At 70.7% G+C, this 229,470-nt stretch carries 207 protein-coding genes, 2 tRNA genes and 3 pseudogenes (1 of these 212 only partly in view); 132 read left to right on the forward strand and 80 right to left on the reverse strand.

Annotated elements, in window-relative coordinates; genetic code table 11:
* From BMW88_RS24095 to BMW88_RS24105, 3 genes are all read right to left on the reverse strand, one after another.
* Window positions 1–210: leucine zipper domain-containing protein (locus BMW88_RS24095; RefSeq protein WP_143116216.1), on the reverse strand; the 210-nt coding region annotated here is incomplete at its 3' end.
* A gap of 270 nt (window positions 211–480) precedes the next feature.
* Window positions 481–888: a hypothetical protein gene (locus BMW88_RS24100; protein ID WP_089954182.1), complete on the reverse strand. Its 408-nt coding sequence runs from the start codon at window positions 886–888 to the stop codon at window positions 481–483.
* On the reverse strand, window positions 885–1,475 hold the full coding sequence (locus BMW88_RS24105; protein WP_089954185.1) for a DJ-1/PfpI family protein: 591 nt from the start codon (window positions 1,473–1,475) through the stop codon (window positions 885–887). The genes BMW88_RS24100 and BMW88_RS24105 overlap by 4 nt, the downstream gene beginning before the upstream one ends.
* Before the next feature lie 106 nt (window positions 1,476–1,581).
* Between BMW88_RS24105 and BMW88_RS24110 the strand changes: the two genes are divergently transcribed.
* Window positions 1,582–2,508 carry a GlxA family transcriptional regulator gene (locus tag BMW88_RS24110; protein ID WP_089954706.1) on the forward strand — a complete coding sequence of 309 codons (927 nt, stop codon included), beginning with the start codon at window positions 1,582–1,584 and terminating at the stop codon, window positions 2,506–2,508.
* 11 nt (window positions 2,509–2,519) lie between these two features.
* Here BMW88_RS24110 and BMW88_RS24115 read toward each other — a convergent pair whose 3' ends face one another.
* Window positions 2,520–3,014, reverse strand: a complete 495-nt coding sequence (locus tag BMW88_RS24115; RefSeq protein WP_245778018.1) for an NUDIX domain-containing protein — start codon at window positions 3,012–3,014, stop codon at window positions 2,520–2,522.
* A gap of 96 nt (window positions 3,015–3,110) precedes the next feature.
* Here BMW88_RS24115 and nucS point away from each other — a divergent pair, with 96 nt between their 5' ends.
* On the forward strand, window positions 3,111–3,770 hold the full coding sequence (nucS, locus tag BMW88_RS24120) for an endonuclease NucS (RefSeq protein ID WP_089954190.1): 660 nt from the start codon (window positions 3,111–3,113) through the stop codon (window positions 3,768–3,770).
* Here the strand turns inward: nucS and BMW88_RS24125 are convergent, their stop codons facing one another.
* Window positions 3,771–3,974: a hypothetical protein gene (locus tag BMW88_RS24125; RefSeq protein WP_089954193.1), complete on the reverse strand. Its 204-nt coding sequence runs from the start codon at window positions 3,972–3,974 to the stop codon at window positions 3,771–3,773.
* Between the two features lie 189 nt (window positions 3,975–4,163).
* On the opposite strand from BMW88_RS24125, the gene BMW88_RS24130 reads away from it, so the two are divergent.
* From BMW88_RS24130 to BMW88_RS24145, 4 genes are all read left to right on the forward strand, one after another.
* Window positions 4,164–5,855, forward strand: a complete 1,692-nt coding sequence (locus BMW88_RS24130; protein ID WP_089954709.1) for a sodium:solute symporter family protein — start codon at window positions 4,164–4,166, stop codon at window positions 5,853–5,855.
* An 11-nt stretch (window positions 5,856–5,866) separates the two neighbouring features.
* On the forward strand, window positions 5,867–6,103 hold the full coding sequence (locus BMW88_RS24135; RefSeq protein WP_089954195.1) for a hypothetical protein: 237 nt from the start codon (window positions 5,867–5,869) through the stop codon (window positions 6,101–6,103).
* Window positions 6,104–6,330: 227 nt separating this feature from the next.
* Complete coding sequence (locus BMW88_RS24140; protein ID WP_143116217.1) at window positions 6,331–7,350, forward strand: DUF3558 domain-containing protein; 1,020 nt, start codon at window positions 6,331–6,333, stop codon at window positions 7,348–7,350.
* An 84-nt stretch (window positions 7,351–7,434) separates the two neighbouring features.
* The gene (locus BMW88_RS24145; RefSeq protein WP_089954200.1) at window positions 7,435–8,940 is read left to right on the forward strand and encodes an aldehyde dehydrogenase family protein; all 1,506 of its coding nucleotides are present in this window, start codon (window positions 7,435–7,437) and stop codon (window positions 8,938–8,940) included.
* 18 nt (window positions 8,941–8,958) lie between these two features.
* Here the strand turns inward: BMW88_RS24145 and BMW88_RS24150 are convergent, their stop codons facing one another.
* Window positions 8,959–9,954, reverse strand: coding sequence for an ABC transporter substrate-binding protein (locus BMW88_RS24150; protein ID WP_089954203.1), 996 nt, complete (start codon window positions 9,952–9,954; stop codon window positions 8,959–8,961).
* A gap of 143 nt (window positions 9,955–10,097) precedes the next feature.
* Between BMW88_RS24150 and dhaK the strand changes: the two genes are divergently transcribed.
* The 5 genes from dhaK to BMW88_RS24175 all read left to right on the forward strand — a co-directional run bounded on the left by dhaK (window position 10,098) and on the right by BMW88_RS24175 (window position 15,249).
* Window positions 10,098–11,090, forward strand: coding sequence for a dihydroxyacetone kinase subunit DhaK (gene dhaK / locus BMW88_RS24155; protein WP_089954206.1), 993 nt, complete (start codon window positions 10,098–10,100; stop codon window positions 11,088–11,090).
* Between the two features lies 1 nt (window position 11,091).
* Window positions 11,092–11,718: a dihydroxyacetone kinase subunit DhaL gene (dhaL, locus tag BMW88_RS24160; protein WP_089954208.1), complete on the forward strand. Its 627-nt coding sequence runs from the start codon at window positions 11,092–11,094 to the stop codon at window positions 11,716–11,718.
* The gene (gene dhaM / locus BMW88_RS24165) at window positions 11,715–12,497 is read left to right on the forward strand and encodes a dihydroxyacetone kinase phosphoryl donor subunit DhaM (RefSeq protein ID WP_089954211.1); all 783 of its coding nucleotides are present in this window, start codon (window positions 11,715–11,717) and stop codon (window positions 12,495–12,497) included. Before dhaL ends, dhaM begins: the two co-directional genes overlap by 4 nt.
* 336 nt (window positions 12,498–12,833) lie before the next feature.
* Window positions 12,834–14,609: a 3-hydroxyacyl-CoA dehydrogenase family protein gene (locus BMW88_RS24170; RefSeq protein WP_089954214.1), complete on the forward strand. Its 1,776-nt coding sequence runs from the start codon at window positions 12,834–12,836 to the stop codon at window positions 14,607–14,609.
* Window positions 14,610–14,652: 43 nt separating this feature from the next.
* Window positions 14,653–15,249, forward strand: coding sequence for a DUF3558 family protein (locus BMW88_RS24175; RefSeq protein WP_089954216.1), 597 nt, complete (start codon window positions 14,653–14,655; stop codon window positions 15,247–15,249).
* On the opposite strand, the gene BMW88_RS24180 is transcribed toward BMW88_RS24175, so the two are convergent.
* Window positions 15,246–15,446: an FmdB family zinc ribbon protein gene (locus BMW88_RS24180; protein WP_089954219.1), complete on the reverse strand. Its 201-nt coding sequence runs from the start codon at window positions 15,444–15,446 to the stop codon at window positions 15,246–15,248. The two genes, BMW88_RS24175 and BMW88_RS24180, sit on opposite strands and share 4 nt — an antisense overlap.
* Window positions 15,447–15,478: 32 nt before the next feature.
* Here BMW88_RS24180 and BMW88_RS24185 point away from each other — a divergent pair, with 32 nt between their 5' ends.
* A complete protein-coding gene (locus tag BMW88_RS24185) occupies window positions 15,479–15,772 on the forward strand; it encodes a hypothetical protein (RefSeq protein WP_089954221.1) in 294 nt (97 codons plus the stop codon).
* A 9-nt stretch (window positions 15,773–15,781) separates the two neighbouring features.
* On the opposite strand, the gene BMW88_RS24190 is transcribed toward BMW88_RS24185, so the two are convergent.
* The 5 genes from BMW88_RS24190 to mce all read right to left on the reverse strand — a co-directional run bounded on the left by BMW88_RS24190 (window position 15,782) and on the right by mce (window position 20,458).
* Entirely contained in the window at window positions 15,782–16,474 is a 693-nt protein-coding gene (locus tag BMW88_RS24190; RefSeq protein WP_089954710.1) for an alpha/beta fold hydrolase, read from the reverse strand.
* The gene (locus tag BMW88_RS24195) at window positions 16,474–17,019 is read right to left on the reverse strand and encodes a GNAT family N-acetyltransferase (RefSeq protein ID WP_089954223.1); all 546 of its coding nucleotides are present in this window, start codon (window positions 17,017–17,019) and stop codon (window positions 16,474–16,476) included. The genes BMW88_RS24190 and BMW88_RS24195 overlap by 1 nt, the downstream gene beginning before the upstream one ends.
* A 118-nt stretch (window positions 17,020–17,137) precedes the next feature.
* Window positions 17,138–18,541 (reverse strand): coiled-coil domain-containing protein, encoded by a 1,404-nt coding sequence (locus BMW88_RS24200; protein ID WP_089954226.1) that lies wholly within the window; start codon window positions 18,539–18,541, stop codon window positions 17,138–17,140.
* A 36-nt stretch (window positions 18,542–18,577) separates the two neighbouring features.
* Window positions 18,578–19,891 carry a crotonyl-CoA carboxylase/reductase gene (gene ccrA, locus BMW88_RS24205; protein WP_089954228.1) on the reverse strand — a complete coding sequence of 438 codons (1,314 nt, stop codon included), beginning with the start codon at window positions 19,889–19,891 and terminating at the stop codon, window positions 18,578–18,580.
* A gap of 126 nt (window positions 19,892–20,017) precedes the next feature.
* Window positions 20,018–20,458, reverse strand: a complete 441-nt coding sequence (mce, locus tag BMW88_RS24210) for a methylmalonyl-CoA epimerase (protein WP_089954231.1) — start codon at window positions 20,456–20,458, stop codon at window positions 20,018–20,020.
* Window positions 20,459–20,582: 124 nt separating this feature from the next.
* Between mce and BMW88_RS24215 the strand changes: the two genes are divergently transcribed.
* The 5 genes from BMW88_RS24215 (at window position 20,583) to BMW88_RS24235 (ending at window position 25,808) form a co-directional block, all read left to right on the forward strand.
* A complete protein-coding gene (locus BMW88_RS24215) occupies window positions 20,583–21,773 on the forward strand; it encodes an acetyl-CoA C-acetyltransferase (RefSeq protein WP_089954234.1) in 1,191 nt (396 codons plus the stop codon).
* Window positions 21,774–21,784: 11 nt separating this feature from the next.
* Window positions 21,785–22,735 carry a methylmalonyl Co-A mutase-associated GTPase MeaB gene (gene meaB, locus BMW88_RS24220; protein WP_089954236.1) on the forward strand — a complete coding sequence of 317 codons (951 nt, stop codon included), beginning with the start codon at window positions 21,785–21,787 and terminating at the stop codon, window positions 22,733–22,735.
* On the forward strand, window positions 22,732–23,340 hold the full coding sequence (locus BMW88_RS24225; RefSeq protein WP_089954239.1) for a hypothetical protein: 609 nt from the start codon (window positions 22,732–22,734) through the stop codon (window positions 23,338–23,340). Before meaB ends, BMW88_RS24225 begins: the two co-directional genes overlap by 4 nt.
* Before the next feature lie 312 nt (window positions 23,341–23,652).
* Window positions 23,653–25,164, forward strand: a complete 1,512-nt coding sequence (locus BMW88_RS24230) for a sensor histidine kinase (protein WP_143116218.1) — start codon at window positions 23,653–23,655, stop codon at window positions 25,162–25,164.
* Window positions 25,155–25,808 carry a response regulator gene (locus BMW88_RS24235; protein WP_089954245.1) on the forward strand — a complete coding sequence of 218 codons (654 nt, stop codon included), beginning with the start codon at window positions 25,155–25,157 and terminating at the stop codon, window positions 25,806–25,808. Before BMW88_RS24230 ends, BMW88_RS24235 begins: the two co-directional genes overlap by 10 nt.
* Window positions 25,809–25,862: 54 nt before the next feature.
* Here the strand turns inward: BMW88_RS24235 and BMW88_RS24240 are convergent, their stop codons facing one another.
* The 6 genes and pseudogenes from BMW88_RS24240 to BMW88_RS24260 form a co-directional block, all read right to left on the reverse strand.
* Window positions 25,863–27,395, reverse strand: coding sequence for an alpha/beta hydrolase (locus BMW88_RS24240; protein ID WP_089954247.1), 1,533 nt, complete (start codon window positions 27,393–27,395; stop codon window positions 25,863–25,865).
* 12 nt (window positions 27,396–27,407) lie between these two features.
* Window positions 27,408–28,943, reverse strand: a complete 1,536-nt coding sequence (locus BMW88_RS24245) for an alpha/beta hydrolase (protein ID WP_089954249.1) — start codon at window positions 28,941–28,943, stop codon at window positions 27,408–27,410.
* A gap of 142 nt (window positions 28,944–29,085) precedes the next feature.
* Window positions 29,086–29,391, reverse strand: a pseudogene (locus BMW88_RS24250) (hypothetical protein); the annotation flags it as partial.
* A pseudogene (locus BMW88_RS41090) lies at window positions 29,385–29,492 on the reverse strand (sugar ABC transporter ATP-binding protein); the annotation flags it as partial. The pseudogenes BMW88_RS24250 and BMW88_RS41090, both read right to left, overlap by 7 nt.
* Window positions 29,489–30,520 carry a class I mannose-6-phosphate isomerase gene (locus BMW88_RS24255; RefSeq protein WP_245778019.1) on the reverse strand — a complete coding sequence of 344 codons (1,032 nt, stop codon included), beginning with the start codon at window positions 30,518–30,520 and terminating at the stop codon, window positions 29,489–29,491. The pseudogene BMW88_RS41090 and the gene BMW88_RS24255, both read right to left, overlap by 4 nt.
* Window positions 30,517–31,500 carry a LacI family DNA-binding transcriptional regulator gene (locus BMW88_RS24260; protein ID WP_089954713.1) on the reverse strand — a complete coding sequence of 328 codons (984 nt, stop codon included), beginning with the start codon at window positions 31,498–31,500 and terminating at the stop codon, window positions 30,517–30,519. Before BMW88_RS24260 ends, BMW88_RS24255 begins: the two co-directional genes overlap by 4 nt.
* A 245-nt stretch (window positions 31,501–31,745) precedes the next feature.
* Between BMW88_RS24260 and BMW88_RS24265 the strand changes: the two genes are divergently transcribed.
* The 7 genes from BMW88_RS24265 to BMW88_RS24295 all read left to right on the forward strand — a co-directional run bounded on the left by BMW88_RS24265 (window position 31,746) and on the right by BMW88_RS24295 (window position 41,190).
* Complete coding sequence (locus BMW88_RS24265; RefSeq protein WP_089954257.1) at window positions 31,746–33,200, forward strand: glycoside hydrolase family 47 protein; 1,455 nt, start codon at window positions 31,746–31,748, stop codon at window positions 33,198–33,200.
* Window positions 33,201–33,416: 216 nt separating this feature from the next.
* Complete coding sequence (locus tag BMW88_RS24270) at window positions 33,417–35,624, forward strand: GH92 family glycosyl hydrolase (protein WP_089954259.1); 2,208 nt, start codon at window positions 33,417–33,419, stop codon at window positions 35,622–35,624.
* A gap of 28 nt (window positions 35,625–35,652) precedes the next feature.
* Window positions 35,653–37,896, forward strand: a complete 2,244-nt coding sequence (locus BMW88_RS24275) for a helix-turn-helix transcriptional regulator (RefSeq protein WP_143116219.1) — start codon at window positions 35,653–35,655, stop codon at window positions 37,894–37,896.
* A gap of 91 nt (window positions 37,897–37,987) precedes the next feature.
* The gene (locus BMW88_RS24280; protein WP_089954265.1) at window positions 37,988–38,785 is read left to right on the forward strand and encodes a hypothetical protein; all 798 of its coding nucleotides are present in this window, start codon (window positions 37,988–37,990) and stop codon (window positions 38,783–38,785) included.
* A gap of 79 nt (window positions 38,786–38,864) precedes the next feature.
* The gene (locus BMW88_RS24285) at window positions 38,865–39,776 is read left to right on the forward strand and encodes an ABC transporter ATP-binding protein (RefSeq protein WP_089954269.1); all 912 of its coding nucleotides are present in this window, start codon (window positions 38,865–38,867) and stop codon (window positions 39,774–39,776) included.
* Window positions 39,773–40,816 carry an ABC transporter permease gene (locus BMW88_RS24290; RefSeq protein ID WP_089954271.1) on the forward strand — a complete coding sequence of 348 codons (1,044 nt, stop codon included), beginning with the start codon at window positions 39,773–39,775 and terminating at the stop codon, window positions 40,814–40,816. Before BMW88_RS24285 ends, BMW88_RS24290 begins: the two co-directional genes overlap by 4 nt.
* A gap of 50 nt (window positions 40,817–40,866) precedes the next feature.
* Entirely contained in the window at window positions 40,867–41,190 is a 324-nt protein-coding gene (locus tag BMW88_RS24295) for a DUF3817 domain-containing protein (RefSeq protein ID WP_089954274.1), read from the forward strand.
* On the opposite strand, the gene BMW88_RS24300 is transcribed toward BMW88_RS24295, so the two are convergent.
* Window positions 41,162–42,217: an aminoglycoside phosphotransferase family protein gene (locus BMW88_RS24300; protein WP_089954276.1), complete on the reverse strand. Its 1,056-nt coding sequence runs from the start codon at window positions 42,215–42,217 to the stop codon at window positions 41,162–41,164. The two genes, BMW88_RS24295 and BMW88_RS24300, sit on opposite strands and share 29 nt — an antisense overlap.
* A 45-nt stretch (window positions 42,218–42,262) precedes the next feature.
* Window positions 42,263–42,760: a MarR family winged helix-turn-helix transcriptional regulator gene (locus BMW88_RS24305; protein WP_089954277.1), complete on the reverse strand. Its 498-nt coding sequence runs from the start codon at window positions 42,758–42,760 to the stop codon at window positions 42,263–42,265.
* A 50-nt stretch (window positions 42,761–42,810) separates the two neighbouring features.
* Between BMW88_RS24305 and BMW88_RS24310 the strand changes: the two genes are divergently transcribed.
* The 3 genes from BMW88_RS24310 to BMW88_RS24320 all read left to right on the forward strand — a co-directional run bounded on the left by BMW88_RS24310 (window position 42,811) and on the right by BMW88_RS24320 (window position 44,993).
* Complete coding sequence (locus BMW88_RS24310; protein ID WP_089954280.1) at window positions 42,811–43,116, forward strand: MTH1187 family thiamine-binding protein; 306 nt, start codon at window positions 42,811–42,813, stop codon at window positions 43,114–43,116.
* Between the two features lie 90 nt (window positions 43,117–43,206).
* A complete protein-coding gene (locus BMW88_RS24315) occupies window positions 43,207–44,028 on the forward strand; it encodes an SCO6745 family protein (protein ID WP_089954714.1) in 822 nt (273 codons plus the stop codon).
* On the forward strand, window positions 44,025–44,993 hold the full coding sequence (locus tag BMW88_RS24320; RefSeq protein WP_425434684.1) for a tetratricopeptide repeat protein: 969 nt from the start codon (window positions 44,025–44,027) through the stop codon (window positions 44,991–44,993). The genes BMW88_RS24315 and BMW88_RS24320 overlap by 4 nt, the downstream gene beginning before the upstream one ends.
* A gap of 572 nt (window positions 44,994–45,565) precedes the next feature.
* Here BMW88_RS24320 and BMW88_RS24325 read toward each other — a convergent pair.
* Together BMW88_RS24325 and BMW88_RS24330 are read right to left on the reverse strand one after the other, a co-directional pair.
* A complete protein-coding gene (locus BMW88_RS24325; RefSeq protein WP_089954282.1) occupies window positions 45,566–46,360 on the reverse strand; it encodes a helix-turn-helix domain-containing GNAT family N-acetyltransferase in 795 nt (264 codons plus the stop codon).
* A 32-nt stretch (window positions 46,361–46,392) separates the two neighbouring features.
* Window positions 46,393–47,835, reverse strand: coding sequence for a neutral zinc metallopeptidase (locus tag BMW88_RS24330; protein ID WP_089954719.1), 1,443 nt, complete (start codon window positions 47,833–47,835; stop codon window positions 46,393–46,395).
* A 182-nt stretch (window positions 47,836–48,017) separates the two neighbouring features.
* Between BMW88_RS24330 and BMW88_RS24335 the strand changes: the two genes are divergently transcribed.
* From BMW88_RS24335 to BMW88_RS24350, 4 genes are all read left to right on the forward strand, one after another.
* Window positions 48,018–48,608, forward strand: a complete 591-nt coding sequence (locus BMW88_RS24335) for a DUF6230 family protein (protein ID WP_089954285.1) — start codon at window positions 48,018–48,020, stop codon at window positions 48,606–48,608.
* A complete protein-coding gene (locus BMW88_RS24340) occupies window positions 48,599–49,093 on the forward strand; it encodes a DUF6114 domain-containing protein (RefSeq protein ID WP_089954287.1) in 495 nt (164 codons plus the stop codon). The genes BMW88_RS24335 and BMW88_RS24340 overlap by 10 nt, the downstream gene beginning before the upstream one ends.
* Complete coding sequence (locus BMW88_RS41095; RefSeq protein ID WP_143116220.1) at window positions 49,090–49,809, forward strand: hypothetical protein; 720 nt, start codon at window positions 49,090–49,092, stop codon at window positions 49,807–49,809. The genes BMW88_RS24340 and BMW88_RS41095 overlap by 4 nt, the downstream gene beginning before the upstream one ends.
* A gap of 97 nt (window positions 49,810–49,906) precedes the next feature.
* On the forward strand, window positions 49,907–51,106 hold the full coding sequence (locus BMW88_RS24350; protein ID WP_089954292.1) for a cytochrome P450: 1,200 nt from the start codon (window positions 49,907–49,909) through the stop codon (window positions 51,104–51,106).
* Between the two features lie 4 nt (window positions 51,107–51,110).
* Here the strand turns inward: BMW88_RS24350 and BMW88_RS24355 are convergent, their stop codons facing one another.
* The 5 genes from BMW88_RS24355 to BMW88_RS24375 form a co-directional block, all read right to left on the reverse strand.
* Window positions 51,111–52,481, reverse strand: a complete 1,371-nt coding sequence (locus tag BMW88_RS24355; protein ID WP_089954294.1) for a neutral zinc metallopeptidase — start codon at window positions 52,479–52,481, stop codon at window positions 51,111–51,113.
* A 151-nt stretch (window positions 52,482–52,632) separates the two neighbouring features.
* The gene (gene glgB, locus BMW88_RS24360; RefSeq protein WP_089954297.1) at window positions 52,633–54,807 is read right to left on the reverse strand and encodes a 1,4-alpha-glucan branching protein GlgB; all 2,175 of its coding nucleotides are present in this window, start codon (window positions 54,805–54,807) and stop codon (window positions 52,633–52,635) included.
* A gap of 3 nt (window positions 54,808–54,810) precedes the next feature.
* Window positions 54,811–56,121 carry a maltokinase N-terminal cap-like domain-containing protein gene (locus BMW88_RS24365; RefSeq protein WP_089954300.1) on the reverse strand — a complete coding sequence of 437 codons (1,311 nt, stop codon included), beginning with the start codon at window positions 56,119–56,121 and terminating at the stop codon, window positions 54,811–54,813.
* Window positions 56,122–56,128: 7 nt separating this feature from the next.
* Window positions 56,129–57,937, reverse strand: coding sequence for a maltose alpha-D-glucosyltransferase (gene treS / locus BMW88_RS24370; RefSeq protein ID WP_089954302.1), 1,809 nt, complete (start codon window positions 57,935–57,937; stop codon window positions 56,129–56,131).
* Window positions 57,938–57,972: 35 nt separating this feature from the next.
* Window positions 57,973–59,949, reverse strand: coding sequence for an alpha-1,4-glucan--maltose-1-phosphate maltosyltransferase (locus tag BMW88_RS24375; protein WP_089954305.1), 1,977 nt, complete (start codon window positions 59,947–59,949; stop codon window positions 57,973–57,975).
* Between the two features lie 230 nt (window positions 59,950–60,179).
* Here BMW88_RS24375 and BMW88_RS24380 point away from each other — a divergent pair, with 230 nt between their 5' ends.
* The 3 genes from BMW88_RS24380 (at window position 60,180) to BMW88_RS24390 (ending at window position 65,451) form a co-directional block, all read left to right on the forward strand.
* Entirely contained in the window at window positions 60,180–61,760 is a 1,581-nt protein-coding gene (locus tag BMW88_RS24380) for a serine/threonine-protein kinase (protein ID WP_245778020.1), read from the forward strand.
* Between the two features lie 280 nt (window positions 61,761–62,040).
* The gene (gene glgP, locus BMW88_RS24385) at window positions 62,041–64,632 is read left to right on the forward strand and encodes an alpha-glucan family phosphorylase (RefSeq protein ID WP_089954306.1); all 2,592 of its coding nucleotides are present in this window, start codon (window positions 62,041–62,043) and stop codon (window positions 64,630–64,632) included.
* Between the two features lie 300 nt (window positions 64,633–64,932).
* Window positions 64,933–65,451 (forward strand): hypothetical protein, encoded by a 519-nt coding sequence (locus tag BMW88_RS24390; RefSeq protein ID WP_143116221.1) that lies wholly within the window; start codon window positions 64,933–64,935, stop codon window positions 65,449–65,451.
* 72 nt (window positions 65,452–65,523) lie between these two features.
* Here BMW88_RS24390 and BMW88_RS24395 read toward each other — a convergent pair whose 3' ends face one another.
* The 4 genes from BMW88_RS24395 to glgX form a co-directional block, all read right to left on the reverse strand.
* Window positions 65,524–66,645 (reverse strand): hypothetical protein, encoded by a 1,122-nt coding sequence (locus BMW88_RS24395; protein ID WP_143116222.1) that lies wholly within the window; start codon window positions 66,643–66,645, stop codon window positions 65,524–65,526.
* Between the two features lie 231 nt (window positions 66,646–66,876).
* A complete protein-coding gene (locus BMW88_RS24400; protein ID WP_089954315.1) occupies window positions 66,877–67,266 on the reverse strand; it encodes a rhodanese-like domain-containing protein in 390 nt (129 codons plus the stop codon).
* Window positions 67,263–67,862 carry a cysteine dioxygenase gene (locus BMW88_RS24405; RefSeq protein ID WP_245778021.1) on the reverse strand — a complete coding sequence of 200 codons (600 nt, stop codon included), beginning with the start codon at window positions 67,860–67,862 and terminating at the stop codon, window positions 67,263–67,265. The genes BMW88_RS24400 and BMW88_RS24405 overlap by 4 nt, the downstream gene beginning before the upstream one ends.
* 314 nt (window positions 67,863–68,176) lie before the next feature.
* Complete coding sequence (gene glgX / locus BMW88_RS24410) at window positions 68,177–70,291, reverse strand: glycogen debranching protein GlgX (RefSeq protein WP_089954317.1); 2,115 nt, start codon at window positions 70,289–70,291, stop codon at window positions 68,177–68,179.
* An 89-nt stretch (window positions 70,292–70,380) separates the two neighbouring features.
* Here glgX and BMW88_RS24415 point away from each other — a divergent pair, with 89 nt between their 5' ends.
* The 4 genes from BMW88_RS24415 to BMW88_RS24430 are packed head-to-tail and all read left to right on the forward strand — an operon-like array spanning window position 70,381 to window position 74,166.
* The gene (locus BMW88_RS24415; RefSeq protein WP_089954320.1) at window positions 70,381–71,223 is read left to right on the forward strand and encodes an ABC transporter ATP-binding protein; all 843 of its coding nucleotides are present in this window, start codon (window positions 70,381–70,383) and stop codon (window positions 71,221–71,223) included.
* Window positions 71,224–71,278: 55 nt separating this feature from the next.
* Complete coding sequence (locus BMW88_RS24420) at window positions 71,279–72,058, forward strand: enoyl-CoA hydratase/isomerase family protein (protein WP_089954727.1); 780 nt, start codon at window positions 71,279–71,281, stop codon at window positions 72,056–72,058.
* Entirely contained in the window at window positions 72,048–73,004 is a 957-nt protein-coding gene (locus tag BMW88_RS24425; protein WP_089954324.1) for a class I SAM-dependent methyltransferase, read from the forward strand. The genes BMW88_RS24420 and BMW88_RS24425 overlap by 11 nt, the downstream gene beginning before the upstream one ends.
* Before the next feature lie 4 nt (window positions 73,005–73,008).
* Window positions 73,009–74,166, forward strand: a complete 1,158-nt coding sequence (locus tag BMW88_RS24430; RefSeq protein WP_089954327.1) for a THUMP-like domain-containing protein — start codon at window positions 73,009–73,011, stop codon at window positions 74,164–74,166.
* Here the strand turns inward: BMW88_RS24430 and BMW88_RS24435 are convergent.
* Window positions 74,125–74,712, reverse strand: a complete 588-nt coding sequence (locus BMW88_RS24435) for a TetR/AcrR family transcriptional regulator (RefSeq protein WP_089954329.1) — start codon at window positions 74,710–74,712, stop codon at window positions 74,125–74,127. The genes BMW88_RS24430 and BMW88_RS24435 overlap by 42 nt on opposite strands.
* A gap of 91 nt (window positions 74,713–74,803) precedes the next feature.
* Between BMW88_RS24435 and BMW88_RS24440 the strand changes: the two genes are divergently transcribed.
* Complete coding sequence (locus BMW88_RS24440) at window positions 74,804–75,193, forward strand: DUF4267 domain-containing protein (RefSeq protein WP_089954332.1); 390 nt, start codon at window positions 74,804–74,806, stop codon at window positions 75,191–75,193.
* On the opposite strand, the gene BMW88_RS24445 is transcribed toward BMW88_RS24440, so the two are convergent.
* From BMW88_RS24445 to BMW88_RS24455, 3 genes are all read right to left on the reverse strand, one after another.
* The gene (locus tag BMW88_RS24445; RefSeq protein WP_089954334.1) at window positions 75,129–75,854 is read right to left on the reverse strand and encodes a nucleotidyltransferase family protein; all 726 of its coding nucleotides are present in this window, start codon (window positions 75,852–75,854) and stop codon (window positions 75,129–75,131) included. The genes BMW88_RS24440 and BMW88_RS24445 overlap by 65 nt on opposite strands.
* A gap of 72 nt (window positions 75,855–75,926) precedes the next feature.
* Window positions 75,927–79,184 (reverse strand): GH92 family glycosyl hydrolase, encoded by a 3,258-nt coding sequence (locus tag BMW88_RS24450; RefSeq protein ID WP_218148195.1) that lies wholly within the window; start codon window positions 79,182–79,184, stop codon window positions 75,927–75,929.
* A gap of 58 nt (window positions 79,185–79,242) precedes the next feature.
* Window positions 79,243–80,076 carry a nucleoside hydrolase gene (locus tag BMW88_RS24455; RefSeq protein WP_089954339.1) on the reverse strand — a complete coding sequence of 278 codons (834 nt, stop codon included), beginning with the start codon at window positions 80,074–80,076 and terminating at the stop codon, window positions 79,243–79,245.
* A 294-nt stretch (window positions 80,077–80,370) separates the two neighbouring features.
* Between BMW88_RS24455 and BMW88_RS24460 the strand changes: the two genes are divergently transcribed.
* On the forward strand, window positions 80,371–81,345 hold the full coding sequence (locus BMW88_RS24460; RefSeq protein ID WP_245778022.1) for an aldo/keto reductase: 975 nt from the start codon (window positions 80,371–80,373) through the stop codon (window positions 81,343–81,345).
* Window positions 81,346–81,469: 124 nt separating this feature from the next.
* The gene (locus tag BMW88_RS24465) at window positions 81,470–82,222 is read left to right on the forward strand and encodes an acyltransferase (RefSeq protein WP_089954345.1); all 753 of its coding nucleotides are present in this window, start codon (window positions 81,470–81,472) and stop codon (window positions 82,220–82,222) included.
* A 72-nt stretch (window positions 82,223–82,294) separates the two neighbouring features.
* On the opposite strand, the gene BMW88_RS24470 is transcribed toward BMW88_RS24465, so the two are convergent.
* Genes BMW88_RS24470 through BMW88_RS24490 form a run of 5 tightly spaced genes read right to left on the reverse strand, consistent with a single transcriptional unit; the run spans window position 82,295 to window position 87,433 of the window.
* Window positions 82,295–83,071, reverse strand: a complete 777-nt coding sequence (locus tag BMW88_RS24470) for an SGNH/GDSL hydrolase family protein (RefSeq protein ID WP_089954347.1) — start codon at window positions 83,069–83,071, stop codon at window positions 82,295–82,297.
* A gap of 48 nt (window positions 83,072–83,119) precedes the next feature.
* Complete coding sequence (locus BMW88_RS24475) at window positions 83,120–84,367, reverse strand: glycosyltransferase family 4 protein (RefSeq protein ID WP_089954349.1); 1,248 nt, start codon at window positions 84,365–84,367, stop codon at window positions 83,120–83,122.
* A gap of 4 nt (window positions 84,368–84,371) precedes the next feature.
* Window positions 84,372–85,835: a 1,4-alpha-glucan branching protein domain-containing protein gene (locus BMW88_RS24480; RefSeq protein WP_089954352.1), complete on the reverse strand. Its 1,464-nt coding sequence runs from the start codon at window positions 85,833–85,835 to the stop codon at window positions 84,372–84,374.
* Window positions 85,832–86,560, reverse strand: coding sequence for a class I SAM-dependent methyltransferase (locus tag BMW88_RS24485; protein WP_245778023.1), 729 nt, complete (start codon window positions 86,558–86,560; stop codon window positions 85,832–85,834). Before BMW88_RS24485 ends, BMW88_RS24480 begins: the two co-directional genes overlap by 4 nt.
* A 30-nt stretch (window positions 86,561–86,590) precedes the next feature.
* Window positions 86,591–87,433 (reverse strand): DegV family protein, encoded by an 843-nt coding sequence (locus BMW88_RS24490; RefSeq protein ID WP_089954354.1) that lies wholly within the window; start codon window positions 87,431–87,433, stop codon window positions 86,591–86,593.
* A 314-nt stretch (window positions 87,434–87,747) separates the two neighbouring features.
* Between BMW88_RS24490 and BMW88_RS24495 the strand changes: the two genes are divergently transcribed.
* The 4 genes from BMW88_RS24495 to BMW88_RS24510 all read left to right on the forward strand — a co-directional run bounded on the left by BMW88_RS24495 (window position 87,748) and on the right by BMW88_RS24510 (window position 90,707).
* Window positions 87,748–88,698 carry a coiled-coil domain-containing protein gene (locus BMW88_RS24495; protein ID WP_089954357.1) on the forward strand — a complete coding sequence of 317 codons (951 nt, stop codon included), beginning with the start codon at window positions 87,748–87,750 and terminating at the stop codon, window positions 88,696–88,698.
* Window positions 88,695–89,246 (forward strand): hypothetical protein, encoded by a 552-nt coding sequence (locus BMW88_RS24500; protein ID WP_089954360.1) that lies wholly within the window; start codon window positions 88,695–88,697, stop codon window positions 89,244–89,246. Before BMW88_RS24495 ends, BMW88_RS24500 begins: the two co-directional genes overlap by 4 nt.
* Window positions 89,247–89,261: 15 nt before the next feature.
* The gene (locus BMW88_RS24505; protein WP_089954362.1) at window positions 89,262–89,810 is read left to right on the forward strand and encodes a hypothetical protein; all 549 of its coding nucleotides are present in this window, start codon (window positions 89,262–89,264) and stop codon (window positions 89,808–89,810) included.
* A 90-nt stretch (window positions 89,811–89,900) separates the two neighbouring features.
* A complete protein-coding gene (locus BMW88_RS24510; RefSeq protein WP_089954365.1) occupies window positions 89,901–90,707 on the forward strand; it encodes an isocitrate lyase/PEP mutase family protein in 807 nt (268 codons plus the stop codon).
* On the opposite strand, the gene BMW88_RS42060 is transcribed toward BMW88_RS24510, so the two are convergent.
* Window positions 90,704–90,856 carry a hypothetical protein gene (locus BMW88_RS42060; protein WP_177221278.1) on the reverse strand — a complete coding sequence of 51 codons (153 nt, stop codon included), beginning with the start codon at window positions 90,854–90,856 and terminating at the stop codon, window positions 90,704–90,706. The two genes, BMW88_RS24510 and BMW88_RS42060, sit on opposite strands and share 4 nt — an antisense overlap.
* Before the next feature lie 64 nt (window positions 90,857–90,920).
* Entirely contained in the window at window positions 90,921–91,763 is an 843-nt protein-coding gene (locus tag BMW88_RS24515) for a DegV family protein (RefSeq protein WP_089954366.1), read from the reverse strand.
* 214 nt (window positions 91,764–91,977) lie between these two features.
* Here BMW88_RS24515 and BMW88_RS24520 point away from each other — a divergent pair, with 214 nt between their 5' ends.
* Window positions 91,978–92,760: an electron transfer flavoprotein subunit beta/FixA family protein gene (locus BMW88_RS24520; RefSeq protein WP_089954369.1), complete on the forward strand. Its 783-nt coding sequence runs from the start codon at window positions 91,978–91,980 to the stop codon at window positions 92,758–92,760.
* Window positions 92,761–92,773: 13 nt separating this feature from the next.
* The gene (locus BMW88_RS24525) at window positions 92,774–93,727 is read left to right on the forward strand and encodes an electron transfer flavoprotein subunit alpha/FixB family protein (protein ID WP_089954371.1); all 954 of its coding nucleotides are present in this window, start codon (window positions 92,774–92,776) and stop codon (window positions 93,725–93,727) included.
* 76 nt (window positions 93,728–93,803) lie between these two features.
* On the opposite strand, the gene BMW88_RS24530 is transcribed toward BMW88_RS24525, so the two are convergent.
* Both BMW88_RS24530 and BMW88_RS24535 read right to left on the reverse strand, forming a co-directional pair.
* The gene (locus tag BMW88_RS24530) at window positions 93,804–94,295 is read right to left on the reverse strand and encodes an RICIN domain-containing protein (RefSeq protein WP_089954375.1); all 492 of its coding nucleotides are present in this window, start codon (window positions 94,293–94,295) and stop codon (window positions 93,804–93,806) included.
* Between the two features lie 12 nt (window positions 94,296–94,307).
* Window positions 94,308–96,344 (reverse strand): tachylectin-related carbohydrate-binding protein, encoded by a 2,037-nt coding sequence (locus BMW88_RS24535; RefSeq protein WP_143116223.1) that lies wholly within the window; start codon window positions 96,342–96,344, stop codon window positions 94,308–94,310.
* Between the two features lie 337 nt (window positions 96,345–96,681).
* Here BMW88_RS24535 and BMW88_RS24540 point away from each other — a divergent pair, with 337 nt between their 5' ends.
* The 7 genes from BMW88_RS24540 (at window position 96,682) to mnmA (ending at window position 112,109) form a co-directional block, all read left to right on the forward strand.
* Window positions 96,682–106,488, forward strand: coding sequence for a polymorphic toxin-type HINT domain-containing protein (locus tag BMW88_RS24540; RefSeq protein WP_177221279.1), 9,807 nt, complete (start codon window positions 96,682–96,684; stop codon window positions 106,486–106,488).
* 11 nt (window positions 106,489–106,499) lie between these two features.
* Window positions 106,500–106,760 (forward strand): DUF7660 family protein, encoded by a 261-nt coding sequence (locus BMW88_RS24545; RefSeq protein WP_089954382.1) that lies wholly within the window; start codon window positions 106,500–106,502, stop codon window positions 106,758–106,760.
* A gap of 158 nt (window positions 106,761–106,918) precedes the next feature.
* On the forward strand, window positions 106,919–107,692 hold the full coding sequence (locus BMW88_RS24550; protein ID WP_089954385.1) for a GNAT family N-acetyltransferase: 774 nt from the start codon (window positions 106,919–106,921) through the stop codon (window positions 107,690–107,692).
* The gene (locus BMW88_RS24555) at window positions 107,689–108,561 is read left to right on the forward strand and encodes a lysophospholipid acyltransferase family protein (protein WP_089954388.1); all 873 of its coding nucleotides are present in this window, start codon (window positions 107,689–107,691) and stop codon (window positions 108,559–108,561) included. Before BMW88_RS24550 ends, BMW88_RS24555 begins: the two co-directional genes overlap by 4 nt.
* The gene (locus BMW88_RS24560; protein ID WP_089954391.1) at window positions 108,518–109,861 is read left to right on the forward strand and encodes an MFS transporter; all 1,344 of its coding nucleotides are present in this window, start codon (window positions 108,518–108,520) and stop codon (window positions 109,859–109,861) included. The genes BMW88_RS24555 and BMW88_RS24560 overlap by 44 nt, the downstream gene beginning before the upstream one ends.
* The gene (locus BMW88_RS24565; protein ID WP_089954393.1) at window positions 109,861–111,030 is read left to right on the forward strand and encodes a cysteine desulfurase family protein; all 1,170 of its coding nucleotides are present in this window, start codon (window positions 109,861–109,863) and stop codon (window positions 111,028–111,030) included. Before BMW88_RS24560 ends, BMW88_RS24565 begins: the two co-directional genes overlap by 1 nt.
* On the forward strand, window positions 111,027–112,109 hold the full coding sequence (gene mnmA, locus BMW88_RS24570; RefSeq protein ID WP_089954396.1) for a tRNA 2-thiouridine(34) synthase MnmA: 1,083 nt from the start codon (window positions 111,027–111,029) through the stop codon (window positions 112,107–112,109). The genes BMW88_RS24565 and mnmA overlap by 4 nt, the downstream gene beginning before the upstream one ends.
* A 225-nt stretch (window positions 112,110–112,334) precedes the next feature.
* Here mnmA and BMW88_RS24580 read toward each other — a convergent pair whose 3' ends face one another.
* Complete coding sequence (locus BMW88_RS24580; RefSeq protein WP_089954401.1) at window positions 112,335–113,186, reverse strand: serine/threonine dehydratase; 852 nt, start codon at window positions 113,184–113,186, stop codon at window positions 112,335–112,337.
* Entirely contained in the window at window positions 113,183–113,686 is a 504-nt protein-coding gene (locus tag BMW88_RS24585; RefSeq protein WP_089954404.1) for a DUF6584 family protein, read from the reverse strand. Before BMW88_RS24585 ends, BMW88_RS24580 begins: the two co-directional genes overlap by 4 nt.
* A 36-nt stretch (window positions 113,687–113,722) precedes the next feature.
* Here BMW88_RS24585 and BMW88_RS24590 point away from each other — a divergent pair, with 36 nt between their 5' ends.
* Both BMW88_RS24590 and BMW88_RS24595 read left to right on the forward strand, forming a co-directional pair.
* Window positions 113,723–114,865: a hypothetical protein gene (locus BMW88_RS24590; RefSeq protein ID WP_089954407.1), complete on the forward strand. Its 1,143-nt coding sequence runs from the start codon at window positions 113,723–113,725 to the stop codon at window positions 114,863–114,865.
* Between the two features lie 38 nt (window positions 114,866–114,903).
* A complete protein-coding gene (locus tag BMW88_RS24595; RefSeq protein ID WP_143116224.1) occupies window positions 114,904–115,302 on the forward strand; it encodes a hypothetical protein in 399 nt (132 codons plus the stop codon).
* On the opposite strand, the gene paaI is transcribed toward BMW88_RS24595, so the two are convergent.
* The gene (paaI, locus tag BMW88_RS24600; protein ID WP_089954412.1) at window positions 115,241–115,627 is read right to left on the reverse strand and encodes a hydroxyphenylacetyl-CoA thioesterase PaaI; all 387 of its coding nucleotides are present in this window, start codon (window positions 115,625–115,627) and stop codon (window positions 115,241–115,243) included. The genes BMW88_RS24595 and paaI overlap by 62 nt on opposite strands.
* Before the next feature lie 337 nt (window positions 115,628–115,964).
* Between paaI and BMW88_RS24605 the strand changes: the two genes are divergently transcribed.
* The 3 genes from BMW88_RS24605 to BMW88_RS24615 all read left to right on the forward strand — a co-directional run bounded on the left by BMW88_RS24605 (window position 115,965) and on the right by BMW88_RS24615 (window position 120,136).
* Window positions 115,965–117,014, forward strand: a complete 1,050-nt coding sequence (locus BMW88_RS24605; RefSeq protein WP_089954415.1) for a methionine synthase — start codon at window positions 115,965–115,967, stop codon at window positions 117,012–117,014.
* A 91-nt stretch (window positions 117,015–117,105) separates the two neighbouring features.
* The gene (locus BMW88_RS24610; protein WP_089954416.1) at window positions 117,106–118,959 is read left to right on the forward strand and encodes a glycoside hydrolase family 9 protein; all 1,854 of its coding nucleotides are present in this window, start codon (window positions 117,106–117,108) and stop codon (window positions 118,957–118,959) included.
* A gap of 28 nt (window positions 118,960–118,987) precedes the next feature.
* Entirely contained in the window at window positions 118,988–120,136 is a 1,149-nt protein-coding gene (locus tag BMW88_RS24615; protein WP_089954419.1) for a hypothetical protein, read from the forward strand.
* Here BMW88_RS24615 and BMW88_RS24620 read toward each other — a convergent pair.
* Window positions 120,123–120,602, reverse strand: a complete 480-nt coding sequence (locus tag BMW88_RS24620) for a GNAT family N-acetyltransferase (RefSeq protein ID WP_089954421.1) — start codon at window positions 120,600–120,602, stop codon at window positions 120,123–120,125. The genes BMW88_RS24615 and BMW88_RS24620 overlap by 14 nt on opposite strands.
* A gap of 105 nt (window positions 120,603–120,707) precedes the next feature.
* Here BMW88_RS24620 and BMW88_RS24625 point away from each other — a divergent pair, with 105 nt between their 5' ends.
* The 5 genes from BMW88_RS24625 to BMW88_RS24645 are packed head-to-tail and all read left to right on the forward strand — an operon-like array spanning window position 120,708 to window position 125,139.
* The gene (locus BMW88_RS24625; RefSeq protein ID WP_218148196.1) at window positions 120,708–121,265 is read left to right on the forward strand and encodes a YdeI/OmpD-associated family protein; all 558 of its coding nucleotides are present in this window, start codon (window positions 120,708–120,710) and stop codon (window positions 121,263–121,265) included.
* A 5-nt stretch (window positions 121,266–121,270) separates the two neighbouring features.
* A complete protein-coding gene (locus BMW88_RS24630; RefSeq protein WP_089954424.1) occupies window positions 121,271–121,924 on the forward strand; it encodes a hypothetical protein in 654 nt (217 codons plus the stop codon).
* Window positions 121,925–121,947: 23 nt separating this feature from the next.
* Window positions 121,948–124,065, forward strand: coding sequence for an NAD-dependent DNA ligase LigA (ligA, locus tag BMW88_RS24635; RefSeq protein WP_089954735.1), 2,118 nt, complete (start codon window positions 121,948–121,950; stop codon window positions 124,063–124,065).
* Window positions 124,058–124,561: a GNAT family N-acetyltransferase gene (locus BMW88_RS24640; RefSeq protein ID WP_089954427.1), complete on the forward strand. Its 504-nt coding sequence runs from the start codon at window positions 124,058–124,060 to the stop codon at window positions 124,559–124,561. Before ligA ends, BMW88_RS24640 begins: the two co-directional genes overlap by 8 nt.
* Before the next feature lie 44 nt (window positions 124,562–124,605).
* Window positions 124,606–125,139 carry a hypothetical protein gene (locus tag BMW88_RS24645; RefSeq protein WP_089954430.1) on the forward strand — a complete coding sequence of 178 codons (534 nt, stop codon included), beginning with the start codon at window positions 124,606–124,608 and terminating at the stop codon, window positions 125,137–125,139.
* On the opposite strand, the gene BMW88_RS24650 is transcribed toward BMW88_RS24645, so the two are convergent.
* From BMW88_RS24650 to BMW88_RS44050, 3 genes are all read right to left on the reverse strand, one after another.
* The gene (locus BMW88_RS24650; RefSeq protein WP_143116225.1) at window positions 125,128–125,544 is read right to left on the reverse strand and encodes an SWIM zinc finger family protein; all 417 of its coding nucleotides are present in this window, start codon (window positions 125,542–125,544) and stop codon (window positions 125,128–125,130) included. The genes BMW88_RS24645 and BMW88_RS24650 overlap by 12 nt on opposite strands.
* Window positions 125,545–125,699: 155 nt before the next feature.
* Window positions 125,700–125,924: a hypothetical protein gene (locus BMW88_RS24655; RefSeq protein WP_089954736.1), complete on the reverse strand. Its 225-nt coding sequence runs from the start codon at window positions 125,922–125,924 to the stop codon at window positions 125,700–125,702.
* A 136-nt stretch (window positions 125,925–126,060) separates the two neighbouring features.
* Entirely contained in the window at window positions 126,061–126,183 is a 123-nt protein-coding gene (locus BMW88_RS44050; RefSeq protein ID WP_143116226.1) for an MYXO-CTERM sorting domain-containing protein, read from the reverse strand.
* A 59-nt stretch (window positions 126,184–126,242) separates the two neighbouring features.
* Between BMW88_RS44050 and BMW88_RS24660 the strand changes: the two genes are divergently transcribed.
* Window positions 126,243–126,926 carry a 3-keto-5-aminohexanoate cleavage protein gene (locus tag BMW88_RS24660; protein ID WP_177221280.1) on the forward strand — a complete coding sequence of 228 codons (684 nt, stop codon included), beginning with the start codon at window positions 126,243–126,245 and terminating at the stop codon, window positions 126,924–126,926.
* On the opposite strand, the gene BMW88_RS24665 is transcribed toward BMW88_RS24660, so the two are convergent.
* The gene (locus tag BMW88_RS24665; protein ID WP_177221289.1) at window positions 126,923–127,576 is read right to left on the reverse strand and encodes an ACT domain-containing protein; all 654 of its coding nucleotides are present in this window, start codon (window positions 127,574–127,576) and stop codon (window positions 126,923–126,925) included. The two genes, BMW88_RS24660 and BMW88_RS24665, sit on opposite strands and share 4 nt — an antisense overlap.
* Window positions 127,577–127,806: 230 nt before the next feature.
* Between BMW88_RS24665 and gatC the strand changes: the two genes are divergently transcribed.
* From gatC to BMW88_RS24700, 7 genes are all read left to right on the forward strand, one after another.
* Complete coding sequence (gene gatC, locus BMW88_RS24670) at window positions 127,807–128,106, forward strand: Asp-tRNA(Asn)/Glu-tRNA(Gln) amidotransferase subunit GatC (protein ID WP_086660690.1); 300 nt, start codon at window positions 127,807–127,809, stop codon at window positions 128,104–128,106.
* Complete coding sequence (gene gatA / locus BMW88_RS24675; RefSeq protein WP_089954440.1) at window positions 128,103–129,587, forward strand: Asp-tRNA(Asn)/Glu-tRNA(Gln) amidotransferase subunit GatA; 1,485 nt, start codon at window positions 128,103–128,105, stop codon at window positions 129,585–129,587. The genes gatC and gatA overlap by 4 nt, the downstream gene beginning before the upstream one ends.
* A complete protein-coding gene (locus tag BMW88_RS24680; RefSeq protein WP_342715184.1) occupies window positions 129,584–129,781 on the forward strand; it encodes a hypothetical protein in 198 nt (65 codons plus the stop codon). The genes gatA and BMW88_RS24680 overlap by 4 nt, the downstream gene beginning before the upstream one ends.
* Entirely contained in the window at window positions 129,778–131,280 is a 1,503-nt protein-coding gene (gatB, locus tag BMW88_RS24685) for an Asp-tRNA(Asn)/Glu-tRNA(Gln) amidotransferase subunit GatB (RefSeq protein WP_089954443.1), read from the forward strand. Before BMW88_RS24680 ends, gatB begins: the two co-directional genes overlap by 4 nt.
* A 184-nt stretch (window positions 131,281–131,464) precedes the next feature.
* Window positions 131,465–131,674, forward strand: coding sequence for a hypothetical protein (locus BMW88_RS24690; RefSeq protein ID WP_089954446.1), 210 nt, complete (start codon window positions 131,465–131,467; stop codon window positions 131,672–131,674).
* Between the two features lie 117 nt (window positions 131,675–131,791).
* A complete protein-coding gene (locus BMW88_RS24695) occupies window positions 131,792–134,335 on the forward strand; it encodes a CHAT domain-containing protein (RefSeq protein WP_245778025.1) in 2,544 nt (847 codons plus the stop codon).
* A gap of 201 nt (window positions 134,336–134,536) precedes the next feature.
* Window positions 134,537–137,023 (forward strand): M14 family zinc carboxypeptidase, encoded by a 2,487-nt coding sequence (locus tag BMW88_RS24700; protein WP_089954451.1) that lies wholly within the window; start codon window positions 134,537–134,539, stop codon window positions 137,021–137,023.
* A gap of 58 nt (window positions 137,024–137,081) precedes the next feature.
* Here BMW88_RS24700 and BMW88_RS24705 read toward each other — a convergent pair whose 3' ends face one another.
* Window positions 137,082–138,242 (reverse strand): PQQ-dependent sugar dehydrogenase, encoded by a 1,161-nt coding sequence (locus BMW88_RS24705; protein ID WP_245778026.1) that lies wholly within the window; start codon window positions 138,240–138,242, stop codon window positions 137,082–137,084.
* Between the two features lie 10 nt (window positions 138,243–138,252).
* A complete protein-coding gene (locus tag BMW88_RS24710; protein WP_245778027.1) occupies window positions 138,253–139,155 on the reverse strand; it encodes an alpha/beta hydrolase in 903 nt (300 codons plus the stop codon).
* Window positions 139,156–139,183: 28 nt separating this feature from the next.
* Here BMW88_RS24710 and BMW88_RS24715 point away from each other — a divergent pair, with 28 nt between their 5' ends.
* The 3 genes from BMW88_RS24715 (at window position 139,184) to BMW88_RS24725 (ending at window position 141,158) form a co-directional block, all read left to right on the forward strand.
* Complete coding sequence (locus BMW88_RS24715) at window positions 139,184–140,098, forward strand: 2-hydroxyacid dehydrogenase (protein WP_245778028.1); 915 nt, start codon at window positions 139,184–139,186, stop codon at window positions 140,096–140,098.
* Window positions 140,099–140,167: 69 nt separating this feature from the next.
* Window positions 140,168–140,905 carry a DoxX family protein gene (locus tag BMW88_RS24720; protein ID WP_089954453.1) on the forward strand — a complete coding sequence of 246 codons (738 nt, stop codon included), beginning with the start codon at window positions 140,168–140,170 and terminating at the stop codon, window positions 140,903–140,905.
* Between the two features lie 10 nt (window positions 140,906–140,915).
* On the forward strand, window positions 140,916–141,158 hold the full coding sequence (locus BMW88_RS24725; protein WP_089954456.1) for a hypothetical protein: 243 nt from the start codon (window positions 140,916–140,918) through the stop codon (window positions 141,156–141,158).
* On the opposite strand, the gene ilvD is transcribed toward BMW88_RS24725, so the two are convergent.
* The 3 genes from ilvD to BMW88_RS24740 all read right to left on the reverse strand — a co-directional run bounded on the left by ilvD (window position 141,155) and on the right by BMW88_RS24740 (window position 144,024).
* Window positions 141,155–142,999 (reverse strand): dihydroxy-acid dehydratase, encoded by a 1,845-nt coding sequence (ilvD, locus tag BMW88_RS24730; protein ID WP_089954458.1) that lies wholly within the window; start codon window positions 142,997–142,999, stop codon window positions 141,155–141,157. The genes BMW88_RS24725 and ilvD overlap by 4 nt on opposite strands.
* A 75-nt stretch (window positions 143,000–143,074) precedes the next feature.
* On the reverse strand, window positions 143,075–143,500 hold the full coding sequence (locus BMW88_RS24735) for a vitamin K epoxide reductase family protein (RefSeq protein WP_089954460.1): 426 nt from the start codon (window positions 143,498–143,500) through the stop codon (window positions 143,075–143,077).
* Complete coding sequence (locus BMW88_RS24740; RefSeq protein ID WP_177221281.1) at window positions 143,497–144,024, reverse strand: PH domain-containing protein; 528 nt, start codon at window positions 144,022–144,024, stop codon at window positions 143,497–143,499. Before BMW88_RS24740 ends, BMW88_RS24735 begins: the two co-directional genes overlap by 4 nt.
* 232 nt (window positions 144,025–144,256) lie before the next feature.
* Here BMW88_RS24740 and BMW88_RS24745 point away from each other — a divergent pair, with 232 nt between their 5' ends.
* The 7 genes and pseudogenes from BMW88_RS24745 (at window position 144,257) to BMW88_RS24775 (ending at window position 154,684) form a co-directional block, all read left to right on the forward strand.
* On the forward strand, window positions 144,257–146,089 hold the full coding sequence (locus tag BMW88_RS24745; RefSeq protein WP_089954465.1) for an acetolactate synthase large subunit: 1,833 nt from the start codon (window positions 144,257–144,259) through the stop codon (window positions 146,087–146,089).
* Window positions 146,089–146,595 (forward strand): acetolactate synthase small subunit, encoded by a 507-nt coding sequence (ilvN, locus tag BMW88_RS24750; RefSeq protein WP_045310681.1) that lies wholly within the window; start codon window positions 146,089–146,091, stop codon window positions 146,593–146,595. The genes BMW88_RS24745 and ilvN overlap by 1 nt, the downstream gene beginning before the upstream one ends.
* Before the next feature lie 22 nt (window positions 146,596–146,617).
* Window positions 146,618–147,631, forward strand: a complete 1,014-nt coding sequence (ilvC, locus tag BMW88_RS24755; RefSeq protein ID WP_089954468.1) for a ketol-acid reductoisomerase — start codon at window positions 146,618–146,620, stop codon at window positions 147,629–147,631.
* Window positions 147,632–147,722: 91 nt separating this feature from the next.
* A complete protein-coding gene (locus BMW88_RS24760; RefSeq protein WP_089954470.1) occupies window positions 147,723–147,986 on the forward strand; it encodes a DUF397 domain-containing protein in 264 nt (87 codons plus the stop codon).
* A gap of 258 nt (window positions 147,987–148,244) precedes the next feature.
* On the forward strand, window positions 148,245–149,840 hold the full coding sequence (gene serA, locus BMW88_RS24765; RefSeq protein ID WP_425434686.1) for a phosphoglycerate dehydrogenase: 1,596 nt from the start codon (window positions 148,245–148,247) through the stop codon (window positions 149,838–149,840).
* 238 nt (window positions 149,841–150,078) lie between these two features.
* Window positions 150,079–153,377: pseudogene (locus BMW88_RS24770) on the forward strand (S8 family peptidase).
* A 269-nt stretch (window positions 153,378–153,646) separates the two neighbouring features.
* Complete coding sequence (locus BMW88_RS24775; RefSeq protein WP_089954472.1) at window positions 153,647–154,684, forward strand: 3-isopropylmalate dehydrogenase; 1,038 nt, start codon at window positions 153,647–153,649, stop codon at window positions 154,682–154,684.
* A 90-nt stretch (window positions 154,685–154,774) separates the two neighbouring features.
* Here BMW88_RS24775 and BMW88_RS24780 read toward each other — a convergent pair whose 3' ends face one another.
* Window positions 154,775–155,194 (reverse strand): YciI family protein, encoded by a 420-nt coding sequence (locus BMW88_RS24780; protein WP_089954474.1) that lies wholly within the window; start codon window positions 155,192–155,194, stop codon window positions 154,775–154,777.
* A gap of 363 nt (window positions 155,195–155,557) precedes the next feature.
* Here BMW88_RS24780 and BMW88_RS24785 point away from each other — a divergent pair, with 363 nt between their 5' ends.
* From BMW88_RS24785 to BMW88_RS24810, 6 genes are all read left to right on the forward strand, one after another.
* A complete protein-coding gene (locus BMW88_RS24785) occupies window positions 155,558–156,580 on the forward strand; it encodes a FecCD family ABC transporter permease (RefSeq protein WP_245778029.1) in 1,023 nt (340 codons plus the stop codon).
* On the forward strand, window positions 156,580–157,320 hold the full coding sequence (locus tag BMW88_RS24790) for an ABC transporter ATP-binding protein (protein WP_089954477.1): 741 nt from the start codon (window positions 156,580–156,582) through the stop codon (window positions 157,318–157,320). The genes BMW88_RS24785 and BMW88_RS24790 overlap by 1 nt, the downstream gene beginning before the upstream one ends.
* On the forward strand, window positions 157,317–158,297 hold the full coding sequence (locus BMW88_RS24795; RefSeq protein ID WP_089954492.1) for an ABC transporter substrate-binding protein: 981 nt from the start codon (window positions 157,317–157,319) through the stop codon (window positions 158,295–158,297). Before BMW88_RS24790 ends, BMW88_RS24795 begins: the two co-directional genes overlap by 4 nt.
* A 200-nt stretch (window positions 158,298–158,497) precedes the next feature.
* Entirely contained in the window at window positions 158,498–160,108 is a 1,611-nt protein-coding gene (gene cimA, locus BMW88_RS24800) for a citramalate synthase (protein ID WP_245778030.1), read from the forward strand.
* Window positions 160,109–160,117: 9 nt separating this feature from the next.
* Window positions 160,118–160,876 carry a fumarylacetoacetate hydrolase family protein gene (locus tag BMW88_RS24805; protein WP_089954498.1) on the forward strand — a complete coding sequence of 253 codons (759 nt, stop codon included), beginning with the start codon at window positions 160,118–160,120 and terminating at the stop codon, window positions 160,874–160,876.
* A 67-nt stretch (window positions 160,877–160,943) separates the two neighbouring features.
* The gene (locus tag BMW88_RS24810; protein ID WP_089954501.1) at window positions 160,944–161,603 is read left to right on the forward strand and encodes a response regulator transcription factor; all 660 of its coding nucleotides are present in this window, start codon (window positions 160,944–160,946) and stop codon (window positions 161,601–161,603) included.
* Between the two features lie 5 nt (window positions 161,604–161,608).
* Here the strand turns inward: BMW88_RS24810 and BMW88_RS24815 are convergent, their stop codons facing one another.
* Window positions 161,609–162,865 carry an FAD-dependent oxidoreductase gene (locus tag BMW88_RS24815; protein ID WP_089954503.1) on the reverse strand — a complete coding sequence of 419 codons (1,257 nt, stop codon included), beginning with the start codon at window positions 162,863–162,865 and terminating at the stop codon, window positions 161,609–161,611.
* A gap of 380 nt (window positions 162,866–163,245) precedes the next feature.
* On the opposite strand from BMW88_RS24815, the gene BMW88_RS24820 reads away from it, so the two are divergent.
* From BMW88_RS24820 to BMW88_RS24830, 3 genes are all read left to right on the forward strand, one after another.
* Entirely contained in the window at window positions 163,246–163,983 is a 738-nt protein-coding gene (locus BMW88_RS24820) for an HAD family hydrolase (protein ID WP_089954506.1), read from the forward strand.
* 149 nt (window positions 163,984–164,132) lie between these two features.
* Window positions 164,133–164,204: transfer RNA gene (locus tag BMW88_RS24825), tRNA-Gln, on the forward strand.
* A 131-nt stretch (window positions 164,205–164,335) separates the two neighbouring features.
* A tRNA-Glu gene (locus tag BMW88_RS24830) sits at window positions 164,336–164,408 on the forward strand.
* Window positions 164,409–164,694: 286 nt separating this feature from the next.
* Here BMW88_RS24830 and BMW88_RS24835 read toward each other — a convergent pair.
* Window positions 164,695–165,396: an IclR family transcriptional regulator gene (locus BMW88_RS24835; protein WP_177221282.1), complete on the reverse strand. Its 702-nt coding sequence runs from the start codon at window positions 165,394–165,396 to the stop codon at window positions 164,695–164,697.
* Between the two features lie 73 nt (window positions 165,397–165,469).
* Here BMW88_RS24835 and leuC point away from each other — a divergent pair, with 73 nt between their 5' ends.
* The 3 genes from leuC to BMW88_RS24850 all read left to right on the forward strand — a co-directional run bounded on the left by leuC (window position 165,470) and on the right by BMW88_RS24850 (window position 168,369).
* Entirely contained in the window at window positions 165,470–166,876 is a 1,407-nt protein-coding gene (gene leuC, locus BMW88_RS24840) for a 3-isopropylmalate dehydratase large subunit (RefSeq protein ID WP_089954509.1), read from the forward strand.
* Between the two features lie 2 nt (window positions 166,877–166,878).
* A complete protein-coding gene (gene leuD / locus BMW88_RS24845) occupies window positions 166,879–167,481 on the forward strand; it encodes a 3-isopropylmalate dehydratase small subunit (RefSeq protein ID WP_089954511.1) in 603 nt (200 codons plus the stop codon).
* Window positions 167,482–167,667: 186 nt separating this feature from the next.
* Entirely contained in the window at window positions 167,668–168,369 is a 702-nt protein-coding gene (locus tag BMW88_RS24850) for an HU family DNA-binding protein (protein ID WP_089954514.1), read from the forward strand.
* 993 nt (window positions 168,370–169,362) lie between these two features.
* Here the strand turns inward: BMW88_RS24850 and BMW88_RS24855 are convergent.
* Together BMW88_RS24855 and BMW88_RS24860 are read right to left on the reverse strand one after the other, a co-directional pair.
* Window positions 169,363–170,280: an NUDIX hydrolase gene (locus BMW88_RS24855; protein WP_245778036.1), complete on the reverse strand. Its 918-nt coding sequence runs from the start codon at window positions 170,278–170,280 to the stop codon at window positions 169,363–169,365.
* Window positions 170,280–172,559 (reverse strand): RNA degradosome polyphosphate kinase, encoded by a 2,280-nt coding sequence (locus BMW88_RS24860; RefSeq protein ID WP_218148197.1) that lies wholly within the window; start codon window positions 172,557–172,559, stop codon window positions 170,280–170,282. The genes BMW88_RS24855 and BMW88_RS24860 overlap by 1 nt, the downstream gene beginning before the upstream one ends.
* A 313-nt stretch (window positions 172,560–172,872) precedes the next feature.
* On the opposite strand from BMW88_RS24860, the gene BMW88_RS24870 reads away from it, so the two are divergent.
* A complete protein-coding gene (locus tag BMW88_RS24870; RefSeq protein ID WP_143116227.1) occupies window positions 172,873–174,408 on the forward strand; it encodes an LVIVD repeat-containing protein in 1,536 nt (511 codons plus the stop codon).
* Here BMW88_RS24870 and BMW88_RS24875 read toward each other — a convergent pair.
* The 3 genes from BMW88_RS24875 to cofC form a co-directional block, all read right to left on the reverse strand.
* Window positions 174,327–175,532 carry an acyltransferase family protein gene (locus tag BMW88_RS24875; protein ID WP_089954526.1) on the reverse strand — a complete coding sequence of 402 codons (1,206 nt, stop codon included), beginning with the start codon at window positions 175,530–175,532 and terminating at the stop codon, window positions 174,327–174,329. The genes BMW88_RS24870 and BMW88_RS24875 overlap by 82 nt on opposite strands.
* A 139-nt stretch (window positions 175,533–175,671) precedes the next feature.
* On the reverse strand, window positions 175,672–176,646 hold the full coding sequence (locus BMW88_RS24880) for a hypothetical protein (protein ID WP_089954527.1): 975 nt from the start codon (window positions 176,644–176,646) through the stop codon (window positions 175,672–175,674).
* 52 nt (window positions 176,647–176,698) lie between these two features.
* Entirely contained in the window at window positions 176,699–177,322 is a 624-nt protein-coding gene (gene cofC, locus BMW88_RS24885; RefSeq protein WP_089954530.1) for a 2-phospho-L-lactate guanylyltransferase, read from the reverse strand.
* A 201-nt stretch (window positions 177,323–177,523) separates the two neighbouring features.
* Here cofC and BMW88_RS24890 point away from each other — a divergent pair, with 201 nt between their 5' ends.
* The 4 genes from BMW88_RS24890 (at window position 177,524) to BMW88_RS24905 (ending at window position 180,882) form a co-directional block, all read left to right on the forward strand.
* On the forward strand, window positions 177,524–178,228 hold the full coding sequence (locus tag BMW88_RS24890; protein WP_245778031.1) for a lysophospholipid acyltransferase family protein: 705 nt from the start codon (window positions 177,524–177,526) through the stop codon (window positions 178,226–178,228).
* A 5-nt stretch (window positions 178,229–178,233) separates the two neighbouring features.
* Entirely contained in the window at window positions 178,234–179,244 is a 1,011-nt protein-coding gene (locus BMW88_RS24895; protein WP_089954533.1) for an NAD(P)H-dependent glycerol-3-phosphate dehydrogenase, read from the forward strand.
* The gene (locus BMW88_RS24900) at window positions 179,241–180,305 is read left to right on the forward strand and encodes a cystathionine gamma-lyase (protein WP_089954535.1); all 1,065 of its coding nucleotides are present in this window, start codon (window positions 179,241–179,243) and stop codon (window positions 180,303–180,305) included. Before BMW88_RS24895 ends, BMW88_RS24900 begins: the two co-directional genes overlap by 4 nt.
* A 118-nt stretch (window positions 180,306–180,423) precedes the next feature.
* A complete protein-coding gene (locus BMW88_RS24905) occupies window positions 180,424–180,882 on the forward strand; it encodes a cysteine dioxygenase (protein ID WP_089954538.1) in 459 nt (152 codons plus the stop codon).
* Here the strand turns inward: BMW88_RS24905 and BMW88_RS24910 are convergent.
* A complete protein-coding gene (locus BMW88_RS24910) occupies window positions 180,863–181,507 on the reverse strand; it encodes a pyridoxamine 5'-phosphate oxidase family protein (RefSeq protein WP_089954541.1) in 645 nt (214 codons plus the stop codon). The two genes, BMW88_RS24905 and BMW88_RS24910, sit on opposite strands and share 20 nt — an antisense overlap.
* A 68-nt stretch (window positions 181,508–181,575) precedes the next feature.
* On the opposite strand from BMW88_RS24910, the gene pdxR reads away from it, so the two are divergent.
* Together pdxR and BMW88_RS24920 are read left to right on the forward strand one after the other, a co-directional pair.
* The gene (pdxR, locus tag BMW88_RS24915; RefSeq protein WP_089954543.1) at window positions 181,576–182,958 is read left to right on the forward strand and encodes a MocR-like pyridoxine biosynthesis transcription factor PdxR; all 1,383 of its coding nucleotides are present in this window, start codon (window positions 181,576–181,578) and stop codon (window positions 182,956–182,958) included.
* Window positions 182,959–182,968: 10 nt separating this feature from the next.
* Window positions 182,969–184,021, forward strand: a complete 1,053-nt coding sequence (locus tag BMW88_RS24920) for a D-alanine--D-alanine ligase family protein (RefSeq protein ID WP_089954545.1) — start codon at window positions 182,969–182,971, stop codon at window positions 184,019–184,021.
* Here BMW88_RS24920 and BMW88_RS24925 read toward each other — a convergent pair.
* Entirely contained in the window at window positions 184,018–184,581 is a 564-nt protein-coding gene (locus BMW88_RS24925; RefSeq protein ID WP_245778032.1) for a DUF3515 domain-containing protein, read from the reverse strand. The genes BMW88_RS24920 and BMW88_RS24925 overlap by 4 nt on opposite strands.
* 19 nt (window positions 184,582–184,600) lie before the next feature.
* The gene (locus BMW88_RS24930) at window positions 184,601–184,834 is read right to left on the reverse strand and encodes an Lrp/AsnC ligand binding domain-containing protein (protein ID WP_089925682.1); all 234 of its coding nucleotides are present in this window, start codon (window positions 184,832–184,834) and stop codon (window positions 184,601–184,603) included.
* Between the two features lie 97 nt (window positions 184,835–184,931).
* On the opposite strand from BMW88_RS24930, the gene BMW88_RS24935 reads away from it, so the two are divergent.
* From BMW88_RS24935 to BMW88_RS24955, 5 genes are read left to right on the forward strand one after another with little or no spacing between them, the layout of a single operon-like run.
* Window positions 184,932–185,900, forward strand: a complete 969-nt coding sequence (locus BMW88_RS24935) for a thiamine-phosphate kinase (RefSeq protein WP_089954548.1) — start codon at window positions 184,932–184,934, stop codon at window positions 185,898–185,900.
* A 56-nt stretch (window positions 185,901–185,956) separates the two neighbouring features.
* Window positions 185,957–186,367 carry a GNAT family N-acetyltransferase gene (locus BMW88_RS24940; protein WP_089954551.1) on the forward strand — a complete coding sequence of 137 codons (411 nt, stop codon included), beginning with the start codon at window positions 185,957–185,959 and terminating at the stop codon, window positions 186,365–186,367.
* A gap of 10 nt (window positions 186,368–186,377) precedes the next feature.
* Complete coding sequence (locus BMW88_RS24945; protein ID WP_089954554.1) at window positions 186,378–186,899, forward strand: gamma carbonic anhydrase family protein; 522 nt, start codon at window positions 186,378–186,380, stop codon at window positions 186,897–186,899.
* Window positions 186,900–186,919: 20 nt separating this feature from the next.
* Window positions 186,920–187,594: a uracil-DNA glycosylase gene (locus BMW88_RS24950; protein ID WP_089954556.1), complete on the forward strand. Its 675-nt coding sequence runs from the start codon at window positions 186,920–186,922 to the stop codon at window positions 187,592–187,594.
* Between the two features lie 26 nt (window positions 187,595–187,620).
* Window positions 187,621–188,796, forward strand: coding sequence for an MFS transporter (locus tag BMW88_RS24955; protein ID WP_177221283.1), 1,176 nt, complete (start codon window positions 187,621–187,623; stop codon window positions 188,794–188,796).
* Between the two features lie 16 nt (window positions 188,797–188,812).
* On the opposite strand, the gene rpmB is transcribed toward BMW88_RS24955, so the two are convergent.
* Complete coding sequence (gene rpmB / locus BMW88_RS24960; RefSeq protein ID WP_030467945.1) at window positions 188,813–189,004, reverse strand: 50S ribosomal protein L28; 192 nt, start codon at window positions 189,002–189,004, stop codon at window positions 188,813–188,815.
* A 148-nt stretch (window positions 189,005–189,152) separates the two neighbouring features.
* Here rpmB and BMW88_RS24965 point away from each other — a divergent pair, with 148 nt between their 5' ends.
* Both BMW88_RS24965 and recG read left to right on the forward strand, forming a co-directional pair.
* Window positions 189,153–190,763: a DAK2 domain-containing protein gene (locus tag BMW88_RS24965; RefSeq protein ID WP_089954561.1), complete on the forward strand. Its 1,611-nt coding sequence runs from the start codon at window positions 189,153–189,155 to the stop codon at window positions 190,761–190,763.
* Window positions 190,764–190,777: 14 nt separating this feature from the next.
* Entirely contained in the window at window positions 190,778–192,934 is a 2,157-nt protein-coding gene (recG, locus tag BMW88_RS24970; protein WP_089954564.1) for an ATP-dependent DNA helicase RecG, read from the forward strand.
* Between the two features lie 159 nt (window positions 192,935–193,093).
* On the opposite strand, the gene BMW88_RS24975 is transcribed toward recG, so the two are convergent.
* Window positions 193,094–194,602 carry a hypothetical protein gene (locus tag BMW88_RS24975; protein ID WP_177221284.1) on the reverse strand — a complete coding sequence of 503 codons (1,509 nt, stop codon included), beginning with the start codon at window positions 194,600–194,602 and terminating at the stop codon, window positions 193,094–193,096.
* Window positions 194,603–194,919: 317 nt separating this feature from the next.
* On the opposite strand from BMW88_RS24975, the gene BMW88_RS24980 reads away from it, so the two are divergent.
* From BMW88_RS24980 to coaD, 4 genes are all read left to right on the forward strand, one after another.
* Window positions 194,920–198,297, forward strand: coding sequence for a pyruvate carboxylase (locus BMW88_RS24980; protein ID WP_089954566.1), 3,378 nt, complete (start codon window positions 194,920–194,922; stop codon window positions 198,295–198,297).
* Between the two features lie 131 nt (window positions 198,298–198,428).
* Window positions 198,429–199,502 carry an MBL fold metallo-hydrolase gene (locus tag BMW88_RS24985; protein ID WP_089954568.1) on the forward strand — a complete coding sequence of 358 codons (1,074 nt, stop codon included), beginning with the start codon at window positions 198,429–198,431 and terminating at the stop codon, window positions 199,500–199,502.
* A gap of 21 nt (window positions 199,503–199,523) precedes the next feature.
* Window positions 199,524–200,084, forward strand: coding sequence for a 16S rRNA (guanine(966)-N(2))-methyltransferase RsmD (gene rsmD / locus BMW88_RS24990; RefSeq protein ID WP_089954571.1), 561 nt, complete (start codon window positions 199,524–199,526; stop codon window positions 200,082–200,084).
* Between the two features lie 53 nt (window positions 200,085–200,137).
* Window positions 200,138–200,620: a pantetheine-phosphate adenylyltransferase gene (gene coaD, locus BMW88_RS24995; RefSeq protein ID WP_089954573.1), complete on the forward strand. Its 483-nt coding sequence runs from the start codon at window positions 200,138–200,140 to the stop codon at window positions 200,618–200,620.
* On the opposite strand, the gene BMW88_RS25000 is transcribed toward coaD, so the two are convergent.
* Complete coding sequence (locus BMW88_RS25000; RefSeq protein WP_089954761.1) at window positions 200,617–201,012, reverse strand: GNAT family N-acetyltransferase; 396 nt, start codon at window positions 201,010–201,012, stop codon at window positions 200,617–200,619. The genes coaD and BMW88_RS25000 overlap by 4 nt on opposite strands.
* Before the next feature lie 148 nt (window positions 201,013–201,160).
* Here BMW88_RS25000 and BMW88_RS25005 point away from each other — a divergent pair, with 148 nt between their 5' ends.
* The 7 genes from BMW88_RS25005 (at window position 201,161) to BMW88_RS25040 (ending at window position 206,332) form a co-directional block, all read left to right on the forward strand.
* Window positions 201,161–201,877 (forward strand): DivIVA domain-containing protein, encoded by a 717-nt coding sequence (locus tag BMW88_RS25005; protein WP_089954576.1) that lies wholly within the window; start codon window positions 201,161–201,163, stop codon window positions 201,875–201,877.
* A gap of 148 nt (window positions 201,878–202,025) precedes the next feature.
* Window positions 202,026–202,607 (forward strand): YceD family protein, encoded by a 582-nt coding sequence (locus BMW88_RS25010; RefSeq protein ID WP_089954578.1) that lies wholly within the window; start codon window positions 202,026–202,028, stop codon window positions 202,605–202,607.
* A gap of 2 nt (window positions 202,608–202,609) precedes the next feature.
* Complete coding sequence (gene rpmF / locus BMW88_RS25015; RefSeq protein ID WP_065916643.1) at window positions 202,610–202,792, forward strand: 50S ribosomal protein L32; 183 nt, start codon at window positions 202,610–202,612, stop codon at window positions 202,790–202,792.
* 16 nt (window positions 202,793–202,808) lie between these two features.
* Complete coding sequence (gene rnc / locus BMW88_RS25020) at window positions 202,809–203,612, forward strand: ribonuclease III (protein ID WP_089954580.1); 804 nt, start codon at window positions 202,809–202,811, stop codon at window positions 203,610–203,612.
* 210 nt (window positions 203,613–203,822) lie between these two features.
* Complete coding sequence (gene mutM / locus BMW88_RS25030) at window positions 203,823–204,680, forward strand: bifunctional DNA-formamidopyrimidine glycosylase/DNA-(apurinic or apyrimidinic site) lyase (RefSeq protein ID WP_089954582.1); 858 nt, start codon at window positions 203,823–203,825, stop codon at window positions 204,678–204,680.
* Window positions 204,681–204,848: 168 nt separating this feature from the next.
* Window positions 204,849–205,175 carry a PadR family transcriptional regulator gene (locus BMW88_RS25035; protein ID WP_089954763.1) on the forward strand — a complete coding sequence of 109 codons (327 nt, stop codon included), beginning with the start codon at window positions 204,849–204,851 and terminating at the stop codon, window positions 205,173–205,175.
* A complete protein-coding gene (locus BMW88_RS25040; protein WP_089954584.1) occupies window positions 205,172–206,332 on the forward strand; it encodes an HAAS signaling domain-containing protein in 1,161 nt (386 codons plus the stop codon). Before BMW88_RS25035 ends, BMW88_RS25040 begins: the two co-directional genes overlap by 4 nt.
* Window positions 206,333–206,366: 34 nt before the next feature.
* On the opposite strand, the gene BMW88_RS25045 is transcribed toward BMW88_RS25040, so the two are convergent.
* Entirely contained in the window at window positions 206,367–206,807 is a 441-nt protein-coding gene (locus tag BMW88_RS25045; RefSeq protein WP_089954586.1) for a MarR family winged helix-turn-helix transcriptional regulator, read from the reverse strand.
* Window positions 206,808–207,138: 331 nt separating this feature from the next.
* Between BMW88_RS25045 and BMW88_RS25050 the strand changes: the two genes are divergently transcribed.
* From BMW88_RS25050 to BMW88_RS42065, 3 genes are read left to right on the forward strand one after another with little or no spacing between them, the layout of a single operon-like run.
* A complete protein-coding gene (locus BMW88_RS25050; RefSeq protein ID WP_245778033.1) occupies window positions 207,139–209,628 on the forward strand; it encodes a sensor histidine kinase in 2,490 nt (829 codons plus the stop codon).
* Entirely contained in the window at window positions 209,625–210,305 is a 681-nt protein-coding gene (locus BMW88_RS25055; protein WP_089954590.1) for a response regulator, read from the forward strand. Before BMW88_RS25050 ends, BMW88_RS25055 begins: the two co-directional genes overlap by 4 nt.
* A complete protein-coding gene (locus BMW88_RS42065) occupies window positions 210,302–210,772 on the forward strand; it encodes a hypothetical protein (protein ID WP_089954594.1) in 471 nt (156 codons plus the stop codon). The genes BMW88_RS25055 and BMW88_RS42065 overlap by 4 nt, the downstream gene beginning before the upstream one ends.
* Before the next feature lie 172 nt (window positions 210,773–210,944).
* Here the strand turns inward: BMW88_RS42065 and BMW88_RS42070 are convergent, their stop codons facing one another.
* On the reverse strand, window positions 210,945–211,412 hold the full coding sequence (locus tag BMW88_RS42070; protein WP_089954597.1) for a hypothetical protein: 468 nt from the start codon (window positions 211,410–211,412) through the stop codon (window positions 210,945–210,947).
* A 22-nt stretch (window positions 211,413–211,434) separates the two neighbouring features.
* Window positions 211,435–212,172 (reverse strand): CAP domain-containing protein, encoded by a 738-nt coding sequence (locus BMW88_RS25070; RefSeq protein WP_218148198.1) that lies wholly within the window; start codon window positions 212,170–212,172, stop codon window positions 211,435–211,437.
* 80 nt (window positions 212,173–212,252) lie between these two features.
* Here BMW88_RS25070 and BMW88_RS25075 point away from each other — a divergent pair, with 80 nt between their 5' ends.
* The 4 genes from BMW88_RS25075 to smc are packed head-to-tail and all read left to right on the forward strand — an operon-like array spanning window position 212,253 to window position 217,383.
* On the forward strand, window positions 212,253–212,525 hold the full coding sequence (locus BMW88_RS25075; RefSeq protein ID WP_089954602.1) for an acylphosphatase: 273 nt from the start codon (window positions 212,253–212,255) through the stop codon (window positions 212,523–212,525).
* Between the two features lie 32 nt (window positions 212,526–212,557).
* Window positions 212,558–213,064: a sigma-70 family RNA polymerase sigma factor gene (locus tag BMW88_RS25080; RefSeq protein WP_089954605.1), complete on the forward strand. Its 507-nt coding sequence runs from the start codon at window positions 212,558–212,560 to the stop codon at window positions 213,062–213,064.
* Window positions 213,061–213,651: an anti-sigma factor family protein gene (locus tag BMW88_RS25085; RefSeq protein ID WP_089954607.1), complete on the forward strand. Its 591-nt coding sequence runs from the start codon at window positions 213,061–213,063 to the stop codon at window positions 213,649–213,651. The genes BMW88_RS25080 and BMW88_RS25085 overlap by 4 nt, the downstream gene beginning before the upstream one ends.
* Window positions 213,652–213,711: 60 nt before the next feature.
* Window positions 213,712–217,383: a chromosome segregation protein SMC gene (gene smc, locus BMW88_RS25090; RefSeq protein ID WP_089954610.1), complete on the forward strand. Its 3,672-nt coding sequence runs from the start codon at window positions 213,712–213,714 to the stop codon at window positions 217,381–217,383.
* 228 nt (window positions 217,384–217,611) lie between these two features.
* Here smc and BMW88_RS25095 read toward each other — a convergent pair whose 3' ends face one another.
* The 3 genes from BMW88_RS25095 to BMW88_RS42075 form a co-directional block, all read right to left on the reverse strand.
* Complete coding sequence (locus tag BMW88_RS25095; protein ID WP_089954613.1) at window positions 217,612–218,325, reverse strand: lysophospholipid acyltransferase family protein; 714 nt, start codon at window positions 218,323–218,325, stop codon at window positions 217,612–217,614.
* A gap of 24 nt (window positions 218,326–218,349) precedes the next feature.
* Window positions 218,350–218,688, reverse strand: coding sequence for a hypothetical protein (locus tag BMW88_RS25100; protein ID WP_089954615.1), 339 nt, complete (start codon window positions 218,686–218,688; stop codon window positions 218,350–218,352).
* A gap of 129 nt (window positions 218,689–218,817) precedes the next feature.
* Window positions 218,818–219,315 (reverse strand): tetratricopeptide repeat protein, encoded by a 498-nt coding sequence (locus tag BMW88_RS42075; protein WP_177221285.1) that lies wholly within the window; start codon window positions 219,313–219,315, stop codon window positions 218,818–218,820.
* A gap of 99 nt (window positions 219,316–219,414) precedes the next feature.
* Between BMW88_RS42075 and BMW88_RS42080 the strand changes: the two genes are divergently transcribed.
* On the forward strand, window positions 219,415–220,338 hold the full coding sequence (locus BMW88_RS42080) for a GNAT family N-acetyltransferase (RefSeq protein ID WP_177221286.1): 924 nt from the start codon (window positions 219,415–219,417) through the stop codon (window positions 220,336–220,338).
* Here BMW88_RS42080 and BMW88_RS25115 read toward each other — a convergent pair.
* Together BMW88_RS25115 and BMW88_RS25120 are read right to left on the reverse strand one after the other, a co-directional pair.
* A complete protein-coding gene (locus BMW88_RS25115) occupies window positions 220,288–221,847 on the reverse strand; it encodes a sodium:solute symporter (RefSeq protein WP_089954624.1) in 1,560 nt (519 codons plus the stop codon). The two genes, BMW88_RS42080 and BMW88_RS25115, sit on opposite strands and share 51 nt — an antisense overlap.
* Window positions 221,835–222,962: an anhydro-N-acetylmuramic acid kinase gene (locus BMW88_RS25120; RefSeq protein ID WP_089954627.1), complete on the reverse strand. Its 1,128-nt coding sequence runs from the start codon at window positions 222,960–222,962 to the stop codon at window positions 221,835–221,837. Before BMW88_RS25120 ends, BMW88_RS25115 begins: the two co-directional genes overlap by 13 nt.
* A gap of 114 nt (window positions 222,963–223,076) precedes the next feature.
* Between BMW88_RS25120 and ftsY the strand changes: the two genes are divergently transcribed.
* Window positions 223,077–224,369, forward strand: coding sequence for a signal recognition particle-docking protein FtsY (ftsY, locus tag BMW88_RS25125; protein WP_089954629.1), 1,293 nt, complete (start codon window positions 223,077–223,079; stop codon window positions 224,367–224,369).
* A gap of 165 nt (window positions 224,370–224,534) precedes the next feature.
* Here the strand turns inward: ftsY and BMW88_RS25130 are convergent, their stop codons facing one another.
* On the reverse strand, window positions 224,535–225,281 hold the full coding sequence (locus BMW88_RS25130) for an IclR family transcriptional regulator (protein ID WP_089954632.1): 747 nt from the start codon (window positions 225,279–225,281) through the stop codon (window positions 224,535–224,537).
* Between the two features lie 76 nt (window positions 225,282–225,357).
* Here BMW88_RS25130 and aceB point away from each other — a divergent pair, with 76 nt between their 5' ends.
* The 4 genes from aceB to BMW88_RS25150 form a co-directional block, all read left to right on the forward strand.
* Complete coding sequence (aceB, locus tag BMW88_RS25135) at window positions 225,358–226,842, forward strand: malate synthase A (protein ID WP_245778034.1); 1,485 nt, start codon at window positions 225,358–225,360, stop codon at window positions 226,840–226,842.
* Window positions 226,842–228,011: a DUF6986 family protein gene (locus BMW88_RS25140; protein WP_089954637.1), complete on the forward strand. Its 1,170-nt coding sequence runs from the start codon at window positions 226,842–226,844 to the stop codon at window positions 228,009–228,011. Before aceB ends, BMW88_RS25140 begins: the two co-directional genes overlap by 1 nt.
* A 76-nt stretch (window positions 228,012–228,087) precedes the next feature.
* On the forward strand, window positions 228,088–228,555 hold the full coding sequence (locus BMW88_RS25145) for an Imm1 family immunity protein (RefSeq protein WP_089954639.1): 468 nt from the start codon (window positions 228,088–228,090) through the stop codon (window positions 228,553–228,555).
* A gap of 30 nt (window positions 228,556–228,585) precedes the next feature.
* On the forward strand, window positions 228,586–229,470 hold the 5' portion of the coding sequence (locus BMW88_RS25150; RefSeq protein ID WP_143116229.1) for an FAD-dependent oxidoreductase. Its footprint extends 396 nt past the window's final position; the window shows 885 of its 1,281 coding nt (coding positions 1–885); the start codon lies at window positions 228,586–228,588; its stop codon lies beyond the right edge, outside the window.

Below are 229,470 nucleotides of genomic sequence, written 5' to 3' on the forward strand. Positions count from 1 at the left end.
GACCGGTGTGCGGGCGGGGCTGCGGTGCGGACGTGAGCTGCGATCGGCCAGACCCGCGTCGCCTTCACAGCGGTGCCGGGCCAGCCACTTGTGCACGGTGGCACGGGAGATACCGAGCTGCTCGGCGATGCACGCCGGTGACCACCCGGCCGCGCGGCGGGTCACGATCAGCCTGCGGGCATGGATCGTGGTGCGGGCGTTACTGTGCACGCGAGGACCTCCGTGTGCCGATGGGATGCGTCAGACACATCCACTCCGCCCGGAGGTCCTCCCATGTTCAACCCGACACGCCGTCAACAACCTGATTAGTCACTACAGCTAGGGCGCCTCCCGTGAGTCTCGTCCGTGATAGTCGCGGCCGAGGGCCCGGAGGCGGCACGGCCGCAACGCCCGAATACGCCCGGTATGAGGGCGTCGCGGCGGCACCGCCTCCGGAACTCCCGCCCGTGACTCTCATCGAACGGACTCGCGGGACAGGCCCTAGGCGCCGGTCGTCGAGCCCGGCCGCAGGATCATCAGCACGGTGACCGTCGCCCACAGGAGGTTGAAGATCCCCGTGTACATCGCCAGGTGCTTGACGTCCTTGGTCCTGATGGCCTTCTCCTGGCCCGGCAGGACCTTCAGGGCCAGCACGAACGCCGCGGCGGTGGTGAGCGCGATCGACACGACCACCCAGGGGTGGCCGGTCACGCCCATCACGCCGGCCGTCGCGAAGCCGAAGACCGGCACCGAGACGCCGATCAGCGCGTAGACGCGGCAGATCCGGTGCAGCAGCTCGGGGTTGCCGCCGTCGCGGACGGCCTTGGGGAACATGCTGGCGGCGACCGTGACCGGGCCGATGGCGATGATGGCGGCGAGGACGTGCAGCGAGAGGAACAGCTTGCTCACGCCGCGCTCCAGACCGTGCCGCGGCGCTCGTGGGCGAAGACCTGCTCGACCTCGAAGGCCTTCCGGGAGCCGGACTCCCGTTCGACCAGCCACAGGCCCAGGTCCACGCCGGAGGTCACGCCGGAGGCCGTGACCAGGTCGCCGTCCACGACGATGCGGGCGGGGACCGCCGTGACGCCGTAGCTCGCGAGCACCTCCAGGCCGAGGTGGTTGGTCGTGGCGGTGCGGCCGCCGAGCAGGCCCGCCATCGCGAGCGCCAGCGAGCCGCCGCAGACGGTCGCCACGGTGAGGCCCCGCCGGTCGAGCGCCCGCCGCATCGGCTCGGCGAGGGTCGTCGCCGCCTTGGCGAGCAGGACGAGGATCTCGTCCTCCTCCCGCGCCGCCGCGCCGGGGACGAGCACGAGGCCGTCCCGCTCCGGGTCGAGCCGGGCCGTCGCCCGCAGGGAGATCCCGATCCCGCTCTCCACCTCGCGCGGCCCCTCGGCGGTCACCAGTTCGGCCCGCATCCCTCCCGCCAGCAACGTCTCGTACGGCCCGATCGCGTCCAACGGGTCGAACCCGTCGAACAACACCACCTGAGCGAACATCCGCCCCTCCTCCTGTCGTCGATCAAGACGGTAGGAGCGGCGGCCGTCGCACGGTACTGGCTGGAATGCCATGTTCCAACGGATTCTCGCCAGGTACGGTGGAGGTGTGCACGAGGTGGCCGTGGTGGCGATGGACAGCGTCGTCCCGTTCGACTTCGGGGTGCCGCTCGACACCTTCGCCTGGACCGGGCGGTACCGCGTCCGGGTGTGCGGTCCGAGGAGGACGGTCAGGTCCGAGCTGTTCGAGATCAAGGTCCCGCACGGCCTGGACCTGCTGTCCGAAGTGGACACCATCGTGCTGCCCGGTCACGACCCGGACCTGGCCGTGCCGAGGCAGGTGGTCGAGGCGTTGCGGCAGGCCGCGGCGAGGGGCACGCGGATTGCGTCGATCTGCACGGGCGCGTTCGCCTTCGCGGCCACCGGGCTGCTGGACGGGCTGAGGGCCACGACGCACTGGCGGGGCGCGCGGGAGCTGGCGGCGCGGTTCCCGTCCGTCGAGGTCGACCCGGACGTGCTCTACGTCGACAACGGGCAGTTCCTGACGTCCGCCGGTGCCGCGGCGGGGCTCGACCTGTGCCTGCACATGATCCGGCACGACCACGGCTCCGCGGTGGCCGCTGACGCGGCGCGGATGGCCGTCATGCCGCTGGAGAGAGAAGGCGGGCAGGCGCAGTTCATCGTGACGCCGCCCGCGACGCCCCAGGGGGCGGAGCTCGAACCGCTGCTGCGGTGGATGGAGGCCAACGCCGGGCGGGACCTGACGCTCGCGGACGTCGCGGAACACGCCGGCATGAGCACGCGGACGTTGAACCGGCGGTTCCGCGAGCAGACCGGGACGACGCCGTTGCAGTGGCTGCACCGGGCGCGGGTGCGCCAGGCGCAGCACCTGCTGGAGACGACCAAGGACTCGGTGGAGCTGATCGCGAGCAAGGTCGGGTTCGGGTCGGCCACGGCGTTCCGCGACAGGTTCAAGCGGATCGCCGGGACCTCACCGCAGAGCTACCGGACGGCGTTCCAGGGCTGCCGCAGCTAAGAGCTAGCGAACTAGGGCTGCGAGTGCTCGTGCAGCAGCAGGAGCGTGTAGGCGGCGATCGACTGGGCGTCGGTGATCTCGCCCTTGGCGATCATCGCCTCGAACTCGGCGCGGGGGAACCACGCCGAGCGCATGTCCTGCTCCTCTGGCTCCCGCTCGTGGAAGCCCTCGGTGAGCCCGGTGGCGAGGAACACGCGGCCGCGCTGCGACGTCATGCCGGGCGCGACGTCGAGGAGGCCGAGCTCGATCATCTCGCCGGCGCGCAGCCCGGTCTCCTCGCGCAGCTCGCGCCGCGCCAGCTCCAGCGGGTCGGAGTCGGCGCGGTCGGGTGCGGTGCCCTGGGGGAACTCCCAGCGGCGCAGCCCGAGCGGGTAGCGGAACTGCTCGACGAGGCGGATGCGCTCGCCGTCGAGCGGGATGACCAGTGCGTAGTCGGGCTTGTCAACGACGCCGTAGATGCCTTGAGTGCCGTCCGCGCGCCGGATCGGGTCCTCGCGAACGGTCATCCACGGGTTTGCGTACACCTGACGGGTGCCGAGGCTTTCCACGGCACGGACCGTACCTAACGCCCGCTCGCCGGACTCACCCCGTAGCCTGTCGCGGTGCGTCTCGTCATCGCTCGCTGCCAGGTCGACTACGTAGGACGACTCACCGCCCATCTGCCGATGGCCCAGCGCTTGCTGCTCATCAAGGCCGATGGCTCGGTGTCGATCCACTCCGACGACCGCGCGTACAAGCCGTTGAACTGGATGAGCCCTCCCTGCTGGCTCATCGAGGACCCGGACATCTGGACGGTGCAGAACAAGGCGGGGGAGAAGCTGATCATCACCCTCGACGAGGTGCTGCACGACTCCAAGCACGAGCTCGGCCCGGAACCGGGCCTGCGCAAGGACGGTGTCGAGGCCGACCTGCAGAAGCTGCTGGCCGAGCACGTGACGACCCTGGGCGACGGCTGGACGCTGGTGCGCCGCGAGTTCCCGACCCCGATCGGCCCGGTCGACCTGATGTGCCGCGACGACGCGGGCGCGTCGGTGGCCGTGGAGATCAAGCGCCGCGGCGAGATCGACGGCGTCGAGCAGCTCACCCGGTACCTGGAGCTGCTCAACCGCGACCCGCTGCTGGCTCCGGTGCGGGGCGTGTTCGCGGCGCAGCAGATCAAGCCGCAGGCGCGGACGCTGGCCGAGGACCGCGGGATCCGGTGCGTGGTGCTCGACTACGACGCGTTGCGCGGGATCGAGCCGGACGAGTTCCGCCTGTTCTGATCAGCCCTCGAACAGGCCGATGGCCTGGATCGCCGCCGAGAGCGAGTAGTCGGGGCGGGAGCTTTCGTAGGCGAGCTTGACCGCCCACATCGGCCTGCCCGCTACGAGCAGGTCCGTGATTTCCGCGAGCGTGTCGTCGGACAGCGACTCCAGCAACGCCAGCGCCGCGTCCTCGTGCTCGCCTCGCGGGGCGGACTCCGTCATGCCGTGAGTCTCGGTGAACCAGCGGTCCGCCGCACCCGATTTCCCGGCTCCGGCTTCAGCGAGCGCCCCAGCTCACACCGTGGTTTCGTGATCACGAACACGGGGTACGAACCGACGCACCCGGAGTAACGTTCCCTCCTGGTCGGTCATGTTCGACTTTGTTTGAGTCTTGGGAGGTGGGCGGTGTCGGTGTCGGTGGTGGCCGAGGCGGACCTGCGGCTTGACGCGGGACCGATCGACTACGCGTTGCTCGTCATCTACTTCGTGGTCGTGCTCGGCATCGGGGTGATGGCGCGACGATCCGTCTCGTCCAGCCTCGACTTCCTGCTCTCCGGGCGGTCGCTGCCGGCGTGGGTCACCGGTCTCGCGTTCATCTCCGCGAACCTCGGCGCGCTCGAGCTGATGGGCATGACGGCGAACGGCGCGCAGTACGGCATGGCGACTGTGCACTACTACTGGATCGGCGCCATCCCCGCGATGGTGTTCCTCGGTCTGGTGATGATGCCGTTCTACTACGGCTCCAAGGTGCGCAGCGTTCCCGAGTTCATGCGCCGGCGGTTCGGCAAGCCGGCTCACCTCGTCAACGCCATCAGCTTCGCCGTCGCGCAGGTCCTGATCGCGGGCATCAACCTGTTCGCGCTCGCGGTGATCATCGACGCGCTGCTCGGGTGGCCGTTGCCGGTGTCCATCGTGGTCGCGGCGGTCGTCGTGCTCGCGTACACGACGCTGGGCGGCCTGTCCGCCGCCATCTACAACGAGGTGCTGCAGTTCTTCGTCATCGTGGCCGCGCTGGCGCCGCTCACGATCGTCGGCCTGATCAAGGTCGGCGGCTGGCAGGGGATCGTCGAGAAGGTCACGGACCAGGAGCAGCTCAGCGCCTGGCCCGCGACGGAGCTGACCGGCATCAACAGTCCGGTGTGGAGTGTCATCGGGCTGGTGTTCGGTCTCGGCTTCGTGCTGTCGTTCGGCTACTGGACGACGAACTTCGCCGAGGTCCAGCGCGCGATGAGCGCCAAGTCGATGTCGGCGGCCAAGCGCACGCCGATCATCGGCGCCTACCCCAAGGCGCTGATCCCGGCGATCATCATCATCCCCGGCATCATCGCCGCGCTGATCGTGCCGGAGATGGCCCAGCTCAAGGCCGGTGCCGCCGGTGACGGCGTGGACTACAACGACGTGCTGCCGCTGCTCATGCGCGACCTGCTGCCCAACGGCATCCTCGGCATCGCCATCACTGGTCTGCTGGCGAGCTTCATGGCCGGTGTGGCGGCGAACGTCAGCTCGTTCAACACCGTCTTCACGTACGACCTGTGGCAGGACTACGTGAAGAAGGACCGCCCGGACGAGTACTACCTGCGTGTGGGCCGTCTGGCCACGGTCGGCGCGTGCGTGCTGGCCATCGGCACGGCGTTCATCGCCGCGGCGCTCGGCGGGTCCAACATCATGGACTACATCCAGGCGCTGTTCTCGTTCTTCAACGCGCCGCTGTTCGCGACCTTCATCCTCGGCATGTTCTGGAAGCGGATGACGCCGACCGCGGGCTGGGTCGGTCTGCTCGCGGGCACGTTCACCGCGATCTTCATCTACGTGATCTCGGAGCCGTCGTTCGGCATCGAGCTGCTGGAGCTGCCCGGCCAGGGCGCGAGCTTCCTCGGCGCGGGTCTCGCGTTCGTGGTCGACATCCTGGTGAGCGTCGCGGTCACCATGGTCACGCGGCCGAAGCCGGACAGCGAGCTGGTCGGGCTGGTCTACAGCTTGACGCCCAAGGAGGACAGGGCGCACTCCACCACCGGTGAGGACGCGGGCTGGTACCGCTCGCCCGCCCTGCTCGGCGGTGGAGTGCTGGCCCTGACGACCGTTCTCTACTTCATCTTCGGCTGAGGGAGGCCGCCATGAGGTTGTTCGACCTGCGATTGATCATCGCGTTCCTCTTCGGCCTGTACGGCGTTGTACTGGTCGTCGTCGGACTGGGTTTCACATCGGACGAGGACCTGCGGAAGGCCGAAGGGGTCAACATCAACCTGTGGGCCGGTGTCGCCATGGCCGCGCTGGCGGCGGTGTTCGCCGCGTGGGCCATGCTGCGGCCTCAGTTCGTGGACACGGACAAGCAGCCGCTCAAGGAGCTATGACTGCGGACGACCAGGGTAAACAGGGTTGAAGGCCTCGATCGTCCACGCGTCGAGCCAGCTGAATGCGCGGCGAATCCGGTTTCGCACGTCTCTCCTTCGGTCGGGGTCTTCACCCAGTACAGCGCCTGGATCTTCTGAATCGTTCCCGTAGCGCAGCGTGACATGTGCCACGGGCCAAGTCGGGGTACCGCCCACGAACGCGCGGAAAGGTCGCTACCGTGCACGTCGTGCCTCGTTTTCGTGCCGCCGCCGTGGTCGCCGCCGCCGCGTTGCTGATGGCCGGGTGCGCGACCGGCCCCGGTCTCGCCAAGACCAACTCGCCGCGCCGCACCGTGCAGGCGGGTGCGGAGGCGACCTCGACCGAACCGTCGGCCAAGCAGTCCACGCCCGCGCAGCCGGGCAAGCCGGTCGACCCCGCGTTCGCGGCGGAGCGACTGCGGCTGGTGAACCCGTGCGCGCTGATCGAGAAGGAGCTGCTGGAGACGGTCGGCACGCCGTCGCGGTACTCCAGCAGCAACTACACGCGCTGCTCGAACTACATGAAGGACAAGGCGGGCAAGTCGCTCAGCATCACGCTGGACATCGGCTACTCGCTGACGTCCACGGACCTGAAGAACGCGACCAAGACGCTCGCCGGGCTGAAGAGCGGTGAGCAGAAGCTGAGCTCGTCGTGCTTCATCACCGTCGTCACGCAGGAGAGCCCCGCGCAGGCCGTGCGGATCCAGGTGAGCACCGGCACCGGCAGCGAGGCGGCCGAGCCGTGCGCGCCGGGGCGCAAGGTGCTCGAGGGCGCGGTGCGCAAGCTCAAGGGCAACCCGCAGAAGTACAACCCGTCCAAGGGCTCGCCGGTCGAGGTCGATCCGTGCGCGATCGTGGACAAGGCGACGCTCGCGCCGGTGCTCGGCGCCTCGCCGCGGGCACTGCCGTTCGGCCTGCACCAGTGCTCGTGGACCGGGCCGAGCGCGCAGATGCAGCTCGACATCAAGACGGCGCGCATCCCGAAGGACGGCAAGTTCGACAGCAAGTCCGTCGAGGTCGACCTCGGTGGCGGCCTGAAGGGCTACCAGGCCTTCAAGGACACCTCGTACCCGAGCTGCGAGCTGATCATCGTGCGCACGAAGGACGCGAGCGACGCCGGCGAGGTCGTGGAGTTCATCGTGAGCGGCTCGAAGACGAAGGAGTTCGACCGCTGCCAGGCGACGCAGGCCTTCGCCAAGGCTGTTCTCCCCCGCCTGCCCGCTGCGTGAGCACGTCGCTCGGCGCGGCAGGGGCTGAAAGTTGTCCGGGTACGCGTTAGTGTCGGGGTTACTGGCGAGTACCTGGAGGGCCCCATGACGCAGACCGCTTCGGACAGCGCGCTGTCGGCCGATGGCGAGCAGCGGCGGTTCGCATCACTGGACCCGCGCACGGGCGAGGTCGTCGCGCACCACCCGGTCCACACGGCCGCCGAGGTCGAGGACGCCGTGGCCTCCGCGCGCGAGGCCGCCGCGTGGTGGGCCGGTCTCGGCTTCGAGGGGCGCAAGACCAAGCTCGACGCGTGGCGCCGGATCCTCGGCCGGCGCTCGGACGAGCTCATCGCGCTGATCAGCGCGGAGACCGGCAAGCCGGCCGACGACTCCCGGGTCGAGGTCGCGCTGGTGATGGACCACCTGCACTGGGCCTCGCGACAGGCCGGACGTGTGCTGAGCAAGCGGCGCGTGTCCTCGGGCATGCTGATGTTCAACCACAGCGCGACGCTGGAGTACCGGCCGTTGGGCGTCATCGGCGTCATCGGCCCGTGGAACTACCCCGCGCACACGCCGATGGGATCGATCTCCTACGCGCTGGCCGCCGGCAACGCCGTCGTGTTCAAGCCCTCCGAGTTCACGCCGGGCGTCGGCACGTTCCTCGCGTCGACGTTCACCGAGGCGGTGCCGGAGTACTCGGTCTTCCAGGTCGTCACGGGCTTCGGCGAGACGGGCGCGGCGCTGTGCGCGTCGGGCGTGGACAAGATCGCGTTCACCGGCTCCACCCGGACCGGCAAGAAGGTCATGGCCGCGTGCGCGGCGACGTTGACGCCGGTGCTGGTCGAGTGCGGCGGCAAGGACGCGCTGATCGTCGACTCGGACGCCGACCTGACCGCCGCCGCCGAGGCCGCGATCTGGGGCGCGGTGTCCAACGCCGGCCAGACCTGCGCGGGCGTGGAGCGGATCTACGTGGCCGAGGAGGTCGCGGACGAGTTCATCGAGATCGTCGTGCGGCGGGCGCGCAAGCTCAAGCCGGGTGGCGAGCCGAACGCGAACCTCGGGCCGATCACCATGCCGGCGCAGGTGGAGATCATCCGCGAGCACGTCAGGGACGCCCTGGACCGCGGCGGCAAGGCGCTGGTGGGCGGGCCGGACTCGATCCGGCCGCCGTACGTCGAGCCGGTGGTGCTCACGGACGTGCCGGAGGACTCGGTGGCGATCACCGAGGAGACCTTCGGGCCGACCGTCGTGATCAACCGGGTGCCGAACGCGCTGGAGGGCGTGCGGCTCGCGAACCGGTCGAAGTACGGGCTGGGCGCCGCCGTCTTCTCGAAGTCGCGCGGCGAGGAGCTGGCGCGGGAGCTGCGGGTCGGCATGGTGTCGGTCAACGCCGTGCTGACCTACGCGGCGATCCCGGGACTGCCGTTCGGTGGTGTCGGCGACTCGGGCTTCGGGCGCATCCACGGCGAGGACGGGCTGCGCGAGTTCACCTACGCCAAGGCCGTGACGAAGCAGAAGTTCGCGTCGCTGATCAACATGACGACGTTCGACCGCTCGTCCATGGCGGGCAGGCAGATGCTGCGGCTCGCGCGGATGCTCTTCGGGCGGTGAAGGGACCCGCGCGGGTCCTCAGGCTCCGAGCTGCTCGCGCAGGTCATCCAGGACCTCGTTCGCGGCGAGCACGCCGAGGCCGAGGAAGTACGTCTCGTCGAGGACCGGCTTGGCCTTGCCCGCCTTGACGGCGTTCAGGCCGCTCCACAGCGGACCGCCGAGGACCGAGGCCTGCGCGGTCTTGGCCGGGTCGCCGTAGGTGGAGTAGACGAGGAAGTCGGCGTCGGCCTTGCCGATCTGCTCCGCGCTCACCTCGGCGGCCAGGTCGTCCACCTGGGACGGCGTCGGCTGCGGGATCTTCGCGTCGACCAGGATCGTGCCGATGAAGGACTTCTTGGCGTACAGGCGGATGCGGCCGGGCATGAAGCGCAGCGCCGTCACGGTCGGGCGCACGCCGAGCTTCTTCTCGATGGCGGTGCCGGTGTCGTTCGCCTTGTTCGTGTAGTCCTCGAGCATCTTCGCGGCGTCGGCCTGGCGGTCGAGCGCGGCCGCGTTGAGCAGGAAGTTCTCCTTCCACACGTAGCCGGGGCGCACCGAGAAGACGGTCGGGGCGATGGCCGCGAGCTTCGGGTAGAGGGCTTCCGCGCGCAGCTGCGAGCCCAGGATCAGGTCCGGGTCGAGCTTGGTGATCGCCTCTAGGTTGAGGTTGTTGGTCGTGCCGACGTTCTCCGGCGTGCCGCCCTTCTCGCCGATGTAGGACGGCATGGCCGGCGAGCCGTCGGTGTAGGCGATGCCGACGGGCTTGATGCCGAGCGCCACCACGTTGTCGAGTTCGCCGGTGTCGAGCACGATCACCCGTTCGGGCTTCTTCTCGAGCTCGGTCTCGCCCATCGCGTGCTTGATCGTGCGGGGGAACTCGCCCGGCTTCGCCTGCGTGCCGAAGCCGTTGCTCAGCTCGTAGGCCTTGCCGAAGTCCTCACCGCCCTGGGCCACCGCGGGCTTGTCCGGCGTGCTGGAACCGCAGGCGGTCAGGGTCAGGGCGACTGCGACGAGCAGCGCTGCTCTCTTCGGCACGAGTGGTTCCTCCGCTACTGACAGTGATTCTGACCTGCGCTTCTTAGGGCCGCCTAACGGTACAGGGGTCGTTTGCCCGTTCCGAGTGTCAGACACCGGGAGTAAGAAGGAACACGGCACCGCTCTCTCGGAAGGGCTCTTCGATGAAGAAGATCATCAACGATCCGGAAACCGTCGTGCGGGACGCGCTGCGGGGGATGCAGGCGGCCCACTCCGATCTGCTGACCGTGCACCTCGACCCCGCGGTGGTGGTGCGCGCGGACGCTCCGGTGCGGGGCAAGGTCGCGATCATCTCGGGTGGCGGAGCGGGCCACGAGCCGCTGCACGGCGGCTTCGTCGGGCGCGGCATGCTCGACGCGGCCTGTCCCGGTGCGGTGTTCACGTCGCCGACGCCGGACCAAGTGCTCGCCGCCGTGGAGCGGACCGACGGCGGCGCGGGCGCGTTGCTGATCGTGAAGAACTACACCGGCGACGTGCTGAACTTCGAGACCGCGGGGGAGCTCGCGGAGTCCGAGGTGCGCAGCGTCGTGATCGACGACGACGTGGCCGTGAAGGACTCGCTGTACACGGCCGGTCGTCGTGGCGTCGGCGGCACGGTGCTGCTGGAGAAGATCGTGGGCGCGGCGGCCGACCGCGGCGACGACCTGGCGGCCTGCGAGGCGCTGGCCCGGCGGGTGGTCGGGTCGGTGCGGTCGATGGGCCTCGCGCTGACCTCGTGCACGGTCCCGCACGTGGGATCGCCGAGCTTCGAGCTGGCCGACGACGAGATGGAGGTCGGCATCGGCATCCACGGCGAGCCCGGCCGCAGGCGGGTGCCGGTCGGCTCCGCGACCGAGATGGTCGCCGAGCTGCTCGACCCGATCCTGGAGGACCTGCCGTTCGCCGCGGGGGACCGCGTGCTGCTCTTCACGAACTCGATGGGCGGAACTCCGCTGATCGAGCTGTACTTGGCGCACGGCATCGCGGAACAGCTCTTGGCTGATCGGGGGATCACGGTGGAACGCAGGCTCGTCGGCCCGTACATCACCAGTCTGGAGATGCAGGGCATGAGTCTCACGCTGCTCCGGCTGGACGACGAGATGATCTCGCTGTGGGACGCGCCGGTGCACACGCCCGCCCTGCGGTGGGGGGTCTGAGATGGGGTGCACGGCTGCGGACGTCGTGGCGGCCCTGCGTGCCGCCGCCGCGGTGGTGCAGGAGCACCGCGACGAGCTGGTGCGCCTCGACCAGGCGATCGGCGACGCCGACCACGGCGAGAACCTGCGCCGCGGCTTCACGGCCCTGCTGTCGCGTTTGGACGCGGAGGAGCCCGCCTCTCCCGGCAAGGCGCTGAAGCTGGTCGCCACCACGCTGATCTCGACGGTGGGCGGCGCGGCGGGCCCGTTGTACGGCACGGCGTTCCTGCGGGCGTCGGCCGCGGTGGGCGACGCCGCGGAGCTCGACGGCGAGGCGGTGGCCCGCGCCTTGCAGGCCGCGCTGGAGGGCGTCGTGGCGCGCGGCAAGGCCGTGGTGGGCGACAAGACGATGGTGGACGCCCTGACGCCCGCGGTGACCGCCGCCGCGAGCGCGGAGGGCTCGGTGGCGGGGGTGTTGTCGGCGGCGGCCGACGCGGCGGCCGAAGGGGCGGAGTCGACCGTGCCGATGGTGGCGCGGAAGGGACGGGCCTCCTACCTGGGGGAGCGCAGCGCCGGGCACCTGGATCCCGGCGCCCGGTCGACGGCGTTGCTGCTGCGGGCGTTCGCGGATGCGGCGGCCGGGGCATGACCGCGGCATCGGAGACCAGCAGGGTCGGGCTGGTCGTCGTCTCCCACAGCGAGATGCTCGCGAGCGGTGTCGCCGAGCTCGCCGGCCAGATGGCGCCCGACATCGCCGTGCTGCCCGTGGGCGGCACGGAGGAAGGCGGTCTCGGCACCGACTACGGCGCGGTGGTGGAGGCCCTGGCGGACGCGGACTCCGGGGCGGGCGTCGTCGTGCTGTACGACCTGGGCAGCGCCAAGATGACCGCCGAGATGGCCGTCGAGTCGGCGGACGACCCGTCCCGCTACACCGTGGTCGACGCGTCCCTGGTGGAGGGCGCGGTGGCCGCGGCCGTCGCGGCACAGGGCGGCGCGGCGCTGGCAGCCGTGGCCGCCGCCGCGGAGGGGGCGTCCGGTGAGGCCCCGGTGGCCGTCCACGACAGGGCGGGGCAGGACAGGACCGGGCAGGACAGGACCGGGCAGGACAGGACCGGGCAGGGCCGGAGCGGGCAGGGCAGGCCGGCGCTGAGCATCGTGCCGGACGCGGTGTCGGCGGAAGTGTTGCTCACCAACGAGGTCGGGCTGCACGCGCGCCCGGCGGCCTTGCTGGCGCGGACGGTCGCCCAGCTCGACGCCGACGTCGTCGTCCGGTACGGCGACGAGGAGGCGAACGCCGCCAGCGTGCTGGCGTTGATGGGCCTCGGCGCGCCGGGCGGCAGGTCGATCACCGTGGTGGCCACGGGGAAGGACGCGGGCGAAGCGGTCCGGCGGATCGAGGAACTGGCGGAGAGGGGGTTCGACGACTGAAGCACCTGTCGTGCAGGCCATCGCGGCCGGAGCCGGTTGGGCATCGTCGGACGATGTTGTGGCGCCTGGGCGATTCGGCGGCCAATGCCGGTGGCGTACGCCGAGAGGTGCCCGTGCGCGGTCGCGTCCCGCTGTGCCCGACGAACCCGGATGGCGCAGCCGAACCGTTGCCCCACATGGGTTCATCAGGAGAAAGGCCGGGTCTAGGCGTTTTGCTGGACCGATAACTGTTTCGATCCTGATGGCGAAGCTCACGGCCGCTGCTCGCGCTGGGAGTGGCATAGTCGCCCGCAAGTTACTCCTTGGTAGCCCACGCTTAACCGCAGGAGGTCTGCAGTGGCGCGCGAAATCAACACCGTCGGAGTCGTCGGCTTCGGAACGATGGGCGCGGGCATCGTGGAGGTACTCGCGCGCACCGGGCTCACGGTCAAGGTGGTGGAAGTCGACGCGGCCGGCGTCGAACGCGGGCTCGGGCACCTGGAGCACTCGACGAGGCGGGCCGTCGAGCGCGGGAAGCTCACCGAGGACGAGAAGACCGCGCTGCGCGGCCGGATCACGACGAGCCTCGACCTGGGCAGCCTCGCCGACTGCGACCTGGTGGTCGAGGCGGTGCCGGAGAGCGTCGCCCTGAAGGCGCGGATCTTCCAGGAGCTGGACGACGTCCTCGCGCCCGAGGCGATCATCGCGTCGAACACGTCGTCGTTGTCGATCACCGAGATCGGCGTGCGCACCAGGCGGCCGGGCAAGGTCGTCGGCCTGCACTTCTTCAACCCGACGCAGGTGCTCAAGCTCGTCGAGGTCGTGCGCACGGTCGTCACGGAACCGGACGTCATCTCGGACGTGGTCGCGTTCACCGAGCGGCTGGGCAAGTCGCCGGTCGTGATCGGGGACAGGGCGGGCTTCATCGCGAACGCGTTGCTGTTCCCGTACCTCAACCACGCGGTCAAGATGCTGGAGTCGAAGTACGCGACGAGGGAAGACCTCGACGCGGCCATGCGGTACGGCTGCGGTTACCCCATGGGCCCGTTGGCGTTGCTGGACCTCATCGGTCTGGACACCGCGTACGAAATCCTCGACACGATGTACCACCAGTCGCGCAACCGCCTGCACTCGCCGGCGCCGCTGCTCAAGCAGATGATCACCGCGGGGTTGCTGGGCCGGAAGACCGGCCGCGGCTTCTACACCTACGACGGGCCGGACTCGCCGGTCGTCGTCGAGGATGCCCAGACGCCGTCCGAAGTGGACGCCGCCACGCAGACCCGTCAGGTCCAGCGGGTCGGCGTGATCGGCACGGGCACCATGGCGACGGGCATCGCGGAGGTGTTCGCGAAACGCGGTTACGACGTGGTGCTGCGCGCCCGCAGCCTGGAGAAGGCCGAGGCGGCCATCGGCGCGGTGCGCAAGTCGCTCGACCGGGCGGTGAGCAAGGGCAAGCTCGCGGAGGCGGACAGGGACGCGGTGCTGCGGCGGATCACGCCCGCGGTGGAGTTCGTCGACCTCGCGGACTGCGACCTGGTCGTCGAGGCGGTGGCCGAGGAGATCGGCATCAAGAAGGAGGTCTTCGCGGCGCTCGACGAGGTGTGCAAGCCCGGCGCGGTGCTCGCGACGACCACGTCCTCGCTGCCGGTCATCGAGGTCGCGGCCGCCACGAGCCGCCCCGCGGACGTCGTCGGCCTGCACTTCTTCAACCCGGCGCAGGTCATGAAGCTGGTCGAGGTCGTCGGCACGATCTCCACGAGCGCCGACGTGGTCGCGACGGCCCGCAAGATCTGCCTCGACCTCGGCAAGCACCCGGTGCACTGCGGTGACGTGGCAGGCTTCATCGTCAACGCGCTGCTCTTCCCGTACCTCAACGACGCGGTGAAGATGCTGGAGGCCCACTACGCCGAGGCCGACGACATCGACAACGCGATGAAGGTCGGCTGCGGCCTGCCGATGGGACCGTTCGCGCTGCTGGACGTCGTGGGCCTGGACGTGTCGCTCGCGATCCAGCGCACGCTCTACAACGAGTTCCGCGAGCCGGGCTTCGCGCCGGCGCCGCTGCTGGAGCACCTGGTCACGGCCGGTCGTCTCGGCCGCAAGACCGGCAAGGGCTTCCGCGACTACTCGTGATCCGCTAACAGGAGCACCATGTCCCGTCTGGCATGGTGGTGCCATGCGTCGACTGGTGCTCCTGTTGGCTGTCCTCGTGCTCGCTTCCGGCTGCGCCCGGACGACCGTCGAGGGCAGTCCGGCCGCCCAGGCGCCGCTCGACGCCGCGTCGCCGTTCGACTCCGGCCAGGACGGCTCGGCCGACCCGAGCGCCTCCGAGGAGCCGGAGGACCCCGAGACCGCGCCGATCGACGGCGAGATCACGCCGGTGTGCGCGAAGCTGAAGTGGACGGACCTGCCCTACCCCGGCGCCAAGGCCGACACGCCGCCGACGCAATACACCTACGACTCGTCGTTCGACGAGTCGTGCCGGTGGACGACGAAGGTCGACGGGGTCGAGGTCGGCGTCTCCCTGCGGTACCGCCTGAACAAGGCGATCACGATCGAGCGCACCACCGGTGACTGGGACGTGAAGGGCCGCAAGGTCACCTACCTGGACCGCTCCGACGAGCCGGAGGTCGAGCCGTCGTGCGTGCTCGTGCTGCCCTACGAGGGCGGCGGGCTCGGCATCATCGTCATCGACTCGACCGGCAAGTTCGGCACCGTCTGCGACCAGGGGCGCAAGATCGCCGAAGTGATGATCGACCGGGAGACGGCCTAACCGCAGCAGCCACCACCGCAGCACCCGCCGCCGCCGGCCGGTGCCTGCTGCGTACCGCCGATACCGGCCATGGACAGCAGCTTCACCGTGTCGGCGTGCCCGCCGGGACAGCTCGCGGGTGCGGACGACTCACTCATCGGACGCTGCAGCTCGAAGGTGTCGTCGCAGGTTCGGCAACGGAACTCGTAGGTCGGCACGGTTCGATTCTACGAGCGGTTACCGTTTTGCCGTGCCTCGTCGTAACCACCCCAAGCCGGAGAACACGCGCCCCCTCGGCGGGGGCGTCGGCTGGGCGCGCGCGGAGTCCGGCCCGGACGGTGACTGGCTGGTGCGCGCGATCTCGGGCGCGCAGGCGCAGAAGACCTACCGCTGCCCCGGCTGCGACCACGAGATCCGCCCCGGCACACCGCACGTCGTGGCGTGGCCCGCCGAGGAGAGCGGCTCGGTGGAGGAGCGCCGGCACTGGCACCAGGGCTGCTGGGACTCGCGCCGCCGCCGGGGCCCGACAGCGCGCCGCTGGTGACCCGGAGGGCTAGAGCCCGACCTGCGTGCGCCACCGCTCCAGCCGGGCGCGGAACTCGTCAGGCCGCTCGACGGGCGGCAGGTGCCCGGCGTCCTCGATGCGCTCGCTGGTGGCGTGCCGCAGCGTCACCGCGAGCTTGGCCGCCACGTCCGGGGGCGTGATCTTGTCGTGCTCGCCGACGAGCACCAGCGACGGCACGTCCACCGTCTCCAGCACGTCGGTGGAGTCGGGGCGCTTCGCCATCGCGCGCTGCCACCACGCCACGTCCTCGGCGCGCTGTTCCAGGACCATCGTGCGCACCGACGCCCGAGCCGTGTCCGAGGCGCCCGGTCCGAGCAGGTTGGGCAGCGTCGCCTCGACCAGCCACTCGCCGACGCCTTCGCGTTCCACCCGGTCCGCCATCGCGAGCCGGGTCTCGACCGCCTCCGGCGCGTCCGCGGTGTGCTTGGTGTCGACGAAGATCAGGCCTTTCACGCGTTCCGGCGCACGCCTGACCAACGCCATCGCGACGTAGCCGCCCATCGAGCAGCCGCCCAGCAGCACCCGGTCGAGCCCGCGCTCGTCCAGCAGGGCGAGGACCTGGGACGCGACCGCACCGAGGTCGGGCTCGCCGCTGCCGCGCAGGGACGGCGTCAGCGCGCCCGGCACGTCCCACATCCGCGCGTCGAGCGGGAAGGCGTGCAGCAGCACCAGGTCGTCCATCAGCTCTCCCATTCCGGCGCCAGCACCGACCACACCTCGACGTCCTGCCGGACCCCGCGGTGCTGTGAGTACGAGCGCAGCACGCCGTCCTTGCTCATGCCGAGCCGTCGCGCGACCGCGATGCTGGGCGCGTTCCGCGACGACACCCGCCACTCAACCCGATGCACGCCGCGCTCGCGAACCAGGTGGTCGACGAGGACCTTCGCCGCCCGCGTGACCAGCCCCTTGCCCACGGCCGCCGGTTCGAGCCAGCAACCGATCTCGGCGCGTCCCTGCGGGATCTCCGCCACCCGCACCAGCACACCGCCGACCAGCAGGTCGTCGAGCCAGATGCCGAAGATGCGCCCGGTGTCGGCGGCGGCCTTGTCCGCGTAGCTCCGCAGGAGCCCGCGTGCGCTGTCGAGGTCTCCGGCGGCGTCGGCGAACCCGATGTGCTGCCCGATGAAGTCGCGGCCGCGCTCCACGTGCGCGAAGAACTCCTCGGCGTGCCACGGTTCCAGCGGCCTGAGCTCGGCGCCGTCCGGGCCCAGCGGCCTCGCGAACATCCTGTTCCCCCAAGACGAGTGGTGCCGGGTCCGCGGCCCCGGGCAGCCGAGCACCCGGACGAGCACCGCGCGGACCGGGACTTCTGCCGCGCGGTGCCGATGCCGGTGAGCTACGAGGTCACTTCTTGGCCGGCTGCGGCCGCGTGATCTTGGCCGTGGGGCCGTCGACCGGGGAGGCCGCGGCGGGCTTGGCCGGTGCGGCGGGCTGAGCGGGAGCGGTCTGGGCCGCGGCGGGCTTGTTCGGTGCCGCGGTCTTGGCCTGCGCCCCGACGGGTTGGGCCGGAGTGGGCTGGGCCTGGGCGGGCTGAGGCTGCGCGGGCTGGGCCTGGGCGGGCTGGGCCGGAGTGCTCTGCGGGGCGGCCGGGCTCTTGGCCGCCGCGGCGGGCTGGGTCTGCGAGGGCTTGGGCGCCGGAGCCGCCTGGGCCCGAGCGGCCTGCCCGGGCTGCGCGGGCTGAGCCGGCGCCGGTGCGCCGCCCTCGGCTGAAGCGGGCGCGGGAGCCGAGGCGGGAGCCGGGGGCTTCTCCTCCTCGATCGGGTCGAGCAGCGGCACGACCTCCTGCAACGCGGTCCGCACGTTGTGCAGCTGGTGCGAGAGGCGGTTGCGCAGGGTGCGGAGCTGCTCGACGCGCTGCGTGGCGGCGGCCGTGCGGCGGTTGGCCTCCTCGGTGGCCTCGCGCACGCGGCGGTTCGACTCCTCCGTCGCCTCCTGGATGCGGGCGGTGGCCTCGGTGATCGAGTCGTGGCGGCGGCGGTTGGCCTCTTCGGTGGCCTCGCGCACGCGGCGTTCGGCCTCGGCCTTCGACGTCGTCTGCTCCTGGGCGATCGCGGCGCGGACGCGCGCGGCCTCCTCGGCCGCCTCGCGCACGCGGCGGTCCGCCTCGCCCTTGGAGGTGGCCTCCTGGGTCGCGAGGGTCGCCATCGCCTCCGCGCGGCGGGCGGCCATCGCGATCTCGAAGTCCTCCTCGACGGTCACCCGGCGCTGCTCGGACTCCTCGGCGATCTTGCGGGCGGCCGCCTCCGCCTCGGACACGATCTTCTCGGCCTCGTTTCGGGCCGTCTCCAGGACGCCCTTGTGCTCGGCCTCCATGGCGGCGCGGCGCTCGTCGAGCTCGGCGATGAGCTTCTCGTAGCGCTGGCGCAGCACACCCGCGTCGGCTTCCGCCTTGGCGCGGATGTGCCCGCCCTCCGCCTCGGCACGGGCTTTGATCTCGTTGGCCTCGTCCTGCGCCAGCCGCAGCATGCGCTGGAGGCGCTCGGAGAGCCCCTCCAGCGTCGTCGGCGGCAGCGACAGGCGCTCCACCTGGTTGCGCAGCTCGCTCATCTCCGAGCGCGCGGCTTCCAGCTGGCGAGCCAGGTCGGACGTCTGGGAGACGGCGGCATCGCGGTCCGCGGCCAGCAGCCGCAGGTCCGAGTCGAGGCGTTCGAGATGGTCCTCGACCTGGGCGCGGTCGTAACCGCGCTTGACGATGTCGAAGCCGGATCCCAGAGGGACGAGGTCACGGTCGTCGGCGAGGGGGCCCATGCCCCTCACGCTACCCGTTCGGGTCACCCCGGAAGGTCACACACCCCGGAATCGATTGATAGCTGTGAGGTGCTTGGCGCGCAGTTCGTGATCCAGCACACCAAGACCCTCTTCCGGGGCAAGGCACAGCACGCCGACCTTGCCCTGGTGCACGTTGCGGTGCACGTCGTGCGCGGCCTGGCCCGTTTCGTCCATTGAGTACACCTTGGACACCGTCGGGTGGATCTTTCCCTTGGCGATCAAGCGGTTCGCCTCCCACGCCTCGCGGTAGTTCGCGAAGTGCGAGGACAGGATGTGCTTGAGGTTCATCCACAGGTAGCGGTTGTCGTACTGGTGCATGTACCCGGAGGTCGACGCGCAGGTGACGATCTTGCCGCCCTTGCGCGCCACGAACACCGACGCGCCGAAGGTCTCCCGGCCGGGGTGCTCGAACACGATGTCCGGGTCCTCACCGCCGGTCAGCTCGCGGATCTTCGCGCCGAACCGCTTCCACTCGCGCGGGTCCTGCTCGTGCTCGTTCTTCCAGAACTTGTAGCCCTCGGCGGAGCGGTCGATGATCAGCTCGGCGCCCATCGACCGGACGATCTCCGCCTTCTCCGGCGAGGAGACGACGCAGATCGGCGTCGCGCCGCCGTTGAGCGCGAACTGCGTGGCGTAGGAGCCGAGGCCGCCGGACGCGCCCCAGATCAGGACCGTGTCGCCCTGCTTCATGTTCGCGCCGTTGGTCGACACGAGCTGGCGGTACGCGGTGGAGTTCACCAGGCCGGGCGAGGCGGCCTCTTCCCACGTGAGGTGCTTGGGCATCGGCATCAGCTGGTTCGACTTCACCAGCGCCAGGTCCGCGAGCCCGCCGAAGTTCGTCTCGAAGCCCCAGATCCGCTGCTGCGGGTCGAGCATGGTGTCGTTGTGGCCGTCCGGCGCCTCCAGCGGCACGTCCAGGCAGTGCGCGACGACGCGGTCACCCGGCTTCCACGCCGTGACGCCGGGACCGACGCGCACGACGACACCCGCGAGGTCGGATCCCACGACGTGGTACGGCAGGTCGTGGCGGCCGCCCAGCTTGCGGAGGAAGCCGAACGTGGACACGGGCTCGAAGATCGAGGTCCACACGGTGTTGTAGTTGATCGCGGAGGCCATCACGGCGACCAGCGCCTCGCCCGGCCCCAGCTCCGGCGTGGCGACCTCGTCGACGTGCAGCGACTTGCGCGGGTCCTTGTCGCGCGTCTCGAGGCCCGCGAACATGTCGGCCTCGTCCGCGTGCACCGTCACGCCCCGATAGCTCTCCGGAACTTCCAAGGAACCGATCGCGTCGAGCTCGTCGGCCAGGATCGCATCAAGGATCTTCTGCACGGCGGCATTCCTTCCCGGTGAGGGATAGTCGCAGGTGGCCGGAGGTTACTCATGGGTAAACGATCCAGAATCGCGCCTGTGAGGGATGCCACCCCGATTCGCGGAGGGGCTGTCCGCCACTCGGGCCTAGTGCGCGGCCGGCTCGACCAGCTCGATGAGCACGCCGCCGGCGTCCTTGGGGTGCACGAAGTTCACTCGGCTGTCCGACGTGCCGCGCCGCGCCCGGTCGTAGAGCAGGCGCAGGCCCTTGGCCCGCAGCGCGTCCGCCGCGACGTCCACATCGGACACCCGGTAGGCGAGCTGCTGCAGGCCGGGGCCGGAGCGGCCGATGAACTTGGCGATCGTGGAGTCCTCGGTCAGCGGTGCCAGCAGCTGGATCGCGGTGCCGCCGTGGTCGCCGGGCGCGTGCAGCATGGCCTCGCGCACGCCCTGCTCCTCGTTCACCTCTTCGTGCGCCACCTCGAGACCGAAGTTGTCGCGGTAGAACGCGATGGCCGTGTCGAGGTCGGGCACGGCGATGCCCACGTGGTCGACCGCGGTCACGAATCGAGCGAGTTCTGCGTTCATAGCGGGCAGGGTAACTACCTGATCGGTGCAGGTGTCCCTGTGCGGGGTCTCACACGATTACCGCCCGGTAACCCCAGGTATGGTGCCTAGTTAACGACCGTTCGCTCTTCCAATGGAGGCAGCTGTGTCCGGTTCCGTCATCGTCGCCGGGGCTCGCACCCCGATGGGCCGACTGCTCGGATCGCTCAAGGACTTCTCCGGCGCCCAGCTCGGTGGCGTCGCGATCAAGGCGGCACTGGAACGCGCGGGCGTGGCTCCCGAGCAGGTGCAGTACGTGATCATGGGGCAGGTCCTCACCGCGGGCGCGGGCCAGATCCCGGCGCGCCAGGCCGCGGTCGCCGCGGGCATCCCGATGAGCGTGCCGGCGCTGACCATCAACAAGGTGTGCCTGTCCGGCATCGACGCCATCGCGCTGGCCGACCAGCTGATCCGCGCCGGTGAGTTCGACGTCGTGGTGGCGGGCGGACAGGAGTCGATGACCCAGGCGCCGCACCTGCTGCCCAAGTCGCGCGGCGGGTTCAAGTACGGCGACGTGACGATGCAGGACCACATGGCGCACGACGGCCTGTTCTGCGCGTTCGACCAGGTGGCGATGGGCGTCTCGACCGAGAAGCACAACGAGCGCTACGGCATCACGCGCGAGGAGCAGGACGCGTTCTCCGCCCGGTCGCACCAGCTCGCGGCGAAGGCCGCCGGCAACGGCGTGTTCGACGCCGAGATCGCGCCGGTGGAGATCCCGCAGCGCAAGGGCGACCCGGTCCTGTTCAGCACGGACGAGGGCGTCCGCGGCGACACGACGGCCGAGAGCCTCGCGAAGCTGCGCCCGGCCTTCGCCGCGGACGGCACCATCACCGCGGGCTCGGCGTCGCAGATCTCCGACGGCGCGGCCGCCGTGGTCGTGATGAGCAAGGCCAAGGCCGAGGAGCTGGGCCTGGAGTGGATCGCGGAGATCGGCGCGCACGGCGTCGTCGCCGGCCCCGACGCCTCGCTGCACGAGCAGCCTTCCAACGCCATCAAGGCCGCCTGCGCCAAGGAGGGCATCGAGCCCGCCGACCTCGACCTGGTCGAGATCAACGAGGCGTTCGCGGCGGTCGGCATCGTGTCGACCCGTGAGCTCGGGATTCCCGAGGACAAGGTCAACGTCAACGGTGGAGCCATCGCACTCGGCCACCCGATCGGCATGTCCGGCGCCCGCATCGCCCTGCACCTCGCTCTGGAGCTGCAGCGGCGCGGCGGTGGCGTGGGCGCCGCGGCGCTGTGCGGTGGCGGTGGTCAGGGCGACGCTCTGATCATCCGCGTGCCTTCGAAGGCCTAGTGTCTTCTGGCGTGGCGAACGCTGGTGACGTAGCAGGACTGGTCGGCCGCGCGCGTGACGGCGAACCGCGCGCGGTCGCCAGGCTGATCTCCCTGGTGGAGCAGGGGAGTGCGCAGCTACCGCTGGTGGCGGCGGCCCTGGCTCCCCACACGGGCAACGCCCAGGTCGTCGGGGTGACCGGCGCCCCCGGCGTCGGCAAGTCGACCTCCACCAACGCCCTGGTGCGGGCCTACCGCGAGCAGGGCAAGCGGGTCGCGGTGATCGCCGTCGACCCGTCCAGCCCGTTCTCCGGCGGCGCGCTCCTCGGTGACCGCGTGCGGATGGGCGACCACGCGACCGACCCCGGCGTCTTCATCCGCTCGATGGCCACCCGCGGACACCTGGGCGGGCTGTCCTGGGCCACCCCGCAGGCGTTGCGCGTGCTCGACGCCGCCGGTTTCGACGTGGTCCTCGTGGAGACGGTCGGCGTCGGCCAGTCAGAGGTGGAGGTCGTGGCCCTCGCCGACACGACGCTCGTGCTGCTGGCACCGGGCATGGGCGACGGCATCCAGGCGGCCAAGGCGGGCATCCTGGAGATCGCGGACGTGTTCGTGGTCAACAAGGCCGACCGCGAGGGCGCCGACCAGACCGCGCGCGACCTCAAGTACATGGTCTCCCTGGGCCGCCGCGACCGCTCCGGCCCGTCGTGGCGCCCGCCCGTCGTCAAGACCGTGGCGGCCAGCGCGGAGGGCCTGGACCGCGTGGTGACGGCGATCGCCGAGCACCGGTCGTGGATGGCGGCGCACGGGGAGCTCGCCGAACGCCGGCTGCGCCGCGCGAGCGCCGAGATCGAGGCCATCGCCGTCGAACGCGTGCGCACCCGCCTGGGCCCGGCGGGCCACCTCGCCGAGCTCGTCGTCGGCGGTGAGCTGGACCCGTTCGCGGCCGCGGAGCTGCTGATCAGCGGTAACCTGCGGCAATGACCGCTTGGGGTGCACCTCCACCTGTCATCGTCGACCTCGGCAAGAGCGACGCCCGCAAAGTCCTGATCGGCGGCTCGGTCGCCGGCGCGCTGGGCGTACTCGCCCTGGTCGGCGCCGTGACGGCGTTCATCGACGGCGAGCCCGTCGGCGGCAGCATCGCGGCCGTCATCGGCCTCGCCTTCACCGGCATCGGCGTGATGGCCGTGGTGAAGTGGAAGACGGTCTCGCGCCCGCGCAAGCTCGTCATCGAACAGCAGGGCATCCGCCTGGACGACCCGCAGGGCATGCCGTGGGCCGTCGGCTGGCACGAGCTGGGCGCGATCTCCATCTCCCGCACCAGGGAACGCGCCGTGCAGCTCGCCGACGCCCTGGTCCCGCGCACGCTGGTCCGCGTCGACCTGCACCCGCGCGACCCGCGGTCGTTCCGGCCCGCGCACCCCACGATGGAACCGCTGTGGGAGTTCCACCGCGTGCAGAACGGCTACCGGCTGCCGCTCGGCGACTCGGCACCGATGATCGGGCCGATCGACCACGGGCTGCGGACGTTCGCGCCGCAGATCTACCGCGGGGTGATCGACGAGGGGTTCACGGTCGGGCTGCACTGAGGCCGCCGGACATCGCACTCGGGGACGGGCACCGCGCGCAAGCCTGCCACCGAGGTGCCACTGCACTGCCAAACGCTGGGAACGCGGGGCCCCTGCGTTCCGCTAAGGGGAACGCAGGGGCCCCGCGTTTCCTACGGACCCTCGGCGGTGACATATCCCGAGCGTGCCGTCAGCCAGCGGACGAGATCCGCCTCTAGGCTGAGTAGCCCCTGTTCTCACCGCTCGCAGTGACGGGCTCCCCGGTCACCACCCATCGGAGTTACGCTCAGTCGTTGATGCGGTGTCACTTCTCTCCCGCAAAGGGGTGAAGCCGTGGGCGGCAGTGCGAGCACGCAACAACGGGTGCTGGACGTGGTGCTGTCCTTCGCCGAAGACGACACCCTCCCCGATCTCCTCCGTCACGTCGTCGAGTCCGCGTGCGAGCTGGTCGGAGCTCCCCACGGCGCGCTCGCCGTGATCAACGGGCACCGCGAGCTGACCGAGTTCACCGCTCGGCAGGACGGACAGGTCCACGTCACCGAGGGCGATCCGCGCTCGATCGGCGCGGCGGACTTCCTCGGTGCGCCCGTCGAGGTCGGCGGCGAGGCCTTCGGCACCCTCTTCCTGTCCGGCAAGGCCGAGTTCAGCGACCAGGACCGCGCCGTCGTCACCGCGCTGGCCACGGCGGCGGGCTCGGCCATCGAGCACCTGTGCCGGTACGAGCGGGCGCGCCGGCGTGAGGTGTGGTTGCGCGCCGCCGCCGAGGTCACCAAGGACCTGCTGATGGGCACTGCCGGCCGGGACGCGCTCTACCTCGTCGCGACGACGGCGCGCAGGACGGCCAGGGCCGAGTCCGCCGCGCTCGTGCTGCCGGACCACAACGGCGACCTCGTCGTCGAGGTGACCGACGGCGGGGCCTTCGACGCCGAGGGCATGCGCGTGCACAGGGAGGGCACGGCCAGCTACCGGGTCTACGAGTCGGGGCGGTCCGAGTGCCTGGCGGAGGGCACGGTGCCGGCGGTTCCGGGGCCGTGCGTCGTCGTTCCGCTCAGAGTGGGTGACCGGACGATCGGCGTGCTGGTCGTGGCCAAGCCGAGGGGGGAGCCCGGCTTCGACGATCCCGAGCCGGTCGAGGCCTTCGCCGCGCAGGCCGCGCTCGTCCTCGAGTTCACGCGGGCGCGGGCCGACACCGAGCGGCTCGCGGTGCTGGAGGAGCGGGACCGGATCGCGCGGGACCTGCACGACCTGGTGATCCAGCGGTTGTTCGGGCTCGGCCTGGGCTTGCAGGGGCTGACCGGCTCCGGTGCCGGGCACCGGCTCACCGGGCGGATCAGCGAGTTCGTGGAGGAGGTCGACCGCACGATCCGCGAGATCCGCCGCAGCATCTTCTCGCTGCAGGAACCGCCGGCCGGGAGCACGAGCCTGCGCGGCCAGCTGCTCAACGCCGTGCACGAGTCCGCGCGGATGCTCGGGTTCGAGCCGGACGTGTCGCTGGAGGGGCCGCTGGACAGCGTCGTGCCGGACCCGCTGCGGCCGGACCTGCTGGCCACGCTGAGGGAGGCGCTCGCGAACGTCGTGCGGCACGCCAGGGCGAGGCACGTCGCGGTCGTCGTCAGCGTCAACCGCACGATGACCCGCCTGGAGCTCACCGTCACCGACGACGGCCGGGGCTTGCCGTTGGCTGACGATCCCGGCGGCGGCCCCCACCGCGCGGGCGGGCTCGCCAACATGGCGGCTCGGGCGCGGCGCCACCACGGGGACTGCGCGGTGGACTCGGTACCCGGCGCGGGGGTGCGCGTCACCTGGTTCGTCCCGCTGGAGCTGCAGGAGGTGACATGGCGATAGCGGTGCTCTTGGTGGACGACCACGAGATCGTGCGGCGCGGGCTGGTGCAGTTGCTGGCGCAGGCGAACGACATCACGGTCGTGGGGCAGGCGGACAGCGCGACGGCGGCGGTCGCGCAGGCGCCGCGGCTCAGGCCCGACGTGGCGATCATCGACGTCCGGTTGCCCGACGGCGATGGCGTCACGGTGTGCCGGGAGATCAGGAGCCTGGTGCAGCCGCCGCCGGCGTGCCTGATGCTCACGTCCTACTCGGACGACGAGGCGCTGTTCGGCGCGATCATGGCGGGCGCGTCCGGGTACATGCTCAAGGAGGTCTCCGGCAACGACCTCCTCGCCGCGGTCCGCACGCTCGCCGACGGCGGGTCGCTGCTGCACGCCGGCGTCACGGCGTCCGTTCTGCGACGGCTCAGGGGCGGGGCCGAGGAAGATCCGCGCTACGCCGCGCTGAGCCCGCGGGAACGCCGGATCCTCGACCTCATCGCCGAGGGCATGACCAACCGGCAGATCGCCAACCGGCTCTTCCTCGCCGAGAAGACCGTGAAGAACTACGTGTCCTCGCTCCTGCACAAGCTCGGGTTCGACCGCCGCACCGAGGCGGGCGTCTACGCGGCCCGGCGCAGGCGCGCCCACCCCGGCACCTGCTGAGCGGAAGGGGTACCGGCCGTCGTTCCGGCCGGTACCCCCGCTCGTGCTACCGGCTCACCAGCCGAGCCGAGCCGCCAGCTCCCTGGCCCGCTCCAGCGGACCGGCCTGCCGCTGACCCGGTTCCGGCAGCGGAACGCCGGGGCAGGACAGGTCGCCCGGCGGCGTCACGCGGTCGACGAGGTAGCGCTCGACGACGTCGTTGACGCAGGCGTTGTCGAAGCCGTAGATGCCGTGGTCACCCTCGTCCTGCACCGTCAGCATCCGCGAGCCCGCGAACCCGGCGTGCGCCTTGCGGGCGCCCTCGATCGGTGTCGGCGCGTCCCGCTCGGACTGCACCATCAGCGTCGGAGCCACGCCGATTCCGTTGGGGCGCTTGAGGTTGACGTTTGGGCGGTCCCAGTGGGCGCAGGGGCCCATCACCTGGTAGTAGCCCACCAGCGGCCACTTGGCGCCGTCCTGCGCCGCGTCGCGTTCCAGGTACCGGCGGCCACCGCGGAACGGCGTGTCGTTGCAGAGGATGGAGAGCTGCGTGGCGGTCGTCGCGTCGGGGTAGCTCGCCTGTGCGCCGAGCTGCGCGGGCACCGCACCTGCCAGCTCGGCCAGCTTCCGCGCGGCGGCGTCGAACGAGTACTTGCTGTAGAGGCCCTGGGCCAGCGTGAGGTCCAGGACGGGCGGGTAGTACGTGCCTTCCGGCAGCGTGACGGGCTGCTCGCCGAGCCTGGCCCGCGTCCGCTCGTAGGTCTGCCGCACCTCCTCCGCCGTCTTGCCGAGGTGGTAGACGCTGTCGTGCTTCGCCACCCACGGCAGGAAGTCGACGCGGAAGCGCCGCTCGAACCCCATGCCGAAGTCGCCGAACACCGTCTGCCACGGCGCGGTGAAGTCGACGTTGGAGTCGAGCACGATCTTGTCGAGCGTCTTCGGGAAGTAGGTGGCGTAGTAGGCGCCCATCCAGCTACCACCGGAGTAGCCGAGCCAGTCGACCTTCTTGTGCCCCAGCACCTGCCGCAGCAGGTCGAGGTCCTTCACGGTCTGCTCGGTCGTGACGTACCGGCCGAACTCGCCGGACTTGGTCTGGCAGAACTGGGCCTGCAGCTCCATGCCGCGGTGGATCAGGTCCAGGTTCGCCCTGCTGCGGTCGCGCGGGTCCGTCGCGCCGAGCGTGTCGAACCCGCCGCAGGTGACGTTGTTGCTCGCCCCCGTTCCCCGCACGTCGATGCCGTAGATCTCGGCGTTCTCGCTGAGCTTCGGCCGTTCGAGGTAGAGCAGCGGCATCGTGCGGCCCGCGCCGCCGGGACCGCCGGGGTTGGTGAAGACGGCGGTCTTCGCCTCACCGCCGCGGGGAACCGTGCGGCTGACGGCAATGGTGATGGTCTTGCCGTTGCCCGGGTCGTTCCAGTCCATGGGTGCGGTGAAAGTGCCGCACTCCAGGCGCTCGGCGCCGGGCGGGAAGCCGGGCGGGACCGGGTCGAAGCACCTCTGCCACCGGATCTCCTGCCGGGCGAACGTGCCGGCCTGCGCCTGCGGTGCGACGAGCAGTGAGGTCGCCGTCGCGACGGCCAGCGCCGCCGCGATCTTCTTGCGGTGCATGCTTTCTCCCTCCTACCAGCCGAGCTGGGTGGCGATCCGGTTAGCCTTCGTGAGCGGGTTGCCCGCGGTCTCACCGGGCGCGGGGAGCGGAACTCCCGGGCACGTCAGGTCCTTGGTGGGCGTGATGCCGTCGACGAGGTAGCGCTCGACGACGTCGTTGACGCAGGCGTTGCCGAACCCGTAGATGCCGTGGTCGCCCTCGTCCTCGACGGTGAGCAGCACCGAGTTCTTGAAGTTCCGGTGCGCCTGCCTCGCTGCTTCGAGCGAGGTCGCCGGGTCGCGCACCGACTGCACCATCAGCGTCGGCGCGATGCCGATCCCGGTGGGCTGCTTCAGGTTCACGTTCGGCCGGTCCCAGAACGCGCAGATGCCGGTGATCTGCGTGTAGCCGACGAGCGGCCACTTGGCGCCGTCGCGGGTGCCGTCGCGCTCCAGGTACCTCCGGCCGCCCCTGAACGGGGTGTCGTTGCAGAGGATCGAGTAGCCGGTGCCGGTCTGGGCGTCCGGGTAGCTCGCCAGCGCGGACATCTGCGCGGGTACCGCGCCGGCGAGCTCCGCGAACGTCTGCGCCGCGCCCGCGAAGGAGTCCTTGCTGTACAGGGCCGTCCGCAGGAGGAGGTCGAGCGCCGGACCGTTGTACACGCCCTCCGGCCGCGTCACGGGTTGTTCGTTCAGCTTCGCCCGAGTGCGTTCGTAGGACTGGCGAACCTCTTCACCGGTCTTGCCGAGGTGGTAGACGCTGTCGTACTTCGCCACCCACGGCAGGAAGTCGACGCGGAACCGGCGTTCGAAGGCCATGCCCCAGTCGTCGAAGTGGGTCTGCCACGGCGCGGTGAACTCGGCGTTGGAGTCCAGCACGATCTTGTCGAGCGTCTTCGGGAAGTAGGTGGCGTAGTAGGCGCCCATCCAGCTACCGCCGGAGTAGCCGAGCCAGCTCACCTTCTGCTTGCCGAGCAGCTGGCGCAGCAGGTCGAGGTCCTTCACGGTCTGCTCGGTGGTGACGTACCGGCCGAACTCGCCCGACTTGGCCTGGCAGAACTTGGCCTGCAGCTCCATCGCGCCGTAGAGCAGGTCGAGGTTGGCCTTGCTGCGGTCGCGCGGGTCGGCCTGCCCGTCGGCGGTGAAGCCGCCGCACGTGACGTTGCTGCTCGCGCCGGTACCGCGCACGTCGATGCCGATGATCTCGGCGTTCTCGCTGAGCTTCGGCCGTTCGAGGTAGAGCAGCGGCATCGTGCGGCCGGGACCGCCCGGCCCGCCGGGGTTGGTGAAGACGGTGCTCTTGGCCGTGCCGGTCGCGGGCCGCAGCCGGCTGACCGCGATGGTGATCGTCTTGCCGTTGCCCTGGTTGTTCCAGTCCATCGGCGCGGTGAAGCTGCCGCACTCCAGCCGTTCCACGCCCGGCGGTGCTCCGGGCGGCGGCGACGGGACGCACTGCTGCCACGCGATGTCCTGCGTGGTGAACGACGACTGGGCGTGAGCCTGCGGAACGACCAGCAGGCTCGTCGAGGCGACGACGGCCAGTGCGGCCGCCGCTTTCCTGCGGTGCATGTCGGTGATCCCCCTTCCGCCGGCCTAACCCGGCCGGCGACCCCACCTCATCGCGACACGGGGTGCCGGAACATCGGCCGTTGGGTGGCAACCGCCTACAACTCTGGTCTTACGCCGACCGCTCAAAACCCGATGACGTTCGTCATGCAACGCACCAGGGCCGCCCCTCGGGTGAGGGACGGCCCTGGTGCGCGGGTGCGCAGGACTGCTTGTAGGAGTACTTCGAGCCGGCCTGCGCGTCGTCCTTGGTGATCGTGATCAGGTCAGTCTCGATGTCGCGCTCGGTCTCCCTGCCCTCGATCGCGGCCAGGGCCTGCTCCACGCCCTGCACCTGCTTCGGCGAGGCGTCGAAGCCAACCAGGTTCACCGCGTCCGTCCTGCCCGCGTTGCGCAGGCCGGTCGCCGCGCCCCCACCGGTGTTCAGGTCAGTCGCGAACACCCCAGCGACACGACCTCGCCGGGGTACGCGGTGAACGAGGCACCGCGGAGAGCTTCCACGGTGCCGTAGTGCTCGACCAGCCCCCGCGCCTCGAGCAGCGGCTCGCTCACGGCGAGACGTCCTCCACGGCGGACAGGACGGGCGGACGGCAGCGGATCGCCACCAGGTCACCGGTCAGCCCCAGCTCGCCCGCCGCGTGCGGCACGACGACGGTGCTGCCCTTGCGGACCTCCAGCGCGCCGAGCTGGCCGGACCCCTCCAGCACCACGAGCACGGAGAACGACGGCTCCAGCGCGAAGGAGCCCTCGACGTGCAGGCGGTCGGCCTGGAAGAACGGGTTGGCGTCGTCGCCGAGCAGGTCGACCGACGGCGCCCACTTCTCGGACGTCTGCCGCACGAGCCGGTCGAGCCGGCCGCCCCAGCCGTGCCGGTCCACGCAGTCCAGCGCGACGTCGTAGCCGAGGCCGAGGTGGCCGATGTCGGCGTTGGCGAGGAAACCCTGCCACTCCAACGTCACCGAGAAGTCCGTGGGCTGCTGCAACTCGACGATGAACACGCCTTCGCCGATCGCGTGCGGCACTCCGGCGGGGACGAAGACCGTGTCGCCCGGCCGGACGCAGACGGGGTTCAGCGCCTGCAACATCGCCTCGGTGTCCTGGTTGGCGACCCAGTCCGCGACGGTCCGCGCTGGCACGTCGTCGCGGAATCCGATGTAGACGGTCGGGTTCTGGCCGGTCGTGCCGACCACGATCCACGCCTCCGTCTTGCCGTGGCGGCAGTTCAGGTGCGAGGACGCGAAGGCGTTCGACGGGTGGCAGTGCACCGGCAGGCGCTGGCCCGCGTCGAGCAGCTTGACGAGCAACGCCGTGTCGGCGCCGAACTTCGCCACGTGCTCGGGGCCGAGCCACCCCGCGGGGTCCGCCTCGACGGCCTCCCGCAGCAGGACGCCGTTCGGCAACGTGGTCAACCCGGCGTCGCTGCGACCGTAGAGCGTCGTCGTCGACGCCACCCAGTCCTCAGGGCCGAAGTCGCCGCTCGTGCCACCTCGCAACGCGGCGATCGCCTCGCCGCCGCGGTAGAACTGCTTCGGCTGGTTGGCCGGCAGGTTGACAGGCTGGTGGAGCACACCAGAACTCACGCGTGGACCTCCCCGGATCCTCGTGGCACCAAACGCACCGGCAGCACGACGCGGCGCGGTGGCGAGTTGTCGCCGTCCAATCGGGCGAACAACAAATCCGTGGCCGCCTTGCCGAGCGCGCTCGCGTCGTGCGCGATCACGGTCACCGGCGGCGACAGCAGGTCGGCGAGCTCGAAGTCGTCGAAGCCCACCAGCGCGGGCCGTTCGGCGGTGCCGGCGAGCGCGCGCAGGATGTGCACGGTGATGCGGTTGTTGCCCGCCACGACCGCCGTCGCGGGCTCACGGATGCTTTGCAGCCGCTGCAACGTGGTCGCCACGCTGCTCTCGTCGTGCGGCCCCATCGCCACGAGCTCCTCGTGGTAGCCGATGCCCGCCCGCACGCACCCCTCGCGGTAGCCGCGCAGGCGCTCGTTGGCGGTGAAGATGTCCGGCGCGTCCCCGAGGAACGCGATGCGGCGGTGCCCGTGCGAGGCGAGGTGGGTGACGGCCTCGACGGTGCCGCCGATGTTGTCCACCAGCACGGTGTCGGCCACGACGTCGCCCGCGGGCCGGTCCAGGAACACCACGGGCGTGCCCGCGCGCATCTCCGGCACCAGGTAGCTGTGCTGCAGCCCGGCGGGCACGATCAGCAGGCCGTCGACCCTGCGGCTGCAGAACTCCAGCGCGAGCTCCCGCTCACGCCCGGGATCCTCGTCCGACGACCCGGAGATCACCTGCCTGCCGCGCAAACGGGCGATTTCCTCGACAGCGCGCGTCACCCCGGAGTAGAACGGGTTGCCGACGTCCTCCAGCACGAGCCCGATCGTGCCGGTGGACGAGCCCCGGCGCAGGTTGCGGGCGCTCAGGTTCCGCCGGAACCCGAGCTGGTCGATGGCCGCGAGCACGCGCTCGGCGGTGGACGGGTGGACGCCCGGTTCGTCGTTGACCACGCGTGAGACGGTCTTGATGCTCACACCCGCCAGCCGCGCGACGTCGTTCATCGTCGCGCGACGGACCTTGCGCTGACCGGCCACCGGTCCGCTGGGGGACAACGTTGTCATAGTGGCCGTATCTCACCTCGGCTTTACGGCCTTGTCAACCATTTCGTAACCGGTCAAGCGCCCCTCGAACCGGACCTGGGTGTCCGGAACGAGACAAGTGGCGGCGGTGGCCTTGACCTCCACCGTGTGCTCTCCGCAAGGATCTGGTCACGGACAGCGTTGTCAGCTCGAGGGGAGCACAGCTCATGCGTGACCTGCCACGCCGCAGCGTTCTCAGCCTCCTCGGTGCCGCCGGGCTCGCCGGCGTCTCCGGTGTCGCTGCCGCTCGACCTTCCCCCTCCGCTCCGCCGCCGGGCTCCCCGGACGTGGCGGCTCCCTCCCGCGGCGCCACCGCCGCCGCGCCGCCACCGGGTGGCTGGCGCCAGGTGGCCGAGGACGTGCGCGCCGAGACCCGCTGGGCCTGGCGGTCCTATGTGGACCGCGCGATGGGGCACGACCAGATCAAACCGGTGTCCGGTGGGCACGAGGAGTTCTTCGTCCCCGGCCACCCGATGGGCCTCACCGTGGTCGAGGCCCTGGACACGTTGTGGCTCATGGAACTCGACGCCGAGTTCGCCGAGGGCGTCCGCTGGGTCAAGGCGAACCTGTCCTTCGACGTCGACGCCCCGTTCCAGGTCTTCGAGACCAACATCCGCATGCTCGGCGGCCTGCTCTCCGCCTACCACGTGAGCGGCGACGCCGCGTTGCTCGCACTGGCCAGGGACCTGGGCGACCGCCTGCTGGTCGCCTTCACCGAGTCGCCGACCGGGATTCCGTACCGCTACGTGAACCTGCGCACCGGCGCGGTGTCGTCCCCAGAGACGAACCTGGCCGAGACCGGCACCTACATCACGGAGTTCGGCTCGCTCTCGAAGTGGACCGGCGACCGCAAGTACTACGACGCGGCCAAGAAGGCCCTGCAGGTGACGTTCGACCGCCGCACCTCCTACGACTTGCTGCCGTGGGACGTGCACGCCGAGACCGGCGCCTGGCGCAACCGCTTCGCCACCATCGGCCCGCCAGCCGACTCCTACTACGAGTACCTGTGGGACGGCTGGCACCTGTTCGGCGACCGCGACCTCAAGCGGTGGTGGGACGTCCTGCGGCGGGCGATCCTGCGCCACCAGGCGGACGTCGTCGGCGGCCGGCTGTGGTTCGCCCAGGTCGACGCCTTCACGGGTGTGCGCGACTCCCGGACCCAGAGCGAGCTGGCGGCGTTCTTCGGCGGACTGCTCGCCGAAAGCGGTGACGTGGCGCGCGGACGGGCCTACCACGACTCGTGGACGGCCGTGCAGGACCGCTACGGAGTGCTGCCGGAGGGCATCGACTACACGTCGTTGCGCCCGACCTCGGTGGGCAACCAGCTCCGCCCCGAGTACGCCGACGGCGCCTTCTTCCTCTGGCTGGCCACGCGCGAGGAGGTCTACCGCGAACGCGCGTACCGCCACTACCGGGAGATGAAGCGGACCTCCCGCACCAACCACGGCTACACGATCCTCACCGACGTGACGACCGGCGCGCAGGGCGACTTCTGCCCCGGCTACTGGTGGTCGGAGCAGCTCAAGTACTACTGGCTGATCTTCGGCGACGCCCGCCGCTTCGACTACACGAGCCACTACCTGTCGACGGAGGGCAACATCTTCCTCGGCGCCCGTCGCTGATCGTCGGGCCGGACCTGGTCCGGCCACCCACCAGCAGACCCCCGGGCCGGGGTGCCGAGCGGCGGCGGAGGCACCCCGGCCCGGTCCCCGTCCTGAAGGTGGAGCCGAGCCGGGAGTGGCGCCACCCACCCGTGCGGCCGCGGTCCGCGCCGGACCACCCGACCGGACCACTCGCTCACCCCGGCACCACCCCCGATCCCCAACTAGGGTGAACCCGTGGACGCACTGGATCCCATCGAGTCGGTCAACACCTTCATCGGCACGAAGGACGAGGGCAACACGTTCCCCGGCGCGTCCATGCCGTTCGGCAAGGCGCACTCCAGTCCGATCGGCTCCCACTACGCCGGCTACCGCTACGACGACCAGGCGATCCGCGGTTTCGGCCACTTCTTCCTGTCCGGTGCCGGCTGCTGGGAACAGGGCGGCCTCGTCTCCATCCTCCCGGTCACCGCGCTGCCCGCCACCTTCGACCACAAGCGGTACGCCAGCAGGTACACCCACGACGGCGAGATCGGCAAACCCGGCTACTACAAGGTCAAGCTGGACCGGGACATCACCGTCGAGTGCACCGCGACGACCAGGGCCGGGGTGGAGCGGTACACGTTCCCGAGCGGTGTCGGCGGCACGCTGCTCGTCAACGTCGGCCAGGCCAACGACAGGGAACCGGTGTCCGCGAGCTCGATCAGGGTCCTCGACGACCGCACCATCACCGGAACCGTGGAGACGCAGGCGTTCTGCGGCGGCCGCCCCTACCTCACCCACTTCACCACCAGGTTCGACCGGCCGATCCGCGGCTTCGGCACCTGGGGCCCGACGGGCGCGAGGCCGGACCGGCGGGAGTCCGCGGGCGGTGCCGGTCTGCGCGGCGCCTGGGTCACGTTCGACCCCGGACCCGTCACGGCGGTGACCGCACTGTCCCATGTGGACGAAGAGGGCGCGACGCGCAACCTGGAAGCCGAGACCGGTGGCAAGACGTTCGACGACCTGCGCAACGAGGCGCAGGACGCCTGGCGGGCCGAGCTGGCCTGCGTCGAGATCGAGACGGACGACTGGGACGAGCGCGCCGTCTTCTACACCGCGCTCTACCACGTGCTGCTCCAGCCGCTGACCGGCAGCGACGTGGACGGCAGGTACCGCGGCTTCGACAACCGGGTCCACCGGGCCGACGGCTGGACCTACCACGAGTACTACTCGCTCTGGGACACCTACCGGGCCCACAACCAGTTGCTCGCGCTCATCCGCACGACCCGCTCCAAGGACATCGCGAGGTCGGTCCTCGCCATCCACGAGCAGGGCGGCTGGCTCCCGCGGTGGGCCTACGCGAACCAGGAGACCAACTGCATGACCGGCGACCCGGTCACGCCGTTCCTGGTCGACCTGTGGCGGTTCGGCCACCTGGAGGGCTTCGAGGAGCAGGCGTACCGGGCGCTCGTCCAGAACGCCGACGGCGTGCCGCCCGAGTCGTCGCCGTTCCAGGGCAGGTCCGGCAACCCGAGCTACCTCCGGCACGGCTTCGTCCAGTACGACAAGCGCTTCCCCAAGAAGGGGCAGGACACCGACCCGCACCACGGCGCGTCGGCGACCCTGGAGTACGCGCTGGCCGACGCCACGCTCGCGGTCATGGCCGAGGCGCTCGGCCACACCGAGGACGCGCAGCGGTTCCGGCAGCGCGGCCTCAACCACCGCGCCCTGTGGGACTCCGGCGTCTCCGACCGCGGCTTCACCGGTTTCCCGAGGCCCAAGCTCGCCGACGGCTCGTGGCTCACCCCGTTCACGCCGCAGGGGCCGGACGGGTTCCACGAGGGCACGGCGTGGCAGTACCAGTGGCTCGCGCAGCACGACGTGCCCGGCCTGATCACGGCGCTCGGCGGGAAGGCGGCGGCCGAGGCGCGGCTCGACGACTTCTTCGCCTACCGGGACCTCCTCCAGGATCCGGCGAGGACGGTCCGCGAGAAGTGGGTTGTCGGGCCGTACGACTACTACAACCAGTTCAGGTACAACCCGAACAACGAGCCGGACCTGCACGCGCCGTGGATGTACGCGCTCATCGGCAGGCCGGAGAAGACGTCGGTGGTCGTGCGTGCGGCGCAGACGTTGTTCGTCAACGGGCCGGCGGGGGTCACGGGCAACGACGACCTCGGCACGATGTCGGCCTGGTACGTCTTCAGCGCTCTCGGGATGTACCCGGCGGTGCCGGGAACCGGTGAGTTCGTGCCCCACGCCCCCAGGTACCGCAAGGCCGTGGTCCACCTGGAGAACGGCAAGGACATCGTCATCAAGGCCGACGCGGTGGACACCACGAGGACGCAGGTGGTGCAACGGGTCAGGAGCGGCTGGCTCGCGAGGTCGAGGGAGCGGATCGAGCTGGCCGAGCTGTGGTCGGGCACCACATTGGAGGTAGACCTCCACACACTTTCCAATTAAGACGCCGAAACGGTCGTAGGCTCGTGTGGTGAGCCCCTGCGCGAGCTGTGGCACGGTCTTCGCGCCCCGGCCGTCGCGGGCGCGGTACTGCTCGAACGCGTGCCGGCAACGCGCCTACCGCCGGCGTTCCGCCGGTACGTCCACTGTGGTCGCCGAGCTGCCCGTGCACGACGACGCGTTCGTCGGCAGGGAGCGCGAGCTCGCGGAGCTGCTGCCGTTGCTGCGCGAGCACCGGGTGGTCACGCTCGTCGGGTCGGCGGGGGTCGGCAAGACGCGGCTCGCGGTCGAGCTCGCCGGGCGCGCGCGGCGGACCGAGGTGCGGACGGTCGAGCTGGGCAAGCTGAGCCGGCCCGACCAGGTGGTGCAGGCGTTCGCGGAAGCCGTCGGGGTGTACCAGCGCGCGGGTGTCGCGCTGCGCACGACGTTGCTGGCCGAGCTGGGCCACCGCCGGGTCCTGCTGCTCGTCGACAACTGCGAGCACCTGCTCGAGGAGTGCTGCGACGTCGTGGACGCGCTGCTGTCGCGCTGCCCGAACGTGCAGGTGCTCGCGACCAGCCGCGAGGCGTTGCAGGCCGTGGGCGAGGTCGTCTACCCCGTGCACGGCATGGGGGAGGACGCCGTCCGCCTCTTCGCCGAACGCGCCGGGGCGCCGGTCGACCGGGACGCCGTCGCGGCTGTCTGCGCCCGGCTGGACGGGGTGCCGCTGGCGGTGGAACTGGCCGCGAAGCTGTCCGGGACCGTGCCGCCGCACGAGCTCGCGGACCGCCTGGACCAGCGGCTCGACCTGCTGAGCGACGCAGGGGAGCCCTCGCGCCACCGGAGCCTGCGCGCCGCCGTCGCGTGGAGCCACGACCTGCTGACGACGCCTGAGCAGGAGCTGTTCCGGCGGCTCGCCCTGCTGCCGGGCGGAGCCGGTCTGGAGATCGCCCAGGTCGTGCACGGCGGACCGGTGACCGGTCTGCTCGCGGCGTTGCAGGCGAAGTCGCTGGTGGTGCGGGACGACGGCAGGTTCCGGATGCTCGAGTCGGTGCGCCTCTACGCGGAGGAGCGCCTGCGTGAGCACGGCGAGTACGAGGTGACGGCCGAGCGGATCATCGCGTGGTTGTGCGAGAAGGGCGAACCCGGCGTCACGTCGTCGATCCTCGCGCCGGAGCAGGTGAAGGCGCACCACCAGGAGTACGACAACGTGGCGTACGCGTTCGCCCGTCTGGTGGCGCCGGGGGACGAGCGCCGGTTGATGCTCGCCACGATGTTGCTCCGGGTGTGCTTCGACCGCGGCTACTTCATCGAGGCCGGCGCGGTGCTCATGCAGGTGCTGCACCAGTCGGCGGCCGACGCCCGCTACCGGGTCATCGCGCTGGAGTACGCGTCGTTGCTGGCCGTGCAGGAGGAACGGTTCGACGAGGCGGTGAAGTACGCGCTGGAGGCCATCGCGGCAGCGGAGGAGAGCGGCGGGCACCTGGTCATGTGCCGGCTCTACCGCACGCTCGCGGCCGCTCACGACGGCGCGGGTGACATGCCGAACACGGTGTGGGCGTTGCGCCGGTCGATCGAGCACGGCGTGCGCAACGGCAACGAGGTGAGTGTCGCCGTGTCGAGCCAGAACCTCGGCTGGATGCTGCTGGTCCAGGGCGACGTCGACGGCGCGGGGGAGCTGGTGGACGGCGCGTTGCCGGCGCTGCGAAGACACGCACGGCCGGATGTGGTGTCCATCGCGGTGCACACGTCCGGCTGCATCGCCTTGGAACGGGGAGATGTGGCGACGGCCGGCGCGCGGTTCGCCGAGAGCGCGCGGATGTCGCAGAGCATCCCGCGCGCGATGCTGGAGTCGATCGAGGGCCGCGGCCTGGTCGCGATGCGGTCCGGACGTCACGAGGTCGGCGTGCGCCTGCTGGCCGCCTGCGAGCAGATGCGCATGGCGTGGGTCGTTCCCGCGGAACCGTGGTGGCGGCGGAAGATGACCGCGGCGCTCGACGACGCGCGGGAAGTCCTGCCACGGGCGGCTTTCACCAGGGCGTTGAACGCGGGCCGCGCGATGGACGTCCGCCACGCGCTGGAAACCGCGCTGGACGAGGAGATCGTGCGGGACGCGGTGCTCAGCGACCGGCAGCGCGTGGTCGTCGAGCTGGTGGCGCGGGGGCTGACGAACGCCCAGGTGGCGGCGAAGCTCGGCATCTCCCACCGCACGGTGGAATCCCACGTGCACAACGTGAAGACGGCGTTGAACCTCTCCTCTCGCGCCCAGCTCGTGGCCTGGGCCCGGTCGACCTGACCGATCCAACTGAGACGTAACGCTGCGGTTGATCCGGATGACTTCTCGTCCTCCACCGTTCATCGTGAGTACAACCGACGGAGGGGGCGACGTGGGAACGTTCCGCCTGCTGCACCCTGACCTCGTGCCGCAGCGGCGCGAGTCGGTGGTGCACGCCGCGTCGATGCTGGTCCGGATGGGGCTGGACGACACGGTGCTCTCGGCGTCGCCCGTGCACCGAAGACTCGCCAGGGTGGTGCTCACCAGCGACGTGATCGAGTGGAAGCCCGGCTACGCGGCGGGGACGCCCGCTCACGACGAGCGCCTCGGCGTCGTGCGGGTCGGCGGCGACCGCGGTGGCGTGCTGCTGTCCAGCATCCTGATCGCCTACCTCGACGTGCTGGAGAACGCGGCCAGGGCGGGCAGTTCGCTCACCGAGGACTCGTGGCGCACCCTGCTCTGGGCGCCGACCGCGCTCTTCGACCACGTGCTGTGCCGTCCCAGGGTCGGCATGACGGTGGTGATCCCCTGCCCCGGCGCCGAGCACCTGCCCCACGAGCGCGTGCTGGCGGGCCAGCGCCTCTACCTGGCGCTGATGCAGGCCGTCCGGTTCGCCGTCACCGGTGTCGTGCGCGCCCTGGACGACCAGGCGCTGGTCGAGGACTGCGTGACGCTGGCGACCACGTGCCTGCGCGCCGCGGCGGTGGCGCTCGAGTTCGCCTCGGACGGCGGCCTCGACGGGCCACCGTCGCCGCTGATCGTCGAGACCCCCGAGCACCGCTACCTCTGGCGGATGATCAGCGAGGTGCGCGCGGCCGTTCCGCGGGCCCGGTTCGAGCAGTTCGCGGTGGCGCTGCGGCGGCTCAACGACGTCCACACCGCGGGCCCGCTCCTCGTCGCGCGCGGTTAGCCCGCTTTCGTCTCGACTTCGCGCCGACTTTCGTCTTTCCACGACGCCGACCCGCAACCCCTGACCTACCGTCGTCGCCATGACGGGGGAACAGCCGGCGGTCGTCGTGCGGGACGTCCGCAAGAGCTACGGCGAGCTGAAAGCGGTGAACGGGGTCTCGTTCACCGTGGCGGAGGGCGAGTTCTTCGGCATCCTGGGGCCTAACGGCGCCGGGAAGACCACCACGCTGGAGATCATCGAGGGGCTGCGCCGCCCCGACAGCGGTGAGGTGCGGCTGCTCGGTGAGAGCCCCTGGCCGCGCAACGTGAAGTTGTTGCCGCGCATCGGTGTTCAGCTCCAGGCGTCGTCGTTCTTCGAGAAGCTGACCGCCGAGGAGCAGTTGCGGACGTTCGGCTCGCTCTACGGCGTCAGCGCGGGCACGGCCGCGGACATGCTGGAGCTGGTCGGCCTCGCGGACAAGGCGAACGAGCGGGAGAACAGGCTCTCCGGCGGCCAGCGGCAACGGCTCTCGATCGCGTGCGCCCTCGTGCACGACCCGGACGTCGTCTTCCTCGACGAGCCGACCGCGGCCCTCGACCCGCAGGCCCGCCGCAACCTCTGGGACGTGCTGCGGGCGATCCGGGACCGCGGCAAGACCATCGTCTACACCACGCACCACCTCGACGAGGCGGAGGTCCTCTGCGACCGCGTGGCCATCATGGACCGCGGCGAGGTGCTCGCCCTCGACCCGCCGGCGGTGCTGGTGCGCGGCCTGGACGCGCCGACGCACGTGACGCTGCAGAAGGGCGTGCTGCCGGTCGCCGAAGCCTCCGCGCTCGACGGTGTCGAGGAAGCCCACGAGGACGAGGTCTCGCTGACGATCTCCACGCGCCGCCCCGCTCCCGTGCTGTCCGCACTCGCCGAGCGCGGTGCGCTGGACGGGCTGCAGGTCCGCACGGGCACCCTCGAAGACGTGTTCCTCGGCCTGACCGGACGGGAGTACCGCGCATGACCGCGTTCAGGACGCTCTCGCTGGCGATGTTCAAGGGCTTCGTCCGGGACAAGGCCACGCTGTTCTTCACCTTCCTGTTCCCGTTGATGTTCCTCGTCATCTTCGGTCTCGTCCTGAGCGACGGAGCAGCGGACAGGACCAAGGTCGCGGTGGTCGGCGACGGCCCGATCGTCTCGGCGTTGCGCGACAGCGGCGCGCTGGAGCTGGAGCCCCACCACGACGAGGACGCCGCCGTGCGCAAGGTGCGGGACGGCGACCTGCCCGCCGCGGTGATCGTGCGCGGTCAGCGGCTGGAGGTCAGGTTCGCGCAGAGCGACCAGGTCGAGGCGGCGACGGTGGTCGGGATCGTGAACGGGTTCGTGGACAAGGCGAACCTCGCCGCGACGGGCCAGCCGCCGCGCTACGCGTTCGCCGCGGAGAAGGTCGAGGACGCCGCGCTCAAGCCGATCCAGTACCTGACGCCGGGCATCCTGTCGTGGGGTGTGGCCGTGTCGGCGGTGTTCGGGTCGGCGCTGACGCTGGTCTCGTGGCGGCGCAAGCAGGTGCTGCGCCGCATCCGGCTCGCGCCCGTCTCGGCGACCTCGGTGCTGTCGTCGCGGCTGCTCGTCAGCGCCGGCGTCGCGCTGGTGCAGGGCGCGATCTTCGTCGGCATCGCGGCGCTGCCGCTGTTCGGGCTGACGCTGTCCGGGCAGTGGTGGCTCGCGATCCCGTTGCTGCTCCTGGGAACCATCGCCTTCTTCGCGCTCGGCATGCTGGTCGGCGCGTTCGCGAAGACCGAGGAGTCCGCCTCCGCCGCGGCGAACATCGTCGTGCTGCCGATGGCCTTCCTGTCCGGCACGTTCTTCCCGGTCGACCGGGCACCCGCGTGGTTGCAGGCGGTGTCGCAGGCCTTCCCGTTGCGGCACATGAACGACGGCATGGTCGACGTGCTGGTGCGGGGCAAGGGGGTCGAGGCGCTGCTGGTGCCCGCGTCGGTCCTGACCGGGTTCACGCTCGTGGTCGCGGTGCTGGCCTCCCGCGTCTTCAAATGGGAGGAATAGGACAGGCCCGGTAGGTCTGTGCTCCCGGTCACGGTCCATGATGGGGAGCTATGACGTTCTCCAGCGCTGCCGGGCGGTTCCGCATCTTCGCGCTCGCCGAGGCGATCTCCTGGGCGGGCCTGCTGCTCGGGATGTTCTTCAAGTACGTCGTGGTGCAGAACGAGATCGGCGTCAAGATCTTCGGTCCGATCCACGGCATCGTCTTCGTCGGCTTCGTCCTCGTGACGCTGATGGCGAGGGAGCCGCTCAAGTGGGACGTCCGCACGCTGGTGCTCGGCCTGCTCTCCAGCATCCCGCCGTTCGGCACGGTGGTCTTCGAGCGCTGGGCCACGAAGACCGGCCGGCTCACCGAGCGAGCTCCCGAACAGCTCTGAGCTCCGCCTGCGGGTCGCCCTCGTGGTAGACGCGCTCGCTGGCCTCGATGTTGTCCAGGAACACCTGGTACTTCACCGCGTTGTGCAGGCGTGACGCGCGGGCGGCGACCTCGAGCGCTTCGAGCGGGCGGCTGTCCGGGCGGTGCGCGAGCCACGCCTCGCTCCACACCTTCCGGAAGTGGTCGCGGATCGCGGGACCGCCGTGCTCCACCGCCCGGCAGGCGTCGAGCGCCGGGTGGCCCCACACGGCGTCGGACCAGTCGATGACCGCTCCGCCGGTGCGCCAGTTGCCGGGGTGGAAGTCGCCGTGCGTCAGCGTGTCCGGCAGCCCGAACGACGGCATCGGCACCACGGACGACGACAGCCGCGGTTCGCCCGCCAGCGCGTGCTGCACGGCCACCCAGCGCGGCACGACCCGTTCGACCATCTCGGGCGTCAGGTGCCGGCAGTTGCCGCCCTCGGCCTGGCTCAGCAGCACCCGGCCCGGCGCGGAGGCGATCACCTCGGGGACCAGGGTGGGATCGTGCGCGGCGACCATCCTGATCACGGCGCCCTCGTCGGCGAAGAACGGCGGGACGGCCTTGAGCCACACCGGACCGTCCGCGGTGGGCAGCCGGTGGACGCTGGAGAGGTTCCACGTCCGCACCTGGACCGCCGGCCCGGTGCGGGTGATCACCCCGTCCGCCCAGCGGACGAGCTCGGCCGGTCCGCCGAGCCGTGCCCACGGCAGCCGGTGCTCGGCCTCCGGCGCGGGTTCTGGAGCCGGGGTGAGGTGGGGGCGGTCCGGTTCGCCGTGCGCTTCGACGTGGTAGGTGACGACGCCGCCGAACGGAACCCTGCCGCCGTCCACCGAGAGCAGGCGCAGCACGCTCGTCGGCACGCCGAGCAGGTCCTCCAGCACCGCGTTGACCGGCTCGACGTGGTTCCAGTTCGGTGTCTCGACCGGGAGCACCGGGGTGCGGCCGGTGAACCCGCCGGGGCAGCTGACGAGGGCGATGATCGACCGGTCCGGCCGTTCCCACTGCATGGGCTCATGAGGCCACAGGACGGCCCTGGCGCCCAAGCGGTTTTTTCAGTCCTCGAAGTCGCCGCTGGCCCGGCGGACCTTCGCGAGCAGGTCGGTGAGCTGCTCGGTCTGCCGGTCCGTCAGGCCCTTGAGCCCCAGGTTGACCTCGACGACCGCGGCGGTCGCCTGCTCGCGGCGCGCGAGACCGGCGTCGGTGATCTCCACCAGCGTGGTGCGGCGGTCCGTCGGGTGCGGGGTGCGGCGGACCAGGCCGTCGCTCTCCAGCCGGTCGACGATGTTGGTCACGCTCGTGGGGTGCAGCTGCAGGCGCTCGCCCATGACCCGCATCGGCAGCGCGCCCTTGCGGGAGAAGTACAGCAGCACCAGCGCCTCGTACCGGGCGAAGGTGAGACCGTGCGGCTTGAGGGCTGCGTCCACGGCGGACTGGATGATTTGCTGGACACGCATGACGCTCGTGACGGCGGCCATCGAGGTGGAGGAACCCACCCGCTCGTCCCACAGTTCGGCCGCGCGGGCGATCGGATCGAACGGCAGCGGTGTCATGGGCACCGAAGCTACCAGTCAGTACAACGGTGGATCACCAGGAGGCACGTGTGCTAGTCGCGTTCAGCGTCGCTCCGTCCGCATCGGACTCGTCGGGGAGCGTCGCCAAGGCGGTGGCCGAGGCGGTGCGGATCGTGCGGGAGTCCGGCCTGCCCAACGAGACCAACGCGATGTTCACCATGATCGAGGGCGAGTGGGACGAGGTGATGGACGTCGTCAAGCGCGCGACGGAGGCGGTGCAGGCCAGTGCCCCGCGGGTCTCGCTCGTGCTCAAGGCGGACATCCGGCCCGGTCACACCGGCCAGCTCAGCGCGAAGGTGCGCCGGATCGAGGAGCACCTCTCCGGCACGCCGTGACCCGGCCGGGTCCACGGATGGTCGAACGTGCTTACGCCGCCACGGTGAGTGGGCCCGTGCGCCGCCAGCCGCTGGGTTAGCGTGTCGGGCGTGGACGCGAGGCAGCTGTGGTTGAGGTTCGAGCCCTACCACGACGTCACGTACTTCACGCCCGAGTCCCGCGCCGCGACCGACGCGCTGGGCTGCAAGGGCGGCTGGATGGGCTATTTCGGCATGCGCGCCGCCCCGCTCGGCGCCGCGTCCCCGGAGCTGGTGACGGCCCTCTTCTACAACTTCGCGCCGCGGATGGTCCGCCGCGCCCTGCCCGACGCGTGGTCGGTGGCCTCGCCGCCCGAGTTCCTGCGGGCGCGGCTGGCGGGCGTCGACGGGGCCCTGCGGCGGTTGCTGGGCTCGGTCGACACCCCCGAGATCGTCGAGGCGGCGTCGCTGGCCCGCACCGCCGCGCTGGCCGCTCCCCTCGCGGGCCGTCCGCTGGCGGCCGCGAACCGGGCCCTGCCGTGGCCCATCGAGCCGCACCTCGCGCTGTGGCACGCCTGCACGATCCTGCGCGAGGCCCGCGGCGACGGCCACATCGCCGCCCTGGTCGCCCACGGAGTGGGGCCCTGCCAAGCGCTTGCGCTCTACGCGCGTGAGCATTCCCTCGACCCGGCATACATGCGGACCGCGCGTGGTTGGACTGTCGAGGAGTGGGAAGCGGGCGACCGGCCCGGCGACCTCCCCTCGGTCGAGCGGGCGACCGACGCCGCCGCGCTCGCTCCGTGGGAGGCGTTGGGCGCCGCCCGCACATCGCGGTTCATCGACCTGATGACACCGCTCGCTCTGCGCATCGCTTCGGCCAACGAGGCGATGCGCGTCAACCCGATGGCCCTGGACCCGGTCCGGGAACTAGCCGTGCCAGGATGGAACACGTGACAAGGCCTGATCCTCGCAAGACCGCCGCACTGTCCGCCGCGCTGTCGGGCGCCGTCGACCTGGGCGCCCTGAAGGCCCGGGCGGACGCCGCCCGCCAAGCCGCCACCGCACCCGCCGCCGCTCCCGGTGCCGCCTCGCCCGACAACGGCTCCGCGCCGTGGATCGTGGACGTCACCGAGGCCTCCTTCCAGGCCGTGGTCGAGCAGTCCCTGCAGGTGCCCGTCGTGGTGCTGCTCGGGGCGTCCTACAGCCCGGAGTCGCAGCAGCTCGCGTCGTCGCTGACCCGTCTCGCCTCCTCCTCTGGCGGTTCGTGGATCCTGGCGCGGGTCGACCTCGACCAGGCACCCCGCATCGGACAGGCGTTCGGCGTGCAGTCGGTGCCCACCGTCGTCGCCGTCGCCGCCGGCCAGCCGATCGACGCCTTCGCTGGCCCGATCGCCGACGCCGAGCTGTCGCAGTGGATCGCCCGGTTGCTCGACGCCCTGCGGGACCGGCTGCCGGGGATCCGGGCCGGGGAAGCCCGCGCCGGAGCCCCCGTCGAGAAAGAGGTCCCCGAGGACCCCCGGATCGTCGCCGCCGAGGAAGCGTTCGAGCGGGGCGACTACGCGGCCGCCCAGTCGTTCTACTCGCAGGTCCTGGCCAGCGAGCCCGCCAACGAGCTGGCCAAGGAAGGCCTGGCGCAGGCCAAGTTCGCCGAGCGGGCCGAGTCCGTCGACCCGGCGGTGATCGCCAAGGCCGACGCCGCTCCCGAGGACATCGACGCCCAGTTGGCCGCTGCTGACGCCCAGGTGGCGGTGCAGCAGGTCGAGGAGGCGTTCGCCCGGCTGGTCTCCACCGTTCGGCGGGTGTTCGGGGAGGACCGGGATCGGGTTCGGCAGCACCTCGTGGGGTTGTTCGAGCTGTTCCCGGCTGATGATCCTCGGGTTGCCGCTGCTCGGCGGAACTTGGCTTCGGCGTTGTTCTGAGGCTGGCGGATTTGTGATCTTGTCGGACCCCCTGAGTAGCGTTTGGGCTCAGGGGGTCTTCGTTTTGGGGGGACGCCTGCGGTCGCTTGCCCGGTGGGGTGGACGCGTCGGTGTTGTCTGTTGCGGTGGCGGGTGGCGGTGGCGAGTTCGTAGGTGGTCGGGTTGCTGGCTGCTGTTGCGGTGGGGTGGGTGGTGCTGGGGGCTCTGCCCCCAGGCCCCCGGCACTCCCAAAGGAGCCGGCCAGCGCCGCGGGTGGGCTGATGGCACGCCTGTTGGGTTGGGCGGGGTGCTGTTGCGTGGGTGGGTGCGTCTGCGGTGTGGCTCCCCCGTCCAGCGCACCAGAGGCAGCCACACCCGAGGGGTCAGGTCAAGTCGACGAAAAGCGTGTCGACTTGACCTGACCCCTCGGGCGCGGCAAAGGCTTCGGAGCGCTAGACGGGGGAGCCACACCGCCAGGTCGTGTTGCGGACGGCTCGCCTGCGGCATCGCCGGGGCTCGGCTTCGCCATCGCGAGGATGACGGCTCGCCTTCGGCATCGCGTGGAGGAGGCTCGCCTTCGGCGTCACCGGGGGTCAGGGGCGGCGGCGTTCCAATAGGACGGTGTCTCGCCATTCGCCGTGGTGCTGGGCGATTCGTTCCCGCAGGCCCACGGTGCGGAAGCCCGCCTTGTGGTGCAGGGCGATGCTCGCCCGGTTCTCCGGGAAGATCACGGCTTGCAGGGTCCACAGGCCGTCGGCATCGGCGGCGGAGACCTGGTGGTGCAGCAGGGTTTTGCCCACGCCTCGGCCCTGGTGGGCGGTGGAGACGTAGATCGAGGTCTCGGCCACGCCGGAGTAGCACTCGCGGGCGGAGACCGGGGTGGCGGCTGCCCAGCCCGCGATCGTGTCGTCCACCAGGGCGATCCAGCGGTGGGCCGGGAGCCACTTGGACTCCAAGGTCCGGCGGGACGGGACGTCGGTTTCGAAGGTCGCGTTGCCCGAGGCTATGCCTTCGCCGTAGATGCGGCGGACCTCCGGCCAGTCGGCGGTGGTCATGGCGCGGACGGTGACGCCGGGGGCCGGGCGGATCGTTCCCGTGGTCAGGGCGCCCATCACCGCGTCGGCGGCGTGGGGGAGGCCTGTGCAGCAGGCCGGGTTCACCGTGACCAGGGTGGTCGTGCCCTCGCGTTGGACGTGCAGGAAGCCGACCTCGGCCAGTTTGCGGACGTGGTGCGAGCAGGTGGACTGGCTCACGCCCAGCAGGGTGGTCAGGTCGCCCACCGTGACCGGGGCCTTCGCCGAGGCCACGTGGTGGAGCAGGCGGACTCGGGTCGGGTCGGACAGGGTCGCGAACCACGAGGCGTAGGTCGCGGCTTCATCGGTCAGCACCCGGCGATTGTCGACGAGCGCCGATCAGGCCGTCACACCGAGTACTTCTTCACGCAGAATGACAGGCCGCGGAAGAAGCCGTCGCCGAAGGCTTCGACGCGGGCGAAGCCGGAGGGGACGGCTTTGCCGTTGACGTCGGCGGCGATCAGGCTGTCGTCGGCCAGGAGCTCGGCCACGGCCTCGTCCAGGTCGCCGGGGGACAGGCGCAGGCCCGCCGCCGCGTCGGGGCGGTTCGTGAGGCCTGCCCAGGCTCCGGTCAGGCAGGCGGTGCGCTGGCCCGCGGCGTCGTCGTCGAGCTTGAAGCCCGTGGCGTGCTGGATCGACAGCGAGAAGCGGGAGGCGACCAGGGCGAACGCCGCGAAGTCGCCGATGCCGCCCTTGGCGCCCCTCTTCGGCGGCGTGCCGATCTTCACCAGGGACGGGAGGTCGAGCTGGATCTGGTTGACCGCCGGGCAGTAGGAGACGGGGGAGGTGGTCTGGGCGTCTGCGCACGGCTTGATGCCCGCCCTGTCGAAGGCCGGGAAGGACGCGCCGCTCGACTTGTAGGCGTCGCGCAGGGACTCCTCCAGTGCCTTGAGGTACTTGTCCTCGTCGACTCGGGCGTTGCCGCGGCCCTGGCCCTGGTCGGTGTCGGAGAGGTCGAAGGGGCGTTCGGTGATGCGCCTGCTGATCTCGGCCTCGTTGATCTCGGCGCAGCGGGCGGCGCCGCGGGTGAAGCCGAACTGGAAGGCCGAGACGCGGTCGAACGCGCTGCCGTGGGCGCCCTGCTTCTCGAAGGAGGTGCCGGCCGAGTCGCGGATGAAGAACATCGTCTGCAGGACCTGGTTCAGGCCCTCGCCGGTGGAGAGCTCGAAGTGCTTCGACCTGTTCTCGGCGATCCAGCGCATGAAGACGCCGGTGTAGCAGTCGGCCTGCTGCTCCTTCACGATCGACGGGGTGTTGGGGCCGATGTTGGAGGCCGGGCCGAGCTTGTACTGCACGGCGTGGCCCATCTCGTGCGCGAGGACCGTCACGACGGCCATCGGGCCGAACGAGTCGTCGAGCATCGGCAGGAGCTCGCCGCGGTCCCACGTGATGCTGTCGTCGATCGCGCAGTAGAACGCGTTCGCGACGCCGGTGGTGTTGAGCTTGCAGACCTCGACGCCCTTGCCGCCGGAGTCGTAGGAGAGCAGGCGCTTCACCGGTTCGAAGGTCTTGCCGGGGAACGAGCGGGGGAACTCGGCCTTCCAGAACTCCTGCACGTCGGCGAGGGTGTTGATGGCCAGGCGGTCCATCTCGCCGCCGTCGCCGTTCTCCACGCTGAGGTCCGCGTCGGGCACGCCCTGCTTCGGGCCGGACGGGCCGTTGGAGATCGTTAGGCCCGCGACCTTCGTGGGGTCGGGGCGTTCGCCCTTCGGCGAGCCCTCGACCGTGGACGCGCAGGCGGTGAGGGCTGCGGTCGCGGCCAGCGCGACGGCGATTCGTCCGATCCCCATGACCGGGAACACTACTCAGTGGGTTTCCACCGCCGGTGGCAAGGACCTGCGGCCAAACGTGAAACCTCCTCACCCTCTGGGGTGATTTCAAGACTGCCCGGGCTCGTTTTCGTTGTCCTGCCCGCGTGCCGGAGCGCACAGTCCGACCACGGAAGCCTTCGGCGTGGAAGGAGTTTGGCGGTATGGGTAGAACGCGCTGGGCACGGTTCGTCGGGGTGCTCGGGATCGGTGCCGCCGGTGCCAGTGCCCTGCTCTTCGGCATGTCCCAGGGAGCGCTGGCCGCCTCTTTCGCGGTGTCCGGCACAAACTTCAAGGTGGCCGCCGACAACTTGACGGGCCAGGGATTCGTCCAGTTCGGCGGCGTGGACGCGGGGGCGGGCAAGACCCACGTCGTCGCGGTCAGCGGCTTCAAGACGGCGAGGCTCGACAAGTTCTGCCAGTCGGTGTTCGTCGCCAACATGCCGATCGTCGGTGACATCACGATGCGCATCACCGCGGACAGCGTGGGGGGCATGTCGGCCGACAACCTGGTCGTCAACCTCACCGACCTCAACGGTGACCTCGTCCTCGGCAACCCCGAGATCGGCATCGACGCGAACAAGGTGACCAAGGGGCCCGACGGCCTGCGCGGTCTGCCGGGCTCGTTCGGCCTGCAGGCCGACTCGGCGAACATCACCGCGCTCAGGCAGACCGCCTGGGCCACGACGGCTCAGACCATCAGGTTCAAGGGCATGAACCTGACCATCCGCCAGGGGAAGCAAGAGTGCTTCTGAGGGCCTGGCGCGGCTTCACCGCGTGGCGGCGTGGCCGGCCCTTCTGGGCCGGCCTGTTCGTGGCCGCCGGCGCGCTCGTCATCCTGTTCCCGCCGTTCGTCGGCGTGCGGCTCGGCGACATGGTCATCTCGATCAAGACGATCGGCGGCACCTCGGCGCTGCTGATCGGCACGTTGCTGGCGATCTGCGCCGTGTCGCTGTGGGTGCAGCCCGGGTTCCGGCTGGCGGCGGGCATCGTCACGGTGCTGCTGTCGCTCGTCGCGCTCGTCGTGACCAACCTCGGCGGTTTCCTGGTGGGCACCGTCCTCAGCCTGCTCGGCGGCGCGCTCGCCGTGGCGTGGACGGACGAGCCCAAGCGGCCGAAGGAGGCCGGGCGCGCGGACCTCCCCGACACAGACGCGGACAGGGATGGAGTCACGGACGCGGGCACGGACGGGGAACCGGGCGCCGGGCCCGGCACCACGCAGAGGGTGCAGCCCACATGACCCGTTCACAGCCGCTGGCCGCGGTCGCGGTGGTCGCCGTGCTGGCGCTGCAACCGCCGTCGAGCTCGGATCCGGTGCCGCCGTCGAGCACGCCCAGCTCACCGGCTCCGACGAGCAGCAGCTCCTCACCGCCACCCAGGTCGAGCACCAGCGCCACTCCGCCTCCCGTGTCCTCGTCCTCGCCGACGGCTCCACCCGGCACGACCCCACCCGGCACGGCGCCACCTTCGACGCCGGCACCCCCGCCACCGGCCCCTGCACCGGTGGCGGGGGGAGGGCGCGAGTGGACCCTCACCGCCTCCCGGCTGGAGCTCGGCGGGCTCGACTTCGCCGGGGTCGTGGACGCCCTGGTGAACGGGCAGGTCGTCAAGGTGCTGAAGTTCACGGCCGGCGACATGAAGATCAAGGACCTGGTGCAGACCGCTCAGGTCGCACCGGGGGTGAAGCTCGTGACCGCCGCTCGGCCGGGCAGCACGTCCACGGTGTCGCCGGGCCGCATCGAGCTGTTCACCGTGCAGCTCAAGGGCAACCTCGACCTGCTGGGGATCAAGATCCCGGTCGACTACACGGCGGCGCACCCGCCGCCGATCAACGCGCCGTTCGCGGTCTTCACCGACGTCACGGTCCGCAACACGGACCTGATCGGCGGCACGCTGACGATCCCGGGAGCGCGGATCTCGGTCGTGCCGGACCAGGCCCCGGCCGAGAGGCGCTGATTGACTGGCTCCGCGCGTGGCTGTAGGTACAGGTGTGCCGGCGCTGTCCCGGGAGGACAGACGCCGGTCCAGGTCACCGAGCCGTGAGACGGAGAACATGGTGGGGGAAAGCCTCAAGGACCGCGTCCGCAGTTTCGACCACCACGACCAGTCCGTCGTACCCACGATCCACACCCTGCTCGCCGAGCTCAGGCAGGGCTGCCCGGTCGCGCGCAGCGAGGCCTACGACGGCTTCTACGTCGTGTCGAGGCAGGACGACATCGTGACCGTCGCGAAGGACGGCGAGACGTTCAGCGCGGCGGTGCAGGGGCTCGGGGCGGTGGCGATGGTGCCGGACGCCGAGACCACCCGCGCACCGCTGTTCGAGTCCGACCCGCCGGTGCACACGGGGTGGCGCAACGTGCTCCAGGGGTTCTTCGCCCGGCCCGCCGTGCGGGCGCACGAGCAGTTCATCCGGGAGGTGACCGACCAGGTCATCGACGAGGTGGCTCCGCGCGGGCGGTGCGAGGTGGTCGGAGACATCGCGGCGCGCATCCCGTCCGTGGTGATCGCCGAGGTCATGGGGGTGCCGCGGCACCGCCAGCAGGAGCTGGCCAGGCTGGCGCGCGACCTCGTCGCGCCGGCGTCGGTGCAGGACGCGCACCGCGCCGGTGCCGGTCTGGTCGAGTTCCTGCGCGGCGAGATCGCCGAACGCCGCGACCGCGAGGACACCGGCGGCGACGTGCTGACCGCGGTGGTCCACGCGGAGGTGGACGGGCGGCGCGCGACCGACGCCGAACTGCTCAAGTACGCGTTCCTGATGGTCAGCGCGGGTTTCCTGACCACCGTCGACACCATCTCCAGCCTGATGCTGCAGCTCGCGGAGGACCCCGCGACCCGCCGCCGGGTCGTCGCGGACCGCACGCTCGTGCCGGCGCTGATCGAGGAGATCGTGCGGCACGAGTCCGCGGTGGCCGCGACCGGGCGCACCGTGCTCGCCGAGACCACGCTCGGCGGCGTCGACCTGCACCCCGGCGACCGGCTGCTGCTGGCCTGGGGCTCGGGAACACGCGACGAGCGCTACGTCGACGACCCCGCCACCTTCCGGCTCGACCGGCAGCAGCGGGGACGCGACCTCGGCTGGGGCTCCGGGGTGCACCGGTGCCTGGGCATGCACCTGGCCCGCCTGGAGCTCGGCATCGTGTTCGACAAGGTCCTGACCGCGATGCCCGAGTTCGAGGTGGAACCCGGCACCGTGCCCGAACGCACGTACGGCGTGCTGCGCGGAGTGCGCCACCTCAACCTGAGGTGGAGCTAGATCCTCACAGGCCGCACTTGCGCGGGCCCTCGAACACGCCCTCGCGGAACCGCGCCACCCGCTGGAACCCGGGATCCACCGGGTTCTCGCCCTTCGCGTCACGGGCCGCGTAGTCGAACTGCAGCAGCACGGTCACGGCCTCGTCGAAGTCACCCGGCGAGAGCCCGAACCCGTCCTGCCGCTGGAACACCGCGCCCGTGTACGCGCCGGCGAGGCACAGGGCGGCCGCGGAGGCCTCCTCGCCCTCGGTCGGCTTGCCCAGCACGGCGAGCTCGGCCATCGCGTACCGCGTGGCGATCAACGTGCCGGTCGCGTAGTCGCCGAACTCCTTGTGCAGGGCCGGCAGCTCGTCCTGGGTGTCGATCTTGATCGTCTTGTCGGACGGGCAGTACGCGACGGGGCCCTGGTCGCCGGAGCAGGTCGGCTCGCTCTGGGCGGCCTCGGCGCGCGGTGAGGGCCACGTCTTGCCCGCCGTCGTCGCCAGGCCCTTGAAGTAGCCGTCGAGGTCCGGCGTCACGGACTCGAGCATCTGGGAGAACGGCAGGTTGCCGCCGTTCGCGCGGTCGGTGACGTTGGTGAACGCGCGCTGCGTGAACGTGCGGTTCTGCACGTTCATCGCGGCGCAGAACTTGGTGCCCTGCTCGAAGCCGTCCTGGAAGGCCGCCACGCGGTCGAACGCGCTGCCGTGCGCCTGCTCGTCCTCCGGCGAGGTGCCGACCGGGTCGCGGAACGTGATCAGCGCGCCCAGCGCCTTGTCGAGGGCGTCCGCGCCGATGTCGAGGCGCTGGGACTTGCCGTCGGTCACGTTGCGCACGAACGCGCCGGCGAAGCAGTCGGCCTGGGCCTCGGTGAGGATCGTCGGGTACTTCTCGGGCTCGCGGCGCTCGGCCTCGGGCGTGATGCCCATGCGGTTCTGCACCGCGTGGCCGATCTCGTGGGCGAGCACGACGACCACCGCGGCCTCGCCGAAGCGGTCCTGCAGCACGGGCAGCAGCGACGCGCGGTCCCACGCGATGGCGTCGGCGGCGGGGCAGTAGAAGGCGTTGCCCTCCACGTCCGCGGCCTTCTGCGTGCACGGTGGCGGCTTCGCGGCGGCATCGGCCGTGTCGACCGAGTAGAAACCGCCGGTCAGCGGCTTCCACTGCTTGTTGAACGTCTGCTGGAACGCGTCGTCCCAGAACTCGTTGATGTCGGTGAGGGCGGTGGCGGCCAGCTTGTCGATCGGGCCGTTGTCCGAGCCGCGCACCTGGATGGTCTCGGTGGAGGCCTCTTTCTTCACCACCTTGGCGGCACGGGGCCGCCCGGGGACCTGTGCCGTGCACCCCGCGGCGAGCAGGGCGGTGGCGACGATCAACGCGATGCTCCGGTGCCGCATGACCCCATTGTGCCTGCCGGGTGGCTCGGAGGGCGTCCTACTCGTCGAACTCAGGCGCATACCTTGGGCAACGTGTCGCGGGCCGGTCGGGTTCACCGGGCGCACCTGCTCTCCGGCGGCGCTCCCGCGGGGGGAGCGCCGCCGGAGGAGGTCAGTCCGCCTCGCCCAGCACGCCGGGCACCTCGGGCACCAGCCACAGCACCCCGGCGGGCGGGAGCTGCAGCAACGCCGACCACGGCCGCCCGTGCCACGGCCTGTCCTCCGCGTCGACGCCGCCGAGGTTGCCCACGCCGGAACCGCCGTAGACCGCGGCGTCGGTGTTCACGAGCTCCTTCCACCGGCCCGCCGACGGCAGCCCGACCCGGTAGTCGTGGTGCGGCATGCCGGAGAAGTTCGCGACGCAGACCAGTTGCGAGCCGTCCTCACCGATGCGCACGAACGACAGCACGTTGCCACCGGAGTCGTTCGCGTCGATCCACTGGAAGCCCTCCGGCGTCACGTCGTGCGAGAACAACGCGGCCGACGTCTTGTACACCGAGTTCAGGTCGCGCATCAGCTTCTGGATGCCCTGGTGCAACGGCTCCTGCTCGACCAGGTGCCAGTCGAGCGACCGCGACTCCGACCACTCCTGCCGCTGCCCGAACTCGCCACCCATGAACAGCAGCTGCTTGCCGGGGTGCGCCCACATGAACGCGAGCAGCGACCGCACGCCCGCCGCCTTGTTCCAGTCGTCGCCCGGCATCCGGGTCCACAGCGAGCCCTTGCCGTGCACCACCTCGTCGTGCGAGAGCGGCAGCACGAAGTTCTCGCTCCACGCGTACACCAGCGAGAACGTCATCTCGTTGTGGTGGAACGAGCGGTGGATCGGCTCACGCGACAGGTAGTGCAGCGTGTCGTGCATCCAGCCCATGTTCCACTTGAAGCCGAAGCCGAGGCCGCCCAGGTGCGTCGGTCGCGTGACACCCGGCCACGCCGTCGACTCCTCGGCGATCATGACGACGCCGGGGTGCCGCTTGTAGACCGTCGCGTTGAGCTCCTGCAGGAACCGCACCGCGTCGAGGTTCTCGCGGCCGCCGAACTCGTTCGGCAGCCACTGGCCCTCCGGCCGCGAGTAGTCGAGGTAGAGCATCGACGCGACGGCGTCCACGCGCAGGCCGTCGAGGTGGAACTCCTCGATCCAGAACAGCGCGTTGGCGACGAGGAAGTTGCGGACCTCGTTGCGCCCGAAGTCGAAGACGTACGTGCCCCAGTCGAGCTGCTCGCCGCGGCGCGGGTCGGCGTGCTCGTAGAGCGCCGTGCCGTCGAACTTCGCGAGCGCCCAGGCGTCCTTGGGGAAGTGCGCGGGCACCCAGTCGACCAGCACGCCGATGCCGCGCCGGTGCAGCGTGTCGACGAAGTGGCGGAAGTCATCCGGCGAGCCGAACCGCGAGGTCGGCGCGTAGTACGACGTCACCTGGTAGCCCCACGAGCCGCCGAACGGGTGCTCGGCCACGGGCAGCAGCTCGACGTGCGTGAAGCCCATGTCCTCGCAGTAGTCCGCGAGCTCGGTGGCCAGCTCCCGGTAGCCCAGGCCCGGCTTCCACGAGCCGAGGTGCACCTCGTAGATCGACATCGGCGCGTTCGCCCACTGCGTGGCCTCGCGCCGGGCGGTCCACTCCGCGTCGCCCCACTCGTACTCCGAGCGCGTGACGACCGAGGCCGTCTGCGGCGGGACCTCCGTGGCGAACGCCATCGGGTCGGCCTTCTCGTGCCACACGCCGTCCGCGCCGAGGATGCGGAACTTGTACCGCGAGCCCACCGGCACGTTCGGCAGGAACACTTCCCACACGCCGCTGGAGCCCATCGAGCGCAACGGGTTCGCGCGGCCGTCCCAGCCGTCGAAGTCACCCGTCACCCGCACGCCGCGGGCGTTCGGCGCCCACACCGCGAACGAGACACCGGTGACGTCGCCGTTGGCCGTCTCGTAGCAGCGGACGTGCGCGCCCAGCACGTCCCACAGCCGCTCGTGGCGGCCTTCGCCGATCAGGTGCAGGTCCAGCTCGCCGACCGTCGGCAGCCACCGGTACGGGTCGTCGACCTCGATCGTGTGGTCGCCGTAGGACACCAGGAGCCGGTAGTCGCCGGGAGCCTCGGGCAGCTCGCCCTCGAAGAGGGCGTCGGCGATGCGCGTCAGCTCGACCTGCTTGTCACCCCACGACACCGCGACCGACGTCGCGCCGGGCCGCAGCGCCCGCGCCACCACCTGGTCGCCGACGGCGTGCACGCCCAGCAGCGAGTGCGGGTCGTGATGGGCTCCTGACAGCAGTCGGTCCAGGTCGGCCTTCACGACTCACTCTCCTCCACTCGTCATCCGGGCGATCGACGACAACGGCACCGTCAGCCACTCGGGCCTGTTGGCGTGCTCGTACGCGACCTCGTAAACCGCTTTGTCCAGCTCGAACGCGCGCAGCAGCTGCACGTTGTCCCGCGGGTCCGCCGCCACCTCGGCGTAGCCCTCGCAGAACGCCGCCCTGTTGCGCTTCGTCCACTCCATCGCGCGGTAGGCGAGCTGGTCGTCGTCGGGCTGACCGACGAGCAGCTGCCGTGCCGCGTAGTCGAACGACCTCAGCATCCCCGCGACGTCGCGCAACGGCGACCGCAGCGCGTTGCGCTCGGCGACGCCCGCCGCCGGTTCGCCCTCGAAGTCGATGAGCAGCCAGCCGTGCACCGTCCGCAGCACCTGACCGAGGTGCAGGTCGCCGTGGATGTGCTGGATCGGGATCCGCCCGAGGTGCTCGCGCGCCTCCTCGAACGCGGCGCGCAGCGGCTCCTCGTACCTCGTGAGCTCCGGCACCGCCTCCACGACGGTGTCGAGGCGGCGCTGCATGCCCGCCACGGCGTTCGCCACCGCGTCGTCGTCGGCGATCCGCGTGCCGAGCGCCTGGGCGAGGTCGGCGTGCACCTTCGCCACCGCGTGCCCGAGCCGGCAGGCCTCGCCCGCGAAGTCGCCGCCGACCTCGGAGGCGTGCAGGTCGGCCTCGGCCATCAGGTCGCGCACCGAGGTCTTGGCCATGTCCCAGCCCTCGACCGCGTCCGGGAGGAACTCCTGCAGCATCGCGAGCGTGACCGGCTCGCCGTCCAGCTCGGTCGAGATCGACCCGAGCGGCAGCGCGATGTGCTCGCAGCCGACGGACCGCAGCGCCCGGTGCATCACCAGGTCGCGGTTCTCGCCGCGGGCGAGCTTGCGGAAGACCTTCAGGATGTACTGCTGGCCGTAGATCAGCGACGTGTTGGACTGCTCGACGCCGATCGGCCTGCCGCGCAGCGAGGTGCGCAGCTCCACCCCCTGCTCGTGGGCGAACCGGATGCCGTTCACGCTCTCGCCGGCCGCGATCTTGCGCAGCAGCAGGCCGTTGCGCTCGGGGTCGGCGGTGGCGTCGTAGCCGTCGGAGTGCTCGCTGATGATCAGCTGGTACTGCTCGGTGCGGCCCGGCTGATCGACCTCGACGATCACGTGCGCCACGTCGTCGTCGAGCGGCGTCGTCCGCAGTGGACGGACCGCCGTGATCGGACGGTCCTTGCCACCGAACCACCGCAGCGTGGGCAGCACGTCCGGCAGGGTGGTGACCAGCTTGTCGGTGAGCTCGTCGGGATCGATCACGCGCGATTCACCTCATCTCGCTGTCGTCGCCCGCCTCTACCAGCTGGAACCAGTAGAAACCGTGACCGGGAAGGGTCAGCAGGTACGGGAGTTCCCCGATCGCGGGGAATTTGACACCTCCGGTGAGCTCCAGCGGCGTGTAGTCGCGGTGCTCGGAGAGGTCCAGCTCGACGGGTTGCGGGAAGCGCGACAGGTTGTTCACGCAGAGCACGATGTCCTCGCGCCCGTCGGGCCGCTTCCAGAGCCGCTTGTAGGCGAGCACGCTCGGGTTCGAGCCGCCCAGCTCGGTGAAGTCGCCCTCGGCGAACGCGTGGTGCTGCTTGCGCACCTCGATCATCCGCCGGGTCCAGTTGAGCAGCGACGACGAGTTGTTGAGCTGCGCCTCGACGTTCAGCGCCTGGTAGCCGTAGACCGGGTCCATGATCACCGGCAGGTAGATGCGGCCGGGGTCGCAGGAGGAGAAGCCCGCGTTGCGGTCGGGGGTCCACTGCATCGGCGTGCGCACGGCGTCGCGGTCGGCGAGCCAGATGTTGTCGCCCATGCCGATCTCGTCGCCGTAGTAGAGGACGGGTGAGCCGGGCAGCGACAGCAGCATGGCGGTGAACAGCTCGTGCTGGTTGCGGTCGTTCTCCAGCAGCGGCGCGAGCCGGCGGCGGATGCCGATGTTCGCCTTCATCCGCGGGTCCTTGGCGTACTCCGCGTACATGTAGTCGCGCTCTTCGTCCGTCACCATCTCGAGCGTCAGCTCGTCGTGGTTGCGCAGGAAGATGCCCCACTGCGAGTTCTCCGGGATCGCCGGCGTCTGCGCCAGGATCTCCGAGATCGGGAACCGCGACTCGCGCCGCACCGCCATGAAGATCCGCGGCATCAGCGGGAAGTGGAACGCCATGTGGCACTCGTCGCCGCCGATCTCCGGGTCGCCGAAGTACTCGACCACGTCCGACGGCCACTGGTTCGCCTCGGCGAGCAGCACCCGGCCGGGGAACTCGTCGTCGACGACCTTGCGGCACCGCTTGAGGAACTCGTGCGTGCGGGGCAGGTTCTCGCAGTTCGTGCCTTCCTCCTCGAAGAGGTACGGCACGGCGTCGAGGCGGAACCCGTCGATGCCGAGGTCGAGCCAGAACCGCAGGACGTCGAGCATCGCCTCCTGCACTTCCGGGTTCTCGTAGTTGAGGTCCGGCTGGTGGCTGAAGAAGCGGTGCCAGAAGAACTGCCCGCGCACCGGGTCGTAGGTCCAGTTCGACGACTCCGTGTCGACGAAGATGATCCGCGCGTCGCTGTAGCGCGAGTCGTCGTCGCTCCACACGTAGTAGTCGCCGTACGGGCCGTCCGGGTTCTGCCGAGACTCCTGGAACCACGGGTGCGCGTCGGAGGTGTGGTTGAGCACCAGGTCGGTGATCACCCGGATGCCCCGCCGGTGCGCCTCCTCCAGCAGGTACACGAAGTCCTCGACGGTGCCGAACTCCGGCAGCACCGCGCGGAAGTCGCTGATGTCGTACCCGCCGTCGCGCAGCGGCGAGGCGTAGAACGGCGGCAGCCAGAGGCAGTCGACGCCCAGCCACTCGAGGTAGTCGAGGCGGGAGGCGAGCCCGCGGAGGTCGCCCGTGCCGTCGCCGTTGGAGTCGCTGAACGCGCGGACCAGCACCTCGTAGAAGACGGCGCCCTTGAACCAGCTCGGGTTCGCCGATGCCGGCTTGGCTGACTTGAAGTCCTCTGCCTGCGGCTCCACCAGGAAGCCGTCGTCGGTCATGGCTTCACCGGTGTGCGGTGTGCCGTCCAGCCCTAGAGCAGCGTCGGGACGGGAGTCGTCGACCATGGTTCCCACCTCGTCGGGGGTTGTGCGGGGGTTGATCAGCTGAAGCGGCGCTGCAGGCTCACGACGTGCGCGGTGGCACGCCACGGGTCGAGGCGGACGTAGTTGGCCTGTCCCCAGTCCCAGGTCTCGCCGGTGACCTCGTCGTGCGCGATGACGCGCTCGTGCCAGTCGAACCCGAGTTCGGGCAGGTCGAGGTACAGAGTCCCCTCCTGCGCGTTGTTCGGGTCGAGGCTGACCACCACCACGACCGTGTCACCCGTTTCCGGGTCCCGTTTGGAGTAGGCGACCAACGCGTCGTTCTCGATGTGCTGGAACTTCAGCGTGCGCATCTGCTGGAGGGCGGGGTGCGCCTTGCGGATGTGGTTGAGCTTGCGCAGCCACGGCTCAAGGCTCCGCCCGTCCGCCAGTGCACGGGCGTAGTCGCGGGGCCGCAGCTGGTACTTCTCGGAGTTGAGGTACTCCTCGCTCCCGGGCTTCACGGCCTCGTGCTCGAAGAGCTCGTAGCCGCTGTACACGCCCCACGTGGGGGACAGCGTGGCGGCGAGGGCCGCCCGGAGGCCGAACATCGCGGGGCCGCCGTGCTGCAACGACTCGTGCAGGATGTCGGGCGTGTTGACGAAGAGGTTCGGCCGCGCCTCGTCCCAGTGGTCGCGCAGGTCCTCGCCGAACTCGATCAGCTCCTGCTTGCTCGTCCGCCACGTGAAGTACGTGTAGGACTGGGTGAAGCCGAGCTTGGCCAGGCCGTAGAGCCGGGCGGGACGGGTGAAGGCCTCGGCCAGGAACAGCGTGTCCGGGTAGACCTCCTTGACCTTCCAGATCAGCCACTGCCAGAAGTCCGGTGGCTTGGTGTGCGGGTTGTCGACCCGGAAGATCCGCACCCCGTGCTCGGCCCAGTACAGGACCACGCGCAGCACCTCGTGGTAGAGGCCCTGCGGGTCGAGGTCGAAGTTGATCGGGTAGATGTCCTGGTACTTCTTGGGCGGGTTCTCCGCGTACGCGATCGTGCCGTCGGGCTGGGTGGTGAACCACTCCGGGTGCTTGAGCACCCACGGGTGGTCCGGGGCGCACTGGAGCGCGAAGTCGAGCGCCACCTCGAGGCCGAGCTCCTTCGCGCGCTCGACGAGCGCGTCGAAGTCCTCGATCGTGCCGAGCTGGGGGTGGATCGCGTCGTGCCCGCCCTCGTCCGCGCCGATCGCCCACGGTGATCCCGTGTCGTCCGGACCCGCGACGAGCGTGTTGTTGGGACCCTTGCGGTTGACCCGCCCGATCGGGTGGATCGGCGGGAAGTAGACGACGTCGAAGCCCATCGCCGCGACCCGGTCGAGCTCCTTGGTCGCCGTGGCGAACGTGCCGTGCACCGGCCGGCCGGTCTCGTCGACCCCGCCCGTGCTGCGCGGGAAGAACTCGTACCAGGAGCTGTACGCGGCCTTCTTGCGGTCGCACCAGATCTTGTGCGGCTTGCCCTTGGTGATCAGCTCGCGCACCGGGTGCTCGAACATGATCTTCTGGACGTCGGCGGCGAAGGCCGGCGCGACGCGTTCGGCGAGCGGCCGGTCCGCGTCCCGCAGCGCTGCCGCCGCGGTCAGGAGCAGTGCTCGCTCTTGCCTCCGATCGGGTCGCCGTGCCACCCGATCGAGTAGCTGGGCGCCGATCTCCAGGTCGTTTGCGAGATCACCGGGACCCTGTCCGGCCGCGATCTTCACCTCAACGGCGTGGTTCCAGGTGGCCCAGGGGTCACTCCACGCATCCACGCGGAACGTCCAGGCGCCCTCGGCGTCCGGAACGATGGTCGCGCCCCACCGGTCGAGACCGGTCCCGATCTCGTGCATGCGCGTCTGCCGGGCGACCCGGTCATTCGGGCCGCGCCACGTGACCGTGGCGGCGAGTCTGTCGTGACCCTCCCGCCACACGGTGGCAGCCACCGGAATGTGTTCTCCCACAACGGCTTTGGCTGGATACCTACCAGCCGAGACCACCGGGGATACGTCGTCGATACCGAGCCGTCCACTCATCGGCAGCGCCTTTCCGCCGTGTCGGTCCGCGTCGCCTGTAATCCTGCCCTGTTCGATCATGCTGCTTGTCAGCGGGTTGCCCCATGTAGATCCGTACCCCGCCCACGCCGATCGCACACCTTGAGCGGGTCGTGTGTCCAGGGTCTCCCGGCCACCGTTGCGGGAACTTCCAGTGGACCGTTCCTGTGATACCCACGGAGTTACGGCGGTGCTACGGGTACCGTGCCCGCGTGAACAAGCTTGGCGACCGCTACGTCCTCCTCGACCAGCTCGGCGCCGGCGCGATGGGCGTCGTGTGGCGTGCGCGCGACGAGCTGCTGCACCGGGACGTGGCCGTCAAGCAGCTGCTTCTCACCGAGTTGCAGCCGAACGAGTTCCACGAGGCCGTCCAGCGCGCGATGCGCGAGGGCCGCATCGCGGCACGCCTGCAGCACCCGAACGCGATCGCCGTGTACGACGTGGTCGTCGAGGACGGCAAACCCTGCCTGGTCATGGAGTATTTGCCGTCCCGCAACCTGTCGGCGATCCTGGGCGAGCGCGGCCCGCTGCCCCCGCTGGAGGCCGCGCGGATCGGCTCCCTGGCCGCGGGCGCGCTGGCCGCCGCGCACGACGCCGGCATCGTGCACCGCGACATCAAGCCCGGCAACGTCCTCATTGGACGTGATGGCACCGTCAAGATCACCGACTTCGGCATCTCGCGCGCTTTGGGCGATGTGGCCGTCACCAAGACCGGCATGCTGGCCGGTACGCCCGCGTTCCTCGCGCCGGAGCTGGCCCGCGGCGCCGAGCCCGCGCCGCCGTCGGACGTGTTCTCGCTCGGCGCGACGATCTACGCGATGACCGAGGGCGAGCCGCCGTTCGGCAAGAGCACCAACGACCTCGGCCTGCTCTACAAGGTCGCACGGGGCGAGACCCGCCCGCCGCTGCGCTCCGGCCCGCTCACCCCGCTGCTGACGCGGCTGCTGGCGAACGAGCCGTCGCAGCGCCCGACCGCGGCCCAGGCGGCGGAGGAGCTCAAGGCCATCGCGTCCGGCGCCGCCGTCCCGTCCACGAGGGTCATCCCGCCCCGTCCGATGACCCCGCCGTCCGGCACCGCCGTGATGCCGTCGTCGGGACCGGGCACCCAGGGCCCGCGCACGGTGCCGCCGCAGGCCCCGCGCACCGCACCGCCGCGGACCAGGCCACCGGTGCCGCTGCCGGAGCCGTACGACCCCGAACCGGAGCCGAGGAAGAACCGCGGCCTCGCCGTCGCCGCCGCCGTCCTGGGTGTGCTGCTGATCGCCGGCCTGGCCTACGCGCTCATCGAGAAAGCCGGCGACGAGGGCACCACGGCGAACCCCGGCGGCACCTCGACGCCGCAGACGACGTCGCAGACCAAGGCTCCCACCAAGCAGCAGCCGCCCGCCCAGGTGCCCGCGCCGACCAGCGAGAAGCCGAAGCCGCCGCAGAGCTCCCCGAGCCAGCCGCCCTCGTCCAAGCCGCCCGCCACCAAGTTCACCGCGGCGCAGGTCGTCCAGTTCGTGAGGCAGCACTACGGGAAGCTGCCGGCCAACGTCGAGGGCGCCCGCGGGGACTGGGAGCAGGGCCAGGCGCCGAGCCTCGCCTCGGAGAAGGAGTACTGGGGTGGCTTCACCAAGGTCGCGGTCCAGGGCAACCCGCTGGTGAACCCCGAGGACAACGGCACGTTCACCGTCACGACGGCGCTGGCGCTCACCGAGGCGGAGTCCGGCAAGACCACGACCGAGGAGCACACCCTCGAGATCTCGGGCAAGGGCGACAAGCTGCTGATCACGGGCGAGCAGAAGGGCTGAGCGGGCGAACCGGACGAGCGGGATCTCCGGTGCAAAATGGACAACGGCCGCACGGTCCACGGCTTCCTGTGCCGAATGGCGCCGCCGGGAACCGTCGAAGACCCGCCGCCGGCACCGCCGAGCCCGCGGGCGGCGCTCCCGCCGAGCAGCGGGCGAATGGCCGCCACCCGCGTCCGGCCTGTTCACGGGTCGTCGGCGTCTTGACCGGTTCTGCAAGTCGTTGCAGGTCTGGCCGGGAACGTTGTCAGCCCCGCGGGGGTGGCAGGTAAGTTGCCTCGTCATGCGAGCACTTCGCCGGTTCACCGTCCGAGCCAGCCTGCCGGAGCCCCTGTCCGCGCTGAGCACGCTCGCCACCAACCTGCGCTGGACGTGGCACCCGCCCACGCAGGAACTCTTCTCCTCGATCGACTCCCGCGTCTGGTCCGAGGTCGGTGGCGATCCGCTGCGCCTGCTCTCCGTCGTCGACGCGGGGCGGCTGGAGTCCCTCGCGAGAGACGAGCAGTTCCTGCTCAGGCTCCACGCGCTGGCGTCCGACCTGGAGCGCTACGTCGGGGGGCCGCGCTGGTACCAGCGCAGGCAGGAGGAGATCGCCCAGCGCCGCGAGCACGGGGCGCCGGACACCCCGCTGCCGACGAGCGTCGCGTACTTCTCGATGGAGTTCGGCGTGCACGAGGCGCTGCCGAACTACTCGGGTGGTCTCGGAATCCTCGCCGGTGACCACCTCAAGGCCGCGAGCGACCTCGGGGTCCCGCTGATCGCGGTCGGCCTGCTCTACCGGTCCGGGTACTTCCGCCAGTCCCTGTCGCTCGACGGGTGGCAGATCGAGCACTACCCGGTGCTCGACCCGCGCGGGCTGCCGCTCGAGCTGCTGACCGAGCCGTCCGGGCTGCCGCTGCTGGTCCACGTGGCCATGCCCGGCGACCGGATGCTGCGCGCGAAGGTCTGGAAGGCGCAGGTCGGGCGCATCCCGCTGCTGCTGCTCGACTCGGACGTCGACCAGAACGACGAGGACCTGCGCGGCGTCACCGACCGGCTCTACGGCGGCGACCAGAACCACCGGATCCGCCAGGAGATCCTCGCCGGCATCGGCGGCGTGCGGGCCGTGCGGACGTTCTGCGAGCTCACCGGGCACCCGCAGCCCGAGGTGTTCCACACCAACGAGGGCCACGCGGGCTTCCTCGGCCTCGAGCGGATCCGCGAGTACATCACCAACGACGGCCTCGACTTCGACCAGGCGCTCACGGCCGCGCGCGCCGGTGCCGTGTTCACCACGCACACGCCGGTGCCCGCCGGCATCGACCGGTTCCCCGTCGACCTGGTCCAGCACTACTTCGGCGCCGAGAACCTGGTGCCCGGCGTGAACACGCAGCGGATCCTCGCGCTCGGCGCCGAGGACAACCCCGGCATGTTCAACATGGCCCACATGGGCCTGCGGCTCGCCCAGCGCGCCAACGGTGTGTCCAAACTGCACGGTGAGGTCAGCCGGGACATGTTCCGTGGCCTCTGGCCGGGCTTCGACGTCACCGAGGTGCCGATCGGCTCGGTCACCAACGGCGTGCACGGGCCCACGTGGGCGGCGACGGAGATGAGCAGGCTCCTCGGGGATTCCGAATCCGACGCGGTCGACAACAGGGCGGGCCTCGGCATCGGGGCGTTCGAGCCGGTCACCGACGCCGGGCTGTGGGAGCTGCGCAGCACGTTGCGCGGCCGCCTGGTCACCGAGGTGCGGCGCCGGCTGCGCGAGTCGTGGCTGCAGCGCGGCGCGTCGGCGCTGGAGCTGGGCTGGACCGACTCGGTGTTCGACCCGGACGTGCTGACCGTCGGGTTCGCCCGGCGCGTGCCGACGTACAAGCGCCTCACGCTGATGCTGCGCGACCCCGAGCGGCTGCGGTCGCTGCTGCTGCACCCCGAACGGCCCGTGCAGCTCGTGGTGGCGGGCAAGTCCCACCCGGCCGACGACGGCGGCAAGGCGCTGATCCAGCAGATCGTGCGCTACGCCGACGACGCGGGCGTGCGGCACCGGATCGTGTTCCTGCCGGACTACGACATGTCCATGGCCCGGTACCTGTACTGGGGCTGCGACGTGTGGCTGAACAACCCGATGCGCCCACTGGAGGCGTGCGGCACGTCCGGCATGAAGGCGGCGCTCAACGGCGGGCTCAACCTGTCCATCCGCGACGGCTGGTGGGACGAGCTCTACGACGGCTCGAACGGCTGGGCCATCCCGACCGCGGACGGCGTCACCGACCCGGTCCGCCGCGACGACCTGGAGGCCAACGCGCTGTACGACCTGCTCGGTTCGCAGGTCGCGCCGCTGTTCTACGACCGCGGCGAGGACGGCGTGCCGACCCGCTGGATGTCGATGGTCCGGCACACGCTGGCCTCGCTCGGGCCGGTCGTGCAGGCCTCCCGCATGGTCCGCGAGTACGTGGAGACCTACTACGCGCCGGCGGCCGCGTCCGCGCAGAACGTCGTCGGTGAGGGCTTCCGGGGCGCGAAGGAGCTGTCGTCGTACCGGCACCGGCTGCGCGCGTCGTGGACGCGCGTGCGGGTGCTCGACAGCGATCTCGTGCTCGGCGGCTCGTCGGTGCCCGTCCTCGGCGCGCCGGTCGTCGTGCGGGCGCGGGTCGAGCTCGCCGGGCTGGAGCCGTCCGAAGTGGACGTCCAGGTCGTGCTCGGCAAGGTGTCGCACGACTCCGACGAGCTCAAGGACATCGTGTCGGCGCCGATGAACTACGCGGGCAACGGCAACTACGAGGTCGAGGTGCCGCTGCCGCACGCGGGCGCGCTCGGCTACACCGTGCGCGTGCTGCCGCGGCACGACCTGCTCGCGACGCCGGCCGAGCTCGGCCGGGTCGTGCTGGCCGGCTGAGCGCCCGCCCGGATCGACGCAGGGCATCCAGTCCGCCTCCCGGAGACGGACTGGATGCCCTGATTCGTTCATCTTCTTCGTGCGCCGATCACTGCTGGTAACTCGTCGCAGGCGTGGGTTCGTCCCAGGGACTCGCTCGGTCGGATGACCCTTTCTACTGGCGGGTGAATTCGTGATCTCCGCTGGTAGGGCCCGGTGAGCGGGCTTACGCTTCGTCTCGGGGGAATGCACCGCACCAGGATTTTCCGTTGGTGTTCCCGGTGCGCTCAGGCGAATTTCGCTTCGGGGAAGAAGGTGGCCGTGAAGAAGGCGATTACCGCGCTCTCGCTCGTCGCAGCTCTGTTCACCGCGTCCTCGGTTCCGGCCGCCAGCGTGGCGCCCGCCGCACCGGAACCTCCCGCCGCCTGTGCGGCCCTGATGGCGGATTTCGCCGAGAAGCTCAAGAAGGCCGTCGCCGGTCTGGTGCCCACTCCGAACGTGGGCGCCGTGTCACCCCTGGTCGGCGACCTGCTCGGACTGATCGAGGCCATGCAGAACGCGGGGTGCCTGCCGGCACCCCCGGTGACCGCACCCGGCGCCCCGGCGCCGGGGAAGGCCGCCGAGCACACCGCGCCGGCCAACGAGTGCCTGTCGGCGGTGCTGAAGCTGATCTCGTCCGTCGCCGCCCTCGGCGGCGCGATCTTCAGCCCCCAACCGGATCCGGCGAAGGTGAAGGAGCTGCTGACGGCGCTGCTCAAGAGCGCCAACGAGCTGCTGGAGAAGTGCGGCCTGCAGGCACCGCCCGGCGGCCTTCCCCCGCTGCCGGCGGGGACCGGCTGATCACGGCGAGGGGCGGGAAGGGCCCGTCACCGCGACCGGTGACGGGCCCTTCTCCCGCGGGGGACCGGTCCGTCAGCTGATCTCCAGCCGGGCGCGGGTCGCCGCCACCCGAGGGCTCCAGCCCGCGAGCTCGTGCGCTTCGGCCGCGAACTCGCGGGCCTTCGCGTTGTCGCCGTCCGCCATCCACGCCCGCGCGATGGTGATCAGCTCCTCGGCCCGCCCCAGCGCGTTCTCGCTCGCCGCGGCCGCGTGGCCCGCGAGCTGCCTGGCCTTCGCGGTGTCGCCCTCGACCAGCGCCATGACGGCGAGCGTCCCGTTCGCCCGGTGCTTCGGGTAGCCGGCCGCGTAGGCGTCGTCGAGCATGCCGCGGGCCGTCTCCAGCCCGACCTCGGCGGGGAACTGCCCGGCTTCCACCGCCAGCGCGGTGATCCCGGCGGTGGTGGCCATGATCAGCGCCAGCTCGCGCGTGCCCAGGTCCTGCCGCCCGTTCAACGCGATCACGGTCTGCAGCGCGTCGAGGTACCGCTCGCGCGCGCACGACGTGACGACCTTGAGCCCGGCCACGGTGATCAGGTCCGGGTGGTCCCGCACCAGCTCGGCGTGGACCCGCTCGGCCTCGTCGAGGTCGCCGCGCTGGTAGGCGTCCATGCCCGCGAGGACGCGCGGCCGCGCCTCCAGCTCGGCCAGCCGACGGCCGGTGAGCCGCGGCAGCGCGAAGACGAACCAGCCGAGGCTCGTGTGTCCGGCCTGCTCGGCTGGCACCAACTGGAGCAGGAAGCAGGCCGTCGCGGCCAGTGCCAGACCCTTGCCGAACGCCGAACCGGTCGTGAGCCAGGCGGCCGCCGCGAGCGCCGCGCAGAGGGCGACCGCGACCGCTCCGGTGAGGACGGTCCTCCTGCGCACGCCCGGCTTCAGGCAGGTGATCCCGATCGTGGCGAGCACCGGGATGGTCCGCAGCACGACCCGCCGGTGCGTCAGCGTCCACGACCTGAGCTCACCGCCGATGCCGATGATCACGTGCGTGATGCGCAGTCCGAAGAGGACCGCGCCGAGCGCGAGACCCGCCTGGGCCGCGGTGAGTTCGAGGAGCAGGCCGACCAGTGCCCCGGCGAGGCCGACGTACCACTCGGGGAGGGTCCAGGCGATCGTCCCGGCCACCACCAGGACCGTCACGACGCCGCGCACAACTGTCACGATCTCCAGACGCTACCGGCGTGGTAGCGGTTCCACGCCTGGATCCCCCTGGCTGTTCGTGCGGCGGCTTGCGGGCCGCCCTCCTGGATGGGCTGTCGTTCGCACGGTGGCTCGCGAGCCGCCGTCCCAGATGGCAGGCCGTTCACACGGCGCGGTCTGCGACCACCGGCCAGGACCGGCAGGCCGCCCGCACGACGGCCTCCGAGGCGTCCTCCCGAACCCCCAGGCCGCTCACACAACAGCCTGCGAGCCGCCCTCCCGGACAGGCAGGCCGGCCGCCCGCCAGCCGCGGTACCCGCCGACGAGGTCGGTGGCGTTCGGCAGCCCGATCCGCTGCAGGTCCCGTGCCGCCAGCGAGGACGCCCAGCCCTCGTTGCACACGACCACGACGGTCGTGTCCGCCGTGAAGCCGGGCAGGCGCCAGTCGCCGGCCGGGTCGAGCCGCCACTCCAGCACGATCCGCTCGACCGCCACGGAGTTCTCGATCTCGCCTTCGGCCAGCCGGTCGTGGTGCGGCCGGATGTCGACGACCAGCGCGTCTTCCAGCGCGTGCAGCTCGTGCGGTTCCAGCCGCCTCAGGTGCGACCTGGCCTCGTCGAGGATGGAGTCGAGCGTGCTCACGGGCCCTCCTGGTCAGCCAGCCGGCGCAGTTCGGACAGGGGCAGCCGGTGCGCGGGCAGCGGCGGGATCGAGTCGGGGATGTCGAGCAACGACGCGTACTCGCGCGTCGGCACCAGTGGTGGCGAGTAGGCGTGCACGGTCGCGGCCGGTCCGTCGAACGGGTTCAGCACCTGGTGCGCGCGGCCGGAGCCGAAGCCCAGCGCGTCACCGGTCGTGCGCACGGCCGACCGGATCGGTCCCGCCGGGTAGCGGTAGTCCTCCCGCAGGCTGCCGCTCAGCACGGTGAACGACCCGGCCGAACCGCCGTGGTCGTGCGGCTCGGTGCCCTGGCCGGGCAGCCACGACAGCAGCCACAGCTCCACGCCCTCGGTCAGGCCCAGCCGGGCCCACCAGCGGCGGTCCGCCGAGTACTCGAGGATCGACAGCAGTCCCGTGGTCAGCTCGCTCGCCACGAACGAGGTGAGGTCGCGCAGCTCGCGCGGCGTCCACAGGGATCGGGACGGGTGGATCACGTCTCGCAGCAACCGGCTGTCCAGCGCCGGGTGCAGGTCGAACTGGTCCTGTCCAGAGATGTGTTCGGCAAACGTCGAAGTCACCGGCTCGCTCCTGAAGGCCACGTCGGTACGGGGTAGCGATCAAGACGCGACGCAGCGGACCAGCACGGATCGGCGCGGCGGCGGATCAGCGCATGCGTCGCGTCGGGCTACACCCGCACGACGCCACGAGAACGAGGTCGATGGTGCGGTCAGTCCAGCAATGAACCAGCACGTCGGTGATGGTGCCAGACCTCGTCGGAGAGTGGCTAGAGCGTCCACGGGGTGGTCTGGTGACTTCCCTCGAACGTGCCGGGCCCCGTCACCCCGGCGGCCAGCGCCTCCCACCCGTGCACGGGTGGGAGGCCCGGGCGACGTCAGCGCGGCAGGCGGAACAGCAGCAGCGAGCGCCCCTCCACCAGCAGCTTCGCCCGCGGCCGCAGTGCGCCGGGCGCGGCCGGTGACCCGTCCGCCGTCGACGTGTCCAGGAACGGCTCGTACGACGGGCCGTAGCGCTCGTGCGGCAGCGTCACGGTGATCGGGTCGGCACCGGCGTGCATCAGCAGCAGCCACGAGTCGTCCGACACCAGCTCGCCGTCCCGCGTGCGCGACAGGCAGTTGGAGCCGTCGATGAACATGCCGAGGGTGCGGCGGCCCTCGTCGAACCAGTCGGTCTCGGCCATCTCCTGGCCGTCCGGCCGGAACCACACGAGGTCCGGGTTGCCGCTGGGCGTCGTGCGGCCCTCGAAGAACTCGGGCTGGCGCAGCGCGGGGGAGGAGGCCCGCAGCTCGATCAGGCGCTGGGTGAACCCGAGCAGCGCCTTGCCGGCGTCGGTCTCGGTCCAGTCGACCCACGACACGTCGTTGTCGAGGCAGTAGGCGTTGTTGTTGCCGCCCTGGGTGCGCCACATCTCGTCGCCCGCGACCATCATCGGCGTGCCGGTGGACAGCAGCAGCGTCGCGAGCAGGTTGCGCGCCTGCTTGGCCCGCAGCCGGAGGATCTCCTGGTCGTCCGTCTCACCCTCGGCGCCGCAGTTCCACGACCGGTTGTCGTTCGTGCCGTCGCGGTTCTGCTCGCCGTTCTCCTCGTTGTGCTTGTCGTTGTACGACACCAGGTCGCGCAGGGTGAAGCCGTCGTGCGCGGTGATGAAGTTGATCGACTGCCACGGCCTGCGCAGGTCGTCCGCGTACAGGTCCGACGAGCCGGAGAGCCGGTAGGCGAGGTCGCGCACCGACGTGTGCCCGCGCCAGAAGTCGCGGACCGTGTCGCGGTAGCGGCCGTTCCACTCGGCCCACTGCACGCCGAAGTCGCCGACGCGGTACCCGTCGCCCGTGGCGTCCCACGGCTCGGCGATCAGCTTGGCGCGGCACAGCACCGGGTCGGTGGTGATGGCCGTGAGCAGCGCCGAGTCGCGGTCGAAGAACCCGCCGCCCGGCCTGCCCATCGTCGAGGCGAGGTCGAACCGGAAGCCGTCCACGCCCATCTCGTCCGCCCAGTACCGCAGCGAGTCGGTGACCAGCCGCACGACCTGCGGCGACCCCGCGTCGAGGGTGTTGCCGCACCCGGTGATGTCGACCGTGCTGCCGCCGCCCGCGTGCAGGTAGTAGCCCGGCGCGTCGAACCCGCGGAAGCAGAGCGTCGGCCCGCCCGGTCCGCCCTCGCACGTGTGGTTGTAGACGACGTCGATGAGCACCTCGATGTTCGCCGCGTGCAGGGCGGCGACCATCGTGCGGAACTCCTGCACCTCGTTGCCGGGCTCGCTCGCGTACGCGGCGTGCGGCGCGAAGTAGCCGAGCGGGGAGTAGCCCCAGTAGTTGCACGAGCCCCTGCTCAGCAGCGACGGCTCGTCCTGGAACGCCTGCACCGGCAGCAGCTCGACCGTGGTGACGCCGAGCCGCGCGAGGTGCTCGATCGCCGCCGGGTGGGCGAGCCCGAGGTAGGTGCCGCGCAGCCGCTCCGGGATGTCCGGGTGCTTCTTCGTGAAGCCCTTGACGTGCATCTCGTAGATCACGGCCTCCTCGAACGGCACCTCGGGCTTCACGCCCGTGTCCGCGCCGCCCGGTGAGCTCACGACGCTCAGCGGCACGCTGCCGAGCGAGTCGACCGCCGACGGCGGCCCGTGCATCGGGTCGCCGACGTAGCCGAGCGAGGCCTCCAGGTCCGTGATCTTCCCGGTGATCTGCCGCGCGTACGGGTCGACCAGCAGCTTCGCCGGGTTGCACCGCAGCCCGCGCCCCGCGTCGTACGGCCCGTGGACCCGGAAGCCGTACTTCTGCCCCGGCGTCACGCCGGGGACGAGGCCGTGCCACACGCCGAACGTCCGTTCGGTGAGCTCGACCCGTTTCTCGGCGCCGTCCTCGTCGATCAGGCAGACCTCCACCGCGTCGGCGACGTGGGACGTCACCGCGAACCGGACACCACCCGCCTCGGCGTGTGCCCCCAGCGGGAACGGCCGGCCTGCCAGCACCTCGGACTCGGGTCGCGTAGCCATGCCTCTGATCTTGGCATCCACCACCGACAAAAAACTTGAGAGTTCACACAGGCGGCGCAGCGCCCGCGCGGATCCCGTGGGCCACCCCGATGGAGGACCCGCCGGTGGTCGTTCGGAACAATGGAGCCGTGGCGGACGTCGACGTGACAGATCTGGTCGTGCACATGGCGGGCGTATCGGTCCGTCGAGGGAAGAACACGCTGGTCGGCAACATCGACTGGAGCGTGGAGCTGGACGAGCGCTGGGTGGTCCTCGGCCCGAACGGGGCCGGCAAGACGACCCTGCTGCGGCTCGCCAGCGCGGAGCTGCACCCGACCAGGGGCAAGGTCCACCTGCTGGGTGAACGCCTGGGCAAGACCGACGTCCAGGAGCTCAAGCCCCGGATCGGCCTGTGCTCCGCGGCGCTCAACGGCCGCGTGCCCGCCGACGAGAAGGTCGTCGACGTGGTCGTGTCCGCCGGGTACGCCGTGCTGGGCCGGTGGCGCGAGGAGTACGGCGCGCAGGACACGGACCGGGCCCGCGAGCTGCTCGGCACGCTCGGCATCGAGCACCTCGCCGACCGCCTCTACGGCACGCTGAGCGAGGGCGAGCGCAAGCGCACGCTGATCGCCCGCGCGCTGATGACCGACCCGGAGATGCTGCTGCTCGACGAACCCGCCGCCGGCCTCGACCTGGGTGGCCGCGAGGACCTGGTGGCGAAGCTCTCCGAGCTCGCCCTCGACCCGGACGCGCCCGCGATGGTGCTGGTCACGCACCACGTCGAGGAGATCCCGCCCGGCTTCACGCACGCGCTGCTGCTGCGCGAGGGCTCGATCGTCGCCCAGGGCCTGCTGGAGGACACCCTCACCGAGGAGAACCTCTCGAAGACGTTCGGCCAGGACCTCGAACTGCAGAAGGCCGGGGACCGCTTCTTCGCCCGCCGCAAGGTCTGACAAGCTACTGCCGGGTAACGTGACATCGCCGTCGCGACAACTTTTGGAGGGCTGCGTGGCTGAGTTCGTGAGGCTCGAGGTCGAGGACGGGATCGGCACGATCCGGCTGGAACGGCCGCCGATGAACGCCCTGAACCGGCAGGTGCAGACCGAGCTCCAGGCCGCCGCCAAGGAGGCCTCCGAGCGGTCGGACGTCTACGCGGTCGTCGTGTACGGCGGCGAGAAGGTCTTCGCGGCCGGCGCGGACGTCAAGGAGTTCGCGCAGATCTCCCACGCCGAGATGACGCTGCGCGCCAAGGGCCTGTCCGACGCGCTCGGCGCGCTGGCCTCCGTGCCCAAGCCGACCGTCGCCGCGATCACGGGCTACGCGCTCGGCGGCGGTTTCGAGGTCGCCCTGAGCTGCGACCGCCGCATCGCGGGCGACAACGCGAAGGTCGGCCAGCCGGAGATCCTGCTCGGCCTGATCCCCGGCGGTGGCGGCACGCAGCGCCTCGCCAGGCTGATCGGTCCGGCCAAGACCAAGGACCTGCTCTACACCGGCCGCTTCGTCGGCGCCCAGGAGGCGCTCGAGATCGGCATGGTCGACGAGGTCGTCGCGCCGGACGACGTGTACGCGGCCGCGGTGCGCTGGGCCAAGCAGTTCGTGAACGGGCCGGTGCTCGCGCTCGCCGCGACGAAGGCGGCCGTGGACGGCGGTCTCGACACCGACCTGGAGTCGGGGCTGAAGCTCGAGAGCCATCTCTTCGCGGCCCTGTTCGCGACCGAGGACAAGAAGGCGGGCGTCGAGTCGTTCATCGCGAACGGGCCCGGAAAGGCGAAGTTCAGTGGCAACTGACCCGGCACCCAACCCGCACGCCACCGCGGAAGAGGTCGAGGCGGCCTACAAGGACGCCAAGCTCGCGAACGTCCTCTACCACGACTGGGAAGCGGGCACGTACGACGAGAAGTGGTCGATCTCCTACGACGACCGCTGCATCACCTACGCCGTCGACCGCTTCCGCGCCGCCGCAGGTGACACCGGCCCGTACGAGCACGCGCTGGAGCTGGGCTGCGGCACGGGCTTCTTCCTGCTGAACCTCATGCAGGGCGACGTGATCAAGAAGGGCTCGGTCACCGACCTCTCGCCCGGCATGGTCGAGGTCGCGCTGCGCAACGCCGAGCACCTGGGGCTCGACGTGGACGGCCGGGTCGCCGACGCCGAGCGGATCCCGTACGACGACAACACGTTCGACCTCGTCGTCGGCCACGCCGTGCTGCACCACATCCCGGACGTGGAAGCGGCGATGCGCGAGGTGCTGCGCGTGCTGAAGCCGGGCGGCAGGTTCGTGTTCGCGGGCGACCCGACGAACATCGGCAACTTCTACGCCCGCAAGCTCGGCCAGGCGACGTGGTGGCTGACCACCAACATCACCAAGGCCGTGCCCGCGCTGGGCGGGTGGCGCCGTCCGCAGGAGGAGCTCGACGAGTCCTCGCGCGCGGCCGCGCTGGAGGCCGTGGTCGACCTGCACACGTTCGACCCGGACCAGCTCGAGGCCACGGCTCGCCGGGCGGGCGCGGTGGCCGTCCGCGCGGTGACCGACGAGCTGTCCGCCGCGCTGTTCGGCTGGCCGGTGCGCACGTTCGAGGCCGCCGTGCCGCGGGAGAAGCTGGGCTTCGGCTGGGCGATGTTCGCCTACCGCACCTGGCAGAACCTCTCATGGGTGGACCAGAACGTGCTGTCGAAGGTCCTGCCGCGCGAGGTCTTCTACAACGTGTCGATCACCGGCGAGAAGTCTTCCTGATCCGGTGTACGCGTTCACCTCGGACGACGTGGCGTTCCTGCGGTCCGCCGCCGGAGCCGCCGCGCTGGCCGAGGTGGACGCGTTGCCGTTCTCCGACGCCTCCCGCCTGCACGACGTCGGGGTGGCCCGCAAGCTGCTCGGGCCGTCTTCCGCCCCGGTCGTGGAAACGGTGCTGCTGCGGCGCCGTGCGGCGGCCAAGCTGGACTCCGCCGGGTCGTGGCTCTTCACCGACGACGCCCTGCAGCAGGCCACCGCGTCCGCGATCGCCCGCCACCGCGCCGCGCGGTTCGCCGGTCGCGACGTCCACGACGTCACCTGCTCCATCGGCGCGGACCTGCACGCCCTGAGCGCGGTCGCCGCCCGGTGCGTCGGTTCCGACCTCGACCCGGTGCGGCTCGCCATGGCGCGCAACAACGTTCCTGGTCAGCTCGTCGTCAGGGCCGATGCGCTGCGCCCGGTGTCGCGGGGGACGGCCGTCACCGCCGACCCCGCTCGTCGTGACTCCTCCGGCCGCCGGAAGTGGCACCCCGCGGACTTCGTGCCGCCGCTCGACTCGCTGGCCGAGGTCTACGCGGATGTCGACCTCGCGGTGAAGTGCGCTCCCGGCATCGACTTCGCCGTCGCGCCGTGGGCGGACGAGATCGAGGTCGTGTCCCTGGACGGCGCGGTCCGCGAGGCCTGCCTGTGGACGCGGGGGCTGGCCACCGCGGGGGTGTCGCGCCGCGCCTCGGTGCTGTCGGGCTCCGGCTCGTGGACCCTGACGGACGCGGAACCCGACGACTGCCCCGTCGCCGCGCCCGGCGAGTGGATCGTCGACCCGGACGGCGCGGTCGTGCGCGCCGGTCTGGTGCGGCACTACGCGGCCCGGCACGGCCTGTGGCAGCTCGACGAACGCATCGCGTACTTGAGCGGCTCCACGCCTCCGCCCGGCATCCGGGCGTTCCGCGTGCTCGAGCACGGCCACTACGCGGAGAAGGCCCTGAGGGCGCTGCTCAAGACCCGTGGCGTCGGCCGGCTGGAGATCCTGGTGCGTGGCCTGGACGTCGACCCGAACACGTTGCGCAAACGCCTCAAGCTCTCCGGTCCCGGTGATGCCACGGTCGTGCTCACGCGCGTCGGCTCACGGCCGGTCTTCCTGCTGTGCCAGGCTGAGCGCACCTAGCACCAGGTCGAGCCGGGCCTCGTGGTGGTCAGGCCGCAGCCTCTTGCCGTGCGTGAGCGTGGCGATGCCGTGCAGCGCGCTCCAGAACACCTCGGTCAGCGTTTCCGGATCCCGGTCTCCCGCGACGGGTTCGACCGCCGCGAGCAGCTCGCCGAACGCGTCGGCCAGCTCCTGCGGCGCCTCTGGTGTGCCGAACGGGATGTCGACCTGCTGCACGAACATCGCGTCGTAGAGGGCAGGCCTGTCCCGCGCGAACTCGAGGTAGGTCTCCGCCGCGGCCCGCAGCCGCGACCTGCCCCGGATGGCGCGGGCCTTCCTGAGCTGCCGGGCCAGTTCTCCCGCCCCCTGCACCGCCACCGCGCGCACGATCGCGTCCTTGCCCTTGAAGTGGCTGTAGAGCACCGGCTGGCTGTACTCGACCTTCTCCGCGAGCCGCCGGGTGGTGACCGCGTCCCAGCCTTCCTCCTCGGCCAGTTCGCGAGCAGCGTCGATGATCAACTGATGGCGTTCCGCGCGTTCGCGTTCACGCCGGTTCTGGATGCTCACCCGCTGAATCTAGCACTGCTAGACATTCGAGCACCGATCCTGTTAGCGTCGCTCCTGTCGCTAGCAACGCTAGATAGGTGTGGAGGGTGTCATGCGGTTCACCACGGTCATGGCCTGGCTCGTCGTGCTGGCGGGGTTCTACTTCGGGATGGGTTACCTGCTCAACGGGGACGGGGCGGCAGCCGGGTTCGGGATCGTCGACCCGGACGGCTACTACGTCGTGAAGGGGGTGCGAGACCTCGCGTACGCGCTGACAGCGCTGATCCTGCTGGTGATGGGCCATCGGAGGGCGCTGGGCTGGGTGGTCTTAGCGGATTCGATCATCCCGATCGGCGACTGCATCGCCGTGATCACGCACGGCGGAACGGTGGGCTACGCGCTCGCGGTGCACGGCTCCGCGGCCGTGCTGGTGCTGCTCACGGCTGCGCTGCTGCTCCGGGAGACAGCGCCCGCACAGCCCCGGCCAGCGCCGGGTCGGTGATCTCGGCGAGCAGCAGCCCGGTCAGCACGTGGAACGCCCGCCGCAGTTCGTCGAGGTCCGTGGACCGCGCGACCGTCCCGGCGAACGCGTCGGCGTCGCGCAGGTCGTCCAGTCCCCGCCCCTGCACGGCGTTGACGCCCTCGGCGAGGCAGCGCAACGACATCACGTGGTCGCGCATCCCGTTGATCATGTAGAGCGCCTGCCACCCCCGGCCGCGCGCGAGAGAAGACCGCGCGTGCAGTGCGTACAGCCAGGCGAGCCCGATGAGCTCGTCGCGGCCGGGCTGGCCGGCCTGCGGCAGCTCGTTGGCCTCGCCGAAGAGCAGCTTGAACGTCGGCCCGGTCGCGCCGAACTCCGCCGCGGGCCAGAAGGCGATGTCCACCTGCAGCGTCGAGCGCATCAGGAAAACCCGGAAGAGGACCGCGCCGCGCCGCACGTCGACGTGGCTGACGGCATCGCACGCGTACATGAGGTCGGTCCAGTCGGCGACCACGGCGTCCATCTCGCGGTCGACCGACAGCGCGAAGTCGATGTCCGACCAGCGGTCCTCCGCGCCCACGGCGGCCGAACCGGTCAACGCCGCCGCGACCACGCGCGGGTCGACCTCGGCGGCGTCGACGAGGTCTTGGCGCAACCGGTTGCGCTCGGAGACGGTGAACACGGGTTCAACCCTATTCGCAGGGTTCGCGGGGTGGTCTCCGCCGGTGCGACGGCGGAGACCAGCCCGCGCGGACTAGCCGAGCGCCACCGCGAAGACGTGCATGTTCACGTCGTCGGGCAGCGTCACGCTCGCGAGCGCCTTGCCTTCCGGCGCCACGTACGCCTTCGTCGCGAAGATGTGCGTCGCGACCTTCTCGTTGCCGCCGCCGAGCTGGTTGCGGTACGGCGTGGCGGCGACGACCACGTTGCCGTAGCTCGGCGTCTGCCCACCGCCGCCGAGCGTCCAGTCGCTGAAGCCGATCTCCACCGACGCCGTGCTGCCGTCCGTGAACGTCACGGTGGCGGCCTTCGCGCGGGCCCCGTTGGCCGCCGACCCGAGGAAGGCGAGGCGGGTCCCGGACAGCGACAGCGTCTGCTTCGCCGCGGTCGCGTTGTCGGGCCTGCCGGGAGGCGACGACGGCCAGGTGAACGTCAGGCCGTCGACGGTGCCGGTGCCACCGGGTGCCAGACCGGCCGTGGCGAGCGCCTCGCGCGAGTAGCTGTACCCGCCGCCGTCGAAGTCGCCCTCCCCGGTGGCGTCGGCCGAGGCGCCGACGTTGTTCACGGCGGCGAGCATGCTGCCCGCCGGCGCGACCTTCACCGTCTGCGGCAGCACCACCGGCTTGGCGGCGCCCTCGACCGTCACCGTGACGGTGAAGTCGTAGAAGCCCTGTGCCGTGCCGGCGTCGGCCGAGATGGTGAACTCCGACGGCACGGCGCCGGTGGTGGGCTCGAACCGGAGCGCCTCCGGACCGGTGATCGTGTACGTCGCCTTCGGGTCGCCGTCGTACAGCTTGACCGCGTTCACCTTCGCCGTCACGGACTTGCCGGGTTCCACCACGAGCTGGCGCGGCTCGACGGTGAGGTAGTACGGCTGGTCGTGCTTGATCGGCTGCTCACCCTCGCGGAACGACGGCGGCGCGTCGGAGGCGCCGGTGCCCCAGGAGGAGGGCGTCTTGCCGAGCACGAAGTCCAGCTTGCCGCCGCGCTCGACGAACGACTCGGGCAGCCACGTCTTCGAGGACGAGCGGCCGTTGACCTTCAGCGACTGCACGTACTTCGTGGCCGTGCCCGCCTGGGGCGCGGTGATCGTGATGTCCTTGCCGCCACCCCGGTTGATCTTCACCGACGTGAACAGCGGGCTGCTCAGCACCAGCTCGGCGCGCGAGGGCACCTGCGGGTAGATGCCCATCGAGGTGAAGACGAACCACGACGACATCGCGCCGAGGTCGTCGTTGCCGGGAATGCCGCCGGGGGCGTTCTTCCACAGCGTGGTGATCGTCTCGCGCAGCGTCTCCTGCGTCTTGGCCGGCTGGCCGGTGTAGTTGTAGAGCCACGGCACGTTCACCGACGGCTCGTTGTCCAGTTCGGACTTCGACCCGCCGTGCCCGGTCAGCGCCCAGCCGCCGTTCTCGTCGTGGAAGAAGTCGTCCAGCCGCTTGGTGGCGCGCTCCTTGCCGCCCAGCGACTCCACGAGCCCGGCGACGTTGTGCGTGACCATCCAGGTGTACTGGGCGCTGCTGCCCTCGACGAACCCGTTGCCGGTGTCCGGGGTGAAGTCCTTGACCCACGTGCCGTCGGCGTTGCGGTTGCGGATGTAGCCGCCGGTGCTGTGCGCGACCGGGTCGAAGTTGTTCTGCCACCACTGCGCGCGCTCGGCGAACGTCCTGGCGGTCTTCCGGTCACCGGTGCGCTCGGCGAGCTGGCTGATCGCGAAGTCCGCCGCGGAGATCTCCAGGGTCTCCGCCGCGCCACCCCAGGCGTTCGACACCGACGGCATGTACCGGTGCTTCAGGTACTTGTCGAGCGACGGCCGCTGGCCGACCGACATGACGGCCCAGCCCTCCTTGCTCAGGTCCAGCGCCGTCGGCACGGTCGCGGCCTTCACCAGCGACTTCAGCGACGACCTGACGTCGTACCCGGTGCCGCCGAACGCCGAGATGGCCGCCAGCGCGATGGGCGCCGGGTCGCCGTTCATGACGTGCGTGCCGCCGTTGTTGTGCGACCAGCGGTCCCAGACGCCGTTGTTCTGGTTGGCCTGGTTGAGCAGCGACTGCGCGATGTCCGACCCGATCTGCGGCTCCAGCAGCGTCACGAGCTGGAGCTGCGAGCGGTAGACGTCCCAGCCGGAGAAGGTGCCGTACTGCGCTTTCTGCCGGCTCCTGTCGATCCGGTGCACCTTGCCGTCGAACCCGGCGTACTCGCCGTTGACGTCGCTGAAGAGGTTGGGGTGCAACAGGGAGTGGTACAGCGCGGTGTAGAACTTGGTCCGCTCGTCATCGGAGCCGCCGCCGACCTCGATGCGCTTGAGCTGCTTCTGCCACGCGATGTACGCGTTGTCGCGCATGTCCTCGATGGACTGGCCCTTGTTCTCCGCCAGGAGGTTCTGCTTGGCGTTGTCCAGGCTCACGTAGGAGATGCCGACCTTGACGCCGACCTGCGAACCGGGCGCGAAGCCGAGGTAGGCGCCGGAACCCTTGCCCAGCACCGGCCAGCCATTCGTCCCGTACGTCGTGCCGCCCTGGGAGCCGGTGCCGCCGGGCGTGACAACGTTGTCCTGGTACGTGCCGACCTCGGTGAAGTCCTGGTCGAACTCCGCCACGAAGTGCAGCGTGTAGTAGCTGCGGCGGCCGGCCTGGTTGATGTAGCCGCAGAAGTTGCCGGAGGTGACGCTGCCGGTGATCGTCCGCTTGTCCTTGTCGATCACGGTCCGCGCGTCGCTGGAACCGACCTGCGACTTGGACGTGTTGATCAGCACCGTCGCCGGCTTGCCGGCGGGGAAGCTGAAGCGCGCCGCGCCGGTGCGCTCGGTGGCGGACAGCTCGGCCTTCGCGCCCGACTTCAGCGTCACGTCGTAGCGGCCGGGCTTGGCCACCTCGTCCGCGTGCGCGAACTCGCTCGCGTAGATCGCGTCCGTGGCGTCGGTGGTGGGGCTGCTCGTCACCGTGCCGACGTGCGGGAAGATCGGGATGTCACCGCTGCCGCCCGCACAGCCCGTGCCGGACATGTGGGTGAGGCTGAAACCGCGGATCTTCGTGGCGTCGTACCGGTACCCGCCGGGGGCCGCGGCGCGCAGGGTGTTGCCGCGCGAGGCCTCGGGGCTGAAGGAGAACATGCCGAACGGCACGACCGCGCCGGGGAAGGTGTTCCCGAGGTTGGTCGTGCCGATGAACGGGTTCACGTGCGCCGCGGGATCCGGCACCACCTGCACCTGGGGCTGAGCGGAGGCAGGGGCCACTCCGAACGTCATGGCCACCGCCACCGCAGCCGTCATGAGGACTCTTCGCTGCATGGTCGCGGACCCTACTTTCCGTGCCTGCCCAACCCCAGAGAGCGACGCGAAGTTGTCGTCAAACGGACAAGCGCTGCTCCATGAAGGCCCGCAACGCGGGCCAATCGGTGTCCTCCGCGACCTCGACCTGGTGGTTTCCCGCGACGAACGCGCCCTCGTCGTCGACGTCGAGGCTGTGGACCTTCGTGCGGAGCGTGCCGGGCAGAATCGCCTCGGCCACCGCGACCGCGTCGTGGACGTAGATGCCGGTGTTCTCGGACCGGTTGCTCAGGTACGCCCGGTAGGTGCCGGTGAGGTTGCTGAGCACCGGGTCGACCCTGGCGAGGAACTCGGTGTCGGCGATGCACCGGTGCGTGAGGTTGAGCGGCACGACGATCGGCTTGGCCTCGCGGACGACCGTCCGCGCGGCCTCCGGGTCGCTCCAGAAGTTGTACTCGGCCCGCTCGGTCGTGTTGCCGAGCCCGAGCCCGCCGCCCATGACGATCAGCCGTTCGAACCGGACGCCGGACTCCAGGGCCTCGGCGATGTTGGTGAGGGGCCCGATGGCGACGACCGTGGTGTCCTCGGTGACCGTGTCCGCGAGGAACGCGAGCGCGGTCCTGTGGTCCAGCCTGTCGTTCTCCGGCAACGTGAGCGCCTGCCCGCCGAGCCCGTCCTCGCCGTGCACGTCACCGGCCCGGCCAGGCCCCTCGGCGCCCTTCGCGACGGGCACGTCCACGCGCCCGAGGTGCGCGAGCAGCCGCTGGGCGTTGCGGGTGGTGAGGTCGAGCGCGACGTTGCCGAACACCGTGGTGAGACCGACGAGGTCCACCTCGGGACTGCGGGCCGCGAGCGCGATGGCGAACGCGTCGTCCACGCCGGGGTCGGTGTCGATGATGAGCCTGTGAGCCATGCGCCCAGGGTGCCTCAGGCCCGGCCACCCCGGTGACCGGCCCGTGCGCTGACGGATCAGCGGGTCCCGGACTCCATCGAGCGTAATTCCCGTCTTCGTGGCCCTTTGACGGCCTGGACGATCGATAAACAATGCTGGACGCACCGTTATGGATTGTGTGCCCGGCGACGGGAAAGATGGGTGTCCAGCTCCTGGTGGGAATCGCCGGGTGTGAGAAACCTGCTCATGGGTGAATTGACGCGAGGAGTGAAGAGGCGGATGCGATACCGATTTCTCGGAAGGTCGGGGCTGCGGGTGTCGGAACTGTCGCTCGGGACGGGGAATTTCGGCACGGGCTGGGGGCACGGCGCGTCGGCGCCCGAGGCTCGGGCGATGTACGACCTCTACCGCGAAGCGGGAGGGAACTTCATCGACACCGCTTCCAACTACCAGTCGGGCGAGGCGGAGGAGTACCTCGCGGACCTCATCTCCGCGGATCGCGAGGACGTGGTCCTGGCGACGAAGTACACGATGGGGACTTCGGCGGACAGCGGCCTCCAGCTGACCGGGAACAGCCGGAAAGCGATGGTCCAGTCCCTGGAGCAGAGCCTGCGCCGGCTGGGCACCGACCGGGTGGACGTGTTCTGGGCCCACGTCGCCGACACCTCCACGCCCATTGAGGAAATACTGCGATCGTTCGACGACCTGACGCGCGCCGGTAAAATCCTTTACGCCGGTCTCTCCAATTTCCCCGCATGGCGGGTGGCGACGGGAATGACCCTGGCGCGGCAGCGGGATTGGGCCCCTCTCGTGGCGATTCAGGCGGAATACAGCCTCGTCGAGCGCGGCGCCGACCGGGAGCTGATGCCGATGGCGGACGCGTTCGGCCTGGGCGTCCTCGGGTACTCGCCTCTCGGCGGTGGCCTTCTGACGGGCAAGTACCGGCGAGGCGGTACCGGGCGCGCGCAGAGTTCGATCAGCCAGTTCCTGCACGCGGAAGACGACCTCGCCAAGACGAACGTCCTGGATGCCGTCGAGAGCGTCGCCGAGGACCTCGGCACGACGCCGGACCGCGTGGCGATCAGGTGGTCGATGTCGAAGGGGGTGATCCCCATCGTCGGACCGAGGAACGTGGAGCAGCTCACCTCCAACCTCGCGGCCGCCGAGCTGGACCTCTCGCCGCGTCAGCTGGAGCTGCTGGACGAGGTGAGCGCGCCGCGGTTGGGATACCCGCACGGGTTGTGGTCGGAGGATGAGCGGGTGGAGAAGAACCGGTTCGTCCAGCCGTGAGGGGTGTTCATCGGACTCGCCGGGGCCTTCCTGCTCAGCGGCGACCGGATCGCGGTAGCGGAAACCAGCAGGTCAGGGCCAGGGTGCGTCGATCGCGCCGTCGGTCGAAAGCTAAAGTGCCCGCATGACTTCGATGTGGGGTGCTCCGGTGTGGACCCGGTGGCGCAGGTCGCGCCGCGACCCGGCCCAGGCGCGCTTCCTCACCCTGGCCTCCCTGCGCTGGGTCCTGCGCCACCGCGCCTACACCCCCTGGTACCTGGTCCGGTACTGGCGGCTGCTGAAGTTCCGCCTGCTCAACCCCCACGTGGTGCTGCGCGGCATGGTGTTCTTCGGCAAGCGCGTCGACGTCATGGCCCGGCCCGGCTACGGCCGGCTGGAGATCGGGCGCTGGGTGCACATCGGTGACGGCAACGCCATCCGGTGCCACGAGGGGTCGCTGCGCATCGGCGACAAGGTCGTGTTCGGCAAGGACAACACGGTCAACTGCTACCTCGACATCGAGATCGGCGCGTCCAGCCTCGTGGCCGACTGGGTCTACATCTGCGACTTCGACCACAGGACCGAGGACATCACCCTGCCGATCAAGGACCAGGGCATCGTGAAGTCGCCGGTGCGCATCGGCCCGGACTGCTGGCTCGGCGCCAAGGTGACGGTGCTGCGCGGCACCCGCGTCGGGCGCGGGTGCGTGCTCGGGGCGCACGCGGTGGTGCGCGGGGACGTGCCGGACTTCAAGATCGCGGTGGGCGCGCCGGCCAGGGTGGTGCGCGACCGGCGCGCCGACTACGAGGCGGATGCCCAGCGGCGGGCGGACATCGCGGACATGGCCCGCAAGGCCAAGGAGGCCTTGGCCAGGCGGGCCGAGGACGCTTCGGCCTGAAGCCGTTGTGCCGCGGGCGGATCCGGAGCACGGACGACTCGCGCGAGTGCTGATCGGCGCGAGGTGCGGTCGTCAGCCGGCGACCGGCGGGCGCAGGGACAGCGGCGCGAGCTCAGGGCGCTTCGGCCTGAACCCGTCCCCCGGCTGCCGCCCGATCAGCCTGTTGCGCGACCGCGAGTAGGCCACCGGCAACACCTGGTCGCGGAGCCACCGCAGGTGGTCGGCCACCGAGGCGGGCGCGGCCGATCCCTCCAGCGGCGTGAGCCAGGAGGCGTCGAACGGGATCTCCAGCGCCGACAGCAGGTGCCCGGCCAGTCGCCGATGCCCCAACGACGACAGGTGCAGGCGGTCCGGCCCGAAGTAGCGCGAGTCGTGCACGCACTCGTCGTCCGCCACGTCGACCAGGACCGCGCCGTAGCGGGACGCGGCGAGGCGCACGGCGTCGTTCAGAGCCGTGATCCGCGGTCGCAAGCGCCACCCGAATGGCATGCGGTGGGAGATGTCGCTCAACGTGAAGACGGCGACGGTGGGCGCGAAGGACGTCACCGCGCGCACGAGTTCGTCCACTCGGCGCGCGATCACGGCCGAGGAGGCCCCGGACATCACGTCGTTGCCGCCGCCGAAGATCACCACCAGGTCGGGCTCCAGCGCCGCGGCCGACGGGACCTGCTCCACCAGCATCTGGTCGAGGCGACGGCCGCGCACGCCCAGGTTGGCGTAGCGGAAGCCCGGCGCGTCGAGCACGGACGCGACCCGGTCGGCCCAGCCGCGGTACCGGCCGTCGGGGAGCAGGTCGTCCAGGCCCTCGGTGCAGCTGTCCCCGAGTGCCACGAAGCGTTGGTATGTCATTCAGTCCTCGGTCACCTCTTGTTAACGGGACCGGCGACTGTAACCGACTCAGGTGAACAGGTTGCCCGTGGCGATCTTGGGGCGGCCGAGGACGCGTGGTTCGCGCACGACGGCGGCGGCGTAGACCCCGGCCGTGTCCGCGGCGATCGTGGCCCAGTCGAAGTCGGAGGCCAGCCGGGCCTTGGCGGCGCGTGCCCGAGCCGCGGCCGACGCGGGATCGGACAGCACGTCGCGCACGGCGCGGGCGAGTCCGTCCACGTCACCGGGGGCGAACGACAGGCCGGTCACCCCGTCCAGGACCACCTCGCCCAGCCCGCCCGCGGTCGACGCCACCAGCGGTGTGCCGGCGGCGGCGGCTTCCAGGGCCACGATGCCGAACGGCTCGTAGCGCGACGGCAGCACGACCGCGTCCGCGGCTGTGAGCAACGCCGCCAAGGACCTGTCGGAGAGATGTCCGACGAACTCCACGGCCCGCAGCACGCGGTGCTTGCGCGCCTGGTCCCGCAGCCACTCGGTCTGCGAACCGCCACCGGCCACGACCACGCGCGTGCCGCGGTGGAAGCGGCGGATCCTGGGCAGGGCCGCGATCAGGTCCTGGATGCCCTTCTCCCACTCGATGCGGCCGAAGAACAGCAGCAACGGGTCGCCGTGCGGCGAGTGGGCGCGCCGGGCGGCGCCGACGTCCTTCGCCCTCACCTTCCAGCCGCCGGGCTCGATGCCGTTGTGCAGGACGGAGACCAGGTCGGTGTCCACGTCGAACAGGTGCGCCACCTCGCGCCGCATCGCCGACGAGCACGTGATCAGCGAGTCCGCGCGGTTGGCCAGCCACCACTCCACCGAGTGCACCTGCTGGTTCAGCGGGTGCGACAGCCAGCCGGAGTGCCGGCCGGCCTCGGTCGCGTGGATCGTCGCCACCAGCGGCACGCCGAAGGCCTCGGCCAGGGCCACGGCCGGGTGCGTGACCAGCCAGTCGTGCGCGTGCACGACGTCCGGGCGCCACGGCGCCAGCGCCAGGCCCGCGCGCGTCATCGCGTGGCCCATCGCGAGCGTCCACGCCACCAGGTCCTTCTCGAACACCAGGTGCGCGGGGTCCTCGGCGACGCGGATCAGCCGCACGCCCTCGGTCACCAGGTCGGACGTCGGGTGCGTGACCGCGTCGGTGCCGGACGGCTGCCGGCACAGCACGACGACCTCGTGCCCCTGCGCGGCCAGCTGTGTCGCGAGCGCGTGGACGTGCCTGCCCAGGCCGCCGACCACCACCGGCGGGTACTCCCACGACAACATCAGCACGCGCATCCCGTTACCTCATTCCTCGCGCGTCGAGCTGCCCGAACGGGCCGTCCACCGCGCGGAGCTCCGCCGCCCTCGCCCGTCCGCGACCGCCGCGCGCCAGCGCCGCGAGCTCGCTGAAGCGGTCGCTGTGAATCTTCGCGCGGTAGCGGGCGTAGTCGGCGGCCGAGTCCTTGGTGACCATGAAGGCCCAGTCGCTCGACAGCGCCAGCAGCGCCTCGCGCACCGCCTGGTCGAGCACCGGGTCGCGCACGTCGGACGAGAAGTCCAGGCCCAGCAGCTCCTGCTGCACCGAGGAGTTCAGCGAGACGATGTCCGACACCTGCGCGCCGTCCCAGACCCGCCAGTCCTTGCCGCTGCCCCACGACGACGCGGGCAGCTCGACCGGCGCGCCCACGTGCCCGGCCTCGACCGCGCCGCGCAACGTCGTCACGCGCACGCCCGCCTCCGGCAACGCGCGCAGCACGCCCTCCAGCCACAACGGACCCTCGTGCCACCAATGCCCGTACAGCTCGGTGTCGTAGGCCGCCACGACCAGGCCGCCGTCGATCGCTCGCAACCGGCGCACGACCGTGTCGACGAAGTCGGCCACGTGCCGATCGACCGCTTCACGCGCGAGCAACGGGTCGTACGGCCGCTTGTCCTCGGGCGCGACGTGCTTGCCGGTCACCCGCGACGGCTTGAGGCCCGTCGGGTGGTCGTAGGTGTGAAAATCCCGGTACGCGGCATCGCCCGGATAGCCCACCTTCGGCGACCAGACGCGGTACGAGACCTCCAGGTCGCGGCCGAACGCCAGCACGTCCGACGATCCGACGGGGTGCGCGGACGAGGTGTCGCCGCGCAGCGCGGGCCCGTCGACCAGGAACCGCCGCACGCCCGCCGCCGCGTAGCCCTCCTCCATGCCGGGCGAGTAACCGCACTCCGGCGCCCAGATCCCCTCCGGCGCCCGGCCGATCCGCAGCGCGGTGTCGTCCAGGCCGGTCCGCAGCGCGAACGACCGCACCCGCGGGTCCAGCAGCGGCTGGAACGGGTGCGTGGCGGGCCCGCCCAGCAGCTCGATCGTCGAGGAGTCCACAAGGGACCGGAGAAGGGGCGAGAACCCGTGCCGCCACTGGCTTTCGAACCGGTCGAGCGCCCACGCGGACGCGCGGTGCTCGTACGCCGACAGCTCCGGCAGGCGTTGCCCGGCGTGGTGCGAGCGCAGGTGCCAGTTGCCCAGCCAGTCGTGCGCGCCCCGCAGGCAGTACGGGTCGTCGAGCTGCGCGGCGAGCACCGGCGTGACGCCGAGCGTCAGGACGTCCGAGCGGCCCTCGTCGGCGAACCGGCGCAGCATGTCCACCACGGGCAGGTACGAGTGCGCCCACGCCTGGTAGAGCCACTCCTCGCCGACGGGCCACGCGCCGTGGTGCGCGAGCCAGGGCAGGTGGCTGTGCAGGACCAGGCAGAACGTCCCCTCGGAGGCCTTCGCGGTCACGTCCGCACCGCCACGGCCACGAGGTCGAGGCACGTGTCCATGTCGTGCGGCGTGATGTCGAAGTCCTGCACCGTCACCGACTCCACCGCCTCCTTCAGCTCGGCGGGCCACGGCGCGCCGGACAGGGCGACCTCGACCTGTGCGTCGATGATCTGTCCGTTGAGGAGCGTGTCAAGTCTCCTGCCGTGGCGCAGCCCTGTCAGTTCGTCAACGCGGAAACCTGCCGCGCTCAGCATCTCGTCCAGTTCGGACGGTGCGAGCTCCCTGGTGTGGAACGGGTTCAGCGGCGTGTCCTGACCCGGCGAGAACGTCAACCGGTTCGGTGTGGTCACGATGAGCGTGCCGCCGGGGCGCAGCACCCGCCGGCACTCGGCGAGAAAGCCCTCCTGGTCCCACAGGTGCTCGATGACCTGCAGGTTCGCCACGACGTCCACACCGGCGTCCCGCACCGGCAGCGCCGCGAGGTTCCCGCGCAGCACGTCCAGCCGCGGGTACGCGCGGGCGACGTGCCGCGCCGTCAGCTCGTCGTAGTCGAGCGCGACGACCCGGCGCGCGACCGTGCGGATGAGCTGCGCGCCGTAGCCCTCGCCGCAGCCCGCCTCCAGCACGACGGCGTCCGCGCAACGGCCGACGAGGTGCAGATACGCCGCCTCGTGGCGGCGGAACCAGTAGTTCTCCTCGGCGATGCCGGGCACCGTGCGTTCGCCGGTCAGGGGGAGGGTCACGCCCGCCAGGTTACTTCTCAGTAGTGACGATCAGAACGGCGAGACCGTCACGGCCAGCGCGCCGGGACCGACGTTCGCGCCGATCGCCGCGCTGACCTGCGTCAGGACGATGTCGCGGGCGTGCGGGATCCGCTTCTGCAGCAGCAGGAGGAGTTCGCGGCCCTCCTTCTCGGCGGCGAAGTGCTCCACCGCCAAGTCCACGTCACGTCCATAAGCGAGCGCCACGGCCTTGTCGACCAGTTTCGACAGTGCTCTCTCGCGGCCGACCACCTTGCCGAACGGCTCCACCTCGCCGTTGACGACTGTGAGCAGTGGTTTGACCGACAGCGCGTCGCCGAACAGCTTCGCCGCCGCGCTGACCCGGCCGGCCTGGCGCAGGTAGTGCAGCGTGTCGACGTAGATGAGCACGCGGGCGTCGCGGCCCCGACGCTCGGCGACGCTGCGCGCGTGCTGGACGTTGCCGCCCGTCTGCACGATCCGCGCGGCCGCGAGAGCGGCGAAGCCCAGCGTCATGCCCGACGAGTGCGAGTCGACGATGAACACCGGCACGCGCGACTTGGCGGCGGCGGCCTTCGCCGCGTCCGTCGCGGGGGAGAGCGTCGGCGTCACGTGCACCGACACGATCGTCTCCGCCCCTTTGGCCCACGCGTCCTGGTAGGCCCAGAAGAACGCGTCCGGCGCCGGCGGCTGGGTCGTGATCGGGATCTGCGCCTCCAGCGCCTGCAGCAGGCGGTCCGTCGGCACGTGCGCCTCGTCGATCAGCTCCGTTCCGATCTTGAGCTGCATCGGCACGGTGATGATGTTGAACCGCTCCACCAGACGGGCCGGGAGCGACGCGGTCGAGTCGGTGACGACGGCTACTCGTGAGGGCACGAACGATGAGGTTAACGGAGGGTGATCGCACTTACCACCAAAGATCGAAGGCGAATCGTGATCTCAGCTCGCGCGGTCGCTTTCCGTGCATGGCGGGTGCGCGGGGTGACCTCGGCGATTAAGACGGGCGGCTTGACACATTCGGGTGACTGACCGGCTCGGAAGTTTGATCTACGGTTGTCTTGTTGCCGCAGGAAACCCGCGTTATTCCACGTGTCAGGTGTACTCGCGCCGTCCGCTGTCAGCGCTGGTTGGGCCCACCGTCCGTGGTTAAGCTCGCTCAATCTTCGGCCTGGTTGAGCGAGTAGGTGACCATGGGTGCAAAAGAGCGGGAACTGGTTCCGCTGCACACCGCTTTCGACGTTGTCTACCGCGGTTTTCACCGGCGCCAGGTCATCGACCACATCGAGAATCTCGAGGAGCAGCTGCGCTTCACGAGTCTCGACCGCACCGAGGCGCTGGCGCAGGCCGCCGATTTGCGCGAGCTGCTGGAAAAGACGCGCCGGGACCTCGAAGAGGCGCGCGCCAGGGTCGAACGCCTGGAGTCGGCCTCCGGCTCGCACGTGGGCGCCACCGAACGGATGCACCGCATGCTCCGCCTCGCCGAGGAGGAGGCCGCCGAGCTGCACCTGAGGGCCGGGCAGGAGTGCGCCGACCTGCGCGCCCGGACCGAGGCGGAGGTGGCCGGCCTGCGGGCCGACGCCGAACGTGAGGCGGCGGCGATGCGCGCCGAGGCCGAGGCCGAGGTCCTCGCCGCGCGCCAGGAGTGCGCCGCCCGCACCGCGGCCGTGGAGCGCCGCGAGGTGGAGGCGGACCGCCGCTGCGCCGATCTCGAGGCCCAGCACCGCCAGCGCGCCGACGAGGTCGAGCGCGAGTGCGCGGAAGCCGTCGCCCAGGCCCAGGCCGACGCGGACGGGTTGCTGCGCGAGACGGCCCTGCGGTGCAACTCGCTGGAGGCCGACTCCGACCGCAGGCGCGAGGAGGCCCAGCAGGTCTTCGAGCTCACCGCGGCCAGGCGTCGAGACGAGGCCGAGCAGCACCTGCGGGAGCAGGAGGCCCTGGCGAAGGCCCGCGCCGGGTTCGTGGTGAGGATGGCGTGCCGCGAGGCCGACCGGCGGCTGGCCGAGGTGGCCGAACGCTCCGACGAACTGCGCGAGCTCCGCCGGGCCGTCCACTCCCAGCTCGCCGCCGCGCGCTCGGCGCTGGCCGCGGCCGCCGACCGCGTGGCACCGCCGATGATCCCGGAGCGGGTGGCCGCGTCATGAGGCGCTGGGTGCCGTTGACCGCCGGGGCGCTGGTGGTGCCCGCGTCGGTGACGGCGTTCGGGTTCGCCGTCCACGGCGAGGAGCTGACGCGGGCGCTGTCGCCCACGCCCGCCGAGCCGGTGCGTTCCGGCCCCGTCCCGGTGGCGGACTTCGTGGCGCCGTTGCGGATGGAACCCGCCGCGGCGCCGCCGGTGCCCGCGGCGGTGGCCCAGCAGGCGGTGCGCGAGGTGTTCGCGAAGCACTCGGTCAAGGGCATCACGTTCGCGCCGGGCACCTCGTTGCTGGTGGGACGCGGCGAGGACGTGCGGCGCAGCCTCGCGGTCGTCCTGCGCGACGTCATCGGCTCGGTCACGCTCGTGTCGCACGCGTGGAACGGTGAGACGGCGTCGCACCGCTGCGACCTGCTCGCGATGGAGAGGGCCGGCCTGGTGCGGCAGTACCTGGCCGAGCAGGGGGTGGACAGCGTCATCACCACCCAGGTGGTCGTGGACCCCGTCTGGGGCCCACCTTCGGACGGCGGACCTCAGGTCGACGTCCTCGTCGGATAGGCAGGAGCGTTTCGCATGGCAGGGGCCGTCGGGATCGTCTTCGGGTTGTGCGTGCTGTCCTTCACGATCGGGGCGGCCCTCATGTACGTGCTGGTGCGGCGCCGCGAGGACCGGGCCGCGGCGCCCTCGCCGTCCACCGGCTCCGCCGAGCCCGGTCCGGACGCCCCGGCCCAGCGGGCGTGGGTGGGCAAGCCCGTGGTCGTCGAGCCGGTGGACGACGACTACGACACCCGGCCGATCCACCGCAACCCGGTCGTGGGGCTCGCGCAGCTCGAACCGGCGCTGACGCCGGCCGAGCCGGTCGGGGAGCCCGCCGGGCCCGGCGACACCGCGGCCGGGGTGCCGGGAGCCGAGGTCGTCGGGCCTGCCGGAGCCGTCGGAGCGGTCGGAGCTGCCGAGGTTCCCGACGCCCTCGAAGCAGCCGAAGCCGTTGGGGAGGCGGCACTTCCGCCGCCCGCGCCACCCCGGCCGGCGGAGCGGGCGACGTGGGTGGAGCGCGAGGACTTCCGCGAGCGCTACCTGCGGACGTTCGACGAGGTGCGCCGCAAGGCCGGCAGCAACTGAGGCCGGACAGCCCGCAGGTGTCCGGAAGTCGCCGGATCCCGTCCGAAATCCGCCGGACCGCCGTAGGTGCGGCCTGATATCACTCGGACCATGACTTCCACCGCTGACCGCACGCAGCTCTTCCACGCCCTGCACAGGCCCGGCCCGCTGGTCCTGCCCAACGCCTGGGACGTCGCCTCCGCCCTCATCGTCGAGGCCGCCGGCGCCAAGGCCGTCGCGACCACCAGCGCCGGCGTGGCGTGGAGCCTCGGCGCGCCGGACGGCGACCGGCTGGACCGCGACCTCGCGATCGACCTCGTGGGCAGGATCGCCAGGGCGGTCGGGATCCCGGTGACGGCGGACGTCGAGTCGGGCTTCGGCGCGGACGCGCGGCAGGTCGGCGAGACGGTCGGCGCCGTCAGCGCAGCGGGCGCGTCCGGGGTGAACATCGAGGACGGCCGCGGTGGCTCGGTGCGCGACGCGCGGGAGCAGGCGGACCGCATCGCGGCAGCGCGGGAGGCGGCGCCGGGGATCTACATCAACGCCAGGATCGACGTGTTCCTGCGGGGGATCGGCGACGAGCAGGACCGCTTGCCGCACACGCTCGACCGCGCCAGGACCTACCTCGAAGCAGGTGCGAGCGGGATCTTCGTGCCGGGCGTGACCGACCTGGCGACGGTCGGGGAGCTGGCGCGGGGGATCGACGCGCCGGTGAACGTTCTCGCCGGACCTGGTGCGCCCGCGGTCGGGGAACTCGCGGCCGCGGGCGCGGCCAGGGTCAGCGTCGGTACCGCGCTGGCGTCAGCGGCCTACGCGGCGGCCAAGAGGGCCGCCGAGGAGCTGCTGGCCAAGGGCACCTACGACAGCACTGTCGACGGGTTGGGCTACGGCGAGCTCAACGCGTTGTTCGGTGCTTAGTGGCGCTTGCCGCCGCGGAACTTGCGCAGCAGCTGTTCGGCCTGGGCGCGCTTGCGCGGGTCCTGAGCCATCTGCCGTGCCTTGGTCTGCAGCTTCTGGCCCTGCGGGCTGCGCAGGAACCTGGTGATCTTGTCCATGAACTTGGCCATCGGTCCTCCAGGTGTCCGTTACGTCCAGTTCAACGGACGAAACCGTTCCCGGAGTTCCCGGACATCAGACCGGCGAAACGGTGATGCCCAGCGCACCCGGTCCCACGTGGGCCCCGATCGCCGAGCTGACCTGCGTGAGCATGAACTGGCGGACGTTGGGCACGCTCCGCCGGAGCTTGCGCAGCAGGCGGCTCGCCTTCTCCTCGGCGTCGAAGTGCTCCACGGCCACGTCCACGGTGTCGGTGCCCGCGCGCTTGACCGCGATGTCCAGCATCCGGTTGAGCGCGCGGTCGGCGCCGATCACCTTGTCCAGCGGTGTGATCTGACCGTCCGCCATGGTCAGCAGCGGCTTCATCGACAACACGCCGCCGACCAGTGCGGCGGCCGCACCGATGCGGCCGCCCCTGCGCAGGTACTCGAGCGTGTCGACGTAGATCAGCTCGGTGGACCTGTCGAAGCGGCGCAGGGCCGTCGCGAGCACCCGGTCCACGTTGCCGCCGGCCTCGGCCACCTTCGCGGCGGCCTGGACGGCGTAGCCGATGCTCATCCCGCAGGTGTGGGTGTCCACGACGTGCACGGGCACCCGGACCTCGGCCGCGGCGGCGCGGGCGGCCTCGACGGTCGCGGACTGGCGGCTCGACACGTGCACGGACACGATCGAGCGGACGCCCTGGGAGACCAGGTCGGAGTAGGTCCGGAGGAAGGCGCCCCGGTCGGGCGGGATCGTCGTCACGGGCACGTTGGCGCGCATGGCCGAGACGAGGTCCGGAACCGGGATGCGGGACTCGTCGTCGGTGTGGTCGCCGATCCGCACCTGGATCTGGACGACCTCGATGCCGAGTTGATCAGTCAGCTGCGCCGGGAGGCAGGCCGTGGAGTCGGTCACTACAGCTACTCGCCGGTACATGTCAGCGCAGCCTAGTGTCCCGGATGGGGTAGGTCTCAATTGGTGGCGTCAGCGGGTGACAACTGTCACGCTAGCGGGGTGCTTGCTACCGTTTGCAGCGGTGCTACTGGCGGGTAACATCCGGGTGATGGCAGGGTCGTGAACACCCGGCGGCGCGGTTCTGAAGTCCTCTGCGTAGCGTCGCCGCCCGTCCGCAGGAGGTCGAAGAGGACCTATGAACATTGTTGTCCTGGTCAAGCAGGTGCCTGACACCTGGTCAGAGCGCAAGCTCACCGACGCCGACCACACCCTTGACCGCGAGTCCGCGGACGCCGTGCTCGACGAGATCAACGAGCGCGCCGTCGAAGAGGCCCTGCTGCTGCGGGAGGCCCACGGCGGTGAGGTCACCGTGATCGCGATGGGCCCCGACCGCGCCACCGACGCCATCCGCAAGGCGCTGTCCATGGGCGCGGACAAGGCGATCCACGTCAGCGACGAGGCGTTGCACGGCTCCGACTCGATCGCCACGGCGAAGGTCCTCGCGAAGGCGATCGGCACGGTCGAGAACGTCGACCTGGTCATCGCGGGCAACGAGGCGACCGACGGACGCGCGGGCGCCGTCCCGGCCATCGTCGCCGAGCTGCTCGGCCTGCCGCAGGTCACCCAGCTGCGCAAGGTCAGCGTCGAGGGCACCACGATCTCCGGCGAGCGCGAGACCGACGAGGGCGTCACGTTCCTCGAGGCGTCGCTGCCGGCCGTGATCTCGGTGACCGAGAAGATCAACGAGCCGCGCTACCCGTCCTTCAAGGGCATCATGGCCGCGAAGAAGAAGCCCGTCTCCACGGTCACCGTGGCGGACCTCGGCATCGACGCGTCCGAGGTCGGCCTGTCCGGCGCGTGGACGCAGGTGCTCGAGGCGGCCCCGAAGCCGCCGCGCACCGCGGGCCAGCGCGTCGAGGACGGTGGCGACGGCGGTGCGAAGATCGCCGAGTTCCTCGTCGGCCAGAAGCTCATCTGAGGGAGGGGACACCATGTCTGAAGTTCTCGTTCTGGTCGACCACGTCGACGGCGAGGTCAAGAAGGTCAGCTACGAGCTGCTGACGGCCGCGCGTCGCCTCGGCACCCCGGCCGCCGTGGTCGTGGGCGCGCCCGGCACCGCGGCGAAGGTCCGCGAGTCGCTCGGCAGGTACGGCGCGGCGAAGGTCTACGCCGTCGAGTCCGACGACGCCGTCAACTACCTGGTGACCCCGAAGGTCGACGCGCTCGCCTCGCTCGCCCCGAACGCGTCCGCGGTGCTCCTGTCCGCGACCGCCGAGGGCAAGGAGGTCGCGGGCCGCCTCGCCGTGCGCATCGACTCCGGCTGGCTCGTCGACGTCGTGGACGTCGAGGCCGACGGCACCGGCGTGCAGTCCATCTTCGGCGGCGCGTTCGTCGTCAAGGCGAAGGTCAGCAAGGGCACCCCGGTCATCACCGTCCGCCCCGGCGGCGTCGAGGCCGAGGAGTCCGCGGCGGACGCCGTGCTGGACGAGTCGGTCTCGGTCTCCGTCGACCCCGCGAAGGCCGCCCGCGTGACGTCCCGCGAGGCCGTCGTCGGTGGCGACCGCCCGGAGCTCACCGAAGCCTCGGTCGTCGTCTCCGGTGGCCGCGGCGTCGGCTCGGCGGAGAAGTTCTCCGTCGTCGAGGAGCTCGCCGACTCGCTCGGTGCCGCCGTCGGCGCCTCGCGCGCCGCGGTCGACTCGGGCTACTACCCGCACCAGTTCCAGGTCGGCCAGACCGGCAAGACGGTTTCGCCGCAGCTCTACGTGGCACTGGGCATCTCCGGCGCCATCCAGCACCGCGCGGGCATGCAGACCTCGAAGACGATCGTCGCGGTCAACAAGGACCCCGAGGCCCCGATCTTCGAGATCGCCGACTTCGGCGTGGTGGGCGACCTGTTCGCCGTCGCGCCGCAGCTGACCGGCGAGGTCCGCAAGCGCAAGGGCTGAGCGAACCGGCCCGAGGCAACCGAAAGGGCCCCCTCCCCGACACCGTCGGGGAGGGGGCCCTTTCGCTCGTGCGGGGTCAGACCCAGCGCTGGTGCGTGTCCTGGTGGCACTCGAACTGGAAGATCGGCTTGCCCTTCTCGGTGAGGATGCCGTTCTCCAGGCACTTGTTCGTGAGCTTGTTGCGGAGCTGGAACTGGTTCGGGTTGTCCGCGAGCCGCTCGAAGAACCAGATCTGGTTCGCGTCGTAGTGGCACGGGAACACGGTGACCTGGACGTTGTTGTTGTAGTTCACCGCCATGTCGAGGCAGTTGCCGTTGAACTTGACCTTCAGGGCGTACTCGTTGTCGCCCCTCTTCTCCAGCGTGAACTTCTGGTTGTCCAGGTTGTTGCAGTCCCACTGCACGACGGGCGCGCTGTTGGCCTGGTTGAAGCTGAGCACGTCCATGCAGAGCCCGGACTGGACGTTCTTGAGGCTGATCACCACGGGGTTGACGATCGCGGAGGCGGGCTGGGCCAGCACGACGACCGCCGCGCAGGCGGCGAAGAACGCGACGAGTTTGCGGATCACGGTGTTTCCCCTCTACCGCTTGGTCTTCTTGACGGTGAACGACGGTGCCGGCGTGGCCGTGGCTTCCGCGGAGGCCGTGCGGGCCGCGACGGAGCTGCCCGACGTGGTGGCGTAGGCGACGAGGATCTCGCCGAACTCGTTGCGGTAGCTCAGGACCCAGTTGCCGTTCGACATCGCCACCACACCGGCGTCGGTCTCCGCGGGCTCGGGGAAGTCGCTGCCGCGCACCAGGTTCCACGTCCGGTAGATCGCGCCGCCCGGGGTGGTGGTGCCCGTCTCGTAGATGAAGCGGTCCGTGCCCCGCGCGACGACGAAGGTGGTGCCGCCGGTCGAGGTCAGGATCGAGGGCTGGCCGAGGAACGTGCGGTCGTGGATCTTGGTCCAGGCGCCCGTCCAGGAGCCGTCGGTGCCCTGGCGCTTGGTGTAGACGCGGCCGTCGGTGCCGCGGGCCGCGAGCTGGACCGTGCCGTCCCGGGTCAGCGTGGCGGACGCGGCGGAGGCCAGCGTGGTGCCGGTGGGCTGGCCGAGCGCGGTCCAGCCGCCGATGAAGTTGCCGTTGCCGTAGTAATTGGCCACCCACGGCTGGCCGTTCACGTCGGAGGCGATCACGACGATGGCGCCGTTGTCGGCGACCGCGGTCACCGCGCGGGCGGCGAACTTCGGCGTCGGGCCGGGGTTCGTGCCGGGGAACGAGGCGTAGCTCTTCGTCCACGGGCGGAGCTCGGCGTTCACGGTGTTCTGACCGCGGGTCCAGATCTCGCCGTTGCCGTCCACGATGAACGCGGACTGGAGGTTGTCCCTGCCCTTCACCACGGTCGGCGAGGAGGCGGTGAAGCCGCCGAAGTCCTTGCCCACTCCGAAGAGCGCGTCCTTCGTCGGCTGGAGGCTGCTCAGGATCGAGGAGTTCGTGCCGGAGGCGAGACCGAGCAGGCGGCCGTCCTCCTGCGCCGAGAGCGAGGCGCCACCGGTCAGGTTCTGCGACTGCGGCACGGTGTAGAGGTCCGTCGCCGTCGGGTCGACGAGGTCGCGCTGCTTCGCGTGGACCAGACCGCCCTGCGGGTCGACCCACAGGTGGTGGACGCGGCCGTCGGAGGTCTGCACGAGGCTGGAGGCGCGGTCGACGCCCTCGCTCAGGCCGGGGCGCTGCGGCACGGTGCCGCCGACCCACTTGCACGAGTCCGGCGCGGCGACGACGCGCCAGCCGGAGTTCCAGCCCCAGCCGTTGTAGGAGCCGCCCTGCCAGGTGTTGGTCTGCGGGGCGTAGCGGTACCAGATGATCTGGTTCGGCTCGCTGCCCGCCGGGTGACCGGGCCAGCCTTCGCCGTCCTTGGTCAACCCGTACAGCACGTCGGCGCCGGCACCGAGGATCCGCCAATGCATGTTCCAGCCGGAACCGTGCGGATTTCCGTACTGCAGCCAGCGCTGCGAGTCCGCGTGGTACTGGTACCGGTACAGGCGTCCGTTGGATTCACTCGGGTTCCGCGCCCAGATCACGCCCTCACCGGACGTCGTGACCTGGTCGTACTTGTTCCACCCGGTGTCCAGAACGCGCTTTTCCCAGGTTTTCGTCGATGCGTGGAAGCGGTGCCACCACAGCGTGCCGTCGTCCGTGACCAGGTAGAAGTCACCCTTGGCATCAGCGGAGACACGGAAGCGCGCAGGCGTGTTGTTCCAGCCGCCCCAGTCGGTCGCCACCACTTCCGGAGTGCCGCCGTTGTCCCACCCGGTGCCGTTCCAGCGACGCTTTTCGACCCGGCCGTCCTTGAGCGTGTAAATCAACCCGTCGGGACCGGCGACCATTGTCGCGTCAATTACCGCGCCACCGTGCTGGGTCGGGTCCCACTGCGGTGCGCCCGTTTCCGGCTCGCTGTGCTGGTACGCCCGGAAATGCCCGTCGTGCAGGCCCGCGTAAATGGGCGCCGAGCTCTTGCACTGGATGGTCTCCGCCGCCACGGCGGCGGGAGCCGACTGCACGACCGCCAGCGCAGAAGTCACCAGCGCGGCGCTGAGCAGCGCTGACGTGGTTCTGCGCGCATGACTGATAGCCATGACACCCCTCTGTCAGGTCATGTTCGAGATGGATCTACAAGGTTCGCGCTGCTGGCAAGATCGACATCTCGCCCCCAGATGCCCTGCGGCTCGAAGTATGACTCCTGTGTCAACTTCCGCGAATGAGAACAAGTGTGATCAGAGCCACCGGTGAATGTGTAACGCAAACCCGTGCTTGCGCCGGGGGCCGTCCGGCTTTACCTTCCACTTACGCGGCGGCACGTCCGTGCTAGTTCGGTCCGTCCTGGGGGAAGGTCCACCTGTGTCTAGGTTGCCGGGCGCTTTCGCGCGCCCTCATTTCGCACGCAACAAAAGATTCTTCGTCCTGTGTCTGCTCATGGCTCTGGTCGGGGGGATCGTCGGTCCGTCCTCCGGAGCGGTGCTCGAGGGCTGGTTCGCCCAGCGCGAGGCGCAGCGCCAGCTCGAAGAGGCGATGGCGGGCACTCCGCAGCAGGACTGGACCACCGCCGGCAAGGCCGCGGCCCGCCTGAAGCACCGCGACCACGTCGTCGAGGACGGCGTGGCCAACACCGCCGAAGCGCGGTCCGAGCAGGCGAAGTACCCGCCCATCTCGCGCACGGGGCCGTGGTCGCAGCCCTCCAGCACCACGAAGGTGCTCGACTCGCCGCAACCGCAGGTCAAGGGCTTCGACCAGAAGACGAGCCAGGAGCTGCCGGAGCGGCGCGAGGAGCACCGGTCGACCTACCGCAACGCCGACGGCACCGACACCACCGTCTACTCGCAGAGCCGGGTGAACTTCCGCGACGCCGACGGCAAGTGGCAGCGCGTCGACACCGGCCTGAAGCAGGACGGCACCGGCTGGCGCAACGCCGCCGACGCCGTGACCACCAGGCTGGCCGGTCGCGCCGACGCGTCGCAGCTCGTCACCCTGGAGCTCGACCGCGACCACTCGATGAGCTACCGCCTGCGGGACGCGGCGCCGGTCGCCGGCCGGGCCGACGGCAGCGCGGTCACCTACCCCGGGGTGCGCGCGGAGTCCGACCTGCGGATCACCGCCACGCCCGGCGGCTTCAAGGAAGACCTCGTCCTGCACAGCGCCTCCGCGCCGACGACGTGGTTCTTCCCGTTGCAGCTCAAGGGTCTCAGCGCGAAGGTCGTCGACAACGCGGTCGTGCTGACCGACGGGACGGGCGCCGAGCGCGCGGTCATCCCCGCGGGCTTCATGACCGACAGCAACGTCGACGCCAACACCGGCGACCCCGCCACCTCCTACGGCGTGCGCTACGAGATCGTCGACGGCACCACGCTGAAGGTCGAGCTCGACCGCGCGTGGCTCGCCGACGGCGCCAGGAAGTTCCCGGTCACGGTCGACCCGAGCGTCCTGGAGCGCAAGGCCGCAACCAGCATGTACGTGCAGCGCACCGGCAGCTCCAGCTTCAGCAGGTCCGACGGCCTGGAGCTCAAGGTCGGCCGCGCCTCCGGCGGCATCAACGCCACGACGTACCTGGCGTTCCCCGGCATCGAGAACGACCTGCGCAACCACCGGATCTTCGGCGCGCAGCTCTTCCTGCTCAACTACTACTCCTGGTCGTGCCGCCCGGCGCCGATGAGCGTGCACCCGGTCACGCAGGGCTGGACCGCGGGCGCCGGTCACACCTACCCCGGTCCCGCCGTCGGCGACGCGGTCGCGTCGAGCTCGTTCGCGCAGGGCTACATCCCGAGCGGCGCCAACTCCTCGGCCTGCCCCGCGACCGGCCAGGCGATCAACCTCGGTGACGCGGGCCGCGACCTCGTGCAGCGCTGGGTGAACCACAGCCAGGCCAACTTCGGCCTGAGCCTGCGCGCGTCCGAGACCGACGTGTTCGGCTGGAAGAAGATCGCGGGCCACAACAGCGCGGTCCCGCCGACCCTCTACGTCACGCACTCGCCGTACAACGCGACCTACCACATCGAGAACGGCGTCCCCGCGCCCCCGGTCACGCGCAACCAGGACGGCGTGATCAAGGTCAAGGTCACCAACCTGGGCAGGGACACCTGGCGGCCGGGCGAGTACTTCCTCGCGTACCGCCGCTTCGACGCCCGCGGTGGCTACCAGGCCGAGACCGAGTCCGCGCAGCTGCCGCACGACGTGCCGCGCGGTCAGTCCGTGACGCTGGACGCGAAGATCGGCAGGGTCGAGCCGGGGCAGTACAGCCTCGAGTTCACCATGGTGCACAAGGGCGTCAAGGTCTTCACCGACGAACAGGTGCCACCCGCGCGCCTGGGTCTGCAGGTGTTCGACGTGCCGCCGATCGTCACCGGTCAGTACCCGCCGAACGGGCACTCCGCGACCTCGCTCGCGCAGCAGCTGTGGGTCAACGCCACCGACGTCGACGCGCCGGGCGGGTCCCAGCTCAAGTACCGCTTCGAGGTCTGCGAGGCCGACCGGGAGAACAAGCCGGTCGCCGGCTCGTGCTTCGACTCCGGCCGCGTCGACCGTCCCACGTGGACCATCCCGGCCGGCAAGATCCGCTGGAGCAAGACCTACCTGTGGCGGGCCTTCGCGTTCGACGGCAGCTCCGAGAGCGAGGCGCTGCCGTTCAGCGCCCTGCTGACGAACGTGCCGCAGCCCGAGGTCACCTCGCAGATCGGCGCCGCGCCCTACAGCGGCGGTGACCGCGACTTCAACCCGGTCAACGGCAACTACACCTCGGCCGCGATCGACGCCTCGCTCGCCACCGTCGGGCCCGACCTGACGCTGGCGCGCACCTACAACAGCCTCGACCCGCGCCGTGACCTCGCGTTCGGCTCCGGCTGGGTGTCGCGGCTCGACATGCGCGTCGTCGAGGACACCGATGGTTCCGGCAACGTCGTCGTCACCTACCCGGACGGCCAGACCGTGCGCTTCGGTGCGCACCGCAACACCGACGGCACGTTCGACCGCACCTACGCGCCGCCGCCCGGCCGGTTCGCCACGTTCTTCCTGGAGACCATCGACGGCTCCCAGACGTACGTGCTCGTCGACAAGGCGGCCAACCACTACAAGTTCCGCAAGCTCGACGGCCGCCTGATCGAGATCCACGACGCGCACCGCCGGGGCGTGAAGCTCACCTACGGCCTGCCCGACGTCGGCCCGACCCGCATCACCAGCACGGTGAGCAACCGCCAGCTACGCCTGGAGTGGGGCACCAACAAGCACGTCAAGCGGGCCTTCATCCAGGAGTCCGAGAGCAAGGTCCTGGAGTGGAAGTACACCTACGACACCACGGACCCGCACAAGCTCATCTCGGTCTGCAACCCGAAGAGCGAGTGCACGACCTACGACTACGAGCAGGGCTCGCACTACCGCAGCGTGGTGCTCGACTCACGGCCCAAGCACTACTGGCGGCTCGGTGAGACCACCGGCGACAGCGCGCGCAGCGAGATCCTGACGAACCTCGGCAAGGACGCGGCGAAGTTCAAGGACGTCCAGCTCGGCAAGGCGAGCCCGCTCGACGGCAACCAGAACCCCGCCGCCGGCTTCAACGGCACGTCGTCGGTCGTGGAGCTGCCGCGCGACGCGGTGCGCCTGAGCCGTGACGTCGCCGTCGAGATGTGGTTCCGCACCACCGGCAACGGCCCGTTGCTCGGCTACCAGAACAAGGCGGTCGGCGAGGACGCCACCAGCGGTGTGCCGATGCTGTACGTCGGCACGGACGGCAAGCTGCGCGGCCAGTTCTGGAACGGTCGCGTCGCCCCGCTGACCTCGGCCGCCGCCGTCAACGACGGCAACTGGCACCACGTCGTGCTCACCGGCGCGGTCTCCAAGCAGCAGCTGTTCGTCGACGGCGTGCAGCAGGGCGGGGACCTCGACGGCGACATCGACCACGCGAACCTGAGCTTCGCGCAGGCCGGCGCCGCCTACGCCCCGGTCGAGGGCGACTGGCCCGGCTACGGGGCGGGCAAGCGCCGCTTCTTCACCGGTGAGGTCGACGAGGTCGCGGTCTACGAGCACTCGCTGGGGCTGCCGGCGGTCAAGGCGCACATCGCCGAGAAGGCGCAGGCGCCGCACCTGACCAAGATCACGCTGCCGAGCGGCCGGACGGCGAGCACCATCGCCTACGACCACGGCAACGACCGGGTGCGCGAGGTCGTCGACGCCGACGGCGGGAAGTGGAAGATCGAGCAGCCGGTCATGACCGGCTCCGAGGACAACCTGATCCGCACGGTCGGGGTCACCGACCCCGGTGAGCGGCCGCACAGCTACGACTACGACGCCAAGCGGTCGCGGATCCTGCGCTACACCTCGCCGATCGGCATGAGCACGCGGCCGGAGGACCGGCTGCCCCAGCCCGCGGCGCCGACGACGAACCCGAACTGCCAGCCCGCGTCCGGGGTGGAGGACGGCGCGCCCGTCTTCTGCGTCGGCAAGGGCGGCACCACGCCGCCGCAGATCGTCGACTCCACCGGCAAGACCCGCGGTGTGCGCAGCTACGACTACGACGCGTCCGGGTTCCAGAGCACCATCACCGACGAGCTGGGCAACCAGGTCAAGATGGTGAACGACGAGCGCGGCAACGTGAAGCAGACGACGACCTGCCGCCGCAGCGGCACGGACTGCTCCACGAGCTACGTCGAGCACTTCCTCAACCCGGCCGACTTCACCGACCCGCGCAACGACAAGGTGATCGGCGAGCGCGACGCCCGTTCGTCCGGGCCGGCCGACGACAGGTACCTGGACAGGTCCGAGTACGACGTCCACGGCAACCTCGTCACCGGCACCGCCGCGGGTGGCCAGGTCGTGACCCACCGCTACTCGACCGACTCGTCCGACCAGGCGGCCGACGGCGGCAACGTCCCGGCGGGCCTCGTGATGAGCACCCAGCAGACCGGCTCGGGCACGACGCTCTACAGCTACTTCCGCAACGGCGACCTGGAGTCGGAGACCTCGCCGACCGGCCTGAAGACGTCGTACAAGTACGACTCGCTCGGCCGCAAGACCGAGGAGACCGAGTCGTCGCCGTCCACCCCGCCGGTCACGACCAAGTACACCTACGACGACCTGTCCCGCGTCGTGGCGACGACCGATCCGGCCATCACCAACACGGTCAGCGGCGTCGTGCACACGAGGGAGACGCGCAGCACGTTCGACGCCGACGGCAACCGCACGAAGCTGGAGGCCGTCGACCTGACCGGCGGTGACGCGCCGCGCGTCGCGACGTTCGGCTACGACGACCGCGGCCGCCTCGCCGAGGAGGTCGACGCCGAGGGCAACAAGACGAGCCACGGCTACGACCACTTCGGCAACAAGATGTGGACGGTCAGCCCCGGCGGTGTCCGCACCGACTTCACCTACACGGCCCGCAACAAGATCGCCGAGGTCTGGCTGCGCGGCTACACCGGTGACCCGGTCGACCCGACGCGTCCCAACGAGGGCCAGAACGACCAGGACGACGTCGACGCGCCCACCAAGCCGGGCAAGGACTCGCTGCTCGTCCACAGCTACCTGTACGACCTCGCCGGCAGGCTCCACGCCGACGTCGACGCGATGGGCCGCACGACGAAGTACGCGTACTACCGGGACAACTCGCTGCGCGCGATCGTCGCGGTCGGCGCGGGCAGGGACGCCGACGGCAACCGCCGCGACATCACCGTGCAGGACAACGCCTACGACCCGGCCGGGCACCTGGTCCGGCAGGTCGTCGCGGGCGGGCTCGTCACCGAGTACGAGGTCGACGAGGCCGGGCGCACCAGGAAGACGGTGCAGGACCCCGGCGGCCTGGCCCGCACCACCGAGCTGACCTACGACGCGGCCGGGCAGGTCAAGCGGGTCGTGAAGACCGGCAACCCGTCCAACTTCCCCGCCACCTCCTCGGTCACCGAGGTCGTCGACTTCGAGTACGACGCGATGGGCCGGCAGACCAAGGAGATCGTCCACAGGGGAGCCGCCGACCCGCTCGTCACCGAGCGGACCTACGACGCCTACGACCGGGTCAGGACCGAGGTGGACCCGCGCGGTGTCGCGGACCCGGCCAGGCGGGCCGAGTACACCAACTCCTACACCTACGACGCGAAGGGCCAGCTCGTCCAGCTCACCGGTCCGCTGGTCAAGGCCGAGGAGAACGGTGCTCCCGCGCAGGACGCGCGTGCCAGGATCACCAGCGGCTACAACACCTTCGGCCAGGTGACGCACCACCGCGACGCGAAGAACGACGTCACCGAGACGACGTTCGACAAGCTCGGCCGCCAGGTCGCGAAGAAGTCGCCGGGCTACACCCCGCCCGGTGCGACCGAGGCGATCGTGCCGGAGGTGCGCACCGAGTACGAGCCGGACGGCAAGGTCAGCGCGGTGATCGACGCCGGCGGCGCGGTCACGCGGTTCCGCTACAACCAGCTCGGCCAGCTCGTGGAGAAGGTGCTGCCCTCGCCGGACGCGCCCACCCAGCCGGGAGCGAAGACCTCCTACGTCCACACGCGCACCGGTGAGCTGCTGACCACGACGGACCCGTCGGGCGCGATCACGAAGCAGGTCTACGACGACCTGAAGCGCCCGATCGCGGCTACGCAGATCGAGCGCAAGCCGCGGGCCGCCGTGTTCACGTCGACCTTCTCCTACGACGACGCGGGCCGGGTGCTCAAGTCGACCAACCCGGCCGGCGACGTGTCCGAGCAGGTCTACGACAAGCTCGGCCAGCGGATCCGCAGCATCGACCCGGACGGCGCGAAGACCGAGTTCGGCTACGACGGCGCGGGTCGCGAGGTCCGCACGGTCGACGGCATGGGCCGGATCACCGACCGCGTCTACAACCAGGTCGGCTGGCTCACCGGCACGCTGAACCTCGCCCCGGACGGCTCGTTCATCCGCGGTGAGCAGCTCAAGCACGACGCCGTCGGCAACGTGGTCGAGGAGATCGACGCGCTCGGCCGGTCCACGAAGTTCACCTACGACGCGGCCGACCGCCTGGTGAAGCAGGTGGAGCCGGTGTCGGCCACCGACTCGATCACCACGACGTTCGGCTACAGCGTCGCCGACCAGCGCACCCGCACGACGGACGGCCGGGGCAACTCGACCATCACGACGTACAACGCGCTGGGCCTGCCGGAGAAGGTGATCGAGCCGGCGACGACCGCGCACCCGAACGAGGCCGACCGCACGTGGACCACCACGTACGACAAGCGCGGCCTCGCGACCAAGGTGCAGGTGCCGGGTGGCATCACGCGCGAACGGACCTACGACGCGCTGGGCAGGCTCCGCACGGAGTCCGGTTCCGGTGCCGCCCACGCCACGCAGACCCGCACCCGCGACTACGACGAGCGCGGCCTGGTCGTGGGCGTCAACGCCCGCAACACCAAGAACGTCTACACCTACAACGACCGCGGCCAGCTCCTGACCGCGACCGGCCCGTCCGGGAACTCGTCGTTCGGCTACGACGCGGCGGGCAGGCTGACCACGAAGACCGACGCGGCCGGCACCAACACGTTCACGTACCTGAAGGGGCGCCTGTCGTCCATTCAGGACGGCGTGACCAACGCGTTGCAGTCCCTGGCCTACAACGCCGCCGGTGACCTCGACCGCATCACGTACGGACCGGACGCCATCCGCAAGTACGAGTACGACGACCTCGGCCGCGAGAAGGCCGACAAGATCGAGACGTCGACGGGGGCGACGATCGGGTCCATCACCTACGGGTACGACCTGAACGACCAGTTGACGTCGAAGGTCACCACCGGCACCGCCGGTGCGTCGACGAACACCTACGGCTACGACCACGCGGGTCGCATGACCTCGTGGACCTCCAACGGTGTCACGACCGACTACGGGTGGGACAAGTCGGGCAACCGCGTGCGCGCGGGCGACAAGGTCTCGACGTTCGACCAGCGCAACCGCCTGGAGAGCGACGGCGACTACACCTACACGTACTCGGCGCGCGGCACTCTGGAGGGACGCACGTCGTCGGGCCTGACCGACACGTACGGCTGGGATGCCTTCGACCAGGCCGTGTTGCGCGGCAGCACGACGTTCACCTACGACGGCCTGGGCCGCATGATCGGCCGCAACGGCGGCACGTTCGCCTACGCCGGCTTCGGGATCGACCCGGTGTCGGACGGCGAGTCGCTGTTCAGCCGCGGCATCGACGACTCGCTGCTGGCCGTCGGAACCGGTGACCAGAAGAAGCTGACGGTCAGCGACCGCCACGGCGACGTCGTCGGCACCCTGCGGCCGGGCGGTTCGTCCATCGAGGACTCCGTCGCCTACGACCCGTTCGGCAAGCGCGTCGCCGGCACGGGCCTGAAGGTGGGCTACCAGGGCGACTGGACGGACCCGGAGTCCGGCGAGGTCAACATGGGCGCCCGCTGGTACAGCCCGAGCACGGGCTCGTTCACCAGCCGCGACTCGATCGTCCTGCCGTCCTCCCCGTCCATCGCGATGAACCGCTACACCTACGGCGCCGGTTCGCCGATGAACTACGACGACCCGGACGGCCACTTCTTCGGCTGGATCAAGGAGAAGGCCAAGCAGGTCGGCAACGCGATCTCCGACGGCGCGAAGGCGGCGTGGAACTGGGCCAAGACCGACGGCCTGGAGTTCGTCAAGGAGGTCTCCGGCTACAACGACATCAAGGGCTGCCTCACCAACCCCAGCTGGGGCGGGTGCGCCATGGCCGCGCTGAACTTCATCCCGGCCGGCAAGGTCGTGAACCTCGCCGCCAAGGGCATCAAGGCGGGCGTGAAGGCGGTCAAGGCCACCAAGATCGGCAGGGCGGCCGAGAACATCGGCGGCGGCCTGAAGTCCGCGGGCGGCATCATGCGCGCGGCGGGCAAGGTCATCACCGAGGTCAAGTGGGTGAAGATCGGCGGCAAGCTCGTCAAGCAAACCGTCTCCCGCGTGGTCAAGGGCGCGGCGAAGTATGGGGCGGGAGCAGCGAGAGCGGTGGCCCGGTCAGCGGGCGACATCATCCGCGCGATGCCGGGCCACGCCTTCGCGAAGATGGCGGCCGAACAGGCGGCGAAGCGCATCCCGCCGTCCACGTTCGCGGCCCTGCGCAAGCCGATGGTCGCGGCCAAGGACCTGGTCGTCACCTCACCGTTCTCGCCCGCCAGCATCGTCAGCCACGCGCTCGACAACGTGGTGGACGGCGGCGCGGTCCTGGACTTCTTCCGCACGATGGTGCTGAAGAACACCGACGACGTCATCAAGGAGGCCCCGGCCGCGGCGCGGATGGGCTCCGAGGTGGCGCAGGGCGCCGGCGCGAAGCTCGACGACGTGGCCCGGCCGGGCCGGTCGGGCGGTTCGCGCTCCGACGACCTGGCGGACGGTGCCGCGGGTGCGGCCTGCTCGCTGGCGTCCCGCCTCGGGGTCACCAACAGCTTCGCGCCGGGCACGTTGGTGCTGATGGCCGACGGGTCGCGCAAGAAGATCGAGGACGTGCGGGCCGGCGACCGGGTTCTCGCCAAGGACCCGACGACGGGCAAGTTCGGTGCGCGCGAGGTCACCGAGGTCCGGTCGAAGGTGTCCGAGCGGACGATGGTCGAGCTGACCGACTCGTCGGGCGGCAAGATCCAGGCGACCGACGAGCACCCCTTCTGGGTGGAGTCGGAGAAGCGGTGGGTCAAGGCTGCCGACCTCCGGCCTTCTTACCGGTTCCTGACCGCGGACAACCGGTCCGCGGAGGTCACGGGGACCCGGTCGTGGAGCGGGGTTCAGCAGGTCCACAACTTCACTGTTGATGGGCTGCACACGTACTTCGTGGCTTCGTCGAGGGAGGCTGCCCCACTCCTCGTCCACAACGAGGGCAGCACCCCGCCGATCGAGTCGATGGGTGACGGGTGCGAGCTCCGCGACCCGTTCTCGATTCGGTTCACGCAGAAGACCGCGGGCTGGAACTACTCGAACGGCGGCAACATCAACGATTTCGTCCAGGCGATCCGCAGCGGGAACGTCGACTGGAGCCGGTTCGAGCCCGTTCGGCTGGTGCAGCGGCCGAGCGGCCTGTTCTCCCTGGACAACCGCCGCCTGGTCGCATTCCAGATGGCCGACGCCGCGATCCCCGCGGTGATGGCGCCCGACAACGACGAGACCGATGATGTGTGGCGCAAGCACTACAACACCCAAACCGATGGTGTGGGCATCTCGATCCGCAAGAACCGCAAGGACAAGGTAGGCAAGTGGTGGCCGGGCGTCAGAGGTGTGTCCCCTGACTGGGACATCACGCAAGGCCCGTGAAAGGAGGCGGTATGGCACTGGCCAGGCGTCCGGATGACGTGAAGAGCCGTGAGGATCTCTTCGACTTCATCACGGATCTCGCCGAGGAGTTCGAGACGGGCAACACCGCGGGTTGGCGAAACCGGACGTTGCCGGAGTATCTCGACGGGATGAGCAGTTGGCTGCTCGCTGCGGATGGTGCCTACCGCAACCTGAAGGGCACACCGGTGCCCGAGCAGCCGACCTGGGAGCTCGTCGCCTGGATGTTGTGGGCGGCGACCGACCACGAGTGAGCAACACGCGGAAGGGCCTCTCCGGCCGCGCCGGAGGGGCCCTTCCGCGTCCCAACCCCACCACATACCCGCAACCACCGGCGGTTAACCCACCTGCCACTGAGAGGTCATCGTTCTGACCTGCTGTCATTAGCCAACCCAGCATCACCCTGGTTCGCATGACGCAGCCGGAACTGCTTGTCAGCACCCCTGTCCAGCAGGACGGGAACGCCCCCCGCTACTCCCTCCTCGTAGCTCGCGACAGCGAAGAGGTCGTCGCCGCCCAGAAGCTGCGCTACGACGTGTTCGCCGGTGAGATGGGGGCGACGCTGCACACCGGCGTGCCCGGGCACGACGTCGACGAGTTCGACGAGCACTGCGACCACCTGGTCGTGCGCGACGACCGCACCGGCGAGATCGTCGGCGGCTACCGCATGCTGCCGCCGGAGCGGGCCAGGGAAGCCGGCCGCCTCTACAGCGACGGCGAGTTCGACCTCGGGAACCTCGACGGCATCCGGCACAGCACGGTCGAGACCGGGCGGTCCTGCGTTCACCCCGACCACCGCAACGGCGCCGTCGTCAGCCTCGTGTGGGCCGGCATCGCGCGGTACATGTTGTTGAGCGGGCACAAGTGGCTCGTCGGGTGCGCCTCGATCCCCTTGCACGACGGCGGAAGTCTCGCGGCCGGTGTGTGGGACGTGGTGCACGCCAAGCACTTCGCGCCCGAGCAGTACCGCGTCACGCCGCGCAACCCGTGGGACGTCGACTCGGTCGCCCGGCCGGAGAAGACCGTGGTGCCGCCGCTGCTCAAGGGGTACCTGCGGCTCGGCGCCAAGATCTGCGGCCGGCCCGCGCTCGACGCGGACTTCGGTGTCGCGGACCTGTTCATCCTGCTCGGCATGGACCACGTGGATCAGCGTTATCTCAAGTTCTTCCTGGGGGAGACGGCATGAGTCACGCCTGGATGCCCGCGTCGCCCTGTGGTGACGGGTGTGTCAGCACGGCTCCGCGGAGCGTCAGCTCGATCAGGCAGGCCTGGCGGGCGGTCACCGCCGTCACGGCGCTGCTGTGCGGCGTGGTGGTCGCACTGGCCCTGCTGCTGCCGCACCGGCAGCGGGAGAGCACCATCCGCCTCTGGTTCCACGCCGTGCTCCGCGCGTTCGGGGTCCGGCTGGAGGTCCACGGTGCCAGGAGGTTCCAGGAGATCCCCAAGCGCGGGGTGCTCGTCGTGAGCAACCACGTGTCGTGGCTCGACGAGCTCGCGATCGACTCGGTGCAGCCGATCCGGCTCGTGGCCAAGAAGGACATCAAGAGCTGGCCGGTGCTCGGCCGGATCATCACGGCGGCGGGCACGGTCTACCTCGACCGGGAGAAGCTCCGCGACCTGCCGCGGGCCGTCAGCGACCTCACCGCCACGCTGCGCGGCGGCAGCGCGGTCGGCATCCACGCCGAGGGGACGACGTGGTGCGGGCTCGCGTCCGGGCACTACAAGCCGGCGCTGTTCCAGGCCGCGATCGACGCCGGGGTGCCGGTGCGGCCGATCGTGCTGCGGTACCGGATCGGCGATCACGTCAGCACGCAGCCCGCGTTCATCGGCAGTGACACGCTCATCGACTCGATCCGGCGCGTGCTGAAGGTCAAGGGCCTGGTCGTGGAGGTGCACGTCCTCGACGAGATCGCTCCCGGCCGGGCGGCGACGCGCAGGGAGCTCGCGAAACTTGCCAAAGAGCAATCAAACCGCTTGACCTCGACCGAGCTGGAGATAGCACCATCAACGGGTGACTCTCACCGCGCCCGCCCCATCACGCCTCTGGTCGCCTGACCGCCGCTGGCCCACGACGGGCATCCTCCTGCTGGTCACCCTGCTCGCCTTCGAGGCGATGGGGGTCGGCACGGCGATGCCCACCATGGTCAGCGAGCTGAAGGGCGAGGCGCTCTACGCGTGGCCGTTCCTCGCGAACCTCGCGGCGAGCGTCATCGCCACGGTCTTCTCCGGCCGGCTCTCCGACCGGAGGGGACCGAGGCCGGCCGTGTTCGTCGGCGTGGCGCTGTTCCTCGCCGGGCTCGTGGTCGCGGGTGTCGCGGAGAACATGGCGGTGCTGCTCGCCGGCCGCGCCCTGCAGGGGTTCGGCGCCGGCTTCCTGATCGTCGCGGTCTACGTGCTGATCGCGGTCGCCTACCCGGAGAGCGACCGGCCCGCGGTCTTCGGCGCGCTGTCCGCGGCGTGGGTGGTGCCCTCGCTGGTGGGACCGGCGGTGGCGGGCTGGGCGACCGAGCACGTGACGTGGCGGCTGGTGTTCCTCGCGATCGTGCCGTTGGTGCTCGTCGGCAGCGTGTTGCTCATCCCGGTGCTGCGCGGGCTGCCTCCGCACACCGCGGCCCCTCCGCGGCGCAGGCACCTGCCGGCCGCCGCGGTGGCCGTCGGCGTCGGTGTGGCCGCGCTGAGCTGGGCGTTGCAGCACCGCACGTGGTGGCTGCTCGCCGTGGCGTTGCTGCTGCTGGCTCCCGCGCTGCGCGTCCTGCTGCCGAAGGGCACGCTGCTGGCCCGCCGGGGCCTGCCCGTCACGATCCTGGCGCGCGGCCTGCTGGCCGGCACGTTCTTCGCGGTCGAGGGCTTCATCCCGCTCACGCTGACCGTCGTGCACGGCTACTCACCCCTGGAGGCGGGCATCCCGCTGACGCTGAGCGCGCTCGGCTGGGCCGGGGCGTCGATGTGGGCGTCGCGGCACCCCGAGATCGAGCGCCACGCGCTCGTGAGGACCGGCTTCCTGTTCACGGCGACCGGCATCGCGGCCGTGACGCTCATCGCACCCGCGTGGGGCCCGGCCTGGCTGACGCCGGTCCTGTGGGCCGTGGCCGGCGCGGGCATGGGTATGGCGACGTCGAGCGTCGGCGTGCTGATGATGGCCGCATCACCCGAGGCCGACCGCGGTTTCAACTCCGCCGCGCTGCAGATCTCCGACATGCTCTTCTCCGGGACCATGATCGGACTCGGCGGCGTGCTGGTGGTGGCGACGGCGCCGACCGCGGGCGTGGTGGTGCTCAACCTGTCGATGGCGGCGTTGGCCGTGGTGGGAGCGATTCTGACGGGGCCCCGCATGCGGGCTACCCTGGAGTCCTGATGGCTTATCTCGACCACGCTGCCACGACCCCGATGCACCCGGAGGCGGTCGCGGCGATGACCGAGGCGTTGTCCACCACGGGCAACGCCTCGTCGCTGCACACCTCCGGCCGGCGGGCGCGGCGGGCGGTCGAGGAGGCCCGCGAGACCATCGCCGACGCCCTGGGCGCCCGGCCGTCCGAGGTGCTCTTCACCGGCGGCGGCACGGAGAGCGACAACCTCGCGGTCAAGGGCGTCTACTGGGCGAGCGGCAAGCGCCGCGTGCTGGCCTCCGCCGTCGAGCACCACGCCGTGCTGGACGCCGTCGAGTGGCTCGAGCAGCGCGGCGCCGAGGTCACCTGGCTGCCGACCGACCGCCACGGGCGGGTGTCGGCCGACACGGTCGCGGACGCGCTCGACGACGACGTCGCGCTCGTCACCACGATGTGGGCGAACAACGAGGTCGGCACCATCAACCCGGTGCACGACATCGCGTCCGTGTGCGCCGAGCGCGGCGTGCCGTTCCACACGGACGCGGTGCAGGCCGTGGGCGCGGTGCCGGTCGACTTCGCCGCGTCCGGCGCCTCCGCGCTGACCATGACCGGCCACAAGGTCGGCGGCCCGTACGGGGTGGGCGTGCTGCTGCTGGCCCGCGACGTGAAGTGCGCGCCGTTGCTGCACGGCGGCGGCCAGGAGCGCGACGTGCGGTCGGGCACCCTGGACGTGCCCTCGATCGTCGGGCTCGCCCGCGCCGTGCGGATCGCGGTGGACGAGCAGGAACAGCGCGCCGCCGAACTGGTGGAGCTGCGCGAGGAGCTGATCGCCTCGGTGCGCGCGGTGGTGCCGGACGTGATCGTGAACGGCGACCCGGCCGACCGGCTGCCCGGCAACGCACACCTGACGTTCCCCGGCTGCGAGGGCGACAGCCTGCTGATGCTGCTCGACGCGCGCGGTGTCGAGTGCTCGACGGGCTCCGCGTGCACCGCCGGTGTGGCGCAACCGAGCCACGTGCTGCTCGCGATGGGCGTCGAACCGGCGTTGGCGCGGGGCTCCCTGCGGTTCTCGCTCGGGCACACCTCGACGCGCGCGGACGTCGAGAAGCTCGCGTCGGTGATCGGCCCGGTGGTGGAGAGGGCCCGCACGGCGGGCCTGGCAGGCATGAGGCGTTCCCGGAAGGTGGTCAAGCAGTGAAGGTCCTCGCGGCGATGAGCGGTGGTGTCGATTCCGCGGTGGCGGCGGCACGTGCCGTCGAAGCGGGACACGACGTGACGGGCGTGCACCTGGCGTTGTCGGCCAAGCCCGGCACCCTGCGCACGGGCGCCCGCGGCTGCTGCACGATCGAGGACGCCCACGACGCCCGTCGCGCGGCGGACCTCATGGGCATCCCGTTCTACGTCTGGGACTTCGCCGAGCGCTTCACGGAGGAGGTCGTGGAGGACTTCGTCGCGGAGTACGCGGCGGGCCGCACCCCGAACCCGTGCCTGCGCTGCAACGAGCGGATCAAGTTCGAGGCGTTGCTGGACAAGGCGATCGCCCTCGGCTTCGACGCCGTCTGCACGGGCCACTACGCGCGGCTGGAGCTGGTGGACGGGCGTCCGGAGCTGCGCCGCAGCGCCGACCTGGGCAAGGACCAGTCGTACGTGCTGGCCTCGCTCACCGCGGACCAGCTCGCGCACGCGATGTTCCCGTTGGGGGACACCACGAAGGACGACGTGCGCGCCGAGGCCGCCGCGCGCGGCCTGTCGGTGGCGAAGAAGCCGGACAGCCACGACATCTGCTTCATCCCGGACGGCGACACGCAGAAGTTCCTCGCCGGGCGGATGGAGACCAAGCCGGGCCTGCTGGTCGACGACGAGACGGGCGCGGTGCTCGGCCGGCACGCGGGCGTGCACGAGTTCACCGTGGGGCAGCGCAAGGGGCTCGGGATCGCGGCTCCCGCCGCCGACGGCCGCCCGCGCTACGTGCTGGCGCTGGAGCCGGTGTCGGGCACCGTCCGGGTGGGCGCGGCCGAGAAGCTCGCGGTCACCGGGATTTCGGCGTCGAACCCCATCGCGCACGTGGACCTCGACGGACCGGTGGAGTGCGTCGCGCAGGTGCGCGCGCACGGCGGCACGGCTCCGGCGGTGGCCGAACTGGTGGACGGCGTGCTGCAGGTGCAGCTGCGTGAGCCGTTGCGGGGCGTGGCGCCGGGACAGGCCGTGGCGATCTACCGCGAGGACGCGGCGGGCGACCTGGTGCTGGCCAGCGCGACCATCGACGCGACCAGCTAATTCACTTGTAGCGCCGGTGGCGCGGACCTAGCGTTCGCCGTGTGACGTTCAATGACACGGGGTTCGTCGACACGCGGTCCGATCTCGCCGAGAGGGCTCGCAACGCGTTCCGGTGCTTCGTCGGTGCCGCGGACCGGCGGAGGTTGAACAGCCACCTCCACCGGCACGAGGTGCCGGTGTGGGTGGTGTCGCCGCTGCGGCGGCTGGCGAGGCCGTTCCGCCGCGCTAGCTGGGACGCCACTCCGAGTTCGCTCCGCACAGGAGCACGCAGGGCAGCTCACTCGACACGTCGTCCCTGAGGAACGCCGCGAACGCCGTGGCGCCGGCGGGTTCGACCGCGATCCGGAACTCCTCCCAGAGGCGGTCGCGCGCCGAGAGGATCTCCTCGTCGGACACCAGCGCCGAGGTGACGTTGTTGCGGCGCAGGATGTCGAGCGACAGCGAGCCCGCCCGCGTGGCGCCGAGCGCGTCCGCGGCGACGGACCTCACGGTGGAGTCGACTGGCGCACCGGCCTTCAGCGCGTGGTGCATCGCGCAGCAGTTCTCGGGCTCGACGGCGACGACGTGCCGTCCGCCTGACGCCAGTGCGGCACCTCCGACGAGACCGCCGCCGCCCACCGCGACGAAGATCGCGTCCACGTCCGGGGCGTCCTCGACGATCTCCTGGGTGACGGTGGCCTGCCCCTCGATCACCGTGAGGTCGTCGTACGCCTCGACGTAGGTGACGCCGAGCCCGCGCGCGGCGAGGGCGGCCTCGGCGTAGGTGTCGCCGTGGCGGATCAGCTTGGCGCCGAGCGCTTCGATGCGCCTGGTCTTGGTCTCGGGCGCGGTCACCGGGACGAACACGGTGGCGTGCGCGCCGAGGAGCTGGGCGGCCTGGGCGACCGCGATGCCGTGGTTGCCGCCGGACGCCGTGACGACCTCGGACACGTTCAGCGACAGCAGCTTGTTCACCGCACCGCGGATCTTGAACGAGCCGGTGAGCTGGAGGTGCTCGAGCTTGAGCACGAGCGGTCGCCCGTCGACGGACACGCGCAGGACCGGGGTGCGGCGGACGTACTGCGACAACGTTCTCATGTGACCAGCTTCCACAAGAACTGCGCGAGAGTCACGATGCCCAGCAGAAAACACACCAGGACGAAGGTGCCGCCGGCCATCACGAGCAGGCAGGCGCCCCAGGACGTCTCCTCGTCCGGTGTGGCCTCCAGCCGGTGCCGCAGTTCGACCCGAGCCTGGAGTTCCAGTGCCGCGAGGCGGGTGCGGGCGGTCTCGGTGGGGGCCTGGTCGATGCCGCCCTGCCATGAGAGCGCGACCAAGCGCGCCTCCGCGCGGCGGTAGGCGCGCTCGAACGCCAGCGTCTCCTCCGGATCGCGGTCGTCGGAGAGGTAGGTCCAGCGGCCCGCCTGGGCGGGCTGGCCGAGCACCCGGTAGACCTCGGCGAGCCGCTCGCGCAGGTCGAGCCGGTGCGGGTACGTGCCGACCAGGCCGGCGACGCGCTGACGTGCGCGAAGCACGCTCGCGAGGTCGCCGTGCCGCAACTCGTCGGCCGCTTTGCGGAGCGTCAGCTCTACCGGCATGCCGAGTAGTTTTGCAGGTGGGGCTAGCTTTGACCCGTGGTTGGCCTATTGCTGCTGGTCTCCGGTCTCGCCTGGTGGCTGGGGCTCTACCTGGTCGCCCGCGACCCGCGCAAACCGCTGCTGTGGTGGGCGGGTGCGGGACTGATCAGCTACGCGGTGGCGGTCGTCGCGCCGCACCCGGTGCTGCTCGGCGTGCCGGCGCTCGCCTGGACGGGAGCGGTCCTGCTGCTCGCCCGGCCCGAGCTGATCAGGTGGTGGCTGGTCGCGCTCGGCCCGTTCTTCGTGGCCTCGTTCTGGCTGCCATGGCTCGTGCTGCTCCCTTTGACCGTGTCGACCGTTCTAGCCATAAGAAGACGTTCTTACTTTTCACTCGTCGGGGTGATGTTCGGGCTGTCCGCCGGTGCCTTCCTGGTGCGGCTGCTGCCGGACGCGCTGACACTGCCGATGATCGGCTTCGACCTCGTGCTGTTCGGGGTGCTGGTGGCCGTCACCGACGCCGTCGAGGAAGGCGAGGCGATCCGCGCGGACATGCTGCGGTCGCTCGTGATCGCCGGCTTCACGGCGGTGCTGTTCGGGTCGCAGGTCGTGCTGTTCGGCGGTCCGGAGCTGCTGGCCCACACCACGGTCGCGGCGGCGATCGCGGTCCAGGTGCTCGCGAACCCGCTGGCTTCCGTCGTGGACCGGTTCGCGGTGCCCGCGGTCGCCGCCGAGCGCGCCGAGCTCCGCGACGCCGCGGAGGCCCTGCCGAAGCGCCGGCCGCTGGTCACCGAGGACGAGGCCGAGTTCGCGCGGCTGACCCGCAAGGCGTTGAGCCACTACGGCGACCTCGGCAAGCTCGTCGCGAGCCCGTTGATCGCGCTGACCGGTGAAGGCCCGCCGCTGGACCGGGCCGCGGAGCTGAAAAGCCTGTTGCTGGCGAGCATTCAACGGCTCAAGCCCGCCGGCGGCGATTTCGGCACGAGCGACGAATGGCGTCACTACAACGCCCTCTATTTCTACTACGTCAAGGGAATCCGCCCGTACTCGGTGCGGACCAAGCGCGAGGACCTCGATCCCGAGGACCGCAGGGCGTTGCAGTGGTTCGTGACCCAGGTGCCCGAACGCACCCTCCACAACTGGCAGAACGCGGCCGCACGCCTGGTGGCGGCCGACCTGCTGGCAGGAGTTGGCAGCGTTTGACGTGGTTTCGGCAGCTCCGGCGAGGCCATCGTCGGGCCATGTTGAAATTCGCCTTGAAACTCGACGGTGTCGCTTCGTTCGGCCTCGGTCTGCTGACCGTCCTGATCCGCCCGGAAATCGGAATGCCGGTGGGCTGGCAGGTCGGGCTCGGTCTTTTCTGCGTGGTCTACGGAGTGGGGGTGTTCCTCCTGGGCACCCGCCCCGGCCCGGACCGGCGGATCGTGCTGCTGGTCATCGCCGGCAACCTGGTGTGGGCCACCGACAGCGTTCTCACCGCGGCGGTGAAGTGGTTCCCGCTCACCACCGCCGGCGTCGTGCTGGTGGTGGCCCAGGGGCTCGCGGTGCTCGGGTTCGCGGTCCTGCAGTTCCTCGGCCTCAGGCGCGCAGCGTCCGCGAACGACCGCGGAACTCGGCCACGACCTCGGTCCCACGCCTGACCGTGATGTCGTAGATGCCGCTGCGGCCGAACCGGGTCCGTTCCACCGCCTCCGCCACCAGCTCGTCACCCGCGTGCACGGGCCGGATGAAGTCGATCTCGGCCGTGGCGGCGACGGTGACGGACCCGGCCCGGTTGCAGGCACAGGCGAACGCCGAGTCCGCCAGCAGGAAGACGTAACCGCCGTGCGCGATGCCGTGGCCGTTGAGCATCAGCTCGGTGACCGCCATGCGCAGCACCGCGTACCCGTCACGCAGCTCGACGGGCTCGATGCCCAGCGCGGTCGAGGCCTTGTCGGCGGCGAGCATCTCGGCAGGACCATTCATTCGTGGCAGCGTAATCACCCTGGCGGTGGTGTCACGCAGCGTTGGCCCCGACCTACTGTCCGAATGCTTGATCGCTCAAAAACGGAGGTGGTCATCATGGGTGGATGCTCTTGTTGCAGCTCGTGCACGGGTCCGAGCTGCGGGTGCTGCGGCTCCTGCTAGCAGCGGGCGAACGGACGGAGGCCGGTGCGGGTGGAGATCCCGCGCCGGCCTTTGCCTTGCGCGGGTGGGAGGTGGTGTGGGAACGCGGGGCGCGTCGCGTTCCCACACCACGTCTGTGGGCGTCTCACTGAGGGCGCCTGCTCGGTCACCGTAAGTGGCCTGGACCACAGGGTCAATGGGTCTAGACCTCTTCTGTCCGGCGGACAGTGGAACAATTCGCCGGGTGCGTGGAGCCACTGGAATCGGATCGCTGCCCGGAACCGACATCGACGAGGCGGCGAGGATCGTCGTCGGCGAGCTGCCGGAGCTGCCGCACGTGCCGGAGCTGCCGGCGCGGGGCGTCGGCGCGGACGTGATCGGCCGCACCGCCGGCCTGCTCGTCGACCTCGCCATCGAGGTCATCACCTCTGGGTACCGCGTCACCGCGCGGCCCGGCCGTGACCACCGCCGTGCCGTCGACCTGCTGCGCGGCGACCTGGACGCGTTCGACGAGGCGCTGGAGCGCGCCGGCGCCCAGCCGTCGACGGTGAAGGTCCAGGCGGCGGGACCGTGGACGTTGATGTCGAACATCGAGCTGATGCGCGGCCATCGGGTGCTCACCGATCGCGGCGCCGTGAAGGAGTTCTCCGAGTCGCTGGCCGAAGGCCTCCGGCAGCACGCCGCCGCGGTCGCGAGGCGCACGGGGGCGAAGGTCGTCGTGCAGCTCGACGAACCGGGTCTGCCCGCCGTGCTGGAGGGCCTGCTGCCGACGCCGTCGAAGCTCGGCACGGTGCCCGCCGTGCCCGGACCCGACGCCCGCGCCGTGCTGGCCACCGTGATCGGCGCGCTGGAGGGTCACGAGGTCGTCGTGCACTGCTGTGCGCCGCACCCGCCGTTGACGCTGCTGCGCGAGGCCGGTGCCACGGCGGTCGCGTTCGACGCGACGCTGGTCAAGGGGGCGGAAGCGCTCGACGAGATCGGCGAGGCGTGGGAAGCGGGCACGACGCTCGCGCTGGGCCTGGTGCCGAGCGTCGATCCGGGTGCGCCGGTGACGCTGAAGGAGATCGGGCAGCGGGCGTTCACGCTGGTCGACCGCCTGGGCTTCCCCCGCTCGATCCTCGCCGAGAAGGCGCTGCCCACCCCCACGTGCGGGCTGGCGGGCGCGACGTCCACCTGGGTGAAGCGCGCGTTGGGCCTGACCCGCGACCTGTCCTCCGCGTTTGTGGAGCCGCCGGAGGGCTGGTGATGTCCGGTGGGGGCGGCTAGTCTGCTGCGACCTATTAGGAAACTTTCTTAACTTAAGGCCACCGCCGCGGCCTGGAACGGGAGTTCCGAACATGCGCATCAGACGTGCGGCCCTCGTCGCCGCAGTGCTCACCGGTGTGGTCGCGGCGCCTGCTCAGGCCGCCCCCGCGAGCCACATCAGGCTGGACCAGGTCGGTTTCGGCACCGCCGAGGCCAAGCACGCGTACGTGCTCGGCGGCGCCGCGAACACCAGGTTCGCGGTGGTCGACAACCGCGGCCGGACCGTGCTGACCGGCAGGACGGGCGCCTCCACGGGCTCGTGGAGCGACCGGTTCACCTCGGTGCACCCGATCGACTTCTCGGCGCTGAAGACCACGGGCACCTACCGGATCAAGGTCGGCGCGGCGACCTCGCCCGCGTTCAGGATCGACTCCCTGGCCAGGCTGTTCTCGCCGGTCGCGCACAACACCGTCGAGTTCTTCCAGGCGCAGCGCGACGGCGCGGACGTCGTCCCCGGCCGGCTCGGCCGCCGGCCCGCGCACCTCGCCGACCGCGAGGCTTTCGTCTACGAGGAGCCGGTGTTCTCCGGCGAGGGCGGCGACGAGATCGCGGCGCCCCTGCGGCCCACCGGTGCGAAGGTCGACCTCGAAGGCGGCTGGTTCGACGCCGGCGACTTCGTGAAGTTCACCCACGCGTCGTCGTACTCGACCGCGTCGATGCTGCTCGCGTTGCGCGACAGGCACGATGGCGCGCTCTACGAGGAAGCGAAGTTCGGCCTCAGGTGGCTCGACAAGGCGTGGGATGAGCAGACCGGCACGCTCTACGCGCAGGTCGGCATCGGCACCGGTTCCGAGGAGTTCGGCTTCGTCGGCGACCACGACGTGTGGCGCCTGCCGGAGGCCGACGACCGGCTCGACGTGCGGCCGGGCGACCGCGAGTACTACCTCAAGCACCGCCCGGTCTTCCGCGCGAACGCCGCCGGCGAGAAGATCAGCCCGAACCTGGCCGGCCGCGTCGCGGGCTCGTTCGCGCTGGCCGCGCAGATCGAGGCGCGCCACCAGCCGCGCCTCGCCCGCGAGTACCTGGAGAAGGCCGCCGGGCTCTTCGCGCTCGCCAAGACCGAGGACGTCGGCCGGCTCGTGACGGCGTTCCCGCACGCCTACTACCCGGAACCGTCGTGGACCGACGACCTGGAGTTCGGCGCCACCCAGCTCGCCCTGGCCGCGAAGGCGTTGAACGACCCGCGCCACCTCCGGTTCGCCCGCGCCGCGACCCACTGGGCCAAGGAGTTCCTGGCGACGCGGGACCCCGACACCCTGAACGTCTACAACATCTCCGCACTCGGTCACGCCGACCTCGCGAAGCTGCTGAAGGCGGGGGTCCCCGGCGCCGAGGTGACCGAGGCGCAGGTCGTGGGCGACCTCCGCCGCCAGTTGCGGCAAGGGGCGGACGCGTCGGAGAGCTCGCCGTTCCGCACCGCCGCCGACGTCGGGACCTGGGACGTCGGCTCCCGCACGTTCGGCTTCATCACGACCGCCGCGCTGTACCGGAAGCTGACCGGTGACCGGACCTACGACACCTTCGGCACGCAGCAGCGCGGCTTCGCCCTCGGCACGAACGCCTGGGGCACCACGCTGGTCGTCGGTGTCGGCTCGAAGTTCCCCCAGTGCCCGCACCACCAGGCCGCGAACCTGTCCGGCTCGCCGGACGGCGGCTCGAAGGTGCTGGTCGGTGCCGTGATCAACGGCCCGAACGACGCCTCGCTGTTCGGGGACCTCGGTGAGATGCCGCCGGGTTCCGTGGCCTGCACCAAGCCCTACACGGTGGAGTTCGACTCCGCGAGGTCCGTGTTCGCCGACGACCTGCGCTCGTGGCCGAGCTCCGAGCCCGCCATCGACTTCACGGCGACGGGCGTGCTCGGCTTCTCGCTGATCGCCGGCTCCTGAGTGGCGCCTGCGCGGGCCCGGGTGTCCAATGAGGACCGTGCTCGGGCTCGCGCTGGTGGCTGCGTTGGTGATCGGCGTCGCGCCGGCGCACGCGCTGCCGTCGGACGTGACCTGCCCAGTGCCTGCCACGCACGACCCCGAGGTGATCCGGACGGTCCTGGCGACGGGTCTGTCGTTGCGCGTCAGCGACAAGGTGCTGCTCGCCGGGTTCGCCGCCGGGTGGGTCGAGTCGCACATGAACAACCTGCCCTGCGGCGACCGCGACTCGCTGGGCGTCTTCCAGCAGCGCCCGTCGATGGGCTGGGGCACGCCGGAGCAGATCATGGACGTGCCGCACGCGGCCCGGCGCTTCTTCGAGCGCGCGGTGGAGGTCGACCGGCCGGACCTGACGCCGGGACTGCTCGCCGACGCGGTGCAGCGGTCGTGTTGCCCGGAGCGCTACGACGAGGCCCTGCCGCACGCCTCGTCGCTCCTGCGGCAGGCGTGGCAGGGCGGACCGGAGGTTGTCGGCGGTGTCGTCCACGTGGTCACGGATGGCGACGTCTGGGCCGATGGCACGCGGCTGAGCACTTCCGGCGCGTTCGTGGGGCGTCCGTCGGTGGCCGGCCGGTCGGTGTTCGCACGGACTGCCCGCGGCGAGATCATGGCGTTGGCCGACGGGGTGTGGCGTCCGGTGGCCTCAGGGGTGGCCGGTGATCCCGAAGCCGTCGTTCGTGCGGACGGGACCGTTTCGCTCTACGTCGTTCTCGCCGACGGCAGCGTGGCGGAATTGTCGGACCACTCTGCGATGATCGGGATGGGGGCCGATCTCCCCCCAGGGGTCCGGCAGTCGGGATCGATTCCGCTCAGCCCGCCCGGCTTCGCGGCGGGCAAGCCGTCCGCGGTCGTTCACCCGGACGGGTCCGTGGCGCTGTACGTCAGGTCCGGCACCGCGCTCGTGGTCCGCGCGGCGGGGGTGTGGCGCGAGGTGGCCCAGGGCCTCGAGGCGTCACCCGAAGCGGTTCTCCGTCCTGACGGGACGGTGGTCGTGCACAGCCTGATCGGCGGACGGGTGCACCGCCTGGGTGCGAGGTGGGAACTGGTGGCCGAAGGCCGTTTCGTCGACACGGTGTCGGCACTGCCGGATGGCGCGGTCTACGCGCGCACGGCCGGCGGTGAGGTGCTCAAAGCCGGTTGAAGGGCTCCGCGTACCGGAACGCCCCGCCCGGAACCTCCCCGAACAACCGGGCCTGGAAGTGCGGCGCCCACTCGGCCACCGGCGGCGTGATCCCGAACTCCGAAGCCGGCCGGAACCCGAACCGCGAGTAGTACCCCGGGTCGCCGAGCAGCACGACGGCCCGTTCGCCCAGAGCCTCCGCGGCCCCGAGGACCGCGTGCATCAACGCCTTCCCGACGCCACGCCGTTGGTGTGAGGGAAGCACGCTGAGAGGCCCGAGCCCCAAGGCGGCCACCTGCCCGACGTAGCCGCGCGTGCAGACGACGTGACCCAGCACCTCGTCCGCGACCAGCGACAACTCGGGGATCCACCCCTCGTCCGCACGCAGTTGGTCGACCAGCTCGGCCTCGAGGCCCCGCGCGAAGGCCAGGTTCGTGACGGTCCGGATGGCGTCGATGTCTGCGGGCGTCTCCCGCCGGATCAGCATGACCGGCACTGTGGCGAACCACGTCGCCGCGCGCCACCCGGTTTCCGCTCCGGACGAATTCGGTGTTCGCTGTGGGGAGATGACGCTCTGCCTGAGGAGGGTGCGTTGATCTTCTTCGAGGATCCCGCGCAGTTCGACACGTGGTTGCACGAGAACGGCAAGACCGAGACCGAGCTGTGGATCAAGTACGCGAAGAAGGGCTCGGGACTGAAGTCGATCACTTACGACGAGGCGCTGGACATCGCGTTGTGCCACGGGTGGATCGACGGGCTGGTGCGGTCCGTGGACGACACCTACTACTCGCAGCGCTGGACGCCGCGCAAGCCGCGCAGCAAGTGGTCCAAGCGCAACTGCGCCAAGGTGGAGAAGCTGGTCGCGGAGGGCAGGATGCTGCCCGCCGGTCTCGCGGAGGTCGAGAGGGCCAAGGCGGACGGGCGCTGGGACGCCGCCTACGCCGGTCCCGCGACGATCGAGGTGCCGGACGACCTCCAGGAGGCGCTCAGGGCCAACCCCGCGGCCGCCGCGGTCTTCCAGACGCTGAACAGCCAGAACCGGTACGCCATCCTCCTGCGCGTCCACGACGCGAAGAGGCCGGAGACGCGGCGGAAGCGCATCGCGCAGTTCGTCGGCATGCTCGCCGAGGGCCGCAAGCTCTACCCTTGAAAATCATGAAGTGGTTCCGCCGCCGCAAAGCCGAAGACGTCGCACCCGCCCACCTGCCGAACGCCGAGGAGGCCGCGCACCGCTTCTGGGAGCGGTGGTTCGAGCTGGTGCCGGTCGTCAGCGCGGCGCTGGGCGACGGCGAGCCGCACCGCGTCGAGGGCGAGCTGGCGGACCTCGTCGCGACCCTGCACCCGGATCTGGTGTTCTCGCTCGAACAGGGCCACCTGGCGATGTACGCGCTGGTGGTCACCGGGCAGGAGGACCCGCGGCTGCGCCCGTACACCGACGCGTGGATCAAGGCCGCGCCGCCGCCCGACATGGTGTGGGAGTTCCACGACTCGGTGCCGCCGGTGCCGGACCCGACCGAGGTGGTCGTGAACCTCGGCGAGGTGAGGGTGCGGCTCGGCGACTACCGCGTGGTGGCGCAGGTGGACGGTGACGTCGTGGACGTCGCCGTCTACCACCCGGCGCTCGCGGAGCTGAGCGAGCAGCAGCGGCGGACGATGACGTTCCTGCCGCTGGACGTCACTCTCGGCGAGCGGCTGGCGGGGGAGCGGTTGCGCCGCGTGGAGACCGCGGAGCTGGAGCCGGCGGGCACGATCAGCTTGCTGGAGCTGCGTTCACTCGTTCGAACGCTCGCCGGGGTTTCGGACGTCTGATTGTGTCGGACCTGGTCACTAAGCTGTCGGACGTGACCAGCGAGAGCCTTGAAGACGTCCCGGCGCAGGTGCGCGAGCGGCATGCCGTGCTCGCGGAAGAGGTGCGCTCGCACCAGTTCCGCTACTACGTGCTGGACGATCCGATCGTCACCGATGGTGAGTTCGACGCGTTGCTCAAGTCGCTGGAGGCGCTGGAGGCCGAGCACCCCGGTCTCGCCACGCCGGACTCGCCGACGCAGCGCGTCGGCGGCACGTTCTCGACCGAGTTCCGGGCGGTCGACCACCTGGAGCGCATGCTCAGCCTGGACAACGTCTTCACGCGGGAGGAGCTGTCGGGCTGGTTCGAGCGCGTGCGGAAGGAGGTCGGCTCCGGCACGCACTTCCTGTGCGAGCTGAAGATCGACGGCCTCGCGATCAACCTGCTGTACGAGAAGGGCAGGCTCACGCGGGCGCTGACCCGCGGCGACGGCCGCACCGGCGAGGACGTGACGCTGAACGTGCGCACGATCGCGGACGTGCCGGAGGTGCTGGAGGGCTCCGCCGAGTACCCGGTGCCGGACCTGGTCGAGGTGCGCGGTGAGGTCTTCTTCGCGGTCGAGGACTTCCTGGCGCTGAACGCGTCGCTGGTCGAGCAGGGCAAGCCGCCGTTCGCGAACCCGCGCAACACCGCCGCGGGCTCGTTGCGGCAGAAGGACCCGAAGGTGACCGCGTCGCGCAGGCTGCGGATGATCTGCCACGGCATCGGCAAGACCGAGGGCTTCGAGCCGGCCCGCCAGTCGCTCGCCTACGAGGCGCTGAGGTCGTGGGGCCTGCCGGTGTCCTCGCACACCGAGGTGCTCACCGACCCGGAGGAGATCCACCGCAAGGTCGAGTACTGGGGCGAGCACCGGCACGACGCGGTCCACGAGATCGACGGCCTGGTCGTCAAGGTCGACGAGGTGGCGCTGCAACGGCGCCTGGGCACGACGTCGCGCGCCCCGCGGTGGGCCATCGCGTACAAGTACCCGCCGGAGGAGGCCACCACGACGTTGCTCGACATCCAGGTCCAGGTGGGCCGCACCGGCCGGGTGACGCCGTTCGCCCTGATGGAACCGGTGAAGGTGGCCGGCTCGACGGTCGCGCGCGCCACGCTGCACAACGCGTCGGAGGTCAAGCGCAAGGGCGTGCTGATCGGCGACCGCATCGTCATCCGCAAGGCGGGCGACGTGATCCCCGAGGTGCTCGGCCCGGTTCTCGCGGCCCGGCCGGACGACGCGCGCGAGTTCGTGATGCCGGCCCGCTGCCCCGAGTGCAACTCCGTGCTGCGGCCGATGAAGGAGGGCGACGTCGACATCCGCTGCCCCAACGCCCGGACGTGCCCGGGGCAGCTGCGCGAACGCCTGGCGTACCTCGCCTCCCGCTCCGCGCTGGACATCGAGGTGCTCGGCTACGAGGCGGCGGCCGCGATCACCGAGTCCACCCTCTACACCAACGAGGCCGACCTGTTCGACCTCGACGCCGAGGCGTTGCGGCAGATCGAGCGCTTCCGGACGAAGAACGGCGAGCTGTCCGCGAACGCGCTGAAGCTGCTCGACAACCTCGAGACCGCCAAGTCCCGTCCGCTGTGGAGGGTGCTGGTCGCGCTGTCGATCCGCCACGTCGGCCCCACCGCCGCCCGTGCCCTGGCCCTGCAGTTCGGCTCCATCGACGCGATCACCGAGGCGGACGAGGAGGTCCTCGCCGGCACCGAGGGCGTCGGCCCGACGATCGCGGCGGCCGTCGTCGAGTGGCGCGAAACCGAGTGGCGGCAACAGGTCGTGCAGCGCTGGCGGGCCGCCGGCGTGCGGATGGAGGACGAGCGCGACGCGTCCATCACCCGCAACCTCGAAGGCCTGTCCATCGTGGTCACCGGTTCGCTGGCGGAGTACTCCCGCGACTCGGCCAAGGAGGCGGTCCTCGCCCGCGGCGGCAAGGCGGCGGGCTCGGTCTCCAAGAAAACCGCTTTCGTCGTCGTCGGCGACTCGCCAGGATCGAAGTACGACAAGGCCGTCTCCCTGAAGGTCCCCGTGCTCGACGAGGCGGGCTTCCGCGTCCTGCTGGAGCAGGGCCCGGACGCCGCGAGGGAGGTGGCGACCATCGGGGAAGAGGACGCGGATGGCTGATGTGACGGTCCGCCCGGCGCTGGAGTCCGACCTGGCCTCGATCGGCGCGATCACGGTCGAGGCCTACCGCGTCGACGGCTTCGTCGACGAGCACGACGACTACGCCACCACCCTCGCCGACGCGGCGTCCCGCTTCCGCGAAGCGGAGGTCCTCGTGGCCGTCGACAGCGCGTCCGGCGAGGTCCTCGGCTCGGTCGCGGTCGTCCGCCCCGGCACGCCCTACGCGGAGATCTCCCGGCCGGGCGAGGTGGAGTTCCGCATGCTGTCCGTCGCCACCGCGGCGCGCGGCAGGGGCGTCGGCGAGGCCCTGGTGCGCGCGGTGATCGGCAAGGCCCGCGGTGCCGGCGCGAGTGCCGTGGTGCTGTCGTCGTCGGAGAAGATGCAAGCGGCGCACCGGCTGTACCGCAGGCTCGGCTTCACCCGGCTGCCGGACCGCGACTGGCTGCCGGTACCCGGTGCCGACCTGGTCGCGCAGGCCTACAGGTTGCCGCTCTGAGCAACCCGGCCCGCGGTCGGGCGTCCACCGGACGGGGTGCGCGAATGAGACCGGCCGTCGTCCTGCTCCTGGTCCTGACCGCGGTGCTGCCGGCGGCCTCAGCCGCACCGGTGCACCTGCCCGGCCACGACCGGCGAGAGGTGGAGCAACTGGCGCAGCGCTACCTCCAGCACCGCGCCGACAAGGTCACCGCCGTGGCGCAGACCGCGGGGTTCGGCGTCCCCACGACCGACCGGCTCGCGGCGGAGCTCCGCACCGACGAAGCGAGGCTGGCCGCCCGCCGCGAGCGCCACGGCGACCTCCCGCACGGCGGCTACTCCCGCGCGGACGTCCGCACGTCCGTCCGCCGGCTCACCGTCGACCCGGACGGCAGCGTCGTCGCGCACGTGCGCGAGCTGACCTCGTTGTACTTCGTGAAGAGCAACGCCGTGCCGCACACGAGCTTCTCGATGTCCCACGTGCTGGTCTTCCAGCGCACCCGTGCCGGCTGGACCCTGGCCGAGGCGACGGTCCCACCCGGTGCGCAGTGCGGGATCCCGCCGGAGACGCAGTTCTGCGGCCCGGCGTCAGAGCGATGAGATGATCCGCGCCCGCAACTTGAGGTCCCTCGCCGCCTGCTCGTGCAGCAGGTCGCGCAGGACCTCGGCGGGCAGGGCTCTCAGCACGTCCTTGAGCTCCACGTCCTCGGCGTCCGGCGGCGGGACCGTCTCGCCGCGGTCCAGCAGCACCAGCCCGACGGCGACGCAGTGCTTGCAGAAGAACCCCTCCGACCCGTGCGGACAGGTACACGCCCCCACCAGATGCGTGCCGGACCACGACAGCTCCACCGCGTACGCGGCGTCGTCACCACCACGCACCCGCGCCGCCACGTGCCTGCTGTGCACCCGCAGGGACAGCACGGCGTCGCGGTAGGTCAGGCCGCGCCAGTACGACTTGGTGCCCGCGCGGTGCAGGAGCAGCTCGGTGGTGAGGGTCGTCGACACGGGGGTCATCCAACCGGGTGACCACAGAAAGGATCAACATGCTCGCGGCGGGCCCACCGCAACCCGGTGGAAGCCCGAGGCGCGCGACGTGAGCCGCGCTCGTCGAGGTGGTGCGGCGGTGAGCGACAACCGTTCGCCCACCGCCGAACCTCGCACTAGCGGGTGGTCGTCTCCAGGTCGAGCAGCGTCACGGCGGCCCGGAAGTACTTGTTGGTGCCCAGGTCGCGCACCGTCTTTATGTTGAACGCGGCCTTGAGCTTCTCCGCGTCACCCGCGCTCACGCCCTGGAGCGCGTCGACGGGGGCGTCCAGGATCTCGCTGAGGGGGAGGTTCTCGTACTGCTTGTCGAGGAGCATGTCGAGGTTCACGGTGACGGCCATGATCTTCATCCCTCCGGAAGTGGGGCGATCCGGGCCGATTCTGATGGCAGTTGGCGAAGCGCGCACCACGTAACGGCGGCCCGCGAAGCTCGTGCGGCGCGAAGAACCCCGCGGACCGCAACCTCGGCCGCTCCGATCACCGCCTCCGGCGCGTGACCGCGACGACGACCACGCCCGCCACCGCGAGCAACCCGGCCACCCCCATCACCCAATCGCCCGCCACGAGGTCGGGCTGGGCGAGCACCAGGGCCAGTCGCATGCCTCCAAGCTAGCCCTTGGAGCAACGCGCGCACGATGTATGTGTGGGACCGTGGGACTGTGCTGCAAGCCTGTCTGAACGGCTCCCGCACAGCCGAGGAGCACCCGGCCCTGCCGCTGTCCCCCGAGCGCCTCGCGGAGGACGCGGCCGATGCCGCCGCGCTCGGCGTCACGTCGGTGCACCTGCACCCGCGCGACGTCATCGGTCACCGGACGCTGGCCGGGCCGGAGATCGCCACCACGATCGCCACGGTCAGGGCCGCGGTGCCGGGCATCGAGATCAGCGTGTCGACGGACGTGCCGGGCAACCGCGGCAGGCAGATCGCCGGCTGGGCGGCGCTCGCGGCGGGCAGGCCCGACGTCGCCTGCGTGCACGTGGGCCGGCCCGGCTGGCGCGACCTCGCCCAGGCGGTGCACCGGGCCGGCGTCGGCGTCGAACTGGTCGTCGAGGACCGCGTCCGGCTCGGGCCGGTGCCGGAAGGCGTCGCCAGGATCGTCGTCACGGCGACCAGGGACACCGCGGAAAGCCTGCTGCAGCTCGTGGAACCGCTGGGTCTGCCGATCCTGTTGCACGGCAGGGACGACGACGCCTGGCCCGTGCTCACCTACGCCGCGACGCTCGAACACGACGTGCGCATGGGCCTGGAGGACACGCTCACCAAGCCCGACGGCAGGAAGGCCCGCAACAACGCCGAGCTGATCGCGATGGCCCGGCGCAACCAGCGCAGCAGAGCCCCCGGTTAGTCCGGCAGCACGACCGCGACGATGCCGGCCAGGTGCGCCAGGCGGGCCACCTCGGCCGCGCGGAACATCGGGCCGCCGGGACGGCCGACGACCAGCACGCGGTCCGGCTTGCCCAGGGGCGTGGCGGCCAGTTCGGTGCCCAGCTCGCGCCAGGTCTCCGGCACCCACTCCTCCTCGCCGTCGAGCACCGTCGCGCGCTCCAGCGGGAACCACGGCACGTCCGCCATCCGCGTCTCCGGCGCCGCGGAGGAGGCGGTCAGGCGGTTGATGCCGGTGCCCTCCGGGCCGACGACGACGGCCCAGCCCGCGCGGATGATCTTCGGGACGCCCTCGGTGAAGACCTCGAGGCCCTTGCGCGGCTCCTCGGCGATCTCCTCGACGAGCTCCAGCTCGCGGTGGGTGTCGAGGATGCCGGCGTAGGGGCGCACGGCGTCGACCTCGACGCCCTCGACGGACTCGGCCGCCGTGATCAGCGTGTCGGGCAGCCGGCCGGACGGGAGCTCCACCACCAGGTCGTCGATGGCGAGGCCGGAGCCGCGTTCCACCACGTCGACGCTGAGTATGTCCGCCCCGATCTCGCCCAAAGCCGATGCGACCGCGCCGAGGGTGCCGGGACGGTCCGGGAGCTGGACCCGGATCAGGAACGACAAGGTGAACGCCTCCATAGCTCGTGCACCGGACCCCGCGTCCTGTGCCGTTGCCGGTCGGTGATTCTCGCAGACGCATCGTCAACGCATGACCTGCTGTCCGCGTTGCGGAACGGTTAAGTTGAGACGTCGGTCAACGACCGGGGCGGTAACCCGTTCGAAGGCGCGCCTGACCAGCCCATAGACTCATGGGGTTCCCGATTCGAATCCCGACCCTACGGGGGTTGACAGGAGTGCCCAGCATCTCCCGCGACGAGGTCGCGCACCTGGCGAAGCTCGCCAGGCTGGCCGTCACCGAGGACGAGCTCGACTTGTTCGCCGGCCAGCTCGACGTGATCCTCCAGTCGGTGGCGACCGTGGGCGACATCGCCACGGCCGACATCCCGCCGACGTCGCACGCCGTTCCGCTGACCAACGTCTTCCGCGAGGACGTGGTCCGTCCGAGCCTCGGTCAGCAGCAGGCGCTCTCCGGCGCTCCTGAGGCCGAGGACGGCCGGTTCCGCGTGCCCCGCATCCTGGGTGAGGAAGCATGACCAACGACCTGATCCACGCCACCGCGGCCGAGCTCGCCGCGAAGATCCACAGCGGTGAGGTCTCCAGCGTCGAGGTCACCCAGGCCCACCTCGACCGCATCGCCGAGACCGACCAGGCCGTGCACGCCTTCCTGCACGTCGACGCCGAGGGCGCGCTCGCGCAGGCCCGCCAGGTCGACGCCGACGTCAAGGCCGGCAAGGTGGTCTCCCCGCTCGCGGGTGTGCCGCTGGCGCTCAAGGACGTCATGACCACCGAGGGCGTGCCGACCACGGTCGGCTCCAAGATGCTCGAAGGCTGGCTGCCGCCCTACGACGCGACGGTGACCCGCAAGCTCAAGGACGCCGGCGTCGTCATCCTCGGCAAGACGAACATGGACGAGTTCGCCATGGGCTCGTCAACCGAGAACTCGGCGTACGGCCCCACGCACAACCCGTGGGACCTCGACCGGATCCCCGGCGGGTCCGGCGGTGGCTCGTCCGCCGCGCTGGCCGCCCTGCAGGCGCCGCTCGCGATCGGCACCGACACCGGTGGCTCGATCCGCCAGCCCGGTGCGGTCACCGGCACCGTCGGCGTGAAGCCGACCTACGGCGGTGTCAGCCGTTACGGCCTCGTCGCGTTCTCCTCCAGCCTCGACCAGGCGGGCCCCTGCGCGCGCACGGTGCTCGACGCCGCGCTGCTGCACGAGGTCATCGCGGGCTACGACGAGATGGACTCCACCTCGATCAACGAGCCGGTCCCGCCGGTCGTCGCCGCCGCCCGGGAGGGTCTGAACGGCGACCTGACCGGTGTGCGCATCGGCGTGGTCACGCAGTTCAGCGGTGAGGGCTACCAGCCCGGCGTGCTGCGCAGCTTCCAGGCCGCGGTGTCGCAGCTCAAGGAGCTCGGCGCGGAGATCGCGGACGTCTCCTGCCCGAGCTTCGACTACGCGCTGCCCGCGTACTACCTCATCGCGCCGAGCGAGTGCTCGTCGAACCTCGCCCGGTTCGACGCCATGCGCTACGGCCTGCGCGTCGGCGACGACGGCACGCGCAGCACCGAGGAGGTCATGTCGCTGACCCGCGAGGCCGGCTTCGGCCCGGAGGTCAAGCGCCGCATCATGATCGGCACGTACGCGCTGTCGTCCGGCTACTACGACGCGTACTACGGCTCGGCGCAGAAGGTGCGCACGCTGATCACGCAGGACTTCCAGAAGGCGTTCGCGACCTTCGACGTGCTCATCTCGCCGACCACGCCGACCACGGCGTTCAAGATCGGTGAGCGCGCGAACGACCCGATGGCCATGTACAAGGCCGACCTGTGCACCATCCCCGCGAACCTCGCGGGCACCCCTGCCATGAGCGTGCCGAGCGGTCTGTCCGATGAGGACGGTCTGCCGGTCGGTCTGCAGATCATGGCGCCGGCGCTGCAGGACCACCGCATGTACCGCGTCGCCGCCGCTTACGAAGCCGCCCGTGGCGCGTTCGGAGGTCCGTCGCTGTGAACATCAAGAAGGCCAGGGGCCTGCTGGGTCTCGCCGGCGCCGTCGCGGGTGCGGCGGGCGCGTTCTCGGGCTTCCGGGCCGCACGGGCGAAGAACGACAAGCTGGCCCTGGCGAACGCGATCGCGAGCATCGCCGTGGCGATCACCGGCGCGGCTCTGGCCGTCCGGGCCCTGCGGAAGGACGAGTTGGCATGACCTCTCTGGTTGAGCTGATGGACTACGACGAGGTCATCGAGAAGTACGACCCCGTCCTGGGCCTTGAGGTGCACGTCGAACTGCACACCAACACGAAGATGTTCTGCGGCTGCGCCAACGAGTTCGGTGGCGAGCCGAACACGAACACCTGCCCGACGTGCCTCGGCCTGCCGGGCTCGCTGCCGGTGGTGAACGGCAAGGCCGTCGAGTCCGCGATCCGCATCGGCCTCGCGCTGAACTGCGAGATCGCCGAGTGGTGCCGGTTCGCGCGGAAGAACTACTTCTACCCGGACATGCCGAAGAACTTCCAGACGTCGCAGTACGACGAGCCGATCGCCTTCAACGGCTGGCTCGACGTGACGCTGGACGACGGCGAGGTCATCCGCGTCGAGATCGAGCGCGCGCACATGGAGGAGGACACCGGCAAGTCGCTGCACGTCGGCGGCGCCACCGGGCGCATCCACGGCGCCGAGCACTCGCTGCTCGACTACAACCGCGCCGGCGTGCCGCTGATCGAGATCGTCACGAAGATGATCCCGGGCACCGGCCGCCGCGCGCCCGAGGTGGCCCGCGCGTACGTCACCGCCCTGCGCGACCTGCTCAAGGCGCTCGACGTGTCCGACGTCCGCATGGACCAGGGCTCGCTGCGCTGCGACGCGAACGTCTCGCTGTCGCCGAAGACCACCGGCGCGCTGGGCACCCGCACCGAGACCAAGAACGTCAACTCGCTGCGCAGCGTCGAACGCGCCGTCCGCTTCGAGATGACGCGCCAGGCCGCGGTGCTCTCCTCCGGCGGCGAGGTGACCCAGGAGACCCGTCACTTCGACGAGTCCTCCGGCAGCACGTCCCCGGGCCGCAAGAAGGAGACGGCGGAGGACTACCGCTACTTCCCGGAGCCCGACCTGGTCCCGATCGCGCCGTCGCGCGAGTGGGTCGAACAGCTGCGCGGCACCCTCCCCGAGCTCCCCTGGGAGCGCCGCGCGCGCATCCAGAAGGAGTGGAACCTCACCGACGAGGTCCTGCGCGACCTGGTCAACGCCAACGCGCTGGACCTCATCATCGCCACCGTCGAGGCGGGCGCGAAGCCGGACGAGGCCCGCTCCTGGTGGGTGTCCTACCTCGCGCAGCAGGCCAACACCCGCGGCGTCGACCTGCCCGACCTGCCCATCACCCCAGCCCAGGTGGCGCGGGTGATCGAGCTGGTGAACGCGGGCGCGCTGACCAACAAGCTCGCCCGCGAGGCCGTCAACGGCGTGCTGGCGGGCGAAGGCTCCCCGGATGAGGTCGTCGAGAAGCGCGGCCTGAAGGTCGTCTCGGACGACTCGGCGCTGGAGAAGGCCGTCGACGAGGCCCTCGCGGCCCAGCCGGACGTCGCCCAGAAGATCCGCGACGGCAAGGTCCAGGCGGCCGGCGCCATCGTCGGCGCGGTCATGAAGGCCACGAAGGGCCAGGCCGACGCGGCCCGCGTGCGCGAGATCGTGCTCGCTCGCTGCTCGTAGATACACAATCGACAGCAAACTCACAAAGGGTCACCTGTTCGTGCAGGTGGCCCTTTGTGATCTTAGGCCGACCGAGTGGCTGTTAGCTAAATGAGACGTATACCTGTAGCCGTGTGTGCGAGCCTCTTCCTGCAACTCATCTGGGGGGATGAGAAGTATTAGTCCAAACGAGGGGGGAATCCTCATGACTGTTCAGCGCGAAGGCTTTCTGGGTGACATTCTCGACAAGGTCAAGGACCTGGTCACCGATGACGACCGCAAGGACGAGAAGCGCGAGGAAGACCCTCCGCTGACGCCGGCGTGCTGTGGTGGCACGCCGATCCCGCCGCTGGTGGGTGGAGGCGAGGGGCCGACCATGTTGCACGAGGTCACCTGCAAGAACTACAAGGCCTGATCACATTGCGTGTGCTGTCCGCTGGCTGAGCGTGTGCCTGGTTGGCGGACAGCGTCACGCGGGTGCATGTGGTGTGATGATCACATGCATGCCCGTGCTCTGGCCAGAGCGCGTGAGTTGTACCAGAGAGGTCTTGCCGAGCAAGCGAGGTTCCGCTTCCCGGCGGCCATCCGGCTGCTCAAGCGGGGCCTCGTGCTCTCCGCCCGCGCTGACGACACTCCGGAACGGACGGAGGTCCGTGTCCGAACCCTCGCGGTGCTGGGCACCTGTCTGGCCGAGACCAGCGGCCGGGACAGCGCCATCGAGGCCTTCGAGACCGCGCGTCGCGAGATCACGACGCTGAGACTCCCCGAACTGTGCGCCGAGCTGAGTGCCGCCATCGATCTCAGCCAGGGCGTCGTGGTCATGCGCACCGGCCAGCCCGAACAGGCGATCGAGTGGTTCACCCGCTACATCTCGTTCGTCGAGCGGGGCATGGGACAGGTCGACGGTGCTGACAAGTTCCCGCTCAGACTGGTCTTCGGTCTGATCAACCGTGCCTACGCGAGCGGTGCCGTGCGCAAGCGCGAGCGGGCCGTTGCCGATCTGGAGCGCGCGATCGCGGTCGCGCGCCGGTACGACCTGAGGCAGAGCTACCCGTACGCGATCCATGCCCTCGGCAACGTCCACAAGCAATGTGGCGACCTTGCCGAAGCCCTGCGCCGCTACGAGGAGGCGGAGCGCATCTTCCGCGCTGACGAGCAGGCCGCACCGCTGGCCCGCATGCAGATGGACCAGGCGGAAGCCATGCTCATGATCGGTCTGTCCGATGAGGCCGGTAAGCACCTCGACGAGGCACTTCCGGTGATGCGCAGGGAGAAGTTCGGCCAGGAGATCGCCGAGGTCGAGATGTTCCGCGCCTCCGCGGCGTTGCTGGACGGCGAGCTCGACCTGGCGCGGCGCATGGCCAAGGCGTCCCAGCGCAAACTCGAGAAGCGTGGCAGCACGTGGTGGATGATGGCCGCGCTGATCGAGCTCTGGGCGCACGGCAGGCGCGCGCTGCAGAACAACCGGGTGACGCAGTCGTTGGTGCAGAAGGCGTTGAGCTTGTCCGACGAGCTGGCGGCCAACCGGCTGGTCGACGAGTCGCGGTTCGCCCGGCTGCTCGCGGTGCGGCTGGAGGTGCGCAGGGGCAGGCTCGCCGCCGCTCAGGAACTGCTGCGCCGCCTGCCGGGGCCGCGGGCCGTCACGCCGATCGACCACCGCATGCAGCGCCGGCTCATCCTCTCGGAACTGGCGGTGGCTCGGGGGAACCGCCGGGCGGCGTTGCTGCACGCCCGGCTGGGGCTCGACGAACTGGGGCACGTGCGGGACCAGCTCGGCGGGTTGGAGCTCGTCTCGGCGACGGCGGTGCACGGCCGGGAGCTCGGTGAGCTGGCCATCCGCCTGGTGCTGGAGCGCGACGACGCGAGGCGCCTGTTCGCGTGGCTCGAGCGCACCAGGGCGCAGGCCTATCGGTACGAGCCGCTGGAGCACGTCGACAACACCGAGGTGGCCGCGCGCATCACCGAGGTCAGGGGCCTCAGCCGTGAGCTGATGCGTGCCGGCCTGGACGGCAGGCCGACCGCGGACCTGCGGGACCGGCTCGCCAAGGCGCAGCGGGAGGCCAACCGCCTGGGGTGGAACTCGCAGCGGTGGGGCGAGCCGAGGCCGGTCGCGAGGGTTGACGAGGTGATCGCCGAGCTCGGCCGGCGAGCGATGGTCAGCTTCGCCACCTCGGGCGGCGCCATGGTTGCCGTGGTGGTCGCGGGAAGCCGGGTGCGGATGGTCCGCCTCGGTAACGCACAGGAAGCGTTGGAGAGCGCGCAGAAGCTGCACTTCGACCTCAACGCGCTGGCGCCGGACCATCTCCCGGTGCCGTTGGTGGAAGTCATCGGCGCCTCTGCCCGCAGGCAGGCCGCTCGGCTCGACGAGCTGCTGATCAAGCCTCTGGCCGGCCTGATCGGCGAACGCGAGTTGGTCATGGTGCCGACCGGTGCGCTGTACGCGGTGCCGTGGGGCGTCCTGCCGAGCTTGCACGGTCGTGCGGTCACCACCGCGCCTTCCGCGACGACGTGGCTCGCCGCCGCGCAGGCGGAAGAACCGGGATCCGACCAGGTGCTGCTGGTGCGAGGGCCTGGACTGCAGTTCGCGGACGGTGAGGTCGACCGGCTGGCTGCCCACCACAACAAGGCAACGGTCCTCTCCGGCGAAGACGCGACCGCCGCCGAGGTCCTCGCCCACCTCGACGGAGCCGACCTCGTCCACGTCGCCGCGCACGGCGAACACGAGACCGAGAACGCCCTGTTCTCCCGGCTGGAACTGGTCGACGGACCGCTCTTCGCCCATGAACTGGGCAGGCTGCGCAAGCCACCGGCTCACGTGGTCCTCGCGGCCTGCGAGCTGGCCCTCAACCGCATCAGGCCCGGCGACGAAGCCCTCGGGTTCGCCGGCGCCATGCTCGCGGGCGGCACCAGAACGGTGGTCGCCGCCGCCAGCAAGGTCGGCGACGAGGCCAGCGCCGCCGCCATGGCCGACTACCACCGGGCGCTGGTCGCGGGCGCCGCGCCAGCCGTGGCGCTGGCCGAGGCGATGGCGAAGGACCCGTTCCGCCGGCCGTTCCTGTGCCTGGGGTCCGGCTAGACCGATCGAGTGGTCGTACGGCCCGTCAGCGAGCTGAACGGCCAGGTCAGCGGTGACTTGCGCCCTGGTGGTGCCGGTGGTTGGTGAACTTTTCTCGCTTTTGCGCGTGGTTCTGTGCCAGTCTCGTCGTGACCGAGGGGATGCAACGGCCCGCCTATCGGCTCTAGTCGGTGGGCGGGCCGTTGTGCGAGGAATGTCGGCATGCGCAGAACTCTGCTCGCTGTTCTCCTGGCGGTCGCCGCAGCGGTGGCGGCACCGGCCAACGGATCAGCGCAACCGTCGAGTACCGACCGAGAGCCCGGCAACGGGCCCGAGCGCAACGAGGTCGCCACGCTGGACAGCGCGCTCGGGGCGCTGTCCGTGCAGGCCCGGGGGGAGAACCGGGCCGACCGCAGCCAGGGCTACCCGCGCAGGACCACGCTGCGGACCTATCCCGAGAACCCCGCCGACAAGGCCATCAAGCTCGGCCTGGCGCCGTACCACTCGCTCGCGCCGAAGCTGAACGCGTTGCAGCAGAGGAGCAACAGGGTCTCGGTCGAGGTCGTCGGCCAGTCCGGGCTCGGCCGCGACCTGTACCTCGTCACGCTGACCGCGCCCGAGAGCCCGGCCGAGACCAGGGTCCAGGAGCGGTTCCGCGCCACCATCGAGGAGGGGCGTTCGGTCCCGGCGGGGCTCTACAAGGCGCCGATCTGGATCAACAACAACATCCACGGCGACGAGTGGGAGGGCACTGACGGCGCGTTGCGCGTCATCGAGCACCTCGCCACGAGCAACGACCGCGAGACCCAGGACCTGTTGCGGCGCAGCAGGATCTACTTCAACCTGACCGCGAACCCGGACGGCCGCGTCGCCGGCACGCGGGCGAACGCGGCGGGCTTCGACCTCAACCGCGACTTCGTCACGAGCTCCCAGCCGGAGAACCGGGTGATGCAGGACATCGTCGAGCGCACGCAGCCGCTGATGATGTTGGACCAGCACGGGTACGTGGCGAACACGCTCATCGAGCCGACCACGCCGCCGCACGGCCAGAACTACGACTTCGACCTCTACATCAAGCACGGCTACGAGGGCGGCCTGCTGATGGAGAAGGCCGTGCAGGCGCTGGGCCACCCGGAGGCGGCGAAGCCGGAGATCCCGTTCCGCGACTACCCCGTCGGCGAGTGGGACGGCTGGGCGCCGATCTACACCGCGCAGTACTCGATGTACCACGGCGCCATCTCGTACACGATCGAGATCCCGATGCGGGTCAACCGCGCCGACTACGACGCCCTGCCGGCGGCGGAGCTCCAGCGGCGATCGAAGATCAACACCGATGTCGTCGAGGCCACCATCGAGACGACGCTCGACTACGTGGACGACAACCGGCGCAGCCTGATCGCCGGGCAGACCGAGATGTTCCGCCGGGGCGCCGCCGGGGAGGCGCAGCGGTACATCCCGGACGGGTTCGTGCCCGGCTTCGGGCCGGAGGACCGCTTCCGCACCGAGTTCCCGCGCGCGTACGTGATCACCGGCGACCGGTCCGCGCCGGCCGCGGCGAGGCTCGTCGACCAGCTCGTCCGGCACGACGTGCGGGTCGAGCGCGCGGAGAAGCCGTTCACCCTCGGGGGCAAGCGCTACCCGGCCGGGTCGTACGTCGTCGACATGCACCAGCCGAAGCGCGGCCTCGCCAACGTGATGCTGGAGCAGGGCAGCGACATCTCCGGCAAGGCGCCGGTGATGTACGACATCTCCGGCTGGAGCCACCGCCTGCTCTGGGGCGCGTCCGTCGACGTCCACAGGTCCGGCCGGCTCCACTTCGACGGCGAGCCCGTCACCGCCGCCGCTCCAACCGGTGACGTCGGCGTCGCGCCGGGTGCCGACCTCGCGCTGACGCTGACCGACCCCAGGGACGTCAGCGCCGTCAACGACCTGCTGTCCCGCGGCATCGAGCTGCGCCGCCACGACGACGGCACGGTCGTCGTCCCCGCGGCGGAGAGGGCCGCCGCCAAGGAGGCCGCCGACCGCTACGGCGTCCGCTTCACCGCCGCCAAGCCCGGCGGGGTCGCGTTGCAGCGCAAGACGGTCGCGGCCGCCGTGTCCGCGGACGAGCTGCAGGTGCTGCGCGAGTCCGGGTTCGACGTCCGCACGATCTCCACGGCCGTGCTCAACGCGGGCTTCGACTGGTCGCGGATCGACGTCCTGTACGTGGGCTCCGGGCTGAACCACGCCCAGCTCAACGCCGCCGCCAAGGCGGGGCTGGACGCGTTCCTGCAGCGGGGTGGCGTCGTCACGCGCGGCGCGACGGGCAGCAGGTTCAACACCGACGCGAAGCTCCTGCAGGCCACCCCGGTCGCCGGCTGGGAGGACGCCAACGGCGTGGTGAACGTCGTCAACGGCACCGGTCCGGTCGGCACGGGCGCGCTGCCGCACTCGTTCGTCTACTCCCCGCAGTGGTTCACGGACCTCGGCGCCGGGGTGGCGGTGGAGCAGCGCTACGGCAGCACGGTGCTCGCCGCGGGCCACTGGCGCGCACGCGACAACGGCACGGGCGGCCAGGACGCTGCCGCGGGTCAGGCGGCGGTGGTGTCCGGTACCGCGGCCAACGGCGCGAAGGTGGTCCTCTTCGGCACCGAGCCGATGTTCCGCGACCACCCGAAGGGGCTCTACGCGCAGGTGGCGCGGGCCATTTTCTGGACCGGTACCCGGTAGGGGAGGCGGGGCGGGAAGGCCCGGCGGCCTTCTCGCCCCCGCTCGCCGGCGCGAGTCGTCAGTCCTTGGTGCCGCCGCCACCGTCCGGGCGCACGACGATGGCGACCCGGTCGTCGGAGGACACGGGCTGACCGCCGGCCTTGTTCACCGTGCCGACCAGCGACGCCGACTCGTTCAGCATCTCCATCGGCCCGAGCCGGCCGAAACCGCCCTCCTGCATCGACGGCTCCGGCTTGCCGGTGAACGCGCCGGTGGGGTTCATCTGCAACGACTGCAGGCCGGGCGTCTTGGAGGTCGCCACGGTGAGCATGTCCGTGTACGAGGAGCAGCCCAGCACGCCCGGCTTGTCCGGCCACGCCCACGCGGGCTCGCCGAGCTTGCCCGGCACGACGCGGTGGAGGACGTCGGCGTTCGCGGTCCAGTCGGTCACCCAGATCTTCTGGGTGTCCGCCGAGACGCACAGGCCGCCGGGCAGCCGCAGCCCGGTCGAGACGACCGCCGAGCCCGCGGTGGGGTTGCCCTGCGCGGGCTGGCCGGAGCCGTCGATGCGCAGCACCTTGCCGGCGAGCGAGCTCGGGTCGGCGGCCAGGGCCGGGTTGCCCGCGTCGCCGGTGGCCACGAGGAGCGCGCCCTTGCGGTCGCTCGCCAGCACGCCGCGGTTGCCGGAAGGGCCCTTCGGGATGCCGGTGAGGATCGGCTTGGGCGTGTCACCGGGCGCGATGCGCAGCACGCGGTTGTCCGTGGCGGTCGTCACGTAGACGTAGGCGAGCTGGTCCTCGGCGAACGTGGCCGACAGCGCGAGACCGGTCAGCCCGCCGTCGGACGACGCGTCCACCTCGACCTGGGCGACCACGACCGGGTCAACGTCCTTGGTGACCTTGAGCAGGCGCCCGCCGCGTTCCGCCGCGTAGGCCGCGACCCCGCCCTGGGCGTCCGCGCCGATCGGGGCGACGCCGGTGACGGTGTTCAGGCACGTGGCGATCACCGCGGGGTGGTAGTCCTTGCAGCCCTGCGGCGGCGGCACGCTCTGCTGGGGCTGCCCGCGGCCCGGTTCACCGGGGCTCGGCTGGAACTCGCCCGGCAGCTCCGGCCGCGGACCCGCCTGCGGGGTCAGCTGCGGTTGTGCGCTCCACGCCGTGGGGGCCGGCTCGTCAGGAAAGCTCGCGCAGCCCCCTGCCAGCAGGCAGGCGGCGGCCAACAACACGACGGAACGCACCACGAGTCCCAGGCTAGGTGCGTGACCGTGAACCCGAAGTGAACGCCTCAGCCGTGGCGAAGTCGACCGAGCGGACCCGCTCGAGCAGCAGGTCGAGCTCGGCGGAGACCACCTCCGGCGCCTCCAGCGGCAGGTAGTGGCTGCACGGCAGCACCCTGAGCCGGGCCTGGGGCAGGGCGCCGACGGACCCGGACATGCTCTCCGCCGTCGTCAGGACGTCGTCGCGGCCCGCCAGGAGTGTGACCGGGCACACGATCGTGCCGAGGTCCTGGCGCGGCGCCGCGCCCAGCGCGAGGGCCAGCGTGAAGTACCAGCGCCAGTCGTGCCGCAGGAACCGGCTGACCGCGTTCGCCACGGCCTTCGGGTCGCTGCTCGGCTTGATCACCCCGCTGTGCCGGAGCAGGAACGCCGTCACGTCCGGCGCCGGGACCCGGTGCAGCACGCTGTCGAGCACCGGACCGGCCTGCCGCAGCAGCTTCGTGGCGGTCAGTCCGACGAACCGGCGCACCGCTCCCGGGACCACCGGCAGCATGGCGTCGAACGAGTCCCCCGGCGCGCCCGCGACGAGCAGCAGGCCCGCCACCCGTTCGGGATGGCGCAGCGCGAGCTCGGCCGCGATCGTGACGCCCATCGACCAGCCCATGACGACGCACCGCTCGACGCCCGCGTCGTCGAGGACCGCGATCGCGTCCGACACGTGGTCGTCCAGCGAGATGTTGCGCTCGTCGACGGGCCGGTCGGACCCCATCGTCCCGCGCATGTACCAGCCGAGCAGACCGCCGCGGCCGGTGAGCGACGGCCACGACTCGGGACCGGACCCCACGCCGGGGCAGAGCAGCACGGGTGTGCCTCCATCCGCTGCCCGCCAAGTCCGGATCCTCGTGCCGTCCCAGGAGATGACGTCGTGCTCCCGCATGGCCGCCATTCTGACGTACGTTGCACCTGTGACGCTCATCGTGCTCGTGCCAGATGATCTCGGAGTTCAGGTGCTGTCCCGGGTGGACGGTGTCCGGCCGGTCCGCTACACGCCGGGGCAGCCGCTGCCGTCCGAGGGGCTCGGCGCCGAGGTCCTCGTCCCGAAGTTCCTCGCGGGCACCGACCCGGGCGAGGTGTTCGCGCAACTGCCGGACCTCAAGCTCGTGCAGCTGCTGAGCGCGGGTGCGGAGAACTTCATCGGCCGCGTGCCGGAAGGCGTGATGCTGTCCACGTGCCGTGGCGCGCACGGGGGCAGCACGGCGGAGTGGGCCATCGGCGCGTTGCTGGCCATCTACCGGGATTTCCTCGTCTTCGAACGCGCCCGCGCCGAGGGCCGCTGGGACTACCACCTCACGGACACGTTGCAGGGCAAGAAGGTGCTGATCGTCGGCGCCGGCGACCTCGGCGAGCAGCTGCGGCGCCGCCTGGAGCCGTTCGACGCCACCGCCGTGCTGGTGGGCCGCACCGCCCGCGACGGCGTGCACGGCGTGGACGAGCTGCCGGCGCTGCTGCCGCAGTTCGACGCGGTCGTGGTCTTCACGCCGATGACCGAGCAGACCCGGCACCTGGTCGACGCCGGGTTCCTGGCCGCGATGAAGGACAACGCCATCCTGGTCAACGGCGCCCGCGGCCCGGTCGTCGACACGGACGCGTTGCTCGCGGAGCTGACGTCCGGACGGCTGCGCGCCGCCCTGGACGTGACCGATCCCGAGCCGCTGCCCGCTGACCATCCACTGTGGACCGCGCCGGGCCTGCTGCTGACCCCGCACGTCGCCGGGAGCTGCACCGGTCACACGGAACGGGCTTACGCCGTGGTGGCGTCCGAGGTGACCCGGTACGTCGCGGGGGAACGGCCGCGCAACCTGGTGAACGGATCTTATTAGTTCTTCCGGGTGAAACCGGGCTGCCGTTCGGCCCTCGCGCGCCCGCGCGAGGCCCCCTAGCGTGCGGGCGTGGCTACTCACGACAAAGGCTCGAGCTCATCGAGCGCTTTCTCCGACGACTCGTTCTACTCGGGCAGCGGAGGGGGAGTGCACCACTTCGACGACGCCACGGGCAAGGCCGGGGGTGGCACCACCCAGCCGTACGACTCCACGACGAAGGCGTTCGACAACACGGGCTACACGCCGCTGGACCGGTCCGGTGTGGACTCGCCGGAGCACGCGGCCGACGACCCGTTCGACGACGAGCGCAAGAAGTTCGGCTGGACCGCGGGCCCCGACCTCGGCCTGCTCGGCCTGCGCGCGGTGCTCGGCGGCATCTTCGTGCTGCACGGCCTGCAGAAGGTCTTCGGGCTCTTCGGTGGCCCCGGCATCAACGGCTTCGCGCAGTCGCTGGAGAAGATGGGCTACCGCGAGTCGGTCGTCCTCGCCTGGGTCACCGGCGTGACGGAGCTGGCGGGCGGCGCCCTGCTCGTGCTCGGCCTCTTCACGCCCCTGGCCGCGGCCGGCCTGCTCGCGGTGATGGCCAACGTCATCGCGTTGCAGTACAAGGGCGGCTTCTTCGGCCCCAACGGCGTCGAGCTGGAGCTCGCGCTCGCGGGCATGGCGTTCGCGGCGTTGTTCGCCGGGCCCGGCCGGGCCGCGCTGGACTACAACCGGAGCTGGTTCCGCCACCCGCTGGCGGCCGGGTTCATCGCGCTCCTGCTCGGAGCGGGTGGCGCGGCCGTGACCTTCTTCGTCTTCCGGTAGACACGCACCCGTGACTCCTCGACTGACGGGCGCGCTGCTCCAACTGGCACTGCTGGTGATCGGGATACCGGTCGTCTACCTGGTGGCGTTCCCGTTCGGCCTCACCGCGAAGTCCCTGCTGCCACCGCTCGGCCTGCTCGCGGGCCTCGTCGTCGCAGGTCTCGTGGTCAAGAAAACGGACCAGCCCGTCAGCGGACCGCTGACGGGCTGGCTCGTGTTCGGCGCCTGCCTGGCGCTCGCGTTCGCTCTTTAGCGGCTCGGGTCGCGCACCGCGCCCGTCGACGCGTCCGTCGCCATCCGCGCGTACGCCCGCAGCGCGCCCGTGACCGGGCGGATGCGGTCGACCGGCTGCCACGGCCGTTCGGACGCCTCCATCTTGGCGCGCCGCTCGGCCAGCACCTGCTCGTCCACCAGCAGCTCCAGGCGCCGCTCGTGCACGTCGATCAGGATCCGGTCGCCGTTCTCGACGAGGCCGATCGTGCCACCGCCCGCCGCTTCCGGGGAGATGTGGCCGATCGACAGGCCGGAGGAACCGCCGGAGAACCGGCCGTCGGTGATCAGCGCGCACTTCTTGCCGAGGCCGGAGCCCTTCAGGAACGCCGTGGGGTGCAGCATCTCCTGCATGCCGGGGCCGCCGGACGGGCCCTCGTAGCGCACGACGAGCACCTCGCCCGCCTGGATCTCCTTGTTCAGGATCGCCGAGACGGCCTGCTCCTGGGACTCGACGACCCGTGCCGGGCCCTCGAAGTGCCACAGCTCCTCGTCGATGCCGGCGGCTTTGATGATCGCGCCGCGCTCGGCGAGGTTGCCGCGCAGCACGGCTAGGCCGCCGTCACGCGTGTAGGCGTGCTCGAAGTCGCGGATGCAGCCGCCCGCGGCGTCGGTGTCCAAAGAGGACCAGCGGTTCGACGTCGAGAACGCCTCGGTGGTGCGGACCCCGCCGGGGGCCGCGTGGAACAGCTCGACCGCCTCCGCGGACGGGTTCTCCGCCCGGATGTCCCACTTGCCGAGCCACTCGGCGAGCGTCGGGGTGTGCACCGACGTCACGTCCTCGTTCAGCAGGCCCGCGCGGTGCAGCTCGCCCAGCAGCGCCGGGATCCCGCCGGCCCGGTGCACGTCCTCCATGTGGTAGTCGGAGTTCGGCGACACCTTGGCCAGGCACGGCACGCGGCGCGACAGGTCGTCGATGTCCTGCAGCGTGAAGTCGATCTCGCCCTCCTGCGCGGCGGCGAGGATGTGCAGCACCGTGTTCGTCGAGCCGCCCATGGCCATGTCGAGCGCCATCGCGTTCTCGAACGCCTTGCGGTTCGCGATCGAGCGCGGCAGCGCCGACTCGTCGTCCTCGCCGTACCAGCGCCTGCACAGCTCCACGACCACGCGGCCGGCTTCGGAGAACAGCTCGCGGCGCGCGGCGTGCGTGGCGAGCGTCGAGCCGTTGCCCGGCAGGGAGAGGCCCAGCGCCTCGGTGAGGCAGTTCATGGAGTTCGCGGTGAACATGCCGGAGCAGGAGCCGCACGTCGGGCACGCCGAGCGCTCGACCTCGGACAGGCCCTCGTCGTCCACGGCGGGGGACGCCGACGCGGCGATGGCGGTGATGAGGTCGGTCGGCGCGACGGCGACGCCCTCGACGACGACGGCCTTGCCGGCCTCCATCGGCCCGCCGGACACGAACACGACGGGGATGTTGAGCCGCATCGCCGCGTTGAGCATGCCGGGGGTGATCTTGTCGCAGTTCGAGATGCAGACGATCGCGTCGGCCTGGTGCGCGTTGACCATGTACTCGACGGAGTCGGCGATGATCTCGCGGCTGGGCAGCGAGTAGAGCATCCCGCTGTGGCCCATGGCGATGCCGTCGTCGACCGCGATCGTGTGGAACTCGCGCGGCACGCCACCCGCCTCGCGCACCGCCTCGGCCACGATGTCGCCGAGATCGCGCAGGTGCACGTGACCCGGCACGAACTGCGTGTAGGAGTTGGCGATCGCGATGATCGGCTTGCCGAAGTCGCCGTCGGTCATGCCGGTCGCGCGCCAGAGGGCGCGGGCACCCGCGGCGTTGCGGCCGTGCGTGGTGGTGCGAGAGCGGAGCTGAGGCACTGCTCCTCCAGATTCAGTTCAAGAAAAAACGCGCGGGACGCGGGGTGAGGCGTCCACCAGTCTGGGAGCGGTACCTCAAAGGCTACTTGGGCGCAGGCTCGCCCAGACCAGCAGACAGGCCAGTGCGAGCGTGATCACGTGCACGGCGGTGCACCACAGGCAGATCTTGCCGATGATGAGGAACTCCGCCGCGACCAGGTAGACGACCATCAGCACGCCCACGCCCACCGCGCCCAGCCGGACCCACTTCAGCGCGTCGAGGCGCCATGCGAACGGGAGGCAGAGCACGGTGAGGAACGCGAAGAAGGCGAGCCCGAGGAACGCGACGGGGATGCCCAGCAGCTCCGACTGCTCGCTCGTGGTCACGGTCTCGCAGTCGACCACCGAGTCGGCCGAGCACACCAGCGCGCTCGCGTCGAAGTGGGTGTAGGTCAGGTAGGCCGAGGTCAGCAGGCCCGCGATGGACAGCAGCAGGCTCAGCAGCGGGACCCGCCGGATCACTTCTCGGACTCCACGGACTCCACGGACTCCACGGACTTCACGGGCTCGTCGGCGACGTCCGCGGTCGTCCCGGCGGCCTTGTCCTTGTCCTCGGTGGCGGTCACGTCTTCGGCAGCTTCGTCCTCGGCGGCCACGGCCTCGGCGGTCTCTTCGTCCACGGCGGTCGGGTCGGGCACGCGTCCGCCGCTCACCAGCGACAGCGCCGGCAGGTGCATGAACCGGACCGCGGGCAGGGTCACCTCGGTGTCGTCGTCCTTCACGGCCTTGAGCCAGCCCTTCCGGACCAGCCGGATCGCCTTCACCTCCGGCCACCTGACCGTCGTGGTGGCGAACAGGCCGCGGGCGACGATCTCGTCCTCGGTGACCGTCGTGCGGTTGCGGACGACCCAGTAGGCGTAGCCGAGAGGCAGGACGTAGAGCGCTTGCAGTCCGGGAGCGACCCACGCCACAGGGGTCACGCAGATGGCGATCAGACCCGCCGCGAGCAGCGCGGTCGCCGGGATGCGAAAGACCAGCTTCTTCACCCGGAGGATTCTCCCACGTCCACGATCCGGGAATTCCGTCTCGCAGAGTTGACGCACTCTTGCGCGAGGCGATAACGTCCGCCACATGCAGCGCACGCTCGTTCTCGTACTTCTCAGGCGCGTCGACGCCTGAGCCGAACAGCCTGCGTCGACGCGCGACCCTCGCACGACCCGTCTTCGGGTTGTCGAGGGTTTTTTCGTGTCCGGACCCCGATACCCACGAGGCAATGAGATGACCAGCGCACCATCGCGACAGGCTCCCGAGCCCACGTCGCCACGTCCAGGTCCGCGGCCGAAACCGGCCCCGCCCAGTGGCGCACCGGTTCGTGTAACCGGTGCTCAGTCGCTTGTGCGATCGCTCGAGGCGGTCGGGTGCGAGGTGGTGTTCGGCATTCCCGGCGGGACGATCCTCCCGGCGTACGACCCGCTGCTCGACTCCACGAAGGTCCGGCACATCCTCGTCCGCCACGAGCAGGGCGCGGGCCACGCGGCGACCGGGTACGCGCAGGCCACCGGCAAGGTCGGGGTCTGCATGGCGACCTCGGGACCGGGTGCGACCAACCTCGTCACCCCGCTCGCGGACGCGAACATGGACTCCGTGCCCGTCGTCGCGATCACCGGCCAGCAGTCGCGGCCGCTGATCGGCACGGACGCCTTCCAGGAGGCGGACATCTGCGGCATCACCATGCCGATCACCAAGCACAACGTCCTCGTGACCGACGCCGCGGAGATCCCGCGGGCGATCGCGGAGGCGTTCCACATCGCGGCGACCGGCCGGCCCGGCCCCGTCCTCGTCGACATCCCCAAGGACGTGCTGCAGGAGCAGACCAGCTTCTCGTGGCCGCCCGAGCTGCGCCTGCCCGGTTACCGGCCGACGACCCGGCCGCACGGCAAGCAGGTCCGCGAAGCCGCCAAACTGATCGTCAACGCGCGCAAGCCCGTTCTCTACGTCGGCGGTGGCGTCATCAAGGCGGACGCGTCCCCCGAGCTGCTGCGCCTGGCGGAGGACACCGGCATCCCGGTCGTCACCACGCTGATGGCGCGTGGCGCCTTCCCCGACTCGCACGAGCAGCACCTGGGCATGCCCGGCATGCACGGCACCGTCGCGGCCGTCGCGGCGATGCAGAAGTCGGACCTGCTGATCGCGCTGGGCGCCCGCTTCGACGACCGCGTGACCGGTCAGCTGAACTCGTTCGCGCCGGACGCCCAGGTCATCCACGCCGACATCGACCCGGCCGAGATCTCCAAGAACCGCCGCGCGGACGTCCCGATCGTGGGGGACTGCAAGGAGATCATCACCGAGCTGATCGACGCGGTCCGCGCCGAGCGCGAGACGGCCAAGGTCAGGGACCTCGCGCCGTGGTGGGAGACGCTGAACTCGATCCGCGAGACGTTCCCGCTCGGCTACAACTGGCCGGACGACGGCACGCTGTCGCCGCAGTACGTCATCGAGCGCATCGGTGCGATGTCCCCGGCCGACACGATCTACACGGCGGGCGTCGGCCAGCACCAGATGTGGGCCGCGCAGTTCGTGAAGTACGAGCACCCGCGCACGTGGATCAACTCCGGCGGTCTCGGCACGATGGGCTTCGCGGTGCCCGCAGCGATGGGCATCAAGGCCGGTGAGCCGGGCCGCACGGTGTGGGCCATCGACGGCGACGGCTGCTTCCAGATGACCAACCAGGAACTGGCGACCTGCGCCATCGAGGGCCTGCCGGTGAAGATCGCCGTGATCAACAACGGCAACCTGGGCATGGTCCGCCAGTGGCAGACCCTGTTCTACGGCGAGCGGTACTCCAACACCGATCTGGGGACGCACAAGCACCGCATCCCAGACTTCAAGCTCCTGGCCGAGGCTCTCGGGTGCGCCGGCCTGCGCGCCGAGTCCCGCGAGGAGGTGGACGAGGTGATCGCGAAGGCGCTGGAGATCAACGACCGGCCGGTCGTGGTCGACTTCGTCGTCGGCAAGGACGCGCAGGTGTGGCCCATGGTCGCGGCCGGCACCGGCAACTCCGAGATCATGGCCGCCCGCGACATCCGCCCCCTGTTCGATGAGGACCTGTGATGACCAGGCACACGCTGAGCGTTTTGGTCGAGGACAAGCCCGGTGTGCTCGCGCGCGTCGCCGGCCTGTTCTCCCGCCGCGGCTTCAACATCGAGTCGCTCGCGGTCGGCCGCACCGAGTACCCCGACATCTCCCGCATGACGATCGTGGTGTCGGTCGACGAGCTGCCGCTGGAGCAGGTGACCAAGCAGCTCAACAAGCTCATCAACGTCATCAAGATCGTCGAGCTGGAGCCGGCCGCGTCCGTCCAGCGCCAGCTCGTCCTCATCAAGGTCAGGGCCGACGCGACGGTGCGGTCGCAGGTCCTCGAGACCGTCCAGCTCTTCCGCGCGAAGGTCGTCGACGTGTCGCCGGAGGCGGTCACGATCGAGGCCACCGGCACGTCTGAAAAACTCGACGCGTTGCTGCGCATGCTGGAGCCCTACGGGCTCCGCGAGATCGTCCAGTCCGGCATGGTCGCCATCGGCCGTGGCGCTCGTTCCATCACCGCCACCGCGGTTCGTTAAATCCAGAAGGTAGGGAATTACTGTGAGCGTCGAGATCTTCTACGACGACGATGCCGACCTGAGCATCATCCAGGGCCGCAAGGTGGCTGTGATCGGCTACGGCAGCCAGGGCCACGCCCACGCGCTGTCCCTGCGCGACTCCGGCGTCGAGGTCCGCATCGGCCTGCAGGAGGGCTCCAAGTCCCGCGCCAAGGCGGAGGAGGAGGGCCTCGAGGTCGGCACCCCGGCCGAGGTCTCCGCGTGGGCCGACGTGATCATGATCCTGGCGCCCGACACCGCGCAGCGCCACATCTACGCGAACGAGATCGCCGCGAACCTCAACGAGGGTGACGCGATCTTCTTCGGGCACGGCTTCAACATCCGCTACGGCCTGATCACCGCGCCGTCCGGCGTGGACGTCGCCATGGTCGCCCCGAAGGGCCCCGGCCACCTGGTGCGCCGCCAGTTCGTCGACGGCAAGGGCGTGCCCGCCCTCATCGCCGTCGAGCAGGACGCCTCCGGCAACGCCCAGGCCCTCGCCCTGTCCTACGCCAAGGGCATCGGCGGCACCCGCGCCGGCGTCATCAAGACGACGTTCAAGGAAGAGACCGAGACGGACCTCTTCGGCGAGCAGGCCGTCCTGTGCGGTGGCGCGTCGGCTCTGGTCCAGGCGGGCTTCGAGGTGCTGACCGAGGCGGGCTACGCCCCCGAGGTCGCCTACTTCGAGTGCCTGCACGAGCTCAAGCTGATCGTCGACCTCATGTACGAGGGCGGCATCGCCCGCATGCGCTACTCGATCTCCGACACCGCCGAGTTCGGTGACCTGACCCGCGGCCCGCGCGTCATCACCCCCGCGGTCAAGGAGGAGATGAAGAAGATCCTGGGCGAGATCCAGGACGGCACCTTCGCCAACGAGTGGGTGGCCGAGGACGACAACGGCCGCGCGAACTACCGGAAGCTCCAGCAGGAGGGTGAGAACCACCCGATCGAGGCAACCGGCAAGAAGCTGCGCGACATGATGTCGTGGGTGGACCGCCCGATCACCGAGACCGCCTGAGGTCTTTTCCCCGGACAGGCCCGTGGAGCGCGTGTGGCGCTCCGCGGGCCTTTCCGCTCCCCGCTCCCGCCCATCCGCTAGCTTCAACCCCATGACCGACAGCGCGCCGATCTACGACGACAAGGCCCACGTGCGCGGCAACCTGGACCTGCGCGGCGCGCAGTGGAAGCGCCCGCCGGAGCCGGAGCCGGAGGACGGCCACGTCGAGATCGCCTTCGTCGAGCACACCGACGGCGCCACGTACGTCGCCATGCGCAACTCCAAGCAGCTCGAACCCGTCCTGGTCTTCACGATGGCCGAGTGGGACGCGTTCGTGCTGGGAGCGAAGGACGGGGAGTTCGACGAGCCGTGGTGAGGTTCGAGCGCCGGTCGACCGCCCGCCCGTAGCGTCCCAGGACGTGGGCGGTCTGAACGCCGCTGAACACCACGTCCGGGCTGGGGCCGTCCCATCCTGCAAGACGAGAGCGGTGACCTGGGCCACCCGCCGGAATCCCCGGTTGGGGCCCCTGTCTATGCTCGTTAACAGTCCGGACACATTGCGGTGCTCCGGTCGGCGCGGGCCAGCCGCCCCCGACCACGCCCGCGCCCCACGATCCGACCCTTCCTGGGAGCGATGTCCGTGAGCAACACGAGCCGACCTGTTGTCCTCATCGCCGAGAAGCTCGCGCCGTCCGTGCTGGACGCTCTGGGCGATGGTGTGGAGGTGCGCCACGTGGACGGCACCGACCGCCCGGCCCTCCTCGAAGCCGTCGCGGACGCGGACGCCCTGCTCGTCAGGTCCGCTACCCAGGTCGACGCCGAGGTCTTCGCCGCCACCCGCAAGCTCAAGGTCGTGGCCCGCGCGGGCGTCGGCCTCGACAACGTCGAGGTCCCGGCCGCCACGCAGAACGGCGTGATGGTCGTCAACGCCCCGACGTCGAACATCGTCTCGGCCGCCGAGCACGCGGTCGCGCTCCTGCTCAGCGTCGCGCGCCAGATCCCGGCCGCGCACGAGACGCTGCAGAACCACGAGTGGAAGCGCAGCAAGTTCAACGGCGTCGAGCTCAACGGCAAGACCGTCGGCGTGGTCGGCCTCGGCAAGATCGGCCAGCTGTTCGCGCAGCGCATCGCCGCGTTCGGCGTCGAGCTCATCGCCTACGACCCGTACGTCTCGGCCCAGCGCGCGGCCCAGCTCGGCATCGAGCTCGTCAGCCTCGAGGAGCTCCTCGAACGGGCCGACGCCATCAGCATCCACCTGCCGAAGACGCCGGAGACCAAGGGCCTCATCGGCGCGGAGCAGCTCGCGAAGGCCAAGCGGGGCGTCATCATCGTCAACGCCGCCCGCGGTGGCCTCGTCGACGAGGAGGCCCTCGCGGAGGCCGTGAAGGAAGGCCAGGTCGGCGGCGCCGGCATCGACGTCTTCAGCACCGAGCCCACCACCGAGAGCCCGCTGTTCAACGTGCCCGGCATCGTCGTGACGCCGCACCTCGGCGCGTCCACGGCCGAGGCGCAGGACCGCGCGGGCACCGACGTCGCGAAGAGCGTCATCCTCGCGCTCGCCGGCGACTTCGTGCCGGACGCCGTCAACGTCCAGGGCGGCGCGGTCGGCGAGGAGGTCCGCCCCTACCTGCCGCTGGTGCAGAAGCTCGGCACCGTGCTCAGCGCGCTGTCGCCGAAGGCGCCGACCAGCGTCACCGTCGAGGTGCGCGGCGAACTGTCCAACGAGGACGTCGACGTGCTGCCCCTCGCGGCGCTGCGGGGCGTCTTCGCGAGCGTCGTCGAGTCGCAGGTGACGTTCGTGAACGCGCCGCGCCTCGCCGAGGACCTCGGGGTCAGCGTCGAGCTCACCAAGGAGACGGAGAGCCCGAACCACCGCAGCCTCGTCACCGTCAAGGCCGTGCAGGCGGACGGCACCACCAACAGCGTCTCCGGCACCATCAGCGGCATCGCGCAGGTCGAGAAGCTGGTGAACATCAACGGCCGCAACTTCGACCTCAGGGCCGAGGGAACCGTGCTGCTGCTGGAGTACCCGGACCGCCCGGGCGTCATGGGCACCGTCGGCACGCTGCTCGGCGAGGCCGGCGTGAACATCGAGGCCGCGCAGATCAGCCAGACCGGCAGCGACGCCGTCATGGTGCTGCGGGTCGACCGCCCGGTCGACACCGCGGTGCTCGACCCGATCGGCGCCTCGGTGGGCGCGCGCACCGTCCGCAGCGTCGACTTCGGATAGTCACGACGAACCGGGAAGGGGACTGCGAAGTCCCCTTCCCGTGGACATCGGCGTTTCCAACTGACGGGGCAGCAGCCAACTACCCGTAGCCAACATTCATACTTTCGGGGCAATCGCACAGACACGATCAGCGATTAGCGTCCCCCCGAGGTTGACCCGGTGCCGTAGCGGACACGGCACTGATTCGGGTCGAAGGACACACCTCGGTTGGGGCAACGTTGTGAAAAGACGATCGAGTCTGGTGGTGTTCTCGGCCATCACCACCCTGCTGATCGCACCCGCCACGGCACAGGCACAGGGCGAACAGCTCGCCCAGCCGGTCGGGGGTGCACCGGGGATGGACGCGAAAGCGTTGCACCTCAAGGTTTCTCCCAGGCTCAAGAGCACCGGTGAGGTCACCGCGTTCGTCGCGCTGGACCGCAAGCCCGCCGTCGACGCGTTCGACGAGAAGAAGAGCCAGGGCAAGGAAGTCGCGAGGCAGCTGCCAGGCAGGCCCGCGCCGACTCCTCCGCCGCGGCCGATGCGGTCGTCGGCCTGCTCAGGGTGGCGGACACCTCCACCAGGGAGCTCTACCGCACGTCCAACGGCGTTCCCGGCGTGGTCGTGAAGGCCGACGCGCAGAAGGTCCGCGAGCTGGCGAACCGCCCGGACGTCGCCGCGGTCTACCCGGTCGTGCCGAAGAAGAAGCAGAACTCGAACGCCGTCCAGCTCACCAGGACGATCGACGTCTGGCAGCGGTACGGCAAGCTCGGCGACGGCGTGCGGGTCGGCATCATCGACACCGGCGTCGACTACACCCACGCGAACTTCGGCGGGCCCGGCACGGTCGAGGCGTTCCGCGCCGTCGACCCGCGCGTGCAGGACCCGAACTTCCCGACCGCGAAGGTCGTCGGCGGCTACGACTTCGTGGGCGAGGAGTACGACGGCGGGAGCGAGGACCCGGCGCTCAACACGCCGAAGCCCGACCCCAACCCCATCGACTGTGACGGCCACGGCTCGCACGTCGCGGGCACCACGGCCGGTTTCGGCGAGAACGCCGACGGCAGCACGTTCACCGGCGACCACGCCGAGCTCGACGCCGCGCAGCTCGACGGGATGAAGATCGGCCCCGGCACCGCCCCTAAGGCACTGGTCTACGCGCTCAAGGTCTTCGGCTGCTCCGGCTCCACCAACGTCACCTCGCAGGCGCTCGACTGGTCGCTCGACCCGGACGGCGACGGCGACTTCTCCGACCACCTCGACGTCGTCAACCTGTCGCTCGGCTCCGACTACGGCGCCCCGGACGACCCCGACAGCCTCTTCGTGAAGAAGCTGTACCGGGCCGGCGTCCTGCCGGTGTTCTCCGCGGGCAACGGCGGCGACCTCTACGACGTCGGCGGCTCGCCGGGCAACACGCCCGAGGCGCTGACCGTCGCGTCCGTGCGCGACTCGTTCGTGCTCCGCGACGGCGCGGAGGTGCAGGGCCTCGGCCAGAAGCCGGGCCAGTACAGCCAGAACTTCACCGGCTACCCGGGCTACGACAAGACGCTGCCGGTCGTGAAGCTCACGCAGGCCGGCAACCTCGACGGCTGCCAGCCGATCACGGACGCGGTAGCGGGCAGGTTGGTCTGGCTGGAGTGGGACGACAACGACGCGACGCGCCGGTGCGGTTCCGGTGCCCGCGCCGGCAACGTGCAGGCCGCCGGTGGCCAGGGCGTGCTGCTCTCGTCCGCGCTCAACAACTTCGCGGCGGGCATCGCCGGCAACGCGGCCATCCCGATGTTCCAGTTCACCGGTGAGGCCACGAACCAGGTGCGCCCGGCGCTGGACGCGGGCACGCTGACCGTCCGCCTCGCGGGGGTCCTGCGCACCTCGACGCCGACGCACGACCAGTCCATTTCGGACACGCCGAGCTCGTTCACGAGCCGCGGCACGCGCGGTCGGTCCATCAAGCCGGACGTCGCGGCGCCCGGTGACACGATCTCGTCGACCGCCGTCGGCTCCGGCAACGACCGCTCGGTCCTCTCCGGCACCTCGATGGCGGCCCCGCACGTCGCCGGCATCGCCGCCCTGGTGCGCCAGACGCACCCGGACTGGACGCTGGAGGAGGTCAAGGCCGCGATCATGAACACCGCGGGCGCGGACGTGCGGGAGAGCGGCAAGACCTTCGCTCCCAACCGCGTCGGCACCGGCCGCGTGGACGGCAGGTCCGCGGTCGAGAACCAGGTCCTCGCCCACGTCGAGGAGGACGACGGCCACGTCAGCGCGAACTTCGGCGTCGTCGAGGTCTCCAAGCCGGTCTCCAGGAGCAAGACGATCAAGATCGTCAACAAGTCGGCCAAGGCAGTCGAGTACGAGCTCGGCTACACCGCGGCCACGACGATCCCCGGCGTGAGCTACGTCCTCTCGCGGAACAGGGTGGGGCTGAGCCCGCGCGGCGTCGCCCGCGTCCAGGTCACGCTGCGGATCGACGACCCGAAGGCGCTGCGCAAGACGGTGGACCCGACCGTCGTCCCGACGCAGCTCGGCGAGCCGCGCCAGTTCCTCGCCGACGCCTCCGGGCGCGTGACCTTCACGCCGATCGCCGGCACCGCGGTGCCGCTGCGGCTGTCGGTCTACTCGGCACCGAAGCCCGTCGCGGACATCACCACCCCGGCCGCTCTGAAGTTCCCCGGCGGCGCCGGGCAGGCGGTGCTGAACCTGACCGGCCGCGGTGTCGACCAGGGCACGGGTCCGCAGGCCTACCGCTCGCTGGTCAGCGTGCTCGAGCTGCAGGCGCGGTCGCCGAAGCTGCGCGACTGCCGCCGGGACGTCACGGAGAACTGCGCGCTCAACGAGACCGCCAGGGGCGGCGACCTGCGCTACGTCGGCGCGACCTCCACGGCCCCGCTCTCGAAGGCCCAGGGCAGGCCGGAGGAGGCGCTGCTCGCGTTCGGTGTCGCGACGTGGGGCAACTGGTACAACCTCGGCGTCAACACGATCCCGTTCGTCGACATCGACACCGACGGCGACGGCACCGCGGACTTCGAGGTGTCCGCGACCCGCGTGACCGACACCGACCTGCTGGTCGCGTCCACCGTCGACCTCAGGACGGGGGAGACGGTCGACGTCAGGGGCGTCAACAACCTCTACGGCGACGTCGACGCGAACGTGCAGGACACCGACGTCGTGGTCCTGCCGGTGCTGCTGACGGCGCTGGGCATCGACCCGGCGAAGGACACGGCGCGCCTCACGTACACCGTCGGCACCGACGGCTACTACCCGGCGCCGGGCAACGCGAACAAGCTCGTCGACGTGATCGACCGCCCGCTGTCCTTCGACCCGCTCAAGCCGGGGCTGTGGGTGCGGGGCGGCGGCGACGCGGCGCTGTCGTACCTCGCGAAGCCGGGCACGGCGCTCGTCGTGGACAGGGACGAGGCGGCGCTGAGGGCCGACAAGTCCGAGGGACTGCTCGTGCTCAACCACCACAACGCGAGCGGCGACCGCGCCTCGGTAGTCGCGGTCCGCACCCCACCCCAATCCCCGCCCACGAACCACCGCTCCTCCGACGTTTCCTGACGTCACGCGGGGGCCCCGCGTTCCCCAGAGGGAAACGCGGGGCCCCCGCGTGACTTGTGTGGGCGGCGGGCGTCACCCCTTCACGCGACACCGTTCGTTCGGTCGAGTGACACTCGAAGGTGGGGAATGGGCCGTGTGGGTGTCCCGCAGTACGGGAGAGAACATCCCGAAGGGGTGTCCGGCATGCGGCGGGTGGCCACGATGCCGGTAGCCTTTCGCAAAGGAAAGTAGTCCCACCAATTGGGGACTGACACCTGGGAGGTGTGTGGATGCGGCTCGCAGTGATCCCAGGAGACGGGATCGGGCCCGAGGTCATCGCTGAGGCCCTGAAGGTCCTCGGCGAGGTCGTTCCGGCGGCCGAGATCACTCGCTACGACCTCGGCGCGGCGCGCTGGCACGCCACGGGAGAGTTGTTGCCCGAGTCGGTGCTGGGGGAGCTTCGCCAGCACGACGCGATCCTGCTCGGCGCGGTGGGCGACCCGTCGGTGCCGAGCGGAATTCTGGAGCGCGGGCTGCTGCTGCGGCTGCGCTTCGAGCTCGACCACCACGTGAACCTCCGCCCCGCCCGTCTCTACCCCGGCGTCCGCAGCCCGCTCGCGGACCCGCCGGAGATCGACATGGTGGTGGTCCGCGAGGGCACCGAGGGCCCGTACGCGGGCAACGGCGGTCTGCTCCGCAAGGACACCCCGCACGAGATCGCGACCGAGGTCTCGCTCAACACGTCGTTCGGTGTGGAGCGCGTCGTCCGCGACGCCTTCGCCCGCGCGTCGGCCCGTCCGCGTCGCCACCTGACGCTGGTGCACAAGACGAACGTCCTCACGCACGCCGGCTCGCTGTGGTCGCGCGTCGTCGAGGAGGTCTCGCTGCAGCACCCGGACGTCACGGTCGCGTACCAGCACGTGGACGCGGCCACGATCCACCTGGTCACCGACCCGGCCCGCTACGACGTGATCGTGACGGACAACCTGTTCGGCGACATCCTGACCGACCTCGCCGCCGCCGTCACGGGCGGAATCGGCCTGGCCGCGTCCGGCAACCTGGACGTGACGCGCCGCAACCCGTCGATGTTCGAGCCGGTGCACGGCTCGGCGCCCGACATCGCGGGCCAGGGCATCGCGGACCCGACCGCCGCCGTGCTGTCGGTGGCGTTGCTGCTCGACCACCTCGGTGAGCACGAGGCGTCGCGCCGGATCGAGGCCTCCGTGGCGTTCGACCTCGCGACCCGCGACCACCAGTCGCCGGGCGCGACCTACGCGATCGGCGACAGGCTCGCGGCTCTCGTGTCGTCGAACGTGCGCACGGGCTGAGCCGGTCCTGTCAGACGTTTCGAAGCCCGGCCGGGGATCCCCGGCCGGGCTTCGACGTCCTCGGCGCTGATCGGCTCCTGTCCGCGCCGGTCAGAGCTGGCCGTTGGCCTCACGCCACGCGCGCTCCTTCTGGATCCACTCGTTGTCCTGCGGGAACTCGTCGATCGTCGGCACCCGGCGGATCTCGGTCTTGAACCCGGCCGCCTTGATCGGGCTGCGCTTGGCCCACTCGACCGCTTCCTCCTTCGACGCCACGTTGATGAGGTAGAAGCCGTTGAACAGCTCCTTGGCCTCGCCGTACGGGCCGTCGGTGACGATCGGCGGCTCGGCGGAGAAGTCGACGACGACGCCCTGCGCCGGGTCGTCCAGGCCCTCGGCGGCCAGCAGGACGCCCGCGCGGATCATCTCGTCGTTGAAGCGGCCGGTCAGCTCCATCATCTTCGCGAAGTCGACGTCGCCCAGGTTCGCCCACGCCTCGTCGGTCGCGCGCCAGATCAGCATGAACTTCACGGTGTGTCTCCCTGTGTCCCGCGTGGGCCGCTTCAGCCCCCGGCACCCCCAGGTCGAACGGGTCCGGCGCCGGATCGACACGGCGCCCGAACTTTTCGGAAGATTTTCTGTTGCCGCAGCTCAGGCGCGGTGAGGGCGTGTGGGGCGACCGCGGCCGCGTGCCGAGGTCCACGTCACTTGCGCGAACTTCCTGCAAGCCCTGTGCAGAAAGCGGGTTACAGTACGGGCGTCGTGCACGGGGGAAGTCCGGTCGAAGTCCGGCGCTGACCCGCAACGGTAGGTCCCCGAGGGGACGAGCCCGATCACCCGCACACGGCAGCCAGAGGAATCCGACTCCTGCCGTGGTCTGCGGGAAGGGCACATGTGATCGGGAAGATCAGCGCGCTCGTCGGCGTGCTCGCCGTCAGCATCGTCGCGGGCGTGGGGCTGGGCCCCGTCTCCGTCCCGTTCGACCTCACCCTCCAGTTGCTGCACGCGGCCGTCACCGGCGGCACGGTCCCCGCCGACCTCGCCGGGCAGTACCACATCGTCTGGGACATCCGGTTGCCCCGCGTCCTGCTGGCCGCCGTGGTCGGTGCCGGTCTCAGCACCGTCGGCGTGGCCATCCAGGCGATGGTCCGCAACGCGCTCGCCGACCCGTACGTCCTCGGCATCTCTTCGGGAGCAAGCGTCGGAGCGACAGCCGTGGCGACGATGGGCGTCCTCAGCGGTCTCGGCGTCTACGCGCTGTCGACGGGCGCGTTCCTCACCGGGCTCGGGGCGACCGCTCTCGTGTACATCACCGCGCGCACGAACCGGGGGCTGACGCCGCTGCGGCTGGTGCTGACCGGGACCGCGCTGGCGTACGGCTTCTCCGCCGTGGCGATGCTGCTGGTGTTCCAGGCGCCCCACGGGGAGGCCGCGCGTGCGGCGATGTTCTGGTTGCTGGGCAGCCTCGGCGGGGCGGACTGGAGGTCGTTGCCCGTCGCCACGGTCGTGACGGTGCTCGGGATCGTCTACCTGATGACCAGGGCGCGGCAGCTCAACGCGCTGGCGATGGGGGACGAGACCGCGACCACGCTCGGCGTCGCCGTCACCCGGTTCCGCACGCACCTGTTCATCGTCACGGCGGGCATCACCGGGGTGCTGGTGGCGGTCAGCGGCGCGGTGGGCTTCGTCGGGCTGATGCTGCCGCACCTCACCCGCATGGTCGTGGGGGCCGACCACCGCAGGGTCCTGCCGCTCGCCCCCCTCGCCGGCGCGAGCTTCCTGGTCTGGGTGGACGTGGCCGCCCGCATGCTCGCGGCTCCGGAGGAGCTGCCGCTCGGTGTCATCACGGCCGCGATCGGCGTGCCGTGCTTCATCTTCCTCATGCGCCGCAGGGCCTACGTCTTCGGAGGACGTTGATGCGCGCCGAGATCGACCAGGTGACCGTCCGCGGGATCATCGAGGGCATCACGCTGCACGCCGAGAACGAGGTCGTGGGCATCGTCGGCCCGAACGGCAGCGGCAAGTCCACCACGCTGCGCTGCGTCTACCGCGCGCTGAAGCCGGACGCGGGCACCGTGCTGATCGGCGGTCAGAGCGTCCACAGGCGACAGGACCTCGCCCGCGAGCTCTCGGCACTGACGCAGGAGTCGCAGGTCGAGTTCGACTTCACCGTCGCCGAGGTCGTGGAGATGGGCCGCCTGCCGCACCGGCGCGATCCCGCCCGCGACCGCCGCGTCGTCGCCGAGGCACTGGCCAGGGTGGACGTGGCGCACCTCGCCGGGCGCAGCTTCCTCAGCCTCTCCGGCGGCGAACGCCAGCGCGTGCTCATCGCGCGGGCGGTCGCGCAGGAGCCGGAGGTGCTGGTGCTGGACGAGCCGACCAACCACCTCGACATCCGCCACCAGCTCGACGTGCTGGCGCTCGCCCGCGGGCTGGGCGTCACCGTGCTGACCGTCCTGCACGACCTCAACCTCGCCGCGTCCTACTGCGACCGCCTCTACGTCCTCGACGAGGGCCGCGTCGTCGCGCACGGCACGCCGGAGGAGGTCCTGGTGCCCGAGCTCGTCGCCAAGGTCTTCCACGTCACCGCGCACGTCGTCCGGCACCCCACCACGGGAGTTCCCCAGCTCCTGTTCGACCAGGAGGTCACCCCTTGAGAACCGCTCTCGCCGCCGCCGCCCTGCTGCTCGTCTCCGGCTGCGGTGCCACCGTCGCGCAGGACACCTCCGCGACGGACCCGGTGACCGTCACCAACTGCGGTCAGCAGGTCACCTTCGACGAGGTGCCGTCCAAAGTGGTCACCAACGACACCGGCATCACCGAGCTGATGTTCGCGCTGGGTCTCAAGGACCGCATGGCCGGGTACGTCGTCGACGGCGACAACACGGTCGACCTCCAGACCTCGCCGTGGAAAGCGGACTTCGACAGCACGAGGAAGCTCGCCGACAAGATCTCCAAGGAGGTCGTGCAGGGCGCCAACGCCGACCTCGTGTTCGCCGGCTGGAACTACGGCTTCAGCGAGAGCACCGGCTTCACCCCGGACGCGCTGAAGCAGCTCGGGATCGGCAGCTACCTGCTCACCGAGTCGTGCCGCAACGGCGCGGGCAAGCAGCGCGGCATCATGCCGGCGCTCGACGCGCTCTACACGGACCTGCGCAACCTCGGCAAGATCTTCCGGGTCGAGGCCAAGGCCGAGGAGCTCGTCCAGAGCTACCGGCGGCGGATCGAGAACGCGGGCAAGCTCATGGCGGGCAAACCGCGGCCGAAGGTGTTCCTCTACGACAGCGGCCAGGACCAGCCGTTCACGTCCGGCAGGAACGCGGCGCCGCAGGACATCATCGGCAAGGCCGGTGGCGACAACGTCTTCGGCGACCTCGACGACAGCTGGACCACGGTCAACTGGGAGGCCGTCGTGCAGCGCGCCCCCGACGTCGTGCTGATCGTGGACTACGCCGACGGCGAGGCGAACACACCCGCGCAGAAGCAGGCGTTCCTGGAGGGGTTCGCGCCGCTGCGGAACTCACCGGCGATCAAGAACAAGCGCTTCTACTCGCTGCCGTACGCGGCGCTCGTCGAGGGCCCCCGCAACCCCGCGTCCGTCGAGGCCTTCGCGAAGTACCTGGCACAGGTGTGACCCCGTGACCAGATAGTGGGAGATTTCTTCCCGGCGCTTGGTACGTCGTGCTGAGCTGTGGCAGCATCCGAAGCATGGCTCAGCACCTCGCCACCATTATCGACGAGCGCGTCGGGTAGTGCCGCCCCTGGCACCCGACGCGCAGACCTCTCGCATCCGCGGGGGGTCTTTTTGTTTGCCCGGATGAGGAGATGACCCCGATGGCCGGCCCGAACGACGAGTTCCACGTCTACGACACGACGTTGCGCGACGGCGCACAACGCGAGGGCATTTCGTACTCCGTCACGGACAAGCTCGCGGTCGCGCGGCTGCTCGACGGGCTCGGCGTCGGTTTCATCGAGGGCGGCTGGCCCGGCGCACTGCCCAAGGACACCGAGTTCTTCGCCCGCGCGGCGGCCGGTGACCTGGAGCTCGCGCACGCGCAGCTCGTTGCGTTCGGGGCGACCCGCAGGGCGGGCGTCAGGGTCGAGGACGACCCGCAGGTCAAGGCGCTCCTCGACAGCCAGGCGCCGGTCGTGACGCTCGTGGCGAAGTCGGACCTGCGCCACGTCGAGCGGGCACTGCGCACCGACGCGGAAGAGAACCTCAGGATGGTGCACGACACCGTCAAGTTCCTGAAGGACCACGGAAGGCGCGTCTTCCTCGACGCCGAGCACTTCTTCGACGGCTACGCGTTCTCCCCGGACACCGCGCTGCGCGTGCTGGAGTCCGCTGTGGAGGGTGGCGCGGACGTCGTCGTGCTGTGCGACACGAACGGCGGCCAGCTCCCGCTGGGGCTCGCCGAAACCGTCGCCGAGGTCGTCGAGAAGACCGGTTTCCGGGTGGGGATCCACTGCCAGGACGACACGTCCTGCGCGGTGGCGAACACCATCGCGGCCGTCCAGGCGGGCGCGACGCACGTTCAATGCACCGCGAACGGTTACGGCGAGCGAGCGGGCAACGCGGACCTGTTCGCCGTCGTGGGAAACCTCGTGACCAAGCTCGGCATGGAGGTGCTCCCGACCGGGGCGCTGGCCGAGCTCACCCGCGTCTCCCATGCGTTGGCCGAGATCGCGAACATCGCACCCGACACCCACCAGGCCTACGTCGGGTCGTCGGCATTCGCCCACAAGGCGGGTCTGCACGCGAGCGCGATCAAGGTGGATCCGGAGCTCTACAACCACATCGTTCCGGAAGCCGTCGGCAACGACATGCGGGTGCTGGTCACCGAGATGGCCGGCCGGGCGAGCATCGAGCTCAAGGGACGTGAGTTCGGTCTCGACCTGGCCGGCCGGGGGACCGAGGTCGGCAGCGCTCTGCAGCGCGTCAAGGAACTCGAGTCGAAGGGCTGGTCGTTCGAGGCGGCCGACGCGTCGCTCGAGCTCCTGCTGCGGGCCGAGCTGTCCGAACTGGACGGTCCGCCGCCGTTCGCGCTGGAGTCCTACCGGGTCGTGCTGGACCACCGCTCCGACGGCGAGATCGTGTCGGAGGCCACGGTCAAGGTGCACGTGGCGGGGCAGCGGGTGATCGCCACCGCCGAGGGCAACGGTCCCGTGCACGCGCTGGACGCGGCCCTGCGCAAGGCGTTGCTGCCGCACCTGTCCTGGTTGGACACCGTGGAGCTGGCCGACTACAAGGTGCGCATCCTCACCGAGCACCCCAAGCAGGGCATGCACGGCACGGACGCGGTGACGCGCGTGCTGGTCGAGTCGACGGACGGCGAGCGCGAGTGGACCACGGTGGGGGTGCACGGCAACATCGTCGAGGCCTCCTGGCTCGCGCTGCGCGACGCCCTCGCGCACAAGTCGATGAGGGCGAGCACGCCGGTCTAGAGTTGGACCGTGCGCATTGCCAGGATTGCTCATCCCCAAGGCGTGGCCTTCGTCGCCGTTCACGGCGACGAAGCCGCGGAGATCGCCGAACACCCCTTCGGCACGCCCACGTTCACCGGCAGGAAGTGGCCGCTGGCCGACGTCAGGCTGCTGGCGCCGATCCTACCGACCAAGATCATCGGGGTGGGTCGCAACTACGCCGACCACGCGGCGGAGCTCGGCAACGAGGTCCCCTCGGAGCCGTTGCTGTTCTTCAAGCCGAACACCTCGGTGATCGGGCCGAACGTCGAGATCAAGATCCCGGCCGTCGCGGAGCGCGTCGACTTCGAGGGCGAGCTGGCGGTCATCATCGGCCAGCCGTGCCGGGAGGTGCCGAAGGCCAAGGCGATGGGCGTGGTGATGGGCTACACCATCGCCAACGACGTCACGGCGCGCGACCTGCAGAAGAAGGACGTGCAGTTCACCAGGGCCAAGGGCTTCGACACGTTCTGCCCGATGGGTCCCTTCATCGAGACGGAGTTCGACCCGTCCGACGTCCGGGTCGTCACCGAGGTCGACGGCGAGGTCAAGCAAGACGGACGTACTTCCTCGATGGTGCACGACATCCCGTCGCTCATCGAGTACGTCTCCGGGATCATGACGCTGCTGCCCGGCGACGTGGTCCTGACCGGGACGCCGGCCGGTGTCGGACCGCTGACGGCCGGTCAGACGGTGTCCGTGACGGTGGACGGCCTTGGCACGCTCACCAATCCGGTCGCAAATAGGTAGCCGTACGGAGCAATCCGGCGTCCGGCAGGTTACGCGCGGGGGTACCCGCTAGTAACTTCCCGGTGTCATGACGGACCTGGCGTCCACCCGTGTGCTGCTCGTCGACGGTTCGCAGCTCATCACCGAGGGGCTGCGGATCTCGCTGCACCGCACGCATTGCTTCCGAGTCGTGGGCATCGCCCACACCGTGGCCGATGCCGCGCGTTGTCTGCGCAGCGTGCTGGTGGACCTGGTCGTCACGGACTTCGACGTGCCGGGCGCCGGACCGCTGCGCACCGTGCGGGACACGGCGCAGCTCCGGCCGAACGCCCGTGTCGTCGTCCTGTCCAATGCGGACAGTTCGAGCTGGGCCCGCGCCGCGCTCGACGCCGGCGCGGTGGCCTACCTGCTGAAGACCTCACCCGTGGCCGAGCTGCTGCCGCTCATCGCGGCCGCCGTGCGGGGTGCTCCCGCCACGATCGACGCACGGGTGGGGTCGCTGGCGCGCCTGCCGGCGCGGATGCCCCCGCCCGCCGCGCTCGGCCGGCTGTCGGCCCGCGAGTTCGACGTGCTGGCCGAGATGGCGAAAGGGCTGGACAACGCCCGCATCGCCCAGCGGCTCTTCATCAGCAACGACACGGTGAAGACCCACGTCAAGGCGATCCTGCGCAAGCTCGGCGCGCGGGACCGCGCCCACGCCGTGGCGATGGTGCTCGGCGAGTCGTCCGAGGCCTTCGTCGCCACGTAGAGCTGTCACGACCTGGCGATGGTCTGCGGCTTCCTGCGGGCGAACCCGGGCGCGTGCTCCGGCCGGGGGCCGATCGCGACCAGGTATGCGGGCACCGCCTGCAGGAGCGGGAACCGCTGCGCCACCTCCAGCATGAACGGCGTGCCCGTGCTGGAGACCGTCTCGGTGCTGTTGAGCTTGCGGCCGAGGAACAGCCGGTGGATGAGCCGCTGCCCGGTCTGGATCACCAGCGTGGGGAACAGCCTGCGCCTGCGCACCTTCGCGAGCGTCGCGCCGGAGACCGCGCCCTCCCGCAACGGCTTCGCGAGCAGGGTGGCCGCCGCGACCGCGTCCTGCGCGGCCAGGTTGATGCCCACTCCGCCGACCGGCGACATCGCGTGCGCGGCGTCACCGATGCACAGCAGGCCGTCGACGTGCCAGCGCCGCAACCGGTCCAGCCTCACGTCGAGCAGCTTCACGTCGTCGAGGTCCTCGATGTGGTCCACGCGGTCCGCGAGCCACGGGACGAGCGTGCGCACGCGGTCGCGGAACTTCTCGACGCCCTCGGCGCGCAGCCGCCGGTCCGTCCCCTTGCGGATCAGGAACGCGCACTGGAAGTAGTCGCCGCGGGGGATGAGGACCAGCCCGCTGCCGGCGCTGAACCGTCCGGCGCCGCCCTTGACCGGATCGCTCTCGTTGCGCGGCAGGCGGAACCACCACACGTCCATCGGTGCGCCGAAGCGGTGGACGGGCAGGTCCACGGCGGCGCGCAGGATCGAACCGCGTCCGTCCGCCGCGACCACGAGGTCCGCCGCGATCTCGCCCTCGTGCCCGTCCACGCGGTCGCGGTACCTCACCCCCGTGACCCTGGCGCCGTTCCTGGTGATCGCCGTGACCTCGGTGTTCATCCGCAAGGTGAACGACGGTTCCAGCCGGCCCGCGTCGGCCAGCAGGTCCAGCAGGTCCCACTGCGGCACCATCGCGATGTGCTTGTGCGCGCCGGGAAGCCTGCTCAGGTCGGCGATCGTCGCCTTGCGGCCGCCGTCCAGCAGTGCCTCGAGCTTGTCCACGCGCTGCTGCGGCACCTGCTCGAACGCCGGCCCGAGCCCCAGCTCGTCCATCAGCGTGAGCGTCGACGCGTGCACCGTGTCGCCGCGGAAGTCGCGCAGGAAGTCGGCGTGCTTCTCCAGCACCGTGACCTCGACTCCGCCGCGCGCCAGCAGCAGCCCCAGCACCATCCCCGCCGGTCCGCCTCCGGCGATGAGGCAGGTTGTCCTCTCCATGACGATCCCCTCTTTTCAACCGCTGTTGAATAAAACCAGCATGCTCCCGATCGCCGAGCGCGTCAACCCGGTTCTCGGCGGCTGCTCCCGGCCGGCCGCTTGATCCACTGTGGACAGTCTGGGAAACCAGGCCTCGAAAGGGTTGCGACTGGGTGCACTGGCCGGGCGGCGGAGCTAGGGTGTCGCGCTCGCGGGACGATCCGGGCGAACGGAGGTGCGCACGTCGCGAAGCGACACTCGTCCGGGGGATTGCTTTCGGCGCCTGGAGGAGTGGAACTGGTTCGTTCGGGGCCTCAAGGTCTGCTTGATCGTGCAAGGATCTGGAGGAATCACCTCGTTAGCCGAATCGGACGAGGGCTCCGCGCACCTAGCCTCACGGGGTGACAACTGCGTCCCCGACTTTCACGCGTAAGAGAACCGGCGAGATCCGCGCTGTCTGCCTGGACGTCGACGACACACTTGTCGACTACAGCGCCTCTTCGCGCGCCGCGTTGGCCTCGATGGTCGGTAACGCCGACGCCTGGTCGTTGTGGCAGCGGATCACCGACGACCACGTCGCCCGCCAGCTCGCCGGCGAGCTCCAGTACGACCAGATGCGCAACATCCGCACCCAGGCGTTCTTCTCCGCCCTGGGCGAGGAGCTGTCCCTGGAGGAGGCCACCCGCCGTGAGCTGGGACGCCAAGAGGTCCTCTCGGCGGGCTGGTGCCTGTTCGCCGACGCGATCCCGATGCTCGACTGGCTGCGCGCCACGGGCCTCCCGATCGCCGCGATCAGCAACGCCTCCGGCCGCCACCAGCGCGTGAAGATCGCCCAGCTCGGCCTCGCCGAGTACTTCGACGCCGTGCTGATCGCCGGCGAGGTGGGCTGCGCCAAACCGGACCGCGTGATCTTCCACACGGCCTGCCTCGCCCTGGGTGTCCCGCCCGGCGACACCGTGCACGTCGGAGACCGCCTGCACGCCGACGCGATCGGCGCGCGGGACGCGGGGATGCACGGCGTGTGGATCAACCGGACGGGTCCGACCGGCGGAACGCTGCCCGCCGGGCTCTCCTCCATCACGACGCTGGCCGAACTGCCGGAGCTCCTCGTCTGCGAGCTGTCGGCCGCCACCGCGTGAGATCGCCCCGAGAGCGGCTCTCACCTGCGGGTTTGCCTGTGGGTGGGGGCCGATTTCACTTCTGGTGGGGACGTGGTCTAGTATTTCTCCCGGCAGCAACGAGGACCTCGGAACTCCCCAGGGACAACGAAGTCGATCGTGAAAGCCAATGGGGTATGGTGTAATTGGCAGCACGACTGATTCTGGTTCAGTTAGTCTAGGTTCGAGTCCTGGTACCCCAGCTGCAACGGAAGAACTACCGCTCTGGTAGGGTTTCGGAGCACAGCAGGACAAAGCAAGAAAATGAACTGAATAGCCGGATTTGGACCGGACAGAGCGATCTGATAAGGTTCACTCCAGCTAGAAGTTCTAGGGCCCCGTCGTCTAGCGGCCTAGGACGCCGCCCTCTCAAGGCGGTAGCGAGGGTTCGAATCCCTTCGGGGCTACAGAGGTGGGAGAGGCCTGTCAGCGGAAAGCGCTGACAGGCCTCTTTCGCATTGTCTTCTGGGGGCCGAGCCCCCAGACCCCCAGCCGGCGGGGCTTCGCCCCCCGGACCCCCGTAGGTTGAAGCCATTGCAGGGTGGGCTTCGCTTCGCTCGCCGGTCGGTGGGGCTTGGGTATTTGTGGCTGTTGTTTGGGTCACTTAGCCGGGTGCGTGTTGTTTTTCGGCCTGTTGTGCCATTGGTTGTGGGTAGAAAAGTGGCCGCGCTCTCGTGAGAGGCGGCCACTGGGTTATAGGCGGCTTTGCAGGGCTTCGGCTGCTGCCAGTAGGTCGGCTGCCCAGCGGGCGCCTGGGCGGCGGCCCATTCGGTCGATGGGGCCGCTTACCGAGACGGCTGCCACTACGGCGCCGGAGGAGTCTCTTACCGGGGCTGAGACCGAGGCGACGCCTGGTTCTCGTTCTGCCACGCTTTGGGCCCAGCCGCGGCGGCGGACCTCCAGGAGCGTGCGTTCGCCGTAGACGGCGTCGGCCAGCACCGCTCGTTGGGTGCCAGGGTCCGACCAGGCGGCCAGGACCTTGGCGCCCGAGCCCGCTGTCATGGGCAGGCGGGCGCCGATCGGCACCGTGTCCCGCAGGCCCGACGGCGGCTCGGCCGAGGAGATGCAGACCCGCTGCATGCCGTCGCGGCGGTAGAGCTGGACGCTCTCACCCGTGATGTCGCGCAGCCGGGGCAGCACCGAGGAAGCCGCGTCCAGCAACGGGTCCGTCGCGCCGCCCGCCAGCTCGGCCAGAGCCGCGCCGGGGCGCCAGCGGCCGTCGGAGCCGCGGCGCAGCAACCGGTGCACCTCCAGACCCACGGCCAGTCGGTGCGCGGTCGCTCGCGGCAGGCCGGTGCGATTGCACAACTCGGCCAGACCACACGGATCTTTCGCTACGGCGTTCAACACGGCCACTGCCTTGTCCAGCACGCCGATCCCGCTATGCTGTCCCACAAGCCGATACTAACTTCCCAGACAGTGAGAAGTCCAGATCTGTCGGCGCGTCCAGACTGTGGGAGATGTCGCGATGAGCCGCACGCTCGCGGAGAAGGTGTGGGAGGCACACGTTGTGCGCCACGGCAGTGGTGCGGAGCCGGACCTGCTCTACATCGACCTCCATTTGCTCCACGAAGTCACCAGCCCCCAGGCGTTCGACGGGCTCCGCCTCGCCAACCGCAAGCTGCGCAGGCCCGACCTGACGATCGCCACCGAGGACCACAACGTCCCGACCGTCGACATCGACAAGCCCATCGCGGACCCCGTGTCGCGCCTGCAGGTCGAAACGCTTCGCCGCAACTGTGCGGAGTTCGGCGTGCGGCTGCACCCGATGGGTGACCTGGAGCAGGGCATCGTCCACGTGGTGGGCCCCCAGCTCGGCCTCACGCAGCCCGGTATGACCGTGGTGTGCGGCGACAGCCACACGTCCACGCACGGCGCGTTCGGCGCGCTGGCGTTCGGCATCGGCACGTCCGAGGTCGAGCACGTGATGGCGACGCAGACGCTGCCGTTGCGTCCGTTCAAGACGATGGCCATCAACGTCGACGGAGCTCTCCAGCCCGGCGTCACGGCGAAGGACATCATCCTCGCGGTCATCGCCAAGATCGGGACCGGCGGCGGGCAGGGCTACGTGCTCGAGTACCGCGGCGCGGCGATCGAGGAGCTGTCGATGGAAGCGCGCATGACGGTCTGCAACATGTCGATCGAGGCGGGCGCGCGCGCCGGCATGATCGCACCGGACGAGACGACTTTCGACTACCTCAAGGGTCGTCCGCACGCACCGTCCGGCGCGGACTGGGACGCGGCCGTCGCGTACTGGAAGACGCTGCGCACCGACGACGACGCGACCTTCGACGCGGAAGTGCACATCGACGCGGACGAGCTGACGCCGTTCGTCACGTGGGGCACGAACCCCGGCCAGGGCCTGCCCCTGGGCGCGAGCGTCCCCGACCCCGAGCAGATCGGGGACGACAACGAGCGCGTGGCCGCCGAGAAGGCGCTGACGTACATGGGTCTGGAGCCGGGCACGCCGCTGCGCGACATCCGCGTCGACACGGTGTTCCTCGGCTCGTGCACGAACGGGCGCATCGAGGACCTGCGCGCCGCCGCGGACGTCATCAAGGGCAAGCGCGTGGCCTCCGGCGTGCGGATGCTGGTCGTGCCGGGCTCGATGCGGGTGCGCAAGCAGGCCGAGGAAGAGGGCCTGGACAAGGTGTTCCTCGACGCGGGCGCCGAGTGGCGCCAGGCGGGCTGCTCGATGTGCCTTGGCATGAACCCGGATCAGCTCGCGCCGGGCGAGCGCAGCGCGTCGACCTCCAACCGCAACTTCGAGGGAAGGCAGGGCAAGGGCGGGCGGACGCACCTCGTCTCCCCGCTCGTCGCCGCCGCCACGGCCGTGCGCGGCACCCTCTCGGCCCCCGCAGACCTGGAGAACTGACCATGGATGCCTTCACCACCCACACGGGCGTCGGTGTGCCGCTGCGCAGGTCCAACGTGGACACCGACCAGATCATCCCGGCCGTCTACCTCAAGCGCGTGACCCGCAGCGGGTTCGAGGACGGCCTCTTCGCCGCCTGGCGCGGTGACGAGCACTTCGTGCTGAACCAGGAGCCGTTCAAGGCCGGCAGCGTCCTCGTGGCGGGCCCCGACTTCGGCACCGGGTCCTCCCGCGAGCACGCCGTCTGGGCGCTGATGGACTACGGCTTCCGCGTGGTCGTCTCGTCGCGTTTCGCGGACATCTTCCGGGGTAACGCGGGCAAGCAGGGGCTCGTGGCGGCGCAGTGCAGCCAGTCCGATGTCGAGCTGCTGTGGAAGCTGCTCGAGTCGGAACCCGGCACGCCGGTCACCGTGGACCTCACCGACAAGACCGTTCGCGCCAAGGACTTGGTGGCGCCGTTCGAGATCGACGACTACACCCGCTGGCGCCTTCTGGAAGGCCTCGACGACATCGCTTTGACACTGCGCCACGAGGCCGAGATCAGCGGATTCGAGGCCAATCGCCAGACTTGGTTGCCCACAACGGATCCGCTTCAGGCGGTCTGAGAGGGGGCCGGATTCTCCCCTTGAGAGGGGCGAATCCGGCGCCCGGAGTCCCTCGAAGGGGCGCAATTAGCCACGCCACAACGAAAACTTTGGCGTGGCGATTGGTATTTCTCGCGATTTGGGCCTACCGTTGCGTTCTAGTCGGCCCGACGCTTAGGGCCGTGAGCGTCCTGGGAGGGACTGAAGGTGAACAAGGCCCAGCTCATCGAGGCGCTCGCCGAGCGCCTGGGAGACAAGAAGACCGCGGGTGCTGCTGTTGACGGCATCGTCGATGTGATCGTGCGGAGCGTCAACAAGGGCGAGAAGGTCAACATCACGGGCTTCGGCGTCTTCGAGAAGCGCGCCCGTGCGGCTCGCACTGCGCGCAACCCGCGCACGGGCGAGACCGTGAAGGTCAAGAAGACCAACGTGCCCGCGTTCCGCCCTGGCTCGACGTTCAAGGACGTCATCAGCGGTGCGAAGAAGCTGCCGAAGGCCGTGGCGGCCAAGCCGGCCGCGAAGCCCGCCGCCGCTGCCGCCGCGAAGCCCGCGGCTGCCAAGGCTCCGGCGACCAAGGCTGCGACCACGCGCGCCACCACGACGCGCACCCGTACGGCCGCTGCCGCCACCAAGGCGCCGGCGACCCGTCGCACCACCACCGCGGCCGCCGCGAAGACCACGGCTGCCAAGGCGCCCGCGAAGGCGACCGCCACGAAGACCGCCGCCGCCAAGACGACGACGGCTGCGAAGGCCCCCGCGGCCCGCAAGACCGCCGCCGCCAAGACGACGACGGCTGCCGCCAAGACGACGACGGCTGCGGCCAAGACCACGACGGCTGCGGCCAAGCCGGCCACGAAGACGGCGGCCGCGAAGCCGGCGGCTCGCAAGACGGCTGCCAAGAAGAAGTGAGACGGGCCTCCTTTGAGAGGAGGCTGCGTCACTTCGGTACTACACGCGGAAGGCCTCGGTGTGCGCACACCGGGGCCTTCCGCGTGTCCGGGGGAGGCCCCGGGGTGTTCGGGGGAGCTCCCGTTTCTTGGGGTGTCCGGTAGGGATGTCGGGGGCGGCGGAGGTGCTTGGCACGCTGGAGGGCCGGCACCGCCTTCGAGGCGACCGCTCGCCGCCGGGTGCCTGGCCTGCCGGGAGGCTCGCCGAGGTCGGTGGAGGTGCTTGGCGCGCCTGAAGGGCTTGTCAGCGCAGCAGCGCCGCGTGCCTGCCGACGGGACGCTCGGCCTGCCGAGCAGGTTCGCCGAGGTCGGCGGAGGCGGTTGGCGGGCCTGGAGGGTCTGTCGGCGCGGGGGCACCGCCCTGGAGGCGCGCCGCTCGGCCGACGGATTACCTGGCCTGCCGAGCAGGTTCGCCGAGGTCGGCGGAGGCGGTTGGCGCGCCTGGACGGCCTGTCGGCGCGGAAGCACCGTCCTGAGAGCGGGCTATCTGCCCACGAGGCACCTGGGCCTGCCGGGAAAGCCCATCGAGGGGCGGCGGAGGTGCTTGGCGCGCCCGGAAGTGCGCCCCATGAACTCCATCGACACTTCGTCGGCGCACTACACCGGTGACACAACGCCCTTCGAAGAACCGGCACCCCGGCCAGGAACGGCGATGCCGGAGAAGCGTTCACCCGCCGCCGGAAACCCCGTCCCGCATTGGGGCCGCACTCGCCGGAAGAGCGATTCCCCGGCCCAGCCGAACCGGCACCGCCCCCAATGCGCACAACGCCGCGGAAGCCCTCGAATCGCGCCGCCCGCCAATAGTCATAACGCCGGCACACCCGCGAACCTCTCCCCGGAGAAGCGAAACCGCCGCCTGCCGGCCCGACTTGGTTGCCAGAGGCGAACTGTCGTCGGAGCGGAAGGCGGCGGCGGAGAAAGGCCGTGAGCAGTTCCCCGGGACCCCGACAGCCCCTCAGGGGCGCGGCAGCGCCGAGGCCACGTAGTACGCCGACACCAGGGCTGGCCAGCGCGAAGGCGAGTCCGAAGTGGACCACGTGCCGAACGGCCTGGTGAAGGCCAGCAGCCACGTGCTGCCCTTCTTGCAGGGGATCTCGTCGAGCCTCAGCCCGCCCATCTCGGCCAGCGTCTGCACCATCGAGGGGATCACGCCGCCCTGCGAGGACACGACGGCCCTGCCTTCTTCGGTCGCGACCTCCAGCAGGCGCACCAGGCCCGCCTCCGGGTCGGGCCAGTAGCCCTCCTCCGACAGCCGCGGCTCCTCGACCAGCTCCACGGAGAGGTCCTCGGCCACGCCTCGCACCGTGTCCACACAACGCACCCTGGGAGCGGAGTGCACACGCGTGGGCGACCACAGCGGCAGCAACGAGCGCAGTGCCGCCGCCTGCCGCCAGCCGGCGTCGGACAGGGGCCGGAGGTCGTCGTCGCCGTCCCACTCGGACCGCTTGCCCGCCTTCGCGTGCCGCACGAGCAGCACGAGCGACAGGTCGGCCGGCAGGCGGGCGAACTCGGCGAGCACCTCGCGGTCCGGCTCGTAGGTCAGCAGCGCCGGTGCCTCGGCCAGCGGCAGCCACCGCAGCTCGTCGACCTCGTCGTTGACGGTGAAGGTGCCGGACACGGCCTCGGCGGCGAAGTAGTCCACCGTCTTGGCCGTGCCCCGGACCGAGTACGAGACCTGCCGCAGGTGGCGGCCGAGCACGCAGGAGAAGCCGGTTTCCTCCTCGACCTCGCGCACCGCGCAAGCCGGGATCGTCTCCCCGCGGTCGAGTTTGCCCTTGGGCAGCGACCAGTCGTCATAACGCCGGCGGTGCACCAGTGCGATTTCGACGTCACCGTCGGCCTCGCGCCAGAGCACCGCCCCAGCAGCTTTGATCACCCAAGAGCTCCGTGCCTGTGCAGCAGTTCCATCTGGTGGTCGCGGACGGAGGTCCCGTCGGACGGCGACGCTTCCCATTCTCCGTCGGAACGGAGGATCCAGCAGCGCGTGTGCGGGTCGAGCGCGGAGTCGAACATGTCCCCGAGCTGCTTGGTCAGGCGCGGGTCGGCCACGCGCACGGCCACCTCGACGCGCCGGTCCAGGTTGCGGTGCATCATGTCGGCGCTGCCGATCCAGTACTCGTCGCTCGCGACGAACCGGAAGACCCGCGAGTGCTCCAGGAACCGGCCGAGGATCGAGCGCACCCGGATGTTCTCCGACAGGCCCTTGATGCCGGGCTTGAGGCCGCAGATGCCGCGCACGACCACGTCGACGGGCACGCCGGCCTGCGACGCCCGGTACAGCGCGTCGATGACCTGCTCGTCCACGAGCGAGTTCACCTTGATCCGCACGCCGGACGGCTGACCGGCCTGCGCGGCCTCGATCTCGTGGTGGATGCGTTCGACGATGCCCTTGCGGACGCCGTAGGGCGCGACGAGCAACGAGCGGTACTCGTCCTGGCGCGCGTAGCCGGTCAGCACGTTGAACAGGTCCGTGAGGTCCGCGCCGATCGTCGGCTCGGCGGTGAGGATGCCGACGTCCTCGTACAGCCGGGCGGTCTTCGGGTTGTAGTTGCCCGTGCCGATGTGGCAGTAGCGCCGGATCGTCGAGCCCTCCTGGCGCACCACGAGCGAGGTCTTGCAGTGCGTCTTCAGGCCCACCAGGCCGTAGACGACGTGCACGCCCGCCTTCTCCAGCGTGCGAGCCCACTTGATGTTCGCCTGCTCGTCGAAGCGGGCCTTGATCTCCACCAGGGCCACGACCTGCTTGCCCGCCTCGGCCGCGTCGATCAGCGCGTCCACGATGGGCGAGTCGCCGGAGGTGCGGTACAGGGTCTGCTTGATGGCCAGCACGTGCGGGTCCGCGGCGGCCTGCTCGATGAAGCGCTGCACGGACGTGGAGAACGAGTCGTACGGGTGGTGCACCAGCACGTCGCCCTCGCGCAGCGTCGCGAACACGCTCTTCGGCGTCTCGCGCTCGCCGAACGCCGGGTGCGTCGCCGGCACGAACGCCGGGTCCTTCAGCGTCTTGCGGTCGATGCCGTAGAGCTGCCACAGGCACGACAGGTCGAGCAGGCCGGGCACGGTCACGACGTCGTGCGGGTCGACCTCCATCTCCCGCAGCAGCAGTTCGAGCATGTGCTCGGTCATGTCGTCGGCGACCTCAAGGCGCACCGGCGGGCCGAACCGGCGCCGCGCGAGCTCGCGTTCCAGCGCCTGCAACAGGTCCTCGTCGCGGTCTTCCTCGACCTCGAGGTCCGCGTTGCGCGTCACGCGGAACGCGTGGCACTCGATGACCTCCATGCCCGCGAACAGCTCGCCCAGGTGCGCGGCGATGAGTTCCTCCAACGGCAGGAAGGTCGCCGATGAGGACGACCGGTCCGCCTCGACGCGGACGAGCCGCGGCACGTTGTCCGGCACCTTCACGCGGGCGAACCGCTCGCCACCGCCCTCGGGGTCGCGCACGGTCACCGCGAGGTTCAGCGACAGCCCGGAGATGTAGGGGAACGGGTGCGCCGGGTCGACCGCGAGCGGCGTCAGGACCGGGAACACCTGCTCGCTGAAGTAGTTGGACAGTCGCAGCCGGTCGTAGTCGGTGAGATCGCCCCAGGTCACGATGCTGATCTGGTGCTGCTCCAGGCCGGGGCGGATGTGGTCGAGGAACGCGCGGGCGTGCTGCTCGACGAGCTCCTGCGAGCGCTTGGAGATCCCCACGAGCTGCTCGCGCGGGGTGAGCCCGTCCGCGCTGCGCACCGACAGGCCCGTCTCCGCGCGCCGCTTCAGGCCCGCCACCCTGACCATGTAGAACTCGTCGAGGTTCGAGGCGAAGATCGCGAGGAACTTCGCGCGCTCCAGGAGGGGCTGCGAGGAGTCCTCCGCCAGCGCGAGCACGCGGGCGTTGAAGTCCAACCAGGACAGTTCACGGTTGAAGTACCGGTCGTCCGGGAGGTCGGTCGGCAGCACGCTCGACGTCACCGCGGGCGGTGCGGAGGGCACGCCGCGCAACGGAGCGGCGGCCTCGGGGCCTCGCTCGACCTTCGCCCGCGTCGTGGACACCCGCCGGGTCGCCGCACGAGGCTGTTGGCGCGGGGTCGCCGGTTCGGCCTTCGCGCGCGGCGCGCGGCGTCGGGATGGGGTCGCCTTGCCGTCAGGGTTCTCCGTGCTCACATCCAGCATTGTTCCGCACGATCGCCGTGAGCGCCCCTGAGCAGGACGTCCGTTCGGTGAACTCCTCGTCACAGAACAGGCATGCGCAGGGCCGTGACGACCCCATCGGGGCTACGTTCGAGGGTCACCCGTTGCCCCGGACGCAGCATTCGCCAGCCACCCGCTGTGACGGCTTCCGCACTCACGTCCAGCAGAACGCCGTCATCACGCAGAACGGTTGCGGAGCCATCACTGTCAAACGTAGACACCGTCGCCTGCACGGAGCAGAAGCCTAGACGTTCGGACCTACAGCTCTCGTCCGCCGCGCTGCCATGGTCGGTCCATGAAGGTTATTGCCACGGTGACCGCGGCGACCCTGTTGGCCTTCACCACGGCAGGTCTGGCAACGGCCGCGTCGGCCGAACCCAGGACTCCGCAGGTGGACAAACCACGTCTGCAGGCGGCGGCGAAGAACGTCCGCCTGAAGGCCTCACTTCCCGGTACCGAACGCGCCATCTCGATCGCCTTCGCCCAGTACGGGCACCGCGACGTGGCGTTCGTCAGCATGGAGACCGGGCTGAAGACGTTCGACGTCAGCGACCTCGACCGGCCGCGGCTCCTCGACCACCTCACCAAGGAGGAGCTGGCGCTGCCGGGCGACGACCCGGCGAAGCGCTTCTGGGAGAACGAGGACATCAACGTCGACCCCGTGCGCAAGCTCGCGTTCCTCGCGCGCGAGGTCAACTCGTTCGGGCGCACGCTGCCCGGCGACCGCCCGACCGGCAACTACATCGTGTCCGCTGTGGACCCGGCCGACCTGAGGGTGCTCGGGTTCCACCGCCAGCACACCGGCCACACGAGCACGTGCGTCAACGACTGCCAATTCCTGTGGACGGCGGGGCTGGACCGGTCGGACGAGAAGACCGGGCGGATCTTCGTCACGGACATCCGCGACCCGAAGACGCCGCGGGAGCTGCCGGTGTCGGTCGACGTCCGCGGTGAGGCGGGCGAGGGCAAGATCACGCACGACGTCCAGGTCGACGACCGCGGGGTGGCGTGGGTCGCCGGTGACGACGGCACCCGCGGCTACTGGACGCGGGGCTGGCACCGCGACCCGGTGAGCGGGAAGTTCCGCGAGGCGACGGCGTGGGACCCGGTGCCGTACGCGGGCGGCGCCGTGCCGAAGGCGGACATGCCGACCTCCTTCACGCACAACTCGTTCCGCCCGGTCGGCCGCACGCTCGACGACGGACCGCGTCCCACGCGGGAGAACCCGGCCGGCTCGCTGCTGCTGCACACCGAGGAGGCGTTCGGGTCGCCCACCTGCAAGACCGAGGGCCGGTTCGTCATCTCCTCGTTGCAGGGCACGCACAACGGCGAGGGCTGGGGCGAGACCCCGAAGGAGATGAGGACGGTCGGCATCTGGAGCCCCGACGACCAGGAGGGCACGATCCCCGGCGACGTCACGTGCTCCGCGCACTACTTCGACGTGCGGAAGCGGATCGTGGCCTACTCCTGGTACAACCAGGGCACCCGGTTCCTCGACATCTCCGACCCCACCAGGCCGATCCAGATCGGCTACTGGCGGCCGGACACCGCGACGTCGTGGGCGCCGTACTGGCACCGCGGCACCGTCTTCGTCGCCGACATCTCGCGCGGCGTCGAGATCCTGGAGCTGGAGAAGGGCGCCTACGACGCGCAGGCGAGCGGGACGAACGTGACGCTCACCGAGCACCACGCACGGGAACTGGCCAGGGAGAGCGACCGGGAACCCGTGCCGCTCGCCCCGAACCCGTTCTACGGCTGGGCCTGCCCGATGGTCGCGAGCCGCGACGACTCGGCGGACTGCGGTGTGGGGGCCTGCGGCGCGCCCTGCTGAGACCCGGACTGGTGGGGCCCGGGCTGGTGGGGCCCGGACTGGTGGGACGCGACCGCGTTCCGCGCGCGCCGGCGGGCGATCACCCGGCGGCCGAGGTCGATCATCGGGATCTCGACCGCCCGGTACAGCGCGCTCGCCAGTGCGAGCCCCATCGCCGTGACCACCACGGCCTGCCAGGGGCCGGACAGGTCCGGCCAGAAGAACCAGATGATCGTCGCGGCGATCGTCTGCACGAGGTAGAGCGAGTAGGAGCGCTCCCCGACGAACTGCATCGGCTTCGTGGACAGCAACGTCGTGGCCGGTCCTGGTGCGACCAGCGAGGTGAGCAGCACCGCCGTCGCGACCGCGTACAGCGGGATGACCAGCACGTGACCGGGGATCCCGCCGGTGCCGTCGAGGAGCTCGGCCGCCGGTTTCACGCTCAGGTGCGCGCAGGCGAACCCGATCGAGACGACCACCTGCGCGGCCGGGGTGGTGAGCGGGCGCAGCAGCGCGAACCCGCGCCGGCTGTGCAGCGCGATGGCGAGCAGGACACCGGTCAGGATCGAGAAGTAGTGCAGCGGCCAGCCGGGGTTGCTGTGCTCACCGGTGAAGTTGACGACCACGACCGCGAGCACCATGCCGAGGGCGGCGGCGCCGGCGCGGCGCTTGAGCACGACGGTGCCCAGCGCGATCGCCACCAACGGCCAGACCAGGTAGAACTTCTGCTCGATGCCCAACGACCAGGACTGCCCGTAGGGGCTCGCGTCGGCGAACTCGTTGGTGAAGGTCAGGAAGTACTTCAGCGCCGGGCCGATGCCGTTGCTCGTGAAAGTGCCGTAGAGCGCCGAGGCGGCCGCTGTCACGAGCAGCACCACGAAGTAGACGGGCAGGATCCGGAACGCCCGCCGCAGGTAGAACTCGGGGAGCGAGATCCGGCCGTTCCTGCGCTCCTCGCGCAGCATCAGCGTGGTGATGAGAAATCCGCTGAGGACGAAGAACAGCTGGACCCCGGCCCAGCCCTGCAGCCGGTCAGGGCCGCCGTAGTGGAAGAAGACGACCAGAACCGCGGCGATCGCGCGCAGGCCGTCAAGAGCGGGAAAGCGGCGCAACGCCAGGTAGTCGGCGTGCGTCAACGACTTCATGCAGTACACCTCGGGGGCAACACGTCGGGGGGAACGACGTCGGGGACACGTCGTCGGCATCAGGGGATACGGGTGTGAAGGTGCCGGAGTTCCCCATCACGTTGCTCTGGCCAACACATTCGTGTCGTTCGTCACGGTTTCAGCAGCGCGGCAATGGTGAGAGCTCCGACAACGGCGCCGCCGCGGCGACGCGCCATCCTTGCTGGGTCAGCGCTCCACCGTGGACTTCCAGCCAGTACGCGCCATCCGCCGGGTGCGTGGTCGCACCGCTGCGGACGTCCGTGACGTACGACGACTCCGACTGCCACGACACGAAGTCGCCGCTGACCCGCGGGAACACTATCCCCTCGGTCCTCGGCTCCTTTCTGATCCCGGCCAGCTCGCGCGGTTCGGCCCAGCCGGGGCGCCAGCCGTGCAGCTCGTCGCCCTGCGTCCACACCACCGTGCGGCCGTCCGACGCGACGGCGTCACCGGGCCTCGCGCTCTTCAGCGGGTCCGGCAGCGCGCCCTCGGCGCGGAACCTGCCGTCCTGCACCCAGATGACCGCGTCGCCGAGGAACACCGGCGTCCTGCCCTGGCCGACGACCTTGTCCTTCTTCTTCGCGAGGTCGTAGACGTGGACGCCCTTGCCGTCGCTCCAGGAGGCCTTGCCGTTGTGCACCACGGCTCCGCCGGACCCGATGCGCACGGGTGCGCCGTCGTTGCGCGCGTCCCACGCGTAGGTCGTCGTCGTGCGGTCGGGCGAGCCCGATGTGGTGGAGAACGTGACCCAGCGCCCGTCGAACTCGACGCCGAAGAGCCGCGCGTCGTCCTTCACCGCCATGACCTGCTGGCGCTTGCCGCGGTCGCGTAGCACCAGCTCGGTGGTCCGGTTGCGCGTCGTCCTCACCAGCGTCGTGCCGGCGTCCCCGTTCGCGGCGACGATGACGACCTCCTCGTGGGAACCGGACTCCGTCCTGGTGCGGGACAGGCGTTCCTCCCAGTCCCGGGGCAGGTCCACCCGGCACGTCCCGAGCGTGCCCGGTGCGGTGTGGCCGGTCGGCCGGCCGACAGGAACGGCGGCGACGCAGCCGGCGATGGCCGTGATCGCCGCCAGCGCGATGAGCGCTCGCATCAGTCTCCCAAGTCGTGATCATCCAGCGACCGGGAAGACGCGCGGCAGGTGCTCAGGTTGTCCAGGCCGGCAGGGCGTTCCCGGTGCGCGCGCCGAGGCCGAGCACCCTGGCGAGCCGGAGGTCCTCCTCCGTGTCCACGTCGCAGCGCAGCGACGGCCACGGCCCGAGCAGCGCGACCGCGCCGGAGAGCCGGTGGTGTCCCGCCGACCCGACGCCGAACCGCGGGTCCAGCGCGCCGCCGGGCGCGGCGAGGAGCAGCGTGGTGCCGGTGCCCTGCCGGTCCGGGACGAACGCGCGGCGGCGCCCGGCGGCTTCGAGCGCGGCCTGGAGCTCGCCGGACTTGAGAGCCGGCAGGTCGGCCTGGAGCGCGCCGATGCGATCCGACCGCAGCGTGCGGGCCCCGTGCTCCAGCGCCGCGTTGAGCCCCGGCTCCGCGGGCTCCGGCACCGACTCGACGCCCAGCGCCGCCATCTCGGCCGCCACCGCCGGGTCGGATGTGATCGTGACCACGCGCCGCACGCCGGGGGTGGCGACCGCGGCGGTCACCGTGTCCAGGGCGAGCGCCAGCGCCAGTGCCGCGTGCGACACCGGATCTCCGCCGGTGGCGCTGGCCAGCCTGGTCTTGGCCCTGCCGAGGGTCTTGACCGGAACCACGAGGTCCACTTCATCCCGCACCTCCCCATGGTCCACGATCCGGCGACCGCCCCGTCGGCCACTCCGCCGGCCACTCCGTCCGCAGCCGCCTCGCCGGGACCCGGAGTCCCGGGCGGTCCCTCCACAGAGGGCGCCGGAAGCGGGCGAGGAGGATCGCGGCCGACGGACTACTGTGCTCAGGGCGCAGATACGTGCGGGTCCGCGAGTGAGGAGAGGGTCCACGTGGCCAAGGAGAAGGGCGGCTTCTGGGTCGGGGTCGCCGCGGCGATCCTGTACCCCATGTCGTTTGTGCTGGGCAGGCACCGGATCCTGCACGGGGAGCGCCTTCCGCGCCAAGGGGCGGCGCTGCTCGTGATGAACCACATCTCGCACCTCGACCCGTGCTACGACGCCGTGTTCGTGCACCGCAACGAACGGGTGCCGCACTTCCTCGCGAAGCACAGCCTGTGGAACGTGCCGATCATGGGCACGATCCTGAAGGGCGCGAAGCAGATCCCGGTCTACCGGGGCACCACCGACGCGCAGCAGAGCCTGCGCGCGGCGCACCAGGCGCTGGAGACCGGCCAGGTCGTGGTGATCTACCCCGAGGGCACGATCACCAGGGACCCCGACGGCTGGCCCGCGAACTCGCGCACCGGCGTGGCCCGGCTCGCGCTGCAGCACGACGGCCCGGTCATCCCGGTCGCGCGCTGGGGCACGCTCGAGCTCTACAACCACTACCGGAAGAAGTTCCGGCCGTTCCCGCGCAAGACGATCACGCACCTCGTCGGCGAGCCGGTCGACCTGTCCGCGTACCGCGGCCGGGAGGAGACGCTCCCGTTGCTGCGCGAGGTGACGGACCTGCTGATGGGCAAGGTCAAGGACCACCTCGCCGAGCTCCGGCAGCAGGAGGCCCCCGAAGGCTTCTACGGACCGAGGAAGGCCTGAGGAGCATGGCGATCGAACGCGTTGCGGTGCTCGGCGCCGGCTCGTGGGGCACGACGTTCGCGAAGGTCGTCGCGGACTCCGGGCCCGAGGTCGTGCTGTGGGCGCGCCGGCAGGAGATCGCCTCGGCGATCACCGAGACCCGCGTGAACGACGGCTACCTGCCCGGCATCGAGCTGCCCGCCAACCTCACGGCCACCTCCGACCCGGCGAAGGCGCTGGACGGCGCGGACGCCGTGGTGCTGGCCGTGCCCTCGCAGACGTTGCGGGCGAACCTGTCGGCGTGGAGGGAGCTGCTGCCGGCGGACGCGACCCTGGTGTCGCTGTCCAAGGGCGTGGAGCTCGGCACGCTGAAGCGGATGAGCGAGGTGATCCGCGAGGTCGCCGGCGTCGACGAGTCGCAGGTCGCCGTGGTGTCCGGGCCGAACCTGGCCAAGGAGATCGCCGTCGGGCAGCCGACCGCGACCGTCATCGCGTGCACGGACCACGACCGCGCGGTCGACCTGCAGCACGCGTGCTCCAACAGCTACTTCCGCCCGTACACCAACACCGACGTCGTCGGCTGCGAGCTGGGCGGGGCGTGCAAGAACGTCATCGCGCTGGCGTGCGGCATGGCGGCGGGCATGGGCTACGGCGACAACACGATGGCGTCGATCATCACCCGCGGCCTGGCCGAGACCGCGCGGCTCGGCGCGGCGCTGGGCGCGGACCCGCTGACGTTCGCGGGCCTGGCGGGCCTCGGCGACCTGGTGGCGACGTGCGCGTCGCCGTTGTCGCGCAACCGGTCCTTCGGCGAACGGCTCGGCAGGGGCGAGACCCTCGCGCAGGCGCAGGAAGCCGCGCACGGGCAGGTCGCCGAGGGCGTGAAGTCGTGCTCGTCGATCCGCGAGCTGGCCGCGGCGCACGGGGTGGACATGCCGATCACCGAAGGCGTGCACCAGGTGTGCCACGACGGGCTCAGCGTGCGCGCCCTCGGTGCCGCCCTGCTGGGCCGCGACCGGAAGCACGAACGCCAGTGAACGAGCTCGGTGACGGCACGCGGGTCGTGCACTCGGTCTCGGGCGCCCCGGGCGACCCGTTCGGCGCGCAGCCGGTGTTCGCGTCGGCGTACCACCTGGGCGGTCAGGACTACTACGGTCGCGCGGGCAACCCGACGTGGCGGGCCCTGGAGACCGCGCTGGGATCGCTGGAGGGCGGGGAGTGCGTCGTCTTCCCGTCCGGGATGGCGGCGATCTCGACGCTGCTGCGGACCGTGCTGTCCGCCGGGGACACCCTGGTCCTTCCGTCGGACGGCTACTTCCTGAGCCGCAAGTTCGTGTCCGGGATGGACGTCGAGGTGGTCGAGGCGCCGACCGCGGGGCCGTACCCGTCCTTCGAGGGCGTGCGGCTGGTGCTGCTGGAGACGCCGTCGAACCCGGGACTCGACGTGTGCGACATCGCGTCGCTGGCCGAGGCGGCGCACGCGGCGGGCGCGCTGCTGGCCGTGGACAACACGACCGCGACGCCGCTGGGCCAGCGGCCGCTGGAGCTGGGCGCGGACCTCGTCGTGGCGTCGGACACCAAGGCCGTCGCCGGGCACAGCGACGTCCTCTTCGGACACGTCACCGCCGCCTCCGCGGAGCTGGCCGACCGGCTCCGCGAGGCCCGCACGGTGAACGGCGCGATTCCCGGCCCGTTCGAGACCTGGCTGGTGCTGCGCGGTCTCGGGACGCTCGACCTGCGGCTGGAGCGGCAGGCGAAGAACGCCGAGGCGCTGCACCGGCTGCTCAAGGGCCGGGTCGCCGGTCTGCGCTGGCCCGGCGCCCCTGACGACCCCGCCTACCTGCTCGCGGCCCGGCAGATGCGGCGGTTCAACGGCGTGCTGACGTTCGAGCTGCCGGACGCGGCGGCGGTCGGCGACTTCCTGTCGCGCTCGGAGCTCGTGTCGGCGGCGACGTCGTTCGGCGGCCTGCACTCGACGGCCGACCGGCGCGCCCAGTGGGGCGATCCGGTGCCGGAGGGCCTGGTGCGCCTGTCCGCCGGCTGCGAGGACACCCACGACCTCGTCGCGGACGTGTCCCACGCTTTGGGACTGAATTGACGGAGGGTCCCGTTTTCGGGACCCTCTGCCGCATGTCCTCCACCGCACTGTGTTGTACCTGGCGATAGTCCCGCGTCCTCTTTTCGCGCATTCGCCACGGTTAGGACTGTTTTCCGCGATGTTCGCCGTTCCCGAGAACACCGTCGTTCTGCCTGAGACCTCCGCGCTGCTGCACCCCGTTCGGGTGGCTTTGTCGTGGGCGGCCGACCGGGACCGCTGGAAGCACCAGCTCCGGTACGACCCGGAGGAGCGCTTCTCGGCGTTGGTCGACCGCTCCGACGACCAGGAGGTCTGGCTGATGAGCTGGCTCCCCGGTCAGACGGCGTCGCTGCACGACCACTCCTCGACCACGGGCGCGTTCACCGTCGTCAGCGGTTCGCTGACGGAGGTGGTCACGACCCGCATCCAGGTCGTGCACTCGCTTCACGCCGGTCAGTCGCGCGTGTGGGGCCCCGGTTACGTGCACCAGGTGCGCAACGACGGGGTGGATCCGGCCGTGTCTATCCACGTGTACCGCCACGGCACGCGCTCCATGACCCCGTACCGCTACGACCCGGTCAACGGACCCGTTCGCTGACGTGCGGCGGGACGGCCTTGTCCGTCTCGTGCGCCACGGGCGCGCCCCACGACTGCACGAGCGGGACGTGCCCGGCCCACACCAGGTTCGCCGCCAGGTCCTCCGGCTCCTCACCAGGACCGCCCTCGCGCACCTTCACGCTGGCCTCGGTGAGGTCGATCTCCAGCGCGACCGTCGCGGCGAGCTCCTTGCGGGACGGCCGGCGCGCGTAGTCCCAGCTCCCCGGCGTGACGTGCTCGACGATCGTCCGCAGCGCGTGCTCAGGGTCGTCGGCGGCCTTCGCGGTGCCGTGGACGATGGCCGACCGGTAGTTCATCGAGTGGTGGAAGACCGACCGCGAGTAGACGACGCCGTCGACGAGCGTGACCGCGACGCAAACCTGCTTGCCCTCGAGCATGCTCCTGATGGAGCGTGACCCCGTGGAACCGTGCAGGAAGATGCGGTTGCCGTCGCGCCCGTACGCGGTGGGCACGAGGAACGGCGCCCCGTCGACCTCCACGGCGAGGTGGCACACCAGGCCCGCGTCGAGGATGTCGTAGAGCACCTGGCGGTCCTGGACGGCTCGCTTCTTGCCGCGGACGACGGTGCTGCGCGGCGTGGGGGAGAGCTGCACGTCAGTGGTCATACTGCCCACTGTGGCCAAGGAAGTGGCATCATTGAAGCGCCATTTCCAACCGATACGAGAAGGCCACTTTGGCTGAGACCGCACTGCCCGTCGCCCTGGACCGAGCGTCACCGGAACCGCTGGCCGTCCAGCTCGCCGACGCCCTGCGCTCCGCCGCCTCCGAGGGCAGGCTGCGCGCGGGCGACCGGCTGCCGTCCACCCGCGCGCTGGCCGAGAGCCTCCAGGTGTCCCGCACGGTCACCGCCGCCGCCTACGAACAGCTGCACGCCGAGGGCTGGATCGCGGGCAGGCACGGCTCCGGCACCTACGTCACCACGACACCGCCCGGCCCGCTGCGCAAGCGTTCGCGCAAGCCCGTCGTGCCCGCCATCACCGGCTTCGTCGACCTCGGCACCGGCGCGCCCTGGGCGGGCGGTCTCGACCGGGCCGCCTGGCGCCGGGCGTGGCGGGCCGCCGCCGACGCACCGCCGCTGTCCCGCCCCGAACGCGCGGGGCTGCCCGACTACCGCGAGGCCATCGCCGAGCACCTGCTGCGCCACCGCGGCCTCGTGGTCAACGCCGACCCGGTGCTGGCCACCGGCGGCACCACGGCGGTGCTGACCGAGATCGCGGTGGCGGTGCTCGAACGCGGTGACGCCGTGGCCGTGGAGGAGCCCGGCTACCAGCGGGCGGTGGGGGTGTTCCGCGCCGCCGGGCTGAAGGTCGTCCAGGCCGCCGTCGACGCCGAGGGCCTCCTGCCCGAGGCGGTGCCCGCCGGGGTGAAGGCCGTCTACTGCTCGCCCGCCCACCAGTACCCGCTGGGCGGCCGCATGTCCGCCGCGCGCAGGGTCGCGCTGGTCGAACGCGCCCGGAAGGACGGCTGGCTCGTCATCGAGGACGACTACGACGGCGAGCTGAGGTACGACGTGGCGCCACTGCCGTCGCTGGCCGCGCTCGCGCCGGACGTCGTGGTCCACCTCGGCACCACCAGCAAGATCCTCACCCCGACGCTCGGCGCCGGCTGGATGGTCGCGCCCGAGCACATCGCCACGGCCGTGCTGGAGCACCGCGACCTGACCGGCACCAGCCCGGCGGCGGCGGGGCAGCGGGTCGTCGTGGAGCTGGCCCGCACCGGCGACCTCGGCCGGCACCTGCGCAAGCTGCGGCGGGAGCTGTCCGAGCGCCGGGCGTTGATCGTGGCGACGTTCGCGGCGGCGGGCATCAAGATGCTCGGCGACGACGCGGGCGCGCACGTCGTGGTGCTGCTGCCGGGTGCCGACCAGGAGCGCGAGGTCATCCGGCAGGCCCTCGAACGGGGCCTGCGCGTCGACGGCCTGGGCCGCCACCACGTCAACCGGGCGAAGTTCCACGGGCTCGCGATCGGCTACAGCGCGTGCTCACGGGAACAGCTGGTCAGCGCCTTGCCCGTGCTGACCGAGCTGCTCAGCGTCCACAATCGCCCAAACGGGTAGGGTCGCCCGCATGACGCAGCGCAAGACGAGGGTGGCCGTGGTGTTCGGCGGCCGCAGCTCCGAGCACGAGGTCTCCTGCCAGTCCGCCAAGAGCGTCCTGCCCCACCTCGACGCGGAGCGCTTCGAGGTGGTGCCCGTCGGCATCACGCCGCAGGGGCAGTGGGCGCTCGGCACGGACCCGAACGCGCTGGAGGCGGGCGCCGGCAACCTCCCGACGCTGCGGGACAGGTCCGACCTCACCCCGGTCGAGCCCGGCCAGGCCCTGCGGGACGTCGACGTCGTCTTCCCGCTGCTGCACGGCGCGTGGGGCGAGGACGGCACCATCCAGGGCCTGCTCGAGCTCGGCGGCCTGCCGTACGTCGGCCCCGGGGTGTTCGCGAGCGCCGCCGCGATGGACAAGATCTTCGCCAAGAAGCTCCTCCAGGCCGAGGGCCTCGACGTCGGCCGGTTCGTCGCCCTCGACCGCACCGCCGCCACGCTCACCCTCGACGAGCGCGAGCACCTCGGCCTGCCGGTGTTCGTGAAGCCGTCGCGCGCCGGGTCGTCCGTCGGCATCACCAAGGTGAGCGACTGGGCCGACCTCGACGACGCGATCTTCGAGGCGCGCCGGCACGACCCCAAGGTCATCATCGAGGCCGCCGTGCCGAACGTCCGCGAGATCGAGCTCGCGGTGCTGGAGTTCCCGGACGGCCGCGTCGAGGCCTCGCTGCCCGCCGAGCTGCGCCCGGTCGGCGGGGGCGCCGAGTGGTACGACTTCAACGCCAAGTACGTCGACGACTCCTACGAGGCCGACATCCCGGCGAAGCTCGACGACGACGTCACCGACCGGCTGCGCGAGACGGCGGTCAGGGCGTTCCGTGCGCTCGACTGCCAGGGTCTGTCCAGGGTGGACTTCTTCCTCACCGAGCAGAACGAGCTCATCGTCAACGAGCTCAACACCATGCCCGGTTTCACGCCGATCTCCATGTACCCCAAGGCGTGGGAGGCGACCGGCATCGACTACGGCACGCTGCTGACCACGTTGATCGAGACGGCGATCGCGCGCGGCAGCGGTCTGCGCTAGGGCGAGGTCCTGATCGGCTGCTTCGGCAGCAGGTCGCGCACCGTCGTCGAGATGTCCTGCAACGGTCCGGTGCCCGCGTCGTCGGGCACCGTCAGCGCCACGTACGCACCGCGGTCCACGATCACCCACGTCGAGCTGCCGGAGCCGGGGAGCTGCAACCACTGCACGTCGGAGATCACCCGGAGCTGCGAGGTGGCGGAGAGTTCGGCCGGCCGGGGCAGACCACACCGCAGGACCACCGGATCGTGGCCGGCGTCACCCCACGCGACCGTGGCGGGCGGCGCGGGCGAGGCGATCTCCCGGCGCGGCAGCATGTCCTTCCCGGACGGCAGCCCCACCGGCAGCTTCTCCACCAGGCTCGTGCAAGGGGGAGAACCCGCGTCCGGTGCGTCGATCGAGACCAGCGCGAGGGGCCCCGTGCGACCGGGGACGTCCTCCGTCGGGTCCCCGGTGCCCAGCCACAGACCAAGCCCGGCGACACCAATGGCGAGCACGACGGCGAGCCCGACCGCCGCGAGCAGCGGCCGGGACAGCGCCGACGTGGTTTCCTGCTGAGTCACCCAGTTATGACAACACGAGCTAGAGATGCACCACCGGGCAGGTCAGGGTACGGGTGATGCCCTCGACGTTCTGGATCCGCGCGACCACGAGCTGGCCGAGCTGGTCGACGGTGTCGGCTTCGGCGCGGACGATGACGTCGTACGGACCGGTGACGTCCTCGGCGGTGGCCACCCCGGCGATGCCGGAGATCTCGGAGGCGACTGCAGCGGCCTTGCCGACCTCGGTCTGGATGAGGATGTATGCATGCACCACGGCGTGCCCCTTCGTCGCGACAGGTTGGGTCGGGGTAGGAACGTGTCACGCAACGTACCCCAGTTGGGGTTCCGAATGCTCAGATTGGGAGGCAACTTTGCGTCCGGAGCCGCCGCGCGACGCGGAGACGGTCGCCGAAGTGGGTGAGTTCCACCTCATCCACCGGGTGACGGCCGGTCGGGCGCAACCGGAGACGACCGTGCTCGGTCCCGGTGACGACGCCGCCGTCGTCTCCGTCCCCGACGGGCGCGTCGTCGCCTCCAAGGACCTGCTGGTCGAGGGTGTCCACTTCAGACTCGACTGGTCCACACCCGAGCAGGTGGGCCGAAAAGCGGCCGCGGTGAACCTCGCCGACGTGGTCGCGATGGGGGCCCTGCCGTCCGCTCTGCTCGTCGGTTTCGCCTGTCCTCCCGACACCCCCGCGGCGGTCGTCGAGGGGATCATGTCGGGGCTGTGGCAGGAGGCGGCGACGGCCGGCGCGGGCATCGTCGGCGGCGACATGGTCAGCTCGGGCACGCTGGTGATCTCGATCACGGCGATGGGCGACATGAACGGCCTCGAGCCGGTCACGAGGTCCGGGGCGCTCGTCGGCGACGTCGTGGCGGTCACCGGCCGGCTCGGCTGGGCGGCCGCGGGACTGGCCGTCCTCGGCCGCGGGTTCCGCTCCCCGGTGGGCATCGTGAACGCGCAGCGCACGCCGGAGCCGCCGTACGAGCAGGGGCCCAAGGCCGCCGAGGCGGGCGCCACGTCGATGATCGACGTCTCGGACGGGCTGCTGCAGGACCTCGGGCACATCGCCGACATGAGCGGTGTGGCGATCGACATCCGCACCGAGCTGCTGCCGTTGCACTCGCGGCTGCTCGACGTCGCGTCGGCGCTCGGTGGTGACGCGCGGCACTGGGCGCTGACCGGTGGCGAGGACCACGCTCTCGCCGCGACGTTCCCCGGTCCGAAGTCCGTTCCACCCGGCTGGACGACCATCGGCACGGTCCGGTCGGGTGAAGGGGTGACCGTGGACGGCAGGGTCTACGAAAAACCTCCTGGCTGGGAGCACTGGCGCGCGTAGAATTCCTCGATGTGGAACTATGCATCAGAGCGTATGATCATCCAGACGCCGCCAAGATGATCGCGGACCTCCAGCAGGTCTACGTCGAGCGCTACGGCGAGGCCGACATCACGCCGGTCGACCCGGCGCAGTTCGCCGCGCCGCTCGGGTACTTCGTGATCGGCTACCTCGACGGCCTGCCGGTCGCGTGCGGTGGCTGGCGGGTGAGCGACGAGGTCGCGGGCGCCGCCGAGATCAAGCGGATGTACGTGGTCGACTCCGCGCGCGGCAAGGGCTTCTCGCGGCTCGTGCTCGCCGACCTGGAGGCGACCGCGCGCGCGGCGGGCATCGAGCGGATGGTGCTGGAAACCGGGATCCGCCAGCCGGAGGCGGTCAGCCTCTACACGACCAGCGGCTACGAGCGGATCGCGAACTTCGGCGTGTACCGCGACCACCCGGACAGCCGTTGCTACGGCAAGTCGTTGTAGGTTCGGGCGCATGGCCATCTATGCGTTGGGGGACTACACGCCGGAGATCCACCCGGACGCGTACGTGCACCCGGATGCGACGGTGATCGGTGACGTGCGCATCGGCGCCTACTCGTCGGTGTGGCCGCAAGCCGTGCTGCGCGGCGACTACGGGCGCATCGTCGTCGGTGAGCGCACGTCCGTCCAGGACGGCACGGTGATCCACTGCACCGAGGTCCACCCCGTGCACATCGGTTCGTCCTGCGTCATCGGGCACAACGTGCACATCGAGGGCGCGACGGTTGCCGACGACTGCCTCATCGCGTCGGGTTCGGTGGTGCTCAACGGGTCGATCGTGGAGAAGGGCGCGATCGTCGGCGCCGGTGCGGTGGTCTCGTTCGACGGCCACGTCCGCGAACGCACGATGGTGCTCGGGGTGCCCGCCCGCGAACGGGCCGGACACGTTGTGCCAGAACAGGCTTGGGCGTTCATCGTCGAGAAGTACGTCCAGAACATCGCGTTGTACCGGGAGAAGCTCCGTCGGCTCGATTGAGTGAGATAGGGTTCACAGCCGTGGCTCGTCCTCTCAACGAAGTTGTCGAAGCCGGCTGGGCTGAAGCTCTCGCCCCGGTAGCCGACCAGATCGCCGCCATGGGTGAGTTCCTGCGCGCGGAGGTCGCCGCCGGCCGCACCTACCTGCCCGCGGGCGAGAACGTGCTGCGCGCGTTCAAGCAGCCGTTCCACCAGGTGAAGGTGCTCATCGTCGGGCAGGACCCGTACCCGACGCCCGGCCACGCGGTCGGCCTGTCGTTCTCGGTGGCCCCCGACGTCCGGCCGATCCCGAAGTCGCTGGTCAACATCTACAAGGAGTACTCGGAGGACCTGGGTTACCCGCTGCCGTCCAACGGCGACCTGACGCCGTGGTCCGAGCGCGGTGTGCTGCTGCTCAACAGGGCGCTGACCGTGCAGCCCGGCAAGGCCAACTCCCACCAGGGCAAGGGCTGGGAGGCGGTGACCGAGCAGGCCATCAAGGCGCTGGCGGCCAGGGACGCACCCCTGGTCTCGATCCTGTGGGGCCGCAACGCGCGCAACCTGCGCCCGCTGCTGGAACCGTTGCCCGCCATCGAGTCCGCGCACCCGTCGCCGTTGTCCGCGCACTCCGGGTTCTTCGGCTCGAAGCCGTTCAGCCGCGCCAACGAGCTGCTGGAGAAGCAGGGCGCCGAGCCGATCGACTGGAAGCTGCCGTAGTTCCGCGGGCTGAACGCGATCTGAGGTTGACGGCCGCGGGAGCGGCCGTCTCCGAGTTCGGCAACTCGTTGTCGCTGCTCGTCCTGCTCTTCTGGGCCACGCCGATCAGCCCGCTCCTGGTCGCGGCGATCCTCATCGCGGAGCTCCTGCCGTTGGTGCTCGGCGCACCGCTGGCGGGCGCTCTCGTCGACCGGCTGCCCAACCGGCGTCTGCTGATCATCGCGCTGTTGTTGCAGGGCGTCGCGATCACGGCCATCGCCCCGCTCATGGGCCAGCCCGCCTTGGTGGTGGCGCTGGTGCTCGTCTCCGGTTGCGGCCGTGCGGTCGCGCACCCCTCGACGTCCGCTCTCATGCCGCACATCGTGGGCGAGGAAGAAGCGACGCGTGGTTATGCGTGGCTGGCCACCGCGCGCAGTGTCGGCAACATCTCCGGCGTCACGGGTGGTGCGTTGCTCGCCGGGATCTTCGGTCATCCCACCGCGTTGCTCATCGACGGCTGCACGTTCCTCGCGTACGCGGCGTTGATGGCGTTCGTGCGGTCGGAACGCAGGCCTTCCGGCGAACACGCGGAACGGCCGAGCGCGCTCGCCGGCATTCGACACGTGCGCGGGGATCCCGTGCTGCTCGCGACCACCACCGGGCTGGCGTTCTTCGTCGGCGCGGTCGTGGTGATCAACGTGGCTGATCCCGCGTTCGTGCGGTTCGTGCTGCACGGCGACGAGTTCCTGCTGGGTGCCATGCAGGCGTGCTGGATGATCGGCATGATCGTCGGCAGCAGGCTGGCCGTGCGGCTGACCACCGTCCCGCGGGTCGCCCACGCGTTGGCGATCACCGGCGTCACCACGGGGATCGCGGTGCTGCTCCCGGCGATCTTCCCGTTCGTCCTGACCGCCGGGATCGGCTGGTTCATCGGCGGTGTGTCGAACGGGGTCGACAACGTCTCGATGAACGCCATCGTCCGGATGCGCACGCCCGAGGAGATGCGCGGGCGGGCGTTCGCCGCCGTCGGCTCGATGGTGACCGGGGCGAACCTGCTCGGCACCGCGGCGGCCGGTGGGTTGCTGCTCGTCATGGGGCCGCGGGCGGTGTTCGCGCTGGGCGGCACCGGTGCGCTGCTCAGCGGAGCGGCCTGCCTGGTCTTCGTGCACCGGGCCCTGAAACGCGGGAAGAGCCCGGCCGGAGCCGGGCTCTTCCCGAGATAACGAACTGTGGCGGTGATCAGCCGCGCACGACCTTGCCGGCCTTCAGGCAGGACGTGCACACGTTGATGCGCTGGCGCTGCGAGGCCGAGACCTTCGCGCGCACGGACTGGATGTTCGGGTTCCAGCGGCGGTTCGTCTTCCGCTGGGAGTGCGAAACCGAATGGCCGAAGCCCGGCCCCTTGCCACAGACGTCGCACACGGCAGCCACGTCAGCCACTCCTTCAGGTTCCTCAAGCGGTGAGTCTCGCGTCCCGGTGGGCGCGCAAGCGTGCACAAGCCTCAACCGGGCACGGCAACCCGATCAGGGTAGCCGGTGGCCTCACCTGCGACCAAACCGGGTGGATACTCTCGCCGCCATGCAGGTCATGGACGCGGTCGCGGTGCGCAGGTGGGCGGACGCCTGCGTGCGGACGCTGGACGCCAACCGGGAGTCGATCGACCAGATCAACGTCTTCCCCGTCCCGGACGGCGACACCGGCACGAACCTGCTGCACACCATGCAGTCGGCGCTCGACGCGCTGCTGCGCTCGCCCATGTCCTCGGTGGGCGACGCGCTGGGCGCGCTGGCCCGCGGCGCGCTCGCCGGGGCCCGCGGCAACTCCGGCGTCATCCTGTCGCAGGTGCTCAGAGGCCTCGCCGAGGCCGTGCAGGAGGTGTCCGTCATCACGGGGTCCGCGCTGCGCAAAGCCCTGCACCGGGCCGACGAGCTCGCGACCGCCGCCGTGTCCCAGCCGGTCCCCGGCACGGTGCTGACCGTGCTGCACGCCGCGTCCGAGGCCGCTCGCGACTGCCCGTCCGATGAGCTCGACGAGGTGGTGGTGGCGGCGTCGCGCGCGAGCGCGGTCGCGTTGGCCGACACGCCCCGTCAGCTCGCCGTGCTGGCCAAGGCGGGCGTCGTCGACGCCGGCGGACGCGGCCTGGTTGTGTTGTTGGACACACTGGCCGCGGTGATCACCGGTCAGGCCGTGGAGACACCGGCGGACACGCCGTTGCCGCCGCGCACGCCCGAGTCGCTGACGACCGAGCGCGAGAGCGGGTCGCCGGAGTTCGAGTACGAGGTCATGTACCTGGTCGACGAGACCTCCGAAGACCTCATGACCGGGCTCCGCTCCACGCTGGCCATGTTCGGCGACTGCGTGTCGGTCGTGGGCGACGGCGCTTCGTTGTGGACCGTGCACGTGCACTGCAACGACATCGGCGCGGTCATCGAGGCGGGTGTGCGCGTCGGGCGTCCGCACCGCATCACGGTGGCGCGGTTCGCCGACCAGATCACCGCACAGGCGTCCCGTTTCGTGCGCGACCGGGCGATCGTCGTGGTGGTGAGCGGGGCCGTGGACCTGTTCCGCGCGGAAGGCGCCACGGTGTTCGACCTGGCCTCTTCTTCGGCCACCTCAACGGATCTGTTGTCGGCCATCGTGTCGACGCGCGCGCGTCACGTCGCGGTGCTGCCCGGCGATCCGAGCATCCGCGAGGTCTTGGACGAAGCCGTGGCCTACGCACAAGCCGCAGGGCAGGACGTGGTGGTGGTGCCGACGTTCTCACCAGTGCAGGCGCTTGCGGCGTTGGCGGTGCATGACTCGTCGCGCCGCGCCGGTGACGACGTCGTGGCGATGGCCGAGGCCGCTGCCGCCACCCGGCGCGGCGAGCTCGCCATCGCCGCCGACGAGGCCATCACCTGGGTCGGCCGCTGCCAGCCCGGCGACCTGCTGGGCATGCTCGACGGCGAGGTCGTGCTGATCGAGGCCGGTCCGGCGACGCCGGAGTCGGTGATGGACCTGTCCTGCCGCCTGGTCGACCGGATGCTGGCGGGCGGCGGCGAGCTGGTGACCGTGATCCTGGGCGCCGAGTGCCCGGACGGCCTGGCGGACGTGCTGGAGGACCACCTGCGGGTCACCCATCCGGAGGTGGAGGTGACGGCGTACCCGGGTGGTCAGCCGGACGCCGTCATCTTTGTCGGTGTCGAGTAGTTCAATGGGGCGCGATGATCTCCTTCGACGACAAGCTGCAGCCGCTGCTCGGCAAGAAGACCGCCGACGCGCTGGAGACCGGCCTCGGCCTCACGACGGTCGGTGACCTGCTGCGCCACTACCCGCGCCGCTACGACGAGCGCGGAAAGCTCACCGACATCCGCTCGCTCGAGATCGACGAGCACGTGACGGTGCAGGCCGAGGTGCGCAAGTGCGTCAAGCGCCAGATGAAGGCGCGCCGCGGCCAGATGACCGAGGCCGTGATCACGGACGGCACCTCCGAGCTGCACCTCGTGTTCTTCGGCAAGGTGGCGTTCGTGGCGGAGCAGGAGCTCCTGCCGGGCACGCGCGCGCTGTTCGCCGGCAAGGTCGGCCGCTACCGGCAGAACCTGCAACTGGTGCACCCGGCGTTCGAGGTCCTCACCCCCGAGCAGGACGGCTCGTCGTTCCTGCAGGCCTTCCTGCCGGTCTACCCGGCGTCGCAGCACATCAACACGTGGAACATCGCCAACTGCGTGAAGCAGCTGCTGGAGATCTGGGACGGTGTGCCGGAGGACCCGCTGCCCGCCGCGTTCCGCGAGGAGCACGGCCTGATCGGCCTGGAGGAGGCGCTGCGGTCGATCCACCGGCCGGAGAGCTGGGCGCAGATCTCGGTGGCGCAGCAGCGGCTGAAGTGGGACGAGGCGCTGGCCGTCCAGCTCACCCTGGCCCAGCGCCGCAAGGCTTCCACGGCCCGTCCCGCGCCGTCCTGCGCCCGCCGGTCCGGCGGCATCCTGGACGCGTTCGACGCGCGGCTGCCGTTCACGCTGACCAAGGGGCAGGTGGAGGTCGGCGAGCAGATCGCCGCGGACCTGGAGTCGGTCGTGCCGATGAACCGGCTGCTGCAGGGGGAGGTGGGCTCGGGCAAGACCATGGTCGCGTTGCGGGCGATGTTGCAGGCCGTCGACTCCGGCCGGCAGGCGGCGATGCTCGCGCCCACCGAGGTCCTCGCGGCCCAGCACGCCCGTTCGCTGCGGGAGATGCTCGGCGACCTCGCCCAGGCGGGTCAGCTCGGCGGTGCGGAGGACGCGACCCGCGTGACGCTGCTGACGGGCTCGATGAACACGGCCCAGCGCCGCCAGGCGCTGCTCGACATCGTGACCGGCGAGGCGGGCATCGTCGTCGGCACGCACGCGATCATCCAGGAGAAGGTGGAGTTCCACTCGCTCGGCCTCGTCGTCGTCGACGAGCAACACCGCTTCGGCGTGGAGCAACGCGCGGCGCTGAGCGCACGGGGGGAGAAGGAGAACCCGCACGTGCTGGTGATGACGGCGACCCCGATCCCGCGCACGGTGGCCATGACTGTCTACGGCGACCTGGAGGTGTCGGCCCTGCGCGAGCTGCCCGGCGGCCGCTCACCGATCAAGACCTCGGTGGTGCCCGTCCGCGAGAAGCCCGCGTGGCTCGACCGCGCGTTCGCCCGCGTGCGGGAAGAGGTCGCCGCCGGCCACCAGGCGTACTTCGTGTGCCCGCGCATCGGCGACGAGGAACCGGCGAAGTCCGGCGACGACGAGAAGCGCCCGGCCCTGTCCGTGATCGACGTGGCGACCATGCTGGCGCAGGGCCCGTTGCGCGGCCTGCGCGTGGAGATCCTGCACGGCCGCATGCCCCCCGACGAGAAGGACGCCGTGATGCGCGCCTTCGCCGCCAACGAGGTCCAGGTGCTGGTCGCCACCACCGTCATCGAGGTCGGCGTCAACGTCCCGAACGCCACCGTCATGGCCATCATGGACGCCGACCGCTTCGGCGTCTCGCAGCTCCACCAGCTCCGCGGCCGGGTGGGCCGGGGCAGCGCCCCCGGCCTGTGCCTGCTGGTGACGGAGATGCCGGAGATGACGGCCACGATGGAGCGCCTGCGCGCCGTCGAGTCCACCCTGGACGGCTTCGAACTGGCCCAGCTCGACCTCGAGCTGCGCCGCGAGGGCGACATCCTCGGCGCCGCGCAGTCGGGCCGCCGCTCGGCGCTCAAGATGCTCTCCCTGCTGCGCGACGAGGACATCATCGCCGACGCGCGGGCGGCGGCTCAGACCGTGGTGGACGCGGACCCCGACCTGGAGCAGCACCCCGGGCTGGCGGGGATGGTGGCCACGCTGCTGACGGAGGAGCGGGCGGAGTTCCTGGAGAAGGCCTAGCGGGCGGGGCGTGCCGGGACGCGTCGAGGCGTCGGCGTTCCCGCGGCCACCGGTTGCCAGGGCCGGACGGCGCCCGGCTCACAGCCACGAGCGCGTCGAGCCACGCGAAACGGCGGCCGCCACGCAGATCGCGTGGCGGCCGCCGTCGTCCGTCTGAGCTCAGTTCTTCCGCTGCGGCTTCGGCAACTGCTCGGTCTTGGCCTCGCGCGGATCGCGGGCCGCGGCGGCGTCACCGGTACCGCGGTCCTTGCCGGACCTGTCGCCGGAGCGGTCCTGACCGGCGCCGTTCCCACCGGAGCGATCCCCGCCGGAGCGATCCCCGCCGGGGCGGTCCTGACCGGAGCGGTCCTGACCGGCGCCGTTCCCGCCGGAGCGATCCCCGCCCGAGCGGTCCCCGCCGGAGCGGTCCTGACCGGCGACGTCCCCACCGGAGCGATCCCCGCCGGAGCGTTCCCCACCGGAACCCTCGTCCCCGGAGCCGTCCTCCAACGGCTTCAACACCGACATGGCCGCCTCCACGGCAGCCTGCACGGCGTGGAACTGCGTGGCGAGGTTGTCGTGCGCCGACCGCAGCGAAGCTTCCTTCTCCGCCGCCGCGGCTGCCCGCTGGTCCGCCTCCGCCACGGCGGCCGCCGACTTCTCCTCGGCCTCGCGCACGAGCTTGGAGGTGCGCGTCTCGGCGTCGCGGACCAGTGAGGTGGCCTTCTCCTCGGCCGCGTGCACGGTCGCGCTCGCCTTGTGCTTGGCCTCCTCGACGGTGGCCTCCGCCTTGTCCAGGGCTTCGCGCAGGGCCGTCGCCGCCTTCTCCTCCGCGGCGCTGACCAGCGCGGTGGCCTGCGCGGACGCGTCGGAGGTGGTCTGCTCCGCCTTGGCCAGCGACTCGGCTTCGAGGTCGGCGAGGGTCTTCTCGGTCTCCGCGCGCTTCGCCTCGAGCTCGGTGTCGAGCTTGCTCAGCGCCTCGGCCCGCTTGGTCTCGGCGTCGGTGGTGATGCGCTCGGCCTCGGCCCGCGCGTCGGCCAGCACCTTCTCGTGCTCGGCGGTCAGCGTCGACTTGAGGCCGTCGTACTCCTTGTCCAGCTCGTCGTGGTACGCCTTGTACTTGGCGTCGAGCTCGGTGCGGCGGGCGTCCAGCTCGGCCGACTTCTGCTCGAACTCGGCGGTGACGCGCTCGTGGTCCGCGCGGAGCTCGGCGACCAGGGCCTCGTGGTCGGCGACGAGCTTCGCCTGCAACGCCTTGTGCTCGGCCTCCAGCTCGGCGCGGCGGGCGGCGAACTTCTGGTCCAGCTCGGCGTTGCGCTGCTGGTAGGTGAGTTCGAGCTGCTTGCGGCGGGCCTCGGTCTCGGCGAGCAGGCGCTGGTGGGCCTCGCGCTGCTCCGCGGCCCACTTCTCGGCCTCGCCGCGGGTCGCGGCGGCCTTGTCGAGGGCGTCCTTGCGGATGTCCGCGATCTCTTCCTCGGCCAGGCTCATCATGACGCGCACGCGCTCGGTGACGTTCGACGCGCTCACGGGGCTGTTCGCCAGGTTCGACAGCTGCATCTTGGTCTTGTCGAGATCGGCGCGCATGGAGTTCAACATCTTCGTGAGCTCCGCCACCTGCGCGGCGGCCGCGTCACGGGCGCGGTTCGAGTTCTTGAGGTCGAACTCCAGGCGGGTGACGCGCTCGTTCACCTGGCGTTGGTTGTATCCACGGAGGACAACGTCGAAATGCGGTGTGCGGGCAGTAGGCTGCCCGGCTCCATCAGCCCCGGCCATATGGCTCACCCTACCGAGATCACTCCCAAGATCGTCACTCGATCTGGTTAAACCCACTACCGGTCGGAGTCTGACCGGGTGGCGGGTGGCCGCTCGGCTCACACCACGCGAGAATCGGCGTGAGCAAGAACGATCAGGATGACACCCATCACGTGAGACAGTTCTCCCACCAGGCAAGAGTCGCGCGGTAACGTGCCGGAACTGACCGCCGAGCAACACCGGGAGGGCTACGGATGTTCCGCAAGGTTCTTGTCGCCAACCGCGGCGAGATCGCGATTCGCGCGTTCCGTGCCGCTTACGAACTGGGCGCGGGAACGGTCGCCGTCTTCCCCCACGAGGACCGGAACTCGCTGCACCGGCTGAAGGCGGACGAGTCCTACGAGATCGGTGAGCCCGGTCACCCCGTCCGGGCCTACCTCTCCGTCGAGGAGATCATCAAGGCCGCCCGCAAGGCCGGCGCCGACGCGATCTACCCCGGTTACGGCTTCCTCTCCGAGAACCCGGAACTGGCGATGGCCTGCCGCGAGGCGGGGCTGACCTTCATCGGTCCCGTGGCCGAGGTGCTGGAGCTCACGGGCAACAAGGCGCGCGCCATCGCCGCCGCCCGCGAGGCGGGGCTGCCGGTGCTGGAGTCCAGCGCGCCGTCCTCGGACGTCGAGGAGCTGCTCGAGGCCGCGAAGACGATGCGCTTCCCGGTCTTCGTGAAGGCCGTCGCCGGCGGCGGTGGCCGCGGCATGCGCAAGGTCGACGACCCGGCCGCGTTGCGCGAGGCGCTGGAGGCGGCCTCGCGCGAGGCGGAGTCGGCGTTCGGCGACCCGACGGTGTTCCTCGAGCAGGCCGTGGTCGAACCGCGCCACATCGAGGTGCAGATCCTCGCCGACGGCCAGGGCAACGTGATCCACCTCTTCGAGCGCGACTGCTCCGTGCAGCGGCGCCACCAGAAGGTCATCGAGATCGCGCCCGCGCCGAACCTCGCGCCCGAGCTGCGCGACCGCATCTGCAACGACGCGGTGAAGTTCGCCCGGCACATCGGCTACCGCAACGCGGGCACCGTCGAGTTCCTGCTCGACCCGCAGGGCCACTACGTCTTCATCGAGATGAACCCGCGCATCCAGGTCGAGCACACGGTCACCGAGGAGGTGACCGACGTCGACCTCGTGCAGTCGCAGATGCGCATCGCGTCCGGGGAGACGCTGGAGGACCTCGGCCTGTCCCAGGACACCGTCCAGCTCCGCGGGGCGGCGCTGCAGTGCCGCATCACCACCGAGGACCCCGCCAACGGGTTCCGCCCCGACACCGGCACGATCAGCGCCTACCGCTCGCCCGGTGGCTCCGGCATCCGCCTCGACGGCGGCACGGCCGGCGCGGGCATGGCCATCAGCCCGCACTTCGACTCGATGCTCGTGAAGCTCACGTGCCGCGGCCGCAACTTCGGCCTCGCCGTCGCCCGTGCGCGCCGTGCGATCGCGGAGTTCCGCATCCGCGGTGTGTCCACGAACATCCCGTTCATCCAGGCCGTGCTGGACGAGGCGGACTTCTACGAGGGCCGCGTCACCACGTCGTTCATCGAGAAGCGCCCGCACCTGCTGACGGCACGCCACTCGGCCGACCGCGGTACGCGCCTGCTGACCTACCTCGCGGACGTCACGGTCAACCACCCGAACGGGACGCGTCCGACGGCGGTCGACCCGCGCGAGAAGCTGCCGGTCGTCGACCTCGGCACCGAACCGCCCGCGGGCTCCAAGCAGAAGCTCACCGAGCTCGGCCCCGAGGGCTTCGCGCGGTGGATGCGGGAGAGCAAGGCCGTCGGCGTCACGGACACGACGTTCCGCGACGCCCACCAGTCGCTGCTGGCCACCAGGGTGCGCACCAAGGACCTGCTCGCCGTCGCGCCGCACGTCGCGCGCATGACGCCCGAGCTGCTGTCGCTGGAGTGCTGGGGCGGCGCGACGTACGACGTGGCGCTGCGGTTCCTCGCCGAGGACCCGTGGGAGCGGCTCGCGGCGCTGCGCGAGGCCGTGCCGAACATCACGCTGCAGATGCTGCTGCGCGGCCGCAACACGGTCGGCTACACGCCGTACCCGGAGGCGGTCACCAAGGCGTTCGTGCAGGAGGCGACGAACACCGGCATCGACATCTTCCGGATCTTCGACGCCCTGAACGACGTCGAGCAGATGCGCCCGGCGATCGAGGCCGTGCGCGAGACCGGCACAGCCGTCGCGGAGGTCGCGCTCTGCTACACCAGCGACCTGTCCGACCCCGGCGAACGGCTGTACACGCTGGACTACTACCTCAAGCTCGCCGAGCAGATCGTCGGCGCCGGCGCGCACGTGCTGGCCGTGAAGGACATGGCGGGCCTGCTGAGGGCACCGGCCGCGGCGCGCCTGATCTCCGCGCTGCGCAAGGAGTTCGACCTCCCGGTCCACCTCCACACCCACGACACCGCGGGTGGCCAGCTCGCCACCTACCTCGCGGCGGTCCAGGCGGGCGTGGACGCGGTCGACGGCGCGGCCGCGTCGATGGCCGGCACGACGTCGCAGCCGCCGCTGTCGTCGATCGTGGCGCTCACCGACCACACCGAGCACGCCACCGGGCTCACCCTGCAGAACGTGTGCGACCTCGAGCCGTACTGGGAGTCCGTGCGCAAGATCTACGCGCCGTTCGAGTCCGGCATCCCCGGCCCGACCGGTCGCGTGTACCACCACGAGATCCCCGGTGGTCAGCTCTCGAACCTGCGCACCCAGGCGGTCGCCCTCGGTCTCGGCGAGAAGTTCGAGGAGATCGAGTCGATGTACGCGGCCGCCGACCGCATGCTCGGCCACCTGGTGAAGGTGACGCCGTCGTCCAAGGTCGTCGGCGACCTCGCGCTGCACCTCGTGGGCGCGGGCGTCGCGCCGGAGGACTTCGAGGCGGACCCCGGCAAGTACGACATCCCGGCGTCGGTGATCGGCTTCCTGCACGGCGAGCTGGGCGACCCGCCCGGCGGCTGGCCGGAGCCGTTCCGCAGCAAGGCGCTGGAGGGCAGGCCCGCGCCGAAGCCGGTCGAGGAGCTCTCGCCGCAGGACGAGGCCGGGCTCGCCGACGACCGGCGGGCGACGCTGAACAGGCTGCTGTTCCCGGGGCCCACGAAGGAGTTCCTCGCCCACCGCGAGGCCTACGGCGACACGTCGGTGCTGCGCTCCAAGGACTTCTTCTACGGCCTGCGCCCCGGTGAGGAGTACTCCGTCGACCTGGAGCCGGGCGTGCGCCTGCTGATCGGCCTGGAGGCGATCTCCGAGGCCGACGCGCGGGGTGTGCGCACGGTCATGGCGACCCTGAACGGTCAGCTACGCCCGATCCAGGTCCGCGACCGGTCCGTGGCCGCGGACATCCCGGCCGCGGAGAAGGCCGACCGCGCCAACCCCAACCACGTGGCGGCACCGTTCGCCGGCGTGGTGACGGCGGCGGTGGCCGAGGGCGACACCGTCGAGGCGGGGCAGACCGTCGCGACGATCGAGGCCATGAAGATGGAGGCCTCGATCACCGCCCCGAAGGCGGGCAGGGTGCAGCGCCTCGCGCTGCGCGGCGCCCAGCAGGTCGAGGGCGGCGACCTGCTGATCGTCCTGGAGTAGCGGTTCCGCGCTTGCGGCGGCCCGGTCGTCCCCGTGACGGCCGGGCCGCTCGCGTGCGACCGGCGCGCCGCCCGGAACTCGGCGACGATTTCCCGCGTTGCACGAGCACGGGTCAGGGAAGGGTTTCGATCATGAAGAAGGCGTTGGCCGCTGTGCTCGGCCTGGCGGGGGTGGCGTGGGCGTTGCGGGACGTGCCCGCGCAGCTCGGCGGCACCCCGGATCCGCGGAGGATGGCGCGGTCGCCGCGCTACCGCGAAGGCGTGTTCCACAACGACCGCCGGGTCCGCACGGTGCCGGACCGGCAGGCGTTCTCCCTCGCCGAGTTCGTCTCGGGCGGCACCGGGCGCGCGCCGTCCGCGGAGGTGCCGCTGGTCGGACCCGCCGCGCCGGTGTCGGAGGGCCTGCACATCACCTGGTACGGCCACGCGTCGGCACTGGTCGAGGTCGACGGCGCCGCGGTGCTGGTCGACCCGGTGTGGTCCGACCGGTGCTCGCCGTCGTCGCGGATGGGGCCGAAGCGGCTGCACCCGGTGCCGCACCGGCTGGCCGACCTGCCCGCGCTGAGCGCCGTGGTGATCTCGCACGACCACTACGACCACCTCGACATGGACACCGTGCGGGAGCTGACGCGGACGACGTTCGCGAAGTTCGTCGTGCCGCTCGGCATCGGCGCGCACCTGGCGAGGTGGGGCGTGCCGGAGGACCGGATCGTCGAGCTCGACTGGGACGAGTCGTTCGACGTGGACGGGTTCACGCTCACCTGCACCGCGGCGCAGCACTTCTCGGGCCGTTCGGTGAAGCGCAACGTCACGCTGTGGGCGTCCTGGGTGATCGCCCGCGGCGGGCGGAAGGTGTTCTACAGCGGTGACACGGGCTACTTCGACGGCTACCGGCGCATCGGCGCGGAGCACGGGCCGTTCGACGCGGTGCTGATGCAGGTGGGCGCGTACAACGCGGCCTGGCCGGACATCCACATGACGCCGGAGGAGGGCGTCACCGCGTTCGAGGACCTCGGCGGCGCGCTGCTGATCCCGGTGCACTGGGCGACGTTCAACCTCGCCCTGCACCCGTGGGGCGAGCCGATCGACCGGGTGTGGCGCGAAGCCAAGGCGCGCGGGCTGGCGCTCGCGGTGCCGCGGCCGGGGGAGCGCGTCGACGTGGACGCCCCCGGTGAGGTCGACGGGTGGTGGCAGGCCCTCGCCTGAGGCACCTGGGACGATGGGCGGGTGACACGCATCGTTGCCGGGACCGCCGGCGGGCGGCGGCTGAAGGTGCCGCCCAAGGGCACCCGACCCACGTCGGAACGGGTGCGCGAGGCCCTGTTCAGCTCGCTCGAGTCGGTGCTCGACCTCGACGGCGCGCGCGTGCTCGACCTCTACGCGGGGTCGGGCGCGCTCGGGTTCGAGGCGCTCAGCCGGGGCGCCGCGCACGCGACGTTCGTGGAGTCGGACCGCCGGGCGGCCGAGGTGCTCAAGTCGAACGCCCGCGACCTGCCCTTCCCCGGCGTGCTGGTGGTGAACCGGAGCGCGGAGGCGTACGCGGCGACCGAGGGCGAGCCGTTCGACGTGGTGTTCGCGGACCCGCCCTACGCGGTCGGCGACGACGAGATCGCCGGGGTGCTCGCGGGGCTGGTGGGCGCGGCGCGGCTCACCGCCGACGCGGTGCTGATCGTCGAACGTGCTTCGCGCAGTGCCGAACCAGTGTGGCCCGAAGGCGTGGAACCCTTGCGTGCCAAGCGATACGGAGACACGGCCGTGTACTGGGGCCAGGTGCGTTCCGATGGGTGACGAGAACCACGGACACGCCTGGAGGCGTCCGATCGGGTGCTAACGTCCGCTCCATGACGCGTGCCGTGACGCCCGGCTCCTACGACCCGGTAACCAACGGTCACCTGGACATCATCGAGAGAGCGGCGCACCTCTTCGACGAGGTCGTCGTCGCCGTGCTGATCAACAAGACCAAGAAGACGCTGTTCTCCGTCGAAGAGCGGATGGAGATGCTGCGCGAGGTCACGGAGCCGTGGCCGAACGTGCGCGTGGACTCGTGGCACGGCCTGCTCGTCGACTACTGCCGCGAGAACGACATCAAGGCCATCGTGAAGGGCCTGCGCGCGGTCACGGACTACGACTACGAGCTGCAGATGGCGCAGATGAACCACCAGCTCACCGGGGTCGACACGCTGTTCATGCCGGCCACGCCCGCGTACTCGTTCCTGGCGTCCTCGCTGGTCAAGGAGGTCGCGACGTACGGCGGCGACGTCACGACGCTGCTGCCCGCGTCCATCGAGCAGCGGCTGCAGCAGCGCCTGGCCGAGACGCGCTAGAGCGCCAGCTTCATCCCCACGTGCGACGCGGTGAACCCGAGCCGCTCGTAGAACCGGTGCGCGTCCGTCCGTGACGCGTCCGTCGTCAGTTGCACCATCCCGCAGCCGCGTGCGCGCGCCTCGTCGATCGCCCACCTGATCAGGCGTTCGCCGAGACCACGGCCGCGCTGGTCGGAACGCACGCGCACGGCCTCCACGGTCGCGCGGGTCATGCCCAGCCGGGACAGGCCGGACGTGAACGTGAGCTGCAACGTGCCGGCGACCTGGCCCTCGTCGTCGACGGCGACCGCCAGGTACTGGTGCGGATCGGCGTCGATCACCTCGAACGCCCTGAGGTAGGCGGGGTCGCCCGGCTTCTCCCGGCCGGCGCCCAGCGGGTCGTCGGCGAGCATCGCCACGATCGGTCCGACGTCGGCGGCGGTCGCCCGCTTGATCGTGAAGGTCACGGGAAATCCTGACACGCCCTGCCGATCTCCCTCTTCCGGGGAGACGGGCAGGGCACACTTGTGGGTGGGATCCAAGGGGTTAGGGGAGTGAGACGTGTACCGGGTGTTCGAGGCACTCGACGAGCTCGTCACGATCGTCGAGGAAGCGCGCGGAGTACCGATGACCTCGGGCTGCGTGGTGCCGCGCGGTGACGTGCTCGAACTGCTCGACGACGTGCGCGACGCAATCCCCGCCGAGCTCGACGACGCGCAGGACGTGCTCGACCACCGCGACGAGGTCGTCGGCAAGGCCAAGCACGAGGCCGAGTCGGGGGTGTCCAAGGCGCGCGCCGACGCGGACCGGATGCTCGCGGAGGCGCAGGCCGAGGCGGAGGCGATGCTGTCCGACGCGCGGGCCCGCGCCGAGCGGATGATCGCCGAGGCCGAGGACCAGGCGGAGCGCACCGTGGCCGCCGGCCGCCAGGAGTACGACGACCTGGTGGGCCGCTCGCACGCGGAGGCCGAGCGGATGATCCAGGCGGGCCGGGCGAACTACGAGCGCGCCACCGAGGACGGTCGTGCCGAGCAGGCCCGGCTCGTCGCCGAGCAGGAGGTCGTCCGGGCGGCGCACGCCGAGGCGGCCCGCATCCTCGACGCCGCCCAGAACGAGGCCATCCGGCTGCGTTCGGAGTGCGACGCGTACGTGGACGGCAAGCTCGCGGACTTCGAGGACCTCCTCGCGCACACGCTCAGGTCGGTCGGCAAGGGCCGTTCGCACCTGCGCGGGCCGGCCGTCGCGGGCGCGGCGGCGCCGTTCGACTACGGCGCCTGACGAACCAGCGGGCTGCTCCGGCGCCTGAACGTGTGATTCGCGCTACGTCCGGCAGGTGCGATCACCTGCCGATTTCACGGGTGGGGGCGTCGTCCCGTACCCTGGAACGGCTGGACGTGGTAGGTCCCCGCCGGCAAAACCCGAAATCATGACTGAGCATCGTCACGCGTCCACGCGTCCCACAGCATCCAGTCCCTGGGTCATCGACACCAGGGACATCGGCCGTCGCGCCGGCCTCAGCCGACCCCTCGTGAGGTCGGTCCCAGGCGGAGGTGTCGGGCTGCGCGGGGTGATCGCGGTGCCCGAGGACGGGGAGATCGAGCTCGACCTCCTGATCGAGTCGGTCGTGGAGGGCCTGCTCGTGTCGGGGACGGCGTCCGCGAAGGTCGAGGGTGAGTGCGCGAGGTGTCTCGAGCCGCTCACCGATGAGGTTGAGGTCCGGATCACGGAGCTGTACGCGTGGCCGGACAGCACCACGGACGAGACCACTGATGAAGACGAGGTCAGCCGGATCGAGAACGATCTGATCGACCTCGAGCCTGTGGTGCGGGACGCCATCGTCCTCGCGCTGCCGCAGGCGCCGCTCTGCGAGCCGGACTGCAAGGGGCTTTGCTCCGAGTGTGGTGGCAGGTGGGCGGAGCTCGGGCCCGACCACGGGCATGAGACGATCGACCCTCGTTGGGCCGCGTTGCAAGAGCGGTTCAGCGATGACAACAACGAGGAGAAGTAGTCGTGGCCGTCCCGAAGCGGAAGATGTCGCGCTCGAACACCCGTGCGCGCCGTTCCCAGTGGAAGACGTCTGCCGTGCACCTGGTGGCGTGCCAGAACAAGGCCTGCCGTCAGCCGAAGCCGCAGCACGTCGCCTGCCCGGCCTGTGGTCAGTACGCTGGCCGCCAGGTCGCCCAGCCGGCCTGATCTCCTCGGTTTCGCAGTGGGGGGAAAGCCGCCGCGCGCTCCGCAAGCTGACCGCGCGACCTTGTCCGAAGCGCTCGGCGTCCAGTTGGACGCCGAGCTGCTCGGGCTTGCGCTCACCCACCGGTCCTACGCGTACGAGAACGGCGGACTTCCGCCGAACGAGCGTCTCGAGTTCCTGGGAGACGCCGTGCTGGGGCTGGTCGTCACCGACCACCTCTACCGCACCCACCCCGATCTCCCCGAGGGGCAGCTCGCGAAGCTCCGCGCCAGCGTGGTCAACATGCACGCGCTGGCCGGCGTGGCGCGTGACCTGGGCGAAGGCGGGCTGGGCGCACACCTGCTGCTCGGCCGTGGCGAAGAGCTGACCGGCGGCAGGGACAAGGCGAGCATCCTCGCCGACGGTCTCGAGGCCGTCATCGGTGCGGTGTACCTGCAGTTCGGTATCGAAACCGCACGAACGTTCGTTCACCGGCTGTTCGATCCACTCTTGGCCAAAGCTCCGCTTCTGGGTGCTGGACTGGACTGGAAGACAAGCCTGCAGGAGCTCACCGCTCAAGCCAGTCTCGGCGTCCCGGAGTACCGCGTGGACGACCAGGGGCCGGACCACCGCAAGGAGTTCACCGCCACGGTGCTCGTCGGTGGCCAGCCCTACGGCAAGGGTGATGGGCGCACCAAGAAGGAAGCCGAGCAGAAAGCCGCGGAAGCGGCCTATCATGTTCTGTCGGAGCGGGTCAAGGCCGAGCAGGAGTCGGTCCGATCCGCGAACGGACAGAACGGCGCCTCGGCGACGCCAGGGACCCTCCCATCCGAGGAAGACTGAGACACGCGATGTATGCCACCAGGTACCGCACCAACCGTCGTAGCCGCTCCGCTCGCGGCCCGGTGAACACCTCCCGCAGCGGAGGAATCCAGGGACTTGTGCTGGTCAGGGACACGAGCCGGGCGGGTGTGTGGGTGCTGAAGCCCACCAAGCCGCAGGCCGCCGTGCTCGAGGCGCAGCCCGTCGACGAGGGCAGGTCCGAAGCCTGACGTGCCCGAGCTCCCAGAGGTCGAGGTAGTTCGCCTCGGCCTTGAAGCCCACGTCGCCGGACGGGTCATCTCCTCGGTGGAGGTATTGCACCCGCGAGCGATTCGCCGGCACGACCTGGGCTCCTCGGACTTCTGCGCACGCCTGGCGGGTCAGCCGATGGCTGCCGCCAGGCGCCGCGGGAAGTACCTCTGGGTCGAACTGGCCGACAAGGGCGCCATGCTCGCGCACCTGGGCATGAGCGGCCAAATGCTCGTCCAGCCGTCCTCGGCACCGGACGAGAAGCATCTCCGCGTACGGTTCCGGTTCGCCGATGGCGGACCGGAACTGCGCTTCGTCGACCAGCGGACCTTCGGCGGTCTCGCGCTGGCCGAACTGGTCGAGGTCGACGGCACGCTGGTCCCCGATTCGGTCGCGCACATCGCGCGCGACCCCATGGACCCCCTCTTCTCCCGCGATGCTGCCGTGCGCGCGTTGCGGCTGCGGCACACCGAGATCAAGCGCGCGTTGCTGGACCAGACGCTCGTGTCCGGGATCGGCAACATCTACGCCGACGAGGCGCTGTGGCGCGCGAAGCTGCACGGCACCCGGATGACGGACAAGCTGACGAAGGTGAAGGCCGCCGAGGTCCTCGACGCCGCCGCCGATGTGATGCGTGAAGCGTTGGGGCAGGGCGGGACCTCGTTCGACGCCCTGTACGTCAACGTCAACGGTCAGTCCGGGTACTTCGACCGCTCCCTGAACGCCTACGGGCAGGAGAACCGGCCCTGCAAGCGGTGCGGCGCGGCGATCGTGCGCGAGCCGTTCATGAACCGGTCGTCGTTCTCGTGCCCGCGTTGCCAGCCTCGCCCGAGGGCTTGAGGCTTCCTCTCCCACAGCAGTTCTCCGCGGTGACAACCGGCGCACGAGTCCGGACGTCCTGTGATCGACCCCTCTCCGCCAGCCGTGGCACCTGGCAGGAATGACGCGTTGGACAGTACTGCGCGATGCGTAGTAGTGTTCACGGCGCAACAGCGGGTCGGAGGGGCCATGGACACCAGTCAGCTGCTCAAAGGGGTGCTCGACCTGGCCGTTCTTGCGGTTCTGCGCAAGGACGACGGGTACGGGTACGACGTGGTGCGCAGACTGCGCGCCGGGGGATTGAACGACGTGGGGGACGCGTCGGTGTACGGGACGCTGCGCCGGCTCTACAACGCCGGGATGCTGACCTCGTACGTGGTGCCGAGCGAAGAGGGGCCGCACCGCAAGTACTACAGCATCAACGAGACCGGGCGTGCGCGCCTGGCTGAGTCGAGGGAGACGTGGAGGTCGTTCGCCAGCACGCTGGACGGCCTGCTCGAGGAGGTCGCAGCATGAACACGCAAGCGCTCGGTGTCGAGCACTACCTGGCCGGGATGCGTGCCGCCCTCGACGACCTGCCGCCCAACGAGGTCGCGGAGATCATGGAGGACGTCGAGGCGCACGTCGCCGAGCTGTCCACCGAGCTCGGGGCGAACGAGTCCGTCGAACAGCGGCTCGGGCCGCCCGAGCAGTACGCGCGGGAGCTGCGGCAGGCGGCCGGGTACCCGCCGCGGACCGAGCGGTTGCCGGTCACGACCAAGAAGCAGTTCCTGAGCCGGCCTCGCGCCGCGGCGTGGGGACTGGCGGGCGGCACCGGCGTCACGTTGCTCGCGGGTGCGGCCGCGCTGCGGGAGCCCGCGGTGCTGCTGCTGCCGGTGGTGATCCTGGTGCTGAGCCTCGCGCTCGTGAACGACAGGGGCCCGACGCAGCAGGAGATCATGAACCTGCCGGAGACGGTCAGGCTCAAGAAGTGGCTGACGCCGGAGCCGGGCACGCCCGCCGAGCGGGCGATCACCTACCTCAGGTCGTTGCAGCCCGCGTGGTGGCTGGTCCGGGCCGGGTTGCTCGGGCTCGGTGCCGTGCTGCTCGCCGGCCGCGACATCTTCGGGTTCCTCGCCATCGCCGCCGTCGCCGTCGTGTCGGTGTTCGCCGGGCCGCGGGCCAAAGCCGACCGGCGGTGGCTGTGGTTCAGCCTGCCCGCGTCGGCGCTGGCGGTGGGGTTGCTGTTCCAGGTGATCGACGTGACCGCCGGGCAGCTCGGGTACAACGCCTCCCGGTCGTCGTATCCGGCGCCGATGATGGAGACCTACGAGAACATCTACGCGTACGACGAGAACGGCAAGTTGCTCACGAACGTGCTGTTGTACGACCAGGACGGCAATCCGATCAACGCGTCACGGCAGTACTACGGCTGCCGCACCGGAGATCCGGAACCGGTGATTCCCGCCAACAGGTATCCGCGGCCGAAGATCGACTACGAAAACGGGACCTGCTACACGGTGACACCGAGTGCCACCGCTCCGTCATCGGCACCGGCGAGTTCCGCACCGCCGAGTTCGTCACCGCCGAGTTCTGGGCAGCCGAGTTCTGGGCAGCCGAGTTCTGGGCAGCCGAGTTCCGGGAGCACGCCTTCGAGCTCGGTGCCACCCACTTCCGTGTCACCCAGCAAGTAAAACCTGGAGCGGGACCTGTCGGGGGGTCCCGCTCCTACTTGTTGTCCTGCGGGTCGGCCAGGTGGCGCAATACCGGCATGGCCGAGCGCAGGTGTTCTCGGTCTTCCGGCGAAAGTTCCGCCATTCTTTCACTCAACAGTTCGGCTTCGCCGTGAGCAAGCGACAGGATCGTCTCGCGACCGACTTCGGTGAGCACGACTATCGTGGCTCTGCCGTCGGCGGCGTCCGGCTCGCGACGAACCAGCCCGGTGGACTCCAGGCTGGTCACGACGGTTGTCGCGGTCGGCTGCGAACACAGCGCGCGCACCGCGATCTCGCCGATCCGCATCGGGCCGTGGGTGCTCAGTTCTGACAGCACCAATAACTGGGTGGGTTGCAAACGACGGGCCGGAGCGGCCTGCCGAAGACTTCGCACCAGCCGGTGCACGGCCACCACGAGTTGAAGTGCCTCGTGGTTGGTGACGGTGGTGGGCATCGTTTCTCCGCGCGCATGTGATTGTCCGAATTCGGACACGAACCCTGGAACTTTCCCTCATTCACGCTCCGCGCGCTATCCGCCAACTGCCGATAACCCATTCGGCCGTTGTGGTGACGCGAGGTGTCACACCATGCGTCCGAAGCGCTTGAATGCGCAGGTAAACGACGTAAAAAGTGCGCTGCGGCTCACTCGAACGGTCCCCGCGCTGAAGCATGATTCAGCGCGTCGGATCCGTCATCGGAACTGTGGGAAGGCACACGGGGGTGACCGGGTGGCCCAATGCGTACCCCCGAACAGTCCACGTGGGATCAGGGGTCAGACTGGGCCGGTGAGTGCGAAACCCAGGCGTGGCGAGCTCCGCATCTACCTCGGTGCCGCTCCCGGTGTCGGCAAGACGTTCGCGATGCTCGGCGAAGCGCACCGGCGGCGGGGACGCGGCACGGACGTCGTCGTCGGGTTCGTGGAGACCCACGGCCGCGTGAAGACCGCCGAACTGGTCGAAGGACTGGAAGTCGTGGCGCGCAGGCACTCCGCGCACCGCGGTGTCGACCTCACCGAGATGGACGTCGACGCGCTGCTGGCCCGCGCGCCCGAGGTCGCCGTCGTCGACGAGCTCGCGCACACGAACGTGCCCGGCTCCCGCAACGCGAAGCGGTGGCAGGACGTCGAGGAGCTCCTGGACGCGGGGATCGACGTGTTGTCCACGGTCAACGTGCAGCACCTGGAATCGCTCAACGACGTCGTGCACCGCATCACGGGCGTTCCCCAGCAGGAAACCGTGCCGGACGAAGTTGTGCGCAATGCGAACCAGATCCAGCTCGTCGACCTGACGCCGGAAGCGCTGCGCCGCAGACTCGCCCACGGCGACGTCTACGCCGCGAACAAGATCGACGCGGCCCTCGGCAACTACTTCCGCGTCGGCAACCTCACGGCGCTGCGCGAACTCGCGTTGTTGTGGGTCGCCGACCAGGTCGACGTCGCGTTGCTGCGATACCGGGCCGAACAGCGGATCACGGACACCTGGGAGACGCGCGAGCGTGTCGTCGTCGCCATCACCGGAGGCAAGGAGAGCGAGACGCTCATCCGTCGCGCGCGCCGCATCGCCACGCGCGCGGGTGGAGACCTTCTCGTCGTGCACGTGCTTCGCGGCGATGGCCTCGCAGGTGCAGATCCGCACGCCCTGCAGAAGTACCGCACACTCGCCGACGATGTCGGCGCCACCTTCCACACCGTCGTCGGCGATGACGTACCAACGGCGCTCCTGGAGTTCTCGCGCGGCGTCAACGCCACGCAGCTCGTGCTCGGCACGTCTCGGCGTTCACGGATCGCACGGGCGTTCTCAGCGGGTATCGGCTCCACGGTCGTGCAGGAGTCCGGCCCGATCGACGTCCACATGGTCACGCATCCGGCGACGACGAGCGGCTGGCGCGCACGGGTGGCCGCGAGCCCGCTCAAGCCGAGCCGGCTCGCTTGGGGGTGGTTCCTGGCGGTGGCGGGCCCCGCGCTGGTCACGGCGGCCGGTGCCTCGATGCGCGACAACCTGAACTTCTCCACGAACGTCATCGCGTACCTGCTGGTCACGCTCGTGGTGGCGATCGTCGGCGGGCTCGGCCCGGCGGTCGTGGCCGCGCTGGTCAGCGCGCTGCTGCTGAACTTCTTCTTCACCGAGCCCTTCTTCACGTTCACCATCGACGCGCAGCAGAACGTGCTCACCTTCGTCGCGATGATCATCGTGGGGGTCTCCACCGCGCTGGTGGTCGACCACGCCGCCCGCCGTGCGACGCAGGCAGCGCGCGCACGCACCGAAGCGACGCTACTCGCGACGTACGCGCGCACCGTGCTGACGGATCCCTATCCGCTCGCACGACTGCTGGAGAAGGTGAAGGAGAACTTCGGCCTGACGTCCGTCGCGCTGCTCGAACGTGCCGATGGGGAGTGGCAACGCGTCGCGTGCGTCGGCGGGAGCCCGTGCGACGAGCCCGACGAGGCGGACGTCGACATCGCCGTGACTCCGGACGTGCACCTGGCTCTGCGCGGCCGTTCGCTGCCCGCGTCCGACCGCCGCGTGCTGGAGGCGGCCGCCGGCCAGGCGCTGCTGGCCCTGAGGCAGCAGCGGATGGCCGAGCAAGCCCTCGAAGCCCAGCGGCAGGCATCCCGGACCGAACTGCGCACGGCACTCCTCAGTGCCGTCGGCCACGACCTGCGCACGCCGCTGACCTCGATCAAGGCTTCGGTGGGCTCCCTGCGCGATCCGGAGCTGCGGCTGTCCGAGCAGGACACCGCCGAGCTGCTGGAGGCGGTCGAGGAGTCGGCGGACCGGCTCGCGGGGCTGGTGGACAACCTGCTCGACTCGTCCCGTCTCGCGACGGGCGCGGTCGAACCGCAGTTCCGGGCGGTCGGCTACTACGAGGCCGTGGCGCGGGCGCTGGGAGGCCTGAACGGCGACATCGAGGTCGACGTCCCGGAGTCCCTGCCGCCCGTGCGCGCCGACGTGGGGCTGCTGGAACGGGTGATCGCGAACGTGGCCGGCAACGCGCTGCGCTACGCGGGAGCCGTGGCGCTGCGGGCGTCCGCGCACGGCGACGAGGTGGAGCTGCGCGTCGTCGACCACGGCAGAGGCCTGCCCAGGGGCGCGGCGGAGGAGGTGTTCGCCCCGTTCCAGCGCCTGGGCGACCGCACGCCGGGTGGTGTTGGTCTCGGTCTGAGCGTGGCGAAGGGCTTCACCGAGGCGATGGGAGGCACGATCGACCTGGAGGACACGCCCGGTGGCGGCCTCACCGTGGTGATCTCGCTCCCGGTCGATGAGAGGGTTCCGTGACGAAGGTACTGGTGGTCGACGACGAGCCGCAGATCGTGCGCGCGCTGCGGATCAACCTCTCCGCCCGCGGCTACGAGGTGCTCACGGCCCACGACGGCGCCACGGCCCTGCGGCTGGCGGCCGACGGCAAGCCGGACGTCGTCGTGCTGGACCTGGGCCTGCCGGACATGGACGGCACCGACGTCATCGCGGGCCTGCGCGGCTGGACCACCCTGCCGATCATCGTCCTCTCCGCCCGCACCGGCTCGGCCGACAAGGTCGACGCCCTCGACGCCGGCGCCGACGACTACGTGACGAAACCGTTCGGCATGGACGAGCTGCTGGCGAGGCTCAGGGCCGCCGTCCGCCGCTCGGCCGTGGCGGGCGGGGAGGACGAGCCGGTCGTGACGACCGCCTCGTTCACCGTCGACCTGGCGGCCAAGCGCGTGCTCAGGGACGGTGCCGAGGTCCACCTCACGCCCACCGAGTGGGGTCTGCTGGAGGTGCTCGCGCGCAACGCGGGCAAGCTCGTCGCGCAGCGGCAGCTGTTGCGCGAGGTGTGGGGCCCCTCCTACGAGAAGGAGACCCACTACCTGCGGGTGTACCTGGCGCAGCTCCGGCGCAAGCTGGAACCGGAGCCGGCGCGGCCGCGGCACCTGCTGACCGAGGCCGGCATGGGGTACCGGTTCGAGCCGTGACGGACGCGGGGGCGCGCCGTCAGGGCTTCGGGTCCGGCGCCGCGGAGCTCGGCGAGGAGGACGACGGCGGCGCGGTGGCCGACGACTCGGAGGACGAGGTCGTCGGCGACGGCTCCGTCCACGACGCGGGCGGGTTGCTCTGCGTCTCCGTCGGATCGGCCGGGTTCGTGGTCACCCTCGGCTGCTCCGGAGCGCCCGGCCGCGGTTGTGCCTGGGACTGCGCGGCCTGCTTGCGCTCCGGCGTCGCGGAGGACTTCGGCGCGGCGGACGACACGGTGACGACCACGGTGCTGGTGCTGCCGTCCGGCGCCACGCTCGTGATCGTGTGGACGACGTCCGCGGACGCGCGTTCCGGCGCGGCCTCCTCGCCTGAGGCGGCGAGCATGGACGCCACCGTGGCGAACAGGGTCGCCACCACCACGCCGCCCGCAGCCAGCATGACCGCCGTGCCCATGCGCTTCTTCTGAGCCGCCGGCTCGGCCGGTGACTGCGGATGTTCTTCCTCGAACACACCCATCTCCTCGTGGGAAACCCGGTCGGATGGACTTGCGTTCGAGTTATCGGCGGAAACGCACCAACGCCTCAGCGACGCCACACCTTCGTGTAGCTCTGCGTTACGGCGTGGTGACTGGCGTAACCCTACGGGCTCGTCGTCGTTGTAGTCGGGTCCGACGTGGTGGTCGTGGTCGACGACGACGTCGTGGTGCTCGTCGTGGTGGTGGTCGTCGAGGTCGACGTGTTCACCGGCGGCGGGTCATCGGTCGTCACCGTGGTCGTGGTGCCGTCAGGACGCGTGATCGTCGTGACGCGCGTCGTCTTCTTCGTCGTCGTGGTAGTGGTGGTCGTGCTCGCCGACGAGGACGACGACGAGGTGAGCTCCACGGAGGACGTCGGCGAAGACGTCGGCACGACGCTCAGGGCGTCGCGCACGGCCTCCTTGCGCGGAGGCTGGGTCGCCGGGGTCTCGGTGGCGGTGTCCGAGCCCGCGGCGAGCGAGGCGACGGCGGCGAAGAGGGTCGCCAGCACCACGCCGGACGCGGCGAGGACGACCTGCGGCGCACCTCGGAAGAGGCGCTGGCGCGAGTCCGGTTCCGGGCTCTCGTACACGAAGTTTCCCCTGCTCAAGACGTCAACGGCCGAAGTTCTGGGTCCAGTAGTTGCCGCGGGTGTCAAGACCCAGGCCCATGGTGGTGAAGCTGCAGTTCTCGATGTTCTCGCGGTGGCCGGGGGACTTCATCCAGCCGTCCATGACCGCCTTGGCGTCGCCGTAGCCCTTCGCGATGTTCTCGCCGCCGGGGTTCGGGTAGCCGGCCTCCCTCATCCGCTGGGCGAAGGTCCTGCCGTCCTGCGACGTGTGCGAGAAGTAGTTCTTGGTCGCCATGTCCGTGCTGTGCGCCTGCGCGGCGGTCGTGATGCGGTCGTCGACCACGAGGGCCCGGCAGCCCTTGGCGGCGCGGGCCTGGTTCACCAGCGCGAGCACGGCCTGCTCGGGGGACTGGCCCGCCGGCGGCGAAGGGGGCTTCGGCGAGCTCGTCGGCTTGGGCGCTTCGGGGGGCGTCGTCGTGGTGGTCGTCGCCTGGGACGAAGAAGAGGAGGGGGTGGCCGTCGTCGAAGAGGTGGTGGGAGCGGAGGACGACGGCGATGACGATGCCGTGGGGGTGCCGACACCCGTGTTGTTGTTCTCGGACGTCGTCTGCCTGCCGGGGGTGGCGGCGCTGCCCGTTCCGAACTGGTTCGCTGCTCCGGTGCTCTCCTGCTGCGCGGCGTTGGTGAAGCTGAGGCCGAGAGCGGAGGTGCCGGTGACGGCGAGACCGCCGACGCCGGTCGCACCGATCAGCAGGCCGAGTAAGAGGCTGCGGGCACTCACGGCTCGGGACGGTACCACTAATGGGTGACACCCGAGAGTGCGTTGCTAGTCACCTTGGGTGACTACGCAACCATTCAGGGGTGGACGTACGACTGAACGCCTGGGTGCGCGGACGGGTGCAAGGGGTCGGTTTCCGCTGGTGGACGCGAGCCAGGGCGCTGGAGCTGGGCCTCGTCGGCAGCGCCTCGAACCGGCCGGACGGCCGCGTCGAGGTCGTCGCGGAGGGACCGCGGGAGAAGTGTGAACAACTGCTGGTGGCTCTCCGATCGGGTGACACCCCGGGGCACGTCGAGTCCGTCGGTGAGCAGTGGTCCGCCGCCAGGGGTGGCCTGACCGGCTTCGCGGAGCGCTGAACCTTTCGAAACGAGGTGGCGTAGTAGGGGTCGTGGACTCCGCCGAAGACGTCCTCATCCAGCTCTACGACCGCTGGAGAGGCCCGCTGCTGCACTACGTGCTGCGGCTCGTCGACGGTGACTACCAGCAGGCGGAGGACGTCGTGCAGGAGACGCTGCTGCGCGCGTGGCGGCACCACGACGAGCTGAAACCGGACGACGCCGCGCCGTGGCTCTACACGGTCGCCCGGAACCTGGTCATCTCCGGGTACCGCCGCCGCAACGCGCGTGCGACCGAGGTGCCGCTCGAACCGGTGGACCTGCCGCCGGTCGGCGACGGGATCGAGCACGTCCTGCAGACGTGGCAGATCGCGTCGGCGCTGCGGGCGCTCACGCCCGAGCACCGGGCGGTCGTCGTCGAGCTCTACTACCGCCGCCGCACCGTCGCGGAGGCCGCCAAGACGCTCGGCATCCCGCCGGGCACGGTCAAGTCGCGCTGCTTCTACGCGCTGCGGGCGCTGCGCGACGCACTGGAGGAGAGAGGGGTGACCGAGGCGTGAGCTGCAAGCACACCGTCGACGCCGGCGCCTACCTCTTCGGATCGCTCGAGCTGAAGGAGCGGTCCGCGTTCGAGCGCCACCTCGGGACGTGCGAGGCCTGCCGGGCCGAGCTGCTGCGGCTGGCCCCGCTGCCGGGCCTGCTCGGGCGGCTCAGCCTGGCCGACGTCGAGAACCTCGACGTCCTGCCCGCCCGCCCGCCGGGACCGGACCGCCACCGCCGGGTGGTGCTGGTCTGCGCGGCCGTCCTCGCGGCGCTCGCGCTGGCCGGCGGGATCCTGTTCCTGCCGGCACCGGCGGCGCCCACGTGGGCGGCGGAGGACCCCGGCACCGGCGTGAACGGCGAGGTGGCGATGGTGCAGAAGTCGTGGGGCACGGAGATGTGGTTCAAGCTCAGCGACGTCAAACCGGGCGCGCGCTGCAAGGTCGTCGTGTTCGACCGGCGGGGCCAGCGCGAGATCGGCGGCTGGTGGGGCTCCGACCACGGGCCCGACGAGCGGATTCCCGGGTCCACGTCGTTCCGGGTCGACCAGATCGACCGGCTGGAGGTGTCGGACGAGAGCGGCCCGCTGGTCACCCTGCGCCCGTAGAAACGCAAGCCGGGACCCGCGTCCCGCGACCGGCGCAAGCGCTTGGGTACTCTGCGCGGCGTGCACCTCAAGAGCCTGACGCTGAAGGGCTTCAAGTCCTTCGCCTCGGCTACCACGCTGCGCTTCGAGCCCGGCATCACCTGTGTGGTCGGCCCCAACGGGTCCGGCAAGTCCAACGTGCTCGACGCGCTGCGCTGGGTCATGGGCACGCAGGGCGCCAAGGACCTGCGCGGCGGCAAGATGGAGGACGTCATCTTCGCCGGCACGTCCGGCCGCGCGCCGCTCGGCCGCGCCGAGGTGACGCTCACGATCGACAACTCCGACGGCGTGCTGCCGATCGAGTACACCGAGGTGTCGATCACCCGCCGGATGTTCCGCGAGGGCGCCACCGAGTACGAGATCAACGGCAGCTCGTGCCGCCTGATGGACATCCAGGAGCTGCTCTCGGACTCCGGCATCGGCCGCGAGATGCACGTGATCGTCGGTCAGGGCCAGCTCGCCGCGATCCTCGAGTCCAAACCGGAGGAACGGCGCGCGTTCGTCGAGGAGGCGGCCGGCGTCCTCAAGCACCGCAAGCGCAAGGAGAAGGCGCTGCGCAAGCTGGAGGCGATGCAGGCCAACCTGACCCGCCTCACCGACCTCACCGCCGAGCTGCGCCGCCAGCTCAAGCCGCTGGGCAAGCAGGCGGAGATCGCCCGCCGCGCCCAGGTCGTCCAGTCCGAGCTGCGCGACAGCAAGCTGCGGCTGCTCGCGGACGACCTCGTGACGCAGCGCGAGGCCATCGCCAGGGAGGAGCACGACGAGGCGAAGGCCCGCGCGCGCCGCGCCGAGGTCGAGAAGTCGTTGCAGGCGGCGCAGTACCAGCAGAACGAGCTGGAGGAGCGGGTCGCCGCCGACTCGCCGAAGCTGCAGGCCGCCCAGGACACCTGGTACCGGCTGTCCGCTCTGGAGGAACGCCTGCGCGGCACCGTGCGGCTCGCCGCCGAACGCGCCAGGCACCTCTCCGCCGAGCTGGACGCGCCGAGCAGGGGCCGCGACCCCGACGACCTCGACCGCGAGGCCGAGGAGACCGCCGAGATGGAGCTGGAGCTCCAGGAGGGCGTGACCGAGGCGCGCATCGCGCTCGCGGAGGCCGTGGAGACGCGCGCCGAGCTGGAGCGCATGGTCTCGCAGGCGGAGAAGGCGCACATGGCCGCCGTCCGCGCGATCGCCGACCGCCGGGAGGGCCTCGCGCGCCTGTCCGGTCAGGTGGAGGCGTTGCGCAGCAAGACGAACGCCACCGCCGAGGAGATCGAACGCCTCTCCGTCACCCTCTCCGAGGCCACCGAGCGCGTCGAGCTCGCGTCGATGGAGCTGGCCGAGGCGCGCGAGATCACCGGCACCGAGGACGAGGACGACCACGGCCTCGACGAGCGCCACCGCCAAGCCGTGCAGGCCAACGACGCGGCGCGGCAGCGCGTCGAGGAGCTGGTGAAGGCCGAACGCACCGCGGAACGCGACATCGCGTCGTGGCGTGCCCGCGTCGACGCGCTGTCGCTCGGCCTGACTCGCAAGGACGGCGCCGGCGCGCTGCTCGCGTCGGACGTTCCCGGCCTGCTGGGATCCGTCGCCGCGCTGCTCACGGTCGAGCCGGGTTTCGAGGTGGCGCTGGCCGCCGCGCTCGGCCCGATCGCCGACGCCGTCGCGGTGTCGTCCGGCGACGGCGCGCTGCGGGCGCTGAAGCTGTTGAAGGAGAAGGACGCCGGCCGCGCGGGCGTGCTGATCGGCTCGCCGGGGTCCGCTGTGGACACCTCGCGGTGGGGACAGCTGCCCCACGGGGCGAAGTGGGCGATCGACGTCGTGCACGCGCCCGAGGCGCTGCGTCCGGCCCTGGCTCGTGCGCTCGACCGCCTCGCGGTGGTGGATGACCTGGACACGGCCGCACGTCTGAACGTGCGCGCGGTGACCCGCGATGGCGACATCTTCGGCGCGGACTGGGCGGTCGGCGGCTCCGGCGGCCGCGGCCAGAGCGTGATCGAGGTCCAGGCGGCCGTCGACGAGGCACAGGAAGCCCTGGCGACCGCGGAACGCGCGCTGGAGCACGCGTCGGCGGCGCTGGAGGGCGCCCGCGCCGAGCAGCAGGCCCGCCGCAAGGTGCTCGACGCCGTCAAGGAGGCCGTGCAGGAGGCCAAGGTCCGCCAGGCCCGGTCCGGCGAGCGGCTGAACCGCATGGCCGCGGCGGTGCGCGCGGCGGAGGCCGAGGTCAGCCGCATCAGCGAGCAGCGGGCGAAGGTCGAGCGGTCGCGCGAGGAAGCCCTGCTCAAGCTCGGCGAGCTCGAAGAGCGGCTGCTGATGGCCGAGGAGGAGCAGACCCTCGAGGACGAGCCGGACACCGACCAGCGCGACGCGCTGGCCGCGGAGCTGGCTCAGGCCCGTCAGGCCGAAATGGACGCGCGGCTCGTGCAGCGCACCGCTGAGGAGCGCGCACGCGCGGTGCAGGGCAAAGCAGACGCACTGCGCCGTGCCGCACGCGCTGAGCGCGAGGCACGCGAACGCCACGCCCGCGCGACGCAGCACCGCGCGCGTGGCGCCCAGGTCGCCAAGGCCGTGGTCCGCGCCGGCGAGCGGGCGCTGGAACGCATCGAGATCTCGCTGGCCCGCGCCGCCCGTGAACGCGACCAGGCCCAGGAACGCCGCGCCCAGCACGAGCTGCTGCTGACCCAGGTGCGCAACCTGGTCCGCGAGATGTCCGGCGAGCTGGAGAAGCTCGTCGACGCCGTGCACCGCGACGAGGTCCTGCGGGCCGAGCAGCGCCTGCGCATCGAGCAGCTCGAGACCAAGATCGCCGAGGACTTCGGCATCGGTCTGGACGACCTGGTCAACGAGTACGGTCCGGACGCCATGGTGCCCGCGTCGGCCGCGGAGATGGCCGAGTACCAGGCCGCCAAGGAACGCGGCGAGCAGGTCTCCGAGCCGCAGCCGATGCCGTACGACCGCGACACGCAGGCCCGGCGCGCCAAGCGCGCCGAGCGCGACCTCTCGTTGCTGGGCAAGGTGAACCCGCTCGCGCTGGAGGAGTTCGCCGCGCTGGAGGAGCGCTACAAGTTCCTCTCGACCCAGCTCGAGGACATCAAGGACACCCGGCGCGACCTGCTGACCGTCGTGAAGGAGGTCGACGACAAGATCCTGGAGGTCTTCACGTCGGCCTACGAGGACGTGGCGCGCGAGTTCGAGGTCGTCTTCAAGGTCCTGTTCCCCGGCGGCGAGGGCCGGCTGGTGCTGACCGAGCCCGACGACATGCTGACCACCGGCATCGAGCTGGAGGCCCGCCCGCCCGGCAAGAAGGTCAAGCGCCTGTCGCTGCTCTCCGGTGGCGAGAAGTCGCTGGCCGCCGTCGCGATGCTGGTCGCGATCTTCCGCGCCCGCCCCTCACCGTTCTACGTGATGGACGAGGTCGAGGCGGCGCTGGACGACACGAACCTGCACCGGCTGATCAGCCTGTTCGAGCAGCTCCGGGAACGGTCGCAGCTGCTGATCATCACGCACCAGAAGCCGACCATGGAGATCGCGGACGCGCTGTACGGCGTCTCGATGCGCGGTGACGGCATCTCGCAGGTGATCTCGCAGCGGCTGCGCACCGGGGACGAGTCCGCACGGGCGGCGGCCGCCAAGGTGCCTGCCGAGCCCGCCACGGAGGCAGCAGAGGTCTCGCCGGAAGCGCCCGAGGCCGCACCGGGAGCTTCCGGGGCCTGAGAGGGCGGCCGGAGCGGGTGCCCAGGGCGTGAACCAGCCCCGGCCGCGGCCTCTGCTTCAGGCTGCGCCAGCGCGGCGACCTTCCTCCCGGTGAGGGAGGTCCCCCACATCGCCGAGCGGACGCAGCCCGGCGCCGCGAGGGGCGAAGCCCCCCAGTCGCACCTCACCGCTCGCGTGCGCAGAACCCACTCTGCCCGACGGGGCTTGTGAAAACCTTGTACCGCCTGGTCACCGTCCCGAGCGGTCCAGCTCCGCCGCTTCCTCCGGCGTCGGCGCGGTGCCGCCCAGGTGCCGCGGCGCCCACCAGGCGCCCGGCTCGGTCGGGTAGCCGGCCTGCGCGACGTCCAGCAGCTCCTGCATCCGCCGGCGCAGCAGGGCGTCCCCGGAGTCGTCCGGGGAGGCTTCGAACGGCTCGCCGACGAGGATGGTGATGGGCACGTGCCGCTGGGTGAGGTCCTTGGGGCGGCCCTTGGTCCAGAGCCGCTGGGTGCCCCACAGCGCGACGGGGATGAGCGGCACGCCGGCTTCGTGCGCCAGGCGGTTCGCGCCGGACTTGATGTCCTTGACCGTGAACGAACGGCTGATGGTGGCCTCGGGGAAGATCCCGACGACCTCGCCGGTGCGGAGCGCGGACAGGGCCTGCTGGTAGGAGGCCTGGCCCGCGCTCCGGTCGACGGGGATGTGGTGCATGCCGCGCATGAGCGGGCCTGCGATCTTGTTGGCGAAGATCTCTTGCTTCGCCATGAACCGCGTGAGGCGCTTCGAGGGGTGCGCTCCGTAGCCCGCGAAGATGAAGTCCAGGTAGCTGACGTGGTTCGACGCCAGCACCGCTCCACCGGTGCGCGGGACGTGGTGCGCCCCTTCGACGGTGATCCGCAGGTCCAGCACCCTGAACATGAGCTTTGCCGCGGCGATCACCGGGGGGTATACGCGATCCGACATGCTTCCGAACGGTAGCCGGAAAAGCTACTGGCCGGTAGCGGCCCCTTCGTGTTCTCGCATGACCCTTGGCACACCCGCCAGGTCCTCGTCGTTGCACAGCAACTTGAGGTCGTAGTACGGGTTGCCGTGGGTGTCGTCGTAGTCGAGGTGGACCGCGATGACGTCCACGGGCTCGCCAAGCCACTCCTGGGTCTGCCGCAGCCAGGCGGCGGCGCGCTCCAGGGCGGCGGGCAGATCATCGTCTCGGAATTCGACCGGCCGGTACGGAACTCCCTGGACGCTGTCCCGGTTGTTCGGCGGCAAGGGCAGGTCGACGGCCACCCCGGTTTCGTTGAGATCGAGTTGGATCGTTTCCTCACTCACCGTAGAAGAGTCCCTCACCCTCACCAGCCCTGCAAGCCCGAATCTGGGGGAGGTGCCGGTGGCCGTGCGCGACCGGGAGGCGGCATACCAGCGCCGAAGAGGCCATCTGTGTGAGTGTTGTCTCGCACGTCACACGGCGCGCTTCAGGAACTCGATGTCGCGCTTCACCCTGGTGATCCGGTGGTGGCTGGGCATGAGCACGCGCGACAGGGCGGCCAGCAGCCGCTCCAGCTCGCCGGCCGCGCCCGCGGCGTCACCGGCCGCGTAGCGCACGCTGGCCAGCAGCTGCCGGGTCTCCAGGACGTCCGGGTGCTCGGGGCCGAGCACCCGGAGCTGGTCGCGCAGCAGGGGCTCGCACACGCCGATGGCCTCGGTGTGCCGCGCCGCCGCGCCGAGCACCTTCGCGAGGTCCAGCCGGACGCCGAGGGTGTCGGGGTGCTCCGCGCCCGCCGCCTCCGTGCGGTCCTCGACCAGCGTCCTGAACTCGGTGACCGCTCGCCGGAAATCACCCGCATGGGCTCTGCCCTCGGCCAGGGCGCCCCGCGCGGACAGGGTGTCGGGGTGGTCGGCGCCGAGCGCGGCTCGCCGGGCGGCCACGAGCTCTTCCAGTTCTCGGACGGAGTCCATCCGCGCCATTCTATAGAGCTGTGCGCCCGGCCGCCCGTGGCTCGGGACGTCCGGAAAACTCCCTCGCTTCGAACGGCCGTGCGAGCAACCATTCCTCTTATGTACGACATCCGTTTCGCCGAACCTGGCGACCTCGGCGCCACGATGGCGCTGCTGGTCCGGCTCCAGGCCGACAACGCGCATCACATCGGTTACCTCGGTGAGACAGTCGAAGAGCTCCGCGCCGAGCTCGGCGAGTTCGAGCCCAGCTGGGCCGACTGCACCGTGGTGGCCGTCGACGCCGACGACAACATCACCGGCATGCTCAGCGTGGAGATCGACCCCGAACTGGGCCGCGCGTGGCTGCACGGACCGTTCGTCGACGTACCGGTCAACCACCCCGCGGGCAGCCGCATCTGGGACCAGACCGCCGACGCGCTGTTCCTGCGCGCCGCCGAGCTCCTCGCCGGCGTCACCGACCTCGAGCTCTACGGCCACACCGCCCACCGGCGGCTGGCCGCGTTCGCCGAACGCCACGGCTTCGCCGCCGGCAAGGCGAGCGCCATCCACGTCCTCGACAACGGGGACCTGCGCACGTTGCTGCTGCGGGACGCGAAGTGCCCCAGCGAGCGCGAGATGCGCGTCCTGCCGACCGATCCGTTCGTGCACGAGGCCGTCGCGGTGCTGCACGAGCGATGTTTCCCGCGGACGTACCTGTCCGGCAAGCAGCTCGTCGAGTCGAAACCGGAGACCCGCACGGTCGTCGTCGCGATGGACGGCCAGCGGGTGCTCGGGTACGCCGCGGGCAAAGCACAACCCGAGGAGTACTACGTCGACTTCGTGGCGGTGGAACCCGACGTCCGCGGTCAGGGCGTGGGCGCCGCCCTCGTCACCGAGCTGCTGTGGAAGCTCGCGGCGGACCACGGTGCACGACCGCAGGCCGCCGCGTCGATCTACTCCGGCAACGAGTCGTCGCAGCACATGTTCGCGCGCCTAGGCTTTCGCCTGCACGTCGAGCTCGTCGCGTACCGGCACACCGCGTGAGTGCCGCAGTGAGAGCAACCCGCCCACCACCAGGGTGACCGCCACGCCCAGAGGTGTGTTCCACCACCCCGTCAGCGACTTGCGCGTCGCGTCCGCCTTCGCGAAGTCGATCGTCGGCGTGCTGCCGGCGAACTTGACGCCGAGGATGACGAAACCGACCACCAGCACCGTCGTCACGAACGCGATGATCGCGTCCACCTGCGTGACGCGCTTGAAGACCAGGCCCAGGAGGAAGGCCCCGAGCAGCGCTCCGTAGGTGTAGCCGGCGATGCCCAGCGCCTGCACCACGATCGGGTCCGCGGTGGTCTTGTTCGAGGAGGCGAACAGGCCCGCGCACACGATCAGCAGGCCCGCCCACACCAGGGTCCAGATCCGGCCGTGGCGCAGGCGCTCGTCGTCGGTCATCGGGGTCTTGCGGACGCGCTCGTAGACGTCGGTGACCGTGCTGGAGGCCAAGGCGCCCAACGACGACGACAGCGCCGCGGCGAGGATGCCGGCGATGACGAAGCCGGACAGGCCGCTCGGCAGGTCGTTGACGATGAAGTGGGCGAACAGCTCGTCCTTGTTGCCCAGCCCCAGGTCCTTCACCGGGTCGACGCCGGCGTAGAACGCCCACATCATCACGCCGATGAACAGGAAGAAGGCGAACTGCAGGAACACCACGAACCCGGAGGCGATCAACGCCTTCTGCGCGGACTTCACGTCGCGCGTGGCCATGAGCCGTTGCACGATCAGCTGGTCGGCGCCGTGCGAGGCCATCGACAGCAACGCGCCGCCGAAGAACGCCGCGATGAACGGGTAGGCGCCCGTCAACGGTGACGAGGTGAAGTCGAAGAGCTGGAACTTGTTGACGTCGGCGGCCTTGCCGAGCCAGCCGTCCGGCAGCCGGCCGGCCAGCACCCAGATCACCACGATGCCGCCGAGGACGTACCAGAGCATCTGGATGGCGTCGACCCACACGACCGCGCGCACGCCGCCGAAGAAGCTGTACAACACGATCACGATGCCCAGTGCCAGCACGATCACCCAGTACGACGCGGTGATCCCGTACTGGGCGAGCACCACCTTGATCGGGATCGCCGTCGCGAAGAGCCGGATGCCGTCCGCGAGCAGGCGCGTGAAGAGGAACGTCACCGACGCCGTGGCGCGCATCCCGTTGCCGTAGCGCTTGCCCAGGAACGCGTACGCCGTGACGAGGTCGCCGGCGATGTAGCGCGGCAGCAGCACGAAGCTGACGATGATGCGGCCCACGATGTAGCCCAGCGCGAGCGTCAGGTACGTCATGCCGCCTTGCGCGGGCGTCGCCATGTAGGCGATCACCGGGACGCTCAGCACGGTCAGCGTCGACGTCTCCGCGGACACGACCGACAAGCAGACGACCCACCACGAGATGCGCTTCTCGCTGACGAAGTAGTCGGTGGACGACTTCTGCCTGCCGCCGATCGCCATGCCGAGCAACGGCATGCCGACGAGGAACAGGACGATGATCGCGAGGTCTAGTGCACGCACTTCGGTTCCCCCACTTCCAGCTTGGTCACCGGACCGGTGACGGGTTCGGGCAGCCGCAGCGGCCCGCTCCCCGGTGTGATGCTGCCGAGCAGCCGCGGCCCGGACGCGCCGGTCGCGGAGGGCGTGTTGCCCGGGATCCCGTGCCACGTCAGGAACCCGAGCAGAGCGGCGAGGTAGGCCTCCTTGCCGTCGCGCGGCAGGCCGAGCGAGTCGCTGATCCGCACCGGGATGGGATCGAGCGCCTTCGTGAGCGCCTCGACCAGCACCGGGTTGCGCATGCCGCCGCCGGAGGCGACGACGGTGCTCGCGTCGTGCGCGCGGCAGGCGTCCGCGATGGTGCGGGCGGTCAGCTCCACGAGGGTTCTGAGCATGTCCTCGGCCGGGACGGTGGGGAAGCCCTGGAGGTAGCCGGCGTTGAAGAGCTCCTTGCCCGTCGACTTGGGCCACGGCTTGGCGTAGTACGGGTCGGCGAGGAGCCGGGAGAGGACGTCCTCCCGCACCCGGCCGCGCCGGGCGATCTCGCCGTTCGTGTCCTGGCGGCGCCGGCCGCCCGAGATGACCTCCACGACGGCGTCCAGCAGCGCGTTGCCGGGTCCGGTGTCGTAGGCGATCGGCGGGCTGCCCGGACGCACGACGGTGATGTTCGCGATGCCGCCGATGTTCAGCGCGACGGCGGGCGCCTGCCCGGCGAGCCAGAGCGCGTCGAGGGTGGAGGCGAGCGGGGCGCCGTGCCCTCCGGCCGCGACGTCGCGGACCCGCAGGTCGGCGACCACCGGGACGCCGGTGCGCTCGGCGATCCAGGCGGGCTGGCCGAGCTGCAGCGTGCCGAGGCAGTCGCCGTCCTGCACCTCGTGGTGGACGGTCTGGCCGAGCGAGCAGATCAGGTCCGCTGGCAGGTACCCGGCGGCGACTTCGCCGAAAGCCTGCCCGAGCGAGGTGTCGAAGGCGCACACTTCGGCGAGGTCCCGCGGCGTGGCGAGCAGGTCGTCCGGGAACGGGTGCTCGGCGCACTGCACCGGTACGAGCTCGACGACGTCACCGTTGATCGACAGGTCGGCGACGGCGACGTCGATGCCGTCCATCGACGTCCCGGAAATCAGTCCGATCACCTTCACGACGTGTGGTCTATTCCACACCGTGGCCGGGCGCAAGAGCCGTGGTGAAATTTTCGCCGAATCGAGCACTAAGTGGTTGACGGGTCACATGACGGCTTGTGAAACCATGACCCCGTGTCGACGTCTTCCCTTGTCCTGATCCTCGTAGTCGTGGCGGTCGTGCTGACCGCCGCGCTGGTGACCGGTGTGGTGCTGACGCGTCGCCGTCGCATCAGCCTGACCCAGAAGGAGGAGCGTCCACGCCCCAGCGGCTACCAGGCGTCGTCCGGCATCTCGCTGGCCCCCGCCGCCCCCGACGCCACGGCGGGCGAGGCGGTGGAGTCGGCCGAGGTGACCGAGGCGCCGGTCGAGCACCCGGTCGCCGAGCGGACCGAGGTCGACGGCCAGCCGGGGGTCGGCGACGACGCCTCCGTGCCACGCGACTCGGTCAAACGCGGCTTCGTCGAGGTCGACCTGCCGGAACGGGCGTCCGAGGTCGAGGAGATCGAGCCGACCGAGGGACGCCTGGAGCGCCTGCGCGGCAAGCTCTCGAAGTCGCGCAACGCGTTCGGCACCTCGCTGCTGGGCCTGCTGGGCGCGGGCGACCTCGACGAGGACTCGTGGCAGGACGTCGAGGACACGCTGCTCATCGCCGACCTCGGCGCCGCAACGACGACCGAGATCGTCGGCACCCTGCGCACGAAGATCGCCGGCTCCGGCGTCCGCACCGAGGCCGACGCCCAGGCCCTGCTGCGCTCGGTGCTGATCGACGCCCTGCACCCGTCGATGGACCGCACCCTCAAGGCCCTCCCGCACGCGGGCAAGCCCGCCGTGCTGCTCGTCGTGGGCGTCAACGGCGTGGGCAAGACCACCACCACCGGCAAACTCGCGCGCGTGCTCGTCGCGGACGGCCGCACCGTGCTGCTCGGCGCCGCCGACACCTTCCGCGCCGCCGCCGCCGACCAGCTCGAGACCTGGGGCAAGCGCGTCGGCGCCGAGACCGTGCGCGGCCCCGAGGGCGGCGACCCGGCCTCCGTCGCGTTCGACGCGGTGAAGCGCGGCATGGACGCGGGCGTCGACACGGTGCTCATCGACACCGCGGGCCGGCTGCACACCAAGGTCGGCCTGATGGACGAGCTCGGCAAGGTCAAGCGCGTCATCGAGAAGCAGGCCGTCGTGGACGAGGTCCTGCTCGTCCTGGACGCCACCACCGGCCAGAACGGGCTCACCCAGGCACGCGTGTTCGCCGAGCAGGTCGACATCACCGGCATCGTGCTGACCAAGCTGGACGGCACGGCCAAGGGCGGCATCGTTTTCCAGGTGCAGCGGGAGCTGGGGGTGCCGGTGAAGCTGGTCGGCCTCGGTGAGGGGGCTGACCACTTGGCGCCGTTCGAGCCCGGGGCGTTCGTGGACGCGTTGCTCGGCTGAGGTGGGGTTGGTCGGCTGACGCGGGTTGATGGCACGCCCGTTGCTTCGGGCGGCTTGCTGTTTCGCAGTGTGGTTGCGTTGGGCGCGGAGCTGCGCTCCGGACGGGCTCGCCTGCGGCTTCGCGGCGGGCTCGGATTCGCCATCGCGGACGGCTCGGGAGTGCGGTCAGGCTGTCGCGGCCTGGTCCGCGAGCCTCTTCGCCACCGCCAGCACCTCGGGCAGGATGCGGGTGACCGCGTCCTTGGTGAGCCGTCCCTCGGGTCCCGACACCGATACCGCGGCCATCGTCGGTCCGCCCACCACCGGCACGGCGATGCACCGGACGCCCAGTTCCTGCTCCGACTCGTCCAGCGCGAAGCCGCGCTCGGCGATCTCGTCCAGCGAGTCCAGCAGCTCGGACGGGTCGGTGATCGTGTTCGGGGTGTAGGCGGGCAGGCCGGTGCGTTCCAGCAGGGCTCGGACGTCGTCTCGCGGTAGCTGCGACAGCATCGCCTTGCCCACGCCGGTGCCGTGCGGCAGCAGGCGTCGGCCGACCTCCGTGAACATGCGCATCGAGTGCTTCGACGGCACCTGCGCCACGTAGACGACCTCGTCGCCGTCCAGCACGGCCAGGTTTGCCGTCTCCTCGACCGAGTCGACCAGTTGCGAGAGCAGCGGGCGGGCCCACGTGCCGTACTGGCGGGAGGCCGTCTCGCCGAGGCGGATCAGGCGCGAGCCGAGGGTGTAGCGCCGGTTGCTGTTCTGGCGCACGTAGCCCAGCGTGACAAGGGTGCGGATCAGGCGGTGGATCGTGGGCAGGGGCAGGCCGGACGCTGCCGCCAGCTCGGACAGGGAGGCTTCGCCGCCCGCGTCGGCCAGGCGTTCCAGCAGGTCGAACGCTCGTTGCAGGGACTGCACGCCACCTGTGGACACGTGCGGCTCCTTCCATTGCAGTTCCGCAATGCAAAAACTATAGTCCACACAGCAAAACCGAGAGAGGTGGATCCAGGTGCAGGTCCTCACCGAAGAGGCTCTTGAGTTCGTCGCGAAGCTGCACGAGGCCCACGCCGCCCGCCGGGACGAGCTGCTCGCCCTGCGCAAGGAGCGGGGGGCTCTCGGGTTCCTCGAACAGACGCGCGAGATCCGCGACGGCGAGTGGCAGGTGGCGCCCGCGCCCGAGCCGTTGAGGGACCGGCGCGTCGAGATCACCGGGCCCACCGAGCGCAAGATGACGATCAACGCGCTCAACTCCGGTGCCGCGGTGTGGCTCGCGGACCTCGAGGACGCGAACACGCCGCACTGGGACAACGTCGTGCAGGGGCAGGTCAACCTCTACGAGGCCGCGCGGGAGACGATCGAGCACACCTCGCCGGAGGGCAAGGAGTACCGGCTCAAGGGTGGGCCGTACCCGACGATCGTGGTCCGGCCGCGCGGATGGCACCTCGACGAGCGCAACCTCCAGTTCGGGGGCCGGAACGCCGTCGGTGCGCTCGTGGACTTCGGTTTGCACTTCTTCCACAACGCCGAGTTGGGCAGGCCCTACTACTACCTGCCGAAGATGGAGTCGTACCTCGAAGCACGGCTGTGGAACGACGTCTTCACGACGGCGCAGAAGCTTCTGAACATCCCGTACGGCACCATCCGCGCGACGGTGCTCATCGAGACGATCCCGGCCGCGTTCCAGATGGAGGAGATCCTCTACGAACTGCGTGACCACGCGTCGGGGCTCAACGCCGGACGGTGGGACTACCTGTTCAGCGTCATCAAGTACTTCCGAGATGCGGGCGCGGACTACGTGCTGCCGGACCGCAACAGCGTGACGATGACGGCGCCGTTCATGCGCGCGTACACCGAGCTTCTGGTGAAGACGTGCCACAAGCGCGGGGCGTTCGCGATGGGTGGCATGGCGGCGTTCATCCCGAACAGGCGCGACCCGGAGGTCACCGAGAACGCGCTGCGCAAGGTCCGTGAGGACAAGACGCGCGAGGCGACCGATGGTTTCGACGGGTCGTGGGTGGCGCATCCTGACCTCGTGCCGATCTGCCGTGAGATCTTCGACGCCGTGCTGGGCGACAAGCCCAACCAGATCGACAAGCAACGGCCGGAGGTCAGCGTCACGGCCGAGCAGTTGCTGGACTTCAAGTCGGCGGGTGGCGCGGCGACGCGGGCGGGGCTGGAGTCCGCGGTCGACGTCGGGGTGCGGTACATCGCGTCGTGGCTGGGCGGCAACGGCGCGGCGGCGATCCACAACCTGATGGAGGACGCGGCCACCGCGGAGATCAGCAGGTCGCAGATCTGGCAGTGGGTCAACAACGGGGTCGTGCTCGACGACGGCACGCGGGTCACCGCCGACGTCGTCAGGGAAGTGCTGGCCCGCGTCGGCGCCGAGCTCGAAGGCCCGCACGTCGCGGCGGCCGTCGAGCTGTTCGACCAGGTCGCGCTGTCCGAGGACTTCGTCGACTTCCTGACGCTGCCGGCGTACGAGCGCATCTGATGTACCGGACATCGCTGTCCCCGGACGACGTCGCGCGGCTCACCGCCCGGTTGTCCACTGTGGAACGCCGTTGGCCGGTGGGCCGGCAGCCCGTGCACACGTGCTACGTGCCCGCCGGCCGCATCATCGCCTCCACGGTCGCCGACTGGGGCCGCGAGGCGCTGGCGTCGATCGACCCCGGTCTGCTGCCGGACCTGCCGGAGGGCGTGCTCGACCGGGTCGAGGCCAAGCTGAGGACCGAGCCGGTCGAGGACCTGCGCATCGACTTCGAGGACGGCTACGGCGCGCCCGAGGACGACGTCGAGGACATGGACGCCGAGAGCACGGCGCACATCGTGTCCCGCTGGCTCGAGGCGGGCACCGCGCCGCCGTCGTTCGGGCTGCGGATCAAGTCCTTCGACACCCCGGCGTCGCGCGAGCGCGGACTGCGCACCCTGGACATCTTCCTGACCGCGCTGGGCGAGGTCCCGCCCGGTTTCGTGATCACCTTCCCGAAGGTGACGTCCGCCGAGCAGGTCGAGGTGTTCGCGGAGGTGCTCGACCTCTTCGGCGAGCCACTGCGGTTCGAGATCCAGGTCGAGACCACGCGGTCCGTCGTGGACGCCGAGGGCAGGCTCGCGATCCCGCGGCTCGTCGCGGCCGGCGGCGGCAAGGTGACGGGCCTGCACTTCGGCACGTACGACTACACCGCCGACTGCGGGCTGTCCGCGGCGCAGCAACACCTCGCGCATCCCGCGTGCGACTTCGCGCGCCACGTCATGCAGGTCTCCGCCGCCGGCACCGGGGTTCGGCTGTCCGACGGCTCGACCAACGTCCTGCCGGTCGGTGACCAGAAGGAACTCGGCTGGAGAACGCATTACGAGTTCGTGCGGCGTTCCTTGGCGAACGGTTTCTACCAGGGCTGGGACCTGCACCCGGCCCAACTGGTGACGCGGTACGCGGCGGTGTACGGCTTCTACCGCGAAGGCCTGGAGGCGGACGCCGCGCGGTTGAAGGCTTACGCGCAGCGCCTTTCCGGCGGCGTCCTCGACGAACCCGCGACGGCCCAGGCGTTGTCGTCGTTCTTCCTCCGCGCGGTCGACTGCGGTGCGCTCGACCCAGCGGAGGTGCAGGTGGCGACAGGGCTGGACGAGCAGGCGCTGCGAGGCCTCGCCACGCGGTCTGGCTGATCGGATCGTCGCCCGTTCGTGTGGTTCTGCCGCCGTGCCTCGAAAGTCGCGGGGCAACAGGTGCAGGGTGGCTGGCATGAGCATGCGTGCCGGCCTTTGGACAGGGCTTCCCGATCTCGACGCGGCGGAGCACAGGTACCAGGTCGTCGCGTGCGAAGCGGATGTCGACAAGGTGATCGAGCTGCTCGCCAGGCCCGAGTGCAACGACGGGTCGCTCGACCACTTCGGCCGGGACGTCACCGCCGACGGCGACCAGGACCACAACGTCGTGCTCGCCGTGCGTGGTTCCTGGGGCTACCTGTACTACGTCGACAACACCTTCATGGGCTGGCCGAAGGGGTCCGCGGAAGCGCCGTACGTCAACGAGAAGTACACGGACTTCCCGCCCGGCGTCGGTGTGCCGCTGGACCTGTACCGGGAGCTGCTCATCGAGTTCATGACGACCGGCGAGCGCCCCACGGGCGTCGGCTGGTACAGCGAGGCCGATCTGTTCCACTCGTGGCGTGACCAGCAGATGTCTTTGCGCGCGACCGAAAACCGGTGACGCGCGGCCGACCGCTGGTTCAATGGGCCGATGAGGGCCGTGGTGGTAGGGAGCGGGATCGCCGGGTTGCTGGCGGCTCGCGTGCTGGGCGAGTCGCACGACGTCGTCGTGCTGGAGCGGGACAAGCTGTCCGACGAACCCGAGTACCGCCCTGGCGTGCCGCAGGGCAGGCACGTGCACGGGCTGCTCGTGCGCGGCGGCGAGGTCATGGAGGAGCTGTTCCCCGGTCTGCGCGCCGAGTTGGTGGCGGCAGGGGCGCCACTGGCCGACGCGGGGGACATGCGGATCCTCAACCCGCTCGGGTGGCTGGCCACGACGCACACCGGTCTGCCCCTGCTGTCGTTGAGCCGCCCGTTGCTGGAAACCCGCATCAGGCGGCGCGTCACCGCCGAGGTCCTGGACGACGTGCACGTCACCGGGCTGTCGTTCCGCGGCGGCGACGTGGACGGCGTGCTCACGCGCGACGGCAGGATCGCGGCGGACCTGGTCGTCGACGCGTCCGGCCGGTCGTCGAAGCTGCCGGCCTGGCTCGCGCAGGCGGGGATCACGGCGCCGGAACCCGAGGTGGTCGACTCCCGCACCGGGTACGCGACCAGGATCTACACCGCGCCGCAGGACTTCCCCGTGGCGTACGCCGAAAGCCTGTCGGCCCCGAGCATCTCGCGCGGCTGCGCGGTGATGCGCATCGAGGGCGACCGGCTGATGGTCACCGCGCAGGGTGCCGCCGGCGATCACGCGCCGCGGGACCCCGAGGGCTACGAGGAGTTCCTGGACTCGTTGCGGGTGCCGATCTCGGAGCTGCTCGCCGAGGCCGAGCCGCTCACGCCGGTCTACCTGTTCGCCCGCACCGCCAGCCGCCGCAACGCCTTCGAGGCCACCGCGAACTGGCCGGGCGGGCTGGTGGCGGTGGGCGAC

It is taken from the genome of Lentzea xinjiangensis (genome assembly GCF_900110955.1).
GTDB lineage: Bacteria > Actinomycetota > Actinomycetes > Mycobacteriales > Pseudonocardiaceae > Lentzea > Lentzea xinjiangensis.

What these genes read in the sequence shown, in the direction of transcription:
- BMW88_RS24860 (WP_218148197.1), bottom strand. Translation starts at nt 172,559, where the DNA reads ATGCTGGATGTGAGCACGGAGAACCCTGACGGCAAGGCGACCCCATCC.
- BMW88_RS24910 (WP_089954541.1), bottom strand. Translation starts at nt 181,507, where the DNA reads ATGACCACTGACGTGCAGCTCTCCCCCACGCCGCGCAGCACCGTCGTC.
- BMW88_RS24300 (WP_089954276.1), bottom strand. Translation starts at nt 42,217, where the DNA reads ATGCAGTGGGAACGGCCGGACCGGTCGATCATCGCCCTCGTCAGCTGC.
- BMW88_RS24920 (WP_089954545.1), top strand. Translation starts at nt 182,969, where the DNA reads ATGACGCAGCGCAAGACGAGGGTGGCCGTGGTGTTCGGCGGCCGCAGC.
- BMW88_RS24285 (WP_089954269.1), top strand. Translation starts at nt 38,865, where the DNA reads ATGACGGGGGAACAGCCGGCGGTCGTCGTGCGGGACGTCCGCAAGAGC.
- BMW88_RS24135 (WP_089954195.1), top strand. Translation starts at nt 5,867, where the DNA reads ATGAGGTTGTTCGACCTGCGATTGATCATCGCGTTCCTCTTCGGCCTG.
- BMW88_RS24535 (WP_143116223.1), bottom strand. Translation starts at nt 96,344, where the DNA reads ATGGCTATCAGTCATGCGCGCAGAACCACGTCAGCGCTGCTCAGCGCC.
- BMW88_RS24505 (WP_089954362.1), top strand. Translation starts at nt 89,262, where the DNA reads ATGGCAGGGGCCGTCGGGATCGTCTTCGGGTTGTGCGTGCTGTCCTTC.
- BMW88_RS24745 (WP_089954465.1), top strand. Translation starts at nt 144,257, where the DNA reads ATGACCAGCGCACCATCGCGACAGGCTCCCGAGCCCACGTCGCCACGT.
- BMW88_RS24225 (WP_089954239.1), top strand. Translation starts at nt 22,732, where the DNA reads ATGACCGCTTGGGGTGCACCTCCACCTGTCATCGTCGACCTCGGCAAG.
- BMW88_RS24500 (WP_089954360.1), top strand. Translation starts at nt 88,695, where the DNA reads ATGAGGCGCTGGGTGCCGTTGACCGCCGGGGCGCTGGTGGTGCCCGCG.
- BMW88_RS44050 (WP_143116226.1), bottom strand. Translation starts at nt 126,183, where the DNA reads ATGCGACTGGCCCTGGTGCTCGCCCAGCCCGACCTCGTGGCGGGCGAT.
- paaI (WP_089954412.1), bottom strand. Translation starts at nt 115,627, where the DNA reads ATGAATGGTCCTGCCGAGATGCTCGCCGCCGACAAGGCCTCGACCGCG.
- leuD (WP_089954511.1), top strand. Translation starts at nt 166,879, where the DNA reads ATGGATGCCTTCACCACCCACACGGGCGTCGGTGTGCCGCTGCGCAGG.
- BMW88_RS24980 (WP_089954566.1), top strand. Translation starts at nt 194,920, where the DNA reads ATGTTCCGCAAGGTTCTTGTCGCCAACCGCGGCGAGATCGCGATTCGC.
- BMW88_RS24580 (WP_089954401.1), bottom strand. Translation starts at nt 113,186, where the DNA reads ATGAGAACGTTGTCGCAGTACGTCCGCCGCACCCCGGTCCTGCGCGTG.
- BMW88_RS24700 (WP_089954451.1), top strand. Translation starts at nt 134,537, where the DNA reads ATGCGCAGAACTCTGCTCGCTGTTCTCCTGGCGGTCGCCGCAGCGGTG.
- BMW88_RS24145 (WP_089954200.1), top strand. Translation starts at nt 7,435, where the DNA reads ATGACGCAGACCGCTTCGGACAGCGCGCTGTCGGCCGATGGCGAGCAG.
- BMW88_RS42080 (WP_177221286.1), top strand. Translation starts at nt 219,415, where the DNA reads ATGTACGACATCCGTTTCGCCGAACCTGGCGACCTCGGCGCCACGATG.
- BMW88_RS25140 (WP_089954637.1), top strand. Translation starts at nt 226,842, where the DNA reads ATGTACCGGACATCGCTGTCCCCGGACGACGTCGCGCGGCTCACCGCC.
- BMW88_RS25035 (WP_089954763.1), top strand. Translation starts at nt 204,849, where the DNA reads ATGGACACCAGTCAGCTGCTCAAAGGGGTGCTCGACCTGGCCGTTCTT.
- treS (WP_089954302.1), bottom strand. Translation starts at nt 57,937, where the DNA reads ATGGTCGACGACTCCCGTCCCGACGCTGCTCTAGGGCTGGACGGCACA.
- BMW88_RS24895 (WP_089954533.1), top strand. Translation starts at nt 178,234, where the DNA reads ATGGCGATCGAACGCGTTGCGGTGCTCGGCGCCGGCTCGTGGGGCACG.
- BMW88_RS24940 (WP_089954551.1), top strand. Translation starts at nt 185,957, where the DNA reads ATGATCGCGGACCTCCAGCAGGTCTACGTCGAGCGCTACGGCGAGGCC.
- BMW88_RS24375 (WP_089954305.1), bottom strand. Translation starts at nt 59,949, where the DNA reads ATGAGTGGACGGCTCGGTATCGACGACGTATCCCCGGTGGTCTCGGCT.
- ilvN (WP_045310681.1), top strand. Translation starts at nt 146,089, where the DNA reads ATGACCAGGCACACGCTGAGCGTTTTGGTCGAGGACAAGCCCGGTGTG.
- BMW88_RS24555 (WP_089954388.1), top strand. Translation starts at nt 107,689, where the DNA reads ATGAGTCACGCCTGGATGCCCGCGTCGCCCTGTGGTGACGGGTGTGTC.
- BMW88_RS25000 (WP_089954761.1), bottom strand. Translation starts at nt 201,012, where the DNA reads ATGCTCGCCGACGACCCGCTGGGCGCCGGCCGGGAGAAGCCGGGCGAC.
- BMW88_RS24305 (WP_089954277.1), bottom strand. Translation starts at nt 42,760, where the DNA reads ATGACACCGCTGCCGTTCGATCCGATCGCCCGCGCGGCCGAACTGTGG.
- BMW88_RS24965 (WP_089954561.1), top strand. Translation starts at nt 189,153, where the DNA reads ATGCAGGTCATGGACGCGGTCGCGGTGCGCAGGTGGGCGGACGCCTGC.
- BMW88_RS42060 (WP_177221278.1), bottom strand. Translation starts at nt 90,856, where the DNA reads ATGGCCAAGTTCATGGACAAGATCACCAGGTTCCTGCGCAGCCCGCAG.
- BMW88_RS42075 (WP_177221285.1), bottom strand. Translation starts at nt 219,315, where the DNA reads ATGGACTCCGTCCGAGAACTGGAAGAGCTCGTGGCCGCCCGGCGAGCC.
- BMW88_RS24595 (WP_143116224.1), top strand. Translation starts at nt 114,904, where the DNA reads ATGTTGAAATTCGCCTTGAAACTCGACGGTGTCGCTTCGTTCGGCCTC.
- BMW88_RS24545 (WP_089954382.1), top strand. Translation starts at nt 106,500, where the DNA reads ATGGCACTGGCCAGGCGTCCGGATGACGTGAAGAGCCGTGAGGATCTC.
- BMW88_RS24810 (WP_089954501.1), top strand. Translation starts at nt 160,944, where the DNA reads ATGACGGACCTGGCGTCCACCCGTGTGCTGCTCGTCGACGGTTCGCAG.
- glgP (WP_089954306.1), top strand. Translation starts at nt 62,041, where the DNA reads ATGCGAGCACTTCGCCGGTTCACCGTCCGAGCCAGCCTGCCGGAGCCC.
- mce (WP_089954231.1), bottom strand. Translation starts at nt 20,458, where the DNA reads ATGAACGCAGAACTCGCTCGATTCGTGACCGCGGTCGACCACGTGGGC.
- BMW88_RS24200 (WP_089954226.1), bottom strand. Translation starts at nt 18,541, where the DNA reads ATGGGCCCCCTCGCCGACGACCGTGACCTCGTCCCTCTGGGATCCGGC.
- BMW88_RS24455 (WP_089954339.1), bottom strand. Translation starts at nt 80,076, where the DNA reads ATGGCTCACAGGCTCATCATCGACACCGACCCCGGCGTGGACGACGCG.
- BMW88_RS24945 (WP_089954554.1), top strand. Translation starts at nt 186,378, where the DNA reads ATGGCCATCTATGCGTTGGGGGACTACACGCCGGAGATCCACCCGGAC.
- BMW88_RS24550 (WP_089954385.1), top strand. Translation starts at nt 106,919, where the DNA reads ATGACGCAGCCGGAACTGCTTGTCAGCACCCCTGTCCAGCAGGACGGG.
- BMW88_RS24615 (WP_089954419.1), top strand. Translation starts at nt 118,988, where the DNA reads ATGAGGACCGTGCTCGGGCTCGCGCTGGTGGCTGCGTTGGTGATCGGC.
- dhaK (WP_089954206.1), top strand. Translation starts at nt 10,098, where the DNA reads ATGAAGAAGATCATCAACGATCCGGAAACCGTCGTGCGGGACGCGCTG.
- BMW88_RS24525 (WP_089954371.1), top strand. Translation starts at nt 92,774, where the DNA reads ATGTCTGAAGTTCTCGTTCTGGTCGACCACGTCGACGGCGAGGTCAAG.
- BMW88_RS24175 (WP_089954216.1), top strand. Translation starts at nt 14,653, where the DNA reads ATGCGTCGACTGGTGCTCCTGTTGGCTGTCCTCGTGCTCGCTTCCGGC.
- BMW88_RS25145 (WP_089954639.1), top strand. Translation starts at nt 228,088, where the DNA reads ATGAGCATGCGTGCCGGCCTTTGGACAGGGCTTCCCGATCTCGACGCG.
- BMW88_RS24710 (WP_245778027.1), bottom strand. Translation starts at nt 139,155, where the DNA reads ATGCGGGAGCACGACGTCATCTCCTGGGACGGCACGAGGATCCGGACT.
- gatB (WP_089954443.1), top strand. Translation starts at nt 129,778, where the DNA reads ATGACCTCTCTGGTTGAGCTGATGGACTACGACGAGGTCATCGAGAAG.
- BMW88_RS24450 (WP_218148195.1), bottom strand. Translation starts at nt 79,184, where the DNA reads ATGCAGCGAAGAGTCCTCATGACGGCTGCGGTGGCGGTGGCCATGACG.
- BMW88_RS25045 (WP_089954586.1), bottom strand. Translation starts at nt 206,807, where the DNA reads ATGCCCACCACCGTCACCAACCACGAGGCACTTCAACTCGTGGTGGCC.
- coaD (WP_089954573.1), top strand. Translation starts at nt 200,138, where the DNA reads ATGACGCGTGCCGTGACGCCCGGCTCCTACGACCCGGTAACCAACGGT.
- BMW88_RS24355 (WP_089954294.1), bottom strand. Translation starts at nt 52,481, where the DNA reads ATGCGGCACCGGAGCATCGCGTTGATCGTCGCCACCGCCCTGCTCGCC.
- cimA (WP_245778030.1), top strand. Translation starts at nt 158,498, where the DNA reads ATGGCCGGCCCGAACGACGAGTTCCACGTCTACGACACGACGTTGCGC.
- BMW88_RS24295 (WP_089954274.1), top strand. Translation starts at nt 40,867, where the DNA reads ATGACGTTCTCCAGCGCTGCCGGGCGGTTCCGCATCTTCGCGCTCGCC.
- BMW88_RS24640 (WP_089954427.1), top strand. Translation starts at nt 124,058, where the DNA reads ATGGCTGATGTGACGGTCCGCCCGGCGCTGGAGTCCGACCTGGCCTCG.
- leuC (WP_089954509.1), top strand. Translation starts at nt 165,470, where the DNA reads ATGAGCCGCACGCTCGCGGAGAAGGTGTGGGAGGCACACGTTGTGCGC.
- BMW88_RS24880 (WP_089954527.1), bottom strand. Translation starts at nt 176,646, where the DNA reads ATGCGAGCGCTCATCGCGCTGGCGGCGATCACGGCCATCGCCGGCTGC.
- BMW88_RS24610 (WP_089954416.1), top strand. Translation starts at nt 117,106, where the DNA reads ATGCGCATCAGACGTGCGGCCCTCGTCGCCGCAGTGCTCACCGGTGTG.
- BMW88_RS24620 (WP_089954421.1), bottom strand. Translation starts at nt 120,602, where the DNA reads ATGCTGATCCGGCGGGAGACGCCCGCAGACATCGACGCCATCCGGACC.
- BMW88_RS24495 (WP_089954357.1), top strand. Translation starts at nt 87,748, where the DNA reads ATGGGTGCAAAAGAGCGGGAACTGGTTCCGCTGCACACCGCTTTCGAC.
- BMW88_RS24240 (WP_089954247.1), bottom strand. Translation starts at nt 27,395, where the DNA reads ATGCACCGCAAGAAGATCGCGGCGGCGCTGGCCGTCGCGACGGCGACC.
- BMW88_RS25010 (WP_089954578.1), top strand. Translation starts at nt 202,026, where the DNA reads ATGACTGAGCATCGTCACGCGTCCACGCGTCCCACAGCATCCAGTCCC.
- BMW88_RS24330 (WP_089954719.1), bottom strand. Translation starts at nt 47,835, where the DNA reads ATGGGGATCGGACGAATCGCCGTCGCGCTGGCCGCGACCGCAGCCCTC.
- BMW88_RS24195 (WP_089954223.1), bottom strand. Translation starts at nt 17,019, where the DNA reads ATGTTCGCGAGGCCGCTGGGCCCGGACGGCGCCGAGCTCAGGCCGCTG.
- BMW88_RS24265 (WP_089954257.1), top strand. Translation starts at nt 31,746, where the DNA reads ATGCGTGACCTGCCACGCCGCAGCGTTCTCAGCCTCCTCGGTGCCGCC.
- BMW88_RS24655 (WP_089954736.1), bottom strand. Translation starts at nt 125,924, where the DNA reads ATGGCCGTCACCGTGAACCTCGACATGCTCCTCGACAAGCAGTACGAG.
- BMW88_RS24875 (WP_089954526.1), bottom strand. Translation starts at nt 175,532, where the DNA reads ATGAAGTCGTTGACGCACGCCGACTACCTGGCGTTGCGCCGCTTTCCC.
- BMW88_RS24870 (WP_143116227.1), top strand. Translation starts at nt 172,873, where the DNA reads ATGAAGGTTATTGCCACGGTGACCGCGGCGACCCTGTTGGCCTTCACC.
- BMW88_RS24245 (WP_089954249.1), bottom strand. Translation starts at nt 28,943, where the DNA reads ATGCACCGCAGGAAAGCGGCGGCCGCACTGGCCGTCGTCGCCTCGACG.
- BMW88_RS24115 (WP_245778018.1), bottom strand. Translation starts at nt 3,014, where the DNA reads ATGACCGTTCGCGAGGACCCGATCCGGCGCGCGGACGGCACTCAAGGC.
- BMW88_RS24475 (WP_089954349.1), bottom strand. Translation starts at nt 84,367, where the DNA reads ATGCGCGTGCTGATGTTGTCGTGGGAGTACCCGCCGGTGGTGGTCGGC.
- BMW88_RS24510 (WP_089954365.1), top strand. Translation starts at nt 89,901, where the DNA reads ATGACTTCCACCGCTGACCGCACGCAGCTCTTCCACGCCCTGCACAGG.
- gatA (WP_089954440.1), top strand. Translation starts at nt 128,103, where the DNA reads ATGACCAACGACCTGATCCACGCCACCGCGGCCGAGCTCGCCGCGAAG.
- BMW88_RS24350 (WP_089954292.1), top strand. Translation starts at nt 49,907, where the DNA reads ATGGTGGGGGAAAGCCTCAAGGACCGCGTCCGCAGTTTCGACCACCAC.
- BMW88_RS24775 (WP_089954472.1), top strand. Translation starts at nt 153,647, where the DNA reads ATGCGGCTCGCAGTGATCCCAGGAGACGGGATCGGGCCCGAGGTCATC.
- recG (WP_089954564.1), top strand. Translation starts at nt 190,778, where the DNA reads ATGATCTCCTTCGACGACAAGCTGCAGCCGCTGCTCGGCAAGAAGACC.
- BMW88_RS24605 (WP_089954415.1), top strand. Translation starts at nt 115,965, where the DNA reads ATGGGTCTAGACCTCTTCTGTCCGGCGGACAGTGGAACAATTCGCCGG.
- BMW88_RS24985 (WP_089954568.1), top strand. Translation starts at nt 198,429, where the DNA reads ATGAAGAAGGCGTTGGCCGCTGTGCTCGGCCTGGCGGGGGTGGCGTGG.
- BMW88_RS25040 (WP_089954584.1), top strand. Translation starts at nt 205,172, where the DNA reads ATGAACACGCAAGCGCTCGGTGTCGAGCACTACCTGGCCGGGATGCGT.
- BMW88_RS24790 (WP_089954477.1), top strand. Translation starts at nt 156,580, where the DNA reads ATGCGCGCCGAGATCGACCAGGTGACCGTCCGCGGGATCATCGAGGGC.
- dhaM (WP_089954211.1), top strand. Translation starts at nt 11,715, where the DNA reads ATGACCGCGGCATCGGAGACCAGCAGGGTCGGGCTGGTCGTCGTCTCC.
- glgX (WP_089954317.1), bottom strand. Translation starts at nt 70,291, where the DNA reads ATGGCTACGCGACCCGAGTCCGAGGTGCTGGCAGGCCGGCCGTTCCCG.
- serA (WP_425434686.1), top strand. Translation starts at nt 148,245, where the DNA reads ATGTCCGTGAGCAACACGAGCCGACCTGTTGTCCTCATCGCCGAGAAG.
- dhaL (WP_089954208.1), top strand. Translation starts at nt 11,092, where the DNA reads ATGGGGTGCACGGCTGCGGACGTCGTGGCGGCCCTGCGTGCCGCCGCC.
- BMW88_RS24290 (WP_089954271.1), top strand. Translation starts at nt 39,773, where the DNA reads ATGACCGCGTTCAGGACGCTCTCGCTGGCGATGTTCAAGGGCTTCGTC.
- BMW88_RS24515 (WP_089954366.1), bottom strand. Translation starts at nt 91,763, where the DNA reads ATGTACCGGCGAGTAGCTGTAGTGACCGACTCCACGGCCTGCCTCCCG.
- BMW88_RS24815 (WP_089954503.1), bottom strand. Translation starts at nt 162,865, where the DNA reads ATGGAGAGGACAACCTGCCTCATCGCCGGAGGCGGACCGGCGGGGATG.
- BMW88_RS24540 (WP_177221279.1), top strand. Translation starts at nt 96,682, where the DNA reads ATGGCTCTGGTCGGGGGGATCGTCGGTCCGTCCTCCGGAGCGGTGCTC.
- BMW88_RS24905 (WP_089954538.1), top strand. Translation starts at nt 180,424, where the DNA reads ATGTTCGCCGTTCCCGAGAACACCGTCGTTCTGCCTGAGACCTCCGCG.
- BMW88_RS24565 (WP_089954393.1), top strand. Translation starts at nt 109,861, where the DNA reads ATGGCTTATCTCGACCACGCTGCCACGACCCCGATGCACCCGGAGGCG.
- BMW88_RS24470 (WP_089954347.1), bottom strand. Translation starts at nt 83,071, where the DNA reads ATGACATACCAACGCTTCGTGGCACTCGGGGACAGCTGCACCGAGGGC.
- BMW88_RS41095 (WP_143116220.1), top strand. Translation starts at nt 49,090, where the DNA reads ATGACCCGTTCACAGCCGCTGGCCGCGGTCGCGGTGGTCGCCGTGCTG.
- BMW88_RS24465 (WP_089954345.1), top strand. Translation starts at nt 81,470, where the DNA reads ATGACTTCGATGTGGGGTGCTCCGGTGTGGACCCGGTGGCGCAGGTCG.
- BMW88_RS24760 (WP_089954470.1), top strand. Translation starts at nt 147,723, where the DNA reads ATGACCGACAGCGCGCCGATCTACGACGACAAGGCCCACGTGCGCGGC.
- BMW88_RS24630 (WP_089954424.1), top strand. Translation starts at nt 121,271, where the DNA reads ATGAAGTGGTTCCGCCGCCGCAAAGCCGAAGACGTCGCACCCGCCCAC.
- BMW88_RS24335 (WP_089954285.1), top strand. Translation starts at nt 48,018, where the DNA reads ATGGGTAGAACGCGCTGGGCACGGTTCGTCGGGGTGCTCGGGATCGGT.
- BMW88_RS24520 (WP_089954369.1), top strand. Translation starts at nt 91,978, where the DNA reads ATGAACATTGTTGTCCTGGTCAAGCAGGTGCCTGACACCTGGTCAGAG.
- BMW88_RS24235 (WP_089954245.1), top strand. Translation starts at nt 25,155, where the DNA reads ATGGCGATAGCGGTGCTCTTGGTGGACGACCACGAGATCGTGCGGCGC.
- BMW88_RS25095 (WP_089954613.1), bottom strand. Translation starts at nt 218,325, where the DNA reads ATGTCGGATCGCGTATACCCCCCGGTGATCGCCGCGGCAAAGCTCATG.
- BMW88_RS24105 (WP_089954185.1), bottom strand. Translation starts at nt 1,475, where the DNA reads ATGTTCGCTCAGGTGGTGTTGTTCGACGGGTTCGACCCGTTGGACGCG.
- BMW88_RS24645 (WP_089954430.1), top strand. Translation starts at nt 124,606, where the DNA reads ATGAGACCGGCCGTCGTCCTGCTCCTGGTCCTGACCGCGGTGCTGCCG.
- BMW88_RS24585 (WP_089954404.1), bottom strand. Translation starts at nt 113,686, where the DNA reads ATGCCGGTAGAGCTGACGCTCCGCAAAGCGGCCGACGAGTTGCGGCAC.
- BMW88_RS24415 (WP_089954320.1), top strand. Translation starts at nt 70,381, where the DNA reads ATGGAGGACCCGCCGGTGGTCGTTCGGAACAATGGAGCCGTGGCGGAC.
- BMW88_RS24690 (WP_089954446.1), top strand. Translation starts at nt 131,465, where the DNA reads ATGACTGTTCAGCGCGAAGGCTTTCTGGGTGACATTCTCGACAAGGTC.
- BMW88_RS24125 (WP_089954193.1), bottom strand. Translation starts at nt 3,974, where the DNA reads ATGACGGAGTCCGCCCCGCGAGGCGAGCACGAGGACGCGGCGCTGGCG.
- BMW88_RS24190 (WP_089954710.1), bottom strand. Translation starts at nt 16,474, where the DNA reads ATGGACGACCTGGTGCTGCTGCACGCCTTCCCGCTCGACGCGCGGATG.
- BMW88_RS24440 (WP_089954332.1), top strand. Translation starts at nt 74,804, where the DNA reads ATGCGGTTCACCACGGTCATGGCCTGGCTCGTCGTGCTGGCGGGGTTC.
- BMW88_RS24260 (WP_089954713.1), bottom strand. Translation starts at nt 31,500, where the DNA reads ATGAACGACGTCGCGCGGCTGGCGGGTGTGAGCATCAAGACCGTCTCA.